A 230,686-nucleotide genomic window follows, 5' to 3' on the forward strand; every position below is an offset into this window, starting at 1 on the left:
GTAAGACCCCTGAAAGACGATCAGGTTGATAGGTTCGAGGTGGAAGTGCAGCAATGCATGCAGCTGACGAATACTAATCGGTCGAGGGCTTATCCTACGAACATTCGCTCGGATGTTCAACTTCGGACAAGATCAGCTAATGAAGACCTTCGCAAAGGTTCGTATCCAGTTTTCAATGTGTAACCATATAAAATTAGAAGCACCCTTGTGGGTGTTTTTTTTATTGCACACTGAAGTCTCTGATCGTAAAGCTCTGCAAAAAGTACATGTCAGCTACAATATTTACACTTTAACAAAATACGATTTACTGATAGTGTTTTGTTACATAGCTTCTACAATGTACTTCTCTATTGTTAGGACGGACTTGGGGAAAGGTGGAACCGTTATATGCAGGTGCGAGTTGTCGGTGAACCGAATGTAAAAGGGATGCTGGTGGCGGCTGTCAATGGTGATGACGCGCCAAGTGGTGCTGTTACTAGTAGCTATTGTTGGCTGTTCTCAGAAACGCTGGATGGTCCCTATGTGGAGCTGTCAGGAATATTCACGAAAACGATCGTCCTGCTCGCTTCTTACAGTGGAGGATATTTAAAAGCGCGCCTTCGCAATGGGATGGAGAAAGAAGCGGAAAGTGAGCCCGTTGGTCCGATTCGCGCGGTGAACGGCAATCCGAGTACGGATTGGCTTTGCGCGGCGCAATATGGAATCTCGCATCATTTTATAGCTAACTATTTGAATAGGGTTGCGGCCTCTCCCGAGGAACAATGGAAGAAGCATGAAGACTGGAATGACGTCATTAACAGCTTTGATGTGAATGCTTATGCGGAGCAGGTTGCTAGCAGTGGGGCCGGCTTTGTGCTGCTGACGCTTGGGCAGAACTGCGGTCGTTTTTTGGCGCCAAATGCGGTGTATGAAGAGATAGCAGGCGTGCGACCGGGCGAACGTTGTGCGACGAGGGATCTTCCAATGGAAATTGCTCACGCTCTAGATACATACGGCATTAAGCTGATGCTCTATGTGCCGGCTAACCCGCCTCATTCCGCGCATCTAGTGGAGGGCGACTACGCGATTACTCGCGCATTTGGATTCTCGGAGGGGACCGACTCGGCACCTACTCAAGAGACGATGCGACTGTGGCAGTCCGTCATTAAGGAATGGTCTGATCGTTATAGCGTGCTGCTTGCAGGCTGGTGGTTTGACGGCGTATTTCCGGCTATGATGAAGTCTTACGATAATATGCAGCTGCCTTATAACTGGAGCAGTATAGTCAATACAGCGAAGTCGGGGAATGCGCATCGCATTATGTGTTTGAATTCCGGCATTGGAGGCATAGCGATAAACTCGCCATATGAGGACTATACCGCAGGCGAGACGAATGAAATCGGCGGACTTCCGGAGAATGGCAGATGGGTCGATGAGACGAATGGCATTCAATACTTCACCTTTACCTTCCTGGGTGAGAATGACCCTAATTGGGCGGGCTGGGGCAATAAAGGACTATCGCGGCCGACCGCTGAGCTAGTGGATTGGGTCAAGGGAGTAACCGATCGGAAGGGTGTAGTTTGCCTCGACGTGAAGGTAAACCGGTTTGGTAAAATGGATCCCGATCAATTGGAGCAGCTGGGTGAGATTAAGCGGCGTGTTCGTTGATTGGGCGGAAGAGTTGAATTGAGAAGAGCCGCCTAGGATGAACTAGGGGGCTCTTTCTTTTGGCACGGGCAAGGACTATGCGAAGCTAGCATCGAATATGAAGAGCAAGTTGGACGTATATTGGAGGGGATCGCGATGGTTTCAGCAGTGGGGCAAGAACTTATTGAAGCCTACAAAAGAGCACCTTTAGAACTTGCGCAGGCAATTGCAGGATTAAGTGATTCTGATCTGGATCAGGCCAGAGCAGAAGGCAAATGGACAATCAGGGAAATCGTCCATCATATTATCGACAGCGATATGAATTATTTTCAAATTAACCGATACGCTTTGGCGGACACGGGAGCAACTTATCAGTTCAATGAGTTTAACGGGGATGTTTGGAACACCAAGATGAGCTATAGAAATCGATCAATAGATTTAGAGATGAAGCTGTTCAGCATGATGCGGGCATACATCTCCTACTTATGCGTTACTCTATCAGACTCATTGGACAGAGTTCTTATGCATGAGCTGGGAAAGGCAACGGTCCGCGATGCGTTGAATCATGACACCCAGCATGCCGCACACCATATTGAGCAAATTCTTGAGACTCGCAAAGTGCATAATTTGTAAAGTCGATTATGATTCTAGTTCATATCGCCGACATAGCAGTGCTTTGGTTTAGCTCCGCTCGCAACCTCGATTAGCTGGGGGATCAACGCTTTCGGATAAAATGGGAAGTTAGCCAGTTCATGAAGAGGAATCCACGCGGCTCCGATTTGATCGGGGTCCGGATTTGGCGGAGAAGCAGGGATGTCGGTACCGTCGGTGGATTTGAACTTACACAGAAAAATAGGACTGACGATATGAAGACTGCCATTAGCTGCAGCATATTCGTGATTATCTCCAATAAACTCGCGAAGGAATAGCAGCTCTCCAACGTCCACCGCGACTCCTACTTCCTCGAATACTTCACGATAGACCGCTTGTTCCAAGGTTTCGCCAAATTCTTGCTTGCCGCCGGGGAGGATGTAAGAGTCTTCTCCTGTTTCGTCGTCTCTCTTATGGATGGTGAGAATAGAGTCGTTTTGAACGATTACGGCTTGTACGCCTATGGTGATCTTCATTAATTATGAGCCTCCTTAAGTAACGTCTATATAGGATAAAGGGCCGCCTCAAAGTTGCGTTGCATACTTTTGAAGGCGGCCCTTGTTGTAGCTATAGATCTGCTGGCAATTCGGATGGGACAAACAGACTGGCGACATCGATTCCGCGTTCATCGCGGATTTTGAGATCACGTAGGAATTCAACAAACCCAGTCGCCGGTTTCCAGCCTAGCGCTTGCTCCGCTTCGGAGAGGTCGTGCTGCTCAACGGAGCCGGGCAGGCTGATTGCATATTTCTCAATGAGCTGACGTGCGCCGGGAACTTGCTCTTCGCACCAAGCGGGGCCGAGCTCACGGAAGTTGTTTACGACTTCCTCAGGCATGCCGTGGTTGGTATGTACGATTGTGCAGAAAAGTCCGATATCCCGATTAAGGGCGGCTTTCACTGATGCTACGGTAGCAGCGGCCACATCTCTGCGATCGACGCCATTGCGGAGCAGACGTGAGCCGAATTCTAAGTAAGGACGAGGAATGAATTCATGATAGCGAAGCATGGCGATCGAGGCGCCGGTCATCTCATGGTAAGATCTGCACAAATCTTCTCCGATTACCTTCGAAACGCTGTATACGGATCCCCAGCCATAAGCCATCGAAGAAGCATATACGATGGATTGGATGCCTGCTTGCTTACAGGCTTCCAGGACGTTGAACGTACCATCCACATTTACAGCAAAGATCGTCTCATCACTCACCGGCGGATTATGTGCGCAATGCCATGCGGCCAGATGAACGACGGCATCCATGCCTTCTACTGCACGGCGAACGTCGCCAGCTGTTCTGCTGTCGCAGCGGACAAATTCCACATCGGCAAAATCTGCCCCCGCCGGAGGCGACACGTCTGCCATACGAACCGTATATCCCGCTTGGATAAGCGCTCTGCTAATCGCTTGCCCGCCATTGCCCGAAGCGCCGGTAACTAACACTTTCATTTTGGGAATCCCTCGCTTTATGGTTTGATGCTAGCATTATAGCATGAATATGCTTTTTTTTACCTGGCACTTTAGTTCGGGGGTAGGGAGAAAAAAAGTGCTAACGAGCCCTGTGGGGTTTAGAAACTCTAATGGTCATCGCGGCAATCACAATGTAAACGATCCTTTCGGAGTGGAGCGGTACTTGCTAGAAGTGTGGTATCGTGCGAAAAGTGGGAATATTTTTGGGCATATCCATATTTATGGGTAAAGTTTACAAAGAAAGAAGGAATTATAAAGCAAATATAGAACATATATTCGTAGTGGCCGACTCGTCATTGGATTGTCGGGTCCAACTAAGGGTCAGCCCAATAACTTGTTTTGAGACACAGGAGGGTACCATGTCTATTCAAGACCAGCTTCCGGAAGTACTGAGGAAGCAACTAACGTCTGAACTGCTGTTCAGCGCCAAAACCGATCTGCTGCAGGATGGCCGGTTCGGAGAGCAATGGCTGGCTGTCACGGAGCAAGACATCGTGGTATGGCAGCAAGACAAGACGCAGCTGCTCAGGCAGCCGTTAGCAGAGCTGAAGGAAGCGCGGGCTGTCAGCGCAGTCGGTGGAGGCACGCTGCTGGCTGACACGGGAAAAGGCCCAGTCGTGATCGCGCGTTATACAGCCGCGCAATCGCCGGTGTTCGGTTTTGCGGCGAAGCTGCTCAGCGCGATGGCGAAGAACGAAGAGCGACCGGTGCTTTCGGAGCGAGAGCTTCCACGCAGCTGCCATAGCTGTGGCAACCCGCTGTCAGAAGGGACGCAGATCTGCCAGATATGCACACACAATGGCAAGGTAGCCGCTCGGATGCTGAGCTACACCAAGCCATATAAGCTGCAAATGATCGCTGCCGCTTGTCTGTTAATCACAACAACACTCGTAGAATTGGTACCGCCTTACTTAACTAAGGTTATTATCGATGACGTCCTTGGCCCTAAGGATATTGGTTCGACACTGCTGTACGTTGTGCTTGGATTAGGCGCAACGATGCTTCTGATGTCACTGATGCAAACGATTCGCGGATTAATCGGCGTATGGGTTGGATCTAAACTGATGGGCGACTTGCGTAAAGATGTCTACAGCTCGCTCATGCGGCTATCACTTGCCTTCTTCGACCGCCGCCAAACGTCGCAATTCATCGGCAGGGTCAACAATGATTCAGAGGCGATGCGGCAGTTCATGACGGACGGCGTCGTGTTTATGTCCGCGGAGGGACTGCGGATCATCGCGATCTTCATCATTATGTTCGGACTCGATTGGCAGCTCACGCTGTATGCCATACTGCCGGTACCGGTCATGGTTGCCGTATCGATGACCATCTGGCCGAAGATCGGACGGCGCTGGTATCAGCAATGGCGCTCGATTTTCAGACTTAACACGTTGGTCGGCGATTCTCTTCAAGGGATTCGAGTTGTAAAAGCCTTCGGCAGGGAGCAGGATGAACTATCCCGTTATGCGGATGCGAATGTTGAAGTCGTACGGCGCAATATCCGCATGGAAGGTCTCTGGTCTTTCATGTTCCCGGCCTTCGCCTTCATTGCCGGACTGGGCACGCTGCTCATCTGGTATAACGGCGGAAGCAAGGTGCTTCATGACAATATGCAGCTTGGCGTACTAATGGCACTTATCGCTTACCTCGGGATGTTATTCGGCCCGCTGCAATGGATCAGTCAAATGATCAGTTGGGCGAGCAATGCCATGGCGGCTGCACATCGTGTATTCGAGATTATGGATACGCCGCCTGATGTGCCTGACGTTCGTAATCCTGCGGCAATCGGCGTCATCAAAGGCGACGTTATCTTCGAGAAAGTCACCTACGGCTACGAGAAGCATCATCCGGTGCTCAAGAATGTCAATTTACAGGTAAAAGCAGGCGAGATGATCGGTCTGGTCGGACATTCCGGAGCGGGTAAATCGACGTTCATCAACATGATTTGCCGGTTCTACGATACCGATGAAGGTGCCATTCTCATTGATGGAACGGATCTCCGGGACATCAGTCAGGTCGACCTGCGTAAGCAGATCGGCGTCGTCTTGCAGGAGACGTTTCTGTTTGACGGTACAATTGCTGAGAATATCGCCTATTCCAAACCAGATGCGACGCCGGTGGAGATTATGCGAGCGGCAAAGATTGCCAATGCGCATGATTTCATCGTTCGGCTGCCGGACGGCTACGATACTCGCGTAGGCGAGCGAGGGCATAAGCTCTCCGGCGGTGAGAAGCAACGGGTGGCCATCGCCCGTGCCATTATCCATGATCCGCGCATTCTGATTCTGGATGAAGCAACCGCATCGGTGGATACCGAGACAGAGCGCCAAATTCAAGAAGCGATTTCGCGTCTGGTTAAAGGCCGTACGACATTCGCGATTGCGCACCGTCTATCGACGCTTCGCAATGCAGATCGGCTTGTTGTACTGGACCGAGGCAAAATCGTTGAAGTCGGCACGCATGAGCAACTGCTCGAGAAAGAGGACGGTGCCTACCGGAAGCTCGTTGACGCGCAGAAAGAGCTGTCCAAGATCAAGGGGGTTGAGGGCTGATGACTACTACTGAAGACAAATATGAAATTCGGTTATTCTCACCGGATGATGTCTATTTCAGCCGCGGTCAAGGCGGCGTGTTCCAAGGTATTGTAGAAGGCGTTACGTACGAAGAGCTCGAGGTGTACCGGGCATTCCCGTTCCTCTACACTACCCAATATATTTCGATTCGAAATACGAAAGGCGAAGAGCTCGGGATCGTGCCGGACATTAAAGACCTGTATGAAGAAAGTGCGGTTGAGCTTGAGAAGGAGTTGCAGCTGCGGTATTTCATGCCGCGTGTGACACGTGTCGAAAGCGTAAAGTTCAAGTCTGACCTGTGGATGTGGGAGCTGCAAACCCATCTTGGCGCAACCCGGATGGTCATGCGTAATCTGCACGAGCATATGCAATATCCCGGTGGCGGCCGAGTCATTCTGACCGACATGAGCGGCAAACGCTGTGAGATTACAGATTGGCGTGAGCTGGATACACACAGCCGCAAGCAGCTGGAAGAAGTATTGTAATCCTAACGAAAAGCATCACTTTATTAAGGGTTGGGCAGATAACATCTGCCCAATTTTTTTTATTTATGGAGCAAATCCTGTACCGTATCGATAATGCAAGTCCGTGGCGGCGAGCTCTCTCAGCAGATTTTCGCTGCTTCGCTCCAGTCGTAATTTAAACAGCTGGACTTTGTCCGGAGCCAATCCCTTAAGCTCTGCGTATACAGCCTTGGAAGTATATATTTTAGCTGAGCTGCGAAGGGCTTCCTCCAGATTATCGTGCTCATCGATGCCGATGATTTCCGGACATAAGTGAGTAATGCCGTCCTCACGAATGCGCTGGAGCATCCAGTCGCCACCGGTTTTACCATGAGAGACAAAGGATACATGCGAATCTCGTTGCAGCTTAGCCAACTCGAGCACGATAGAAGAATCGACCGTAACGCCGACGACATGCACCTTCTTGTCCAGAGGAGCCAATATAGCTTTGGCGCGATTCGCGAGGTTCAAGCTGGTCACCCAAATATCGTTCGGACGTGCCTCCTTGATCGTGCGGGTTCCTTCCATCAAATCCTCGAGGAAAATCGTACAGACCTCAAGTCCGGTCACCCGCTCGATTTCTTCTTGATAGAAATAGAGATCATGGTCCTTGCTTTCCACGAGCAGGATGCGAGCCGGAACAGTCGGAAGACCGCTCTGCAGCAGACTATATCCCAGGCCGGCCATGAAGAGCTCCTGCAGATCAAGTTTTTCTGCCCGGGCTCCTTTGATTACGCCGTCGAGCAGTCTCTTCATAGGTATACCTTTTCTTCGCAGCCGTTCCGTCGCCGGACCGCCGAGCACTTGCGTCCCTTTGCCTTTCTGCATGGAAACAAGACCTTCGACTTTAAGCTGGCTATATACCCCATTCACGGTATTTCGGTTAAGTCCCAGCAAATCAGCCAGCTGGCTTGCGGCAGGCAGAGGATCGCCGGGCTTCAATTGACCCGTTCCAATCAGCCACTTGAGCTGTTCCTTAATTTGGGTATTTACTCCAAAATTCACTTGGTGATCGACTGTTAAACAGAAGCGATTCGAAATCATATGAACACCCTCATTTACCTATATATCTATGCATTGTGCAATCTCTCATATTCTGAAAGCGTAAAGATGTAGGAATAGTAGTTAGTGATAGATTATTCATGTTTATGACCATATACCTTCAAAGCTTCTGTTGCTGTGACCACGACCTCTAGGCGATTTACGAGAAAATACGATGTTTAAATGTATAGGTAAGTATGCATTACTTCATAGACTGGTTTGACTATTTTGCGTTAGGTTCATGCCACCTCCGAATCGAATCTCAGTATACTGACGTAAACTTTCTTTAAAAAGTTATAGAAATAATTAAAAAGTTAAAAAAATAAATCAATTGACTCTTTCAATCTAGTAAATATATAATCATCTCAGAATTCGTTGTAATAGTAATGTCAGATTAAGTGACACGATTATTCGAATCCATTACATAAGTTTCAGTATAAGAGGCAGGTGGTAGGAGCGTGCTAAGGAGAGAAACGAAAGGGGGCATATGCCTATAAATACAGTTAACCGGCTGTAGGGATTTTCGCATGTTCTTTCACAATAGTTATCTATTTACTAGTAGATAGACTGATGAGTAAAGTTGAATGTAAGCGTTTCCTATGTTTTTTTTATTAATATTTTAATTATTTTAGTGAGGACGTGAAAAGGCTTGATCAGAAAAAGTAAGCGAATGGCTTCCGCACTCTTGTCGTCGATGCTGATCTTTGGAGTTGTAACACCCGTATTAGCCAAGCAAACCCAGCACAACGATCCGATCCGAAAAAGCCAGTGGACTAAAGGAGAAGTTTCCCTTGATCAATCGATTCCCATCGATTCCAACGCGAATGCCGCACGGCAAGCTTCCGTGCAGCTGCCTGCATTCGGCAGCATATTGCCTGAAAAACCGGAGTATGCCGCCGATCGCGTCATTGTCAGATATCGCTCGGAGCAGAAGTCCGTATTTGCCGTATCACTAACCAATCAAATAATAGGTTCCAGTCCGCTCTCCGTACCCAATGCGGAGTTGTTGAAGCTTGCGGCTGGAGCTGATGTAAATAGTGTCATTGAAGAGCTGCTTAAGGATCCGAACGTTCTCTATGCGGAACCTGATTACAAGATCAATTCTGCATTGGTTCCGCAAATGATCCGTCCGGCCAACTTGTCGAACGAGGCAACCGTTTCAGCAGCGGACGCAGGACAATCTGCCGTAACGCCGAATGACCCGCTTTTCCATGAACAATGGGGGCTAAACAACACCGGGCAAGATCTCAATGAAGGCACGGTACCCGGCGGCTTGGCGGATATCGACATGGATCTGCCGGAAGCATGGGAGATTACGACAGGCAGCAGGGATGTGACCGTCGCAGTCATCGGTACCGGTGCCAAGATGGATGCTCCCGATCTGGTCGGTCAGTTCTGGACCAACGACAAGGAAATTGCGGATAACAAAATCGATGATGATAACAACGGACTTGTCGACGATGTGAATGGCTGGGATTTCGCCCACGATGACAACACGCTGTTCGATACGAGCGACGGCCTAAATGATACTTACGGTACAACGATTGCCGGGCAAATCGCCGCTGCTATGAACAATAACGAAGGCATCGTTGGTGTGGCGCCTAATGTTACCGTCATGCCGCTTAAGGTGGCTTCCGAAGAGCTAGGTTACTTCTCGGATGTCGTGGATGCCATTCACTATGCCGATGAGCACGGCGCCAAGATCGCTGCGCTCGGAATCGTGTATCAATACAGAAGCAAGTTGGTTGAAGATGCAATCAACGCCTCAAACATGTTGTTCGTAGCCCCGGCCGGCGAAAGCCAAGGCATGATTGGAACTTTAAATACGGATGTACAACCGGTGTATCCGGCTGCCTATCCAAGTCCTAATATGCTGTCGGTTACAGGTGTCAATATTCTTGGGAACCGGTCAGTAGGCGCTGCGATTGGACAAATGTCCGTCGATGTCGCTGCACCGTCCGAATTGATCCTCTCGACAACGCCTGACGTGGATGCCGGTTATGCGGCACAAATCGATGGCGGTACCTATAAAGCGTACTACAACGGGATTGGGTTTGAAGAAATTCCGATCGATGACCCGCAATATGCCACTCAACGGCAGGATATGTTCGATCGCGCTATGGATTACCTTAAGCCTGCAGGTGAAGCCGAACCGAAAATACTGCTCGTCAATGACAGTAAGCGCTCCTTTAACAACGGCGATGGAGGGGTAGGTCCCCTATACGAAAGCGATCCTATGGCTGTTTATGAAGGGCTGCTTCAGCATGCAGGTTATTCCTATGATACGTTCACGACGGCGGACGAGTCCTTCGATGGTCCGGCGCTCACGGGACCTCAAGGGCTGCAGCAGTACGATATCGTGATCTGGTTCACGGGAACGGCAGCAGCAGTTAATAATGCCAAATTGCTTACGGATAATGATCAAGCGAACTTGACCAGCTATCTTGGCAGTGGCGGTCATTTGATGCTGACGGGACAAGACGCCATCGACCAGAGCCCGAAATCCGCCTTTGTAAAGGATGTACTTGGTCTTAAGCTTGTCAAGGAAGGCGGCTACATTTTCAAAGGTTGGGGTGTTCCCGGCACGATTTATGAGGGTCAAGAATATAAGCTCATGGATTTCTCGTTATTTTACGACACCGTTATTAGCAATAAGCCCGAGATAACCACTGTCAATATTAAGAATAGCAAAGGCAGATACTCCTATTCCCAAGGTACGATATACGCCGCCGCCTACGCAGCAGGCGTGGCTGCGCTGGTTGAAAGCCAGAATCCGGATATGAGTGCACTGGATATTAAGCAGCGTATTGTGACCAGCGGCAAACCGATTAATGAGTTAAAGCCAATTACTGTAAGCGGGAAACTGATCAGTGCTTATCGCGCGCTGTGGAACAAGGACATCCCGGGCATGTCGTTAATCGATACTTCTGTTAAGGGCAAACTCGATCAGGCGAATGATCCGAATCATGTCTATTCCGTCGAATTGAACGCCGGCGAAACCGCGACCTTCACACTCAAGGGTGAAGAAGGGACGGATTTCGATCTGATTCTATACGATGATTCCGCAACGACGGTACAAAGCAAAGAAGGCGCGGTCGCCTATTCCGAAACGGCTGACACTTCAACCGAATCGATCACATACCGCGCAGCCAAGGCAGGTACGTATTACATTAACGTCTATGCTGTAAATGGCGCAGGCGCGTATACCTTGAATGTGGAGTATGGCAATTCATCGAGCATGATTGAGGACGGCGATGCTTCACTTATTTACGAGGGGAACTGGACCACGCTTAATGGCCCTTCCTATTCAGGTGGAACATTGAAGCAGCTAACCGGGGAAGGTTTCGTCAAGTTCGGCTTTAGAGGCAATCTGTTCGAATGGATCGGCACGAAGAACGATATGCAAGGTACCGCTGAGATCCGAATCGACGGATTGCCTATGGGGTACGCCAATTTATTCAGCAAGTCGCCTCAATCAAAGCAATCGTTGTTCAAAATGGTGCTGCCTAACGGGCATCACGACGTTGAGATTATAGCCGTACGTGGCGTTGACCCGACATTAGCACTTAATGTGGATGCGTTCGTGTTCTCCGGCTTAATTTCGCCGACACATCCTTCCGCCAATTACGAGGGTCCTTGGACTATTCGGTACGGCAAGAAATATGCCGACGGTGTACAGACCTATACCACGACTCCTGGCAGTTCTGTCGATTTCACTTTCACTGGCACGAAGGTCACCGTTTGGTCCACGACAGGAAGTAACCGCGGCAAAGTGAATATCTTCATCGATGGTAAATCCGTAACGGCGGCGCCGGTCGATCTGTACAGCGATAAACTTCGCTATCAGGTACCTGTCTTTACGTCAGGCGAGCTCGCAAGCGGCGTGCATCATGTCAAAATCGTGCATGCCGGCGAAGCGAATCCCAAGTCTAGCAACAGCATCGTTACGATCGACGGTCTGGACGTCCTGAATTTAAACTAGCCTGCAAAGAGCTACTATTCTGAACCGAAATGGGGTACCTGAACGTGAAACGATCACTTCTCAAAAAATCACTTTCGCTCGCAACGGTCTCGGTGCTGGCCGGAAGTATGGTCACGACCGGCTTGCCAGCCGCGCATGCCGCTCCGCTGGACAAGACATTCATAACGAAGGAAGGGCTGCAAGCCGTAACTCAGCTGCTGCAGCAAGCGAAGCCGGAGGCCGGGATCAACGCGATCCCGGGTGAAGCTTACATTTCCGATGCCATCGATACCGCTTCTACGAAGGAAATAAATGTCATCATTCAACTAAGCGGCCAGCCTGCGGCCGTTGGTAAATATGCCGCGAAGCTAGGGTATAAAACGCTGGCCGCGGAAGCAAGCGAAGTGAAAGTACAATCCGAGCAGAATGCATTCGTTCGCAGTGCACAGGCGAGCAGCATTCCGTTTAAGATCAATCGCAGCTTCAATACGGTGCTAAATGGAATGGAGATTACGATCCGGGCTGATCTTATTCCGCAGTTGGCCAAACTTCCGGGCGTGAAAGCCATTCATAAGAATGTCATCTATTACCCGATTGACGAGCCGGACAGCTATCAAGGCGCTGCAGGCTCATCGGATTTCGATCCGGTTCCGCTCGAGCAAATAGGTGTTCTGAAGGCGTGGGATCGCGGATTCACGGGCAAAGGGCTGAAGGTCGGCGTCATTGATACCGGTATCGATTACCTGCATCCGGATCTCAAGGGCAATTACGTCGAAGGCGGCTACGATGCCATCAATCAGGACGATGATCCGTATGAAGATTTGCCGGAAAAAGGCTATGAAGATTCAACAGGCTCCATTCATGGTACACACGTATCCGGCACGATCGCCGGCACGGCTTCCAACCCGACATCTGCTCATGTGCAGAAGGGTGTCGCTTATGAGGCAGATCTGTATGCCTATAAAGTACTCGGCCCGGAAGGCGGTACGTCCTCCCAAGTTATCGACGGGATCGAACATGCTGTCGATGATCATATGGACGTCATCAATCTTTCCTTAGGGAGCGATCTGGAGAAGGACCCTGACTCGCCTGACGCTATTGCAGTAAACAATGCCGTATTAGCAGGCGTTGTAGCCGTGGTCGCGAACGGCAATGCGGGCGGCGGCAATCAATATTACTATTCCATGGGATCACCGGCTTCTTCGCAAATGGCGATATCCGTCGGTGCGGTGACAAGCGATAGCAACCGCGTCCAGGGAACGATTCATAGCGCAGTCGGGTCTGAGGTCTATGACACGAATATGAGCTTGATGAGCTGGAAGACGGATCAAGATAGCTTTAACACGATGTTCGGCAGCAATCCGATTCAAGGCGTTTACGTCGGTCTGGGTAGGGAAGATGATTATAAAGGGCTTACTTCGGCCTTCCTAGCCGACAAAATCGTCTTCATCTCTCGGGGGCTTTCCAGCTTCGATGAGAAAGTGAAATTGGCTGCAAAGCACGGCGCGAAAGCGGCTGTCATCTTCAATGGCAATTTCAGTGCGAGTGACCAGAATGTTCCTGACTTATCGGAAGAAATTCCGTCACGCGACGGCGCGATCGGTCCGCTTGCTTTCCTAGGCGACGGATATGACTATATCCCGACATTCGACATGCCAGGCAAGATGGGGCGTGCATTGGCTCGCCAATTGAAGGCGCATTCGGATCAAACCTTGCAGTTTACGATGAAGAATGACTTCAAGACGGTTGCGGTAGCCGGTGACATCATGGCTGATTTCAGCTCCAGAGGGCCGAATTCGGATGGCAACTATGGCATTAAACCGGACCTGAGTGCTCCCGGCGTGTCCATCTTCTCTTCTATCCCTGCCTATGGACAAGCGAATCCTGACGCTAACTATGACAAAGCCTATGCCAAGCTAAGCGGCACGAGTATGGCTACTCCTCATGTCGCTGGACTGGCTCTGTTAATTAAGCAAGCTCATCCGGATTGGACACCGACCGACATTCGCGCAGCGCTGGCGAATACGGCGGAGGAAATCCATGACGAGAAGGGCACGATGTATGATGTCTATTCGCAAGGCGCGGGGCGCGTCAATGTCATGAACGCAATTGACACGCATGCCATTATCGAATCGATGGACGAAATAACGCTCCACGACGATAAGATGAACCCGATCGTTATGCCAAGCGAAGGAAGCAGCGTGAGCTTCGGCATGATCAACCCAGGCGCCAAAGAAGCAGTTAAGAAGCCGCTTCGCGTCAAGAACCTCTCGGATGAATCGGTGACGTATAAGGCGAAAATCGTGATGCACCCTTCGGTAACGTCCGATCCGCATCATCCGATCCCTACGCCGAATCCAAGCGAGATCATCATGGGACTCGAAGGCGTCACAGCCAACCAAATTACGGTTGGAGCGGGCGGAGAGTTCGATTTCAACCTGACCGCGAAATCTATCGCGCGCGCCAAGGTTGGCGTATATGAAGGAGAAGTCTTGCTGGAGAACGAGGGGCTGCCTTCCCTACACCTGCCGTTTGTCGTTCATATCGGCGATGAGTCCGATGACAACGACTTCTTGATTCAGAATTTGACGCTCAGCAATGCAACGGTTTCAAAAGACGCGCCAATCGACATTACGGCGTCGCTTCCGACAGGAGAAATTAACCACCTGTACGTGGCAATTGTCAACTTGGATAACGAAGTGTTGGGCATATTGTCCGAAATCTATGATCGGGATGAAGCGAAGGACGTCCTAAAGCCGATTCCGTCAAACATCATCATCCCTGAATTCGATGGCTCTTATAACTTAGGTCTCGATGTTATTAATGGTAATAAAGCGAATGAATATCTCCCGGAAGGAAGGTATAAGCTTGCGGTCGTAGGCTCGGTCTATGATAAAAACTATAATCTCGTCGATGAATCCGTCGCATTCAAATCGTTCTATGTGTCCGATGAATCTGTAGTTGACGAGCCTAACCCGCCTGCAAATCCGCCTTATACTGGGGGACCAATTACTTCCCCTAACGATGCAGCGTATAACAAGGATGTTGCTGCTTCCGTAATCGAGAAGGGGCAAACCGGCATTGCGATTGCGCCGCAATCGAAGCTGGAAGGAACGGAGTTGTCCGTATCTGTCACGGATGCCGACCTGCAGCAAGCGCTTAAGGATGCGAAGCAGTCTGTCGCGCTCACCATCGGAGCAGCTTCCACGAATGCTTCCTCCGCACAGCTGAAATTAACGGCTGCACAGGCGAAGCTCGTGAAAGAAGCGGGTCTGAAGGGGACGATCGTCTTCACCTGGAACGATTCATCCGTCGCTTTACCGCTCCTTGCCTTGGGTCAAGTTACTGATGGAGCGGCCGATGTCGTCATTACGATCAAGAAGGATGAAGGCAGCAAGTCCGAATTTACGAAGCAAGTGAAAGATGCCGCTATACTGGGAACACCCTATGTCTTCGAAGCAAGCAGCTTGAAGAACGGCGTTGTCTCTCCGCTTAAGCTGAAGGCGGACCAGGCTGTGAGCAGATCATTCCTAGTCGAGAATGGTGCAAGCACGGCAGGCGCGTTGTACCTTGACGGCGGCCAAGTGTATCCTGTTCCTGCCAAAATCACGGCTGCAGGAGAAGGCAAGTCCATTGTCACGATTCGTCGACCTGGCTTCTCAACCTATGCTGCTGCATCGAGGCATGTATCGTTTACCGATATCGATAAGTCTTGGGCGAAGGATCAAATTCAATCGCTTGCAGACAAATTCCTGTTGAACGGCACTTCCGAGCATGCTTTCTCGCCGAAAGCTAATGTGACTCGCGCGCAATTCGCGTCGATGCTCACAAGAACGCTGGGACTGCAATCCAAAGCGGCGGTCAATCCGTTTAGCGATGTTCGCAGCAGCGACTGGTTTGCTTCCGACGTGATAAGCGCTTATGAAGCCGGACTTGTAACGGGTTCGGATGGCAGGTTCAATCCGAATGCAGCCATCACCCGTCAAGATTTGACGGTTATGCTGGCCAGAGCGGTCAAGCTGGTTGGCCTGCAGCAGTCGAACCAACCTGCGCCCCTTGTTTACGCTGATGCTGCGCAGTTTAGCGGCTATGCGAAAGAAAGCATTCAAATCGTAACAGAGGCCGGACTGATGAAGGGCGTCGAATCCAAAGGCAAGTTCTACTTCCAGCCGACCGGCGCTACGACGCGCGAAGCTGCGGCGAAAGTGCTGCACGAGCTGCTCCTGGCATCTGGACGAATCTAGTTTAACCTGTATAACGGAAGGAACTGCCGGTATGTGCTCGGCAGTTCCCTTTCACTATGGTTCATCATTTTGGATTGGGAGGTACGCAATATGGAAACCGCAACACGCAAAGAGCAACTACAACATTTAGCCGAATCGCTGATTCGTCAAAAAGGATATGCGGCTTTCAGTTACGACGACCTTTCTAAGCATCTCGGCATATCGAAAGCGAGCATTCATTATCATTTTGAGAAGAAGGAAGACTTGGGCCTGGCCGTGCAGGAGCAAATCTATCAAAGACTGGTTGATTTCTCGAAAAAAATGCAGCACTCGGAGGACTCGGTCGAAGTAAAGTTCGTCGAGTTCTGCCATTTGCAAGCTGAGCAGTTAGCCGATAATGAGATTTGCCCGATTTCATCGCTGCAAGCGGATTTCGAGCTGCTGCCGGAAACGATGAGACAAAGAATTCAGGAGATTAGTCAATTTGAGCTTTCCATTATGCAGGACATGATCAGCCCAAAGGCTGCCGACTCTAGCAAAGAACCCCAATCAATTGCGATCGCGCTAGCTATGTTATCGGCAATCAAAGGTTCAATACAATATCGCCGCGTAAGAGGTGGAGACTCGCTGACGGATATTTGGTTGGGTCTCAGCCGAATATTAATCAATTCATAGCGATTGAATGATTGTCCCAATGCTCGTCCATAGTAACCTCCCATTAGCGAACCTAGATTTATAGAGCTAATGGGAGGTTTTTTTATATGCCTGCGGGGAATGCTCTAACGAATCATACAGCGCCTATTTGGCTAAAAAGATCTCCCAAAAAACGCTAACGAATCGTAGCGGCGTTATTTGACAGTATTAAAGTGATTGGGAGCCATTTCCCCCACAATAAGACCTCTACAATTCGTTAGATTTCCGGAACCTAGAAATCCGGCCATATAAGACCTATACGATTCGTTAGATTCTCGTGTCACAGGCCAAGGCTCGGAGCTCAGAGGGGACATTGTGGATTGTGGTAAACGGAATGCTTGACAGAAGGCAGATGAAGTTGCCCTAAATAATGCGCAGTTTCTTGGTTAGGCGAGCCCCGCTTGGAAACGATTCGTATTGGCGCAAAGACGCGATTCAGTTACAATGATGAAATAAGTTTTGGAGAGAGCAACCAGACAGCAGCGTGCAAAGTTAGAGTCTATCCTCACCAGGGGGGCAGTGCCCATGTTCAAGATGCTCATCGTTGACGACGAACAGTTCGAAAGAGAAGGCGTGAAGTTCCTGATCGACAAATATGGCTTGCAGCTTGAGATCCATGAAGCGGACAGCGGAGAGAGTGCGCTTGCCTTCATGCTGGACTATCCGGTCGATATTCTGTTCACCGATATTCGGATGAAAGGAATGGATGGGTTAGAACTGGCCGCGGAGCTTCGGAAGCGGGATATTCCGGTCAAAGTTATCTTCATGAGCGCGTATGGGGAGTTCGAGTATGCGCAGCGTGCAATTGATTTGAAAGCTGTTCGGTATATACTCAAACCGGTCGAGGTGGAAGAGTTTCTTCGCGTCGTTTCGCAGGTCATTCAGTTATGCGGGGAAGAGCAGGAGGCCAAAGCGCAGCAGACCCGGATGGAAGAGGCTTATCGCAATAACGCCCAGTATACGAAGCAAAGGCTGCTATCGAATCTGATCATGGGGCATACGCTGCCAATGCAAGAACATGCGGAACAGGCAACCGCCTCGTCACCGATTGCGGGCTTAGCTGGCACTTCCTGCATTAGGCTAATCATGCTTGATTCACGCAATCGTTTCTTTGATTTGTTGGATCAGGATTTTGAACGCAGATTGAGCGAATTCGTCCCAAACAGCTTCGAAGTGGCTCACCTGAATGAGTTTCAAAGCTTGCTCATCGTAGATGCTGACAGGGAGCTAACCAAGGAGCAGCTGGTTGAACAGGGCAGGGGGCTGATCAATTGGTTCCGGGAAACCTACGATGGAGATGTTAGCGTTGTCATTGGCGGCATTGTCGATGATGCAAGGCAGCTGTATCAGCAATTTCATCAGCTGGAATCGATGCTGGAGTATAAGTTCTTTTTCGAGGAAGGCACCGTACTTCTCGCACATCCTGCTTCGGCTGAAGGGGACAAGCAGACCGTAGCAATCGACGAGGCGCTGGAAGAACTGAGACAGCATATTAGCCGTTCCCGTTACGATGGGGCAAAGCTGCGGTTCGAACAGCTCTTTAATGAACTGCAGAACAGCGAATATTTCCCCGTAAACTACATCAAATACATTTGCACGGAAATCGTAAAAGCCGTATTCGACGCTTCCGTGAAGAAGAACGCCGATATGTTCAAACAAAATCTAGAACGGATCTACAGAGCGGCCAAGCTGAGCGATCTTCGGCGCATCGTACTTACCATCATGGAGGAGCAAGAGTCGACAGGGACGAGCTCGCCCGATTCCATGCCTAAGGTCATTGAAAGTGTCGTCCAGATGATCGAGAAGGAATATGGAGCCGATTTGTCGCTGGAGCTGCTCGCGGAGCGGGTGTATCTGTCGCCAAGCTATCTGAGCCATCTGTTCAAGAAGCATAAGGGCATCAGCTTTAATAAATATTTGACGATCTACCGGATGGAGAAGACGAAAGAGCTGCTGCTCACGACGAACCGCAAAATCATAGACATCGGTCAAGAGGTTGGCTACAGCAACTTCCCATATTTCAGCTCCCTATTTAAGAACCATTACGGCAAGACACCTTCCCAGTTCCGCGAAGAGACTGCGCTATGAAACGACTCATCATTCGGCTGCTGAATCAGATGCGGTTCAAACAGAAGCTGTTCCTTTCCTATCTGATCGTCATCATTATTCCAATTATTGTGCTGGGGCTGTATGCCTACAATCAGTCGAAGCAGATGCTGAATATTCAAGGGCTTCAAGGGATCGAGAAGAATATCGATACGATATCGAGCAGCATCGACAACACCGTGGAACGCTACAACCGAACGACGCAGTCGATCGTATTTAACAAAACATTTCAGAAAATCGTGGCGAACGACTACCTGGATCTGGTCAATCTCTCGTATGACCTAAAGGAGTATTTGACGCCGTACTTCAACATGATGACGGTCATGGACAAAGAAATCGATAAAATCACCTTTTATACACAAACCTATGTGCCGGAATATGGGGAGTCCGTGTTGTCTGCGGATCGGGTGAAGGACGAAGAGTGGTACAAGGAAGCGATGATAGGTACGGGCAGTCAGTGGTTCTTCCAAGACGGGCTTATCGTGGTGAATAAATTCCCGCAACTATTTGCCGGCAAGAAGGTTAATATCGTCTATATGAAAATCAATGGCGACAGCGTGTTCAGAAACGTTGCGGAGCTGGCAAAGGACTACTCTGTCGTGCTGGTGGATGGACAAGGTCGGGTTATCTATGCCAATCAGAACAAGTTATATCCGCATGTGGATTCTGTTGAATTGCAGCGTTTGAAAGAAGGGGCGATCACCTACGGGGGCGTCGACGCATTTTTGGTCAAGAAAACGGTGAAGCAGACGAATTGGACGATCTACTGCATTGTGCCGACGGCCCAGATGTCCCGCAATGCAGGCTCCATCATCAATGCGACACTTATCATTATCGCAGCATGTATGGTCATCGTGCTAATCGTCATTTGGATCTTCTCACGGACGATGATCCGGCGCGTCTATTCGCTCAACTCACTAATGAAGCGGGTCGAAATTGGGGATCTGAGTATGAAGGTCAGAAGCGAATCGAAGGATGAGATCGGCGAACTGACGAACCGATTTGGCAGCATGCTCATCCGGTTGAACGAGCTGATAGATGAGTTGTTCCGCAACAAGATCATCCAGAAGGAAGCGGAATTCAAGGCACTGCAATGGCAAATGAATCCCCATTTTCTGTACAACACTTTATCATTCATCAATTGGAAAGCGCTGCGCAGCGATGCGCCTGACATCAGTAAGGTCGTCACGACACTTTCCAAGTTCTACCGAACGGGACTAAACCGCGGAGACAGTATGATTCCGGTCAGGGACGAGCTGGAGCATGTGAAATTGTACATCGAAATTATCCAAATAACAAAGGACCACAGTTTCGATGTAAGGTACGACATCGACGAGGCGGTGTTTGACTGCGCTACGATCAATTTCATTCTGCAGCCGCTGGCAGAGAATGCGATTCTGCACGGTATTAACCGGAAGGAAGACGGCGGCCGCGGCCAGCTTCAAGTGCGCGCGCAGCTTGTGGGAGACAAGGTGGCGTTTACGATCGAGGACAATGGGCCTGGAATGTCGCCGGAAACCGCCGATTCGATACTTGAAATCAATTCCTCCGGCTATGGGCTGAAGAACGTGAACGAGCGGCTTCTGATTAAGTTCGGCTCGGAATATAGCTTCGGAGTGCGGAGTATCCTTGGCGAGGGTACGCAAATGCAAATCGTCATTCCCCGGTATATCAGGGCTTAAAGTCTGTCCGATTCTTGGACAGGCTTTTTTTCTTAGTCAAGAAAGTGAAAAACTGAACGGTTTCTAAAATATTAGATAATTTCGAATCGGAGCCGCCCTGCTATAGTTTGATTAGGAAATTTAGAGCGCTTACATATCTGAAAGGAGTGGAATTCTAGGCTTATGGCGATTACAGTCGATAACAACAAAATCAAGCTGATGAATGACTATATCTTACGCGAGTTGGATATTGAACACGGTCCGGTTACAACCGCATACAAGATCCGCCCTCATGGATCATCACGGGGGGACGCGTGGATTCCGGTATTTTCATTCGAACCCTGGCTTCCATTCGAAGCGGCCGTAACCGTGAATGGAACGGAGTTCGAAGCAGGACCTCAACAGAAATCCAAGCATTGGGATCGGGAAGGGGCTTTTGATGTCATTCGCATTGAACAAGCGAGAGGCAACTATGGCGATGTGTTGAGGCTGTTTTGCGGAGGCAGAAACGATCAAGTTCCGGGACTTGAGCTTATGATTGAATACGAAATCGCTGATCGGCTGCCGCTGCTGTCCAAATCCATAAAAGTCAGCAATCCGTCCAAAGAAGTTATCGTGGTCGATAACGTGTGCGTCGATACGTTGAGATTGTTTGAAGGCAAGCTTGAATTAGCGGTGTTTAGCGATTATTACTGGGATACCCGTAAGGAAGACCCTTATTACTTTTCGTTCACCCGTTTCGAGTTTCCGGAGTCAATCGGCATGGAATTGAAGCCCGGTGAATCGTTCGAAACCTTTACGTGTTATGAAGCGGTGACATCAGGTGACCGGGACGAAGCGTCTATTCTTCTTCATCGGATATACAAAGAGATTGCGCCTTGGATGACCCAGCCTTTAATTAAGCAAATTGTTAATACTTGCAATACCTACGAGGAGCTGCTGGAGATTGCCGACAGAGCCGCCGAGGATGGAATTGAAGCGGTTGAATTGTTCGTTGGACAACTGTTTACCAACACCGGAGACTACATTCCGAGGCCCGATCTATTTCCAAACGGGTGGGACGACATGAAGAGGATGGTTGATTACTACCATACGAAGAAAATCGCCGTTCTTCCTTATTGCTCAACGACGATCGCATGGCCGGACAGCGAGGTGTTCAAGCAGCATGAAGACTGGCAGTATCTTGGTCCTGACGGAATTCGCTATGACCCTTGGGGGTTGGGGAATATGTGCTACCAGTCGCCTTGGGGCGGATATATCGAAGGCAAGCTGCTTCATCTTCTGGACGATATTGGCTTTGACGGTCTGGGATTAGACGGTCCTTATCACAGATTGCCATGCCTTGCAGATGATCATGCCCATCCAAATCCGCATTGCGTGGAGTTCATGAATTGGCTGTGGGAGAAACGGTTTTTCGGAGAAATCACAAAGCGGAACAAAATGATTACCGTGCCCCAAGAGATGCAATCGATGTTTCATGGTGTCCACCAGCGTCCGGGCGGGTATCGGGAAGAAGACCAGCATGTAATGGGAGGCATGCCACTTGTGGTTACCACAAGAGCATACACCTTCGACTCGCGTTACAAAGATCCGGCATGCGCGACCTGGACATCCTGCAACCTGGAAGAATATCATGGGCACAGTATTGAGCCTTCAGAACAAAATCCGGCTACTTATGACCATGCTTTTGGCGGCGTATTCGGATATGGCCACTGTGGAGCCTTATACGGTCAGCGGCTTTATTTTGGGGAAGTCACGCAGGCTATTTTCCATAAGTGGGTTGCCTTCTTCAAGAAATATAGACGAACATTGGCCGGCGAAATGGTGCATCTTGCCAGGCCAAACGGCTTTGAGCCCGACGCGGTCATGCACGTATCGCTGGAAGCGGAAATTCCAGCGGTGCTGGTCGTATTTAATCCGGTCGGCGAAGAGAAGCAAATCATGCTAGAGCTGCCTTTGAATTATGCAGGCTTCTCCGGGGGAGATCAGGCGACCATCGAACAGATCGGTTCGATCCCATTGGATTCGCGCGGCCACGGTATTATTAGCTTGAAGCTGCAGCCGAATGAAATTCTGACTCTGGCGGTAGAGCCGGTTCGAACCGGAGCAAGTGCGTAAAAAACTGAATGGTTTCACAAATATTTGATAATTTCGAATCGGAGCGCCCCTGCTATAGTTGAATTAAGAGATGTGAAGCGCTTACATGCAGAAGGGAGTGCCCGCAAGTGAATGATACCGCGATTGCGGCCAAAACGGATTTGGCCGTTTCGAGAACGAAGCTTCGAAAAGAAAGATGGAAAAAATATAAGCAGTACCGCGTTCTGCTAATCATGATGATTCCGTCTGTGCTGTACTACCTGGTCTTTCACTACCTGCCGATGTACGGCGTGCTGCTTGCCTTCAAAGACTTTAAGATTTTGCAGGGCATCTGGAACAGTCCTTGGGTTGGTTTTGACATCTTCGAGAAAATATTCCACGACGATTACTTCTACACGGTACTGAAAAACACGATGATTATCAGTTTGTACAAGCTTGTGTTTGGATTCCCGGTACCGATCATCTTCGCCCTGCTGCTCAGCGAGGTGATGAATGCCAAATATAAGAAATTCATTCAGACGGTTACGTACTTGCCGCATTTCATATCGTGGGTCGTGCTTGCAGGGATATTCTTCTCCTTATTCGCCCTGGAAGGCCCGGTGAACACGATCATCAAGCTGTTCGGAGGAGATCCGGTGCTGTTCTTGGCAGACCCCCGTTACTTCCGGTCTATTCTCGTCATTACGAGCATTTTCCAAGGTTTCGGCTGGGGCTCGATCATCTACTTCGCGGCCATCTCGAACATTGACCCGCAGCTGTATGAAGCGGCCGTTATCGACGGCGCAGGCCGGTTTAAACGAATGTTCTACATCTCGATTCCGATGCTGGTGCCCATTATCGCCATCATGCTGATTCTCTCGATGTCGGGCATACTGGATGCCGGCTTCGACCAAATTTTCAACATGTACAATGTGCAGGTTTACAATGTCGCGGACATTATCGACACGTACGTCTACCGCAAAGGGATTGTCGAGATGAACTACAGCTACGCTACGGCAGTCGGATTGTTCAAGTCGGTCGTCGCGCTTATTCTAATCTTCTCGGTCAATCGGCTAGTGAAGCTGATTGGAGGGAAAGACCACGCGCTATGGTAGTACGTTACGGGGAAGGTGAGACCACATGATTAACGTGAAAAAATCGGCGTCAGACAAACTAATCGATACGATTATCTACGCTATTCTAGCAATCATTATGATTGTGACGCTGTATCCGTTCTGGACGCAGGTTGTCATCTCGCTGGATGGCGGAGGTGTAGACAGTGCCGCCTACTCTTCAGGCATAGTCCTCTTCCCTTCGCAGCTTACATTTGGCAGCTACAAGCTTGCGCTGCAATTCAAAGAGCTCTGGAGCGGCTACGGCTATACGCTGCTTCGTACCGTGCTTGGCGTTATTCTCTCCATCGTGTTTACGGCGATAACGGCCTATCCGCTGTCGAAGAAGGATTTGCCGCATAACAAGTTTTTTACGAGCATGATTCTGTTCACAATGCTGTTTGCCGGCGGGACGATTCCATCCTATCTGCTCATTAAAGAGCTGCACTTGATGAACACCGTGTGGGCGTTAGTTATCCCGGGCATGATCGGTGCGTTTAACGTACTGATTATGCGCAACTTCTTCCGGTCCATTCCCGAAGAGTTGGAGGAGTCGGCGCGTGTGGACGGCGCAGGTTATTTGCGAATATTCACGCAGGTCGTGCTTCCGCTGTCGAAGCCCGTGCTTGCAACTGTCGCACTTTGGGTCGGTGTCGGACATTGGAACGCCTGGTTCGACTCGCTGATCTACATCACCGATCCGAATAAACAGGTGCTGCAGGTTGTCCTGCGCAAAATTATTATACAGAACAACACTTCGGACATCACGCTGCTCATTCAGAATTTGGGCAAGGATACTAATTTCTCAGGCCGCCAGCTTCAGGCCACGGTCGTCATGTTCTCGATATTGCCGATGCTGATCGTATATCCGTTCGTCCAGAAGTATTTTGTCAAAGGCGTCATGATTGGGGCTATTAAGGGATGAGAATCCTCTCAATAGATAAAGAAACATATAAGAGAAAGGGTTGGTTCATGTGAATCGTAACAAAAAACGGTTAATGTCTGGCGCTCTTGCAAGTGTTCTCTTAGTTTCAGTGCTTTCGGCTTGCGGTAATTCGGGTTCGAGCACGAACGGAAATACTTCGAACGACTCATCGAAGTCCGATACGAATACGTCTGCAAACAGCAACAACACTGCTGCTGCTGACAACAAGCCGGTCGAGAAGAAGCTGCTGAAGTTCTGGACCGCAAGTCCTGAAATTGCAAAGGTGGACGCACCGGGCGTGAAGGCGATCCGCGATAAATTCGGCGTCGACGTCGAGTTCGTTCCAACCGGCGGCGAAGGCTTCAAAGAGAAAGTGAACCTGATGATCTCCTCGGGCGATATCCCGGATTGGATGAAGGAACCATCCTTCACGGATTATGATAAATATTTGCAACAAGGTATTATCTCTCCTATCCCTCAAGAACTGATTGAGCAAAACATGCCGAAATACGTGGAGTGGCTGAAGCGTTTCCTCGGCGATGATCCGTTTAAATATGTCAGAAGAGACGGCAAAATCTATGCGCTTCCAGTTATCTGGGATATCGGCATCGATGGCTTGGACCTTGCTTTCCGCGAAGACTGGATGAAGAAGGTCGGTGTAACGAAAACGCCGGAAACGCTCCAAGAGATGGAAGAGCTGCTGACCAAATTCCGCAATGACGATCCGGATGGCAACGGCAAGAAAGATACGTACGGCATGACGGCTCCGGGCGATAATATCGAGAGCATGTTCAGCTCCGTGTTCGGTGCATTCGATGCTTATCCGAATATCTTCCGCGAGAAGGACGGCAAAGTCGTTCGCGGCGAAATCGAGCCAGGCGCGAAGCAAGCACTCGAAGTACTAAACCGCTGGTACAAGAACGAGCTGATCGACCCTGAGTTCGTCGTCAACAAGGGCAACAACGTAGAAGATAAAGTGCTTACTGATAAGACAGGCGCGGTGGAGTTCTACTGGTGGGCGTTCCTGCCGGGCAATGCATTCCTAGGCGGCGAGCAATGGTTCGACAAGCTGAAGGCGAAGTACCCTGACTTTAATTTCGCGATTACAGGCGGCGTGAAAGGTCCGGATGGAAAATACGGTATTTCGCAGTACAATCCGGCTTATGCTTCCGGCGTCGTGTTCGGCAAACAGCTTGAGCAGGACCAAGACAAAATGGTCAAGTACATGCAGGTGTTCGAGGCTACGCAATTTGATCCGGAGATCTACGAGAAAATCAACTTCGGTGAGAAGGACCAGCAATGGAAGCTAGGCGCTAACGGAACTGTTGAGTACCTTGGTGCGTACACCGATGAGAATGAGCGTAAGAAGCTAGGTCTTGGCGGATACTCGATGAGCGGTTCGTTCAACGATTATGACTTCCAAACCTCGTATACTTCTGATGCCAGTATGCGTCAATTGGCTAAAGATACGAGAGCGAAAGGCACGCGCAACATCGATATTCTGGCTCCGTTCAACAAGCCGGTTTATAACGAAACACAAGATAAGCTGAAGCAGTTCACGACGCAAAACTTTATCGACTTCATCACAGGCCGCAAATCGCTGGATGACTTCGACAAATTCGTATCCGAGTGGAAGAGCATGGGCGGCGACAAGGTGCTTGAAGAAGCCCAACAAGTATACGATGCCAACTTGAAACAATAATGTAAATTGCAAGCGATGCCGATGTCCTTTCCAATCTTGCGTTGGGAAGGACATCCATTTTTAAGGGAGAAGGAGTGTGTAAAATGGAACAATTTCAAATTCAATTTCAGGCGGGGCAATTGCAGGTTGGACTTAGTAATCAAGGGGATCTAGACGAGCTTAAGGATGTTGCAAATGGTAAAAGCTTCTCGGCTTCCGGGCAGCGTTCACCGCTGCTGCAAATCGTTGTCGGAAAGAAAATCGAAGCATCGACCTCGGTCGTTTATGATGCTCAACTGGGTAAATTGAGCTTCTCTTATGAGGCTTGCCAAGCACAAGTGGATGTAGCTGTTCGCATAAAGGAGAAGTACATTACATTCGAAGTAATTGGGATTACCGAGGCCGACGGTCAGTCGGCGGTAGACGCTATTCTCTGGGGGCCGTACGCGACGACTGTAGCAGGCTCCATCGGCGAGTCGGTAGGTATCGTGCACGATGGCGAATTTGCAATTGGCTTGTTGGCCCTGAATATGAAAACAATCGGCGGATGGCCTGCCGAGTTGGATAGATTAGCATTTTCAGGCGAATCGTATGCGGACAGTAAATTCGATTATGAAGCGAGCACGGCATGGCCAACCAGCGAAGGCAGCTTGCTGCAGGCTTTCGCGCGGGATCGTTCGAAAGGCGGCCGCAGACCGGTTTGGAATTTGAACGATATCGAGGTTAAACCTCTGCACGGGGAAGATGCGGCGATCATCGGATCGCAAATTGCCTTGTTCGGCTGTGCGGTGGCTCAAGTACTGCCTGTTATTGAAGCGGTTGAGCTGGGAGAAGGCTTACCCCATCCGACGATTGACGGCGAGTGGATGAAGACGGCTGCTGCTGCCAATCAGTCGTATCTGATCACCGATTTCTCCGAGGCGACCATTGCTGAGGCGGTGCACTATACGAATCAGGCAGGGCTGAAGTATGTGTATCATCCGGACCCGTTCAGCCAATGGGGGCATTTTATTCTGAAGCCGGGTCAATTCCCACGGGGCGATGAAGGGATGCGCGCCTGCGTGGAGGCAGCTGAGCAAGAGGGCGTGCATGTCGGCGTTCACACGCTGTCTAACTTTACGACGCTGAATGATCCTTATGTCGCTCCCATGCCGGATGCTAGATTACAGATGGTTGGTTCCGCTAGTTTAGTAGAAGCAATCGATGCTGAAGCCGTGGAGCTGATAGTCGATCAACCTCAGCCATTCAAGGAGAATCTGTACCGGAAATCCGCGCTGATCGGTACTGAAATTTTTGAATACGACTCGGTTTCAGAACAAGCGCCATGGAAGCTGCTTGGCGTAAAGCGAGGCGTTAATGGAACCGCAGCAGCGGGGCATGAGGCCGGCGCCGAGATTGGCCGATTGTGGGATCATCCGTATGATGTGTTCTTCCCGAATATCGAGCTGCAGGATGCATATAGCGAGCGGATCGCAGAGCTGTTTCAAGCGACAGGCTTGAAGCAAATCTCCTTTGACGGTTTGGAAGGCTGTTTCGCAACGGGCCAGGACGGCTACGGCGTAAATCGCTTCGTCCAGAAGTGTTATGACGGCTGGGGAACAGAAGTGATTAACGATGCGAGTATCGTCGTACCGAATTACCTGTGGCACATTTTCACCCGTTTCAATTGGGGTGAGCCGTGGGGCGTATCGACGCGTGAGGGACAGCTGGAATGGCGGCTCACGAATCAGCGGTATTTTGAACGCAATTTCATTCCGCCGATGCTTGGCTGGTTCCTCATTCGCTCGACCTCCGATCGTTTCGAAGCAACGACGATCGATGAGATCGAATGGGTGCTATCTAAAGCAGCCGGATTCGGAGCCGGCTTCGCGCTTGCAGCTGACATGCCGGTGCTTAAGCGTAACGGGAACATCGATGTACTTCTGGAGCAAGTGCGTCAGTGGGAGACCGCACGTAATGCGGGGGCGTTCTCGGCCGAGCAGCGCGAGAGGATGCGCGATCCGAAGAGCGATTGGCATCTGGAAGCGGAAGGCGATGATAGCTGGCGCCTTATACCTGTCAGCCTGTCGAAGCCGCTCGAGTGTAATCCGGCAGAGCTTCAGCCGGGTCAGCCGGGCGGCGCGGATTGGGCGTTCTATAACAAGTTCGGCGAGCAGCCGCTGCGTTTCAGCCTGCGCGTATCGCCTTCTTACGGCAATACCGACGCGCTTATTCGCAGACCGACCTTCTATACGAATGGAGATTACATGACCTTCGATACGGATGTGCGCGCGAATGAATATCTCGTGTGTGAGGGAGACCGCACAGGAAAGGTCTATGACGTGAACTGGAATTTGCTGCGGACGGTTCAGGCTTCCGCCGATGCGCCGATTGTTCGGACAGGAGGTCAGACCGTTTCGTTCAGCTGCAAGTTTGAAGGCGATCCGAAACCGGTTGTTAGCGTTACCGTCAGCACATGGGGCGAAGCAGAGAAGGTGCAGGCAGAAGCCGCGAAAGTGGGGAGCTTCTAATGACGGGAGTAATTAGCGGTACATGGATGCAAGAGGAGGCGTTAGCGCTTGTCGCTAACGCTTCCGAGCATGCCGTCGTTACCTTGGAGAAAGCAGAAGAGCTTAGCGATGGGGAGTTTGCGTTTACGCTGACTCCCCTCAGCCTTTCCGGGAAGGTTGGCGCAATAATTCGCTATACAGCGAAGGACAGCTGGATCTTCATTGGCTGCGACAAGCCGATGGACCCGTTCGGGAAGAGCACGTGGATCTGGTTGATGCCGTGCGGCAAGCAAGGCGTTCTATTTCAATCGGATCCTCTCTATGAAGGCAAACCTTATTGCTTAGAGCTGCGATTCTGTGAATCTGTGCTTACTGTTGCAATGAATGGTTATCAAGTCTATCACGGTGAAGTGCCGGAATGGAAACGTGGAGCAGGGGCTGTCGGCTTCTGCGCCTTGAGTGGCGAGAGCGTTGATAATGGCGGTGGCAGCGGTGGGCACGGCCTATTTAGCGATGCGTGCGTGAGTCCGCTTGCGGCGTGTTACCGCGAAGCTTCAGCCTCTGAAGCGGTTGCAGCATTGGAAAGAGAGTCAGCATCTATAGTGGTACTGTCTTCCGAGCAACTCGAGGTGGAAGTGGATGCTGCGTTCCCGCGTATTCTGCAATACCGCTGGAAGGCCAGCGGAGCGGTACTGTTCGGCCAAGAAGACCGACTCTCTTATGTGGAACTGAACGGTCGATTCTATCAACCTATTATCTCCGTGGTGAAAACGACGAGCGGTGAAATAGCCTATCGGCTGGATTTTACTGAGCTGCAGGTAGAAATGGTGGTTACTTTCACTGTCTCGGACGCCGCGCTGGAACTACGCATCTCCGAAATTCAAGAGAGCGGAGAATTCCGGATTCGTACGATTGCTTTCCCGAATCATGGGCTTGTTTCTGTTCGAGAAACGCAAGCGGAGGCGAATGTGGCCTGTGCGGAAGGGATTAAAGGCGATAAGTTCGGGGCGGTTTCTGATTGTTCGCCGGCTGCTGCGCCGGAATATTACGCCATAGCGATCTTGAATACCGCAGAACTGGCTGCAAGCGTGATCGGCAATTCGCTGCATAACCGCAAACGCCTATGCGTTCAAACTGTTGTGCGCCAGGGAGCGAAGCGGACGGCTATTTGGCATGCTTATTGGACTTACAGAGGTCCGGATATGGAGATCATTGAGGAGCCGTGGGCTAAAATCGTTCTTACGGATGACCGCAATGGGGACGGACTCGTAGATTGGCAGGATGGGGCTATTGCGGTTCGGGAGTCGCTGCCTGCAATCCCAGGCGCGGATATACTGCGCAGAAGCTATGCGCATATCGCGATGAATTTTGGCAGTATGGCACAATTCCCGTTTCTGCGTATTCTCGATAATGTGAAGAAGTTTTATCTGTATACCGATGGATTCGGGCAAATGCTGGAGCTGAAAGGGTATCAGAGCGAAGGCCATGACAGCGGCCATCCCGATTACAGCGGCAATTATAACGAGCGGGCAGGCGGCTTGGCGGATTTGAATTTGCTGTCGGAGCGGGCGAGAAGCTACGGTGCGGTTATTGGCGTTCATATCAATCACAGCGAAGCTTATCCGGAGGCGAAGGCTTACTCGAATGAGCTAGTGACGACAACGCCCGGCTGGCGATGGCTCGATCAGTCTTATTATATGGATAGAGAAACGGACATTCTGTCCGGGGAATTCGATAAACGCTTAGACGCGCTTAAGGAAGAGGCGCCTCATCTCGGATTTATCTACGTGGACACGTATCGGGACGAGCACTGGCCGGCATGGCGGCTAACGAAGAGGCTGCGCGATAACGGGTGGACCGTCTGGACGGAAGAGGCGGATGCCTTAGATGCGGATGCCGTATGGACGCACGATTCCACAGGTGACAGCCGAATCTCTCGGTTCCTTCGTCATCAGGACAAGGACGCTTATGCCGAGGATGTTCTGCTGAAAGGCGGCTATGCGCGCTATGGCGATAATGGGTTTATGGGCTGGCAGCGGGAGCGGGATTTGCCGGCGGCAATTCGCTCGTTCTTCACGAAGCAGCTGCCTTACCGATACTTGATGCATTTTGCGATGATGAACTGGAAGGACGATGAGATCGTGTTCACGGATGGCGTTACCTCTCGATTGGAAGAAGGGATAACGACCATTCGGAGAGAGGGCATTCCGGTTGCAGTTGGGAACGCCGTATTTATCCCGTGGGACCCGATGCAAGAGGTCAAAATCTATCACTGGAACGATGGCAGCGCGGACACCGTATGGCAGCTTCCGGCAAGCTGGCCGGAGAACGGGATCGTTCATTTGTACCGGCTGACGAACCAAGGGCGTCAATTTGTGCAGCATGTTCCGATTATTTCCGGTTACGTCAACATTGCGGCAGACGCAGGCACGCCATATGTGTTATATAAAGAAGAGGCGCCTCCAATTCCTGACATTGAGTGGGGTGAAGGCAGCTCTGTGAAGGATCCGGGGTTCGACAGCCATGGGTTCACATGGTGGAAACGTTCGTCCGCCGGCTGCAATGCGAAACATATCGCCATCAAGGAGACGAGCTACGGCCAGTCTTATTTGTGCATCAGCGGTAATGATGGGGCCGATGCGCAGGTGGTTCAGAAACTGCAAGGCTTGAAGAGCGGCCGGACGTATTCGGCATCCGTATGGGTAGAGGTTTCGGATGGCCGGGAGGCTGCAATTCGCGTGTCCGGTTACGGAGGTCCCGCTATTAGTCATGCGATTGATCGCACGACGGTCATCAATTGCGATCCTGATTCGGATAAACGCGGCACGTGTTATCAACGGATTGCGGTTCGGTTCCGACTTTCGGCTGCGAATGAGGGTGAACCGCAGGAAGTGTTGCTGTCGCTCCTTGCTGAACAAGGTGCTCCAGATTCCTATGTTCATTTTGACGATGTGCGGGTCCGTGAAATCAGTGTCGGATCGGCCTCGTACGAGGATCATGCAGTCTACGAGGACTTTGAGCATGTTGATGAAGGATGGGGCCTGTTCGTCAGCGCCAACCCGAAACTCGGCAAGACACATCTCTCGCAGCGGCATGAAGGCTTCACGGAGGATACACTTGGAGGGGAATGGTCACTCAAGACGATGGACCAGCTGGCCGGAGAATTGCTGCGGACACTGCCTTCGACGCTCAAGCTGATGCCGAATCAGCGCTGCCGGATCGCTTTTGACTATAAGACAGATCATGACGGTCAGTACGCCATTGCGCTGCGAACGACGGACGGTGGCCCTTCTCAGGATATCGTGGAACCTTTATGTAAAGGCGAAGCCCAATGGCTTATGGAGCTGACGACGGGGCCTTATACCGATTACTACTTGGCTATTATGAGGAATGACACGGAAATAGGTTCACTGGTGCTGGATAACTTCATCGTGGACTGGATTTAGTAGCAGGAAAAAGGCAGACGGAAAATCGGTGAACGGTTAGCTGCCGCACGAAAATTGTAGAGTGAAAAATGGTAAGCGTGGATAGCAGTTCAGCTAGGAGGAGATTCACTATGCTACTCGAAGTTATAGCATTAACCCCGGAAGATGCCCGGGTTGCTGCCGAATATGGCGCAGATCGCATCGAGCTTGTTTCCGTGATCGAGGAAGGCGGGCTTACGCCGGCACTGCGTATCATGGAAGAAATCGCAGCGGAAGCTACGATTCCGGTTCATGTCATGATTCGTCCGCACAGCAGGGATTTCCGATACTCGGAAGCAGATATGGAGCAGATGGTCCGCGAGATGAAGACGCTGCGATTCCCTTGCATCGGCGCATACGTGCTTGGCGTGCTGACTGCTGAGCAGACGGTCGATGAAGAGAAGCTGAAGCGGCTGCTGGATGCGGCGGATGGCGTTCCGGTTACGTTTCATCGGGCGTTCGATGAGGCGCGTAATCTGGAGGAAGCGTACGAAGTATTAGCCCGCTATCCGCAGGTTCGAACGATTCTGACCTCTGGCGGGAAACCGAGCGTGCTGAATGCGGTCGATCCCATTAAGGAGCTTGTACGGCAAAGCAGAAGCGGGAACGGTTCGTCCGGACCGGAAATTATGGCGGGAAGCGGATTGACGCTGGAGTCAGCCGCCGATTTCGTGAAGCAAACCGGCGTGCGTGCTGTTCACTTCGGCTCAGGCGTGAGGCAGAACGGACGGTCTCAAGCCCCAATTAATCCGGCGAGGCTGTCTGCACTTCTGGCTGTTCTTAAATCGAAATAGGGTCAAAGCACAACAACGCAATAGATAGGAGGAGCGAACAGATGTCTGAGGTATTGGTAAATGAGTATCGCGGGGGTTATGTGGAAAATGTGCACTGCGGCCATATTTGCGGCGTAGATGCCAAAGGGATCCGATACGGTACGGGGAATGTCCACCACTTGACGTTTCTACGCTCTTCCGGGAAGCCGATTCAGGCGCTTCCTGCCCTTATACATGGCGCAGACGAAGCATTCGGATTGTCGGAGAAGGAAACCGCGATCATGTCCGGCTCCCACTGGTCGGAAACGTTCCATGTGTCGGAGCTGGAATCGATGATGGCGAAAATCGGCATCGAAGAGGAGCAGCTGGTGTGCTCGCCTACGTACCCGCTAAACGGATCAGCCAGAGATGAGCTGTTCGTCAGCGGCTCGCCGAAACGGAGAATTTATCACAACTGCTCCGGTAAGCATCTTGGCATTCTGTCGCTATGTAAGCATAAAGGCTATGATCTGCAAGGGTACACAGATACCGATCATCCTGCTCAGCTGGAGATTGCAGCTACGCTTGCTTATTTGGCCGCTATGCCGGTTGAAGAAGTCGTGACCGGCGTGGACGGCTGCGGCTGTCCCGTATTTGCGATTCCGCTCGACCGATTGGCGACGGCTTATCTGAAGCTGGCTCTGCCTGAGCTGATTGAAGATCAAGCGGTACGAAGCGCAGCTAGCAAGATTACGGGGCTTATGAACCGCCATCCTGAAATGGTGTCCGGAACGGGGCAAATCTGCTCGATTCTGCTGATGGATGACAATATTGTTGCCAAAGGCGGGGCGAAGGGGGTCTATTGCTTCGGGCTGCGTGAGGAAAGGCTCGGTTTTGCCTTGAAGGTGCTGGATGGTTCGTCGGAAGAATGGCCACTCATTATTGCTTCCATCTTGGAGCAGATCGGCTATTCCCGTCAGGAAACGATTGATAGGCTGCGTGCATTGGCACCTGCGGATATGTTCAATGACAACGGCGTCGTTGCCGGTCGTAACGAAGCGGTATTCAAGCTGCAGCGATACGAAGAATAATCTAACGCAAACGAGGGAGTAAGAGGATGCAAATCGGATTAAGCACCTATAGCTTGTTAAATGCATTGAAGTCGGGCGAAATGACGGTACTCGATGCGATTCAGTGGATCGCGGATAACGGCGGGGAGCATATGGAGATCGTCCCGTACGGCTTTACACTCGTCGATAATCCGGAATTGGCGGATGCGGTTCGCAATAAAGCAGCGGAAGTTGGAATTGCATTATCCAACTATTCGATGCCTGCCAATTTCGTGCAGCCTGATGAAGAGGCGTTCGAGGCGGAGATGGCGCGCGTGAAGGAGCATGTCGATCTCGTTCACCGCCTTGGCATGAAGCATATGCGTCATGATGTGACGGCTTTTTCGATTCCAAAGGAGCAAATGACGATTGCTTGGTTCGAGGAGAACCTGCATCTGATGGTAAAAGGCAGCCAGATCATTGCGGATTATGCGGCGCAGTACGGCATTACGACGACCATCGAGAATCACGGCTTCAGCGCGCAAGCGAGCGATCGCGTACAACGGATCCTACTTGCTGTAGATCGTCCGAATTTCAAAACAACACTGGATATCGGCAACTTCATGTGCGTAGATGAGAATCCGGTTATCGGCGTTATTAAGAATCTTCCTTATGCATCGCTGGTTCATTTCAAGGACTTCTATTTCCGTCCATTCGACGAGCCGCCGGGCGGAGGCAATTGGTTCCGCACGAGCCATGACAATTACTTGCGCGGCGCTATTGTAGGCCACGGTGAAATCCCGATTCGCAAAATCACGAAGCTGATTAAACAATCCGGCTACGACGGTTATATTACGGTGGAGTTCGAAGGCATGGAAGAGTGCAAAGAAGCATCGCGCATCGCGATGGACAATCTGCGCACGCTGTGGCAAGAGGCGTAATAGCTGCGGGACACGAGGATCAGAAGAACGAGAGACTTACTTATGAAGTGAGAGGCGGTAGAAGAGATGCAAACGATTCAGAAGCCGGTACCTTCGGCGAAGCAGCTGGCTTATCAGGATATGGAATTTGGGTTGTTTCTACATTTTGGACTCCGGACGTTCTATGAAGGATATGCGGATTTCGACGAGCGTCCCATGTCGCCGGCCGATTTTAATCCCGTAAACTTGGACTGCGAGCAGTGGATCCGTACCGCGAAGGAAGCGGGCATGCAATATGCGGTTCTGACTGCGAAGCACCATGACGGATTCTCCAATTGGCCGTCCAAATACAGCTCTTTCTCGGTGGAAGCTTCCCCGTGGAAGGATGGTAAGGGCGATGTTATTCGCGAGTACGTCGATGCTTGCCGGAAATACGACGTGAAGCCGGGCCTCTATTATTCGCCTTACGATGGCTCTGCCAACTTCTACACCCAGGATGCCAAAGCCTACGATGATTATTTCGTGAATCAAATTACAGAGCTGCTTGGAAATTACGGGGAAATCGATATCTTATGGTTCGATGGCTGCGGCTCTGAAGGCCATACCTACGATTGGAACCGGATTATCGGCGAGATCCGCCGCTTGCAGCCGGGCATTCTGATCTTCAACATGGGCGATCCGGATTTCCGTTGGATCGGCAATGAGGACGGCGTAGCTTCGACGCCAACCTGGAATGTGGTGGACTCGACGGATTTCTCGATTTTGACGGACGAGAAAGAGAAGCTTGGCGCGCAAATGTGGCTGCCTGCTGAATGCGACGTGCAATTGCGGTATAACCGGATCAGCTGGTTTTACAGCGATGAGGACGAGCATATGGTCAAGAGCGTGGATGAGCTGATGGGCTTGTACTATTTGTCCGTCGGACGCGGCACTAATCTGCTGCTGAATATCGGCCCGAACCGCGAAGGGCTTCTCCCAAGCAAGGATACCCAGCATCTGACGCAATTCGGCGAAGAGATTCGCCGCCGGTTCGAGCGTCCGATCGCGACGTTGTCTGCTTGCACGCAGGAAGATTCGAAGTGGACGTATAAAGCGCAAGAGCCCCATCTAATTGATCATATTATCATTCAAGAGGATCTCACTCGCGGCGAGAGTGTCCTGCGCTTTACAGTCTCGGTAATCACTTCGAAGTCCCGCGGCCTGATTGTGGTACATGAGGGTAGAAATATCGGCCATAAAGCGATTATCCGCATTCCGGCGATCAAGGCAGCGGGGGTTGTCGTTGAAATGACGGAAAGTGATGGCGTGCCAACCATTCGCGAATTGTCTGTTCATTATTCCGGTGAATAAGGAGGCGGAGCCTCATGAGCGGCAGTGGATCTCAAGTGCAGGCAAGGCCTAATATTCTATTAATCACGGTAGATCAGATGCGCGGCGATTGCTTAAGTGCTCTTGGCCATCCGATTGTGGAAACGCCAAATCTGGATCGCTTAGCGCGATCCGGTGTTCTGTTTCGCAATGCGTATTCGGCAACGCCGACCTGCGTGCCGGCAAGAGCGGCGCTCTTAACCGGCATGAGCCAGCGTTCGCACGGACGCGTCGGGTACCAGGACTGCGTGCCGTGGGAGTACGAGCATATGCTGGCAGGTGAGCTTGCCGGTGCCGGCTACCATACCCAGTGCGTCGGCAAAATGCATGTGTATCCCGCGCGCAATCTATGCGGGTTTCATCATATCGTGCTGCATGACGGTTATCTGCATCATAACCGCAGCAAGCATAATAACACGGTCGATGGGCATTTTGACCAAGTGGACGATTACTTGACTTGGCTCCGTCAGCAAGCAGGCGCGCAGGTTGATATTACGGATAATGGCCTCGATTGCAATGCATCGGCGGCCGCGCGTCCTTGGCATCTTGCGGAGGAGCTGCATCCGACGAATTGGACGGTTACGCAGTCGATCGATTTTCTGCGCCGGCGGGATCCGGGTAAACCGTTCTTCTTATACACGTCGTTTGTCCGTCCGCACTCGCCGCTTGATCCGCCGCAGGTCTACATGGATATGTACAAGGATCTTGAGCTGCCTGATCCCCCGATCGGGGATTGGGTGGATGTAGAAGCGGCCAAGGCGAATGGCTCCGATCCGACCACGTATTTCGGCATTGTGCCAAAGCGAAGGCTTGATCGCGCACGAGCAGCCTATTACGCGCTGATTACGCATCTTGATGATCAGATTGGCCGGTTGGTGAACGCTTTACAGGAGTATGGCGTATCGCAAAATACGATCATCCTGTTCGCGTCCGACCATGGCGAGCTGCTTGGCGACCATCATTATTACCGCAAAGCGCTTCCGTATGAAGGAAGCGCGAAGGTGCCGTTTATCGTCAGCGATCCCGGCGGCAAGCTGGGATTCCGAAGAGGCAGCGAAGCAGCGGAAGTGATTGAGCTTCGCGATATTATGCCGACGCTACTCGATATCGCCGGAGCTCCGATACCGGGCACAGTAGATGGCAGCAGCGTACTGCCGCTATGCCGGGGCGAGCAGGCGGAGTGGCGGCCGTATCTGCACGGCGAGCATTCGTATGGGGCGCTGTCGAACCATTTTGTCACGGATGGCCGGGAGAAATATCTATGGTTCTCGCAGTCGGGCGAGGAGCAGCTGTTCGACTTAATCAGCGACCCGCAGGAGCTGGTGAATCTAGCGGCGGGTGCTTCCTCATACTGGCAAGGACGATTAGTCGAGTGGAGGCAGCGCTTGGCGGCGGAATTGGACGGACGCGAAGAAGGGTATGCGGAAGATGGCCGGCTTATTGCGGGTCGTCCGCCGCGTACGTTGTTGACGAGTGTGTTTCAAGGTATGGAGGCATAGAGCATAAAGGAAAGGCGGGAGCTGTCGGGCTCTCGCTTTTTTTGCGTAGGAACTGACAGGTGAATCTCGCATGAGGTAAATTAGTAGCAAGAGACTTATGCTATAATCGACAAAACAACGCAATTCGAGTGCAGAATGTGCGGGATGCCGAAGCACCGCCGCGCTATAAGGGGAGAAGTATACATGAACGGGCAAGGGCAAATGACACAGGATGAGCGATGGTTTCTGCAAGATGACGCACTTCGGGAGGCCAACCTTGTCGCTGAGCTTCCACCGGAGGCATGGGATGCTTTGCAGCAAGCAGCGGTTAAAGTGAGGCAGGATGAGAGATTGAGCGCGCTGGCAGTGCGAGGCCATCAACTGCTGTTTCAATCGGAAAATGGCGCGGCCCCAAGCGGGGTGACGTTCTCCGGCATTCTTGCTGAGATGGGCGAAGTTGCGGAACTGTATCAGCCGCTTATTCTGCTCAGCGGACTGAATCGGCTTAAAGGACTCTACGCGGAGCGAGGCATTCCGCAGGAGATTCTGAAGCATACCCTCAGCGACATGGCGCTGTGGATGCGTGATTATTACGGCAGGCACAATCGCTGGGGACTCGGCAACGAGTGGCTCGTGAACCATATGTCCTTCCGGCTGTTCCGGGTCGGAAGGCTGCAGTTTGAGCGCGGCCGCTTCGGTGGCGGCAGGCGGGTACTTCGTCACCTCGGTACTCGCGAGGTGGTCGTCTTGGCGGAGAGCGGCGTACGGTTCCGCAGCGATGGACTCATCGACGGCACGAATGACCGCTTCGATGAAACGGGAGCATGGGAAGCCGTGCTTGAAGACGGCGAAGAGGGAATTCGCGGGCACCGGATTACGGCAGGCGGTTTCGCTGTTGCTCAGCCGGAGACGTTCCGAACGGAAGAATGGGAGACCGTGCTGCGAGCCGGCGATCCTGTTCTAGATGTTCATATTGCCGCGGATGGCAGAATGGATCATGCGCAGTGTTTGGATTCCATGAAAGAAGCAGTCGGGTTCTTCCAGCGATATTTTCCGGAAGAGACACGGCTCGCATTCGTCTGCACCTCTTGGCTGCTAGATCCGCAGTTCGAGCAGTTGCTTAGCGATTCCGCCAACATCGTCCGTTTCCAGCGCGAATTCCGGCTCTATCCGGTAGGCGGCGACGGCAAAGAGGGCCTGCGCCGTATCTTTGGCAACTTGTACGAAGATTGGACGCAAGCGCCAGCCGACACCTCGCTTCGTCGTGCCGTGCTTGGACATCTCGCCAGCGGAGGCGCGCTGCGGGATATGGGCGGGTTTATTTTGATGGACGATAATGTAGAGGCTGAGTAAGATTCCCGCCTTGAGTTGGGTTTACGCGCTAACGAACCGTAGGGGTCTTATTTCAGCAGAATAAGTGGTTCTGAAATTCTAACGAACCCTACAGGCCTTATTCGATGTGAAAAGCCTCCTTCACGCACCATTTCCCCCATATAACGTCTCTACGGTTCGTTAGATTCGAAAAATGGTTATTTTCGCGCGAATAAGGCCCTCACGGTTCGTTAGCGGGATTCCGATGGCAACGAGATGATCGCTTTTAATAAAAGAAAACGCCGCACCACGAAATTACTTCGTAGTGCGGCGTTTCTTTATGTGGCCGTCTGCCGTTATTGACGAAGCTGCGGCAGAGGTTGGAAGGTCATATTAATCGGCAAGTAGCTGCCGGATGCGAGCGTGAAGACAATGTCGAGCGTTTCCGCCGTTGAACCGGTGCGGTAGAGCACAGCCGTTTCATTTTGAGTCAGAAGCGCACTGTCGGTTGTAACCGGCACGAGTACTCCGTTTACGATGAAGGCTCCTGCATAGTGGCCGCCTCGGGCATTGATGCCGACAATGGTATTTGGCGCGACCTGCACTTTCATTTTGTACAAGACGCCGAAGTTGCCGAAATCATACTCGAGCAGGCCGGTCATCTCGTCGATTCCATCCACGAGCTTGTCGATCTTGCTGTCTCCGAGTAAGATACTTTGCGGCTTCGCGCCAACCGGCTCGGAGGTGCTAAGATCGATCTCGCGGTCGGCATAATCGAATGTGCCGCGGACATGCTTATTATCGCGAGGCATCACCATTAAGGAATCGAGAATTGGCAACGGATCTTGTTTATCCTGAACGACAACGATGCGGTAGCGAATATTCGATGTCGAAACGACATCTGCATATGCGGAGAACACATCACCCGGCTTAAGAGGTACATTTGACATCTCAGGGAGCAGTACCTTGGATTCGCCCGGAGCTAGGGTAACGTAGTTAGCCGGTACATGTTTGCTGAGTGCATCCATATAGCGGATCGTGGCCATTTTGCCTGCCATAATGGTGGATTTGTCCGGACCGCCCTTGCCCCATGCGCCGATGCCAACGGAAGCTTGGCCGGTACTGCTTGTGTTCGTGGCAATGAGGAACATTTTCAGCGGGTAGCCTGCTCCATTCTCATTATAGAAGAGGAAGCGAGTTGCGCCGGAGAGCTCGGTGTCGTACACAAGACCTGTCGTCGTCCAGCGCTCAGGACTGTTGCTGTGCACAAGTCTTGCCGGTTCATTCGTGAAGGAATAAGAAAGGGTCGGGTAGTTGCGTACAGCCGTTCCATCCATCGTATACTTGCGTCCAACCGGCGTGAAGAGCAGGTTAAACTCATCTTCGGTGTACAAGATTTCCGGGATGACGGTAATCATCTTCGTTACGGTGCCGATCAATTGACCGCCATCCTTCACTTCAAGCGTAACCGGAAATTGACCTTCGCTGAAGAAAGCAGGCGAATTTCCCGTAAACTTAGAGGAAATGATGTCATTGCGGTCGTCGGTGCTCAGATCGGTATAGGTGATAGGCTCACCGATGCGGTAAGTCGTTTTATCCGTTGTAAAATCAGCTACCGGCGGCAGATTCGGCATTTGCACATCAACTGTAACGCTGAATGGCTCGCTCCATACGCCGTTCTCGCCTTGAACCCAGTGGGTTACAACATGCGGACCGGCTTCCTGGAAGATAGACTGCCGTCCTTCCCAGCGCTCATGGGTGTTGGTTTCATCCACGACAGTAGGAACGCCGTTTACTAAATAATCGACAAGCGTTTGTTGAGCGAAAATTTCAGTAGGCTGAACCGTAAATTCCGCTGACGGCGGCGGTACCGGTACTGCCCAACTGATGACGGTGTCGGTGCCGCGCGGGATAATGCGGCTTCCGGTCAAATTCGACCACATACGAAGCGGCACCATGAGCGAGCCCTTCAGGATGAAGGTCGGACCGGGGCCTTTCACGGATTCACCGTTGACTTTAATGATGTCGCTGCCTGGTTTGAATCGAAGCTCGATGGCACCGGACTTCGCAATGGATTCCTTCGATTTAGCATCATAGGACAGCTTGTATCCGAAAGGACCGGCAATTCCGTTCAATGCGGCATACGAGGAACCGGCTTTGATCGTTAAAGGCTGCGCGGCTTTGAGCGGCTTCTTGTTAAACAGCATTGCCGTGCTGTTCTTCTTCAGTATAAGTTCGTTGTCCGGGAGCGTTTGCGGTGTGAGTACGCCGCTGGTTGGTGCGACATCAATAATCGGACTAGCGGTTGTTGAGCCGCCTGTCGTCGTTGTCGTTGTTGTTGGTGCATCGACCGTTCCTTCCGCGGATAGCGGCGCCGTTTGAAATAAAGTTAATAGTGCCAAAGTACAGACAAGATAATGCTTCAGTGGTTTCATACGCGACTCCTTCTCTATTTCGAATCGATAATTTAGATGACCACTGTTTAAACGACTATATTTACCATAAAGTTGCGATGCTTGGAAAAGAAAATATAGAAATCGGCAATGGAATAATCGGAATCAGGTTCGGCTTCCTGCTTATTTGTGTTAAAATAGGTGAAAAAATCCGGCGGGATGTAGACGCAAGCAGAGAGGGAGTTAATCATGAATTCGGGATACAACAAGGAACCGATTGTGACGATTCAGGGCTGGGAGCATGAGGCGTGGTCGGGGTATGAAGCAATCGGAGATACAGTACGGGAAGCAATATCGGGCAAAAACAAACGGAAAACCGTTGTCGTCGTGGAATGTTATCCCGGCGTAAGACAAGAGGAAATTATCGCAGGGCTGTCTGCTGCACTGACACCTGCGCTAATCATAAACGCGGAAGACGCGGCGCTGGAACCTGATGAGGTTGACCGCAAAGTCGAGCGTTATATGACGGATGACCGCGTGTTTGGCTATATGACGTCTTTTCGAATGGAAGAGTTCTACGATGCGGATAAGCTGCAGCAGCTCCGTGATGGAATCGATGAGGTACAGTCCGGCGTCGTTGTCGTTATCGGTTTCGGCGCAACACTTGTGACAAGCGGCGATGTGCTGCTGTACGCCGACTTGGCGCGCTGGGAAATCCAGCAGCGCTATCGTGCGAAGACGTATAGCAACTGGAGAACGAACGTCGTGGAAACGGACATTCTCCGTCTCTACAAGCGCGGCTTCTTCTTCGAATGGCGCATGGCAGATCGGCTGAAGAAATCGCTTCTCGGCAGGATCGATTACTATCTGGATACCCATGCAGCGGATGCTCCCAAGATGGTTTCCCGGGAAGCCTTGTTTGCCGGTCTTGCCCAAACGGTTAGTCAGCCGTTCCGGCTTGTGCCGTATTTTGATCCCGGCGTATGGGGCGGAACTTGGCTAGAGGCGAACATCGATCTGCCGAAGCGGAACCATCCGTATGCGTGGGGCTTTGATGGAGTGCCTGAGGAAAACAGTCTATATTTTCAATACGGTACGCTTCGGGTGGAGCTGCCTTCGATTAATCTGGTCTTCTTCGAATCGATTAAATTGCTCGGGGAGAAAGTGTACTCGCGTTTCGGGGCGGAGTTCCCCATTCGTTTCGACTTCCTCGATACGATCGGCGGCCAGAATTTAAGTTTGCAGGTGCATCCAACGACGGAATATATCCGTGAGCAGTTCGGAATGCCGTATACGCAGGATGAGAGCTACTACATTCTGGAGGCGGTTCCCGGCGCGGAAGTGTACTTGGGACTGAAGGACAATGTGGATGCGGAGCAAATGATGGCGGATCTGCGTAAAGCGCAGCAAGGTGATTTTACATTCCCGGCCGAGAACTACGTGAATGTGTACCCGGCTGCTAAACATGATCATTTTCTCATTCCGGCGGGGACGGTTCATTGCTCGGGCGAGGGATGCATGGTGCTTGAAATTAGCGCAACACCTTATATATTCACCTTTAAGCTGTGGGATTGGGATCGGCTCGGGCTGGATGGCAAACCGCGTCCTGTCCATGTGGACCATGGCGAGAAGGTCATTCAGTGGGATCGGACGACAGAGTGGACGAAGAGCTGCGTCGGCCGAGTTGAACCGGTCGCGGAAGGCGAAGGCTGGAAGGAAGAACGGACAGGTCTCCATGATCTGGAGTTTATCGAGACGCGGCGGCACTGGTTCTCCGCACCTGTTCGGCATGAAGCTAATGGCAGCGTCCATATGCTGAATTTGATCGAAGGCGAAGAGGCGACGGTGGAAAGTCCGGACGGCGCGTTCGAACCCTTCGTCATCCGTTATGCGGAAACGTTCATCGTGCCGGCTTCCATTCCGGCGTATACGATTCGTCCAAGCGGTCCGAGCATTGGCAAGACGATTGGCACGATCAAAGCATTTGTCAGAGCTTAGGGGTGAGTCGTGATGAACCCAGGCATTATTCTGGCTTTTGATGTTGGCGGTACGCAAATTAAAGCGGCGGTCATGCGTGACGGATCCATAATCGAGCAGACGATTGGGCAATATGAGGCAAAATCGGATTTGGGAGCGGATGCGATCCTGGCTCATTTCGTTGCGATTGTGCAGGATATGCTGAAGCGGGGCGGACTGGATGAGGAGCCGATTACCGGCTTCGGGCTCGCATTCCCCGGCCCTTTCGATTACGAGAACGGGATCTGCCTGATCCGCGGATTAGGCAAATTCGAGTCGTTGTACGGCCTTTCCGTAGGGACGCTGCTCGAAGAGGCGATGCGCGCGGATGATCGTCTGCGGGGGCGGCTGGCGCCGCAGTTCCGCATTGCTTTCGAGAACGACGCGGCATTGTTTGGCCTCGGAGAATTGGCGGGCTCTAAGGAGGTTCGAGGAGAGCGGGATACGCCCTCAGAGCCGGACAGGGCGGTATGCCTCACAATCGGCACCGGCCTTGGCTCCTGTTTCTTAGAAGACGGAGGTTTGGTAAAGCATCGCTCAGATGTGCCGGATAACGGCTGGCTGTACCAGACGCCTTATCGCGACGGAATCGCCGATCAATATATCTCGAAGAGCGGCGTGTTGCGGCTTGCCGAGGAACTCGGCCTCGAACTCGGCAGTAGAGACGTGCGTGAACTGGCTGAAGCCGCGGTTCGCGGAAGTAAGCCTGAGATCGAGCTGTTCGAAGCGTTCGGCGAGCGGATGGCGATGATTTTGGGACCGGCACTGCGACAATTCGACCCGGACGTCATTGTCCTCGGCGGACAAATCTCGAAGAGTGCCAGCTTGTTTATCGGGGCTTTCCAAGCAGGCCTGGCAGAACAGCAGCTGAAGGCACAAGTGCGTATCAGCCGAGATACGTTCGCGAGTACGTTTCGAGGAATTTATGAGTTTGTAATGGTAAAGTGAAAGAAGAGCGCCAGTCTGATAAAGAATTGAAAGGATGATTGCCATGCATACGGAACCACTTAAAGAGAAGGCTGTGACATTTTTACGGCTGGTTGCTTCGGGGAAAGTGCGCGAGGCCTACGAGAGTTATGTAGGAGCTGATTTCCGTCATCACAATGCCTACTTCCGCGGCGATGCGGAATCGCTCATGCTGGCGATGGAAGAAAACGCGACGTTGAATCCTCATAAGACCCTTGATGTAAAACGCACCATAGAAGAGGGCGATTCCGTTATGGTTTATTCCCATGTGAGACAGAAGCCTGAAGACCTCGGAGCTGCCGTAGTCCACATCTTCCGCTTCGAGGACGGCCGCATCGTCGAATTGTGGGATTTAGGGCAGGCCATACCAGAGCAATCCATCAATGAGAACGGCATGTTCTAACTCTGGAACAAGATTATCGAAAAAAACCGCCAATGGATAGGCGGTTTTTTCTATGTCCAACTAACTAATAACGCTTGCCCAGCAACACTAAGATTTGATTAGGGCGAGTTCTTCTCAGCACATAGTACCCTTCGTCCGCGAGCGTGGCGATTCCAGTATCGTTCGGCAGGCATAATCCGCCAGGTTGGCAAGAACCATCATCTCGTACAAGCAATTTCCCCACCATGCCTACAGCTACCCACTCCGGCCGGTTCAATCGAGGCACATAATCTTGAAGCGGGTTCCATTCGGGATTCAAGATAGGCTGCCGTTCTGTGCGACCGGGCGCAATCAGCTGTCCCGAGCCGTCCCGCCGTTCCGGAATCTGTACATCCTGATATAGGATTCGTCCCCACTCATCCGTTATGAATTTGCGATGCCAGCCTAGGTCGGCGCTATCGGATAGAAAAGCAGGCTTGCCGCTGGTAATGCCTACAATGTAGGGATCCGCAGAAGCAGCTATGCGCACCTTATCTTCAACCAAGGCGAGGAAATAGCCCGGTTCGATGGGGTGTCCGTCATAGATTTCGAACATTTCGGCATAGTCAGCAGCAGGACTGCTCATCGTTCCGTCGATTTTCACATTGCCATTACTTAGAATCTTCGCTGCTATTCCCGGCGCATCCTCACTTGTTCCATTAGCCAGATACCACGAGTAGGACAGCTCGTTGGCTGAGCCGAATTGCCCCATAATGTGTACCCCGTCAAGCAGGTTGGTAGATGTATTCAGTCCTTCAGCGTGCGAAAATAATCCGTCGGCAATCGTATTCACGCCTTGAGCATGCGAGGAGAAACCGCTTGCCGTCGTCACGGCTCCCTCTGCGTGCGCCGATTGGCCGCTTGCCATGCTTTGGTTTCCTTCGGCATGCGAGACATCGCCGCTTGCAACTGTGCGCTGTCCTTCCGCATGTGCGAAGATACCGCTAGCCAGGTTCAAGTTTCCTTCCACATGCGATGCTCTGCCGCTTGCGGTGTTGCTTTCGCCTTCGGCATGCGCGCATTGCCCGGTAGCGAACGTTTCTAGTCCTTCGGCGTGAGAATCTAAGCCGGCAGCTTGGGTTAACTCCCCTTCGGCATGCGCATTCATCCCACTAGCCAGCGTATTCATTCCTTCCGCATGCGAGCGGTCGCCGATGGCTTGCGTCACTTCGCCTTCCGCATGCGCATAGATGCCGAATGAAATCGAACCGCCGCCTTCCGCGTGCGAGGCAGGACCAATCGCATTCGTGGCGTAGCCTTCCGCGTGAGCGGCGAATCCGCTTGCAATGGCTAGAAAACCTTCCGCATGCGAAGCCTCATTGGAGGCATCTGTTTCTCTGCCTTCGGCATGCGAATAGATCCCCTCTGCGAGTGAGCTTCCGCCTTCCGCATGGGAGGCAGGTCCTTGAGCCGTATTTGCATATCCTTCCGCGTGAGCGGCAAAACCGCTCGCCGTTGATTGAAAGCCTTCTGCATGAGAGGCGTCTGCGCTTGCCAGCGTATCTGAACCTTCAGCCTCGGAGCATGTCCCCGTTGCTTGCGCATTACATGGTGCCATGTTGCAACATCTCCTTTTGTAAGACATAATGATGGTGAATCTATTTCCATATTATTACATGCGAGAGATTATGATTGGATGCTAGAGTGCTTTTTCTGAACCGATAAGAAATGAGTCATCGTAGGAGGAACAAAGTGTGTCAAAAGATAGATGGAGCGATGTTGAGCTTACGATGGTGGAGATCCCCAGGGGAGAAGTTGAGCTAAGGGACGACCGTGTGAAAAGCAAATGGAAAACGGCGGTGAACGGGTTTCTGCTTGCTCGATATCCGGTAACGGTAGGGCTGTATGGTGCGATTACAGGTGCTGCTGCTCCTTCGGACAGCGATTCGAGGTGGCCGGTAGTGAACGTCTCTTGGCTGGATGCCGTGAAGTTCTGCAACCTGCTGTCGGAGAGAGAGGGGCTGCAAGCTTGTTACTCCATTCGTTCTGATGATGTGGATTGCGACTGGGAAGCAGACGGCTATCGTCTTCCCACGGAAGCGGAGTGGCAGTATGCATGTAAAGCCGGCACTTCTGGATATCGATACGGCGAGCTTGATCAGATCGCTTGGTATGAAGAGAATTCTGGCGGAATCGTCCATGTGGTAGGTGAGAAGGAACCGAACGCGTGGGGATTATACGATATGCTCGGGAATGTGTGGGAGTGGTGCTGGGATCTCTATGATGAGGAAGTGTACGGCACTTATCGGATATTTCGGGGTGGGAGCTGGGCCGAAGAGGCTAGAGGCTGTGGGGCAACCTGCCGCCGCCGCAGTCACCCGACCTTTAGCATCGATGATCTTGGGTTTCGGTTGGCGCGGTCAATGGTGAGATAGCACGCTAACGAATCCTAGAGGTCTTATTTCAACAAAAAGACGGGGTTTGAAATTCTAACGAATCCAAGAGGTCTTATTTGGTGTTAAATGGCTCTTTTTCGTATCATTCCTCTGCAATAGGACCTCTACAGTTCGTTAGAACTGAGAACGTGCGAATTCGGCACGAATAAGACCTGTAGGATTCGTTAGCGCGATAATGCAAAGGGGAGTGAGTTTTGGTGGGGGTTTCGGATTGGAATACGTGCTCGATGAGCGCACTGCTGCTTCCTTCCTCAAAGGTTATTCGACGATCCTGCCCCTCCGGATTTAACGCACTATCGCACCGTCTATCGATATTTCTATCGGCTGCTAGGCGTGCAAGGTTCTGTGGATTTGGATCTATGGCTGGCGCAGCAGGCTTTATTTCAGTGAAACGGAGAATCGATTCATGAAGAAAAAGAAGAAAATCCGAGATTTGATTTATGTCAGCCAAATGCTTCCGAATAACTGCTTCTATTCGTATGGGATTGAATTTTATGAGTTTATGAATGTTGTTACTCCTAGACCGGAGAACCTAATTCTGCTCCAACATCATTTTTCGAATGCGCAATGGAATCCTCATTCTCGATTTGATTATGTGACTCGGGAAGAGCTTGATGAGCTGATCGAAGATGATGTTTATGGCTATGGGGATTTTTGTTGGGTAGATTTCGCACGAGAAGAGGATCTGGATGCATTAAGTAACACTCAAATTGCTGAATTATTGTTTTTTGGGCATCTCGCTAGACTGTTACACCAAGTGCCAAAGGTGAGATTTGCGTACTATGCGCATGATGATGGTTGGTTCAACAAGCTCTATGTATCGGACGAGCACGAATATGAAATGCTTCTGGCCAACGTTATTGTAGATAAGCTTCGGAAGCTGACGGGAAGGGAATTTGGGGCTGTTCCGAAGGAAGTATCAGCAGCACTATTGGAGTTAACCCGAGATGGATTATTCATTGATTTATCCAAAGCGATCAAGGAAACAGCCGAATATAAGATTTCACTTACAACGGTTGGTCATTACACGGATATGGACAAAGTCTATGACTTGCGTGATGTGGTTAGTGATTATAAAGTTTGGTTGGTCTATTCCAAGAAGGTTTGGAAACTCGTAGAATAACATCCCGAATAGACGAACAAAGAATCCAATCTCCAATCAGGAGGCAAATAATATGAACGAACAATTAGCTGATTTCATCGTCAATGAAGTAGTGCAAATCTACCTGCCGTCTACGAATATTAGAAGATCGGTCGAGTGGTACAAGCATGTATTCGGATATCAGGTGATTTGGGAAGAGGAACATTCGGCAAACTTGAAGTTGGGGCATGGCCCGCTGCTGTTCATTAAGAAAACCGCGATCAAGCAGCCTATCCAATTCGAAACGGAACAGGAAGTTTCGCCGGTCATCAGTTTTAAGACTTCAAATTTAGAACATCTGCATGAAAGCTTGAAATCAGACTACGAGGTCAGCGGCATCAAAACCAATATGGAGAAGGCGTAAACGGAGTCTACAAGGATTTCTATATCAGGGATCCTGACGGGAATCTTATTGAAATCAACAGTTTCCCTGATCTGCATCTCGAGTCATTCCGAGGTTACTAAGCTCTGACATTACATCCACTTCCCAGCAATATGCCTCAGTTGCGGTAACGATTACGACTGCTAACGACGAGCTGGCCCGTAAATTGGAGCCTCATGCAGCTTCCTCAACAGAGAGATTCAGAACGCTTGCTGAACTTGAGAAGCTCGGCGTTGTGACGACGATGCTGATGATGCCCATTCTTCCCTTCCTGGAAGATCAATTGGAAAACATAAATTAGCTTGTCGAGAGGGCAGCAGACGCAGGGGTCAAACATATTATTGCAGCGTTTGGCGTTACGTTGCGAGACCGGCAGCGGGAGTATTTCTATCGAAAGCTGGATGAAGAGTTTCCGGGACTGAGCAATCAATATAGACGGACATTCGGTCTTGCCTATGAGTGCAAGTCGAAGCGAGAGAAGGAACTGGCGCTTCGGTTCCGTGAAGCCTGCTCGCTGCACGGGATCTCAACAGAAATGCCCTATTATCAGCCGCCTGCTGCGGACTCGTTCCAATTGAGTTTGTTCGACGACGAGGAGTGTTCCTATGGATGATGTTGAGATTGTTCGAAGGTTCTACGATGAGACGGTGCAGTATGAATGGGATCGACTCGATCGCCACAAGGTTGAGTTCGAGCTTAGCAAACGTTATATGAATCGCTACATCAAACCAGGTGACAAAGTCCTCGATCTCGGCGGGGGACCTGGCAGGTACTCGCTTCATCTCTCGGCGCATGGCTGCGAAGTGACGCTGGCAGATCTCTCGCCTAACAATGTGAACTTTGCGTTGAATAAAGCGAAGGAACTCGGGCTACCACTTGAGGGGTTATGTGTGGACAGTCGGGACTTATCGAGTATTGCGGATGAGCAATTTGATCATGTGCTCTGCATGGGCCCGATGTATCATCTGAAAGAAGAGAAGGATCGGGCTACTACCATTCAGGAATGCTTGAAGAAGCTAAAGCCGCACGGAATTCTATTCGTATCCTTTGTCTCTTCTTATTCATTTGTGTGGGATTACCTGATCCGTAATCCAGCATTGATCCTATCTGCCGATCGCCAGTCTGAGCTCCTTACGATGATTGAGGATGCGAATTTTGCCGGACATGGATTCACGGACAACTATTACATTCGTCCCCGAGATGTAGCGCCATTCTTTGAAGCCTTCCAACTAGAGAAGCTGCACGTGCTCAACTGTGAAAGCTTCCTATACATGCGGGAGCCTGAGCTCCTTACGCAGCCGCCCGAGGTGGTATCGGCGTGGCTCGACTTGGCGGAGCAAGTATGTGAACGCGAGGAGCTATTGAGTTTAGCTGAACATTTCATGTACATTGGCAGAAAGAATGAATAGATGCTCGATACAATGAGGCTGCCGGTCAGGCGGCCTTTTTAATATTTGAATACACAAATTTTAAACGAGCGAAAACCGTTTGACGTTCTGCAGAGTCTAACTAGTAGAAGAAGCACAATGGCAGGAGAGGAATCGCATGGATGATGAATTGCTGGCTCTTGCAGCTAAACGCGGTGACGATGCGGCCTTCTACAGCCTCATTACGCAGCACAAGGATAAAATGTACCGAATTGCCTATTCCTACTTAAAGAATGAGAGCGATGCGCTTGAAGCCATACAAGAAGTGACCTGCCGGGCTTACATACAGATACACAAATTGAAGGAACCGGGCTATTTTGGCAGCTGGCTGATTCGCATTCTGATGAACTATTGTGCGGACGAGACCAAGAGGCGAGCTCGTCGGAATGAGAAACAGCAGGTGGCAGCCAGTGCTGAAGAGCAGCATGTAGCGAGCGGCGAATCTGCTTTACTGGAGAAGGTCATGCTCGAATCGGCGGTGGAACGGCTGGATGCCAACTATCGGACCGTCATTGAGCTGAAATATTATCATGATCTGACGATCACCGAAATTGCGAGAACGTTAAGGAAGCCGGAAGGTACGATAAAAACATGGCTGCACAAAGCACTCGGCGGGTTGCGGCAGCGGCTGGAGAAGGACGGTGAACCTCATGAATGATTTTCGCGATTCGAACGAACAGGATTGGCCTCAGTTAGAGGCAATGAAGGAACAGATCAATCAGATTGTAGTTCCTTCGACTGTCGATGAGAGAATTAGGAATGGCATGCGGCTTGCGAGGCAGCGCAGAAGGCGCCGCACAGTAACTAGATTCGCTTCTTATACAGCAAGTTTACTGCTTCTGATAACGGTAGCTTCGGTCCGCTTTTCGCCTGTCGTTGCTGCCTATGTTGGCGATTTGCCTGGACTTCGGTCACTCGTTGAGCTTATTAATCATGACAAAGGGCTGGAGCTTGCCTTAGAAAATGATTTTATGCAGCCGGTCGGCCTGTCCGAAGAGCATGATGGCATCAAGGTGACCGTGGATGGCGTACTTGCAGATGAATCGCGGGTTATCGTCTTCTACACCCTGAATAACATGGATGGACGGAAGCGAGTCGTTAATGTTCAGCAGATTAATCTACTGAATGGCAAAGAGTTCAGCAGCTCGCATGGTTCCTCGGATTTCAGCGAAGAGTGGGTAAGCAAGAAAGGCACGATCGATTTTAATTTCCAAGAGGGAGCAGAGCTTCCTGATATCCTCAACCTGGAGCTGAAGGTCGGTAAGGACGAGAAGACAGTCATCGGTGAGGTTTGGAAGTTTGCGATTCCAGTGGATAAGGCGAAGTTTGAAGGCTTAAAAGAAACCTATGCTATCAATAAGACGGTTACCGTCGAGGGTCAGCATATCACCTTTGGGAAAATGACCGTTTATCCGACCCGCATTGGGCTGGAGGTCGCTTATGATCCGGCCAATACGAAGAAGTTGTTCTATTTTGATGATATACGGATTGAAGATGAGCACGGTGAAACGTTCGGGACCATTACTAATGGCGTATCCGGTTCAACCCTAAGCGAGAATCGGCAGGTGCTCTACTTCCAGAGCAATTATTTCCGTAAGCCGCACCGGCTCTACTTACGGGGGAACAGTATTCGGGCATTGGACAAAAACAAGCTGGAGATTAAAGTGGATCTCGATCATAAGAAATTGCTCTCAAGCCCCGATGATCATCTTACCTTAAGAGATGTCGGTACCAGCAAGGAGGATGGTCAGAGCATAATTGTCTTAAAACTGAAGAATGACAACCCGCTTGATGAGAACCGTCAATACAACATTCTAGACATGAGATTCGAGGATGCATCCGGCAAAACCTTTGATTCGCATATGACGGGATCTTCCGGCGACGAGTTTCAGTATTTCATCAAGAAGGCGAATTATCAAAGCCCGCTGACGCTCACTATTGTCGACTATCCAACTCGAATTCATGGCGACATTGACCTGAGAATTAAATAGACCATCGACAAGACTGCCAAGCTTGGCAGTCTTGTCAGTAGTTCAGTAACCTTTTTGCAGAGTAAACGTCTATGATCTATGAAGATATCCTAATTAATGGTTCCGAGGTGGAGTGAAAATGAGACATTCTCGTTTACTAAAGTTGATCGTGCTCGCAGGTATGGCTAGTTTGCTGATTCCATTAGCCGTATCGGCGGAAAATTCACAGGAGCAATCCATGACCATTGAAGGAAAAGTGCTCTCGCATGTCAAACAGGTTGCTTCAGGATATGCAAGTACGCTGGCGCTGAAGAATGACGGGACTGTCTGGACCTGGGGAGCCAACATGACGACACGTCTGACAACGACCGCCGTTCAAGTGCCGGAATTAACGGATGTAGATTCTATTAGACTTTCTTCTACTTACGGGGATACGGGCGTTGCCGTGAAGAAGGATGGGACAGCGTGGATGTTTGGCCAATTACGATACGGCACTTACGAGGGGGTAACCTATTCGTCAGCCCATTCGGAATACACGAGAATTCCGAAAGAAATCGAAGGACTGCGTGATGTGAAAGATGTTCAATTAGGCTATGACTCTGCGCTGGCTCTGAAGAAGGACGGAACGGTCTGGGCTTGGGGAAGCAACGAGTACGGAGAATTGGGTACTGGCAAAGCGAAGTCCCTTGCTGCACCGGCCCAAGTAACGGGGTTGCCAGCGATAGCGTCTGTACATATAGAAGGTAATGCAGCGTTCGCCATCGACAAGATGGGCAAGCTTTGGTTCTGGGGCTCACCGTATTGGTACTATAGCCAGACCGGCAATCAAGCTGTAATAACGAAACCAAGGTTATTCGAGAAGCTTGATCAAATCAAGGCAATTATAGGTTCAGGAGGGTCTACCCTATTGCTGCGTTCGGACGGCACCGTGTGGTCCTTTGGAGATAACTATGGCGGTATGCTGGGTAGAAACAGGGATCCATTGGAGGGGCCGCTCCATCTGGAACGGATACCGGAGCTTCATTCGATAGAAGAACTATCATGCTCGTATTTGCAATGTTTGGCGCTTGATCAGCTTGACCGGGTGTGGGTATGGGGTAATAACTCGTACCGCCAAATCGGAGACGGCCTGCAGCCGCATAGGTTCAATCATCCCGTAAGGCTGGAGCGCCAGCAGGCAGAGAAGGTTGTCAGCGGTTTTCGAACTTCTTTTCTCATTAAGAAGGATGGTACATTGTGGGGGGCGGGCTTAAACGGCGATGGTCAGATTGGCCGCGGGCTATTAGGTTTAGGGGGAGGAGAGGAAGGCTTCGGCGTTCCGCCTTACTCGTATGAACCGTATTCATGGGGAACATTCTCTGTTGCTAAATATGAACCTGTCTTGGAAGCGCCTCGTGTGCTGGTGAATGGGCAGCAGACTGTCATGTGGTCGATGCAGGTTGATGGGAGCGTTTATGCTTCTGTTAGAGGGATTACGGAAGCGATGGGGTATCGAATGACGTGGAACCCAGTGGACAAAATAGCGGTTGCTCTAAAAGACGGTAAGGAGTTCTCCTTTCATTTGGAAGAAACGGGCGGCATCTATGTGAATGGGCAGTCTGTCGCTATAGGCAAAGAAGTATACAATGTAAGAGGGGAAATGCTGGCACCTGTCCGCGAGCTTGGTTCGGCATTCGGTTGGACTACGGTATGGGACCCCGAGCGTTATACGATCCGAGTATCGGAGTAGAAGCGAGCTGAGCGGAGGAGAAGCCAAACAATGAGCAAACATTATCCATTCCGGCAAAATGAAATCGATCAAATCGTGAAGCAGTTTGGGCAATTGTTCTATGACAAGGTGTTGAGGGATCTCGACACCTTCGCCGATCGATGGGCGCTGAGCGCGCTTCAGCTTATCCCTTCCTATTCTGCAAACCTGGTATTGAAATGCGAATCGGCGCGGTTCGGGAGTTCTGTACTGAAGATAGGCAGAAATTCCTCCGTAGAGATAAGTACGGAATATAACGCGTTGCTCCAATATAATGGCAGACGGTTCTGCAATGTGTATGAAGCGGATGTGGTTCGAGGCGTGTTGCTAGAAGCATGCATCAAACCAGGGAATCCGCTGAGGGAAGTGACTTCGCTTACGGCAAGATTGGACGTATTCAGTTCGCTATTCAACGACCTACACATAACGGCTGCTAACACAGAGCTGTATCCAACTTACGTAGATTGGGTAAATAGAATAACCGAGTACATGAGCAAGCGGCAAGATTGCAGTGAATTAGCAGCTTATATGAAGAAAGCTGAAGAGATCTGCCTATCGGTGTCCGCGGTGTATAACGGGCAGATGCTGCTGCACGGTGATTTCCACCATGATAATATTTTGCTTGGGCAGGATGGCAGCTATCGAATCATTGATCCGAAGGGCGTAATCGGTGATCCTGTATTTGACGTTCCGCGCTTTATATTAAATGAATTTGACGATGATTATTCGGAGGCCGGTTATGCCAAAATCAGCGAGATAATCGCCGTGTTCGAGAAGAAGCTGGGCATACCGAGCGCGATCTTAAAACAATGCCTCTTCGTCGAGACGGCAATGAGCTCATGCTGGAGCATGGAGGATGGCGCAACGGCTGAAGAATATCGGGAGCTGCTTAAACCGGTTGCTTTTGCCGAATCGATTATGAATCGTTGATTGCTCACTTGGATGCGAGTTCAGGTTAGGGGGAATTAGATATGGAACATGCCATTACGGACCTCTTCCATCGTCATGGTGTCCTTGCCAGTGCCGTGGAGCGATATGGACTTAGCAGCGAAGAGGTCACTTCTATAGGTGGATTTCAAAACTTTGTGTACGAGTACCAGCGAAATGGACGCACTTATATTCTGCGAATAACGCCGGGAAGCCGTCGTACAGTTGGTGAGGTAAAGGCAGAGCTGGCGTGGATTCAGTATTTGGTGAGCCGCGGCATTTCAGCGTCGCTGCCGATTCAATCTGTGGCCGGTGAGTGGACCGAAGTAATTGTGACCGCGGAATTGTTCTTTACCGCGGTTTCTTTCGAGAAAGCGCCGGGGCAGAAGGTGAATTATCCGGAGTGTCTGGATGACGACAAGTTATATGAGTCTCTTGGTCGAATCACGGGTCAAATGCATGCTTTATCGAAGCTGTATAAACCTGAGGACAGCAGCGTTCGCAGATTGGAATGGCATCAGAATGATTACTTGAAGGACATCGACATTCTTCCCCCGTCCCATCGGCGCGTGAAAGAGAATTACAACTTGATGGTGGATCGGCTAAACGAATTGCCAACGGATCCTGATGCTTTTGGACTTATACATGGGGATATGGGAATCGGTAATTTTACTGTAGATAGCGAAGAGAAAATCACGCTCTTTGATTTCGACGAAGCGCAGTACAGCTGGTTTGTGGAAGATATCGCGATCCAGTTATACTATCTGGTTTATGTCTATGGAGACGATGGTGGACGGGAGCTGAGGGAAGATCAAGCCCGTCGATTCATGCGTTCTTTTCTGAAAGGCTATAGGCTCGAAAACACGATAAGCGAAGAGGCTTTGAAGCAAATTCCGTTATTTCTAATGTTGAGAGAGTTGATTGTCTATATCGGGGCGTTCCGCAATTATGATGGGGATGAATCGTTCAGCAGCTCGGATAATCAGTGGTTTAAGGATTGGATTGCACAGAGCAAGGTGAGATTGGAGAATAACATCCCTATCGTGGATATTTGGTAATCATGTTTGATCCATATCCGACAGCCTTCTTCGAGTACGTCGTTCAATAATCCGGTTCTGAAGAGCTGTCGGATTGACTATTGGATTTCAAAATCAGCAGCTAATATTGCTCTTATATCCGTATTGGCAGCGCCGAAGGTTTTCACTACGCGATATTTCCCCGGCGGAAGTTTCTGTGGAAATTTTACCGTCTCGGTGTAAGTATGGTCGGGCGGAGTTTCAAAGCCAATGGCATCAACAGCCGAATCATCCGGCACCATCGTCCATCCCTCAGGTTGTTGGCGGTAGATCGTGTATCCGTATCCCAAATTCAGGTCAGTCGGCCCCGCGTTATAGAGTTTTAATTCGGTGTGGTCGGCTCCCTGTAATAGGGGATCAATAGTAAGTCGCGCATTCAGTTCATGGGCCGGAACATAGAACGGCGCTAACAAAGTATCCTCCACCACTCCCTTAGCGTTGAGAGCCTCTAAGCTCAGCAAGTAGTTCGTGTTCGGCTGGTCAGGCAGCTTATAGGAGAAGTTAAACTGATCCTCTTTAATATTGCTGCGATCAGCGACAATTTCAGTCAGCAGTTTATCCCGGTTACCATCCTGGTCCCGGCTGGTAATCTGATAGCGAACCGAAATTTGCTTCGGGATCCGGACAAGTCCAATTCCTGCATCGCCCCCCGCTTGAGCCATATCGTTAGGGTAAGACGTGAGCATATTAAACCCATAATCCCCTTTAAACCACTTCTCGGTTCTGGCTCCATAATCTGTTGCCGCAGCTAATGCTTGCAGTCGATTAAGTTTGAAGGAGACGCTGGCCGACTCAGGGTTCCCAATCGTATCCTTGAGACCAGCAACGGTAGGATCAACAGTTCCTTGAATGAAATCCCCCTCTGGTTTACTTCCGCAAGCTGTCAAAATAACTCCGAATAGCAGCATGAATACTACGATTCGCACTAGCAACACCTCCTCTAGATATGACGCATAATATCCAGCATTTGTTACGGTTAGCAACTGAGCAATCGATCGGCTGATAAATTATCCATTTTTAGGTATTTGCCGCAACATTTCTCAGCAGTGGTCGTCTAATGGTCATCCGGCTAATAATAAACAGGAGGATGAGCCCTTGCTTCTAATTAAAAGATTACTTAACTCTCTAACTACGATTACTTTAGTTATAACGGTGCTGCTGCTGAGCATCCCGGTATCAGCTTCAGCAGAAGATAATTCCGGAGCTGTTGATACCTCCGATGCGAGCGGAATCAAGGTCATGATGAACGGTCGCATGTACGAGTTGAACTCTGCTCCACTCGTTGCCAGAGGTAATGTGTACTTATCCGTACGCGATATGGGCCAGCTGCTCGGAACGATTGTGTCCTGGAATGCCGCAGCCAAGATGGTATCTATGAAATACCCGGAGCTCTCCGTTAAATTGAGTTATGGTTCTAAGCATGCAACCGTTAATGACCATCAAGTCGCATTAACAGCGCCTCTTCTCAACTTGCAGGGACGCGTTTACGCTCCGCTTCGTTTCTTCTCTGAAGCTACCAAGGCCGAGGTCGTGTGGGACGAAAAGAACAAAACAGTCCGAATTACACGCAAGGATACATACCTCAAAGTAGGGGGTGGGAGTCCAATATGGTATAACCGAGAAACAAGCGACATCTATACGGCGCGAGATGAGCAGCACCCTGTCGTCCTCATCGGTAAGTTAGATGGCAAGCTTGTTGGCAATATCTCGGTGAGCATGGGGGGAATAGGCGGTTTAACAAGCATACTTACATTCGTGGACCAACATGTAGATGAGGAGCATCACGTTCTATATGATGCGTATAACTTGTTTATCCAGAACAGTAAGATTGTGACCCAGAAGAAAGCGACTTACGTTCAGCGTTATGAATCGAATACGAATTATTTTCAAGTGTACAGACCGGATGGTTGGCTCCAGCGTTCTGTTCTGACAGATGGCAAAAGCGTGACCGTATTCGATGAACAAGGCAAAGAGATAAACAACTATGATCTGCCTGCGCTTGTCGGCAAAGATGGGGTGTACGCCGTGCTAGCAGTCGGCGAGGACTATTTGGTCGTTCGGCCGAATCTTACCGGACTTCTGATATTAATAGATCTGAAAGACCATACCGCCGCCGTGTTGGCCGATAAGCTGCTGACTGGGGAAGAGCGGACTTACGCCTTGAACAACAAGGTTCCGTACAGCGTCGATGGGTTGAAATTTGCCGGCGATATGGGCCACGGGTCGCTGGATTTCCTATACTACAGTCCTTTGGATAAGACGAATCGCACCGTTCGATTAACCTACGATCGGCCTTCTTACGAGGAGGAACGGAATAACCTGCCGAAGCCCAAATCACTCAGCGAATTGGCAGCTGTATGCAGTCCCGAAACCGTAGCGTCCGTAAATCTACAGGACGGGGATCTTACCTATGTTCCACTGAACAATACCAACAAGGCTGATCACGAATCGATTAACAAAGTCTGCCGCATGCTGAAGAAGTTTGTTAAGAGCGGCGTCGAGGAAGCTGCCTCTTCTGCTGAAGTGGAGACCTTTTTTCACGGGATGTCGATCAGTTTCGCTGACGGGAGCCTTATACAAGTTCAAGAAGCGGGGCAGGGCAGACTGTCCATAGCAATAGGACGGGGGAAGCAGCTGGTCCTGGACGATCTAGAGGCTTATAAGGATTTCAAGCATCTGAAAATACTTCCGCCGAGGTAGGTGGTTGTTAGCTTAGATAGACTGCCGGTGGGAATTAATCGGCAGTCTTTTTGTATTGCAACTTTTTGTTGCGGCGGACGTCTTAATTAAGTGTAAAAATATAGAAGTCGAGATCATAAAAGGAAGACCGACAGAACCGGCATCTGACGGATAAGACGGAGGTAAGGAATGAACAGAAATGGTATCTATTTAGTAGCAAGCATCGTGTGCATCATACTCCCCATACTCGGCGTTTTGTATATCATTTGGGACTTTTATCAGCCCAAGACCGGTCCGGTTGGAGACGGTAAACTTCATGTTCATTTCTATCAATGGATCCCCTTTATTTCCACTTTTCTTATTGGGGTCCTGAATTTACCTAGAGCGATTAGGTTGAATCGAAGGGGGGCCAAACGTTAAATGGCGAGCATCGGCTTACTAATTGTAACGGTATTCGTGGTCATTGTTACACTGCTGTTTGTTGCGGGAGTCATGTTGGATTTTATCAGGCCGAGTGTTCTTCAAGTGCAACTCTTAGGCTTTCAACTAACGCTGATCGGAATTTTATTCGTATTAGCTTTCGACGAGTCATCGGGTTATGGCGTAACCATCGGCATGATCGGACTGCTTACAGGTGTGTTCGGTTCATTTCGAGATACGGTGGATGTGACCAATAGTAGCGGTAGGTGATGGTGTGAAAAAGCTATGCCTCTTATTCCTGGTGATGCTCTTCTGCGCGGGATGTATGGAGACAGAAGAAGACAAGATGGATAAGTTATTTGTGAAAATGTCCAATCCGGCGTCATATGAATTCATTTACCAAGAGGAAGTACCACAAGGAAGGATACTTCTGTATAAAGATGAAACAGGTTTCCGGCATGCGTTCTACTCCAATGAACAAGGGTATTGGAATAGTAGTGGGAATGTGGAGGGGAATCCTATAGAAGGGTTCAATTGGGGAATGACGAATGATCCGCATATCCCTAAGTTCACTATGGCAGGGGTCATTACGGATAACGATATACAGAGCGTAGTGGTTAAGCAGCTAACCGTAAGCCAAGAGGCAAAAATCATCACGACCTCACAAGGCCGATACTGGTTTGCTTATTTCGATAATCTGGAAGCCCCTCCTGTGAATGGACCGGATCCGCTCAAAATTGAAGCTTCTGGAGCGGACGGTCAAATCATATGGAAAACGGGCATTTACGATGGACAGTTGTTCTCGGGCAGGGTAAGTAACAAGGAGGCAGGCGGGGAGAGCAATCCATGAAAAAATGGTTAGTTGGGATCGTAATCAGCTGTGTGCTTGTTGGTGGAGCGGGCGTAATCGTTGCATCGCAGCAGACAGAAGTCATAGTAGCCAGAGTTTATGGGTATGGCACATCTCCCGAAGGGAACAGCATCTCAATCAGTCCCTATGGCGATCGGATGATACCTTGCAGTTACGAGCAGTTGGGCACGGTAGGTGACGATTCCTATATCAATGTTTCGTATTCCGTCGTTTACGAGCAGAACAGATGGTTCAACAACAACCCGCACATTGTGAAAATCCTTCGATTCGAAAGACCTTTTCCAGATAAACAAAACGCGCAGGTCCATGGTTTCTATTACAGACTAGTGGACGAATCGCTCGAAGCGATAAATGATGATACTTCCGTATTCACCAGATTGGTTGAGAAACGTGAGGACTACAATAACCTTGCTGACCTAGTTCCGCAATCCATTGTTATTCCTCATGCGAATGACATTAAGCAGGCACGGCAGTGGGTGGAGCAGCAGCATCCGGAGTTTCTGCAGCTGATGGATCAAACGGTCGTCGAAGCATCGGTACGAAGTAGTTGGAAGCGGGACGATTATAAGCAGGTGTATAGCAGTGCATCACCTGAGGGATATTCGACTGAGGATTTCATTAGCAGTACGTCTTAGCAAGATCGCTTTGTGGAGGGCAACATGAAGAAAATCATTTTAATCGGTTCCGGTGGGTCCGGGAAATCAACTTTAGCTCGCAAACTGGGTGAGCTTCTGTCGATCGAGGTTCATCATCTTGATGCGCTATTATGGAAACCGGACTGGGTTGCTGTTCCCAGAGAGGAGCAACTAACAATCCAAGAAGAATTGATCGGTCGCGACAGCTGGATTATCGATGGCAATTATGGAGGCACCTTGAATAGGCGGATAAAGGCAGCGGACACCATCATATTTGTTGACCTGTCCAGGTGGATCTGTCTTTACCGTGTATTCAAAAGAAGATTCCAGTATCGTCATACGAAGAGGATAGATATGGCTGAGGGCTGTGAAGAGAGAGTCACTCTCCATTTTTTAAGGTGGGTCTGGGAATATCCTGCAAAACAAAAACCGAAGATTATGGAGCAGCTCATGAAGCTGTCGAATGACAAAAACATCGTTGTGTTAAAAACTCCGGGCGAAGTTCGATTGTTCTTGGAGCGTATAGATCGGGAGCAGTAATCATCATCATGATGTTCAGATGGCAGCGCCGGTTCTGGATGAAGAGCAGAAACCATAGTTCCAAGAAGCCCTTATCAAGTGGTATCCGGCGGGCCATGCCTGGCTGCAAAGCTTGAATGAATGAATGGTATTGGAGTTGAAGTCGATGTACCTGCGCAGTCTCGAACTGATTAGGAATGAAGAAACAGATTCGAAGCGGTATCCGTTCTCGATACCTGCTTTACGGTATTTGAAGTCATTGTCTTTCCGGGCAAACGTGACCTTTCTGGTAGGGGAAAATGGTTCGGGGAAATCCACGCTTCTGGAAGCGATCGCGTTTCAATGTGGATTTAACACGGCCGGCGGTGGACGGAACAATAACTATGATGTGGATGCCTCGCATTCCATACTTGGTGAACATATTCGACTGTCGTGGATGCCGAAGATTACGAATGGCTTCTTCCTGCGAGCAGAAACGTTTTATCAATTCGCCTCTCACATCGATTCGATGCCGGATAGTTTCGGTCCTTACGGAGGTCGTTCATTGCATAAGCAGTCGCATGGTGAAGCGTTCTTGTCGCTGTTCCAGCATCGGTTTGGCAAGAAAGCGATCTATCTGCTCGATGAGCCCGAGGCAGCGTTATCGCCTGCAAGGCAGCTGGCTTTGATGCGAGTCATTAAGGATTTGGAAGAGGATGCTCAGTTTATTATCGCGACGCACTCCCCGATTCTTCTTGGTTATCCGGATGCGCAGATCGTGAACTTCGATGTACATCCCATTGAGGAAATCAGGTATGAGGATACGCTGCATTACATCCTTACAAGGCGGTTTCTTGAGAATAGAAAGACGGTTCTGGATGAATTGTTTGAGGATTCGGATGAAGATTACGATGAGTGATCGTGCTCTTGGGGCAAAGTGAAGGACTGCCCATGTAATGGCAGTCCCTCGGATTAAGCTTTAAGATAAGGAATTTTCAACACATCGCCGGCTTTGATATCGTCGTTATTTGCCAGATGGTTGGTTTGTGCGATGTTTACGGCGTACTTGGTGGAACCGTAGTGTTTCCGCGAGATGCTCGTGAGCGTCTCTCCCTGCTGCACCGTATGAGTGGCAAGCGGCTTCACGGCCGGAATGGCCGGAATGAGCAACGAGCTTCCCGCGATCAGATTCTTGTTAGGATCGAGCTTATTTTGCTTCGCGATCAACGCTACATATTTCTTCGTTTGATAGAACTGCAGTGAAATATTAGACAAGGTATCGCCGGTGCGGACCAAATAGGTTGCCGGTAGTGTGACCTTGGAGTAGTCCATGTTCTGCGGCTTAGCAGCCGTTGATCCGGCAGTCGAAGATAACGCTGGAATCTTGATGGTATCCCCTGCGACCATATCATTGATAAATACAATATGGTTGTATTCCGCCAAGCGGGCGACGTACTGCTTCGAATGATAGAATTTCATCGATATAGAGGAAAGCGTGTCCCCTTCTTTGAGAACATAGATCATCGGGTATTTTGCAGGCTTGGCAGTTGAGTTTGATGAAGGCTTACTAGCTGGTTTACTAGTTTGGGCAACCTTAATCTCCGGCTTCGAAACGGACGGTTTCTCCGGCGTGACAGCAGGCTTCACAGCAGCTTCTTGATCACCTTTGACTGAAGATTCGGGTTTCGTAGTCGTTGTAGTCGTGTTAGATGATTTCCCGGGAGCAGGCGCTAACTGATGAACAACCTTGCCGCCGTCAGTCTTGGTAGTCGTGTCCCCATCCTTAATCACTTGAATGCCCACAGGATCATTCCCTGTCGCGGCTTGCTTCGGTTTGGAGCCGGATTGAGCTGCATAAATGCTATACAGAATTCCGCTAATCAATAGAATGCCGGCTGTTGCCTGGAGTATTAGCACCGTGCTTTTCTTCCGCTTACGAGCGGCTCTGGGTTGAAAATCGCTTCCTTTCGCGTCTTTGTTCAAAGTGCATACTTCCTTTCGTGTTCAGAATCTCTTTCATTTCCTTTATCTTACTATACTTATTCGTCTCGAAACGGAACATCGGTGAAATCAGGTGATTGGCACTAGACCGGGGCAGGAGAATGCACCTAATTGCAAGATCGACCTATGATTCTGAGGCCGACCATCACGGGGCAAATGGCGGAAATTCGGGCATCTGGAGTAGTTCATAGTGGTCATGGGAGAGGAATTAATCGGAACGCTGCGAAATAAATAGAAGGCTTATTATAACGAATAATCAGATTGGGGCAATGTGATGCAAATACTCATTATGGTCAAGCAAATCGGTAAACGTAAGCCAATCCTTGGTGAAATGGCCATGCAATTGCCTCACCCGCCGACAACTCTGAAAGAGCTGATTACACAAATCGTTACGCTCGAAGTGCAGCGGTATAACAGTGGTGATGCTGCTCAGTCGAAGGTGCTGACCGCGTTGACGGAGGAACAAATTGCGGATCAACTGGAGTCCGGTAAAGTGGGATTCGGTGCGAGGTATAACCCGAATCAACAAGACTTCGTTCAGGCTGTAGACAATGCTTGTCTCAGCTACAAGGACGGTCTCTATAAAGTGTTTATTAATGAGCGTGAGATAGAGAAGCTGGATGCACCTATTCAGCTGCAAGGCAACGACCGAATTATGTTTATACGATTGACGATGCTTGCTGGGCGAATGTGGTAATAAAGGGGAGCGGGAACGATGCAATGGACGAAAGATCAGTTGGAGAAGATGAAGCAGTATTTTGATCAGAAACGGGATGATTTGAATCGTCTGCCTGCTGCTCAGCGGGAGATGGCCACCGTCATCATGGATTGTTATAGAAGTGAGTATGTTTCATTCGATAAGTACACCAAGCTGAGACAAGCCTTGCTGTCAGAGTCGCACACCCAGGTTACGGATGTGTTCTCAGGCGATCAATTCGAGGTGCTGCGTTTTCTGCTGGGTGATCCACTCGCGGCAGCGTTCAAGAAAATATGGGACCGCTGCAGTCTGTATCCGTTCTCGATGGGTTATCTTAGGCGATCATTCCGGACGAACCGCGCTTCGGGGGTATACCTCGAGTCGAATTTGGACCGGTTAGGGTATGCGCTACGTTTTGTTGCGATGGGATATTCTACCTCGCAGCTTGAAGTTGTAGTAGTTGAATCGGAGACAGCCGACTATCCGTATTTGCATAACTATATTGCTTTGGAGATTGATGAGGGAAATGACGCACTACTCCAGCAGTTGAAAGAAGTCATTTACAGCGAGAACAATACGGCTGTCGTTACCCGCAACATCATCAAAGGAATGCTCATGAGCCGCAATCCGGAAGCACATGCCATCATTGGGGAATTGCTGCTGGCCGCCAAGCTGCAAGAGGGTTTGCGCCAGACGATTACGGAATGTATGGACGAAGCCAGCAGAGAAGGGTTCATCTACATCCTAGGCATCATTATCGAGCATGAGTTAAGCCGGTTCTCATCCATCATTCGTGCGTTTGATGTGTGGACAGGCTTGGCACTGGAAGCGCAAAAGCCGGCGGTCATTAAGAAATGTCTGAAAGCCGCTTACGATTGTTTGACGAACGAGGCTGCCCTTCTCGAATGCCTGGAAAGCGAGGACAGCCAGCTGCTGTACGTCGGACTATGGGCTACTGCCGTTGATGAATTGATGGATACCGAAGCGAAAATCATGGCGTTAAGGGAATCCGGCTCCAAATACAAGCAAATTACTGCCCTGCAATTCTTAGCTCAGACTCAGTTTGCAGCATTCCAACACCAGATCGCCGCTGGCTTCTTGGACAGCCCGGATCTGGAAGTCCTTGCTTGGGTGCTGCCCAATTTGTTCAGTGATGTCTCAAGCTACAATTTAAACCACCGACTGCTGGGGCAAGAGGATTTTCAACAGTATGTCGTCACGGATAGAGCGATGTTTGGTCAATTGCAGCACATCCTGGGCCGGATGCCGAAGAAGGAAGTGACCTATTCAAACAGCGCTCTGTCCTTCAGCCGGACCGTGTCAACCGATCAGATATGCGCACTCATGTTAATCGTGGCTTATATTCACAGTGATCAAGAGATGTTCGATATCATGCTCGATTACCGGGACAAAATGAATGTGGATACACGTTCCACGCTCGTTCATATTTGCCTCGAGAGACCGCAAACCGAGAAGCAGCGTCAAGCGTTGATTGAAGCGTTAGGCGACAAGGGTTCGGAAGTACGCCAGGCAGCGCAGCGAAGCGTGGAGCTCTTACAGCTAAGCGATGAGGAATATAGCTGGGTGGAAGAATTGCTTCAGTATAAAGCGGGTGATCTCCGTAAAGCGGTCATTCAATTGCTGCTCAAGCAGGAGCCGGAACAGCTGAAAGGGACGATCGAGCGTCTGCTGTCGGATAAGAAAGAGGACAAGCGCTTGGGCGGACTCGATATGGTTCTGAACCTGAAGGAAGACGAGAAGAGGCTGCCTGTTTATGAGCAATGCGTCGCGCTGTTGAGGGACAAGGATGCGATTAAGCGATCTTCGAGGGAGCTTGTTCTGATCGAGCGAATTACGGGGACGGTTGAGGTGGAATATAGTCCGGAGAATGGTTATGGACTCTATGACCCGCAGCAGCTCCAACAGCTGCCTGAGCTAAAGCCATGGCCGGGTGCCTCGCTTCAGGACATCTTGACATCAAGTGCCGAGGAAATTCATGATCTGCTGGAAAGCTGGCGTGACCTCATCCATGAGTATCGGGATTATGAATACGAGACTGAGGAGTATGACGGCAGCCGCGGCAAAATCGTACTTGGCACACAACAATGGGGAATGCGTGCTCTGGTAAACTCGCATAATAAGGGTCCTGCCGTATTGAATGATTACCCATTGGCAGACGTGTGGCGCAGCTTCGCCCAGAACAAGGGCCTCGATACGAAGCGCATTCTTGAGCTGCTTTTCTATTACGATATCTGCACAAGAAGATACGGAACGTCGCTCAGCGACTTTTCGGCCCATTTTCAAATCTCGCATGTCTTGCAGATGCTTTCGCCATCCGTTATCAGTGCGGTAGCGAAGTGGCTCGGGGACATGCAGTATGAGCGTCTCATCTACAGCCTCCTGAAAGCTATGTTTAATGAGTGTGATCCGCGTGAGCGATTCGTACTGACACACAATGCGTCGCTTGCGATATATGAAGGTATTCTGATCGATCAACAAAGTGAGTACGTCACGCAGCATCCAAGCTTGGAGATTCAGCAGCCATACCGCTCACAGGTAGTGAGATTCACGGAGATCATGACGACAGAGGAAGTCTCGTTCTGGTATTCCGAAATGGCCGGCGTTTATAACGACGAAGAGGATATGTTCCGGGCTGGGTTTGCGCTGCTCTACCATTATGAACGTTTGGAGGAACAATCGGATCGTCACGTAGTGGGGTTGCCTTCTTTTGCCAAGGCGTATGAGTCCGGCTTCATTACGACCAATGAATTGTATAAGGAACTGCTCGGCAGGCGGAGCAGCCCTGATCATATCAACACGATTACGAATGAGCATCGCCATCAGCGCGAACAGCTGCTTCTGTATCCGCAAGCGGAGCTAATCGGCAGATTGGCAGTGGAGCGGATTGTTGAAATCGAGCTGCAGCGCGGGGATAGCGACACAGCGGTCAGCTATCTGGCCCAGCGTATTAACAAATACGAGGGTATGCAGTATTTTGTCGGCTGTTTGCTCAGTTTGGGGAATAAGGAGAAGCTGGCACGCGGGTATTTCTATGCTTGGGGAGGCGGGCAAACGAAGAAGGATATGATCAGCCATCTGCTGAAGTGCTGCTATCCGAAGCCGGACGACGATGCCAATACATTAAGAGGACTGCTGGAAGGCCGCGATATTTCCGAGATTAGACTGATCGAGGCGGCCATGTATGCCCCGCAATGGGTGGAAATTATCGCCGATTACTTAGGCTGGGAAGGGCTGGCTTCTGCTTGCTGGTATTTCCATGCGCATGTGAACCAGCATTTCTCTACGGATAAAGAAACGATGGTTGCGCGGTATTCGCCGATCTCGGCGATTGATTTTAATGAAGGGGCCTTCGATATTAACTGGTTCTTCGAAGCCTACGAGACCATTGGGGAACAACGCTTCCAACTGGTCTATGACAGCGCCAAATATATTGCAGATGGTGCGAACCATAAGCGGTCTCAGTTATTTTGCGATGCCGTGCTCGGCAGGTTGGATGCGGAAGTCATTGAGGGCGAGCTTTCGAGCAAACGAAACAAGAATCATGTGCTGTGCTACGGCTTGATTCCGTTCGCCAACGATAATCGGAAGGCCGAGCTTATTCACCGTTATGAAGTACTGCAGCAATTTGCCAAAGAGAGCAAGCAGTTCGGCGCACTGCGGCGAGACAGCGAGTCGAAGGCGGTGAACATTGCGCTGGACAATTTGGCCCGTAACGCCGGATATTCCGATGTAATCCGCATGACGTGGAATGTGGAAGCGGAGAAATTCAAGCAAATTGCGGCCAGCTTCGAGCCGGTTACGGTACAAGAGTGGCAGCTTTGCCTGGTGATGGATGAGAGGGGCAAAGCCTCGGTATCCATTACGAAGGATGGCAAGCCGGTGAAGACGATTCCGTCCAAGCTGAAGAATGATGAAACGCTGGCAGGCTTGAAAGAATTGCAGACCTCATTGAGAGATCAGCATAAACGCGCGCGCGCCGCACTGGAGAGAGCGATGGTGCTGGAAGAGGCGTTCACCGCCGAAGAGCTGAGCCTCATTCAAACCAACAAAGTGATCGAGCCATTGTTAAAGGATCTGTTGTTTAAGTCCGCGGATGCGATTGGATTCTTCGAACAAGGGGAATTGCGGGACATTAGCGGGAACGTCATTCCATTGGATGCGGCTGAGGAAGTGCTGATCGCGCATCCGGTTCATTTGTACGAGAGCGGAGCATGGGCGGCGTATCAGAAGGTTGTCATTGAGCAGCAAATCGTACAGCCCTTCAAGCAAGTGTTTCGGGAGCTGTACCGCCCGAATGCGGATGAATTGCTGGAAGGGGTTCGTTCCAGACGTTATGACGGGCACCAGATTCAACCTAGAAAAGCAGCATCGCTGCTGAAATCCCGTCAGTGGACGGCGAGCTATGAAGAGGGATTGCAGAAGGTGTATCATAAGCAAAATATCGTGGTGACCCTGTATGCCTTGGCAGACTGGTTCTCGCCGGCCGAGGTAGAAGCGCCGACAATTGAAACGGTAGCTTTTTATAAGCGCAAAACAGGCGAACCGATGCATTTGGCCGATATTCCGAAGGTGATCTTCTCCGAAGTGATGCGCGACGTTGATCTGGTTGTCAGTGTGGCTCATGTCGGCGGCGTTGATCCGGAGGCAAGCCTATCGACCGTGGAGATGCGGGCAGCGATGGTACGCGAGCTTGTTCCGATTCTGAAGCTGGACAATGTAGTGATCAAAGGCTCTCATGCGCATATCCAAGGAGCCTTAGGCGAATATACCGTTCATCTGGGCAGCGGTATGGTGCATCAAATGGCCAGCGGGAGTTTGCACATCTTACCGGTGCACGCGCAGCATCGCGGCAGGATCTTCTTGCCCTTTGTCGATGAAGATCCGCGGACAGCGGAAATTATGTCGAAGGTCCTGCTGCTTGCTGAGGACCGTAAGCTGAAGGATCCGACTATTTTGGAACAGATTAAGAGATAGAGAAAAAGAGATCATAGTCGCTGACAAAACAGCGCAGCCAGAGGAGGTTCTAACGTGACCGCATACGAAAAGCCAACTTTAGCTCTCGCTGATATAGAGGAAGTATTGAGAGCTCATCTGGGATCAGGGGCGGCTAAGATAACGCCAATGACTGGCGGCAACTTGAGCAGTGTGTACTCCTTCATGCATGAAGGAAAGGGACATGTCATTAAATTCAGTGACATGGCAGGGGCTTACGAAACGGATCGCTATATTTCGAACCTGCTATCTAGCCAGGGAATACCGTTCCCGCGGTTTCTTGGACAAGGGAAGGTCGGGCATCTGGGATACGTGATCATAGAGCGAATCGAAGGCGGTAATTTTGCAGAATGTACCTGGGAGCAGCAGATGAACCAGCTTCCGGAGCTGATACGGCTCCTAACTCGAGTTAACCATGTCGAGCTGGGCTCAACAAGCGGCTATGGGTGGATCAAACCTACGGGCGATGGTACCTTTCATACGTGGAAGGATTATCTGGTCGATGTATTCGCGGAGGATCAAACGGGGAACTTCTGGGAGAATTGGTATGACCTCTTTCAAACGACTTGCTTGGAGAAAGATGTGTTCGATGAGTGCTACAGCCGTTTGATGGCCTATTCGAGCTACAATGAGCCGCACCGGCATTTTATTCATGGGGATTTTCACCAATGGAATATTTTATCCGATGGTAAGCGTATCACCGGCATCATTGACGGTAATTGCGCATACGGAGACTTTCTCGTAGATCTGGCGATACTTGATAGACATATGGCAGGTCTTGAAGTGATTCAAGCTTATCAAGCTTATCAAGAGCAGGCCGGAATTACGATACCGGATTTCAAGGAGAGATTGATCGGCGCGTATTATTTTAAAGGAATGGATGGACTTCGTTTCTATGCGAAAATGGGATGGAACGATGCCTATCAATCGACTCGCGAGTTTCTTCTAGACTTGAGTAAGTAATATCGAGCAACCCTACGGACGGACAAAGGAGAAAATATGTTAACGACTGGGCAATTACTAGCTGTCGAACAATTGCAGATCGAGTGTGAAGCTTATGATCATGTCCAGCTGAAGCTCAACTGGGAAATGCTTAGAGAACGCGATTCTGACCAGCTCGACTTGTTTCATTATGAAAATGAACAGCTTGTAGCGTTTGTAGGCCTGTATGCGTTTGGGTCAACGGTCGAAGTATGCGGCATGGTGAAACCCAGTGAACGACGGAAGGGGCATTTCCAGCGCTTGTTCCGGCAAGCGATGGAGAAGGTCGAGCAGAACGGATTCAAGAGAATCTTGTTGAACGCGCCTGCGGGATCAGATACGGCAAAAGCTTTCTTGAGGAAACAAGGTGCCGAGTATGCATTCTCGGAGCATCAAATGGAGTGGCGAGAAAAGCCTCTTGGCGAAACGGACGGCATTATTCTGAGGCCAGCGACGCTGGAAGATTACGAACTGCGTGTACGCATATCCGTTCTGGCATTCGGAGATGACGAAGCAGATGCCCGAGCGATGGAGAGTCACGTTTATGCGGGGAACACCGATGTGTTTATGATTGACGTGAACGAAGACACGGTAGGCAAGATCCGGGTGAGCCGCGAAGAGGAGCAAGCATGGATTTATGGATTTGCCATTCTACCTGAACACCAAGGTAAAGGGATAGGCAGCAAAGTATTACGCCGGGTCGTTAAAGAGCAAAGCGAAGCCGGCTACTCGGTACACTTAGAAGTCGAAACGAAGAATGACCATGCTCTAAGGTTATATGAATCGGTTGGATTCAAAGTGGTGCACGCACAGGATTACTATAGCTACCGCTGGGATTAAACTCTAACGAACCGTACGGCGCTTATTTGCCTCAGTTTAGCTCCAAAAAAATGCTAACGAACCGTAGGGGCACTATTCGGCGGTTTGTGGGGAAATTAGAGCGGATTTTGAGGTAATAAGGCCTCTACGTTTCGTTAGATTCTCAGAGGCTAGAAAACAGACCGAATAAAGGCCTGTACGGTTCGTTAGCTTGTCGCGGAAAACTCTAACGAACCGTACGGCGCTTATTTGCTTCAAAATAGCTCCAAAAAAATGCTAACGAACCGTAGAGGCACTATTCGGCGGTTTGTGGGGAAATTAGAGCGGATTTTGAGGTAATAAGGCCTCTACGGTTCGTTAGATTCTCGGAGGCGAGAAAACCGGCCGAATAAGGCCTGTACGGTTCGTTAGCTTGTCGCAGAATACTCTAACGAACCGTACAGCATGGCCATCGATTTCATGTATTGAGCATAGAAGTAGGGCTGCCCCTCGGCAGCCCTTCTTAACTATCATCCCCCGCCAAGTCGCGCATATAGGATGTAATCCACAGCCTTCGGATCAGCCCCGCTCTGGCGGAGCAGCGTGTTGATCTGGCCGCGGTGGTACTGACCGTGCAGGGCGACATGGATCAAGATGTCACGAGTCGAAGTCTCAAACGGTGCTCCGGCTTGGCTGCGATACGCTACCAAATTGTCTAGCTCCTCTTCGGGTAAGGCGCTTAGCCAAGCTTGGTAGCCACTTCCGTTCGCCTCGATCAGCGCTTCGCAGTCGAGCGAGTCCACATCGTCCACCCACAGAACGATACCTTCACTGCTCTCGCCGCGCAGCCGGGTCAGCCAGATGCGCTCCGCCTGGAGTACGTGCAGAAACAGTAGCATTGCTTTGCTCGCTTCATCTTTCGGCGCGGCTCGCAGCGCTTCAAGCAGTTGGCGGTTTGCCCAATCCATATGTGCGAATAGATTTCGAATCGTTTGCATGAAATCGACCTCCGTTATGCTTTGATATCGTACCTCACTCCACTTCTATTTTATATCAAACTCCGTGAGAAACCAGAGAAGTATGGTGTAACGCTGACAATAAATATGTAATAATGTTACAGTTTAAGGGAGTCAATACCTTTTATCAGCGATGGGCAAGGAGGGATGATCATGGAAATTACAGGTGAGAAAGTTTTGCTTAGAGAGTACACGGCAGACGATTTTACTTTTTACAGTGAATTAGAACAAAATAGCCTTACTTACAAATACGAAACCCAACATCCGGACCATGACCAAATCATAAAAAATTTCCAAACGATCCTGGCCGATCGTGATGCCAATCCGCGTGTCGCATATGCATTTCTACTCTGTGATAAATTTGATTTGCGTCCTATTGGCAGGGTTAGAATTAAATTAAACTGGGCCGAAATCAAGGAGTGGGAAATTGGTTGGGCACTTCATCCCGATTATTGGAAGAAAGGCTACGCAACTGATGCGGCAAAAACGCTCATCGGTTTTGCTTTTAGCGAACTTCATGTTCATCGTGTAGTCGCTTACGCCAATGCGGAGAATGAGCTTTCCGAACAAGTCATGATTAGAGCCGGCATGATAAAGGACGGTTTACTTCGGGAGACAAGATTCTGCAATCAGAAGTGGTGTAATGAAGTGATCTATTCCGTACTTGAAAGTGACCTGTGAACAAGCATATTCCTCTAGTAACCATCATACTTTTTTACGAAGGCTGCCAATTGATTGGCAGCCTGTTGTGTATGCACTGTCTTGATGAGAGCTTGACTTGGAGTTAACTCCAAGTGAGATACTAGCCAATGAGGCAGATGAAGCGCAATTGAATGAACCGAAAGCGAGGAACCATTCTAATGGAATATGTGAAACTCGGAAATACGGGCCTGGATGTCTCTCGGCTTTGTCTGGGTTGTATGAGCTTTGGCGTTGCGGAGCGGTGGATTCATCCATGGGTGCTTGATGAAGAGAACAGTCGTCCTATTATTAAGAGAGCGCTTGAGCTTGGCATCAATTTCTTTGATACGGCGAATGTATATGCGGACGGCACAAGCGAGGAGATTGTTGGACGGGCTCTTAAGGATTATGCGAATCGCGACGAAATCGTATTGGCGACGAAGGTACATTTTCGCATGCATGAAGGGCCTAATGGTGCCGGACTTTCACGCAAGGCTATCATGAGTGAAATCGATAAGAGTCTTAAGCGATTAGGAACCGATTATGTGGATCTGTACCAAATACACCGCTGGGATTACAACACGCCAATTGAGGAAACGATGGAAGCCTTGCACGATGTTGTGAAGGCAGGGAAGGCCAGATACATTGGTGCTTCCGCGATGTATGCATGGCAGTTTCTAAAGGCGCTGCATGTGGCGGAGAAGAATCGGTGGACCCGGTTTGTGTCGATGCAGAATCACCTGAACCTGCTCTATCGTGAAGAGGAGCGGGAGATGCTGCCGCTTTGCAAGGAAGAAGGGATTGGCGTCATTCCATACAGCCCGCTGGCTTCCGGAAGATTGACGCGCGACTGGTCGGAGACCACCAAACGCTCCGAAACCGATCAGGTTCAGAAATCGAAATACGATGCAACGGCTGATGCAGATCGACTGATCGTAGAACGTGTAGCGGCAATCGCAGCAGGGCGCGGCGTTCCTCGTGCACAGGTCGCGTTAGCTTGGTTATTGCAGAAAGAACCGGTAACCGCGCCAATTATCGGTGCTACGAAACTGTCCCATCTCGAAGATCCGGCAGCTGCGCTTGCGATTAAACTAACAGCTGAAGAAATGGCGTCGCTGGAAGAGCCGTATATTCCTCACCGTGTGGTTGGCGCAATCTAATGGTTGTAACGATAAGGACGCCCTGCTCGCTGATAACGGGGCGTTCTTGATTGGAAAGCAGGAGGTGGCAGCGGGATGTTAATCGCAGAAGTAAGCGAGAAATTCGATCTATCACAGGATACACTCCGCTATTATGAACGCATTGGGCTTATCCCTCGCGTGAACCGGAACAAAAGCGGCATCCGCGATTATACCGAGGAAGATTGCAGGTGGGTGGATTACATCAAATGTATGCGAGGGGTAGGCCTTCCGATTGATGTATTGACGGAGTATGTTCGTTTGTTTCAACAGGGCGATGAGACCGTAGATGCCAGAAAAGAAATTCTAATCAGGCAGCGTGAGCAGCTCTTCATCAAGATGGAAGAGATGAAGCGAGTACTGGAGCGCATGGATGATAAAATAGCGAGATATGAACAAACCCTTGTTGAAAGGGAAAAAACGCTGAACCGATGATGAGCATACAGATGTCCTCGACAAAATAGGGCAATTTACGTCCCTTTACAGATATTTCCTCTTCATGGACAATGAATAAGAGTTCTAATTTGTTCATGGAGCGTGATCGAGTTGTCTAAGAAGATTCTTATCCTTACAGGTGATGCCGCTGAGTCATTGGAAGTGTATTATCCTTATTTCCGCGTATTGGAGGAAGGGTTTGAAGCGGTTATCGCGGCTCCAAGCGTGAAGACGCTGCGAACGGTCGTCCATGATTTCGAAGGCTGGGACACGTACACGGAGAAGCCGGGTTATCAGTTGAATTCGCATCTTGCATTCTCCGAGGTTGATCCTTCCGAATATGCCGGGCTTATTATCCCAGGCGGCAGAGCTCCTGAATATATTCGGTTAGACGATAACGTGCCTCGTATCGTCAGCCATTTCTTCGAAGCGGATAAGCCTGTTGGCGCGATCTGTCATGCGGCGCTTATTCTAGCGGTCGTTAATAATCGCAGCTACTTCGAAGGCCGCTCGATGACGGCTTACTCGGCCTGTCGTCCGGATGTTGAGTCGCTTGGCGCGACTTATGCGAAAGAAACCCTTTGCGTAGACGGCAATATCATTTCCGGTCACGCTTGGCCAGATCTCCCCGGTTTCATGCGGGAATTCTTGAAGCAAGTGAATAGTCGGTAGTTTCTAAGGCAGAGCATGGATAAATGTTGCAATACGATACAATATACCAAACGGCAGTCCAGGACGATCACTCGTCTAGGGCTGCCGTTTTTTACTGGGAGCTCGCGCTCAAGTTTGTGGAAGGAAGGTGAGGCAGATTTGCTCCAGAAACCGCTCCGATGAATAGCCGCGCTCTTCGAGCTGAAAGGAGTAGGCTTCGCTGCTTAGGGCCATTAGGAGCATGTCCGCTTTAAACACGTTGTTCGGCTGCTGAGGCTGACCGGATACCGTCATTTCGTCGAGCAGCTCTACGATCAGCTGATGCAGCTCTACATACAAAGGGCTTTGCGTTCGCGATCGAAACCGGTTGGTGGAAGCGGAGTCTTCAACCCCTTTAAGAAGCTGGGATTTCTTCTCCCTGAATCGAATGAACAAGCTGAGCAGCCCTTGCAGTCGTTCGCTTGGCGGGGCTGTTCGATGATCCAGCAAGTGCGTTTCGATACTATCGAACAGAAGGATGATGTTCTCTTTCATTAGATCGTGGCACAGCTCGCCTTTATTGCGATACCGGCGGTATAACGTGCCCGGACCAATCTGTGCTTCTGTAGCAATTTGGTTCATACTGACTTGTTCTACACCATGTTGATCGAAGAGGCGAAGTGCTGCATCCAAGATGCGCTGACGATTCTCGGCAGCATCGCGGCGTTCGGAACGTGGTGGAGGCGTTGGTATAGGAGAATCTTGCATGGATAGGCTCACTTCCCGAAATTCAAATAGGTCTGTCTTGACAAGCGGAGCGGTCTCCGTTTAACATTAAATGGAGAGGTCTCCGCTTCATGCTATCATAAAGAATGGAAGTGTTCAACATGATGAACAAATACGTTTTTTTCGTACGTCGTTTAGGTTGATGCGCCTAATGCCAATTTGGAAAAGAAATTTGATTGTTTGCTGGTTCGGGATGTTTGTGACAGGAGTGGGCATGAGTCAGATTGCGCCTGTATTACCGCTGTTTATCAAGCATCTTGGCGTCGATGATGCAAGCGAAATTGCTCAATTCTCCGGACTTGCGTTCGGCATTACGTTTATCATTTCCGCGATTTTCTCCCCAATATGGGGCGCGGCTGCAGATAAATTTGGGCGGAAACCGATGCTGCTGCGAGCGAGTCTGGGTATGGCGATTGTGATTTTCTGTATGGGCTTTGCGCCTAATGTATATGTATTAATTGGACTCCGTTTATTGCAAGGCGTTATCACCGGATACGGAACGGCGTGTACGACGTTAATTGCTACTCAGACCGATCGAGAGCATGCCGGTTATGCGTTAGGCACACTGTCGACGGCTAGTATTGCGGGCTCTTTGCTTGGGCCTATGATCGGCGGCTTCCTGGTGGAGAACTTCGGGATGCAAAATGTATTCTTCATCACAGGAGCACTGATGTTTATCGCGTTCTTAACAACGGCCTTATTCGTCAAAGAGACCTTCACGCGCAAAGATAAACAGGTGAAGAGCGCCAAAGAAGTGTGGGCTCTTATTCCGGAGAAAAGCTTGACGATCACAATGTTCGTGACCTTCTTCGTTTTAACGGTAGCCCTGTATTCGGTGGAACCGATCCTTACCGTTTATATTACCCAGTTAACCCTCAATCTCAGTCATGTCGCACTCATTGCCGGGATCACTTTCTCTGCCTCGGGGCTTGCCAATATTTTTGCGGCTCCACGGTTAGGGAAATTATCTGATCGCATCGGTGCACATAAAGTCATGTTGTTTTCTCTGGTTGCGGCCGGAATCATATTCATCCCTCAAGCTTTCGTAAGTAATCCGTGGCAGTTAATGATTCTGCGATTCTTGTTAGGGCTCACGGCTGCCGGGCTAACGCCTACTGTTAACATTTTGATTAAGAAAATTACACCTACAGCCATTACGGGAAGAGTGTTTGGTTTTGCGATGTCGGCAGGTTACTTAGGCGTATTTGGAGGGGCAGTTCTTGGCGGGCAAGTGGCAGCCTGGTTCGGCAGCCGCTACGTCTTTATTGTTACCAGCGCGCTCCTTTTGAGCAATGCGGTGTGGGTGTATGTTAACGTGTATAAGAAGCTGCAAGGGAATAAAGATTTGAATGCAATCCAATAACTTTAATAAGGGGGCTCCTCCTATGCAAATCAAATGGTTCGGTCATTCCTCATTTCTTCTGACATCAGATGCAGGTACGAGGATTCTCATCGATCCTTATTATAAATTTCTTGGCTACCGCATGCCGGTCCCCATTGAATCGGATATCGTTGTCGTCACGCATAATCATGGCGATCATAATAAAATCGAGGCGGCCTCGGGCAACTATATCCTTGTGAATCAACCAAAGGAATATAACTGCGGCGATGTGCGCATAACCGGGTTCAAGACATTCCACGATAAGGTGGAAGGGAAGAAAAGAGGCCCTAATATTATTTTTCGCTTCGAAATGGATGGTCTGACGATCTGTCATTGCGGAGATTTGGGACATCTGCTAAGTGATGAGCAAGTCAATGCAATCGGCAAAGTGGACGTCCTTATGATTCCCGTTGGGGGAAGAATGACGCTTGATGGAACGGAGGCTGCGCAGGTGATGCGTCAATTGCAGGCGACAGTGGCGATTCCCATGCATTATCGTACGAAGGCACTCGGCTTCCTTGGGCGAATCGTCTTCGCTAAGGCGGATAAATTCCTCGCGGCCGCTGGGACGCGTTCAACGTTAGATGTGAAGATGCTGAATATATACGAAGACAATGCAGCTGATTTTGCCGGCACGGTCACGATGCGGTACGTATAGAGCTGGCGAGATTTGGCTTTGTTATTTGCTAGGAAGAAGTGGTTAAACTAATAAAGGTATGGGGCCTGTTAGTTTTTACCGCTATCGGCAAGCTTAGTGGAATAAAGGATATGTTAGGTGCAATTGGTACACGAATTTGTAAAGGATTATTGAACCCAATTATTTTAATCTCTAAATAATAGTGATACACTAGGAGAGAGAAAAATGACCGGAAAAGATGTGTGATAAGGTTTTACCCTGGCTTGCTGTGGCGCTTTAGCAGGAACGCTCACATCCTTTCTGCAAATCGTAGAGTAGAAGGACGGTAAACATGAGCAACAGACAAACGAAAACAGACGTTATCTTGATTGGTGCCGGCATCATGAGTGCTACCTTAGGTTCGCTGCTTAAAGAATTGGTACCGGACTGGAACATTACCGTGCTGGAGCGGCGCGGAACTGCCGGCGAGGAAAGCTCAAACGAATGGAACAATGCAGGAACAGGACATTCCTCACTTTGCGAGCTTAACTACACTACCGAGAAACCGGACGGGTCCATAGATATTAGCAAAGCTATTAAAGTGAATGAAGAATACCAGCTTTCGAGACAGTTTTGGTCTTATCTGGTTAACAGCAACTTGATTCGTAATCCACAGGACTTTATCGTTCCGGTGCCTCATATGAGTTTTGTTCAAGGGGAACAAGATGTCAACTTTTTGAGGAAACGGTTTAAAGCTTTGGAACACAATCCACTGTTTGACGGAATGGAATATTCCGAAGATCCAGCGAAGCTGAAGGAATGGATTCCGCTGATGATGAAAGACCGGAATGTTAACCAACCGATCGCGGCTACAAGAATCGAATCGGGTACGGATGTGAACTTTGGTGCTCTGACGCGAATCTTGTTTGACCACCTGAAGAGTGAGAACGTTGATATCAAGTTCAACCATAATGTTGATGATATCAAACGTGCGTCAGACGGCTCGTGGGAACTGAAAGTACGCAATGTCGAGAACGGCGCGGTTGAGCGTCAAACGGCGAAGTTCGTCTTCATCGGCGGCGGCGGCGGAAGTCTGCATTTGCTGCAGAAATCCGGTATTCCTGAAGGGAAAGGGATTGGCGGCTTCCCGGTAAGCGGATTGTTCATGGTTTGTCAGAATCCGGAAGTGGTAGCGCAGCATCGTGCCAAAGTATATGGACAAGCTCCGGTCGGTGCGCCTCCAATGTCGGTTCCGCATTTGGACACACGCGTGATCGATAAGAAAGAGTCGCTGTTCTTCGGACCGTTTGCCGGCTTCTCGCCGAAGTTCTTGAAATTCGGTTCGATGTTCGACTTGTCGTCCTCCGTTAAAGGGCATAACCTCGTTACGATGATGGCAGCTGGCGTGAAGAACGTTTCATTGACCACCTACCTGATCAAGCAAGTTATGTTATCGAAAGAAAAACGTATGGAAGCGTTGCGGGAATTTGTTCCGAATGCAAACAGCGCGGATTGGGAATTACTAGTAGCGGGTCAGCGTGTACAAATTATTAAAGATACTGCGGCCGGCAAAGGAACACTTCAATTTGGTACGGAAGTTATTAGCGCCGCTGACGGCTCCATTGCAGCCTTGCTTGGAGCATCTCCTGGTGCGTCAACCGCAGTTTCCGTTATGCTTGAAGTCATTAAGAAATGCTTCCCTGAACATGTTAAAGAGTGGGAGCCGAAGATCAAAGAAATGATTCCTTCTTATGGCGTGTCCCTGTTGAAAAACCCTGAGTTGATCCGTCAACATCAGCTTTCCACAGCGAAGGCGCTTGGTCTGAGCGAGAAGGGTTCGTTGCAGGCTACGCACTAACAATAGGAATTGAAGCAGCCGAGATTGTTCGGCTGCTTTTTTGCGTTATGGAGGTGTTTGGTGGGAGGCGGAATACGCTAACGAACCGTAGAGGCCTTGTTTGCCCCAGAACAGCAGCGAAAAAATTCTAACGAACCGCAGCGGCCTTATTTGTTGTTTGGCGTGTATGTGGGAGCCGAAAATTCTGAAATAAGGCCTTCATGGTTCGTTAGATTCTCGAAACCTCGTAATTCAGCCGATTAAGGCCTCTACGGTTCGTTAGAAATTCGCGGCGGTTAACCCTTCTCAAGGAAGTGAAGCTGATCAGGCGTTAGGATGAGATCGCCGGCTGCGCAGCTGTCGCGCATATTGTCCGGTGTCTTTGAGCCGATAATCGGGAAAACAGAGAATGGCTGCGAAGTCAAATAGGCTAGAGCAATAACCGTGCCGGTTGTTCCGAGAGCGCCTGCCAATTGCTGTACGCGATCTAGGAGGTCGAAGCAGCGATCGTTAAAGAAGTTTCGCTCCACATGGGCTGCGCTTGCATGCGTACCTGCTGCTTTCCCTCGCTCATATCTACCGCTGAAGAAGCCGTTCGCCTGAGAGGAGAAGGGGATAACGGCTAAGCCGCTTTCCGCATAGTAGCGTCTGTCTGCTTCAAGATCATCGTTTGCGGAACCGGTATAGTAACCAGCTAAATTCCAATACGGTTGATTGGCAACAAACGGCGTTAGACCGTTGGCAGCCGCGCAGCTCTGGGCTTGTTTAATCCGTTCCACGGTCCAATGCGAGCAGCCGATATGACGGATTTTACCCGCTAGAACTTGGCTGTGAAGGGTCTCCATAATTTCTTCGACCGGCCTGCTTGGCTCATCGCGATGCAGCCAGTACAGGTCGATGTAGTCGGTTCGGAGCAGCTTCAAGCTTTCATCAATCTCCTGATGAAGGACTTCTCGTCCAAGCCTCGCTTGATGCGGTGTTTCCTCTTCGGGATGACCGCCCTTGGTGGCTAGAACAAGCTTATCGCGGTTGCCTCGTTCCTGCATCCATTCGCCAAGGCGGGTTTCGGTTAAGCTTCTTCCGAGCCCGAGCCAGTTATCATACGAATGCGCCGTGTCGATAAAGTTGCCGCCAAGCTCTAGATAGAGATCAATGAGCCGAAATGCATCCTCGCGTGACATTCCACCGCCGAAGCCGCCTGTACCCATGCAGATGACAGAGGCATTTAACGTTGTACCGGGTATTTCTCTATAAAGCATGTCCCTCATTCCCTCCCCATTAGTGCCCGTTCGATACCTTTGACAATGCCATGTTCCGCTGGGAATGGCAATGTACAATAAACGAATTGAGAGCTATCCGTGAAAGTTGAAACAACACAAATAACTTGTTTTACGATTTAAATTTATTGCAAAACGATAAATATTGTGCTAAATTCAACTTGAGAGAATGGAAATGAGGTGCATGACATGGAACGTGGTTCAACACTTTTCTTGAAGGTAACTGTTTTTCTGATCGGCATTCCGGTTCTGGCTTTGTGCATTTTTGTCATTCCAGAGATCGCGAGCTATATTGTAGAGCTGTATCCGGATCATACTTATCTCAAATATTTTGTTTGTATGGATCTCTATGCAACGGTGATTCCCTTTTACACTGCACTGTATCAAGCATTCAAACTTCTGTGCTATATTGACAGGAACCAGGCTTTCTCGGATTTATCTGTCACTGCTTTGAAGAAGATCAAATACTGTGCATTCTCAATCAGTGCCTTGTTTGTACTGGGGATGCCCCTCTTTTACCTTTTAGCAGAGAGAGACGATTCCCCCGGCGTCATTGTAATCGGGATGGTGTTTATATTTGCTTCGATGGTGATTGCGGTCTTCGCGGCTGTTCTTCAGAAGCTGCTGAACAATGCCATAGCTATTAAATCAGAAAACGACCTAACGGTCTGAGGTGAATAATATGGCGATCATAATAAATATTGATGTGATGTTGGCGAAGCGAAAAATGAGCGTAACAGAGCTATCGGAGAGAGTTGGTATCACAATGGCGAATCTATCTATTCTGAAGAATGGGAAGGCTAAAGCGATTCGCATCTCCACTTTAGAGGCGATTTGTAAAGCTTTGGATTGTCAGCCCGGAGATGTTCTGGACTACCAAATGGATGAATAATGAGAAGGGCATTCCTGCAGCTCGTTCGTTTTGGCTGGGAGCAGGCATGGTCTTGCCTGTTTCCCGTTGTTATATTCGCTTCGCTGGCATTAACACAGCTTATCCAGATGCCATGGCTTCCGAGGTATGACTTGCTGCTGCTTATTTGCCTCGGGATGCAGTGGTGGATGGTTCATTCCGGCCTTGAATCACGCGATGAGGTTAAGGTTATTACCTTGTTTCACTTGATAGGTTTGGCACTTGAAATCTTCAAGGTGCATATGGGTTCATGGTCGTACCCTGGAGAAGGGTACACGAAGGTGTTCGGCGTTCCGTTATACAGCGGCTTTATGTATGCGAGTGTTGCGAGTTATCTCTGCCAAGCCTGGCGGCGGATGGACGTCGAATTGCTTAGATGGCCGCCATTCCCGGTGGTGGTAACACTGGCTGCCATGATTTATTTAAACTTCTTTACCCATCATTATTGGATCGATGCTCGCTGGTGGTTGTCTGCACTTGTAATAATCGTATTTTGGCGGACTTGGGTTACCTTTGAGGTTGGGGGAACAAGATACCGGATGCTGCTCGCGCCTTCATTCGTATTAATAGGATTCTTTATCTGGATTGCCGAGAACGTCGCAACTTTCTTCGGGGCATGGGAATATCCGGATCAGACCGGATCATGGCGGATCGTTCATTTTGGGAAAGTGAGCTCATGGCTGCTGCTTGTGATTGTTAGCTTTCTGATCGTTGCGACCTTGAAGCTGGTTAAAGGCGGGCAAGGCACGAGCAGAACAAAATAATTCGAAATCTATGGGGGCTGCCTGCGGGGTGGCCCTTTGTTAACTATAAAAGGCCAGGTTGAGCATTCGCTCTTCCTGGCCTTTATGCTAATGCCGGATGTATCTTCGTGCGCCGACGCTAGCACCTATTGCATTCGGGTTTGGCCATCTGGTTGTATTATAGTACAAGCGCATATCAGCCGGAGCGTATTGGGATAGATGATAGAAATCAGGATAAACCAGCCGATCTTCCAAATAGGCGGATTTCGTTGCATTCGCAATACGGCGTTTGTTCAATGAAGCGATGATACCCTCTCCGGATTTGATACCAATTCCGTGTCCGAAATAAAGGTCGTCGCTCAGCATGATGACATTCTCACCTTGCCACTCCATTTTCTCTGGATTAACTTCCGGGTTTTTGAAATATAACACGTCACCGGGCTTTGCATTCGAGCTTGGCGTGTCTTCGGTAATCAGTCCAAGGTCGCTGTCTGCTTGCCAGGAGTGCAGGTACAGATTTTGAAACAATCGATTAAACGGGGTTTCTCCGAGCGAATCCAGAACGCCTTTGTATAGAACGATGATGACGGCAGTTGCACACTCGAAGCCGTATTTTTTTCCGTTTGAGAAAATATCTTGGATGGCCTCGGCCGGCATGACACTATCCTTGAGCTGAAAACCTCCTTCATCCGTCAATGTCCAATACTTCTCATTACAAAACGACTTCTTAAACGTAGCGAATCCCGCGGGGCTGCTTTGCAACTCCTTGGCTGCCGCGACAATATTCGACCGTAAGGTCGATTCGAAATGCATGTCGGCTCTGCCTCCTCATCATTCTCAAAATGCCTATTCCATTGTATGGGCAAAGGAGAAAGCGTGTGCGTTTACGCAACATCCTAAATGATCCAAAACCGATTAGTATCGGTCTTCAGACAGAGAAGAAAATACAGCTTGAGATGGTGCGGGATTTGGTCTGCAGACGCTCCATCGGATTGACGTTTCCGTTTATCCTTAACAGTATCTGGTATTCGAATGGAGGCGTTGTTCTTTGGAACGGATGATTTATGAGGTTCGGGATGTCAGCAAGCTGTACAAGAAAGGGAAAGCTAAGGCGAACGAGCATATCACATTCGATATTCCGGAAGGGGAGATTCTAGGGGTACTTGGCCCGAACGGCGCAGGGAAATCCACCTTGATCAAGCAGATGGTCGGTCATCTGGAGCCAACGGAAGGACGTATTCTGTTCGCCGGGGAAGACGTAGCTAAACAGACGAGGAAAGTGGCGAGTCTCGTTGCATACTTCTCGCAGGAGCCTCAAGTGCTGTCGGCGTTGAAAGCTTATGAGGCACTTGCTTTTACAGGGAGGCTGAGGGGGATGGTAAAATCCGCCGCTGAGCGGGAAGCGGAGGCGCTGCTTGAGCAGTTCGGGATGACGGCGTTCCGCGATAAGCAGCTTAAGCATCTCTCCGGCGGACAGAAGCGAATGATCGGCATCGGAACGGCGCTGATCGGACACTCTCCGGTGATGATTTTCGATGAGCCCACCAATGAGCTTGACCCGAAGAACCGCCGCCTGGTCTGGAATCTGATCAAGGAGCGTAACCGACAGGGATCGACCGTCATCCTGGTCACACACAATGTGCTCGAAGCTGAGCAGGTTGTTCATCGCGTTGCCGTCATTAACCACGGACGCCTGCTTGATATCGATGCGGTTTCGCGGCTGAAGCAGAAGGTGGATCAGCGTTTGAAGTTTGAACTAAGTACCGAATTCGGACGCAAAGAGGAAGTTATGGCGTCGTTGGCCAACTGGGGGAGTCTGCAGGATAACGGCGACAACCGACTGGTGCTTCTTGTCGAGAAGCAGGCGGCCAGCCGGATGCTCGATTATATTATCCGCCACCCTGAGCTGCCGATCGAAGAGTATGCCGTGAAACCGCCGAGTTTGGAAGACGTGTATTTCCATATCGACGAGCAAGCCCGGAAGGCGGTGGTTGGGGAATGAAGCCTTCAACGCTAACCAATCCTGCGGCGACGTTTGCAGTTCCGATCAAGGGTCCGGGGAGGCTGTGGACCGAGATCTCCATTCTGTTTCGCATCCAATTCGCCATTGTTAAAGACAGTTGGGTTTGGGTCATTCTGATGGCCACGATGTTCCCGCTGACGACAGTGCTGTTCATGAAGTTTTTCGCGGAAAATCCGAGCGAAGAGATGATGATTCGCATTATCGCAGGTAATCTGATCTTCGGTCTTATCGTGATGGGGATGAACTCAATGGGGCAGGAAATTTCCTGGCAGAAGCATGAGGGTCATTTTACGTACTACGCCTCACTGCCCATATCCAAAATCAACTTCGTACTCGCTAATTTGTTCAAGGGTCTGCTCAATACGATCCCTTCCTTTATTCTCCTAGGCATGATCGGACAATTGATATACGGGATTCAGTTTCATTATTCGTGGTGGCTGCTCTTGGTTGTTATTCTGTCGCTCATGAGTGTGGTCGGGATCGGGGTGTTCATCGGCTTCTGGTCGCCAAACCATCAACTGACCAACATGCTGGTTCAAGCACTTATGATGATTGTCACGTTCCTCTCGCCCGTCATGGTGGAGATCGACCAACTTCCCGCGCCGCTTCAATGGTTGTCCTATGTTTTCCCCACTACTTATGCTTCAGATGCGATGCGTAACGTGCTCTTAACCGGCTGGTCGCGAGGCGTCATGCTGGACTGCATCGTGCTGCTCGGCTACAGCCTTGTGACGATTGTGCTGATTAACAGAATCGTGAATTGGCGAATTAAGAAGTAGCGCGTACGGAGGTATAGAGAGAATGATAGCATTATAAGTAAATATAACTTAGACCCGCAGCCCGTTGCTGTGGGTCTCTTTTTAATTGAAGTAACGGAAGGTTTTGCGCGAAAAATTACTTGAACGATATAAACTCCAAACGGCATTACGAGGGTTCCAGTATGTGGTATATTCAAGCTAGGTTAACGGGAGGGGATCCGATATTTGTTTACCGTGATATATATTTTTATCTTGTATATGCTCATTAGTACGATAATCAAATTTTCGAAAAAGAAGTGGCGTTCATGGTGAGAAAATGGCCCAAAGATACCTTAGCAGCGGGCTATCGTCATACCGTTGTGCTTAAATCGGACGGCACTGTGGTGGCCAAACGAATGAAATAGATAACCTACACAAATACTGGAGTGGATTCTATGAACACGAGAGATTGGATTGTCCCCGTGCTGAATATTATTGGACCTGTTGGCATTGGAAAGTCGAGTACCGCAGATGCCATATCCGAAATTCTGGAGTATGACTATAAACTTCCTCATGCAGTAGTCGACCTCGATGATGTAAGGCGTGCATTCCCTACACCATCAGAAGATCCTTTTAACATGGAGCTTGGGTTTAAAAATCTTGCTGCTGTCTGGAACAACTATCGCTCTGTTGGAGCAAAGTGTCTGATCATACCAAGTGTGATGGAGAGCACAGAACATCTGAACAAAATGCGATTATCAATACCGGGAGCTGAACTATTCGTAGTACGCCTTGTTGCGTCACTTGAAGTCAACCATGATCGGATTCGTGGCAGGGAAAAAACCATCGATTCACTAAATTGGCATCTACAGCGCTCAACCCAACTCACCAAGGAACTCGCCGAGAAGAAATTGGAGAATGTAATCGTAGACACTGAGAATAAGCTGCCATCTGACATAGGTCAAGAAATCATCCGTGAATGGGGAATCATAGAGTGGTATGCCGCATCAAAAGGACACGAACATGATTGACATTCTATATGCTAAAGTCCGAGTTCCTTTGATTTTGTGAAATTACTAAAGGTGCTCAAGGGTAATAAGTAAGTAAATATATAGAGGTGCGATTATTGGATATTTGATTAAAATAATCTACTCCGGGATCGGGATATCCAACGAAAAATATGAATGGACCATCATGCTTGGCATTTACATGTTGATTTTTGTTTTGTACAGAAACAAGCTCCAGTTTAGCGGATGGTATACAGGAAAAGGACGAGAGAAGCTGCCTAGAAGTGCGACTCGGTTTTTGATTATCATTTCTACTCTGTTGATTTTATTGCCGGTATTTCTAGGTTAGGCATGATACGATTAAACTAGGTAGCCGAGATCGGCTGCCTTTTTCAGTTACTAGGATAAACATCAATGGAGTAATCGTGCTAATATGGGTACAATTGGAGTTTCAGGAACAACATCAATAGAAGGTGAGTTAGCATGAAAGGAGCTTTGCAGAATACTATGATCATCGATATCGAGCATGTTACTTGGCGACGGGAGGGACTTACGCTGCTGAATGATGTCAGCTGGCAGGTCTCACCCGGCGAACATTGGGCGCTGCTTGGCCTGAATGGCTCGGGCAAAACAACGCTGCTAAATATGGTGAACGGTTATTTCTGGCCATCTGAGGGTTCGGTCAGCGTGCTTGACCGCCGTTTCGGCGAAGTCGACCTGAGGGAGCTTCGCAAAGAAATCGGATGGGTCAGTACATCCCTTCAGGAGAAGCTATACGCTTCGGACCGTGCGCAAAACATTGTGATCAGCGGCAAGCACGCGACGATCGGGCTGTATGACCTTATTTTGGATGAGGAGCTTGATTTAGCTCGGTCGCTGATGGAGAGGCTGGGGTGTGCCCATCTGTGGGATCGCGAGTTTCGCATCTGCTCGCAAGGCGAGAAACAGAAACTGCTCATCGCCAGAGCGCTAATGGCAAAGCCGCGCATTCTTATCCTGGACGAGCCGTGCAACGGCCTTGACTTGTTCTCTCGTGAACGGCTGCTTGCCAGTATCAAGGATTTGGCTGAAAGCAAGGATGCCCCAACGCTAATTTACGTCACCCATCATACGGAAGAGATTTTGCCGGTTTTCACGCATGCGCTGCTCATCCGAGGCGGCGAGGTCGTGCGCAGCGGGCGAACGGAAGACGTCCTGACGACAGACGGTCTCAGCGAGTTTTTTGAATCACCCGTGGCAGTAGAAAAGTATCGTGATCGAGTGTATGTGCGAATAGCGGAGTAAGAAACGGAGGGTTGCCTGATGGAGATGAAGATACGATTAATCGAGGAAAGTGATTATGAACAAGCGTATGCATTTCAGTGCGAGTATTTGGATGTAGAAAACTTTGAGGATTTTATGCAACGGGTGAATAGTGCTCCTGACTTGTACTTCGTAACCGTGGATGGTAATGAAGTGGTTGGTATTTGCTATGGTAGTCCGTCTAAGAGAAATAATGCAGTCATTAATTTGAATGGGATCGCGGTTAATCTGGATGTTACAAAGAAATATGCTAGAGTTGGGCTGGGAACAAAGATGCTGCGGGTCTTTGAAACTGCGGTGAAGAAAAGAAGCTATGATAGAATTGGTGTAGGTTCAGCGGACGATCCCAAAGTAGAAGCTTTTTATTTGAAAAATGGATTTAAACCAACGGAACTGGTAGTCAAAGGTTCAAATCTGGAAGAAATGGAGAGAGTCCGAGTAGATGACTATGAAAGCGGAATTTTACGAAGAGAAGAACTAAGACGTAAATACAATCCAAGAGAAGTGATTTTCATTTTAGAAAAGTATTTAGAATGAATTACTTCAGGGAGGCCGCGACATTGAAAAAATGGAGTATTGCGCTCGTTGTCTTACTGCTCATGATTGTATTGGCAACGGGGTGTAAAGGTGGCACGCAAAACCTAGGAGATGAGGTATCGAACAAGACGGAGAATGCCACGCCGGCGGCGAGCAAAGCAGAGGAGAACACTCCGTCTCCGGCGAGCAAAGCAGAGGAGAATACGCCGTCTCCCGATCCGACTCCTGCTGCTTTGCCCGCGACTACGCCGGACCCTAAGCTGCCGAAGCGTGACCCGCAGTCGGCGCCGCTTGATGTATTTCAACAGGCGAAACAGCTCGGGAGAGGCGTCAATCTTGGCAACGCGCTTGAGGCGCCGATAGAAGGACAATGGGGAGTTATTCTACAGGAAAGCTACTTCAAGACGATCAAGGATGCAGGCTTCGAAACGGTCCGCGTTCCGATTAAGTGGTCGGCGCATGCGGACGCGCAAGCTCCATTCGCTATTGACGCCAAGTTTTTCGAACGCTTGGATTGGGTCATCGACCAGGCGCTGAAGCAGGAGCTGAACGTAGTTCTTGACATGCACAATTTCGATGAGATCTATCTGAATCCAGATGAGCAGGAGACTCGTTTTCTGGCGCTATGGAAGCAAATTTCGGCACGGTATAAGGAGCTTCCCAGCAATGTGTATTTTGAAATGCTCAATGAACCAAACGGTTCTCTGACCTGGTCAAAATGGAATAAAATGCTGAAGAAAGCGCTCGATACGATTCGAAGCGAGGATCAGTGGCATACGGTCATTATCGGCTCCGTCAACTGGAGCAATTACGCTGATCTTGTGTCGCTCGACATTCCGGTTAACGAACAGAATGTTATCGTTACGTTCCATTATTACGATCCTTTTCTCTTCACCCACCAGGGGGCAGAATGGGGAGGGCCGGAGGTCGGAACCATCGGCGTCATATGGCCAGGTCCTCCGGCGCAGAAGGTGGAACCGATCACTTCCGCCAAGCAGGTGAATTGGGTGGACGATTGGTTCCAAGATTACAATACGGAACCGGTGGAAACGAATCCGGCAGGTCCCAATTCGATTGTGGAAGCCTTTGATAAGGTGAACAATTGGGCAAAGGAGAACCATCGCCCGATCTATCTTGGCGAATTCGGCGCGTACAGCAAAGCCGATATGCCTTCACGAGCACGTTGGACGTCCTTTGTGCGAGAGGAAGCGGAGAAGCACGGTTTCAGCTGGGCTTATTGGGAATTTTGCTCGGGCTTCGGGGTGTATGACCCCATAGCTAATCAGTATCGGAAGGAATTGCTGGATGCGCTTATTCCTCATAAGGAGGGCAGCTGAAATTAATCAGCTGCCTTTTTTGTATGAATAGCAGCGATTTTACCCTTATTTTTTAAAGGACTGTCACAAATGTCTTTTCCAGATCGTGGTAAGATTGTATGCAGCAAGGATGAGTGGGTTGATGGTAGCTGTGAGCGTCAAATTGAGTTATGAGGAAATAGCAGAGGTGCTGGAAATTTCACTTTCGGATGTGAAAAGCGCTATCTATCGGGGAAGGCAAAAACTACTTGTAGGTTGGAGGAGTGCAGGACATGAGCAATGAACGTGACGATGAGGAGTGGGATGTGCAAACGCGCATTTTGAAAAAAGGAAAACGGAGGAGCAGACTATTTGTTTTTCTTATATCGTTATCAACGCTATTTTTGGTTGTGCTCATTCTTACGGGTAATATGTATTCTAATTCACTTTTCATTACTCGGTGGTTCGAGCCTAATACCCAGTCGGCATTACGGATAACGGCTGATGTTATTCAGTTCAACAAGCCAGGTATAACGGCTTCATCTTCTACCGGAAAAAACAGTTATTTTTCATGGACCCTTATGTTCAGGTTGAATGAACAAGTCGGACGTGAACAGCGTACAGTTGGCACATTTCAAGACAACTTCATTTTTTCAAAGCTCACTGGAAAATTCAATTGGAACAATGGTCAACACAGTACACCTTTTATCTTCAATTATCCCGTAGGGAATGACACTACAGGGTCCGAAAGATCACTAAATCCGAATGGCTGGAAAACGCTTCAGAAATTGCCTGAAGGAACAGTCGCCCAACTTGCAATTTCATTAGATCATCCAATGACTCATGATGAATATTTTGATCTCATCAAGAAATATGATCTGATGACAGTGTGGTTGGCAATCGATACCGGCATAGAAAAAGAATTGTCGATTCAACACCAACGCCTTGGAAATGGAACTGTGTTCGGTTATGCGCCGAATGCTTTAAACTACGGAGAAAACGGTGGTGGAAATTTCACAATTGAAGTGAACGGGGAAGGTGAGCGTAGAGCCCAAGCCTATATGAACGAGATACAGTACTTAATTGAACATCCCAAATGGACGAATATATTACTCTCTTCCCTTCACCTCGATACTCATGTGACCCTCGAACAGAGATATGCGTATTTACAAAAGAACGGGGTTAAGATCTATGGCGCTGTACTTACCGGTCCGACGAAGGAACTACTAAAGCTAAAAGAAGAAAATAAAGTGAATTCCCCATTCGTAGGAGCCGTAGATTGGTGGAACTGGGATCAGCAAGATGCAATCGGAACAGAATTCAGTTATTAGTGCTCATCGGATTGAATAAAAGGGATTTTCCGGCAGTTCACGAAAAATAGTAGAGATCTGCTCTTGTACAATAGGTGTATTAAGGAGGAATTATCGTAACGGACCAAGTTATACATCGTTCCATCGATGCGATTTGGAGGAGTGAATCGGCCAAGATTATTGCAGCTCTCATTCGGATTGTAGGAGATGTCGGACTAGCCGAAGATCTTGCGCAGGATTCGCTCGTCATTGCCCTCGAGCGCTGGCCACAATCAGGCATACCCGATAACCCTGGTGCTTGGCTGATGGCAACCGCAAAACATCGGGCCCTCGATCTGCTGCGCAGAAATAAATTGAGGGATCACAAATATGAAGAGCTTGGCTACGAGTTGAACGCTCATGACGAGCCGGATTTTGATTTTGGACTTGACGATTACTTTGGAGATGATCTCCTCCGCCTGATATTCATGACTTGTCATCCAATTTTGTCGGCAGAGGCTCGTGCGTCACTCACACTGCGACTGCTCGGAGGACTAACGACCGAGGAAATCGCAAAATCGTACCTCATACCGGAGCCAACGGTCGCACAACGAATTACGCGGGCCAAGCGAACGCTCCCGGAGAAGCGCATTCCATTCGAAGTTCCTCCGAAGGCCGAGCTCACGACTCGACTGTCCTCGGTTCTTGAGGTGATCTATCTCATGTTTAACGAAGGATACTCCGCGTCTTTCGGCGATAGTTGGTTGCGGCCTTTACTATGCGAAGAAGCCCTGCGGCTAGGCCGCATATTGGCGAAAATCGTGCAAAATGAACCCGAGATCTATGGGCTTGTTGCGCTTATGGAATTCCAAGCGGCTAGGTTTAAAGCGCGGGTCGACTCAACCGGAGAACCCATTCTGCTGATGGATCAAAACCGGGCACTCTGGGATAACTCCCTGATCGAAAGCGGATTGGCTTCGCTTGATCGTGCCAAGAGACTTGGCGGCGAACTTGGCCCTTATTCACTTCAGGCAGCTATTGCTGCTTGTCACGCCCTAGCCCGAACAGCGGTGGAGACGGATTGGGTTCGGATATCCGATCTTTATTATGAACTCTCCCGAATAGCAGCATCGCCTATCATAGTGTTAAATCGCGCGGTAGCCATATCAATGGTGCATGGACCGGAGATTGGACTCCAGATCGTCGATAGGCTGTTATCCGAGCCATCCCTGAAAAGCTATCATTTATTACCGAGTGTCCGTGGTGATTTTCTTATGAAATTGAGGCGGCTCGAAGATGCCCAATTGGAGTTTAAACGCGCCGCAGCGCTTACGGGCAACACCCGTGAGCGAGAACTGCTATTGAAACGTGCTGCTGAATGCGCTGAAAGTGAAATTTTGAAAAACAAAGCTGCAGAAGAACGATCTACTTAAAGAAAAGAATGATTATTATAAAAATATTCTCAAGGGTTTGTCGCTTTTATTGCATACCGTTCGTCGTTTAAGTAGAGGCAATAATGAATGCTTCAATTTAACGTTAAAGGAGAAATGAGAATGATGAAATACCTGTGTTTGGGGTACTTGGATGCAGAGAAAATGGATGCCCGCCCAAAAGATGAGATTGATGCTGTGATGAACGAATGCCCACCGCATTTGGATAATTTCTACAATAGCGGCCGAGTGATTATCGATGCTGGTCTCGCTTCCGAAACGAAATGCTTGCGGCGAGCGAATGGGAAAGTGAAGGTTATGGACGGTCCTTTTATCGAAGCGAAGGAAATGATCGGTAGTGCTTTTCTCATTGAAGCACGGGACATGGAGGAAGCGATCCGGATTGCTTCTTTACATCCGACCGTACAAGTGCCTTCGGGCGAAGAATTTGGATGGGGAATTGAGATCCGCCCGATCCACTACTTTCAATCGAGAGATTAAACAACTGTTTTGTGGCAATTTGAAATGTGTAAGATGAAACACTACGAATAGGTGGTGATTATAATGGAAGAGTTACTTTCACGAATGAAGCATAAACACGGAAGGATCATCGACGGAAGGCGACATGTCTGGGACGTTGAAAAGCTATGGGAGTTAGCTAAGAACTTACCCGTTCATAGAACCAAGATTGATACCATCAAGGAACTTGATCAGGATTGTTGGTTTGCGGGTAGCAGGAATACACCAATTCCAACGATACGCAATGTTGCGCTTCATTGTCAGCGGATTATCAACGCAAACATGGAGTACCCCATATTATTATGTTCAGAAGGACAATTAATTGATGGGGGGCATCGAATTGCATATGCACTCATTCATAAGAACAATGAAATTGATGCCGTCTATCTTACATTGCCTGCAGCGGATGTCATTCAATAAGAGTAGCCCATCATCCCATAAACTGAGTAATGACTTGGTTGAATCTGTCACGCTCTTCCAAAAAGGCACAATGACCGCTATAGAGAAACGGTACCAATTGCGAATTTTTTATTAGCTTATTGGTTTCCTGCCCATTGGTAAACGGAACGACTTTATCATGGATGCCGTGAATGATTAAGGTTGGTACCGCTATTTGACTAAGATCATGGTATACATTCTCATCTCTGAGTGTAGCCATAATGGCGGAGGTGGACCAATTTGCTGCCTCTAAGCCAAGCTGAAAGAACCAATCTGCGGACGGTCCTGTTATATACTGAAAGAAAAAGATATCCGTGGCATCCCTTAACATTTTAGGACGATCCGTATTGGTTTCTGCAATGAATTTGTTTGCCACTTCTTTCGGAACGCTAGTTGGGGATGCTGCATCGATTAGGATCAGTTTCGAAACCCCATGCCCATGATGCCGGGCCATGTATCGAATCGAGATCGCCCCTCCTGTGGAGTGTCCCGCAAGTATGATGTTTTTTAATTGAAGCGCATCGATTACTGCACGAACATCATCTGCTAATCTGTCAAAACTGTAACCGCTAAATGGTTTATCGGAATTACCGAAGCCCCTCCAGTCAATACCAATACAACGATAACCCTGTGTGGGAAGATAATTAAACTGATATTCAAACTGCTTATGGTTTAACGGCCAGCCATGGATAAATAGTATTGTCTTATTCCCCTGCGGGTTGATATCCTCTACATATATTTTCACACCTGGTTCAACAGGAACAAAGTATCCCAAGCCGAGCACCCCGTTTTATTAAAATAACTTCACCCATAAGATACTCATCTGGGCTGACAGGGGTGAAAGCCTACATGTATTCCGGACCAGATATTACGCTAGCTTCGTTTTCGATAACGGGAGGTAAATCTGTAATGACAAGATTGCAAGGGAAAATCGCTATAGTTACGGGGGTTAGTCGTCCCGGCGGAATTGGTGCCGCAATTTGTCGGGCATTTGCAGCTGAAAACGCAAGCGTATTCTTTACGCACTTGTATGACTACGATAAAGACATTTACCCAAATGATGCTGACGAGAGTTGGCCTGAACGTTTTGCTGAGGAACTGCGCCAATGGGGAATAAAAGTTGGACATATGAAGTTGGACCTTGCGATTTCGGGTTCAGCGTCCTTATTACTGGGAGAAGTACGGAAAGCAATTGGTTTGCCAACCATCCTTATAAATAACGCTACTTATAGCGTCGATGCGGATTTTCGGCAATTAAGCGAAGCTCTCATCGATGCACACTGTGCTGTGAACGTTAGAGGGACATTCATGCTATCCGCTGAATTCGCCCGCATGATAGAGGCAGAGAAAATGAGTCAGGCTTCCCATAGTCATGTCGGTGGAAGAATCATTAATCTCACTTCCGGTCAGGGGAAAGGCCCTATGCCCGGCAATCTTGCCTATGCCGCGACAAAAGGTGCTATTTCATTTTTTACCGAATCGCTGGCTGCAGAACTGGCACCGCTTGGTATAACCGTGAATGCTGTTGATCCGGGTCCGACTGACTCGGGTTGGATGTCCGTAGAGGTGAAAGAAGCTTTACTCCCCAAATTCCCTATGGGCCGGATCGGTCTTCCGGAAGATGCAGCACGTCTAATTACTTTTCTCGCAAGTGACGATGCCCAATGGATTACCGGCGAAGTCATTCATTCGAGAGGCGGGTTCTAAGACTTATTTTCTTCTCATCCATTGTTCAACCAGAAAGATTCGATTCTGCTAGCCTAGTAAATGAATATGAACGCAGCAAGGCTGCCGGGCAAATAGCTCCGGCAGCCTTGCTGCGTTAAAGACATCAAGCTTACATCCGTTTCACGGAATCTCGTACGATCAAAGTACTTTGCAGATACGTCGTCTTGCTCTGCGCGCTGTCATGCTTGATACGCCATAACATGCGATGAACAGCTTCGGTCGCAAAATCATGTTTGCTTATATTCATCGAAGTCAGGGCGGGAGTAACGCTCTGGCTTAAATCCGTGTTGTCGAAGCTGATAAGGGAAACTTCGTCGGGCACGGAAATGCCTTCCTTCTGCAGTTTGAGCAGCAGCTTGTAGGCAGCCATGTCACAGTGACATACGAATGCGGTTGGGAGCTCAGCCGGAAGCGGGAAGTCCATGACATAAGAATTGTTGATATCATTATTTACAATTCGCCAGCTCGGATTAATCTCAAGCTGATGATAGGTAAGCGCTTTAATATACCCGCAATAGCGGTCCATCACGCTGGTTGTGAATTGGGGATTGCCGACGAAACCGATCCGCGTATGTCCGTGCTGGATCAGGTAATTCGTTACGGTATAACCGGCTTGATAGTTATCGGCAAGAATGCAGTCCAGTGCCATACCTGCTTTGTAGAAGTCAATCACTACAACGGGAAAGGGAAGGTCTAGCAGAATTTTCATATAATCCGCAGTGACCTCGCCGGCTACGAATAGTCCATTCAGCTCGCTCTGATCCTGAATGAGCGAGAGAGGAAGTGAGCCGCTCTGTTCTTGCTCGGGATCTAGCACATAGAGGGATAGGCTGATATCCTTCTTGGCACATTCCTGATTGGTATAATAATAGATTTTCGTATAAAAGTTATCCGACTCCAGAAAGAATCGTTTAGGTACAAGAAGTCCCAGTTTGGAGACTGTGGCAGAAGGCTTGACGTTCCCCTTCTTTATGTAGCCAAGCTCGCGGGCAGATTGTACAATACGTCGTTTTAACTCTTCGCTGACACCCGGCTGGTTATTTAGAGCTTTAGATACGCTGACTTTCGTAATGCCGAGTTGCGCGGCAATGGTTTCTAACGTAACTTTACCCACCTGCATGCGAATTTCCCCTAATAATGTCATTTTGACTTCTAATTAGATACTATAAAAAGTTACTTAACAAGTCAATTGTAAAGTTAATATTTTCCGTGTTACTTTCCTGTTTTTCACCATGAGGTTACGATAACGAGGGCTGTTAATAGCATACTAGTTCGCGAAAACCCTCGGTTTCACTAGGTTTATTAGGTATTTCCAACCTGTTACAGTCGAAATCTCAGATGGAAAAATTACTTAATTATAATCGTTGACAGGAATAAATAACCTAAATTATAATCGCTTACATAAGGTAATAAATGTACCTGAGACAACAGGGAAGTAATAGACAGGAGAGTGTGCCCTTGACGAAACCGAGGCGATCACCGAGTAATCCTATTATTCAACCTCAAAATGTTAACGCTTCCAATCCGAATATGGAGGTCATCGGGGTATTCAATGCAGGAGTTACCCGCTATCTGGATGAAACGATCCTGCTGCTGCGCGTTGCTGAACGTCCAATTAACGATGATCCCGAGGTTTACGTAACCCCCTTGTATAGCCCATCCGAAGACCGTATCGTGCTGCATGCGATAGAACGCAAGCCGGAATACGACTTCTCTGATGTAAGAGTCATCCGCACGCCTGAACGGAACTACTTAACGTCCATCTCGCACTTAAGAGTGGCAAGGAGTACAGATGGCATTCACTTCACCATTGATCCTGAACCTACCCTACTGCCAAACGGTCCATATGAGAGCTATGGCATCGAAGACCCCCGCATCACTTTAATAGACAACATCTATTACATAACCTACTCTGCAATCTCTGCATACGGCATCTGCACATCTCTCATCACAACCGAAGATTTCATAACGTTTACGAGACAAGGAAACATCTTTCACCCCGATAACAAAGACGTGGCAATCTTCCCGGCATCGATCGGAGGCAGCTACTACGCGCTTCACCGTCCATCTTGCTCCCACTACGGACAGCCGGAGATGTGGATTGCACAATCCAGTGATCTCATGCAATGGGGCAACCATCGTCACCTCATTGGCGTAAGGCCGGGCTTCTGGGATGACGGTCGAATCGGAGCCAGCGCAGTCCCGTTCGAAATCGAAGAGGGCTGGCTCGAGATCTATCACGGAGCGGATAAGTCCAACCGCTACTGCATCGGGGCACTGCTGCTGGATAAGCATGAGCCATGGAAAGTCCTTGCACGAAGTGAGCAGCCGATCATGGAGCCGGAAGCGGCCTATGAGCTGGAAGGATTTTTCGGGAATGTCATCTTCCCTTGCGGTGCTCTGCATGAGGACGATCTAGTGAAGATCTATTACGGGGCAAGCGATACCTCAATCGGTTACGCAGAGATCACAATGGAAGCAATCAGAGCCAATCTTGGGCTCAAGCAGCTGAATAATCAACGATGAGCATACACAAATGATGGATCAGAGGAGGAACAACCATGCCAGCTCCCCTAACGCTTGAGCGGCAAACGCAGTCGAAGGCAACGGCGGAGAGGAAGAAGAAAGACACCTTTTTGCGAGAGATCATAAAGAACCGGTATCTCTATTTGCTCACTTTACCCGGTATTCTGTTCCTCATTGTTTTCAATTATCTGCCTATGGCCGGTCTGTACATGTCTTTCGTGGATTACAACCCGATGGCAGGACTTTATGGTCTGAAGAGTGAGTTCGTAGGGCTGATGAACTTCAAGTTCTTCTTTACCTCCAACGATTGGATTACGGTCACGATTAATACGATCTATCTGAACATCCTGTTCATCATAACAGGACTCGCTGTACAGATGTTTATGGCGATTGGTCTGAACGAAATCGGCAGCAAGGCGGTTAAGAAAATCGCGCAGTCCTTTATGTTTCTGCCGAATTTTATTTCTTGGACGGTAATCTCGATCTTCTCGATCGCACTCTTTTCCACGGATGCGGGTGTTATCAATCATGTACTCGGTTTACTGGGATTAGAGCCAATCAACTATTATCAAAATGCTTCATGGTGGCCGCTTATTCTAGTCCTGCTTCGGCTCTGGAAGGGTGTAGGATTCGGCACGGTCATCTACTTGGCAACGATAAGCGGCCTGGATCAAGAAATGTATGAAGCGGCCCGAATTGACGGTGCCAGCCGTTTCCAATCGATTACCCGCATCACACTACCGATGTTGAAGACAACGACACTTATGCTGTTCATCTTGTCGATCGGCGGCATTTTCTACGGTGACTTCGGCATGATCTACGCCCTTGTAGGCGATAATCCGGTGCTGCGACCAACGACGGATGTCATTGATACGTATGTGTACCGCGCACTTCGGATGAACAACGATATTGGGATGTCATCGGCAGTAGGCCTATTCCAAGCCGTCGTTGGTTTCTTGCTCGTACTCTCCGCTAATGGCATCACCCGCAAGCTATCGAAGGATTCGGCACTGTTCTAAGAGCCAGCCTTGAAAGGAAGGAGGAATCGCCATGCACCACAAGACGATGGGTGACCGGACGCTGCTTACCGTCTTCTACATAACCATCATCGGATTCGCGCTCATCTGTATGCTGCCGCTATGGATTGCACTTGCCGCTTCGTTCACCAATGAACTGGCGCTGATTCGCAATGGGTACAGCTTGTGGATATCGCAGTTCGACCTGACCGCCTATAAACTCATATTCACAGGAACGCAGAGTGTATATCGGGCTTATTCCGTTACAATCATCACGACCATCGGCGGCGTTATATTGACGCTCTTCCTTACCAGCTCGCTGGCTTACCCGCTGACGGTCAGCACCTTGAAGTATCGGCATCGCATTACATTTTTCACCTATGTAACGATGGTGTTCAATGGTGGTTTGGTCCCAACGTACATTCTAACGACGCGCATGCTGCATTTGCATAACAACATCTGGGTGTTGATCATCCCCGGTGCCTTGAATGGCTTCAACGTTTTCCTGATGAAGAATTACTTCTCTTCTTTGCCGGAGGCATTGTCTGAGTCGGCGAAGATCGATGGGGCAAGCGAAATCTATATCTATTTCAAAATTATTCTGCCTCTATCAGCGCCAATTCTCGCAACCATCGGATTATTCTCGGCGATGGGATATTGGAACGAATGGTTCCGCGTTCTTCTCTTCATCGATGATCAGAAGTTGTTTACGCTCCAATACTTGATCATGCGACTGCAGCAGCAGGCGGAGTTTCTGAACTCGTCGCTAAGTGCCGCAGCAAGGGCAGCTCTTGGCGGTGCAACGGTGCCGACCATTGGCATTCGAGTAGCTACAGCAATGGTATCCATCGGCCCAATTGTTTTACTTTATCCATTTCTGCAGAAGTATTTTATCAAAGGATTAACGGTCGGAGCAGTCAAAGGATAAGAGGATCAGATTCATAAAGGCGTTCGTTCAGGCTATTACCGGGTGGCCGGTTAGCATATAGCGTTCCAATCAGAACGAGAGGGGTATACAAATGAGGAAAAAGTTGCATAAAAACGCAGCGCTTCTTGTTGCAGCGACGTTGTCTCTTTCAGCATTAGCAGGTTGTTCAGGCAACAATTCGGAGGATAACGCCAATAAGGCCGCAAACACCACGAACAAGGCAGCCGAGACGAATACGGCGGCAGCCGACAACACTACTAACGCAGCAGAAACAACCGAAAGCACGGCTCCTGAAGAAGTTACGCTTGAATTCTACATGCCTTCTCCAACCGCTAACGTTAACGATCTGGAAGCTGTGCTCGACAAGTTCTATGAACAAACGAAAGATACGCTGAATACGAAGATTCATTTCAACTTCACTACATTCGATGACATTGGCCAAAAGGTTTCCCTGAAGCTGGCTGCCGGCGAGCAAGTGGACAGCGTGTTCACGGCACAATGGACGAATCCGAATATCAGCCAGATGATTTCAAAGGATCAGCTGGTCAATCTGGACTCTTACTTCAATAATGATAAATACCCTGGGCTGAAGAAAGCATTTACGGCCGAATATCTCAAGAATAACAGCTTCGCAGACAAGAGCGGCTCCTCGCATGTGTATGGTATTCCGTTCACGCATGCTTTCAGTGGCGGCGGTACGATTTACTACCGTAAAGACATGGCTGACAAGTACGGCATCGGCGAAATTAAATCACTCGCGGATTTGGAGAAGTTCTACGATGCAGTACTTGCTAATGACAAAGGGATTGTACCGTTTACGATGAACGGCAATACGGATCTGGTGTCCGATTTGCTGCTCTCCATGACGAATCCGCTTACAGAGAAGCATAACGCAATGGTGAACATGGGTGGTACAGGGGTCAGTATCGCGATTAAACCGGACGGAACGGCTTATGCAGCGAAGACAGTGGATGGCTACAGCGATCCGGAATTCTTGAAGCTGCTTCCTGCACCTCTGAATACGATAGATCCTTTGAAAGGGTTCAAAATGGTCCGCGAATGGTATACGAAGGGCTATCTAGAGAAAGATATCCTGGCACAGAAGGATCCGGATGGCCAATTTATGTCCGGCAAGGCAGCATCGGTGTTACGTACACTTGATATTTATTCTTCGGAAAGCCAGCAGTTGGAGACGTCGATTCCGGGGGCAAAGCTAGGTGCATTCGTGATTACACCGGGTCTTATGGAGGGTACGGCTAAAGCAGTGGGAAGCGACTTTAAAGCTTGGAACTTCGCTGCCATCCCTGCGAACTCCAAAAACATTGATCGCACGATTGCCTTCTTTGACTGGTTGTTTGCGAGCCAAGAGAATCATGATCTGTTCGAGTTCGGCATCGCCGGCAAGCACTGGCAGGCGGAAGGTACGACGAAGTATTCCATTCCAGCAACGGTAGATGCGGCTACTAACTACAACTTCCCGGGTTTCACCCTTTCTTGGAACCCAACGATGGTTCGCTATGACAGCAAGACACCGGACAATATTGTAACGATGCTGAACAACTTGGGCGATACCAACTTCTTCTATAAGGCACCGAATGCCGGCTTCAGCTTCGTGCCGGACAGCGTGAAGACTGAGGTTGCGAAGGTCAGCGAGGTTCGCTCGCAGCTTTATGGTATCGGCGATGGCGTATTGGATGATGCAGCGGGCAATTTGGCGAAAATCCAGAAGCAGCTCGACAAAGCAGGGTACCAGAAGGTTGTTGCTGAAGTTGAGAGACAATTCAATGAGTTCTTGAAAACAAATCCATACGAAGGTCAATAACATAAGCAATCGCATGAAAAGGCGAATAGGCTCTCAATTCCTTGGGAGCCTGTTTGTTATCCATGAATGGAAGCTTTGCGCTTTCCAAAGGAGGAGAATTGAAATGCTAGAGCCTATCGTCAAACCGGGGGAATTTACGGAGCTTGACCGATTCATGTTTGAATCTTGGGGTTATTTTGTCATACCGAATGTACTAAATCCGGAAGAAGTTGCGGCATGTCTGGAAGCCTCGCAGCGTCTTCATGCCGATCAACCGAAGAATGGCGGAGCCCACCAGGTCGGCGAAGGTTATGCCAGCGAACCGGCATTGGAGCGGCTCATTGATCACCCGGCAGCGATGCCCAAGGTACGCGGCTTATACGGCTCCGATAATGTCATTCTTCAATCTGCTTGGTGTACGGTTCAGCCTGCCGGCGGTAAGCATGGCGGTTGGCATCAGGATGGATCGAGCGCATTCGACTTTAAGCTGCTGGGGCATCCGATTCCGCTGCTTCAACTGAGAGTATCGTACTTGCTGACGGACCAAAGTGAGCCGGGTAAAGGAAATATGGAAATGATTCCGGGCAGCCATCGCAGCCGAGTACCATTGCCGGATAGCGTCCGGAAAGGAACGGAGGAATGTCCGTTACGTCATGTGGTTTGTGCACCTGCAGGTTCAGCGTTGGTGTTCCATAATGCGGTTTGGCATCGTTCGCATGAGCATAATCACGACTATGACCGGTACACGATGCATTACATTTACAGTCCGCCATGGCTTCGTTATTCCGATCGGTTCGAGAATGACGCCGAGCTTATGGATCGGACTACGCCTCTACGCCGCGGCATCCTAGGTGAATTCGCCAAACCGGATTCGACTTATGCCGGAGGGTACCGGACACCGCCTTACGAAGATTAGCACTGGATTTACAGATACAGGAGGTACTACACGAATGTTCATGTTACAGAAGCATAATGCAGCTCAGAGCTGTGCGGAATTGCTGGAGCAGTTCGAACAGCAGCCAAAAGGTGATCAACCAGGGGTACAGCTGAAGTTTGAGGGAGTCGGCCCCCGAGACGTATACAACATTGCAGCTCCCTTCTTGGACAGAGGCGAATCCATCCTTGCGGGACGCGTCGAGAGCCGTGAGACCGAGCTATCCGAAGTAGTCTTCTTCCATCAGCAGGGTGATTCGTGGGTTCCGCATCCCTCTCATGCGCCATACGAACTGCAGGACCCGTTTTTCACCCGTATTAAAGGCGAGATGATCTTCGGTGGAGTCAAACTCATTATGGATCCGGCCGATTCGGAGAAAATCATCTCGTGGGTAACGGAGTTTTATCGGGGACAGGATATCGCAAGCTTGGCGCTGTTCTTGACCGGGCCGGATCATATGAAGGATGTGCGCCTTGTTGAGCTGGCAAGCGGTGAAATCGGCGTGTTGACCAGACCGCAGGGCGAGAAGGGCGGCAGAGGCAAGATCGGCTTCTTCAAATGTGCGACCCTGGAGGATATTACGGCAGAACAAATTGCGAATGCACCTGTATTTCAAGATCAATTCTTGGCATCGGAGTGGGGCGGAGCGAATGAACCGCATCTGCTCGCCAATGGTTTAGTAGGTGTGCTGGGGCATATTGCTTCCTTCGACGACGACGGGAACCGACATTATCAAGCGATGACGTTTGCCATTCATCCGGATACGTTTGAGAAAACTGCTATGAAGATTATTGCAACACGGTCCAGTTTCCCGGCAGGGGCGGCCAAGCGGCCTGATCTGACAGATGTTATTTTCAGCGGGGGAATCGTGAGAAAGCCCAATGGTCTGGCTGATCTTTATGTGGGGGCGAGTGATGCCGAAGCGTATCGCATCGAAATTGGCGACCCTTTTGTGGAGTACGAGCAGTTGTAGCTAGACATCCGTGCGGGGAACCACCTATGCGTACTCGATTTATGACTTTGAGATCTACGGAAATTAGGTTACGGCTTCGCCCACTTGGTGGCCCATTTATCCAGCTCTAGCAGGACAGTTTGAAAATCGGTTCCCTTATGGGTCAGCGAATACTCCACGGTCACGGGGACCGTAGGGAAAACTTGCCTGAGCACGATGCCGGTCTTCTCCAGATGGCGCAGCGTATTCGTCAACGACTGGGTTTTGATTACGCCAGCATCGCGGAGCAGCTGCTTAAATCGTCTGGGTCCTTTGGATAGCTCGGAGATCACAAGAAATCCCCATTTATCCCCGAGAATTTGCAGCACTTCGCATATATGCGGAGTGCTGTTTTCGTTATTGGCTGCCATATTCATACGTTCAACCTCACCTTCTCAAAATCCAGCTTACTTCCACTGATGTGTTACTCTGGGAATGCTACTTACCAAATGGTTAGTTGATCCAAATGAATGGACAATGTCCAAAAAATTTGCCTTCTTACTTAATTATAGTAGGTTCATTATAATCAATTCAACCGGTTATCCCACGGATTACCAGCAAAGGAATGATGACTATATGAACCGACTAAACCTGTACCTCTTGGCGTTCGGCGCTTTCCTCGTAGCGACAGCGGAGCTCGTCGTCTCTGGCATTCTGCCCACTATTGCGGCGGACATGAATGTCTCCGTCGCCCTTGCCGGGCAATTAATTACAGCCTATTCGCTGGCTTACGGTATCGGCACTCCGATCGTAATTGCGATGACCTCACGCGTTGCGCGTAAACAAATGCTGCTCGTTTCATTAACTGTATTTATTCTTGGATGCCTGGCGGCATACGCGAGTTCAACTTTTGCGCTACTGCTTCTGTCACGCGTCATCCTGGGATTAAGCGCAGGCGTATTCTGCGTCGTCGCGTTGAGCTCGGTAGCGAAATTAGTGTCCCCGGACTCAATCGGCCGGGCGATGGGATTGATCGCTTTCGCATTCAGCGGCGCCATGGTGCTTGGCGTGCCGGCAGGTATCGCCATCGCGGGCGAGTGGAGTTGGAAGTTGATTTTTCTTCTAATGGGCATCATCGGCTTATTCGTTCTGCTCGGGCTGGGTCGCTTATTGCCTAACATTGAAGGAGACGCGCCTGCTCCTCTCCGAAAGCAGGTTACCGTTCTCAAGAATTCGGTTATCGTCAGCGCGATGCTGCTATCCTTCTTCTCGAGCGCCGGAGACTCGGTGATGTACACGTATTTGACGCTGTACTTTCAGAAAATCCTGCACATGCAAGCAGTTGACATCAGTGTAGTCATGTTAGTATTCGGTATGTTCGGTTTGATCGGTTCTCGATTAGGCGGAGTTGGCGTGGATAAGTGGGGAGCCGTGCGTTTATTGGTCTTCGCATTGTCTTTACGTACAATTGCTCTAGCCATACTTCCTGCCGTACATGCATCACTGCTGCTCAGCTTGCTGATTTTTACATTGTGGGTATTTGGCATGTTTGTGACGGCTCCTTCAATCAATACGTACTTCGTCCAATTAGCGCCGCAGTCGTCGAACCTTGTGCTCAGCTTGAATATATCGTTCGTGCATCTGGGATTAGCAACCGGAGCCGGTGTTGGAGGCGCATTGGCGAATACGAACGGGACTGTACTTTATCATCCATGGTTGGCCGCCGTTTGGACAGCGATTGGGCTGGTGATGGGACTTATTTCATTCGCGATGAACAAAAGGCGAGCAGCTAAATTGACATCATAGTTGTCTTATAGATTGGGTGCATGTAATTCTATGAAAATCCCAAACATCCTCCACTGTACTTGAATAGATTAATAGAGTAGTCAAGCAGTTAAGAGGGAGGAATGACGAATGACTGTTAGCAAAAAAGAGCTTTCGAAGTATTATGGCAAAAAGATCTATGCGGTCAAGAAAGACGGAACAGTAGTTACAGGAACACTATCGCAAATTCAAGGTAACCGTGTGATTCTTACACAGGAAAAAGGGAAAACAGTAAAAGTGAAATTTCTTCTTCCATTGTTACTGTTCGATTTACTCGCAATTGGCCTGTTCACAGGCTTTGGCGGGTACGGCGGGTATTATGACGGATATGGTGGATACGGCGGATACGATTATTTCTATTAATGCATGTTTAGGCTCATCTTTCCGTGCTTCCGGCGGATAGATGGGCTTTTTTTTTGCTTATGTTAGTCGATCAAGGCCGGAGTAAATGTAAGAACTTTGAGTAATCCATCAGACATCGGGGTAAAATATCTCAGAAAATCCAATCTAAGCTATTTGAACGCCGGAGGGATCTTAATGATAAACCAAGTTTCAAAAGTTGCACTTAGTGTAACGCTTTTCAGTCTAATCGTCACATCCGGTGCTATCGCTCATGCCGACACCAAAGAAGTAGCAGGGAAAGTGCGACAAGCGAGCAGTACTGACGCGGCGATGGCTCTGAAGACGTTAAACAGCTTCTATAAGCCAGCATTGGTTGGCCAATTTCCCGGTGCGGTGAGTGGGCTGAAGATCGGGATCAGCACTCGGCAGGACGTCATTGGCAAGGTCGGAAAACCGGGCTCGCCGAGATCGGACGCGGATGGATTTGATTTCTATCATTCGGAGATGGGTCATCCCGGCTATGCTATCGCATATAAGCTAAACAAAATACGGGAAATTCGCTACTTCGGGACCGATATTGAGCGGGAGACGAATATTGGCGGAATAACGAAGCGCATACTCATCGGACATTGGGGAGCGCCTTCCAGCTCGGTCATCATTCGGAATGGATCCTTGGTGCAGCAGAAAATCACCTACAACCGTGGGAAATTCAAACTCAATTTTATTTTCAACAGCAGTACGAATCTCGATCATATCAACCTGCTTAAACGTTGATTGTGACAATATGGATAGCCGCGTTTATATCGCGGCTTTTTTTTATGGCAAGCTTTGTGCGTTCCCGCTATTCAACTAATAGTGGCGACACGCAATTTCTTTGTAAAACCTAGATAGCGATACCGAATCGTTACTTCTTGAAGGGGTTCTTTGTCGTAGCGAATAACGATGCCGTAATGGATCGGAGTACGATGAGTAGAGTTCGCTTGATTTGCGAGAACGGCGCGTACCGCCCGGTCGGATAATTGCGGTTGAATGGAGGCGTCATCCAAGTTCATAACTTCAGTCGCAGGGTCCGTCTGATCTCCCATAAATTGCACCAAGTGGTTCGAATCATAGGTAATGCCTAGTTGAACACGATCAGACATCCGCTGACCGTTGATAGTCACGTTTTGAATGCGGATGTCTGTGCTGCTGCTATTCGCAATTTCAATCGTATAATACTTTTCATTGCCGACGGAGTCCGTGTATTCGGTTAAACCCGTGTATCGCAGCGGGTCGGCACGCTGATACCATATGACTCCAGAAACCACTATAAGCATTATGAAAGCACCGATTATCGGAACGATACGTGAAAGTTTCATTACTTGCTTCATCTTGATCCCTCCAGCACACTTTATACGATTATTTAAGCTTGATAAGCGGTTAGTTAAAGCGCAACGTATTATCCTAAATTGCGTAAAATATTTCAAGAAACGGAAATTAAATCAAACTACTACTACAATTATAACGGCAACCCAGATACAAAGGGGGTCCTATTTTGAACACAAATGAACCAGCTGCTTTCTGGATTCGATTAGGCGCACTTATTCTTGATGGGCTTATCGTAGGGGTGCCACTCACCATCATATCGGTTATGATCACCGGAGGATACGGAACCGAGCATGTTACGGATTTTATTACGTTTCTGTATGCACTGCTTACTCCGATTTTTTGGAATGGCTATACGATTGGCAAGCGGATCTGTGGAATTCGAATCATAAGAATGAGCGACGGAGAACCGCCAAGTATTGCAACCATGCTGCTGCGAAATGTGGTTACCGGCTTGATCTATGCGCTCTCGCTAGGGATCGCCTTAATCGTAAGTGCAACAATGGTAGCGGCTCGCGAGGATAAACGGTCACTTCATGATTTTATCGCCGACACGGAAGTTGTGCATGAAAGGCTGTAGGTGGACAAAATTCCGCTATATGGAGGCTGGCAATGAAGCATAAGTATGCAAGAATGGCGTATTGACTATGACCGAGGACAACAAGGAATGGAAAGTGCCGTATGATTGGAATCGCAATCAGAAGGATTTGTCCGAGTTGGCTAGTTGACGGGGGAGGGACGCAATTGGATTTCAAGCAGCATATCGTTAAAAATCCTTCCGGGAACAGAATCATATTGTCCATGTCGATGATGATCTTCCTATTCATCTATCATGCGATCGACTCTTGGAATCGCAAGGAGAACGTAATATCCATATCTGCTACAGCTGCGGAGCTGCTTTTGTGTCTAGTTGTTTTGCTGACCACCGTGTTTAGAACATTAAAGAAACCAACAGAGCTCGATTTGCAAAGCGAGCAACTTGTCTTAAACGGCCATAACATTCAAGCAAAGGATATGAAGGTGATCTTCATCATGGGTTATTTCAGACCTACAATTGGCATAAAGCCGCATGGGAAAAGGATTGTCCCCCTTCATATGTGCTTTAGATTCGCTAAGGATGAGGATCAGGGGATCTCGGATTTAGGCAAATGGGCAGTGCAGAATGAGGTGTTATTGGTCCATAAACGATTTCTAAGGTGGATATAGAAGGGTCCAAGAATTAGCAGCTACCTCCACATAACATACGTGAAGGAGGTGGTTCACTTGGCTTTAACCCGGCGGTATACCTTGTCGGATCTAAAGGATGAGGTCTATTACTTTGATAATAACTGGAGAAGAATTTTCGCGAATGGCCGCGCCGTTTATGTGGCAACGAAAAATAACGCTTCACTTACGATTAGTATTATTAACGCAAAGGGAAACAAGGTTCCTAAGGTGCTCCAAAAGTATAAAAAGGGAAGCCGAATAGTCGTGATTGGGCTTGCCGTACATTCACCGCCACATACAACTACAAATCTGTAAATGGATAAAGAGACAGCGGATTTCAGCTGTCTTTTCTTGTTAATAAAGCGGCTTGCCAGTGAAATGAACACCGCAACTTTCCAGTATATGACAGCGTATGAGTGATAGGGTGCAAATCTGAGGAAGCATAGGCGCCCACATCGGAATCGAACCGTTTATGTTGTCGCACGGCATCTGGGAATTTATGAATGCGCACATCCTTGATCCCGACGGATACAATCTTGTATTGGGTGCAATGCGACAAATCGAATAACGAAAATGGAGGGGATAAAATATGAACCGCGATTCAAAACTGTTGGGTATCTTGTGCTTGTATTTACCAGCTAAGGACCCGTATACAACAGCTAAATGGTACAGTGAGCTATTTGGATTAGAGGCTGCAGCTATGGCACCACTCGAACCACACGCAGATATGGTCGTATTAGCTCCCCCTAACGGGGCACCTGAACTTTTTTTCATCCAATCCGATGAAATCCTACCTATGCATTTTAACAACAAGGAAGGACATAATCATGCTGTTCTGCTTTTCCAAGTCAAGGATATTGAAGAAGTGTATGAGCGGATGCTCGCCTATGATGTGAAACTCGCCACGGATGGGATCAAAGATCGAGGCGGATGCGGCAAGGAAATCGCCTTCTTCGACCCCGACGGCAGAAAAGTTGAAATTAATGATTACGGAACGAAATAATCATGGCGATACAGGTGAACTGATCAATACTGTGATGCATCCAGAGAGGTGTTGAGGAAATGGAGAACGGGATTCAGCTGCCGCGATCGAGGCCGGAGGAACAAGGCGTTTCTTCTAAAGCAATTATTAGGTTTTTGGATGTTATCCGTACGCACAACTGGGAGGTTCACGGCTTCATGCTGCTTCGCCACGGGCATGTTGTTGCCGAAGGCTGGTGGGCTCCTTATCACAATGATATTCCGCATGCGCTGTATTCGCTGAGCAAAAGCATCGTCTCTACAGCGATTGGTTTCGCCGAAGCGGAAGGGCTGCTTTCCTTGGATGATCGAATCGTTGACCTCTTTCCCGAAGATCTGCCGGAGACCGTGTCCGAGAACTTGTCCGCGATGAAGATCAGGCATTTGCTTGCGATGGCGACGGGACATGCGAGTGGGGTCGATTTCTGGTCATGCGAAAGTGGCAACTGGGTGCGGTATTTCCTTGAAACGCCCGTTGTTCACGTTCCTGGCACGTATTTCGCCTATAACACCTGCGCCACTTACATGCTGTGCGCTATAATAAGCCGCATCACCGGACAGTCGATTGGCGATTTTCTCGAAGAACGTTTATTTATCCCGCTAGGTTTGTCGAACGTGACGTGGGATGTGTGCCCGCGAGGAATTGCGTACGGCGGGTTGAATTTCACCCTAACGAGCGAAGACATTGCGAAGTTTGGGCAGCTTTACTTGCAACGCGGCGAGTGGAGGGGCAAGCAGCTGCTTCCCGCGAGTTGGGTCGACAAGGCATCTGCTTATCAAGTCTCCAACGGTGAAGTGGGAGATAATGATTGGACCCATGGTTATGGCTATCAATTTTGGCTATGCCGGCATAATTCGTATCGGGCGGACGGCGCATTCGGCCAATTTTGCCTCGTGATGCCTGAACAAGATGTCGTGCTCGCCGTGTTCTCCGGGACCGACTATAAGCACGAATTGGTGAGCTCCGTGTGGGAGACGCTGCTGCCAGGGATGTCGCAGGAAATTTTAGCCCCGGATGAATCCTCTTATCAGGAACTTAGCGATCGATTGAAAGACCTTCGAATCGATGTGCGACTCGAGGAAACCCATTCCAAGGTCGAGCGGCTGATCCGAGATAGGGTCTATGCGATGGAGGCAAACCGCGAGCATATTGATAAGATATCCCTTCGGTTCGATGAGCGGGAAGCTGTATTGGCCATTCGCAAAAACTTCGTGGACCAAACTCTCCAACTAGGGCGCGGCTTCTGGGTCATGAACGATCTACGCGTCTCTGAGCAGAGCGATGGCATGGGGAAGAAAGTCGCGGGCTGTTTCAGATGGAAAGACAATGAAACGCTTGAGCTGCATCTGGTATTCGTAGAGACATCGTTCCGATATACGTTGGTATGTCTTTATGCAGAGGACAGGCTTGACCTCGAATTCTCCGCGAATATTTATTGGGATTGGTTACCCCAAGAAGGGGTCATGATTCGCGGGCATCGCGAATGAATCCAACCTATTGTGAACAGGCTGCCGAGATTGGCGGCCTGTTTCTGTTCAGCCCCATTAATAGGGATTGTCAGGCTGATCGAATTAGTTGAAACGTTGCGGAGCATTTTACAGTATGAATGGCTAAAGTGAAATTTCCAGACGAGGTGTCTACTCCATGATGACGAACACAGAAACCACAGATTATTTAAGAACGGAATTAAGCCAAATCGAACGATGGGAGCAGGATCAGAAAGGGCTGTTCTTCTGGGAAAAGCTCGGCAGGCTGCCGTTCGCCCTCCTGGACCGGATCACCCCAAAGTTCATTCAGGATAAAATAGGCACTGCGCTCGACGAGCTCGGAAGCTACGTTCAGAGCGGCGGACGTTATCTGATCAGCAAGGAGCAGATGTACCGCAGATTCTTTCCGAATGCAGAGCGGGATGAAGCCGTTGCTTTCGAGCGAATCGGTCAGCTTCCGCTAGGCAGAATGGATGAGATGGCCGATGGCAGTATTCAATCAAGCAGCAAGACGGCGGCGGTGCAAGGCGCAACTACGGGAATCGGAGGTATATTCACGCTTGCCATCGACATTCCGCTTCTGCTTGGCATTTCACTTAAAGCGCTGCAAGAGGTTGCGATTAGCTATGGCTATGACCCAACCGAGCAGTCGGAACGGGTTTTTATCGTCAAGTGTATGCAGTTTTCCTCCGCCGACATCGTAGGCAAGAAAGCGATTCTCGATGATCTCGCCGCTTTCCATTCCGGCGAGAGAAGCGGGCAGGTCATGTCCCAGCTGCAAGGCTGGCGTGAGGTCATGCTTACTTACAGAGACAACTTCGGATGGAAAAAGATGTTTCAAATGATTCCAATCGCAGGCATCCTATTCGGCGCCTATCTAAACCGGTCCACCCTTCAGGATGTCGCCGAAACGGGCAAGATGATGTATCGGAAGCGTAGAATTCTTGAGAAGTTGAGAGAGAATTGAGAAGTAATAATGAATAGAGATTACAAAGGAGCCGATTGATAAGAGCGAGCAGTTATCTGTATGCAGTGGTTTCGCGCTAACGAACCCTGTGGGCCTTATTTAAGCGAAATACTCCATTTCCCGGATCTAACGAACCGTACGGGCGCTAATGAGGGGAAATGAGACGAAAAAGGTACTTTTGACACCGAATAAGGCTTGTAGGGTTCGTTAGAATTTCAAACCCAGTCATTTGGCGGAAATAAGGTCTCTACGGTTCGTTAGCTTGCGTGAAGCGGAGATGCCTCTGCTCAAAAGCAATGCCGAAAATTGTATCTGCTTCATAGCCTGCAGTCCCTCTAGGCCAACCGGATTTTCGTGGTTGGCCTTTTTTTGTGCTTCTACTCGCTCAAGAGGAGCACTTCAAGATTCCGACAAAGTACGACCTCTTTGTAATGTTATTGTATAATAATGTGAATGGATAATTTTTCAAATTAAAGAAACTTATGAGGAGCTGCCAGCAGGTAAAAATAATACACCAAATCCAAAAATAACAACCTTAAATAACTTCCCCTGCTTCTGTATTATGAAAGTCAAAGTCCAGTTAGATGGGGGACGCTTTGTCGAAGGAGGCAAAATAAAGTGATAAAACTTATGGTTGTCGATGATGAGCGTTGGATTCGTGAAGGATTGAAGCAGACGATTGACTGGAGCGCGCATGGCATTCAATTCATTGGCGATGCCGAGGATGGATGTGAGGCGCTGAAGCTGATCGATTCGAATGTGCCGGACATCGTCATCTCCGATATTAGAATGCCCACCATGGACGGTATGGAATTAATTGAGGAAATCGAGCGAAGAGGCTTGGATATAAAGGTTATTTTTATCAGCGGGTTCAGTGACTTCGTGTATGCCCAGAAAGCAGTGAAGCTAGGCGCTTTCGATTATATACTTAAGCCTATTGAGGAAAAGGTCCTCATGGAGATTATTGAGCGCTGCATCGGTGAAATCACGAAGAAGAGAGAGCTCGCCTACCGGCTCGAGGAGCTTTCAGGTCGTGTTAGAGAAAGTCTGCCCCTCGCCAGGCAGAAGCATTTGGAAACGTGTTTAACCCAGCCTGTTTCAGGCCAGGACGTAGTGTCCAAGTGGGAGGCGCTTCGCATTGATTTGAACCCGAATCGACTCATCGTCCTATCTGCCGTTGTCCATGATTGGGGCGAGCGGGATATGAGCGAGAGAGGCTGTTCTCAGCTCCGATACGCGCTTGGCAAACTGATGGAGGAGGTCTTTCATGAAGCGGGCATATCCTGCGTGGCCTGTCTGCTGCATGAGAATGAATTTGCGGATGTAGCGCTAATTATCTCTTGGGAGAACGAGACAGCTGATCATGATCGGGAAGCCTACCGCTGCGGGCAGCTGATCATTGAAGGTGCGCTTGAAGTGCTGGGCATTCAAACTAGCATAGGCATCAGCAGCATGGGAGAGGCCAAACAACTAGTATTCGCTTTTAGGGAAGCGCTTACAAGAAGTGTGGGATATGTATTGAACGGCACTGGTTTTGTCTATGGTCCTGACGGCACGGATGTCGGAACCTCGAAAGGAAAACAAACGGTCACATTCACCGGGGGCGTGCCCTCCATTGCGATCAAAGCCGAAGCGCTGGATATGTCGTGGATGAATCGCATTCTTCATGCCATCAAGCTCATGGACGAAGAAAAGCTGATCGATCTGCTTGACCAGCAGACGGTGCTCATTCAAGCGCTTGTTAAACAGACCTCGCCGCTTGCCGTTAGATGCGAGATGAACATGTATATTGGCATTCTTCTATCTAAATGGAAGGAGCTTTGCATAGCGAAAGAGCATTCGGAGCCAAGCATCGTTACCCATCAGCAGAAGCTTCAGCTCTACCGCTGTACGCTGGATAACTGGAAGAACACGATTATAAGTGTTTTTCTTAAGAAAGATAGAGCCGCTACCGGATCGGGACAGCGCAATACGATCGAAATCGCCCTGCGCTACATTCACGATAACTATCACCATGGCATCAGCCTCAATAAAGTCGCAGAAACGATCTATATGAACCCATCCTATTTCAGCAGGGTCTTCCATGCTGAGGTCGGCGAAACATTGAGCCGTTATCTCATTCGCATAAGAGTCGCGAAAGCAAAAGAACTGCTCGAGCAGACGCCGCTTAAGATCTATGAAGTTGCAGAATCAGTGGGGTATAAGGACTTCCGGCATTTCGTCAAAACCTTTAAGGAATCGGAAGGGATAACCCCTGCCCAATTTCGAAACTACGGCACATAAGAAAAGAGGGATACCATCCTACTGGCACGCATTGGAAAGTTGAGGCTCCCTACTGTAGGTGTGAAAGTTTTTGTGTTATTTGTAGCCAGCATGCTGATTATTATTACCGTTATGGGCTATCTCTTTTATGATAAATCCGCGGAGCTGATGGAGGACAAGATCGGCGGAATGGCGCTTCAGAATGTACAGCAGATGAGCAAACGGATCGATATTATTTTGGAAGGCTACGAGGATCGTTCCCTTCAGGTCGTAGGCAACGAGGAGATTCAGAAACAGCTCATAGGCAAGTTTCTCAATGAGACAGAGCAGATACAGAATAATGATGCGAATACGGCCTTTCTATCCAATCTCGTAAATTCAAGAAATGATATCAACGATATCTATTTGCTGGGTGAGAAAGGCTTCTCCTATCATTATTCGCCTAAGACTTCTTTCCCCGCGTATAACTCCTACACCAACGGATTTATGGAGCAATCCTGGTATAAGCAAATTCGGGAGGCTGACGGGGAGGTCGTCTATTTTGGCATCCGTCCCTCGCTCATCAAGAGTGGAGACCCTACGCCGGTATTCAGCTTTGGCCGTGCGGAGAAGAACTTTACTACCCGCGGCGAAATCATAGGCGTGCTGGTCTATGAAATCGATCCAACGGAGATTATCGAGATTCTGTCGGAAATCGACTACAACGGATCAGGCATGAATGTGATCGTGGATGAAGAAGGGCAAATCATCGGCGATAAGGATGGAGTACGCCTTTCGAACATGCTTGGGGTTTCGCTTGGCGAAGAGCAGCAAGGCATATTCAGCACACCGATGGATGGGGAACAGATGCTGGTTGTTTACAACCGCTTGGAAACGAGTAATTGGACGCTTGTCGGCATGCTGCTGGGCGCTGACTTAATCAAGGAAGCGGGCAGTCTCCGGTGGTATATCCTTACTCTTGGACTGGCGTTCGCCTTCATCGGCATCCTGCTCGCCATCTTTATCGCCTCGACGGTCCATCGACCGCTCCAGAAGATGATTCGTGCCATGCGCAAAGCGGAAAACGGTGATTTCGACGCTCGCATCGAAGACAAACGAGAGGATGAATTTGGCTATCTGTTTACCCATTTTAACCGGATGGTTGCGCGTATCAAGGAATTGATTAATGAGCTCTACGTGCAGAAGCTGCTCGAGCAGGGACTACAGCTCAAAATGCTCGGCTCTCAGATTAATGCCCATTTTCTATACAATACGTTGGATTCGATTCATTGGATTGCCCGCATTCACAAGGTGGACGATATCAGTACCATGATATTCGGGCTGTCCAAGTATTTACGGGTAAGCTTAAACGAAGGCCGGGACGAGGTCTCCGTGAGCGAGGTCGTACAGCTGCTCGACAGCTACATTATGATCCAGAAAATTCGTTATCAGGATAAGTTCTCGCTTCATTTGCATGTCGATCATTCCCTTGAGAAGTATACGGTGTTGAAATATATTTTCCAGCCGCTTGTAGAGAACGCGATTTATCATGGGTTGGAGAAAAAGTCCGGCAAAGGCCGGCTTGATGTCGCGTTTATTCACGAGGACGATTGCCTGAAGTTTAAGGTAACGGATAATGGCGCGGGAATTGCAGCAGACAAGCTCTCCAATCTGCAGCTCATTCTAAGCGGCAAGGGGCCGGTGGAATACGATAATTTTGCCCTGCGGAATATTAATTCGCAAATCCATATCGCTTACGGCGACCAGTACGGAATCGAGATTCAAAGCAAAAATGGCGTTGGCACCGAAGTCACGATGACGATCCCCCTCACCAAGAGAAATCAAAGCAAACATGCCGGCTGAACGCCTGAAACAGTATGGCTGTAGATGGAATTGATTTCGCGAGAATGGAAGAGAGGATGTAGGTCACGATGAAAATGCTTTTAAATAATAAGAAGCTTGTTTCGTTCATGCTTGCCCTCATGATCATCGTCATCATGTTATCGAGTGTCTTATTTATCAAAGGAACCAAATTAAGTTCAGAAGCCATCTCCATGCTGACGGCTTCGCATCAAGATTCCAAGAGCAGTGTGAAGCAGGGCAGCGACCCTGTAACGATAAGCTTCTGGTTCCCGTGGGGCGGAGGATTTCAACAAGAATTTCATGATACGGTCGTTGTCCCTTTTGAGAAGGCAAATCCGGATATTAAAGTTAAAATGATGTTTGTCGAGAATTCCGATAATTCGCAGGCATCCGATAAACTGTTAACGGCGATTGCAGGAAGCAGGCCGCCTGACGTCGCGATGATCGATCGATTCTTGGTCAGCGAATGGGCGGCGATGGGGGCTTTGGAGGACTTGTCCAGCGATGTGATTCGGGATCATATGGCAGGCATCTATTATCGAAACATCTGGCCGGAAACGCAATATAACAATAAAACGTTTGCCCTGCCATGGAATGTGGACAGCCGGGCGATGCTTTACAATAAATCGATGATGGAAGAAGCGGGTCTTAATCCCAACAAGCCGCCAGCAACGGTTGCCGAGTTAGATGCGATGGCGGAGAAAATGTTCAAACGAAATAAAGAAGGCGCCTACGAGCAAGTGGGTTTTGTCCCTTGGATGGCGCAAGGCTTCTTATATGCGAACGGGTGGAATTTTGGCGGTCATTGGGAGAAAGCAGGAGAGCTGACACCGAACAATCCCGAGAACGTCGAGGCGCTGCAATGGATGCAGAGCTATGCCAAAAAGTACGGCACCAAGAAGCTGGCAAGCTTCTCGGATGCGATTAGGCTAGCCGGTGTTAATCCATTCGTCTCCGGGAAGGTCGGCTTCATCTATGAGGGGAATTGGCTGCTGAACGATATGGATGACGTGAATTTCGAATGGGGAATTGCACCTATGCCTACGAAGGAAGTCGGCCGATCGGTGACGTGGGCAGGGGGCTGGTCGTTCGCCATGCCCAAAGGCGCGAAGCACAAAGAACTCGCTTGGCGGTTTATTAAATTTGTAGCGGGGAAAGAAGGATCGTATCTCTGGGCGGGCCGCGGCCAAACCTATGATCTGAGCAGCATTCCGGAAGTGAACAAGCAGCTGGGCTTGGATAAGAAGAAAAACCTGGAAGTCTTCGTTAAACTTCTTGAGCATGCCTACATTCGTCCGGTATCGCCGATCGGCGGTTATATGTGGGACGAGCTGTACCGGGTGCAGAAGCTGGCTGTCAATTTGCAAGGTGATCCGAAGGTGCTGCTGGATGAATTGAAGCGGAAACTCGATGCTCACTTAATCGAAGTGAAATCCGAAGAACGAAGTAAGACCGAGCATCCCACGCCAAACACGTTATAAGAAATCGGTTGGAGAGTCTATCGAACGAGATAGACTCTCTTTTTTGTGCCGGAAATACAAATCAAGTCAAAATAGTACACCAAATGCAAAAGCAGTCTCGTTACCGCGCGAAATAAAAGCGTTTACACTGAGAACGTGTAGCGAAGAATATCCTGAATACGAGTTAATAGGAGGAGAAAAGGTATGGAGGCTCTAGCTTTGAAACCGGGAATGATTAAGTTTTTCATTGCTGCACTTTCGGTAAGTTTGGTATTGACAGGCTGCGGGGGGACGAATGGAGAGAATGGAACGAATGCGACCGAAGCGGATAACGCATCGAGTTCAACAAGTCCAGACAATACGGCGAGCCCGGACAACACAGCAAGCACAGACAATGCACCAAGCCAAGACAGCGGTGAGAAAGTAACACTCGATTTCTGGGGCTGGGGTGGCAAGTTCCAGACGGACTACACCAAGGTCGTAATCAGCGAATTCGAGAAATTGCACCCGAATATTAAAGTGAAATACATTGCCGAGCAAGGGATCGAGAAATTAACGACGCTGATTGCCGGAGGAACTCCGCCGGATGTGGCGCTTCTTGATCGCTTCATGGCAGGAGCATGGGCGGCCAAAGGTTCGCTGGAGAGCTTGAATCCGTACCTTGAGATCGATGGCGACGTAAGCGCTGATGATTATTATCCGAGCGTCTGGGCGGAAGGGAATTACAAAGGCGAGCTATATGCCATGCCGTTCGGCACGGACAATCGCGCGATGTATTACAACAAAACATTGATGAAGGAAGCAGGCCTTGATCCGGAGAAGCCGCCAACTACCATCAGTGAGCTCGATGCGGCAGCAGAGAAGATCTTTAAGAAAACGAGCAGCGGATACGAACAAGTTGGCTTTATTCCATGGATGAATCAAGGTTTCTTATATACGCAGGGCTGGAACTTTGGCGGAGAATGGGCAAAGGGCGAAGAATTAACGCCAAACGATCCGCAAATCGTGAAAGCGCTGGAATGGATGGCCGGTTATGCGAAGAAGTATGATATGGCCAAAATCAACAAGTTCAATGACGTCATGGGCAAAACGGGAATCAATCCGTTCTGGACGGGTAAAGTCGGATTCGTGTTCGACGGCAACTGGATCTTGAACGATTTGACCAGTAACGCAAAGGTTAAACCGACCTTTGAGTGGGGCGTCGCACCGATGCCTTCCGAAGATGGCTATGCGCAAACCACTTGGGCGGGCGGCTGGTCGTGGGTTATGCCTAAAGGAGCTAAGCATCCTAAAGAATCGTGGGAGCTGCTTAAATTTATTGCCGGTTACCAAGGAACGCTGCTCTGGGGCAAACGCGCAGACGCCGGCAACGATATAACGGCGATGCCGAAAGTAAACGAGGAATTGAAGATTACGGAGAAAGAAAAATTGAAAGTGTTCGTCGATCTGATGGCAATCGCGCATACCCGTCCGGTTACCCCGGCAGGCCAGAAATTATGGGATGAGACCTTCAAGGCTTCGGATGCGGCGCTAAACGGGAAAGGCGAGCCGAAGAAGCTGCTGGATGAAGCGAAGAAGAATGTAGACAATGAGCTCAAGAAACTAACTGCCAAATAGATGCATAGGAACGAAGGGGGCAGGAGTCAGTGCTGCCCCTTCCTATTGAATTGAATGACAAAGAGGTGAGGATTGTTGAAATGGCATTGGAATGATGCATGGAAATGGAAGAAAGTCATGCTTATATCGATCACCTTTCTTGTTGTTTCGGTCACTTTTGGCGATACCATGCAATCTTATGCCAGCGAGCGGTTACGGGATCGCAACCAGAATCAAGGCGTGCCGCAAGCGGATTTAACCGATATGTCCGTCGATGATATTCTGCAGCCAACCTATGGAAAAACGTTGGCCGCGTATAAAGAAAAAGGCTATAAACCGGCAGAGCCATTCGAGGCCAGCCTGAAGGCTGATCAATATTCAGCAGTAGGAGGCGTTAAACCGAGTACCCAAGCGGTCGAAGGTACGTCATCCGCCCTGATCTGGGAGAAGGATACGGAGTGGCTGGAGTGGACCTTTGAGGTTCCGCAGGACGGACTGTATAACCTCGCAGCGAGCTACTATCCGCTAGCCGGGAAGAGGCTGCCGATTCAGCGTGAGCTGCTCATAGACGGGCAAAGCCCGTTCCGCGAGGCGCAGCGGATCTACTTTACCCGCAACTGGATGGATCAAGGCAATCCGCTTAAGAACAATCAAGGCGATGATGTGCGGCCGAAGCAAGTCGAGAAGCCGCTGTGGATGGAAGAAGCGATCACGGACGGAAACGGTCTGTACTCAGCACCTTTTCAATTCTACTTCGGTGCAGGCAAGCATGTGATTCGGATGAAGTATTTGGTGGAATCGATGGCGCTGGACGAAATACGAGTCAAGTCACCGGAGCAATTATCGCATTATAACGAAATCGAACAGGCTTACGAAGCACAAGGCTTAGAGCCGGTCCGGCAAGTAAACGTGAAGGTGCAAGCGGAGAACAATCCGATGAAATCCGATCCGACGATTCGCAGAGAATCAAACGGGGATCCTTTAATGGAACCGGCGGGAGACGGAACGAAATTGCTGAATGCATTCGGCGACTGGCGCTGGAGAAAAGGCGGACAGAAGGCGTCTTGGACGTTCTCGGTCCCGAAGGACGGATTATATAAGATCGGCATGAAATTTGGACAATGGTGGGGCGATGGGTTACCGTCTTATCGCCAAATTCTCATAGATGGGAAGGTTCCGTTTCAAGAGCTGGCCGAGTATCCGTTCTCCTACTCCCGAAATTGGCGAATCGAGACCCTTCATAAAGACAATGAACAAAGCGGAGAAGCGCAGCCGCTGCTCATGCATCTAACTGCAGGCGAGCATACGATCACGATGGTTGCGGTTGTCGGGCCCTATCAGTCCATCGTCGAGAACTTAACGGCGGATACGCAGAAGCTGTCCGATCTCTACAGGCGAATTATTATGGTGACGGGGCCGACCCCGGATCCAAACTTTGAATATGAGCTGGGCAAGAAGATCCCTAAGCTCATTGATGATTTAAAGGTCATTGCCGATGATTTGCTGGTCCAAATGGATGCGCTGAATGCCATATCGGAGAAAGAGCCGAGTACGGTAAACAGTCTTCGCATGATGAATCATACGTTCGAGAAAATGATCAACAATCCCGATACGATTCCAAGGCAAATTTCGGAGCTCAGCAACAGCCAAACCAATTTAAGCACGCTGCTGATGGGCTTGCAGAATGTGCCGCTCGTTCTGGACTACCTGCTGATCAGTGCCCCGGATACGAAGTATCCGAAGGTGAAGTCCAATTTCCTGCAAAAGACCGTTAGTACGCTTAAAAATTTCATCGCCTCCTTTACCAAGGATTACACCGGTGTCGGCAGCGTCTACGACAAGGACCAGCAGGCACAAGAAACGGGCCCGGTTATCGAGGTATGGGTCTCTCGGGGTAAAGAGTGGGCGGAAATCATGAAGGAAATGGCGGAAGAAGAGTTCACGCCAAAGACCGGGATACACATTAATGTGAACACGCTCCCGGCGGGGCAGCTCAACTCGGGTTCCGTCAATACGCTGCTGCTTGCGGCCAGTTCCGGCAAAGCGCCGGATGTCGCAACCGGCGTCGATTCGCATTTGCCCGTCGAGTTTGCGATCAGGGATGCTGCCGTCGATTTATCCCAGTTTCCGGATTACGAGGAAGTCAGCAAACGCTTTCTACCGGGCTCGCTGATTCCGTTCCGCTATAACGGCGGCAATTATGCGCTGCCGGAAACGCAGGATTTCAACGTATTGGTCTATCGGAAGGATATCTTGAAGGAGCTTGGCGTGAGCGTTCCGCAAACATGGGAAGATACGTACGCCATGCTGCCGATCCTGCAGCAGAACGGGATGCAGATGTATTACCCGATTTCATCGCTCGGCTTTATGCCGTTCCTCTATCAGAACGGAGGAGAATTCTATCAAGCGAACGGAACCAAGTCGGCGCTTGATTCTCCGGAAGCCTTTCAAGCCTTCACGGAATGGACGGAGCTGTACACCAATTATAAATTCCCCGTTGCTGCGAACTTCTTCAACCGGTTCCGCACCGGAGAAATGCCGATTGGCATATCGGACTATCTGACCTACGTCCTGCTCTCTACGGCAGCGCCTGAGCTGGTTGGCCGCTGGGGCGTAGCGCCTTCGCCGGGGCACATCAACCAAGATGGCAAGATTGACCGTACGAGCGGCGGGGTTGCGCAATCGGTAGCCATCTTCAAGCAATCCAAGCATCAGAAGGAAGCATGGGAGTTTCTGAAGTGGTGGACGAGCAAGGACAGCCAAGTTCAATTCGCGCAAGAGCTGGAAGCGTTGCTTGGGGTCGAAGCCCGCTGGAATACGGCGAACATGGAAGCCTTCACGCAGCTGCCGTGGCCGGAGGATGACTTGAAGGCTTTGTCAGAGCAACTGAAGTATTACAAGGAACAGCCGTATGTGCTCGGTGGCTACTTTACGCCGCGGAACATCGATAATGCTTGGAACCGCGTCGTTCTGGGCGGAATGAATATAAGAGAGTCGCTGGAGCAGGGCGTTAAGGATATTAACAAAGAGCTTAGAGCCAAGCAAAAAGAGTTCGGATTCACGCCGGATTAATTGTGAAGGCACGAGGAGGAGCGGTATGCAAAGCAGTGTAGAAGTGAATAGTCCGCTTCAGCTGAAATCCCAGAAGGTAAGCCGATTCAAATTATCCCAGGCTGGCCGGAAGGCCGCGCTAGGGTACTTGTTTCTAAGTCCATTTCTCATCCTGTTCATCGTCTTTACGGTTATTCCCGTTGTGCAATCCATCTACCTGAGCTTCACCTATTACAACATGCTTCAACCGGCGAAGTGGGTCGGGCTCTCGAATTACAGCGTCTTGTTCCTGGAAGACGATATCTTCATCAAATCATTGAAGAATACGTTTATATTCGCAGTCATCGCAGGTCCGCTGAGCTATTGTCTCTCTTTTCTGCTCGCCTGGGTGATCAACACCTTGCGCGCCAAAATGATTTTCTCGCTTGCCTTCTACGTGCCGTCGATTACGAGCGGTATCGCATTATCGATCGTCTGGCTCTATATCTTCTCGGGAGACCGTTACGGGCTGTTGAACAATTGGATGCTCAGCTGGGGAATGATCAGCGAACCCATTCTGTGGACGACCGACCCGGATACGATCATGCCGGTAATCATCATCGTTTCCTTATGGATGAGCATGGGGACCGGCTTTCTGGTCTTCCTTGCAGGCTTGCAGAATGTTTCGCCCGAGCTCTACGAAGCGGGTTCGATTGACGGCATTTCAAGCAAATTCCAAGAGCTGTGGTTTATTACGCTGCCCTTGATGAAACCGCAACTCCTGTTCGGCGCGGTCAATTCCATCGTGGCTGCCTTTGGCGTATTCGACATTGCAGTGGCCATCGCGGGCATGCCAAGCCCGAACTACGCAGGTCACACCATTATCTCGCATCTCTTCGATTATGCTTTCATTCGGTTCGAGCTCGGATACGCGTCTTCCATTGCGGTCTTCCTGTTCTTCTTAACCTTCGGTTTGGGGCGGATCGTGATGAAGCTGTTATCATCCAAAGAACAATAAGGGGGCCAAAGGACGTGACGGTAAACTATGCGAAATTTGCGGCCCGCTTTAACAGGGGATTGTTGTACCTAGTCATGATTGCGTTGGTTGGTTTCACGGCCATGCCGATCATTTACATGGTTTCAACAGCCTTCAAGCCGCTGGATGAGCTGTTTCTATATCCGCCAAGATTTTTCGTGCAGAAGCCGACGCTGCGCAGCTTCTATGATTTGCTAACCGCAACGGACAGCTCGATCGTGCCCTTCTCTCGCTATATCTTCAACAGCGTATTTGTTTCGATTACCATCGTAGCGGCAAGCTTGTTTGTTTGCTGCTTAGGCGCATACGTGCTCTCCAAGTTTAAGCCGCCAGGTGCGGGCTTCATCTTCGCCGTGATCCTCTCGGCCCTGATGTTCTCGCCGCAGGTGACGCAGATCCCGACTTACTTGATCGTGTCTAAACTGGGTTTAGTCAACACGTACTGGGCGTTAATCCTGCCGAAGGTCGCGGTGGCCTTCAATATCTTCCTGATGAAGCAGTTTTTCGATCAAATCCCCGATGCGTTAATCGAAGCCGCGCATATCGACGGCGCTTCGGAGTGGAGAATCTTCTGGCGAGTCATTATGGCGGTCAGTAAGCCGGCCTGGGCAACCTTGATCATCTTCACCTTCATCGGAAACTGGAATGATTATTTCTCCGCGCTAGTATTTACGACAAGCGAAACGATGAAGACGCTGCCGCTCGCGATCCAAACGCTTGCCGGGGGACCGGGGGTTGTTGCGCGGTCCGGCGCACTTGCTGCAGGCACCTTGTTGATCACGCTTCCCCCTATCTTAATCTTTCTACTGTTTCAGAAGCTTATCATGAACACGATGGTTCATTCCGGGATCAAATCTTAGGGGGCGGACACGATGATCAAACGTATATCAGCAAGCTTAATCGGCTGTTGTCTGCTTGTTCTGCTTGGAGCTTTACCCGCCCATGCGCTACCGCAAATGTCTTATACCCTTGATCCGATGTATGGCTATAAAATTCCGATTCCGCTCACGTATACGGTAGACAACGTCATTCTCGATGTAGGCGAGCCCGGCTTAAATAAACCAAGCGACTTGTTTATCGATGAGAAGGGGCAGTTATATGTCGCGGATACGGATAATAATCGGATCGTGAAACTAAGCAATGACGGCAAAGTGCTGGGTATCTTTGGCAAGGAGCAAGGCGTCGAGCTTGACCAGCCGAGCGGTATATTCGTGGATAGTCTCGGTGATATGTTCGTAGCGGACACGGGCAGCGGCAAGGTTATCCATTTGTCGCCGGAAGGCAAGCTTGTCGAAGAATTCGTGAAGCCGGAATCTTCCCTGTTAAGCGAAGATTTGGATTTCGCCCCGGATAAAGTCATTATGGATCGGCGCGGTTATTTGTACGTGCTCAATAAGACGGACTACAGCGGCTTTATGATGATCGATGCCATGAACCGGTTTCGAGGCTATATCGGAGCCAACCGCGTTCCTTTCGATTGGAAGAAGCTCCTTATTCGATTATTGGCCACTCCCGAGCAGAGGGAGCAGCTTAACAATGCCGTGCCGCAGCAGAATTCCAATCTGACGATTGACAGCAAGGGATTCATTTATGCGCCAACCGTGCTGAGCGACGCCGATCAAATCAAGAAGTTCAATGCAATGGGCGAGAACATCTACACGAAGAAGTTTTTCGGTGAATCCTCGATCGACAGCGGAACGCTGGAGCTTCCCTATTTCGCTGATATGGCCATCGATCAGTATGGGATTATTAATGCGCTGGATGCGATGTCTCGCAAAATCTATCAATATGATCAAGAGGGGAACTTGCTGGCCGTATTCGGCGGTCAAGGCGATGCGAAGAGCAGGTTTGAATATCCCTCCAGTATTGTTGTCGATAAAGCAGGCACGATCTACGTGCTTGACCGCGATCGGAACAACATTCAGATGTTCAAGCCGACGCGGTTTGCGGAGCTTGTCCATGAGGCGAGCCAGCTGCATTATAACGGACGTTATCAAGAGGCGTTAGTCCCTTGGAAGGAAGTTTTGAAAATCGATGAGAATTACCCGCTGGCCCATCGAGGCGTGGCGAAAGCATTGATGAAAGAAGAGAAATGGAAAGAAGCCATGAAGGAATTCAAACTGGGCGAAGATCAAGATGGGTATTCAAAGGCCTTTGCCGAATACCGGCATGACTTCATGCGCCAAAACCTCGGATGGATTCTAATCGCCGCCGTTCTCATCATCTATGCCGTATACCTCATCGTGAGATTCATGATTCGCATTACGAACACGGTCATAAGGAGGTATGGCTATTGAATACGGCAGCTGTGAAACAGTCCGGTCTGCGTTCGCTGCGGCTCGGGGTAGCCATACTTTTTCATCCGGTGGACGCCTTTGAAGAGCTTCAGAAGAAGAAACATCTCATGTCGGCATTTGTGCTCATTCTTCTCACCTTGTGTGTCAGGATCGTAACGATCTATATGACAAGCTTCCATATTACGTCCCTACAGCCCGAATACGCCGATTTGAACTTGGAAATCATCCGTTTCGTGGTGCCATTGCTATCGGGGGTTATCGCTTGTTATCTGATTACGGCGATTATGGACGGGGAAGCCTATTTCAGCCAAATCTTAACGGCCATGTCCTACGCGCTCATTCCGTATATTGTATTTGCGATTCCGCTCGCCGCGATTTCCTTAGTGATTTCAAGAGGTGAGTTGGGGCTTTATAACAGCATGAATCTTATTATCTGGCTATGGGTCGCGCTGCTTATCTTCATCCAGCTGAAGGTGCTGAATGATTATTCCTTTAAGAAATCGGTTGGCGTCCTCCTGCTGTCCATATTTGCTTTTATCACCTTCTGGGGAACGGTCGGTCTCGTCTTCTCCCTGACGAATCATGTCCTGCAATTCGTACGCGAAGTCTCCGTTGAAATCCGATACTTATGGGAGAATTAAGGGGGTACCATGATTACGAGAAAAACCAATCGAAGAATGTACGCTACAGCACTCGGTTTAGTCGTTGTGGTGCTTCTGGTCATCCTTGCCTTACCCTCGCTAAAGAGTGCCATTGCTCGCGCGCAGCAGGAAATGAAACCAAAGAATGAAGTGGTAGAGGCTGTAACGGATACGCCGGCAGGAGATGCAGCGCCGCAGACACCAACCGAATTTGAGAAAGTAGCGGAAACCGAGCGGCTTGAGCTGCTGTTCCGTTCTTCCGATTCCGCGATTGTGGTGAAGGACAAGAGTAACGGCTACTCCTGGCAATCCGCTGTTCCGCTTCAAGACGGAGCAACGGAAGGCAATGATCTGTGGACCGCCAGCAGTCAGTCCATCTTCCACATGACGTTTACGGATCCGAATTTGCCGGCACTGGAAACCCAGGAGACGAACTCGGTTATCGAACAGCCGAAGATCAAGGCCACGGCGCTGGCTGACGGAATATCCGTTCACTACGAGCTGCCACGATTGCAAATCAGTTTCGATATGATCTTCGCATTGAAAGGGAATGCCCTCGAGGTCACCGTCCCGGGTCAATCCATTCAAGAAGCGGAGAATAATTGGTTGATGGCCATATCGCCGCTTCCGTTCTTTGGAGCAGCTATGGATCATGAGCAAGGGTATGCGATTTATCCGGATGGTCCGGGTGCGCTGTCGACCTTTAAAGCGAACCATCCGAATTACTTAAATCCCTATCGAGCGAGCGTGTATGGATCGGATACCATCACTTTCAACAACTATCAGCGGCAGCAGAATGCGCTGCTGCCTATATTCGGCTTGAAGGTGAACGATAATGCTTTCCTGGGGATGATCACGAAAGGCGAGTACGATGCGAACATTCTTTATTCGCCCAGCGGTTACTTGATCAATATGAATCGCGTATCCTCGGAGCTTGTCTATAGGCGCGAGTATGAAGCGGTGAAGAAGGACGGGAACTTAACCAAGAAGCCCGAGAAGGAGCTGCTGCGGGAGGATCATACCATCCGCTACGTGTTCTTCAGCGGTGAAGAAGCGGATTACAGCCATATGGCCTCTGCTTATCGGCAATATCTGATCGATGAGAAAGGAGTCGCTCCGCGCATCAAGAAGGGAGAGCCGATTCCGTTCGGACTTGATTTGCTGATGGGCATTAAGGAAGGCCAGATTTTGTTTGATCATTTCATTCCTACGACAACCTTCGATGAAGCGCAGCAAATCATGGAGGATTTGACCAAGCGAGGAGTAAGCAGCATCTCCGCCAATCTGCTGGGCTGGACTCGCGAAGGGTACTTGGAGTATCCATCCGGTTATAAACCGTCTTCGAAGATCGGCGGAAAAAGCGGATTGAAGAAATTAAGCGAATATACCAAGGCGAATAACTATCAGCTGTTTCTACAGGACAATTACATCATGGGCTGGAAGGGCGTCGACGGTTTCTCCACACGCAGCGACGTCGTTGTCGGAGCCAATCATTTTGCGGTCACGGATCGGTATAGCGAGCTCTTCTACTTGAATGCCGGCAAGCAAAATGAACGTTTTCAAGACAAGGTGCTTGATCCGCTCAGCAAACTAGCGATTACCGGCATTAATTTCGACGGGATCGGGTATACGGACTACTACGACTTCAATAAGGCTTATCCGCTGAATCGTGAAGGAACGGCATCCAAGTGGCTGGAAATGATGGGCAAATCAGTGGATCAGTTTGGTGCAGCCGCCGCAATCGGGGGCAACGGATATACCATCCCCCAATCATCGCGTTTGTTCAGTATTCCTATGGAAGACAGCGGCTATTTCTTTACCGATGAAACGATTCCGTTCTACCAAATGGTCGTGCATGGGCTTCTCCCTTACTCGGGTGATGCGCAGAATTTATTTTACGATCCGCGGCTGCAATTCCTGAAGATGGTGGAATACGGCTATATGCCTTACTACCAATTTACGAAAAATCACTCTGAGGATCTCAAGGATACCTACTACAGCGATTTGTTCAGCTCGGCGTATCACAACTGGGTCGATCAAGCGGTCGATCAGTATAAAGAGATGAGCGAGAAGCTTCAGCCGGTATGGTCGCAGACGATGAAGGAGCATCGCAAGCTGGAGAAGGACGTCTATGAGGTCGTTTACGAGGATGGTAGTCGATTAATCGTCAATTATTCACCGCGAGAAGTGAAGATCGATGGTCTTCTTGTACCGGATAAAGACTTTATCGTCGTACCGAAGGGGGGATAAGCATGAGCGAGCGGAGGATGAGTTTAGAGAAGAAGAAGATGCTGGCCGGCTATATTTATATCGCTCCATGGGCAATCGGTTTCGCATTGTTTATGTGTTATCCCTTAGTTTATTCCCTTTGGCTTAGCTTTCATGAAGTCGTCGGTGTAGGAAACTTCGAGCTGCAGTCCGTGGGCTGGGACAATTTCAATCGGGCATTCGTTCTCGATACGCAGTTTATTCCGCTGTTTATCTCGGTCATTCAAGATGCGGTCATCAATACGCCGCTTGTGCTCGTATTCTCCTTGTTTATCGCGATTCTGTTGAATCATAACATTAAAGGACGCGCTTTCTTCCGAGCGTCATTCTTCCTGCCCGTATTGATCGGCTCCGGTCTCGCTATGCAGCAGCTGCTGTATGCGGGGGTAGGGAAAGATACGCTCGTCAACGGCATCGGCGTTCCGGATGAAGTGTTTCTCTATATGGGACCTACTTTCTCCCAGATCGTCTTCGATATGTTAAGCCGGCTGACCGTGATTTTCTGGAAAACAGGCGTGCAAATTCTGCTATTCTTGGCAGGTCTCCAAGGCATATCCGTTTCCTTGTATGAATCGGCAAGATGCGATGGCGCGACGGAGTGGGAGATGTTCTGGAAAATCACCCTGCCGCTCATGACGCCAATTATTCTGCTTAATCTGGTTTACACCTGCGTCGATTCCTTCACGGATATTAACAATAGGATGATGGTTTATATCAAAGATACGGCCTTCACCGACATCCAGATGGGGTATGCTTCCGGAATGGGCTGGATCTACTTCTTGTTTATTTTCGTGCTGCTCATTCTCGTATTCGTTTCTACCAGACGTTTTGTTGTTTACACAGGGGAAAAATAATACAGGAGGTGATTGCAGCGTGAAGTCGATTCCCATTCCGAAGTCCAAGCAGCGTGTTGCTGCCGTTACGCAAACCGAAGTAAGCAGCAAAGTAAAGGCGATCCGAAACCACAGCTTGGTTAGCCGAATCGGGAGCAAGAGCCGCTGGATCTCGCTCATCTATCGTACCTTCGTCTATGTGATTCTCATAGATTTAGCTTTCGTGTTCCTTTATCCATTCATCTATATGGTTACGACAGCGCTTAAGCATCCGGTGGATCTGATGGATTTTACGATTAAGTGGATTCCGACGAGTCTGGCCTGGGAGAATTTCTATTACGGGATGAAGGGCCTGCAATTTATGACGCACTTCAATAATTCCGCTCTGATTGCCGTCTTGAGCGTGATCGGCCAGGTGTTGTCCTGTTCCTTTGTCGCTTACGGCTTTGCCCGCATCAAATTTCCCGGCCGCGAGGTTCTGTTCTTCCTGTGCATGTTCACCATGATTATACCGCCGCAAACGATCATCGTTCCTCTGTTCATGCAGTACAAAACAATAGGGTGGCTCGACAGCGTGCTGCCGCTTATTGTTCCGTCCTTCTTCGCAGGCGGGCTTCGCGGCGCGTTGTTCATCTTTATCTTTCGCCAGCTGTTCCGCGGGCTTCCTTGGGAGCTTGAGGATGCCGCCCGAGTGGATGGCTGCGGCAGCTTCAAAGTGTATTGGAAGATTATTCTGCCGCTTACACCGCCTGCTATCGTAGTTACGACGCTGTTATCGCTCGTATGGCATTGGAATGATTTCTTCGAGCCGTCGATCTTCCTCACCTCGGAAGAGAAATTCACCTTGCCGATGATGCTGCCTCGTCTCTATCAATCCCTGGATACGTTAACGGGCAGCACCTTTGAAGTATTCAGTTTACCTGTTGTTATGGCCGCAACCTTCATGGCTTTGTTACCGATGCTTCTGGTTTATTTCTTCCTGCAGCGGTATTTCATTCAAGGCGTGGAGCGTTCCGGTTTGGTTGAGTAAGATGCGGGTTGTTTCGGTTGCGCTTGGCAATACACTCATTATCGGGAGGTATGGACATGAATAAAGTACGCATCGGTTTCATTGGAACGGGAGGCATCGCAGGGTGGCATGCCCGGCAGCTGCAGGAATTGCCGGAGGCTGAGATCAAGGCTGTAGCGGATACCAGCAGCAAGAACCGGGACAATTTCATTGCGAAGAATAGCTTGAGCGATGTGCTGCAATTCTCGGATTATCGAGAGATGCTGGAGCAGGCCGACATCGATGCCGTTATTATCTGTTCCCCGCATACGCTGCATTTCACGCAAGCGCAAGATGTCCTTCGCAAAGGGCTGCATGTGCTGATCGAGAAGCCGATGACTTGTTCTTCCGAGGAGGCGGAGCAGCTGATACGAGTCGCCGAGCAGTCGGGTAAAATCATGCAAGTCTCTTATCAGCGGCACTTTCAGCCGGAATTCTTATATATTCGTGATGCAATCGCGAGCGGCGAGATCGGTAAGCTAACCTCGATTACGGCATCGCTCTATCAGCAATGGAGACAAGGAACGCCGGGCTCTTGGCGGGCGGATCCCGCGTTATCCGGCGGCGGTTTCCTAATGGACTCGGGCAGTCACATTATCGATGTGCTGCTCTGGACAACCGGCCTCACGCCGATTGAAGTGAAGCCGCAGCTGCATATGCACGGCGCAACCGTCGAGATCGATACGTTTACATCGATTCGTTTCGAGGAAGGAGCCGTCGCCGGTTTGAACTTGGTCGGTTACTCTCCGTGCTGGCATGAAACCTTCGTATTCTGCGGGGAACAAGGCGGCATCTTCTACGACAATGGGAAGATTACGCTGCGTCGTCTTGGGCAAGATCCGATCGTGCCGGAGCTTCCGGAGCAGACGACCAATCAGGATAAAAGCTTTATCGATGCCATTCTGGGGCGGCATGAGGTGCTTGTACCGGGCGAGTTTGCGTTGAAGGTCGTGAGGCTGTCGGAGATGATCTATCAAGCTGCCGGCTACGAGCCGCATGCAGACGCTGAATCGAAGGGGGAACAATCGGCATGACCATCCAATTAGGAATGCGTATTCCGCCGAAGATCGGAGCGGAAGGAATCGCTAGGACAGCCCAGTGGGCTGCAAGCATTGGGCTTGATGTGCTGGATGTTTCCAATCTGACTCCCGAAGTGAAGGCGTCCTGCGAGGAAGCCGGTATTGGCATCGGATCCATTGATGCCCATCATACGTCACGGCTGTTAAGCCGCGACGAAGGTCGCCGCGAGGAAGCGCTGGAAGCGGCGAAGAAGCAATTGAGCTCCATTGCTTCACTAGGCGGAAGCGTGCTGTTCATGTGTCTTGTTCCGGAGGATCATACGCTCCCGCGCAAGGATGGCTTCGCGATTTGGAAGGAGACCTTCCCGGAGCTCGTGCGTCATGCAGAACAGACGGGCATCTATATCGCGATAGAAGGATGGCCCGGACCTGCGCCGCATTATCCCACGCTTGGCTGTACGCCGGAAATGTGGAGAGCGATGTTCGAGGCGATCCCCTCCAAGCATTTCGGGCTGAACTACGACCCTTCTCATCTCGTGCGGTTAGGAATTGACTACCTGCGCGCACTGGACGAATTTGGGGAACGTATTAATCACTGCCATGGCAAGGATACGGAAATACTCCGCGAAGAGCAGTACGAGAGCGGCGTGATAACGCCGACCTTCGGTACGAAATATGACTTCTCTGAAGGCTCCTGGCGGTATACCATCCCTGGACACGGGGAAGTCGACTGGGGAAGAGTAGCCGTTCGTCTTGATCGGCTCGGTTATGCAGGTGCCGTGAGCATTGAGCTTGAGGATCACCGTTTCTGGGGCTCTATTGAAGCCGAGAAACAAGGCGTTATGAAGGCGACTGCGCATTTGGCGAAGTATTTTAAATAATAGAAGAGGCAAGCAGCGGACGCTCCGTTTGCTTGCCTTTTCTTTCCGTTAAGAGAGAAGGATGGGAGGTTGATGGCTCCATGCTAGCGGAGAGATATAGTACTCCTAGTTTGAGGGAAGATTTGATTTCGCGCGAGAATTACAAGCCTTATCCAACAAGCGAAGACCGCCAAGCATGGGAAGGATTGCCGCTTCATCTGCGAACCTACTGGATGAATAAAGGGGTTGGAAAGCTTAATCATGCCTGGAATCCACTACCGGCTACTGCGTACATGGATTATAGCAGAACAGGTAATCGGGAAAGGTACGATCATGCTACATGGGAGAGAAGACGTACTCTGGCTTCGCTGGTCATCGCGGAATGTATCGAGAACGAGGGACGATTCCTGGATGACATCGTCAACGGGATATGGTGTATTTGCGAGGAAACGTTCTGGGGGATTCCCGGGCACGGCTATATGATGAAGAGTCAGGATGCACTCCCGGATGTGTCGGAGCCCATAATTGAATTGTTCGCTGCCGAAACTGCGGCACTGCTCGCATGGACGTATTATTTGCTGAAATCTAAATTGGATGGCGTAAGTAAGATGGTCTGTGAGCGGATACAGCATGAGGTGAGGAAGAGGATTCTTGATCCGTATCTAAACCGGAACGATTTCTGGTGGATGGGCTTTAATCAAGAGCGGATGCTGAACAATTGGAATCCATGGTGCAATTCGAATTGTTTGGCGGCATTCCTGCTGCTCGAGGATGATCCCGAACGCCGGGAGGCCGCGGTAATGAAGGCAATGCGCAGCTTGGATCACTATATGGAACGACTTCATTCCGATGGAGGCTGCGAGGAAGGACCTAAGTATTGGATCTATGCTGGGGGCATGTTGTTCGATAGTCTGGAGCTGCTCTACAGCGTCTCGGCCTGCAAAATAAATGTATACGACGAGCCCCTCATTCAACAAATCGGACGCTACATCTACAAGGCTTTTATTGACGGTTCGTATTATGTGAATTTTGCAGACAGCTCGCCTAAGGTGGAGATTCCCGCAGAGCTTGTTTATCGCTATGGATGCCGGATCGGTGATGATAAGCTTGCCGGATTGGGCGCCATGGTGCTGAAGAAGAAGCGGGAAGAAGCAACCGACCTTGAGTTTTCATCCCTGTCCCGCCTACTGCCGGCGCTATTTCATTACTCGGAAATCGAGCACTATGAGGGAGAAACGCCCTACGTTCGAGAGGCATGGCTGGATGGCATTCAACTGATGGTGGCCAGAGAGCAGCAGGGTTCATCCAAGGGACTATTCGTTGCAGCTAAAGGAGGACATAACGATGAAAGCCATAATCATAATGATATCGGCCACTTTATCGTGTACTGCAATGGCTCACCGATGATTGTTGATCCCGGGGTGTTGACCTATACATCGAAGTCCTTCTTTGCAGAGCGCTATACGATATGGGCCATGCAATCCGCCTACCACAATGTTCCGATCGTAAATGGAGTAGAGCAGAGGAATGGAAGATCCTACCGAGCCGTTGATGTCGATTGTAAGTTTAATGATCAGGCTGCATTGTTAACGATGAATATCGGGAACGCCTACCCGGACTCTGCCGAGATTAGGAGCTGGGTAAGGACGATAAGCCTGTTTCGAAATTCGTCACCTTCGATAGTAATTAAGGACGAATATCATATGCAGCATGTGACGGATGCTATCGCATGGCATTTGTTGACGCCACATCCTCCTCGTATTGAAGGGGACGGGAGCTTTATTTTGCAGGATGAGGATCACAATAAGATTTGCATTCAATACAACCGTACGAAGTTTGCTGGCTCGATAGAGACCATTTCACTGGAGGACGCAATCATGCGGGAAGTATGGGGAGAACACTTATATCGCATTCAGCTTAAAGCAATGACTGCAACCGAACGGGGAGAGTGCATCATCAGAATAAGCCGGATATAGTAGTACGTGCCTCTAGCCCGGCAGATTTAAACAATGGTATATTAGGGGGAATCTGACAAGACTGGGCGAGAAGCGTTGAAACGAGGCGAGATCATTGAATCCTGTTAGCATTGAGCGATATAACCAGCACAGAGATAAGGCTCAAATGGAGCAGATGCTGCTTAACAACCGTTTTATAGCGAAAAGGTTCTTCAGAGATGAAGAGGGCAATAAGGAGAATATTCTGGTTGCACGCCATAATTCCACTACCATCGGATTTCTCTCCTTTAATGCTTTCGGCAGAAGACCATTTGCGACGCTGTATATTCGTAAAGAGTATGAAGGAATGAATGTTGGCGCGATGCTCCTGCAAGACTATGAACGTATGCTTATTCCTCATGAGAAAGTAGAGCACACCATATTCGACTGTCATTCCAGCGAAAATGAAATAATCAGCCTCTTCGCAGATCAGGGTTACCGCTTGTACTCCTCCTATTTTATAATGGAACGCATTGGAGGTTCTTTCCCCTCAGAGCATATCACGGTACGTAATTATGAAGAGAACGATTACTCGAAATGGGATAGAATCATTGAGCTAGCCTTCTATTATACGCGTCAGAAGATCGGCATGTATCCCTCGTTCTTTTATAAACCCGTGGAATGGGAACGAGAGAAATATGCGCTTAATAAAGACAATGAGTTTGTTATGTTAGTGGAGGATACGATCGTAGCGGTAGGAACCATCGAAGGAAATCGAATCGCATCTGTCGCGGTTGCCATCGAGCATCAAGGGCGAGGATACGGAACGGCATTTGTGAAATTTCTTATTAATGAGATCCTTAGCAGGGGCGAAGATAAGGTCACCCTTGAAGTGTCTAAAGGCAATTACGCGAAGCGGGTATATGAGAATCTGGGGTTTAGAGAGGTAGATTACTACCATCAGTATGTGAAATATTTCAAACCTGAAACAAGGCTAAGTGCTCCGCCGGACAATTATTAATCCATATGAAACAAGGGCTATAGGGTTTAGTACAAATTTCATCTCGCACGCCTCGTCTTGCATGCTGCGAAATTTTAACGAACTGTAAGGGCGTTATTTGGCCGAATTTCGGGGCTTCGAGAATCTAACGAACCGTACAGGCCTTATTTGGGGATAATAGGCTTGCAAATACTGAAAAACTGTCAAATAGAGCCCGTACGGTTCGTTAGAATTATTTCGGAGTCATTTATGGGCAAATAAGCGCCGTACGATTCGTTAGAGCTTTCTGCATGATCAAATACCAACAAGCAAAACGCATGAGCGAAGTTTCACGTATGCCAAAGAGCTACACGGACTTCCAGAACATAAAGCCATAAGGGCTATAGGGATCAATACCCTATAGCCCTTATGAATTCCAAACGGTCTAGCCTTTCAGTTCGGACAAGGAAACTACGCGTTTCTCAGCCACCGAAATATAGGCAGCTTCCATCACTCTTGTCAGATCCGTTGCCAGCTCGTTATTCAAGTCAGCTTGCGTATCGTTCATGATATGGCCGACCCATTGTTCAATAGCTGTAGGCAGGTCTGGCTGATGCTCGATTGCAATCCACTCTTGTTGCTCCAGTTTGTTGCTGCGAACGCGAATGACATCATCCGGCAATCCATACATAAGTGTACCTTCGGTACCATGAATTTCAATGCAGAATGGGGAATGCGGCGTAACGTAACCTGTTTCGAGGATACCGACAGCACCGTTCTCATAGCTAAGCAGGACCGTTGCATTGTCTTCAACCTCTTTGCCGGTCACATAACCGAAGTTGGCACTTACGGTTTGCGGCAGCCCAAGGAGATAACGAGTCAGATAAACCGGGTGACAACCGAGGTCGATCAAAGCGCCCCCGCGGCATTGCTCGAGATTGTAGAAATGCTCCGGCAGCCAATTTCCGGTCGTGCCGTTATGTGCATTGCGAACGCGAATTTGAGTGATTTGGCCGAAAATGCCGGAATCAATCAGCCCTTTGATCGTCGGTGTATAGCGTTCGTTCAGGCGGAACATCGAAACCGTGAATTTAACGCCCGATTCACGTACTGCGGCTTTAATTTCATTCACTTCTTTCAATGTAGCTGCGACGACCTTCTCTGTGAAAATATGTTTACCCGCGCGAGCGGCTTTCACCATGACATCGCGATGCATGTTGGTTGGCGCATCAACAACGACTGCATCAATATCTGTGCGATCAAGCAGCTCATCCAGATCAGCGAAGAACGGTACGCCCAATTGGTCGGCGATTTCCTGTCCGCGGGCAGGAAGCTCGTCCCAAATAGCGGCTACCTCGAGGTTCGGATTGGCTTGCACTTGATTAGTGTAATCCCAGGCATGAACATGCCAATAGCTGAGCATGGCTACGCGAATCATTGTTGAAATTCCTCCTAGTATTGTAAGTGGTTGGCGTGATCCATACCTTATCATAGATGAAATCGCTTTATAATATGATTTTATGACATGTAAACTATGAATTTACGACATAACTTACAGATGTTAGTCGCTATTACTTAAAAAAATTTTCATAGATAAGGTAATATATAGGTATTAAATGGTTCTTTACTAGAAGAAAGTCCTACTACAATAAGGAGTAACGAATGAAACTGCGTATTCCGTTATATGTCGCTTCCGCTTGCTTGATTTCTATTTTAGCCGATAAGTATATCTTGAAATGGGTGGGGATTGCTGATGTGAAATCCGTTATCTTTGGCTTACTCGTCGCTGCTGCCTTCTTCCTACTTGAGAAAACGGGACTTGCAAACAAACCTATAGCTGTGTCAGCAGGGATTGGGATTATCATACTCGGTCTCGCTTTAAGAATATTAGCTAACCATTATTAACTGTAACTATCATTCATCTAACAACTACTAGGAGGTATCGAAATGCTAGAACAAGTAGTGATTACACCGATTAAGCCGGTTATTCCGGCTATCTTCGTCAATGTAACGAACATAAGGATGTCCGTTGACTGGTACTGCAACTTGCTGGGTCTACCGATTCCCGAAGAAACCAGAGAGGGCATGCATATTTTCGATTTAAGTGGGAGTCAGTGTTCTAATATATTTCTGGAAAAGAGAGACGAAGTAACCCCTATTGCAGAGCCGCTATTCAGTCTAACCGCGCCTGACAATGAGGCGACTTTCCAATTCTTAACCCAGCTTGGCATAGAAATTGTATATAGAGATGAAGACGTCATTCATTTTAGAGATCCAGATGGGAACGTGCTGATGGCTTGTTCGATCTAGGAACTGAGCGTTACTTTAAAGGCTGCCCGCAAACGGCGGCCTATTGAATTAGTGGGAGTAAATAATTGAGGTGAAACAATGCGAAGAATTTCTTTTTTTTTACTGCTATTCCTTTTATCACTAACTGCTTGCAGTGGACTCACCCAAAAGAAAGAAATAGTAGATCCAATGATTTACAGCTTTACTGAACCGGTTCAATTCCCCTTTGAGGTTGATGGTAGTAGTACGGAGATAGAAGTTACAAATCCGAATTCTCTTCAGCAATATATTTTTCATTATAAAAATAAACAAACTACTCAAGAGATTAGGTACATTGTGAGTAAAAGTATGAACACACCATTGAAGTTATCTGAGGTCGGGACTCCTACCATAGAACTGAAAAAAGGGAAATTAGCTTATTATGAGGAAGACGAAACTAGTCAGTCCATTTGGTGGGAAGCTGAAAACGGGTTTCTAGCTAGATTTGTTTACTACATAAATGGGAACTTAAATAACTTAAATGCTTTAAAATTGGATAAATCTGATCTTGTAGCATTAGCTAACCAAGTCCAATAGACATTTCTATCCTCGAATCGGATTCTCGCGAATCATCTGAATAAAATTCATCGTGGAAGCTGAGAGGGGCTCATGCTTGCGCGTACATATTGCAATGGTGTTGGTTAAATGGATTCCCTCCACATAGACGCGGCATAACTCCCCCCGTTTGACATAGTCGCGCACGACCAAGGAAGAGACGAAATTGGCGCCGTAGCCTGCAATTACAGCCGTGATCGCTTCATGCAATCCATTGAATTGCAAGGAGATCGTCGGAGTCGAGGAGTTGTAGGTGCGGCATAAAGACAGCAATCGCTCACGCGTAGAGCTCCCTTCCTCACGCATTACGAAAGGCTCCTTCATCATGTCATTCAGCGAAACCTGTTGATTCGCATAGCGATGGCTGGGGGCAACAACGAACCATAACTCATCCCGGAATAACTCCTCCGTCTGAATCGTATCCGGATAAGCCTCAGGCATTCCGCCGTAAATCGCAATGTCGACATCTACATTTAAGAGCTGTTGTAGAGCATCATTGGAGTTCGTCGTGGTGATGATCATTTCGACCTGTTCGTACTGCTGTTTGAAGGTTGCGATCCAAGTTGGGATCAAGAAATGAGCGGGCAAGTATGTCGCGGCTAAGCGAATACATCCATTCGAGCCGTTGCGGAAGTCCTGGGCATATTGTTCAATTTGCTGTTCCACGGCAAAAAGTCGCTTCGCAAGTAAAGCAATCTCTTCACCCGCATCCGTCAAAGCGATTCCTCTTCCTTGTGGCTTGAGCAGCGGGAGGAGCAGCTCTTTCTCGAATTTCTTAATCTGCGCGGTGATGGCGGGTTGGCTGATATTGAGCAATTCCGAAGCTCGAGTCACACTTCCCGAACTCGCAATCACATGAAACAACCGTAAGGCATGTAGATTCATCATGATCCTCCTCTATTTGCCAAATCATATATGAAATATATAGATCCAATTTAAACATATATTATATTTATGATTATATCTCGAATACACTGAAAGCAGAAGTTCATAACGAGAAGGAGAAGTGATGAATTATGAATCAAGCAAATGTCTGGAGCGAGGTTGATCAGTATATTGCAGAGCGGTTAATGGAGCAGGATGCGGTTCTCAACAAGGTGTTATCTTCCAATCAAGAGGCAGGATTACCTGCAATTGATGTTTCTCCTACGCAAGGTAAATTCTTGAACCTACTTGTACAGCTGCATGGTTCCAAACGAATTCTGGAGATCGGCACATTGGGAGGTTACAGTACGATATGGCTAGCAAGAGCACTGCCGTCCGATGGCCGAATAGTCACACTGGAGGTCGATCCCCATCATGCACATGTTGCAGCTGCTAATCTAACTCTCGCACAGGTAGAGGATAAAGTTGAAATTCGAGTCGGTGAGGCTTTGAAGCAATTGGCGCTTATGCAAGATGAAGGTGTGGAGAAATTCGATTTCATCTTCATTGATGCGGATAAACCGAACAATCCTAACTATTTGAAATGGGCTCTTCATTTCTCCCATCCCGGTACTGTGATTGTTGGCGATAACGTGGTTCGTGGAGGCGAAGTGCTGGACGAGAATAACCCCGATCCGCGTGTCATAGGAGTAAGGCAGTTCTATGATCTCTTGGCAGAAGAGCCTCGAATTACAGCTACAGCGATTCAAACCGTGGGCAGCAAAGGATACGATGGTTTCATGATTGGAATTGTAACGAGCTGAACGATTTCTCGCATATCTTACAGAGGCTACCTTCGCGGTAGTCTTTTTTATAAAGTCATATTTCGTATATTTTGAGTCCATTGCGATCAATGACGGAATCACAAACCTATTCTAAACTATTTGTTGAGTATATTTATCATCCGCACAATCGTATGGGAGAGGATCGAATGTCAGAAGCAATAAGGCTGCTGGAGGGCAAAATAGCGCTTGTAACAGGTGCCGGAAGCGGGCTCGGGCGAGCGATAGCCATCGGATTAGCAGAACAAGGAGCTAAGCTCGTATTGGTAGGACGCAGAGCGGCGAAGTTGGAAGAAACGGCCGCAATGATCCGTGAACATGGCGGAATTGCTTACCCGATTGTGGCAGATATTTCTAAGCTGGATGACGTAGAGGCGATGGCCAAGCAACTATTCGCAAGCTATGGTGTTCCTGCCGTTGTCGTGAATGCTGCCGGCGTGTTTAAAGAAATCGGTCCGATTCTGGAAAGTGACCCGACGGGTTGGATGGAAACGATCATGATCAATGCGGTCAGCCCTTATTTCATCTGCAGAGCTTTGGCAGGCGAAATGGTGAAGGCTGGGTGGGGGCGAATCATTAACGTGACATCCGCGGCATCGCTGGCCGAACCCGAGGGGACTAACAGTGCTTACGCTACGAGTAAAGTGGCGTTAAATCATTTTACGAGACAGCTGGCTGCTGAACTCAGCGGCACAGGTGTGACTGCGAACGTGTTCCACCCCGGTGAAGTGAGAACCGAAATGTTCGAAGCGATTCGGGACAATGTTCGCGTGCCCGGTGAGCTGCAGGATTGGGTGGCTTGGGTGGAGAGGACCGGCGGTGATTCACCGGCGAAGTCTGTTCAGCTTATTACTGATTTGCTGAAGCCGGAGTCGGATGCGATTACCGGACGCTTTCTATGGATAGAAGATGGATTGAAGCAACCTAAATATAGCTGGGATTAGGAGCGTTGATCATGACAGCCTTACAATCTCATCTGGATGAGTTTAATCGGCAAGGTTTTACGGTTTTTCGAGGGGCTATTTCGGAAGCGTGGGCGGATCAGCTGCATGCTGGTTTACTAAGTTATTTGGAAGAGCCGCCTTTGCCCGGTCAATGGGACGGATTCCGTACGCGCATGTTCGAGCGGGGAGAAGCGTATATCCGATTGATCGAGAATGCCCCTATCGTCGACTTCGCGGAAGCGCTGCTCGGCGAGAAATGCCATATGTTCTGCATGAATGCCTTTACGACCAAGAAAGGCAAAGGCTTCGATACGTGGCATGTGGATGAGGAACTGTTCTTCCCATTGCCTGAAGGAACGGAGCTGGATGAGCATATTCAGATGCCGACCTATCTCATTACGTGTATCTACTATTTGGTGGATGTTGCACCCGATATGGGTCCCACGCAGTTAATTCCGACTAGCCATCGCAGCGGACAGCATCCGCCGGCTGATCAAGATCCACCGATTTATAAAGGACACGAGCCTGTTACGATAAACGCGCGAAAAGGCGATTGCTTGATCTTCTCCGGGCAAGTCTGGCATCGGGGATCTACGAATCAAAGCGATACAGACCGCGCCGTGCAGCAAGTGATGTATGGGAAAAGGTGGATTTCGCAGCGATTCTGGCCATTCATCAACTATGTAATGCCGCAGGACGTGATTGATTTTGCAGAAGGTAATCCTCGTCTTAGACGCTTGCTAGGCTTTCATCAGCACGGTCCTTACGGGTGAATGTTCAGGAGGATGCAAGCGGTATTGAATGCCGGAGCCGTACATGCTTACTTATATTCAACCTGGTTACAGCAAAGTGAATACGAGCTCGCTGGCCTATATAATATTGAAGTTTATGATGAACGGAATCATGGTCCCGAATCGGAGGACTCCGTTACGGATATTTATTTTCCGGTGCGTAAGAAATCCTCATAGAGTCATTCTGCAGCAGCAAGGCAGTCGATCATTGGGATCGACTGCCTTGTTTGTTGTGGAGCGTTGTGTTGTTCATCCTTTATTTGTACCAATTAGCACGGTTAGACTCACTAACGTGACGAAGATGGTAGCGCCCATGTCGGACAGAATGGCAATCCATAACGTGAGCCAGCCGGGGATGGTAAGCAATAAGGCGATTAGCTTCAATCCGAGGGCAACGCAAATATTGAACCGAATGATCGAATTAACTCGTTTAGCCACGGCTACAGCTTCCGGCAGTTTGCCTAAATGATCCTGCATGAGCACGATATCCGCGGTTTCAATTGCGCTATCCGTTCCTTTCCCCATAGCGATTCCCAGTTGAGCCGTCGCTAATGCGGGCGCATCGTTAATGCCATCCCCAATCATAGCGACTTTCCCGCGAAACGCGAGTTCTTTAATTTTATTCACTTTATCTTCGGGCAGCAGATTACCGTAATAGGAAGTAACGCCTACTATTTTCGCTACCTTCTCTGCGGTCTTCTGATGATCTCCGGTGAGCATGACCGTGTTCCGAATTCCCGCTTGATGGAGCGCTGCAATGACAGTTTTACTTTCTTCCCTGATTTCATCGGCGATACCGAACATGCCAAGTACCTGCAGCTGATCAGCTACGAGAACTAGTGTAAGGCCTTCATTTTTAAAATCATGGATTTGAGCTTGCACATCGGCTGGGAAAATAAGATGCTCCATGCTTTTTTCATTGCCAAGCCAGTAAGACTTCCCTCGTACAATGGCTGCAATACCGCGGCCGGAAATCGTCTGGATTTCATCTGGCGCTGATACTTCGATGCCAAGCTCAGCAATTTTCTTCATTATTGCTTTGGCTAACGGATGAGAAGAGGCTTTCTCTATGGAGCCTGCGACCTCTAAGAATGGTTGTTCTTGGTATACAACCATCTTCTCTACGTACGGTTCACCTTTGGTTATCGTGCCGGTCTTGTCGAAGGCTATTGTATCGATTTTGCCCAGCTGCTCTAGGAAGACGCCGCCTTTGATCAGAATCCCGTTCCGCGCGCTTCGGGTGATGCCGGATACAATGGCGATTGGCGAAGAGAGAATAAGCGCACAAGGACACCCGACAATCAAGACGGCTAAGCCCTGATAAATCCATTTGCTCCACTCGCCGCTAAAGAGAAGGGGGGGAACCAGAATGACGAGCACGGAGACCATCATAATAATCGGTGTATAGTACTTTGCAAATTTATTAATAAATAGCTCCGTCGGTGTTTTCGTTTCCTGCGCTTCTTCAACCAAGTGTAAAATCTTCGCTAGCGAAGAATCTTTATAAGCCTTCTCGATTCGGATGTGAAGTACGCCTTCATTATTGATGCTTCCGCCAAAGACAGGTTCCCCATTTTCTTTCTCAATCGGTAAGGCCTCCCCTGTAATGGCGGCTTCATTAACGGAGCTTTTTCCGCCCACTACGACTCCATCGGATGGGATCTTTTCTCCGGGTTTAACGATGACGAGATCGCCGATCGTTAAAGATGAGATGGGGACAACCTTTTCATGGCCATTTTCAAGAATCACCGCTTCTTTAGGAGCCACTTTAAGGAGCGTCTCCATGGAGCGACGGGCTTTCTCCATCCCTAGTCCTTCGAGCAGCTCATTCAAGCCGAAGAGAATAGCCACAAGTGTTGCTTCCTTCCACTCACCGATTGCAACGGCGCCTGCCAATGCGATTGTCATCAGCGTGTCAATGTTAAATCGCAACGCAAACAGATTCCTTAGTCCTCTTAGAAATGTCGAATAGCCGCTTAGAGCGATTGCTGCAACATACATGCCGATCTGGATTCCGCTAATTACCTGATCCCCGGAGAAATAGGCTACACCATAGAGGGTAGCTGAAACAATCAACATTTTTATCATCTTAGCATTCCCGTGTTCATGCGTATGAGCATGATCATGTGTATGAGCATGATTATGATCATGACTGCCCTCGTGAGCGTGGTCATGCGTATGGTTTTCGGCCGATTGGCTGTGATCGATATAGGCGTGATCCGATTTCAAAATATGCTCGACATCAGGCAGCGAAACGCGGGGGTCCAGCTTCAGTTTGCCTGAATTATAACTAAGAGAAGCGCTCTCACCGTGTTCCAGCGCTTTGATTTGCTGTTCGAGACCTAGCGCGCAATTACCGCATGAGAGCCCTTTGACGCGATATTCGTTCATAAGCAACCTTCTTTCAGCAATATATGAGCACTTATTCATATGATATGTTGGGAACATTTTTATGTCAATTGTAATTACTCCATCATGAGGTGCTGCAACAATCGACTATCGGCTATGTTATAATGAGGGACATAATAACCTATGGTTGGTGGAACAATTTGGATGACAAACTCATGCTAGAAACCTGCGACGATTCATGCAGCGGAACGCAAATTGATTTTAAAGTCGTAAAAGAAAATTTAGTGGATGAATCCTCAGCAAGTGCGATGGCTGATTTATTCAAGACGCTAGGGGATCCGACTAGGGTTAAGATCATTCATGCACTGTCACAGAGCGAGCTGTGCGTACATGATTTGACACAAGTGCTCGACATGGGGCAATCCGCGATTTCGCATCAGCTTCGGTTTTTGAGAAACTTGCGTATCGTAAAGCGGCGTAAGGTAGGTAAAACCGTATTTTACTCCTTAGATGATGGCCATGTGGAGCAAATATTTATTCAAACCTTACAGCACTTGAGACATGATTAATTTCCGCTTAGGTTCGTTTAACAACAGTAAAGGCAGCTGATCACTTGGATCGGCTGCCTTGTTTGTTTTTAAATGATTATGATTGGTTATGAAAAATTAGCAGCGAAAGCGCCGAAAATGAGAACGATGACAACCACGTAGAACACGATTCCGATACACGCCCAGATCAAGCCTGCCTTGGCATAGTTCGCTTTATTCGGATTCGCACCGCCGCCAAATGCCCAGACGAGAAGCATAATGATATTTACAATTGGAATCGCAAGCAGAAAAGTCGTGAGCATCCAGTCTTTTACGGAGATAATGGGTGCACTCGGCTGTGGAGCAACGGGCTGGTAATAGTTCGGATTGGCGTTCGCTTCCATTGGTTGAAATCCCCTTTATTTATAGTTAATTTTTGTAAGACCCACAAAGATACTAGTATAGGAATTAAAGTTAATCAAGTTAATTTTTTTAACTTAGCTATTTATGCGATTCATGCTTGGTTCCTATATAAGGGGCGAAATCATTTGGTATAATTGGAGAGGTATCAGGATTCATACAAATGGAGGAATATAATCGATGAAAATTGGATTCCTAATTATTGATATGCAACCCATCCATCTAGAGGGTTTAGACAAGCAGATGATAGAAAGAGCCAGTGAGTATATAAACTATGTATCAGATGTGCTTCGTTCCAATAATCACGTTGTCGTTCACATTCACGACATTGAAGGTATTTCGGACTCAAACAGAGATATCTTCACTTCGATTCCGGAGATTCAAGTTCAGGAAACAGACATCATGGTAAGCAAAGAAAGCTCGAATGCCTTTTGGCAAACGGAGCTGGAGCAAGTTCTGCTGAATCAAGAGGTGGAATTAGTCATCCTTGCCGGATTTGCGGCAGAGCAATGCGTGCTGTTTACCTATAACGGTGCCAGTGAACGAGGATTTAAACCGGTCATGTTGCAAAACGGGATTATGAGTAAACACAAAGACATCATCACCTCAACTTACCGGGATCGAAATCTGATCTCTTATGCGGTCGTTAAATACTTACTGTAAATTTAAGTAGGGGAAATCAAACATTTATGGAAATGATAAACGTACTTGCTGCCAAATCGAGAGAAGATTTGCGGGCATGGTTACTGGAGAATAGTACGACTGAGAAAGCGTGCTGGGTCGTGGTGAGCATGACGCCAACCCCGGATGCAGTGTTATATTTGGACGCGGTCGAAGAGTCGTTATGTTTTGGCTGGATCGATGGCGTGAAGAAGAAAATCTCTGAAACCGAGCTGGCGCAGAGGCTATCCCCACGAAGTAAAAAGAGCTCATGGACGGAATTGAACAAAGAACGTGTCCGCCGGCTTGCACGTTTGGGGTTAATGCGAGACGAAGGAAGAAAGGTGCTTCCTGATATGAGCCCCGATTCTTTTCGAATGGATGCCGCTATAGAGCAAAAGCTTAAAGAAGATCAGCAAGTCTACGAGAACTTCATCGCTTTCCCGGAGCTGTACACGAGAATTCGGATCGACACGATTCAAAGCTACAAAGATCAACCGGAATTATTCCGGAGCAGACTAGAAAAATTCATTGCCAACACGAAAGAGAACAAGATGTACGGTCAGTGGCATGATAATGGACGCCTCATAGAGGAATAGATCGAGCACACAGCCCCCACCTTGTAGTCAAGCTGGGGGTTATCTTGCGCAAGGATTTATTGTAAAAAACTATAACGATTATTTGTATTATATATTTGACCAATAAACATAATTGCTCCTATGATTTAGTTATCATACAAAACGAAGAGGAGCGATCCGATGTCTATTTATGATATGCAAGTAAACTCAATTGCCGGCGAACGCGTTCCATTATCGATTTATCGCGGCCAAGTGCTGCTTATTGTCAATACTGCCAGCAGATGCGGCTATGCCCGCCAATTTGCGGATCTTCAACGCCTATACGAAAGCCATCATGAACAGGGGCTGGAAATACTCGCATTTCCTTGTAACCAATTCAATGACAAAGAGCCGGGGAGGAGCTCGGATATTCTAGAATATTGCGAGAGCAGCTATGGCGTGCAATTTCCGTTATTCGAGAAAGTTGAAGTGCGTGGATCACATGCACATCCATTATTTCAATATTTAACACAGCAAGTACCGTTTGGTGGGTTTGACATTCAGAATCCGAAGGGGCAGTGGATGAAGGATTTTCTGCTTGAGAAGTATCCGCATATTTATGCTGATGATGGGGTGAAGTGGAATTTCTCGAAGTTTCTGATTGATCGGAACGGTCATGTACACGGAAGATATGAAGCGATGACGGAGCCATTTGAAATAGAGCCAGAGATTCAAGCCCTCCTCTCCCAGTGAGCGGATGGTTAGAGAGGGAGTCTTGCCATGAATCAGTATATATCCTTGTTCGGGACGGTAAGTGTACCGATCCTGCTGGCGTGCTTGCTCGGAAATTTGTACCAGAAGTATAAGTCGCCGGACGCGAAGATGCTGGCTGATTTGAGCTTGTTTGTCCTTGCGCCTTGCCTCATCGTGAGCGCTGTATCGGGAAGTGATTTGGACAGTTCTTCTTTTGCCCATATCGCATTATTCACGTTGATTCAGACAGTTCTCTGCTGGGCGGCTTCTCTTGGTGTCGGTAAACTATTTCGATTCAATGCGACCTCATTGCGGGCCATGGAACTGACGACGATATTCGCCAACTCCAATAACTATGGATTACCTTTGCTGCTCCTTGCCTTCGGTAATGCGGGGTTCACCATTGGCGTGACGAATGTAATCCTGCATATCGTACTAGTCAACACGCTGGGATTATATATCGCCTCTCGCAGTTCCTTTAATGCAAAGCAAGCTGCTGCCAAAATGGTACAGAACCCGCTGATTTATGCCGCTGCAGTGGGATTAATCCTCTATTTCTTCCATATTCCATTGCCCCTAAGCTTAAACTCCGGCTTGGAGCTGATCGGGGGGGCTTATTCCGCCATCGTGCTGCTCATACTGGGGATGCAGCTCAAAAAAACGAACTGGCGTGCCAGCATGCGCCGCGAACTGTGGATATCTATCGCAATGCGGATCGTAGGTGTACCGCTACTGTCCTTGCTGACCATCCATATTCTTGGACTTCGCGGTCTGGAAGCTTCGGTATTATTCGTGCAATCCTCTATGCCATCCGCTATTAATTCAGTGGTGCTGATGGAGAAGTACGGGGGAGACAAGGAACTGGTGTCGATCAACGTAGCGATAACGACGGCTGCGAGTTTTCTGTATCTGCCGGTTCTCATATATTGGTCTGGCGGGTTGTAAGTAGTATTGGGAACCTTGCTCAAATAGCGACTATCTGGCTCTTGCGGATAGTCGCTATTTTTATAGGGCTATCGCTGCGGAATGTGCCAGTCATCGATCCGGTAAGGCCTTTCGATTGGCAGCCGGTTTATGTGGTGGCAGCCGACGGTAAGTTGTATGCCGTAAGGGCACCGGGATCTATTTAGAATGAAGAGGAGAGCGCACATCTGGCTGCTCTCTTTTTTGATTGTGCAGGATAATGGAATCCAATCCTGAATAATCAAATAAGGTTACGTTCCTTAGTTGACCAAAAGGAGTAGGGTTATGCATCGGCATGGAGATTTACATCGCGTATCTTTAGGTAAACGATTAATCGCTTTCTTATGGGATTATGTGATTATTTCGGGCTATATCGTTTTGTTAATCGGCCTATCTTTCTTGATTCGTCCTTGGCTGACGCCATTGTTTACGACATCGCCATTGTTGGCGGAGCTCAGTGGATTTCTATTTATTACGCTGCCTGTCTATCTTTATTTTGCACTATGTGAGGGATCGGCAGCGCATGCAACATGGGGAAAACGGAAAATGGGGATTCAAGTGGCCGGTTTGAATGGTAAGCCAATCCGTTTTAGAGCCTCACTGCTGCGTTCCGCCCTTAAATTCGCCCCTTGGGAGCTGGCCCATTTTACTATTTGGCATATGGTCATTCCAGCTGATTACCCCGACTCATTCATCTACTCTTTATTAGGGACCGTTTACGGTCTCGTGCTCATCTACTTGATCAGTCCGTTATTTAATAAAAAGAAACAAACGATATACGACTTGATAGCGGGGACTGTTATTAGGTATAGGGCTTAAGGGAGTTTAGGGAACAGGTAAAATCTTTTCACAAAAACGTCGCATAAAGCGTCGTTTTTTTTTGTGCGGAAGGCGCTTAATGTGTTAAATTTATTTTTCCGATTGACATACTCGGGATTTGCTCTTATAGTAAAAACATTCTAATTTAAGAGAACAAGAAATAGGGAGGCAACAATATCATGAATATCCGGAAACACGCGGGCCTCACGCTCGCACTCATCCTCGCGTTGACACTCGTGCTGTCCGCTTGCGGCAGCAAAGATAAGAATGAGAATAATTCGGCATCCACCGGCGGTACGGCGCAGAATGCACTTGCGGGCAAGAAGATCGCGCTTGTCATGCAATTCAATCAAGGCACGTTCTCGGCCCAATATGTCGACGGCGTAACAAAGCAAGTCGAGAAGTTCGGCGGCAAAGTAACCGTTATGGCATCCGACAACGACTTGAATAAAATGGTCTCTAATCTAGATACGGCGATCAACCAGAAATTCGACGGTATCCTGCTCGACCACGGTAATGCTGACGCGCTGACGAACGGCGTGAACAAAGCGGTCACCGCTGGCATTCCGGTCGTCGCCTTCGACTCCGGACTGACCGTGGACGGCGTAACGAGCCTGGCCCAGAACGACCAATTGTTGGCAGACAAGTCGCTTGCGGCGCTGGCGAAAGACGCTGGCGGCAAAGGCAACATCGTCAAAGTATGGGTGGCCGGCTTCCCGCCGATGGAATCGCGTCAAATCAAATACGCTGAATTCCTGAAGGCGAACCCGGATATCAAGGAAATCGCGCAATTCGGCGATGCAAGTAAAGCGCAGCTGGACGCGCAAACGCGTATGGAAGCGATTCTGAAGAAGTACCCGGAGAAGGGCAGCATTACGGCGGTTTGGGCCGCTTGGGATGAATTCGCGAAAGGCGTTACGAACGCGATCAAGCAGGCCGGCCGCACGGAAATCAAAGTTTATGGCATCGATCTTAGCGACGAGGATCTCGCGCTCATTCAAGATCCGACCAGCCCTTGGGTTGCATCGGCAGGCGCTGATCCGTCCTCCATCGGCCAAGTGCAAGTCCGCTACCTGTACCAGAAACTGAATGGCGACAAGACGGCCGCGACGGTACAGATTGAACCGGTATTCGTCAGCCGCGACTCGCTTCCAACGGACAAGAAAGTTACGACAGCCGATCTTGGCGAATACGTCGAAGGCTGGGGCAAGAGCGAGCAAGGCAACACGGATTATTTGAAAGAGCTGGAACAAGCGGTAGGCGCGAAATAAGCGCTGGTAATAAGCGACATAGCGATACGCAATGATGAAGAATCAGCAGGGAACGGCGCGGAGCTTCCGCGCCGTTTTCTTCTATCTGGAAGAGCTTCTAAGAGGAGTTGAGCGATCATGGTAGCTGGACAACCTTCACGCGCGGAGAGCGTGCTGCGCATGAATGGCATCGGTAAGTCTTTCGCAGGCGTCGCGGCGCTGAAGAGCGTCGATTTCGAACTGCGAAGCGGCGAGGTTCACGCACTTCTCGGCGCGAACGGCGCTGGCAAGAGCACGTTGATGAAGATTTTATCCGGCGCATACGCGGGCGACAATGGCACGGTCGAGATTGACGGCCAAACGCTAATCATCCGCTCGCCGGCGGACGCAAAGAAGAACGGCATCCACTGCGTGTATCAGGAGGTGGATACGTCGCTTGTGCAGCATCTGAGCGTCGCGGAGAATATAATGCTCGACCGCTTAGCCGCTTCAGAAGGCAGCGCCTGGATCTCTTGGAGCAAACTGAAGCAGGAAGCCGCGCAGGTGCTGGATAAGCTCGGGCTCGGCATCAATATTAACAGCAGCGTATCGGAGTTGACGCTGGCGGAGAAGCAGCTCGTGCTCATCGCGCGGCTGTTCGCGCAAGATGCGAAGTTCGTCATTCTCGACGAGCCGACCGCACCGCTGAGTATAGAGGAAGCAGACCGGTTATTCGGTCTGATGGACGGCTTGAAGACGGCCGGCATCGGCATCGTCTTCATCTCGCATCGCTTGCCGGAAGTGTTCCGGGTTAGCGACCGGATCACGGTTATGAGGGACGGAGGCGTCGTCATGAACGTATCGGCCGACGCGACAAACGTCGGTGACGTCATCCGCTCGATGCTCGGCAAGAGCTTCGAGGAGGAGTATCCGAAACTGCCGGCAGCGATTGGGGAGCCGATCCTGGAGACACGCGGGCTGGCAGCGGGACGGCGCGTGCGTGGCGTGGATCTGATCGTGCACAGCGGCGAGATCGTCGCGGTCGTCGGCCTTGTCGGCGCCGGCAAGACGGAACTTTCACGACTGCTGTTCGGCGTGGACGTCGCGGAGAGCGGCAGCATCGCGCTTGCCGGCAAGGTGGTCGTGCCGCGTTCGCCTGCAGATGCCGTGGAAGCGGGCTTAGTGCTCGTGCCCGAGGAACGGCGCAAGGAAGGCATACTCGTGTGCGAATCCGTGCTGCACAATTTGAGCTTGCCGATTCTGCGCTCGCTCAGCAAGTTCGGCTTTATCTCCGGCGCCAAGGAGAAACGCCACGGGTCGGATGTGATCGGGCGGCTCGGCATCAAGGCGTCGCATCCCGATATCGCGACGGCGTTCCTAAGCGGCGGCAACCAGCAGAAGGTAGCAATCGGCAAATGGACGAGCACCGATGCGCGTGTTTTCGTGTTCGACGAGCCGACCAAGGGCGTCGACATCGGCGCGAAGCGAGATATTTTCCGGATCATAGGGGAGTTAGCGCAACAAGGAAAAGGCATCTTGTATTTAACCTGTGAGTTTGCGGAAGCGCTGGGTCTGGCCGATCGGATTCTCGTCCTGTGCGACGGGAAGATCGTCCGCTCGTTCCGCCGGGGTGAAGCGTCGCAGGAAGATTTGCTTTATTTTGCGAGTGCAGGTAAGGAGGAAGTGTTATGAACAATCGGCTGCTGCAATTCTCATTTAAGTATGGAGCGATTATTTTCATCGGGATCGTCTTGCTGTTCTTCTCGCTCTATAACGAATATTTTCTAACGTACAACAATATCGCGGATATCCTGCGCTCCATCTCCATCGTGACGTTCGTCGCCATCGGGGTGACCATCTCGCTTACCGTCGACGGCTTCGATTTGTCTGTTGGGTCTACCGTGTCACTGGCAACCGTATTGTCGGCGACGATGATGGTGTGGTACCAGATGCCGCTCGCCGTCGTCACTATCGTACCGATTGTGTTCGGAGTAATAATCGGACTGATCAATGCTTTTCTTATCGTAAAGGTTCGCATTCCGGATTTGCTGGCCACGCTGGCGGTCATGTATATCGTTAGTGGTGTGCATAAGACTTACACCAAGGGCTACTCCATCTACAGCAACATGCAGATGCAGGACGGAAGCAAGGCGCCCGGCGAGATCACGAAGCAATTTCTCTGGATTGGTCAAGGCAAATTGCTTGGCGTGCCATTCCCTGTCATTCTTATGGTGATTGCAGTCGTCGCGGCGCATCTGTTCTTCAAGTACACGCGCCTCGGCCGGCAGATGATCATGATGGGTGGAAACGAGGAAGCAGCCCGCCTGTCCGGCTTGCGAGTCAAACGCGTTCGTACGCTGGCATATGTCGCGTCTGGCGTGCTGGCGGCGATCGGCGGCATTCTGTTCACCGCGCGAGTTGGCAACGGTCAAGTCGATGCCGGAGCGCCGATGCTCATGGAAGCGGTCGCCGCCGTATTCGTCGGCTACTCCGTCTTCGGTGCGGGACGCCCGAACGTCATCGGCACGTTCTTCGGCGCGATCCTGATCGGCGTGCTCGTCAACGGCATGACGATGATGAACGTGGAATATTACACGACGGACATCATCAAAGGTGCAGTGCTCGTGCTGGCGCTGGCGGTCACATTCATTCACCTCAACCGGCGCAGGGGTTGACGGTTATCTGTAAGCCTAGGACAATGTCCTAGGCTTTTTCTTATTTATGGGGAGCACGCGGCTAACCGCAAACAAGGCAGCATATATAAAGCTAACATGTTCTCCACCACCGGGCAGGATTGTTTAAAGATGTGCTGAAATAAATGAATGACCACAATATCGGAGTTTAATCGAAGTAGGATATAAGGAGGGAGGGATCACTATGGATGATTTCAATCAAAAAGCGAACCATTTTGTGCAGGAGCACTTCGGCAGCCGTGCGGACAATCTTGCGCCTCTAGCGTCTGGTGATTGGTCGAGAGCTTATTCCTTCGTGCTCGATGGGCGTGAAATGGTTATTCGTTTCGGCGCCTATGTGGAGGACTTTGAGAAGGATCGTGTCATGGGGGCGTTCTCCATGGATGCGCTGCCGATTCCGAAGGTTATAGAGGTTGGTGAGACGGAGAACGGATTCTTCGCCGTATCCGAACGAGTTCGAGGAGAAAAGCATCTCGATGAGCTTGACGAATCGGAAATGCGGGTAGTCCTGCCCCAATTGTTCGATGCGCTCTACGAGCTTCAACAGCAGGATATTACCAGCACAGAGGAAGTCGGACTTTGGCGTCCGGAAGGAACCGGACCGAGCTGGGCATCTGAGCTATTGGCGGTGGCTGAGCCCAGAGAGAGGCTTGCGGGCTGGCGCGAGCGGTTGAATACTTCGCCACGGGAGGCAAGTATCTTCGATGCCGGCGTAGTCAAGCTTAGTAAGCTCGCAGCGCAGCTCCCGGAGATTCGAGGAATAGTTCATATGGATCTTTTGAACCGAAACGTGTTGGTGGAAGGCGGGAAACTAACCGGAGTATTCGATTGGGGGAATGCGTTCTATGGCGATCCTCTCTACGACCATGCTTGGTTTCTGTACTGGTGGTCGTGGTATCCGCAATGGCAAGGGATAGACCTACAAGCCATATTGGACCACCACTGGGACAAGCGCGGAGGCCCGCCTGCACAAATGAAGGAACGCCTACTCTGCTATCTCATTCATATTGGGCTCGACCATATCGCTTACAGCGCTTTTAGGGAACGCACCGAGGATATGAGGCGAAATGCCGATCAAGTGTTGAACTATATCTAACTGGTTTGGTTTAAGGAGGGATTTCTCTGATGCAACACAATGTTATCATTACTCCATACAACCCCAAGTACGCTGAACAAACCATCGAGATGTGGCGTGCAAGTAAGGAAAAGGCGATTGGGCAGAAAACCCTCCACAGTGTGGAGGATCATATTTACTTTTTGAATATTATGCTGCCGGAGCGGTTTCAGATTGACTTAGCGCTAATAGATGAGAAAGTAGCTGGCATCATTGCTTACAATGAGAGTGAAGTAAGTCAGCTCTATATTCATGTCGATCATCAGGGGATCGGAATTGGACAGACCTTATTAAATAGAGCCAAAGCGCAATCGAGCGGCAAATTAAACCTATACACGTTTGAAGTGAATGGGAACGCGCAACGATTTTATGAAAAGCATGGATTTAAAATCATTGCCAGGGGTCATGAAAATGAAGAAAATTTACCGGATATTCTGTACGAGTGGGTATCGCCATAATATTCATCTTATAAGGCTATGAAAGAGAGGCTGATGGTTTATGGGTACGAACGCTGTCCAAACGACGAAAGAAGAAATTCTGGCACACTACAAAGAAAATGGCTTCGCCGTCATACCGAATGCTTTGTCGCAGGAGGAACTGGACTACTTGAACGGATTGGTAGAGGCCTCCTTGAAAGAATCTCCGGAGCAATGGCATCAACCGATTGAAGGCGCGGTCGGCACGGCCAGCTTCCTCGAGAAGCATCCGCTTGAGATGGATCAATTCATTCGTCATCCCAAAATCTTTCCGCTCATTCAGGAGGTGCTGCTCGGGGAAGCGCGTTTTGCCCAATTTGATTTTCGGGATGTTTCCGCAGACCGAGCGAGCGCCAGTGAGATGAATTTCCACCGGGATATCAGCTATTACGGAACGATAGGCGGAAAGATCTTTGATCCGGAGAATCCATATATCAGCACGTATACCTGTGTCATCTATTACTTATCTGACGTTCACGAATGCTGTCCGGCATTCTGTTTAGTGCCCAACAGCCATACGTATGGAACGCTTGATGAGGCGAAGGAGAAGCAGGGAGAAGCTTACCGAGAGATCCCGATTAGGGGCCAAGCCGGTACCGCCGTGTTGTACAATATTACGACGTATCATACGCGCAAGGGCGGAAGCGCGGATTGTACGCATGGCCGGCGGACGATGCATAACTACCACTCCCGGGCATCGAGCTATCCGTTAACCAATTGGGCGACGGTACCTGAGGTGCTTGCGCTCAGCGATGATCATGACACCCGCCTGTTCTATTCGCAATGGACACCTAACCAGATCAAATTCGCAAGGGAGAACTATTCGAAACCAATCCCGGCGTATTATCCGGTGGTCAAGTAGTTAGGTTAGATGCTCATTTAAACAATAAAACCCGCTCATAGAGCGGGTTTTATTGTTTGGGTTATAGAGGTATGGTTTTGTAAGTTGTGAATGATGTCTGGTGTAATCGGAATCTTCAACTGGTGCATGGCGTATAAAACAGCTCCGGCAACAGGAGGCAGTGTTGGTTTAACGATATGATAGCTTCTGTTAGTACCGTTTAAGAGCATTTCGCTTAACGTATGAACGAAATAAGGACTGTTCACTACGCTTCCTATAAATGTAACATCAACCGTATCGCCTGAAAAAGATGAAGCCAGAAGCTCAATGCCAACTTTGATTTGGGTGATGCCTCGATCACAAACGCGTATCGCGACAGAACTTCCTTGCTCGGCTGCTTTGGTAATCGCCGGTGCAAACTGTCCGAACTTCTTGTCGCGTTCCTGTCGGTCTTCAGTAAATCCAACTCGTGCCAGCTTAGAGAATTCGGCTATTGATCGTACGCTCCAATGTTGTAGCATGGATTGAATGAGTTCTTCGTCAGATGGATGGGTGTGGCCTGCAAGAATTTCATAAGTGGCATCATAAGCAATGAATCGAGCGGCGCTTGCCGCATAATGATGGAAGTCATAATTCCGTACAAACTGGCCTTCTTCTGTTATAGCTAAGATAATAGAGCCGGTACCTGAGATTACAACAATGCCGGGCTTTGCTAATAATGCTCCATAGTGAGCTACCACGGCATCATTCACATGCCATTTTGGACCGGATAACCCGGGGAGATCTGTTAGAGGTATGACCCATTCCAGATCGGATTCTGAATCGTATCCAGCAATCCCAGCGGCGGTTCCTATCACCTCTTGGCTATCTCTATTGGCAAGCTCCAGCGCTTCTGCGATCGCTGTATGTACGTTCTGTACAGCTAATATATCTTTACGGATGGAAGCAGCCCCTTTCTCGCAATAAGAAAGAACGTTTCCCTTAAGATCACAGACTAACACTCGGGTGTTAGTCCCGCCTCCGTCAATCCCGAGGAGGATATCATTTGATAGCATCGTGAACTCCCCTTTGCTCTGCGGTCCTACTGAAAAAGAATTTCAACAATGGCGGTGCGATCAAGGTTGTTAAGATAACGGTAATGACAACGGAGGTGAAATAAGCCTCCGGAAGTAATTCCGCTTGCAATCCCGTGGCTGCGATGATCAGGGCGACTTCTCCGCGGGAGATCATGCCTGATCCAACGGCTAAGGAAGAACGGGTATTCATGCCTGTTAATCTTGCTCCGAGTGCCCCGCCCACGAGTTTCGTAAGAACGGCTACGATGGTTAGAATGAGCATAAAACCAAGCTGATTCCCAACTCCGCTAAAGGACACATTCAAACCGATACTAACAAAGAATACAGGTACAAATATGGAGTAAGCGATGGGTTCGATTTTGGACTCCACGGTATGTTTATACGATGTCTGGGAAATCGCGATGCCAGCGGCAAAAGATCCTATGATCGCAGCCATCCCCATCTGATCCGCAAAATAAGCAAAACCGAAACAAACAACAAGCGCCATGGTGATGACCGGTTCCGTAACCGAGATCCGTTCGAATAGTTTCATGAACCTTGGGACGATCAACCATCCGACGAAGACCGTGACGATGAAGAAAATCAACTTTTTGCTAACCAGCATACCGATCGATATATCGTTACCGCTCCCTAGGAAACTCATCATTACAGCCAGTAGAATGATCACTATGACATCATCCATGACGGCTGCTCCGAGAATCGTTGTTCCTTCGCGAGAGTTAAGCTGGCTTAAATCCTTCAGTACTTGCACTGAAATACTTACGGATGTGGCGCTAAATACAGCCCCCATGAAGAGAGCATAGTTATGATCGAGTCCAAAGGCTTCGGCTACGGCATACCCGCCCAGAAAGGGAAGAATGATTCCTCCGACCGCCACGGCAAAAGCAGATCGCCATGTTTGTTTGAGCTGTTCAAGATCCGTCTCCAAGCCTGCAATAAACATGAGCAGGATGACGCCAATCTCCGCTGTGTAATGAACGAAGTCATTATTTTCAATCCACCCAAGGACTGCAGGACCGACAATAATCCCAACGACCAGTTTGCCAAGTACGGAAGGCTGCCCGAGGAGTGTGGAGAGATGTCCAAAAATTTTTGTAAGCAATAAGATGAGAAATAAATAAAGGATAAACTCCACTTTCTGCACCTCGGTAACCGTACATCTTCCAGATCGATGCAAGGTGTCAGATTGAATTTCGTATCCATAATATACCCTACAACATACTGGAATAAAATAGATGGACATATATTCGCAACTAGCCGAATACAATGCCAATGAGTCGAGATTACCATTTCTGTTTCAAAACCAGGAGGTTGATCGAATTGCTCAAAGCAGTGGATGTCAACTTGGACGCGGGGGAAATGGTGCTGAAGCTGGAGAAGGATAGCACACCCAAAAAGATTGAGTACAGCAAGCTTGAGCGGCTGGAATTGGCAAGAGAGCCAGTGAGAAAGCTGCTCAGGACCGTAGAGGTGAAGGTGATCAAGGTTCATGTCAGAGGCATGGAGAACACGTTCGTCATTGCCAGCGACAAGGTTGGAGATTTTGATTACGTCGAGCAATATTTGAAGAAGATTGCCGAGAAATATGAGATAACGATTGAGCAATAATAGATATCCTAGATCGCCTCAACCTGACTTTCCGGCAGGGGGAGGCTTTTTTCTGTGCCTGTCATCGCCTTTCATTAAGATAAGTTCATAATTCAGACCAGAACAAATTCCCCCTTATTCGCGTCTATAAAGTACATCATAAGGAAAGGGTGTCATTAATTTGGAAAGTAGTACCATTAAACGTGTGACGATGCTGTCTTTTATTGCACTGATGACAATGATTCAAGCGAATAGCGTGTTTGCGGCAGCCAATGAACAATCGCCAGCCTTGTTGCTGGACGGGAAGCCGCTTCTATTATCAGTACAGCCTGTGATTGAGAACGGCGTCAGCTATGTTCCCTTACGTCCGATATTCGAAGCACAAGGCGCTAAAGTTAGCTGGGACGAGCCTAAACATACTGTGACGGCAACGAAAGACAGCAGCCTCATCACCTACCAAATGGGTGACAAGTTTGCATATAAGAATAACGATAAGCTGGCACTTCCCGCGCCCGGTAAAGTAATCAACGGCTCTTCCATGGTTCCGCTTCGCTTCATTAGTGAACTGCTGGGTAATGTCGTGAAGTGGCATGCCTATTCCCATACCATCTCGATATCGTCTGCCAATACCTTTGAAACTGAGATTACATACGGTGCCAATCTTAGAACGCTGCCGAATTCAACCGATGAAACGACTGTAATTCGGATGCTTCCGAAGGGCCAGCGGATTCATGTCATTCGTGAAATCGATGCGAGTTGGCTGGAGGTGCAAACGGAAGACGAGACGATCGGGTTCATTTCGGCCAAACCAAAGTATACCAACTACACAAGCCCGAACCTGACCATGATGCAGGCGGATCAAATCATCGCATTCGGCTCCACATATTTTGGCACGCATTATGAATTCGGTGCGGATCCTAATCAGACCCAGACCTTTGATTGTTCCTCTTTCGTCAAACATGTGTTTAACCAGGTACTTGCAGTCGATCTGCCTCGTCTCTCTTACGACCAAGCGAAGGAAGGGAAAGAGATTAAAGTGGAGGACTTGCGAAAAGGGGACTTGATGTTCTTTAGCGCACGCGGACTCGATATCGGACATGTGGGCATCTATGCCGGGGATGGCAAAATTCTGCATACCTATTCGGACAAGCTTGGCGTCCATATTGAGAACTTTGCCGGACAGTGGAAAGATCGGTTTGTCACGGCTAGACGCGTATTTTGATGCTCGTAACTTATTCGCAGCGTGCAGAAACTAATTGTTTACACGGGAACAAATGCACGATAATCTAGTAATTATAACTTGGAAGGTTTTGGAACTACACACTAAGGAGGCAGCGATCACTTCGATCAGCTGCCTTTGCTCGCCTAATGGGCGGATTTCTACTGGAGAGGAGTACCCCGATGAACATCAGCGAAGTTTTAGCACATATCCCGCAGTTGCGGCAGGTAACAGCTGTTTCACAGATTCATAAAGGCTTTTCCTATGATGGAAAATATCTCGTTTATGAAGATGGCGACAAGCCGGCTTATGTCCTTCGAACGGCGAGTTTTAATCAAACCGAACAGAAACGCCGGGAGTTTGAAGCTGTCGGCCTTATTCACGGACTAGGCGTACGCACCTCTGAGCCCATTGCATTCGGTATGGTAGAAGCGCTTGACTTGTGTTATATGGTTTTGCGATATGTCGAGGGTGAGGATGCTCTCGAAGAGCTGCCGCGGATGACGGCTGATCAACAGTACAAAGTAGGCGTCGAGGCTGGGCGAGAGCTGCATATGATGCACGAAGTGGAAGCGCCGGAAGAGATGGAAGCATGGTCCACGCATAGGGCTGCGAAGCATAAACGTCACATGGATGAATATTTCCGCTGCGGGGTCAAGCTTCCTGAGGAGGAGACTGTTATGGCTTTCATCGAGAAGCAATTACCGCTGCTAGATGGACGTCCGAGCCGCTTTCAACACGATGACTTTCATCCAGCCAATCTGCTCGTCCATAATGGGGCGTATGTCGCAGCGATCGATTTCAATCGGTACGACTGGGGAGATCCTTATCATGATTTTCTGAAAATCGCTTATTTTAGCCGGGAGATCAGTATTCCGTTCTCGATTGGGCAAATCGATGGGTATTTTGACGGAAAGATTCCGGATCAATTCTGGAACTTATATGCGCTGTATTCGGCTATGACGATATTTGGAACGATCACGTGGACACTCAAGGTCGTCCCCGATCAGCTAGATTCGATGATGGACCGTATTCGCATTCTGCTGGACGATCATAACTATTTTGAAAGCGTCGTACCGAGCTGGTACAAGCCAGGTGACCATAAATGACCATGCAATTCCAGAAACTGTGCACGCAGTTACAGCTAGGAGAGTTGGTCGGTCAGCCGGTAGCGGTCGCAGGCGGCCTGTTACATAGCATGTTTGCACTAGAAACAACCACAGGAAAATATGCCATCAAAGCATTAAACCCTCAGATCATGCTGCGACCCACCGCGATGCAAAATATGATTCATTCCGAATGGATTGCTGCAATCGCAGCCAACTTCGTACCGGCCCTACCGGCTAAACTTTTTAACGGAAGTTCTGTGCAGCAAGTAGATAATGAGTACTTTCTCGTATTCGATTGGGTAGAGGGAAGAAGCCTGAAGTCGCATGAAATAACGATAGCTCACGCTGAACGAATTGGCGAGATTCTCGCAGCGATCCATAAGACGGACTTCTCCTCGTTAAACATCGATGTGATTGGGACCAACGGCGATGTGCCTGTGACGGATTGGAATCGCTATGTGGAGTTAGGCGAAATCAATCAGTCGGTGTGGGTAAGCTTGGCGAAGGAAGCGGTGGATCTTCTGTATGACTGGAACGCGAAGGCAAACCATGCCGCGCAGTTACTGGCGTCAAACCCAGTTATTAGTCATTGCGATTTAGATTCCAAGAATGTGTTGTGGCATGATGGCGCACCTGTTCTCATTGATTGGGAAGCCTCAGGGCCGATAAATCCCATGCAGAACTTAATCGAGACAGCTGTTTATTGGTCGACAGATGAGCAGGGAAATCTAGAGCGCGATAGATTTCTGGCATTTCTACGGGGATATAAGAAGAAAGACGGCTCCCTTGAGGCGAATTGGAATGTCGTATTAGATCGCGGTTTTGCAGGGATGCTGGGGTGGCTGGAATATAGCTTCAAACGGTCCTTATGGCTGGAGAGCTCGGATGAGCAAGAGCAGCAGATGGGGACGGAGCAAGTGACGGGAACGATTAACTCCTTAAGGCGTTATGCAGAGCAACAAGCTGAGATCGAAGGTTGGTTGAACGAGGAGGAAGTATCATGAATAACAAGCTCGACGATCGTTCTGAGAAGAAAACCTCCACACACGATGCTGCAGATGTCCCCGTATTTAACAATGTCACGGAACACTATCAGAGTATTATGGGGGTTCCGAACAAACAAGGGGATCTGAAGAACATGCCTCGCGTACTGCGATGGTTTGGCTATTTCTTTTATACGGCGATTGTTCTATTAGCGATTGCGTTCGTGGTTTCCTATTTCTTTAGTTCGAACCGTTAAGCGGTAATGGCAAAATACAAACTTGAATCCGGAAGAAGTCGCTGCCAGGATTAGAGACAATTTTCATTTATAGTTGCAGAAGGAGATATAATTCATATTTGACTAAGAAGGTGACGGAACATGACTACAATCGGACTTATCAGACATGGAGTAACGGATTGGAACGTGCTCGGAAAGGCGCAGGGAATATCGGATATTCCGCTTAACGAAGCCGGATTCATGCAAGCGAAGGCCATTGCCGACAGGCTTTCGGGCGAAAGCTGGGACATTATTATCTCTAGTACACTAACAAGAGCGATACAAACCGCCGAGGCAGTGCGCAGCTCCTTGGGGATCGAAACATTAATTACAGAAGACCGAATAAGAGAGATTAATTGCGGGCAGATCGAAGGAACCACAGAAGAAGAACGGGTTGCAAAATGGGGCGAAAATTGGAGCACGCTGGACCTTGGCATCGAAGCGTTCGATGACGTGGCGAAGCGGGGAGCCGCGTATATGGAAGAAGTTGCCGCGACGCATCGGGATAAGCGAGTTTTAATCGTTAGCCATGGAGCGCTAATCGGATTATCGCTGAAGCGGCTTATGCCGCAGAGATTCGAATCCACCTACATGGATAATACTTCCTTAACGATCATCTCTCATCGCAATGATGAGTGGGAATGTACGCTCTTCAACTGCACGAAGCATCTGTAACGACCAGAGGGCAGATACAGAAAGGCCCCGCTCGGACTCGAACGGGGCCTTCCAGCTAAGGGGTATAGTTCACACCTGCAGTATATTTGTTACCGGCATTCCAGATGAGATATTCATGAATGCCAGCGTCGTGGAGTGCTTGAATTTGCGCATCCACCTGCTCTTTGCCGTAATGGACGTAGCTTCCTTTGGCTAGCCAAGAGGCTGTAAAGTCTTGTATCCATGGTCGGGAAATCGGAGGCGTTTGGAGTGCGCTAAGCTTCTCCTTCTCACGTTTGGCATACTCTTGGACAAGTCGGTACGGCTCGGTATCCGGATGCTTAATACCGAAATACCCATCACTCCAGTGGCTCGGATAAATCATCGAGGAGATGACGTCGACGTTCTCCGATATGCGGCTAAAGTTCTGCCCAATGCCGGGAGCTTCAGGCAGCGTAGCGGAATAACCAAAGATATCGACCGACACTTTGACCCCGTATGGCTTTAACTGCTCCTTCGCAAAATGAACAAAGTCCGTAATGGCATCCACGCGCAGCTGTGTAAAACGTTCCTTCTCGCTGAAATCCGGCGTCTTCGGCAACGTTTTCTTATAGTCGGTGAGCGCCTTGTGGGCGGCATCGAGCGCTTTCTTGTTGTCATCGGTTTTGTCACCGTTATAGGTTGCAGTTGCCGTGTCATAAGCGCTCTGGAGCGGCTGAAGACCCGCCTCATAAGCGGCCGTCTCTTCCGCATAGGCTTTCTCTTCCTCAACGAATTTGGTCGGCTTCTTATCTTTGTACTCCCCCATGGAGTAGTCAAGGACCTTATCTTTCTTCTCAAACCCTTCAGGAAATCGCACGTAGTCGAATTGAATTTCCTGGAACCCGAGCTTAGCAGCCAGAATCGCCACATCCACATTGTATTGCCAGTTCGATTTTAAGAATGGATTGATAAAACCATCGCCATTTCCGTTTCGCCACACTTTGCCGTCAAGTACATAAGAGAGTTCTGGATGTTTCTTGGCCAGGACAGTGTCCTTGAAAGCAACAATACGTGCGATGGGATAGATGTTATGGTCGTGCAGTGTTTTGACAATGGCATCAGGATCTCGCATATAGGCCATCCCGTTCGCCTTTAACTCCCCTTCAGGCTTGAAGGTGATATACCCATCGTCATCTTTGATATCGATAACCATGGCGTTCAGATCGGTATCGTCTACGAGCTTCAGCAATGACTTCATACGCTCGCCGCCGGCTGACCACCCCGTCACATAAATGCCGCGCACGGCATCGGGATACTCAAAGGTATAGGGCGATTGGAAGGTCGGCGCCGGGTCGGGATCTGGTGTGGGCGTCGTTGCTGGGTCATCATCCGGTGTAGTTGCCGGGTCGTCTGACGGACTGGTGGCCGGATCATCCGATGGACTGGTCACAGGATCATTGGTTCCCGTGGATGACGGATCATCAGCAGGTTTGACCGGATCCGTATTAGTCGTGTTACCGGAAAGATTTGTCGTAGGTTCATTGTTGGTGCTGGGAGTTGTGCTAGGTGTCGTGTTCGCGCTCGGGGGATTCTTGTCAGTAGATGAATCCGATGTGCAGGCGGACGTAGACAGCAGCAGTGCGCACAACAAACTTGCAGCAATGTGTTTTTTCACAGCATGTGCACTCCTTCGTAATCATGTGGCGTCCTTAACTAAACTATATGGCTTTTGCTGAGTGGCAATGCTTCGTTAACGATCACAGTCATTTAAATAAATGCAGGTATGTGGTACACAGGTAACATTAAACAGAATCCGCATTATTCGATTCAGTTTGAGACGGATAACATTAGGAGCTGTGAGTGCGCTGGCGATAAGGTCATGATGTTCTTAATTCCTAATGGGAATCGTTTCTGGGCTATTGAAGAGCAATAATACTTCGGATTAAGTGAAGGAGTAGTGTGAGATATGACAATGGTTCCTTTGCATGAACGAGCCGAGTATGGCAGACGACGGCGACAGCGTGAAATTACAAAATCATCTACTCTTGTCATTCTAGTTGTTGTTGTAGCAATCATGCTTACAAGCTGTTCGACAGATCATAAATCTCAAATTCTAGGGATTTGGGAATCCGATCAAGCTTCTCAACGAGTGGGCAGTGACGAGGAATTGTCTCACTTCAATCACTTGGAAATTAACGAAGGACAAATCGCCTTAGGCAACTATGTATATGAAATGAAGGATGATAGCACGTTTAAAACAGTAAAAGAGTCAGGTACCACAATGAACTATGAATGGAAGTCAGAAATCGAGATTGAAATAAACGATACCCTCTACGAAATCGAATTGAAGCATAATGAAATGATCTTGAAAAATGAAAATGTTGAGATTCACTATAATAAAATCGAAACAAATTAAAAGCATGCTTCAAAGTATAGGAGTACTGAAAGGAGCCTTAAATTCGAATGTTTTTCGTTAATTCACATGCAATCATAGAACGAAATCTGCAAGGGATAACCGAAATCGTAGTTCAGACAAGGAGCAAGCCTGGCGGACCTGAGCGGATCGAACTTCCGGGCGGGAGAATCGAGCCATTTGAATCGTTCGTACAAGCGCTTATTAGAGAAGTAAAAGAAGAGACTGGATTGGATGTAGTAGAAATTGAAGGTGAGCAGACAAGGATTGATACAGTGGGTATTGATCCGAGCTTTGAGGTGGAGTGCATACAACCATTCAGCGTATACCAGACCATAAAGGGTCCATTTGATTCGGTTGGTGTATATTTCCGCTGCAAAGCAGAAGGAGAATTATTGCTATCCGGCGATGAAACCAAGAACCCGAGATGGATTTCAGTCGAACGCTTAAGACAACTGATGAAGGATGATCCTCTGCAATTTTCTGATGTGGACCGGGCAGGGATACTGTTTTACTTGAAATCCCTCTGGTGAAGCGATGTAACTTTGCAACTGCCTTCATCGTCTACTATGGCAAAAGATGCTGCGGGGGGACCATGATATGAGCAAAAGATCCGATATGGCTATTAGCGCATTACTAGTCCTGTTGTTGTTTATCACCGGATGCGGGTCAACGACTTCGAAGCCTGGCGATTTAGCGAAAGACGAGCTATTTCAACCGCTGGAGAAGCGCGAATTATCCGGCTGGCAAGGCGCGCTTGACGGAGACCGGGTGGTCACAAGAAGCAAGGGTGGATTGAGGGTAACCGAACTGGTCGCGAATAAACAGCTGGCATCGATCTCGGTTCAAGACGATGCGGGCTTCGACATTTCGGGCAACTTCGTGGTTTGGTCGGACTTGCGGAACGAGAACACACCACTCGGTGAATTGGGTAGTTACGATGTTTCGAATGCCGATATCTTTCTCTACGATCTATCTAAAGGTGAGGAGCGTCAACTGACAACGGACCCATCGGCGCAGATTAACCCGAAGATTTGGGGAAACTACATCGTTTGGATGGATAACGCTACCGATTCAATTAAAGAATATCCGTCCCACTGGCAGCTCGTCTTGTATAACATTGACACCGGTGAGCAGAAGACGATTACATCGGAGAGTGGCGGTCATACGAATCCGGATATTGATGCCGGAAATGTTGTGTGGGAGAACGGACATCGCGTGACAAAAAGAGTGCTGCGAGCAGGAGAGAATGTGCCGGAGAATAACACGGATATCTATCTATACCGTATCGAAACGGGAGAAACATTTCCCATTGCTGCAGAAGACTATAAGGAAGGCCGACCGCAAGTATCGGGAGACCTCGTTACTTGGGAGGTTTTTAACGGTTCCTACGCAGGAGATGTTTTCGTCCATGATACAGGTACAGGAAAAACGACTCAAGTGACCCATTTGGACGCGGATCAACGAACCCCCGTCATTAACGGTCATTTCGTCGCCTGGATGGATGAACGAGATGGTTCCTCCACGCATGATGTCGGATCTGGTTCCCACAACTCAGACATATACTTAGGAGATTTGGATAAGGCAACCGAAACCGTAGTATCGGGAGAAGGACCGCAGATTAATCCGCTCATTTCGGATCACTGGATCGTGTATGGAAGATCATCGGATGCAGAAGCGGTGCTTACGGCTGTCCGTTACAGATGAAGAAAAAATAATACACTTGACTAATCATGGGGAACAGACAGGTACTTGACTCCCGTATGCTATAGTAAAAAGGTGATTTTACGGTGACAGACAATACGTAGTTTACGGAGGCACCTCATGTTTCAGTATAGTAATCAGCAATATGAAGGAGTTAAATTTGGCACGCAAGATTTAAGGTATGGCGAGCTAATCAGTTGTACGTTTGATCGGTGCTCTTTTGCTAACGGATCATTGAATGAGATTATATCCAGTAACTGCCGGTTTATAGAGTGTGATTTTCGCGGGGCCTTGTTAAATGGTTCCATTCATACTGAAACCGCGTTTGAGAATTGCAGCTTTAACGGAGCTAACCTGTTTGTATCGAAATTTGAAGCCTGCAAAATGACAGGATCGGATTTTTCCGGTTCCAGTATGGATGGGATTTCCATTATAAAAGGTGACTGGTCCTATACAAATTTGAGGCATGCTGCATTAGTCAGACAGGATTTGCGCGGGGTTAAATTCCATGAAGCAGACCTATCAGGAGCCAACTTGGAAAAGGCCGATTTAAGAGATAGTGATCTGACGATGGCGATACTGGCCAAAGCGAAGTTGCAAGGTGCGGACGTAAGAGGTGCCAAGATGGAAGGCGTGGATTTTAAATCACTCACCATTGCAGGATTGAGAATGGATAGGGAGCAAACAGTGTTGTTTGCTCTTGCTCACGGTGCAAAAGTAGGTTGAAGAGAAGCGCATCAAAAGGGACCGTGGAGAAGTGCTCCACGGTCCCTTTTGATAATTGATCATCACCACATACTTATTCTTTATCGATTGTAGTAATGGTGTCTTCCTTGTACTCAAACTTTACATTGATGCCTTTTTCCCACTTGGCGACCTTCTCGGCAATCTCACTGCTGACCTGATAGGAGAGTGAACCGACGCCGGTTTCAATTTCAATGGTTTTGTCGTCAAGAACACCGTTGAATACACCGGACATAACAACAGGCGCGTCTTCCTGCGAAACCGTTTCGTCTGCGGATGAGCCATTGTTTGCGGCAGCCGGATCCGTTGACGTGGAATTGTTTCCAGCGGCAGCCGAATCCGTTGCTGTAGCATTTACCGAAGAGTTTTCACCGGAATTGGTATTGCTTTTGTTCCCGCACGCAGTTCCAATAATGGCCACGAAGAGGACTGTAGCAAGGATTGGCAGGATTTTAACGATTTTGTTTTTCATAATTTCACCTCCGAAAGGGTTAAACGTCCGACCGGTTGGGAAGTTTCGATGAGGCTTGTTAAGATTATGTAAATCGCGCCGGGGTATTCTCCGATTGTCGACTTCAAGTCTCATATACCGGAATATAACAATAGCTGATACAATCTATGAGAGTATGTACATCATACAGGGGGCGAGGACTTGAATCCGAAATTCAATCTTCAACAATACGTGGTTAGAAAGCAGATCCTATCGCTAGTTGGCGCTAAAATCGATATTTTTGACATCGATGAGAGACCGGTTCTGTTCTCGAAGATGAAGGCCTTCAAGCTAAAGGAAGACATCCGAATATTTGGGGATGAAACGATGCAAGAGGAGTTGATCACCATTCAAGCGCGAAGCGTCATTGATTTTTCCTCTATCTTCGATGTAGTTGATGTCGAGACCGGGTTTAAGATAGGTTCTTTGCGACGTAAGGGGATGAAGTCGATCTTCAAGGACGAATGGGCGATTTTGAGCCCAAATGAGTCAGAGATCGGATTAATTAAGGAAGATAATGCGCTGCTTGCTCTTTTGCGACGATTTCTGACGAATTTGATTCCTCAGCATTACAACGTAGAGGTGAACGGGATCAAGGTAGGGGAGTTCAAACAAAATTTCAACCCGTTTGTACAAAAGCTAAAACTCGATTTCTCATTGGACCAAGACGCTAAGCTGGATCGCCGCTTAGGCCTCGCCGCCGCGGTGCTGCTGACCGCGGTTGAGGGCAATCAGAACTAGCAGCGCGCGCGCCGGCGGTGTTGCTTATCATATGGAATGGACATTAGTCGATTTCTATCTCTCGCAAGGACATAGCGTAATACTGGATAGTCCTTGCTTGTACGATGTGCTCGTTGAGAAAGGAACTGCATTGGCTGAAAAACATAGTGCGAAGTACAAGTATGTAGAGTGCGTATTGAATGACATTCATGAACTTAACAATAGGTTGAGAAATCGCGTGCAAATGATGACACAAATCGGTCCGGTCGATATACCCGAAGAAAGATGGCAAGAGGTAATCAACCGAGCCAAAAAGCCCCTACATCTGGCATGTATGAAAGTAGACACGGGACAACCTTTAGACGATTATATTGGCGATGTTCTGCTGTATATCAATAGGAAGAAAAGGCAGCCTGCAAGGCTGCCTTTTTCTCAACTGAGTTCGCCTATATCCTTCAAGCAATAAAGCGAGCCCTGGTTGTTGGTGAAATTACGGGCGGTGGGGCTCATCCTGGCGGCGTTCATCGGCTAAATCATCACTTTGAAGTATTTATTCCGAATGGGGGAGCGATTAACCCGGTAACGAAAAGCAACTGGGAAGGAACCAGCGTTATTCCTGACATTGAAGTTAATCAAGAACAAGCCTTTGATACAGCGTATGCTGTGATCCTTAAGCTCGTACAGGAAAAAAAATAGCTCATCTAAATTAATGCTGCCCATCGATGCAATTTACGTTTGCACGGTCTTCTTACGGAAGGCCGAAACGAGCAGGAGCAGAAGAGGGATCCCGATCGAACAGATAGGGAATGCGATCGTTTGCCAATATAGATTCACGGCATTCATGATGGCCTCGTTTGGAATTAACAGCGCCATAATAAACATCGCCGGCGCCCCGAACCAGATCAGTTTGCGCCAATCTTTCACACGGAACCAACGTGCTGCCTCATAGCTCGTGATGAACAAGTATAACGATATCCGGGCGAACAGGCCGAAGACCCAGATGAAGATGACGAAGATATCCATGTTTTGTACGAAATCGAGCAGATTGATGGAGCGTACGAGCATGAAGTACGGAAATCGCATCCTAGCCGATACATCCGGACCGAAGACGAGCAGGACCAATGTCGTTGCAAGGCAAGCCAGTACAGCTGTCATGCCTACGGCAATCAGCGATTTTGAATAGGCTTGCCGCGGATGCTCCAGAAAAGGAAGGATGCTGAAGAAGATCAAGGATTCGCCCAGGAAAGAAGCAGGCTGAATAGAATGCTTCATAATGGCGACCCATCCGAAATCCGTGATGATCGGTAGAATATAATGCCACTTAATATCGACGATATTCAGACTAAAGCCCACTATCAATGTGAGCACCATAATAGGTCCGGCGATTTCGCAGAATCTTCCGATGCCCATAATGCCAACGGAGTACGTTATGTAGGTCATTAATATGGTCATGAGCAGCATAATCAGCCAAACCGGCGTTTTGTCGAGCATGATGAGATGGATAAAATCGCCGAACAACCGAAGCGCGGCAGCATTCAGTCCAAACCACACGGCGAAATAAGGAAGGACGATTGCCCTTCCCAACCACTTTCCGAGAAGGACCTGGCTAAACTCGACCAGTGTTTGCCGGGGATGCAGCATGCACAATCGGACGACGAGCGAGGTTAAAACCATCGCCACTACGCCGCCGGTTAGCATGGTTATCCATGCGTCTTGTTTGCTTAGATTAATCGACGGCGTTATCATTCCCCAGATGAACAGCACGACTTCGACCGTCGCGAATATCCACATGATCTGAACGCCTGACAATTTCAACTCTTTCAAGTGCATCCCTCCTGGCCTTAGCGGTAGATTGTAGAATTGGTTTCACCCAGATCTTTGCATTTCAGATTGACGCGTACTGACACGTCGATTTGCGGAAATATCACGTTCCATTTCTTTCTTAGCGATTTCCATTGTGCGGGATGCTGATGATGGACGATTTCACCAAACCCGAAGAAGTCGAGTTTAATTTGTTTTTGCGCTTTGTCTATTAACTGCTCGATCGTTTTCTGGGCATTTTCATTCATGGACTTCTGGATCAGCAAGAGATGGCTTTCCGTAGACGGATCCAAATTCGTATTATTTTCAACGAGAACGCCGGCTCCGGACATCAGGATATCGACTTTTACTCGATTACCTTGTACGCTCGTCTGAATTCGCCGATTTAAGGATCTCAGCTTTACACTGAAGGTACCCTCGAATCCGGGTACGGTGGAAGTCATGAAGTAATTGTTGATTCTTCTCCTGATCCAATTCGTATAGAAGGCTTCCTCTGGATTCAAATATGCCGCCAGCTTGAGACCGTTGTCGTTGTCTAAGACCGCGAATCCGGAATATACATAGTGCTTCTTCCGATTCATAGTAAGCGCCGGCAGCAGTGGCTGTGTGCCTTGGCCCAAGGCATCGTACATAAAGGCAGCGAAATAAAAATTTCGCAACCCCAGAGTAGCTTGTTCGTCATAGAGCGTTGTCGTGATATAGGGATCGAACATGGAGTTGATTTCGAAGACGTCCTTCGCCTGTGTGCCTTTCACGATAAAAATTTTGGATCTGGCTTCCGACTGCGGGTTGCGGAAAAATTCGTCGACCAAATCAGCTATCCCATGCTCGGCCATCTTCTCGCCGATAAGAACGATTTCACGATGGCCGATGAACAAGCTGCGCGATAATTGTGCCTGCAGCTTCTGCGCCGCATCCGTGTTGTTTTTGCCTGTAGCGCTCAAAACCCGGAAGCTTTTCTGCGAGCTGTTTCCTTCTTGCACGCCGATACCCGCTGGTATTGCGATTAGCGTACTGAGCATGTATTTTCCATCCTTGTTCAGGTCCATCCCCGTACCCATGACGAAGGCCCGTTGATCCGGTTCCTCGAGGTTCCAACAACCGGTCGTGATTAGTACCATGAAGAGCATAACGAAACCAATTTTGGTTACTTTGATCATGGGTGGTCCGCCTCCGGAATAGGTTCGGATTTTCGGGTCAGCTTGTGAGGCCAACGGACCAACACGTCTTTTAGCTTTCCCTTCTTAAGGGGTGCAACCGGCGAAAGATACGGCGTACCGAACGGCTGTAAATGAATCAAATGAATGAGAATGGCAATAATCCCAACCGCGATCCCGAACAACCCGAACAAGCCGGCGAGTATGAGCATGGGGAAGCGGAGGATCCGCATGGGGAAGCTGAAGCTGTACCTTGGAATGACGAACGACGAGATGCCTGCAGCAGGTACGATAATGACGATCGGTGCGGAGATAATGCCTGCCCGGACGGCTGCTTCACCAATAACCAAGGCGCCGACGATGCTGACTAGTGGACCGATCTGCCGAGGGAGACGGATTCCGGCCTCCCGCAGCGCTTCGAATACGAATTCCATCATGAACACCTCGATCACCGTCGGGAAAGGCGCCTTCTCCCGCAGGGCGGCGATGCTCAGCATGAGCTTGGCAGGAACCATCTCCGGATTGAAGTCCGTCAGCGCGATATAGATGGACGGCAGGAAGACCGAAATAAGGACAAACATATAGCGAATCCATCGGTTTAACGTGACGAATAGGAAACGCTCGAAATAATCGTCCGGCGCCTGTAAGCCAGCCCAGAATGTCATGGGCACGACTAACGCAATCGGCGTTCCGTTCGTCAAGATCGCTACTTTGCCTTCCAGAAGTCCGGCGGCAACGACATCGGGACGTTCGCTGTTCAGTATTTGCGGGAAAGGCGAGAAGTGCGTATCCTCAATGGATTCTTCGATATACCCTGATTCCAGAATGCCGTCTATGCGGATGCGTTTGACCCTTTTGCGGACTTCATCCAGAACGGATTGGTCAACGACGCCTTCGAGATAGGTGATGACGACTTCGGTTTTCGTATATTTTCCGAGCGTCAGCTGCTCCATTTTCAAGTCCGGGGTGGCGAAAATACGGCGCATCATCGTGGTATTGGTGGTTAACAGCTCCGTGAAGCTTTCTCTGGAGCCGCGAAGAGTCGCCTCTTCGGAGGGTTCACCGATTGTACGGGTTTCGAAATTGGACATGTCTGCTACTATAGCTGACGCTTCGCCGTCAACCAAGATCGCCACATGTCCCCGTAAGACGCATTCCACGATCCCGCCAACATTCGAACTAGTCATAACGTGCAAGACAGAAAACCGCGATTGTTTGAGCATTTGGGAGATGCTGTTTACGGAGTCCAAACCTTGCGGCAACCCTTCGTAGAAGAGAGGTTTTAAGATATTCGTATTGAGTTCTTCCGAATTTACCATGTTGGCCACGTAAATTAAGAGCAGCCGAACCTTGCCGTCCGCTGTAACCTCCCGAAACGAAACGTCCGAGCAGTTTTGAAAGATACGTTTAAACAGCTGTTCGTTTTCCTGAATATCGCTATGCAGGTCGGCAAGCGCGTCTCCTGTGGGTGATATTTTCAAGGTTGAATTTCCCCCCTTATACTGAACGATGCAGAACGGATAAGATAACTGATTTGCATATTTTATCCAGAAAAAGGAGAACCATACGAAATTGTCGAAGTAAAGCCCCGTTCGAATCCGAACGAGGCTTTGGTGGCTGCGGGTTTATGGAAACATTTCCTGAAGGATGAGTCCCCCAAGCGTTCCGCGGGTAGTTACATAAAGGGAAGTAGGTGAAGATAATGTGCGTACTTCCTAGCAGTCGGCATCTTGTATATAGTTTCATATGAAGGCGTCAAACCAATCATTAATGGATGCTGAGTTGACCATGGGTCATCTCAAACCAACCATCATCAAAGGAGTAGATCTAGTGGAATATCGTGTTCTTGGTCGTTCCGGTTTACGGGTAAGCGAGGTAAGCTTAGGCTGCTGGGCAATCGGCGGACCTTCGTGGCGTGACGGTGAAGCAGTAGGTTGGTCAGGTAATGATGATCATGAGTCCATTGCCGGTTTGAACCGCGCATTTGAGCTGGGGATCAACCATTTTGATACGGCAGATGTTTACGGGGACGGCCACTCGGAGCGTGTTCTCGGACGTTTTCTGAAAGAAGTTCCGCGCGATCAAGTCGTGATTGCGTCTAAAGTCGGCTGGTTCCGTGGCACAGCGCCTAACGCGATGCAACCGATCCATATCCGTCATCAGCTGGAGCAGTCGCTCATGAATTTAGGCACGGATTATTTGGATCTTCACTTCTTCCATAATACGAATTTCGGACCGAATGACCTGTATCTGGAGGAAGCGGCCGATACGATGCGTCAGTTGCAAAAAGAAGGCAAAGTACGTGTAATCGGTCAATCCGGTTACGGCTACAGTGACTTTATGCGTGTTTGCCCGGTCACCCGTCCGGATGTACTGCAGTTCCACTATAATGCGTTCGGCAATCCGTTTGATAAGCCGGATACGAATCTGTTCCAATGGGCAGATGAGCACAATATCGGGATGGTCTTGTTCGGGCCGCTGGCACAGGGACTGCTTCTCGACAAATTCGATCCGGAGAACCCGCCGAAATTCGGCGAAGGCGATATTCGCGCATCGAACTCCTCTTATACCAAGGATCGCTTGCTGGAGATCCGCGAGCGTCTTCAACCGATCAAAGAACGGTTCGGCATGGAAGTTCAGGATTTGGTGCGTGTAGCGATTCAATTCGCGCTTGCTCAATCTCCGAACACTTGCGTCATTCCGGGCTTTAAGAATGCGAAACAAGTAGAGTCCAACGCGCAAGGTGCCGGCAATCCATTGAATGCGGAAGAAGTAGCCTTCATTCGCAGTGTGATTCAAGGCGCTTAAGCAGGGAATAAGCAGAAGTCCGCTCTCGTTAGTGTCCAGCACACTTTCGAGGGCGGATTTTTTCTGTGAATGCGCGATTGATCCAGACAACCCGTAAAGTCTGGGTTAATCATGTTGGTTGTAACTTTTTGGCTCAAAATGCGTCTCAGTTAGTGAAGAAATCCTGAGTAATGCGAGGGAGCGAATGGGCAGAAATCATTTCTTTTTTCTATTTGCTAGCTTACTAGTTTTGTTGCTGACGGGGTGCTCATCCAACCCACAATTTCCGGACGAACCCATAAAGCCTAGCATTACCGTAGAAGGGTACACGATTGACTATTTACTAGCTCATTATTGTTGGTTTGGTTCGCAATCAGACGGGGTCTGTGCAGATCCTCCGGAGCCGAGTACATTCAACAAGATGATTAAGGATAAATCATTCAAGGCCATGCGCGGTGATGCGATCTCTGTAAAGTTTCCGATTAACCCGGATGAGTTTACATTAACCTTGTACACGGAAGATGGCAAACAAGTAGCGGTAGGCAAACCAAATCAATTCCGTTTTGACCTTCCAGGGGAGTCGGGGTATTATAAATACCGACTGTCGGCTGTATGGGCGGAACGGAATACGGCGGATTATGATTTTGGCATACATACGAACGGCTGACTTCATGGTGTCGACTAAGAAAGGAAGCTGGAACAAATGACAGCACGCTGCGCTTGGGTCAATGAGGACCCTTTATATATCGACTATCACGATCATGAGTGGGGAGTACCTGAGCATGAGGATCAGAAATTGTTCGAGATGCTCGTGTTAGAAGGGGCACAGGCGGGATTAAGCTGGTATACCGTGCTGAAGAAACGCGAGGGATATCGGAGAGCGTTCGACGGATTTGATCCCCATAAGGTAGCTGCATACGATGAAGCCAAAGTTGCCGAGTTGATGACAAACGACGGTATCATCCGAAATCGGTTAAAGATCCAAGCCGCCATCACGAATGCAAAATGTTTCTTGAAAGTCCGCGAGGAGTTCGGCAGCTTCGATGCGTACATCTGGCAGTTCATCGGCGGAGCTCCCATTCGGAATCAGTGGCGTACGAAGAATGAAGTTCCGGCGACCACTCCGCAATCCGATGCTATGAGCAAGGATCTGAAGAAACGCGGCTTTAAGTTCGTGGGCTCGACCATTTGTTATGCGTATATGCAGGCCTGCGGCATGGTGGATGACCATTCGTTGGATTGCGATTTTCATAAATAAATCGTTCGCGAAGTCTATTATGATCGACTAATCCGAATCTATTAACTATTGGCAGATCTCCGTAAGTCCTTTATGATGATTATCGAGGGCGACATGTATAAATCTGGAAGTGAATTCGACCTCGTGAAACGAATCGCGATAAGGAGGAACTATCGTAATGAAGCTCACGTACGAACAGAAACAGTCCATGGTCACCAAAGGTTATATTCATATCAAAGGCGCCATTCCTAAAGTGATGATTGACCACGCATTAAAGCATATTAATCATTCCGTTGGGCAAGGGATGCCGCCGGAGATGATGCCTACGTTTCGCGCGCAATCCTACTGCCCGGAGCTATCCGGCCAGCCGCCGATTACCGGGTTGTTCAACGACACGCCTATCAAAGCCTACGTAGACGAGCTGCTCGGGGAAGGGATGTCCCATCCGGTCACAGGGGGTCAGATCGCGCTGCGTTTTCCTTCGCTGCAGGATCCGCCAATCATCAATAAACCTCACCTGGACGGCATGTACACGCCTACCAATGGAGTAAAGGAAGGCACGATCGGTAATTTCTCGATGCTCGTCGGCGTGCTGCTAAGTCCGGTTCGCGAACCGTTTGCCGGGAACTTTACGGTATGGCCGGGCACGCATACGATCTACGAACAGTATTTCCGCGAGCATACGCCAGATGCCTTGTTTAATGGCATGCCTCCAGTTGAGCTGCCGGAACCGGTTCAGACCATGGGAGAGCCCGGAGATGTGTTTCTCGTCCACTATCAGCTGGCCCATACTGTAGCGTTGAACGCTTCTCCCAACACGAGATATGCAATCTTCTTCCGAGTCTCCCATATCGAGCACGGGCTGGACTGGAGAGCTCCGATGACCGATATTTGGCAGCATTGGCCGGGGATTCGTGAGATTCAATAGCATTACTGTGAAACAGCTTGTTGGCTTATGCCGGCAAGCTGTTTTTGTTTGCGAACGCAAAGCAGTCAACTGCTTGTCAAAACTGTAGATATGTTCGTTTCGTGCCATACGTTCCGTCGCAGCCCTTCCCTATAATTAAAGCTGTAGGACATTCATCAGGGGAGGTAATTGGATTGAATCGTTCATATCGCAAATTCCGCTTGAACCGGTGGAGGCAAGGGCTCTCGGCCATAACCGCCGTCATTATGCTTCTATCTATGGTCATTTCAGCTGTTGCAGTACCGGGGGAAGCTGGGGCAGCTGCCGTGAATGTGCTGACAAATCCCGGGTTTGAGGATGGGCTGAATGGCTGGGATTATACATCGCTCGATGGCTCGGAACCGGGGCCGGCTTCAACGCTTACGATCTCGGGAAGCGACAAGCACGGCGGAGCATCCGCGGCGAGCTATTGGAACGGCAGCGCGTATGCGTTCAAGCTGAGTCAGACTGTGACCGGACTTGCGAATGGGACTTACACATTGAAGGCGTGGTCCTCGGGGGACGCAGGAAATAACCTATTCAAGCTGTACGCGGACAACTTCGGCGGCAGCGAGAGAGTGACGACGGATATCGCCAACAGCGGTTGGGGCACGATTACGCCTTATACGATTGAGGAAATCCACGTATCGAATGGACAAGCGACAATAGGTTTCGAGGTGAATAGTTTGGCGGGAAAATGGGGCTTTTTTGACGATGTGGAACTGGTGAAGGTGGAGGAGCCGACGGTTCCGGAAGAATCTGACGAACCGTTCATCAAAGGTGCGGATATTTCAAGCCTTCAGGCTATAGAAGATGCCGGAGGCAAGTATTATGAAGGCGGCGTTCAGCGTGATCTGCTGGATATTCTGAAGGATCATGGCGTGAACTACGTTCGGCTGCGGATTTGGAACAATCCGGTAGAGGCTGACGGTTACAACGACAAAGCCCATACCATAGCGATGGCACAGCGGGTGAAGGCGAAGGGAATGAAGCTGCTGCTCGACTTCCATTACTCGGATTTCTGGGCGGATCCGGGCAAACAGGTGAAGCCGGAGGCATGGACGAATCTGAGCTTCGACGAGCTAAAGCAAGCCGTTTATGACTACACGGCAGAGGTGATGAACGGGTTGAAGGCCGTGGATGCCTATCCGGATATGGTGCAGATCGGCAACGAAATCAATCCGGGCATGCTGCTCCCGGACGGCTCCACTTCGGATTACGGCAAGCTGACCGCATTGCTGAAGCAGGGCATTCAAGCGGTGCGCGACACAACCCCAGCGGAGCATAAGGTCAAGATCATGCTGCATCTGGCAGAGGGCGGCAACAACTGGGCATTCCGCAGCTTCTTCGACGCGATGGAGGCGGCAGCCGTCGATTACGATGTCATCGGCATGTCCTTCTACCCATTCTGGCATGGACCGTTCCAGACGTTGAAGGACAACCTGAACGATATGGCGGACAGATATGGCAAGCAAGTGGTCGTGGCCGAAACCTCCTACGGATTCACAGTAGAGGATGGTGACGGCTACCCGAACAATTTCGGGCAAAAGGAAGCGGATGAAGCGGGTTTCCCTGCAACGATAGAGGGGCAGAAGCAAGTGCTCACCACCGTTATGAACACGGTAGCACATGTGCCGGGCGGCAAAGGAGCAGGTGTCTTCTACTGGGAGCCGGCTTGGATTCCGGTTCCGAAGGACAGTGAAGGCCACTTCCAGGCAGGCTGGAAGAGCGGAGAAGGCGCATCATGGGACAATCAGGCGCTGTTTGATTTTCACGGCAATGTGCTTCCGTCGCTCGATGCATTCCAGTTCGAGCCTGGCGATCTCGATACGAAGACCGTGCTGACTGCCAAGAACCCTGAGGGGATCAGCGTCCCGGTTAATGAGCCGGCGGAAACGGTGTCGACGCTCCTGCCGGCAACAGCAGATGTGCTCTACAACGATGGCAGCATTGCACCAGTGACTGTAGAGTGGTCGGCAATCGAACAGGATGATCTGAGCCGAATCGGCACATTCTTGGTCGATGGGCAGATTACAGACACAGAACTTGCGGTGAAGGTTCCGGTTACCGTGACGACGAATCGTAATCTCTTGCATAACGGCAGCTTCGAGGACAGTACGTCCTTTGCGAGCTGGACTGTAACAGATGCAACCGAAGCAGCCAAAGTGAAGACGGATGCAGCGAATGCATTCGCTGGTACCAAAGCGGTCAATTATTATGCCAGTGCTGCATTTAAGTTCACGATGTCGCAAACCGTCACCGGACTAGCGAATGGCACCTACTTGCTCAAAGCGAAGATTTCCGGCGGCGGCGGGGACCATGCGATTCATCTGTTTGCCCAAGACTTCGGTTCAGATCCGGTGCAGAGCGGCAAGATCGTCAATACGGGCTGGCAGAATTGGAACGATGCAGAGCTTGGCAATATTCAAGTGACGAATGGTCAAGTCACCGTTGGACTAACGGTGGACGCGCCTGCCGAGACCTGGGGGTGGATCGACTCATTCGAGCTATACAGGGAAACGCCCGTTGCCGATTGGACGGATGCGAAGGCATTGGCCGCTTCGAATGTCGGCACGAGCAGAGTCAAGTTGACTTGGACCGGCGCAGCGGATGCAGATCAGGTGTACGGCTATAAGATTTACAAGGACGGGAAGCTGCTTACTACAGTTACCGGTACAACGGAATATACCGTTTCTGGACTGAGTGCGAATACAGCCTATAGCTTTAAAGTGGAAGCAAGCTTAGACGGTGGGATTTGGACATCAACAGGTCCGTCGACAACGGTCCAAACAGCTATAGAATCAATCACCGCAACAGGGCCAGTAACTCCGACGACACCAAGCGATGCCAACTCATTCGCGATTGGTGCAAGCGGCTTGACTGCTAATGCGGATGGCAAGGTAGAAGTCGCTATACCTGCAGGCAAGACAGCTGTTACCCTTCCATCCCAAACGGCGGATCTGCTGGGAAGTCACCCGCTGACTCTGCATACAGAGAAGTTTTCGCTGAGCATTCCATCATCGGCGTTCCGCCAGTTAGCGGCTCTGGGAGGCGGTTCGGCAGACAGCACAATTACGTTGACACTCGCGCCTCTGGATAAGGAGGCAGCCAATAAGCAAGCGGAACTACTGGAGAAACAGAACCATGCGGACATCACGCTCATCGGTCAAATCTATGCATTCAAGCTTTCCATCCGTTCGAAGGACGGCAAGGAAACGAGCTTATCGCAGTTCGAAGAACCGCTCACCATTCGATTCTCGTCTGCCGGCATAACCGATCCAGATATTGCCGGTATCTTCTACCTTGCGGATGACGGCAAAATGGAATATATCGGCGGCACTCGAGATGCAGCAGCTGAGGGCATTACGGCAGACATTCACCATTTCAGCAGCTACGCGCTGCTTCAAGTAGAGCAATCCTTCTCGGATGTATCGCCACAGCACTGGGCTTACAAGACCATTCGCCAGCTGGCGGCCAAACAAGCCGTGAGCGGTACGGGCCAAGGACACTTCGAGCCTGGCCGCACGATTACCCGCGCAGAATTTGCAGCTTTACTTGTAAAAGCATTGAAGCTGACTGATACCACCGCCGCTACCGCCACAACCTCGTTCACCGACGTTCCGGCCGATGCCTGGTTCGCCCCTTACGTGGCAATCGCAGCTAAGTCTGGCATGATTACGGGCAGAAACACAGCGGTTTTTGACCCGAGCAGTCCGATTACACGGGAAGAAATGACTGTGGTGACAATGCGAGCTTATGCTTTCCTACATGGTAACGGCACACCGACCGCAGCGGAATCCCTTGAGCCATTTGCAGATCAGAGTGATATTTCACCTTGGGCTGCAGCAGCAATCAAGCAAGCATCCGCGCTCGGACTTGTGCAAGGGCAAGCGGCTGGCAAATTTGCACCTCAAGGAGCGGCAACTAGAGCTGAGGCTGCGCAAGTAATCGGGAACGTACTCGAAGGGTAGAACGCAGCTGTTTAACAAAACATTGGTAATCTTTAAATAACATCCTATAAGCCGGCATGATTAAGCGCTTACAATAAATGTGGGGGCAGCAATGCCCTACACGCATCGCTTAAGGGGGATATGGGATGTTGAAGAAAGGCATTGGCGCATTGCTTGTCTTGGCACTATGTTTGTCGCTGTTATCGCTGCCGGCGGTGAAGCCTCAGGTGGCCGAAGCCGCACCGGCATTTGCCAAAGGAGCGGATATCAGCTGGGTACCGGGCATGGAGGCGCAAGGGAAGAAGTGGAAGGACAAGAACGGGGTCCAGCGGGATATCATTGATATTTTGAAGAATGATTATCAGATCAATTCCGTCCGCATCCGCGTATTCGTCAATCCATCCAGCGACTACGGCAACGGGTACATGAACAAGGACCGCGCAGCCGATCTGGCGCTGCGGGCCAAGAATGCCGGCATGAGCATCATGCTTACGCTTCACTACAGCGATTCATGGGCAGATCCCGGCAAGCAAACGAAGCCGGCCGCATGGAGCAGCTTAAGCTTCTCGCAGCTGACCAGCACCCTGTATTCCTACACCGTAGATGTGATGAACACGATGAAGAATAAAGGCGTCACGCCGGACTGGGTGCAGATCGGCAATGAAACCAATGACGGCATGCTCTGGAACGATGGCAAAGCATCTACGAATATGCAGAATTACGCTACGCTGGTTACGACGGGGAACAATGCCGTCAAATCGGTGAGCAGCACGACGAAGACGATCGTACATGTGTCTAACGGCCACGACAATTCGCTCTTCGTGTGGAACATCGGAGGTTTGATCAGTAAAGGCGCGACCTTCGATATTATCGGCATGTCGCTGTATCCGTCCACCACGGACTGGAGCACCAAGAACACGCAAACGCTGAGCAATGCGAACGATATGATTTCAAGGTACGGCAAACCGGTCATGATTTGCGAAATCGGCATGGCCTACAACTCGCCGTCAACCTCCAAGAGCTTCATTACCGATATCAAGACCAAGATTCGCGGCATCTCCGGGGGCAAAGGCTTAGGCGTCTTCTACTGGGAGCCTGAGGCGACACCTGGCTACAACGGGGGCTACAATCTTGGAGCTTGGCAGGCGGATATGAAGCCGACCATTGCATTGGAAGGTTTCTTGAATTAGGTTACTAGGCGAAGTTTAGCTAGGATCTGCTAGACTAGCAACTTAGCACAACAAGAGGATTCCCTCGGGCCAGAAACAGGCCTGAAGGGGAATCCTCTTCCCAGTTTGCCCGGAAGAAGCTTGGAGACAACCACGCCGCGCCTCCATTATAATGTTGAAGCATGTCATTACACCTAAGGCAAGGATGGGACGCGCAATGCCAAGGATTAATTTGTTCAGCAAAATCGTCATCACGCTGGCTGTTCTAATCGTGTTGATTGCAGGCCTCTATTTCTTATCCAATCAGACGAGCACGGATGTGCTGCGAAATGAGCTTAATAAGTCGAATACGAGCAAGCTCGACTTCTTCCAATCGCAGGTGGACGCGAATATGGACTCCGTCACGTTATGGCCGAATTTGCTCGTGCGCGATCCTGATATTTCCGAGCTGAGGGACATGGCTCCGATCGGGGAAGGTTCTCTAGACCTCGATATGATTAATTTAGTGAAACGAATTCAACAGAAGATAAGCACGCAGGAGAGCTCTATCAATTGGAAATGTTCGCTTTACATCTACTCGCCTCGACTTGGCCGCGTCATCACCGTTAACGATGTGCGCAGCTATGACGATGTAGCGCTCAAACAGCGGCTGCGGCAAGGCTGGCATGTGAGGAAGGATTCGCCTGACGCTACGAATAGCTACGAGTTTTCACTGTTAACCGTTACGCCTTATTATGCGATGAATCGACCTGAGGATGCCGATCTCATTATTGAAGTACGCTTCAACAGCAGCAATATCGTCGGCATGCTGGATGAATTCAACAGCGATGGCAGGCGCAACCCGTTCTTCTATAAGCAGGACGTAGGGACGATTTTCAACAACACGGCAGACCGAAGCGTCGCGCAGGAGCTGGTAGGCAAGCTGGAGCAGCAGCATCTGATGGATAGTAGCAACCAGACGATTGAACTGAAGGGCATCAAGTATTTGGTTAATACGAAGCAGTCGCCTGTGACGCAGTGGTACCTGGTCGACTATATCCCGTATAGCGACGTCATTGGCCCGATTCAGAAATCCAACAATCTGTTTTATGCGACGTTGTGCTCCCTGCTCATTATGGGCTGCGTGATAGCCTATCTCCTATATGCGCAAGTCCAAGTGCCGATGAAGAAGCTCATTCAGAGCTTCCAACGGCTCAAGCAGGAAGATTATTCGGTTCGGCTCGTGCCGAAAGGGAACAGCGAATTCAGCTATGTCTTCATGCGCTTCAACTCGATGGTGGCGCAGATCCAAGAGCTGTTCGGCACCGTTTATTTAGAGAAAATCCATGTGCGGGAAGCGCGGCTCAAGCAGCTGCAATCGCAAATCAACCCGCATTTCTTCTATAACTGCTTTTCGTTTATATCGAGCATGGCTAAATTGGAGAATTACAAAGCGATTGTAGCGATGTCTCAAAATCTATCGGCCTATTACCGCTATACCACGAGGCAGGAGCGAGGCGAAGTGAAGCTGGCCGAGGAGCTGGATTTTGTAACGAGCTATCTGGAAATCCAGCGGCTGCGCATGAACCGGCTGCATTTTGAGGTGGAGCTGCCCTCTTGGCTGCGCCATCTGGATATCCCGCCGCTGCTCATTCAGCCGCTGGTAGAGAATGCCGTCCTGCACGGCATCGAAGGCAGAGCAGGTGAAGGCATCATCAGACTTACCGCGAAGGAAGAGGACGGAGAAATCCAAATTCGGGTCGAGGACAACGGCAAAGGACTCGATGAAGCGGGGATCAAATCGCTCATGAATAAGCTTGATGAACCAATGGGCGAAGAAACAGGCTGCGGATTATGGAACGTCAATCAGCGATTGCAGCTGCGCTACGGAGAAGGAGCAGGCATGACCATTGCCAATGGAGAGCATGGCGGCCTCATTGTAACGCTGCACTGGCGTACTCCTCACAGTGACGGAAAGGAGATTAGCGGGCATGATTGAAATTTTGCTAGTGGACGATGAGTCCTACGTGACGGAAAGCTTGATGAAAACCATTCCTTGGGAAGCGCTGAACGTACGCGCAGTTTATACGGCCGCTTCTGCCATGGAAGCCATCGCCATTATGGAAAATCAGTCGATCGATATCCTCGTGACGGATATTCGGATGCCGGAAATGGACGGTCTCGCGCTGGTTCGGTTGGTCAGCGAGCGTTGGCCGGATATGAGGCGGATTCTGCTCACAGGGTATTCCGATTTCGAATATGCAAAGAAGGCGATTCAGCTGCAGGTTTCCGATTATATTCTGAAGCCTGTCGATGATGATGAATTTATGCGCAGCATATTAGGCGCTATTGAGTCGCTCAAGGATGAGTGGGAGGAAGCGGATCGTTACCACCGGCTGCTCTACGATATGAAGTCGGACCACTCCGTGCTCAAAGAAAACCTCATGAACGATCTGCTGCTCGGCAGGCAGCTGTCGAGTCAGACCATCGGCGATAAGCTGCGCCAGTATGCGCTTCCGATCCGTTTGGACGCTCCTTCGTTTTTGATGCTGATTCAGTTGGGGAGCCATTTTGCCGACTATGATCCGCAGTCGGTGCGGCTTATCGAATTCGCGGTCGGCAATATCGCCGAAGAAGTGCTGGGTTCATCGTTTAAGGTGTGGCCTAGCAAGGCGCCCCACGATTGCCTCGTTCTGCTAATCTCAGGCGAGATCAGGCCGATGCGGGCAGAGATGGAGAAGCTCGCCGGAGAGGTGGGCATGCAGGTGCGCACGCATCTCAAAGGCGACATCTCCATCGTCGTCAGCCCGTGGTTTGAATTTCCGGGCAAGCTGTCAGCCGCTTATCGCAGCGCGCTTGGCGCCTTGCTCCGGCATGGACGAACGAACGAAGCGGCGATTCTGTTTCAAGAGGATTACCCGGAGAACCGCTATTCGGTGAAATCGATAGAGGCGCTGTATAAGCCGCCAACGCTCATTCATCTGCTGGAGTCGAAGCAGTGGACGGCCGCTGAGGAGAAGATTGGCGAAGTGTTCGGCTACTTGGAAGCGGAGAAAGCGTTCATTACGACGGAGCATTTGTACGAAGTGTACCTCTGCATCACGAATGCCTATCTTTATCTCGTTCATAAGCAGGGGCTGCTGATCCACCAGATCGAAGGCTTGGAGTTCGATCTTATGCTGAACCAGAGCGTGCTGCAGACTCCGGAGCGGCTGCGCAAATGGGCGCTGCTTTCGCTGGAGAAGCTGAGGCAGGAGATGTCGGAGTCGGATCGTTACACGAAGAGCCATATGATTAAGCAGGTACAGGAGCTCGTTACGCAGGACATCGGACTGGATATTTCGGTTAAAACGATTGCCGATAAAGTGTATCTGCATCCGGTCTATCTCTCGAAGATTTATAAGAGCGAGACAGGGGAGAGCCTCGGCGATTTCATCATTCGCATCCGGATGGAGAAGGCGCTCTATCTGCTGAAGCATTCCAATAAGAAGATCTACGAGATTACCTCGGAGCTGGGCTATCAGAATCCGCAATATTTTAGCAAAATGTTCAAGAAGCACTACGGCATGACACCGAATGAATATCGCGACTAGCCGGCTCTAGATAGCTAAAGGCTTGGCCAGCAAGTCCGCAGAAGGTTGGCAAAGGTGCAGAAATCTTCGCTAAGTATCATAGGTTCCGCACCTATACTTCCCTATAATTAATCTTGTAAGACATAACCGCGTAGGGGGAAGAACATGACAACCACATGGAAAAAGGGGATTTTCACAGCGTCCGCGCTTATGCTGATTGCTTCCGGTTTGGCGGCTTGCTCCGGTAATAACGAGAACGGAAACAGCGGAAATGCAAACAAGAATGCGGCTTCCACGGAGCAGAGCAATGCGGCGAATAACACGGCGGCAAATACGACCGAAGAGGCGAAACCGGAGAGCGCTTATAAAGACAAATACGATCCGCCGGTTACCATCTCTACCGTATGGGGCGTTGACCCTGCGCTGAAATTTAAGAACGGTGAATCCATCGAGAACAACGTCTCTACCAAATGGGCACTAGATACGCTAGGCATCAAAATCGATTCGCTTTGGTCCGTAACCGATACGAATAATGCATTTGCAACGAAGCTCAGGCTCTCGATGTCTTCCGGTCAGGATCTGCCGGATGTTGTGACCGTCGGCGACTCTCAGCTGGCGCAGGACCTGATCGAAACCGGCGCGTTCCGCGATGTAGGCGAGCTATTCGACCAGTATGCGAATGAGAAATGGAAAACGGCGATGAGCCTTGATCCGAACGTCTGGAATCCATACATCCGCGATGGCAAGAAGATGGGGATTCCTGTTCTTGATTACGCATACAACCATGATTACCTGCTGTGGATCCGCCAGGACTGGCTGGATAAGCTGAACCTGCAAGCTCCGAAGACGCTCGATGATTTGGAGAAAATCATGGATGCGTTCAAGAATCAGAATCCGGACGGGCTGAAGCCGGATAAAGTGGTACCGTTGTCGATCGGCTTCAAGTCGACCATGAACACATGGATGGGCGATCCGTCTTGGATCTTCGGCGCATATGGCACGATCCCTGCGCAGTGGAATCAAGCGGCTGACGGCAGCCTGGAGTGGGGCTCCATTAACCCGGCTTCCAAGCAAGCGCTGGAGAAGCTGAAGCAATGGCGCGATAAAGGCTACATTCCGAGCGAGGCAGCAATTTGGGATGAGAACAAAACAGCGGAGCCTGCGGTTGCGGGAACGGCGGGGATCATTCCGGGACCTTACTGGATGAGCGGCTGGCCGCTGCTGGATACGGCGAAGAATGTACCCACTGCGGTATGGAAGCCGTATGCAATTCCTACCGGTCCGGATGGCAAAGCAGGCCGCCACGGCACGAACTTTACGAGCGGCGTAACGCTGATCAACAAAGACATGGAGCATCCGGAAGCGATTTTCACGTACCAGAATTACCTGTTCGATCACTTGGCTGATCCGCAAACGGGCAGCGATTGGGATCTTGGCGTATTCAAAGGGTATGACTATGATCTAGACGCAAGCGGCAACCCGCTGTACTTGGACAAAATCCCGGGCGGCGAAGTGAACATCAACCGTTACTGGCTTGTGAAGGACGGCGCACGTATTCCGGATGCCCAAATGAAAGCGCTCTTGAAGCTGGCCGACGGAAGCGAAGCGACGACGAAGCTGGAGAAAGAAGTGAAGAACAACTACGGGCCGGAAACGCCTGCTGCAGCGAAAGTGCTGTTGTCGCAGCCGGACATTTCGTTCAAGGACTTGTTCACGGGACCAGCAACGCAAACGATGCAATCCAAGCTGGACTACCTGAAGAAGATCGAGCTGCAAACCTTCAACGAAATCATCTACGGCAAGAAGGGCTTGGACAGCTTCGACCAATTCGTCGCCGATTGGAAATCCGCTGGCGGCGACAAAATGACGCAAGAAGTAAACGACTGGTACAAGAGCACCAAATAACCCGAATCCGGGGCAGCTGGGCAACCGGCTGCTCTTTTTTTAAAAGATTTAGGTGAATGCCGCCGCAATGCTGCTCGCATTGGCTAGCTTGCGCCAAAAGCTGCGACTGCGCGCTCTGCGGTGTCTTATCAAGTACCCGCATCTCGCACTGGCTGGCTTGCGCCGAAAGCTGCGTCCGCGGTGTCGCATTCCGGTTACCGTAATCCGCTGTATCTCGTGTGTCATGCGCCGCGCAAATCTAACGAATCCTGGAGGTCTTATTTGGTCGGAATTCCGGGCTTCGAGATTCTAACGAATCGTACGGGTCTTATTTCGGTAAAATGCCCTGTAATTAACCTGAAAACCGCCAAATAAGACCTCTACGGTTCGTTAGATTTTTTCAGAAGGTGTTTTTGGGCAAATAAGACCTCTACGGTTCGTTAGAGTTTGACGCATTCTGCAACACGCGATTTAGTGCCGCAACTTGGACGCTAAAGTCGCAACAAGCGTGTCGTACAGCAACTTGGACGCCGAAAGTCGCAACATGTATGCCATACAGCAACTCGGACGCCGATAGCCGCAACATGTATGCCATACAGCAACTTGGACGCCGAAAGTCGTAACATGCGTGTCGTACAGCAACTTGGACACCGGTAACCGCAACGCGCAACCTTCCCGCAACTCGCCTTTCGCATCCCGTTGCATGCCGCAACTTGCTTCCGTTAGCAATGCTCGCAGCTTCTGCTGCCACATGCATCCGGCGGCGGACGCCCGACTGCCCACGCACCCGTACAACTTAACAAACGCACTAGGAGGTACATGATGACTGGTTATCTCAAGAGAACATGGTACTTTCATGTGATGCTTCTGCCTGCCCTTGTGTTTCTCATCGTGTTCAATTACTTGCCGATGGGCGGCATCGTGATGGCATTTCAGGATTACAAGCCCTGGCTGCACATCAGCGGATCCGAGTGGATCGGGCTTGATAATTTCCGATCGCTGTTTGAGCGCGAGGATAGCTTGCAGGTCATCTGGAATACCTTTTTTATCGCCTTGCTCAAAATCATTTTCAACTTGGTCACGCCATTTACGTTTGCGATTCTGCTCAATGAAATACGCCAGCGGCACTTGAACCGCTCGGTGCAAACGTTAGTCTATCTGCCGCATTTCCTCTCGTGGGTTATTCTAGGGGGCATTCTCGTGGAATTTCTCTCCTCCGACGGAGGGTTCGTCAATCGCGTGCTGGGCGAGCTGGTTGGGATCAAGCCGATCTTCTTCCTCGGGGACGGCAATTGGTTCCGGTTCACAGTCATCGTGTCCGAGGTGTGGAAGGAATTCGGCTATGGCACGATCGTGTTCCTGGCTGCACTTGCCGGCATCAATCCTTCGCTCTATGAAGCTGCCGAAATGGACGGCGCGAGCCGCTGGAAGCAGACGCTGCATATTACGATTCCATCGCTTATACCCATTGCGATTGTGGTGGGCACGTTGTCGCTCGGCAATATACTGAATGCGGGTTTCGATCAGATTTTCAACCTTTACAACCCGCTGGTGCTGGATAAAGGCGATATTATCGATACCTTCGTGTTCCGTACCGCGATCCTTGATGGACAGTTCGGTTTTGCAACTGCGGTGGGGCTGTTCAAATCCGTCATCAGTATGATCCTGATTATTATTTCGTACCGGTTAGCCTTCAAATGGGCCAATTACCGGGTGTTCTAAGGAGGGGGCGAAGAGATGTATCACAAAACGGTGCCTTATCGCGTATTCAACATCTTCAATACCTGTCTCCTGGTTCTGTTGTCGCTCGCCTGCATTATCCCGCTCATTCATGTGTTCGCGATCTCATTCAGCGCGAAGTCGGCGGCCGACGGCAACTTGGTCGGCTTGTGGCCGGTCGATTTCTCAACGGTCGCGTATACGAAAACCATCGATAACCCGGTATTCCTTCACTCGCTATGGGTTTCGGTCAAGCGTACCGTCATCGGCACGATCGGTATTCTAGCTGTCGCTTGCCTGGCTGCCTATCCGCTGTCGAAGGAAACCTTGCAGTTTAAAGGCCGCTCGGTTTATGCGTGGCTGTTCGTGTTCACGATGATTTTCAACGGTGGGCTCGTGCCCTTCTATATCGTGATCCAGAAACTTCACCTCATGGATAATTTCTGGGTGCTGGTGCTGCCGGGCATCGTCAACGTATGGCTTATTATCTTGCTGATGAATTTCTTCCGCGGCGTGCCGAAGGAGTTGGAAGAGGCGGCGCTAATCGATGGCTCCGGCCATTTTGGCATCCTGTTTCGCATCTACCTGCCGGTCTCGCTGCCGGCCTTGGCTACGCTCGGGCTGTTCGCGATGGTGTGGCATTGGAATTCCTGGTTCGACGGGATTCTGTATATTAGCGACAAAGGGGAATATCCGCTCGCTTCTTACCTGCAGACAGTCATCGTGTCACGGGACATGAGTTCCATGAATTTCTCTAAGCAAGAGATGGATTTGTTGTCTCAGAAGACGATTAATGCGGCACAGATCTTCATCGGCGCGCTGCCGATACTCATTGTGTATCCGTTCTTGCAAAGGTTCTTCGTAAAAGGACTCGTCATGGGCTCGGTGAAGGAATAGGGCAGCAGTTGTAGGCATATCTTGATAACAAAAGCATAGTCAGTTAGGCAATGGAGCCTAGGCAGGAAGCGTGCGCGGAGCACGCTTTCATCCTAGGCTCTTTCTGTCTGCCGACGATTCCTCGGCAAGGAGGTGAGTGAGGTGATTCGGCAAGCGCAATCACAGCTGCAACGTCGACCTATATGTGCAATTCCGCTGTCCGTCAGGGTCATTCCGTATGTGGATGCCGGATTGGCTGCACAACTGGGCCTCAAGCCCGGCATTCGGAGCATCGGGCTCCTGACATCGACCATTGACGATGTTGGGTATACCGCAATTGATGAAGCTACGAAGAAAGCGGCAGTGGAGGTGGTCTATGCGAAGTCATTCTATGCCGGATCCTCACACTCGTCCGGACCGTTGTCGGGGGAATTTATCGGCATGATCGGTGGCGCCTCTCCGGCCGAAGTGACGAGCGGACTGGAAGCTGCGGTAGCGCTGATGCAAGGCGGAGCTTGTTTCTACGCCTTGAATGAGGAAGGGACACATGCCTATTACGCGCATGTTGTCTCCCGAACCGGCTCTTATCTGTCAGGCATTGCCAATATAGCGGAAGGCGAGCCGCTGGCTTATCTCATCGCGCCGCCGCTTGAAGCGGTATGCGGCTTGGATGCCGCGCTGAAGGCTGCGGATGTGAGGCTGTGCACCTTCTACGGACCGCCAACGGAAACGAACTTCGCCGGCGGTTTATTGACGGGCAGTCAATCCGCATGTATAGCTGCAGCCGAAGCCTTCGCCGAGGTGGTGGCAGAGATCGCCGGGAGACCCATCAAACTGTGAGAAAGCAAAGGTGAGCGGACATGAAACAGCCCTTGCAATCACTGGGGATGATTGAGACGTATGGACTTCCGGCGCTTATTGCAGCTGCGGATGCTGCAGCCAAGACGGCAGATGTGCGGGTGACGGCATACGAGAAAATCGATGCCGGTATCGTGACCCTCTACATTCTCGGAGATGTCGCTGCGGTGAAAGCAGCCGTGGATGCAGGCGGACAGGCAGCGCGGGCAGTCGGCAAGCTGCTTGGCGTTCATGTTATCGCAAGGCCGGATGCTGCAATCTCCCATTTCGTAGCATCGCTGCTGCCTCCGGATTTGGCGGGAGGAGGTGACAGCGAGGCATGAAGCTGGACGTGGATTTGCAAGCGATCCAGGAGGTGCGCGATTGTCTGCATCAAGCGAAGGCTGCGCAAAAGCAGTACGAGTCTATGACGCAGCTTCAAGTAGACCGCATCGTGGAGGCGATGGCTGCTGCTGCGGAGGAGCATGCGGAGCGGCTTGGCAGACTGGCGGTAGAGGAAACCGGATTCGGGAAAAGCGGGGATAAGAAAGCGAAGAATCTATTTGTGGCGCGCAATGTTTACGAGGCGATTAAGGATATGAAGACCGTCGGCCTCATCCGCAAGGATGAGGAGCGGAGCGTATGGGAAGTGGCGCAGCCTGTTGGCGTCGTAGCTGCTATCGTGCCATCGACCAACCCTACGTCAACGGTTCTCTTCAAAAGCATGATCGCGCTCAAAGCAAGGAATGCCGTCGTCATTTCCCCACACCCCGCCGCGCTGCGATGCTCGCAAGAGGCGGCGAGGCTGATGCGGCAGGCGGCGGAGCAGGCAGGCGCTCCGGCGGGATTGATTCAGTGCTTGTCATACCCATCGGTCGACGCGAGCATGGAGCTGATGAGGCATAAGCTGACGGACGTCATTCTCGCAACCGGCGGCTCGGCGATGGTGAAGGCTGCCTACAGTTCTGGCAAGCCTGCGTATGGTGTGGGCCCCGGCAATGTTCCTGTCTATGTTCATCACAGTGCGAATATCGAGCGCGCGGCCAGTCAGATTGTGCAGAGTAAGACGTTTGATTACGGCACAATCTGCGCCTCCGAACAAGCGATAGTAGTAGATCGGCAGGTGAAGTCGCAGCTGGTCGATGAGTTGAAACGGCAAGGAGCCTATGTGCTAAGCGAGCAGGAGAAGGAGAGAGTAGCAGACATCATCATGTCCGCAAACGGTAAAAGCTTGAATCCGAAGATCGTAGGCAAATCGCCGCAAGTGCTAGCCGACATGGCAGGGATCTCTGTCCCGCTGAGCGTAACCGTGCTGATTGCGGAAGAAACCAACGTCGGACCCGAATATCCGCTGTCGGTGGAGAAGCTGACGCCGATCTTGGCGCTGTATACGGTCGACGATTGGCAGGAAGGCCGCCGCCGCTGCACGGAGCTTCTTGAGCTGGGAGGACTCGGACATACGCTCGGCATCCACTGCGAGGATGAGCGTATTATTGAAGCATTCGGGCTCGAGCTTCCCGCCTCACGCATCATCGTGAACGCGGGGACGACCTTCGGCGGCATCGGTGCGACGACCGGCATTCAGCCATCGATGACGCTGGGCTGCGGATCGCTCGGGCATAACATTACGTCGGATAACATTGGGCCGCAGCATTTGATGAATGTAAAACGGGTGGCCTTCGGTATACGAGAGATGCCAACTTCGGAACCGGCTGGTATGACACAACTCGCCGAACAGGTTGCGGGCAGACTCGCTCGTGGCATTACCAGAGAGGAAGTATTAACGATCGTGAAGAGAGTGCTGTCCCAGATGAAGCTCTAATCAAGTCGGGTTCAAACAATAAGGAGGAATGAACAATGGCAGGCGAACTCACGGCCCTTGGCATGATCGAGACGAAAGGTTTGATCGGCTCGATTGAAGCAGCGGATGCAATGGTAAAGGCGGCAAACGTAAGACTGGTGGGCAAAGTCCATGTTGGAGGCGGATTGGTCACGGTTCTGGTTAGAGGCGATGTCGGTGCTGTGAAAGCGGCAACGGACGCAGGAGCAGCCGCCGCGGAGAAAGTCGGAGAGCTCGTATCGGTTCACGTTATTCCGCGTCCGCATTCCGATATCGAGTTTATTTTGCCGAAGCTTGAAGGCTGACCTCCCCCTCTATGAGACTCATTACCGAAGCGTCGCTGCGCGCTAGATTGGCCGGAGGACTCCCGAACCCTTATCCGGTTGAACAAGGAGACAAATTGACGCCGGCTGCTGTTGATTTCTTGAAGGATAGAGGGATTCAGCTGCTTGAGCAGTCGGATTCCTTAGAGGCTGCAGCTGATATGTCCGAGCGGAATCCTGCGTTGCAGCTGATCCCTGTAGGCGTGTCGGGCCGCCATCTACATCTCTCCCAGCAGCATCTCGAAGTCCTGTTCGGCACCGGGTATCAGCTGCAGGTACTTAGAGAGCTGTCACAGCCCAAGCAGTTCGCGGCGAAGGAGACCGTCACCATTGCCGGTCCGAAAGGTGCCATTCCCAATGTGCGAATTCTCGGGCCGACTCGAGCTGCGACACAGGTGGAGATATCCCGAACGGATGGCCACCAGCTGGGGCTTCAGCCGGAAGTCAGACTGTCCGGCGATATTACCGGAACAATCGGTGTAACGATAATTGGCCCATCGGGGGTCGTCATTCTTCAGGAAGGCTTGATCATCGCGAAGCGGCATGTTCATATGTCGGTTACGGAAGCGTTGAATTATGAGGTTGCACATGGCGATCGTATCATGCTGCAGACGGACTCGGAACGACCGCTTATTTTTCCGGATGTCGTCGTACGGGTGGATGAGCGATTTGCGCTTGAGCTGCACATCGATCGAGATGAGGCGAATGCTGCCGGGCTGGAAACAGGCGATAAAGTAAGGGTCATCGGGAAAAATGGCATCATTGTCGCAGGCGGTGATGGTGCGGGGAGGTGAGTCAGGTGGAGATGAAACAGCTGGTGGAATCGATTATCCGAGAGCTCGTCGGCACGATGCAGGCGCGAGCGGCCGAGCCGCCTCCTAAAGTGTTGTACCTATTCTGCGACAGTACGGCCCATGAAGCGTATCGGGATCATTTTATCATGCTGCAGAAGAACGGGATTCATTATGATCGGTTGTTTCTCGACGGAGTAACATCGGGATGGCTTGGCATGCATAAAGTAGAGTCAAGCGGGCTTGGCAGAACGATCGCTATTGACGAGTCCGCGCCGGCCCCGATTGAAATTCCAAACGACTATGCAGGTATCGTTATTCCGGAGATTGACTTAGGGGATGCCGGACGAGTTGCGCTTGGAATGAAGGGAACGGTGAGGTCGGAGATTATTTTCGCGGCGCTCGTGATGGGGAAATTTGTGGTGGTGGGGGAAGACGGTTCCGGGCTCTCGCGTTCTGATCGGCGCACGCTCAAGGAGCTGACCTTGCCGGTGCCGTACCAGAAGCTGTTCAGCTATTACAAGAGCGAGATGGCAATGTACGGCGTAGCGTTCGCTCCGGCAAAAGAGTTGGCGGAATGGGTGGTACAACGAGTAGGCCGAGCAGCCGCTAGTGAGAGGCACGAGCACGCCGAATCCGCCGAATCCACCGAGTCCGATGAACCGTTGCCCGAGCATCCCGAACGTTTCGATGGTAAATTCCTGTCCGCGGACTGGGTTAATCAGAGGACAAGGCATAAACGCATCACGGCCATTCTCGTGAAGAGAGGGACAATTCTATCGCCGCTCGCCAAAGATGTGCTGAGAGAGAAAGGCATCGCTGTCCAATTCCGGGAAGAAGGGTGAGCAGCCAATGTTCTACGGGAAAGTAATCGGAAGCGTTTGGGCGACCCAGAAGGAAGAAGGGATGGATAATCTGAAGCTCATGGTTGTTCAGCCTGTAGATTTCGCTGGCAGTTCGAAGGGCACGGCGGTGATAGCCGTTGATCGTATCGGGGCAGGGGTGGGCGAGCATGTGATTATATCTCGAGGGAGCCCGGCAAGAGCGCTGTTCGGCGGCCGCAATGTCCCGATCGACGCCATGGTTGTCGGCATTGTCGACAGCTTCGACGTTGTAACACCGCAAGATGGAGCGGAGGATGAATGATGGAGCCACAGTCACAGAAACAACGCGTCATCCAGGAATATGTGCCGGGCAAGCAGCTGACGCTGGCGCATGTCATTGCGAACCCCGATCCGATGCTGTACACGAAGCTCGGCATTGAAGAAGCGAGCGCCATCGGAATCCTGACGCTGACGCCAACGGAAACCGCCATCATCGCCGCAGATATCGCGACGAAGGCAGCCCATGTAAGCATTGGCTACTTGGACCGATTTACCGGGTCGCTGGTTATCGTCGGCGAAGTATCCGCTGTAAGTATGGCAATTGAAGCGGTGAATATTTTTCTGGCCGAGAAGCTTCAATTCACCATTGCGCCGTTAACGAGATCATGATGATGATGTCAGTCGCGAAGAAGATCATGATGATCGGCGCTATCGGCTCGGGCAAATCCACTTTGATTAAACGGCTGTTCGGCGAGCAGGACCCCGCACTGAAGACGCAGTCACTTGTCTATCGCGATTGGCTGATCGATACGCCGGGCGAGTACAGCGAGAACCCGCTTTTCTATCGCGCATTAATGGCTACCTCGTATGAGGCATGCGCGCTCGTGCTGGTTCAAGATGCGACGCGGCTGCGGAACTATTTTCCACCCGGATTCTCTGGCGGATTTCCTATCCCGGCGATCGGTGTCATCACGAAGATGGATGCCGAAGGTGCGGATGGCGATCGGGCAGTCAAGCTGCTGCGGCAGTCTCTTGGTATCGGAAATGAAATCTTCTTTACTTCCTCCCTGCAGCTGCAAGGGATCGAAGAGCTTCGCGTTAAGCTTCGTTCAATTGCATTTAAGGAGTGACGAGCGGTGATGGGTATGGTTAGGAAATTGTGCGGCAGCCATACAACGATGCCAATCGATGACATGGAAACGATTGAGGATTTGGCGCGCCACCTGCAGTGGATTGCCGATGCGTCCCAATCCGATGCTTTTATAGATTGCCCGCTCGCCGATGAGCGCACGGCGCTCGTCGTCGCGCAGGCGCATCCGACGACTGCGGCTTCGCTGTACAAGACCTCCGTTGTCGGTCAATTTGCCCATTTTCATAATGAGCCTGCCGTGATGTTCTGCCTCTTGTCAGGTAAACCGATGCTGGGCTCGCGCGGTACCTCGCAGGAAGGAATCGCCATGCAGCAGAACGTCGTACCGATCCGCTCCAAACGAGGCAGCGTCATTGGCGCGCTCATCCTGGAATCGGATATATCCAAACATGTCGAGCAAGAGCGGAATGTCGAGCGATTGCTGGAGTCGAATGAGCAGCTGGGCGAAACCTTGCTCTCGCTTGCCATGTCCGAAGGCGGGATGCAGTCCTTGATGCAAGAAGGGATTGTGCTTTTCGATGATCGGCACATCGTCACCTATACAAACGTTCAGGCGCATAAGCTGCTTCAGGAGATCGGCTATACCGGCTCAATTGAGGGCAGCTCAATTGGTGATTTGTTTGGCGGCGAGTTGAGCAGCGTCGCGATGCAGGAGCATACCGGCGTCTACCGCAGCGAATTCCAAACAAAGCATGTGGCGCTGGAGCTGAAAGCATTATCGCTGCAGCGAGATCATCGCATGGTAGGCGGTTTTATTCTAATTCGGGATTTGACGGAGCTGAAGGAGAAGGAGAAGCAGCTTCTCGTCAAGTCGGCCGTCATCAAGGAAATCCATCACCGGGTCAAAAATAATCTGCAAACGGTAGCGGGACTTCTGCGGCTGCAAATGCGAAGAACGAAACACGAGGAAATCCGGCATGTCTATCTGGACAGCATCAATCGGATCAACAGTATTGCCGTCATCCATGAGATGCTGGCTTTCGATGGGATGGAGACGATCCCATTCCATGATGTTGCCGCCCGAATCGTGAAGACGATCATTTCCTCTTCCGTTAAACCGGATCAACGGATAACGACGAATATTAGCGGAGATGAGCTGATTTTATCGGCAGAGCAGGCCATGACGCTGGGACTTGTATTGAACGAACTCGTGCAAAATTGCGTCAATCATGCTTTCGTCGAACGAAGCACAGGCGAAATTGAAGTTTCGTTGCAGTTCCTTGGTACGGCTGGACGAGTTCGGGTGTCGGATACAGGGGGAGGTATGCGTGGCAGTGGAACAGTTTCAGCGGAGAGGAAAGGGCATATCGGCCTCCAAATCTCCGAAACGCTGGTGATCGAAAATCTTGGCGGTACGCTAAACCTGTCTTCAAGCCCGCTTGGCACGCAGGTTGACATCACATTTCCGCTTAGGGGGATGAACGGTGAGCAGAACGATTGTCATTATTGACGATGATCCGATCATTCGGATGGATATTCGCGAGATGCTGGAGGAAGAGCACTATTCCGTTGTAGGCGAAGGGAAGACCGGACAAGAGGCGATTGAGCTTGCCGCGAAGCTAAAGCCCGATCTTGTCATCATGGATGTGAAGATGCCTGTGATGAACGGGATCAAGGCTTCGATGATTATTCGAAGCATGCAGCATTCTTCGGTGCTGCTGCTCACGGCGTACAGCCAGAAGGAGCTGGTGCAGCAGGCTCGCGACGCCGGTGTGATCGCCTATCTGGTTAAGCCGGTGTCAGAGGCGGATTTAATTCCGGCTGTTGAGATTGCGCTAAGTCAGAAGGCTGCGTTAGATGGGCTGAAGCAAGATATCCGGCAGCTTCAACGAACCTTAGAGGAGCGTAAGCTCATTGAGAAGGCAAAAGGAATCCTTATGAAGCGGCATGGACTGGATGAGCCTGCCGCCTATCAGCGCATCCAAGCCCACAGTATGACGGAGCGAATTCCGCTGCCGGAGCTGGCTGTACGCATTATCGAACGCGGCGGATAGGGGTGAGCCGCCATGGAGGATCAGTGGATTACGAGTGTCGGTATCGATATCGGAACGAGCACGACGAAGATGATCGTAAGCCGGCTGCGACTGAAGCGCACCTCGAGCTTGGTTTCGATCCCCCGCTATGAAATTGTGGAGCGGCAGCTGGTGTATGCAAGCCCCATGTATAGCACACCGCTGAGTGGAAGGGATCAGCTCGATGCGGACGGTGTCTGGGCGATGATTACGGCGGAGTATCAGCATGCAGGTATTCGTCCGACGGAGCTGAAGACAGGTGCCGTTATTATCACGGGTGAGACTGCGAATAAGAGGAACGCTCGCGAGATCGTTCAGCGGCTTGCGGAGCGTTCCGGCGACTTCGTTGTAGCGGCGGCCGGCGCGGATCTGGAAGGATTGCTAGCAGGCAGGGGAGCGGGCGCGGATCAGCGTTCCCTGCAAACCAAAGGCGCGGTGGCCAATCTGGATATTGGCGGCGGAACTGCGAATGTAGCGATCTTTCGGCGGGGGAGGCCAATCGGTACGGTAACGTTTCATGTCGGCGGCCGATTGATTGAGCTTGATACGATCGGGAGGGTTACGGCGGTATCTCCGACTATCCGGCCGTGGCTTACATCCAGAGGGTATGGGATCGAAAAGGGACAATCCTTCAGCTTCGAAGCCGTGGCGGAGATTTGCCAAGACATGAGCCGCAGCATGCTGGACTATTTGGCAGGTGGCGGTTCTGCGCATCTCGCGGATAATACCGCATCGCGGGTGCTCCTTCTTGGCGGCGGTGAGCTGGCGGATGGAAGTGGCCTGCCGCAGATTGAGGAATGGATGGTTTCAGGCGGCATCGGCCTGTTGATGGAGCTTCCGAAGCCGACAACGATCGCGGAGGTTGCCTCTTACGGCGACATCGGTCCTTTGCTTGCGCATGAGATCAAGGCTGCAATGGCCCATTACGATATCGCGCTGGGGAAGCCGACTCAGACTGTTCGAGCGACCGTCATCGGAGCAGGCATGCAAAGCACGGAGATAAGTGGGGCCACCATCTATCTCGATGCTTCGTCGACCCTGCCGATTCGGAACTTGCCGGTACATCGGCTTGATGAGTTGACTGATGATATCCTCGCGGATGAGGACGCGCTGATGGAGATGGTATCGACAGCGATGCGGGTATGCGCCGGCCTCTATGACAAAGGGGCTTCGATCCCTTTTGCGCTCGCTATGCGGGGGATGAAAGGAATCTCTTATGCTTCAGTGCAGCGTTTGGCTGCGGTGATCAGCCGCGTTTATTTGGAATACTTCGCTCAAGCAAAGGTGCTGGTCGTCGTATGCGAGCATGATATGGCACAAGCGCTCGGACAATCGCTCCGGAAGCGGCTGGAGAAACGGCTATCTCTTATTTGCATCGACCAAATTGCGGTGATGCATGGCGATTATATGGATCTGGGAGAACCTCTGCCTGGCATGATGCTCCCGGTTGTGATCAAAACACTTGTTTTCCAGTCTGAGTCTGAGCTTGGCCGCTCCGAGGAGGGATAGAAGGATGAAGCTGAAGACGAGTTTGTTCGGGCGAACGTTCCAATTCCGTGATTTGAAGTCCGTTATGGCAAAGGCCAATGAGGAGAAATCAGGGGATCAGCTGGCCGGAATCGCTGCGGAGGATGCCAAAGAGAGAATGGCCGCGAAGCTCGTACTCTCCGAGCTGACGCTTGGCGATATTCGCGATCATCCGCTCCTTGCTCCCGAGGAGGACGAGGTATCTCGGATTATTGAAGAAGCGGTTAACGAGCGGATCTATGCCGAGATTCGCAATTGGAGCATTAGCGAGCTGAGGGAATATCTGCTTCGGCAGGATACCGGCCAAGAGCAGCTCCGCCGCTTGAGCCGCGGCTTAACGAGCGAGATGATTGCCGCCGTCACGAAGGTGATGAGCAATCTGGACCTGATCCAAGCCGCGTCGAAGGCGGAGATTATTACGAGCTGCAACAGTACGATGGGTCAGCGTGGCGTTCTCGCAGGGCGTGCGCAGCCCAATCATCCCTCGGACAGTATTCAGGGCGTAAAAGCTTCCCTTTTCGAAGCGTTAAGTTATGGCATTGGGGACGCCGTCATTGGCGTGAACCCGGTCATTGATACGGCGGACAGCGTGAAGAGCCTGCTCGAAGCGACGAAAGAAGAGATGGTCAAGTGGAAGATTCCAACGCAAAACTGCGTCTTGGCCCATGTGAAAACGCAAATGCGCGCGATTCGCAGCGGTGCGCCGGCGGATCTGATGTTCCAGAGCCTCGCCGGCACGGAGAAAGGGAACAGCGCGTTCGGCATTAGCGCAGAGCTGCTCGATGAGGCGCATGAGCTGATTCATAGGCAGGGGACGGGAGCGGGACCGAACCTCTGGTATTTTGAAACCGGGCAAGGGTCGGAGCTCTCCAGCGAAGCTCATCATGGCATCGATCAGGTGACGCTGGAGGCCAGATGCTACGGGCTTGCTAGACGATATCGGCCCTTCATGATCAATACGGTCGTCGGGTTCATCGGCCCGGAATACCTCTACGATAGCAGGCAGGTTATTCGCGCTGGGCTGGAGGATCATTTTATGGGAAAGCTGCATGGGCTGCCGATGGGAGTCGACGTCTGTTATACGAATCATATGCGGGCGGATCAGAATGATATGGATAACTTGGCGGTGCTGCTCACGGCGGCCGGTGTGAATTTCATCATCGGTGTCGCGATGGCGGACGATTGCATGCTCAACTATCAATCGACCAGCTACCACGATATCGCTACCCTTCGGGAGACGCTTGGGCGAAGCCCGGCACCGGAGTTTGAGAAGTGGCTGGTCTCAATGGGACTGATGGAGAACGGCAGGCTGACGCCGCTGGCAGGCGACCCAAGCCTCTTCATGATTTGAGCGCAAAGGGGGAAGCGGGCATGCACTCGAAACTATCCGTGGAGCAGCTGGTTGATCGCGTCATGGCGGAACTGGAGAAGCGTATAACTTCGGCTCCGGCGCCATCGTCACCTTCACCATTTCAATCTCAATCACCATCACCATCACCTTCGCAATCACAATCACAATCACCATCACCATCTCATCCTTCGGAGGTTGGAGGCTCCACGGTGGATGAAGCATTCGGCGGCCCTCGTACATCTCATGTGCCGAACCCCAAATGGGAGGAAGGGATGTCGGAGCTCATCGCGAGCACACCTGCTCGTATCGGCGTATGGCGGGCAGGCACGCGTCCGCTTACGAGAGAGCTGCTCCATTTTCGCTATGACCATGCTGCTGCGGTGGACTCCATCTACGGGAGCGTCAGCCAGTCGCTGCTGGATGAATACAAGCTTTTTACCGTGGAGAGCTGCTTCGTAAATACGGAGAACTATCTGAAACGCCCCGATATGGGCCGCGTCATTACGGAAGAGGGAGCCCGAGCCATCTTGGATAGGTGTACGAGGAGACCTCAAGTTCAAATCGTCGTCTCCGACGGCCTGAGCGCGAATGCGGTGAATGCTAATTTTGCCGACGTCTATCCGTCCTTGCTGGATTCGCTTAGCGGATTGGGACTCTCCATAGGAACACCGTTCTTCGTGCGCGGAGGACGGGTTGCCGTGATGGATCACATTGGCGACCTGTTGGAACCTGAGGTGCTCGTGCTGCTGATCGGAGAAAGGCCGGGGCTCGTTTCGTCGAAGTCGATGAGCGCCTATATGTGTTATCGGCCCCGCGCGGGAACGGTTGAGAGCAGCCGAACCGTATTATCCAACATTCATGCCGGAGGAACAGCACCGGTTGAAGCAGGAGCCCATATGGGCACGATTGTCCGCAAAATGCTAGAGCAGCGCACGAGCGGCGTGCATCTCGAATAGAGAAGAGCCTTCGACCCACTGAAGCAGTGGTGTCGGAGGCTTTTTTTGCGGCAGCCGGATGGTCTAGAACCTCTGCTCTCGATTCGGCTACCTAAAAAAAACACAAGCGCTATTAAAGCGATTCCATTGTTGGCTCCCCCGATGAACAGCTAGGATGAGAGTATGCAGAAACGACTATCATGAGGGAGGGACGGCTATTGTTCGGTTTCATGTGGAAGTACCGGACGTTATATCTGATTTCAATTCCGGGCATCGTCTATTTCGTCGTCTTCAAGTATGTGCCGTTGCTCGGCTCGGTCATCGCGTTCCAGAATTATAATATCTTCTCCGGATTCAGCGGAAGCCCCTGGGTCGGTTTCAATCATTTCGAGCGCATGTTCCGGCATTACGACTTTTTGCGGATTTTGAAAAATACGCTCATTCTGGGATTTCTCGATATTCTAATCGCCTTCACGGCACCGATTATACTTGCCCTGCTCCTCAATGAAGTCCGGCTCGCCGTGTACAAGAAGATTGTCCAGACGATTGTTTATGCGCCGCACTTTCTGTCTTGGGTCATCGTGAGCGGGATCTTCGTTGGCATGCTTTCTCCGACTTCCGGTATCGCGAATGTCATTATAGGCTGGTTCGGCATCGAGCCGATCTACTTTCTGGGTGAGGACTCCTATATACGGGCTATCTTGGTCGGCTCGGGATTATGGCGCGACGTAGGCTGGGGGACGATTATTTATTTGGCTGCGTTGACCGGGATCAACCCGGAATTGTATGAAGCATCCGAAATCGACGGCGCGGGCCGCTGGAAGCAGACCATCCGAATTACGCTGCCGTCCCTGCTGCCTGTTATCACGGTGCTGTTCCTGCTCAAGATTGGGGATTTCATGGATTATGGCTTTGAACGCGTCTTTGTTTTCCAGAATCCGCTGAACATTACCAACAGTGAAATCTTGGATACTTATATTTACAAAGCCGGCTTGAAACAAATGCAATACAGCTATGCGACTGCCATTGGTTTGTTCAAATCGGTCGTAGGTTTGGCCCTGCTTGTGATCGCCAACGCATTAAGCCGCAAGGCAACCGGAGAATCGTTGTATTGAAGGAGGGGTGGCCGTGATTCGGCGCGAGCATTGGAGCAGGAAGCTGTTTCTTATCGCAAACTATTTCGTATTAACAGGGCTGTCGCTAACGATGCTGCTCCCTTTTCTAAATGTAATTGCTCAGTCATTCAGCGGAGCGGCGGCGATTGATCGAGGGGATGTCATGTTCTGGCCTGTTGATTTCACGCTCAATTATTATCGCTACGTCTTCGATGACGTCTCCATCTGGCGGGCATTCAGTATTACCGTTTATATCACAGTTCTCGGTACACTCATTAATCTGGCCGCTACTTCCTCCTTGGCCTATCCGTTATCGCGAGCGGAGTACGTTGGACGCAAATACGTGCTGCTGTTTGTCTTAATGACGATGATCTTCACGGCACCGCTGATCCCGCAGTTTATTCTTATGAGAGAAATCCACCTGATTAATACGCTATGGGCACTTATGATTCCAACCGCGATCAGTGCGTTTAATATGATCGTCTTGCGGTCGTTCTTCGTCCAAATTCCGACGGAGCTGATCGACAGCGCAAGGATTGACGGCTGCGGCGAAATGAGGATACTCTGGAGCTTGATGCTTCCGTTGTCCAAGCCTGCACTCGCGACAATCGGCATATTCTACTCGGTGACTAACTGGAACAAGTATATGGATGCTCTGTATTATTTGAACGATCGAAGGCTGTACCCGCTGCAGGTGAAGCTAAGGGAGCTGCTCATTAACGATGACCTGGTCGACACCGGTAATTTGCCGTTCGACATCGCATCCCAATCGGTACAAGGCGTCCAGATGGCCGTCATTCTCGTGGCAACCTTGCCGATCATTATGCTGTATCCGTTCATGCAGCGTTATTTTATTAAGGGGATGCTCATAGGTTCGATCAAATCTTGATTGTGGAACGATGATACAGAAATATAAAAAAATGACAAACCAAGCCAAACAAACTCCATTGTGGCCGTGTAGCGTTCATACCTATACTGAGGTTGAGTTTTGAAAGCGCTCTACGGAGCGAATTTCGACTGAGGAGATGAGGGGGATTTTATGAGAAAGCTTGTCGTACTGGCCACGGTTGCCGCACTATCCATCTCGATGCTGTCATCCTGTTCGAAGAACACCAACAATGAACCATCCAAGGCGGCAAACACCTCTGCAAGCACGGCGACTACAACGAATCAAACAGATGAAACGCCGGCAGCGGAACCGACTAAATTCTCCATTTCCATGCGGACACTGAACGTGCCTTACGTAGAGCAGAACCCAGACATCAACAAAGACAAGTACGTGCTCGCAATGGAGAAAATGACGAACACCGATCTCGATATCCGGCTTATTCCGCATAACGAGTATCAAGACAAAATGATCCAAATGTTTGCGACCAATGACATCCCGGACGTTGTTCAAGGCAGCGGCGGCATTAGCGGCCAAGAGCTCGGCGGCGCAGTACAAAGCGGAGTGTTCCTGCCACTGAATGATCTACTCAAGGAAAATGGACAGAATTTGCTCAAGTTCCTTCCTCAGGCCGCCTGGGATCGATTAACGGATGCGAAGACCGGCAACATATACGGAATTCCGGAAGTACTGAGCAATCCATCGAGGCGGGCAACTTGGATTCGGACTGACCTGCTGGAGAAAGCCGGTAAACCGATTCCGAAGACGGTGGAGGAAACACTTGATGTGCTGCGGGCGTTCAAAGAGCTTGGCGTCGAGCATCCGTACATGGGGCGTAAGAACTTCAAGTACGCGGACACCTTCTTCGGTTCGTATGACGTCTTCGGTTATTTGAACCAATTCAAACAGTTCCCCGACGGTAAAGTGAAGCCGAGCTTCTTCGATGCCGATCCGATGAAGAAAGCCATTCATACTTACAAAACGATGTACGATGAGGGTTTGATCAGCAAAGAATTTGCCACCATCGAAAGCGCAGACTTCAAGAGCATCATTACAAGCGGTAAAGCGGGCATGTGGTCCATGAACGCCAACGAGCTTCCGATCTGGGGCACGCAGCTTACGACGAACGTTCCCGGCGCGAAGGTTGCCCTCATTCCGTCTCCGGTTGGCGATGACGGCAAAGGCGGCTATGCGCACTATAACCCGGTTACGCGGTCCTACTTCATCAATGTAAGCGCGAAGGACAAAGCGGCCGAAATCATCAAGTTCTTCGATTGGATGGTCAGCGAGCAAGCGCAGGAGTTCTTCAGCTATGGCATCCAAGGCGAAGATTATACGAGTGACGGCGGCACGATCAGCTACACGCCTCCTACGGACGAAGCCGGCACGAACAAGCAGCGTTTCTTGAACTACTGGCTGTGGATGGTGCAGGATACAACGTACAATAAGCGCATCGCCGAGCTTTCCGAGCCGGGCAAACAAATGGTCGATGCATTTGATAACCTGCTGACGAAGGAAGGACGCAGAGGCATCGAGTTCGATCCAAGGCTGGAAGCGTTCGTAAACTACCCGGATTTGAGCCCGTTATCCGATCAGCTTCCGCCGCTGGTGCTTGAGCATGTGCTCAAGATGGTTTATGGCAAAGAGCCGATCGACAATTACGGCAAGGTACTGGAGGAGTATCTTTCCAAGGGCGGCAACGATGTCATAGAGGAAGCAACTACCCGGTTTAATAGTAAAGAAAACGCTTTCGAGTAAGGATCGCGATGCACTAAAATGACAGTAAGAGACTCGGATGCTCCTCCTGCTTGGCTGGGGGAGCATCTTGCTCCATAACCGGATTGCCGACTGCAATCGGTAATCGAGGAGGACACAGCCATGTACCGCATCTTAGTCGTCGATGACGAACCGATGATTCGCAAAGGATTGCAGAAGCTGATTGGCGAAGCCGATCCCGCTATTTGCCATGCCGAAACAGCAGACAATGGCCAGGATGCGCTGGACAAAATAGCGGCGAACCGTCCCGACCTGCTGTTCACCGATATCAAAATGCCGAAGATGGACGGATTGGAGCTTTGCCGCCAATTGAATGAGCAGTATCCCGACCTGCCGGTCGTCATTATATCGGGCTATGGCGATTTCGAATATGCCAGGCAGTGTATGTCTTTTGGCGTGAAGGAATATTTGTTGAAGCCGGTAACCAAAGCAGCTGTGAGCCAAACGGTTGCGAAGATGATTGCCGGCCTCGAAGCCCAGCGGCAAGCTGCCTATATTCCGCTAAAGCTGACGGAAGAATGGCTGGATCAACTGCAGGACAGCATCTGGTTTTTGCGCTCCGAATCTATTCAAGCCGTAATCGCGAACATGGAGCAGTACTGCGCGATGTGCAAGTTCGATGCCCAGATGGTTGGAGAGCTGATGCAAGAGCTCTCAGGCAAATTGACGGATCGATTGAACGCGCGCGATGTGTATCCGTTCGAGCGGCCGCTGCGGCCGGCGGACCGGGACTTGGCCGCGATCACCTGGCTTGGAGAATCGGCGACCTTGATGATGGAGCAATTGCGATCGAAACGAAAAGGCAATCTGAAGGATCCGGTCGAGGAAGCCAAACGCTATATCGAGCAGCATCTGGGCAGGGAATTATCGCTTGAGGAAGTGGCTGACAAGCTGGGCCTGAATGCTTCGTATTTCAGTCAGTTATTTAAGCAAATGACGAATGAGACATTCGTGCAATATCGGACGAAGCGGCGGATGGAGCGAGCGAAACGGCTGCTATCGCTGCCGCATCATAAGATTACAGATGTATCTGCTGAAGTCGGATTTGCCGATCATCCGCATTTTACGAAGACCTTCAAGAAATACAGCGGGCAAACGCCATCCGAATACCGGGAATCGCTGGGGATTCGCGGATGAAGCTTAGTTTATCGCGAAAGTTGTTTCTCTATTTTCTGATCGTCATCCTGTTCTCTTTATCCACGGTCGGGATCTTCACCTACTTAAAGTCGTCCGCTGCAATCGACAAGCAGGTCGAGCGCTATATTTCTACTGTCATTGAGAACGCGGGGGCACAAACCGACCAACAGCTCGAAACGTTCGAGCGGGTGAGCAATTCGATTCTTTCCCAGCAGTCCGTCAAACGGTTCCTCGATATGGACCCGTCGGATAGCTACGAGTATTACCGGTTTGCCAATGGCATCCGTCAGGATGTATTTCAGAAGATATTCATTACGTATCCGACTCAGATTCATATGATCTACATATTAGGCGAACATGGACGGTCTATCTTCGATCAGAATCAAAGCTTCTCGTCGCTCTCGGTCGACCCTACGAATCGGTACGAGGAGTTGAAGGCGAAGACGCCTGATAATGGCGAGATTGCAATACTGAACACGGCGCTGATGAACGGCGAGCGAGTCGTTACGATTGCCCGCAAGATCAGAGGCTATACGTCTTATGCGGTGAAGGGGATTCTCGCGATCGAGCTGAACGAAAGTCAACTGGCAGCGTTATGGAACAACGTGGATCTGGGGGAGAACGGCTTCTTCTTCATCCTCGATTCGGAAGGGGCTATTGTCTACGCCCCTGCTGCCGGTACGAGGAGTGAACTGGCGAAGACAGACCTTGGGAAACGAATCGCAACCGGCGAGAACACGCGCTTCATTGAGAAGATGAATGGGAAGAACATGTTGATCGTCTCGCATAAGTCTGCATACTCGGGGTGGAGCCTCGCTGTCTCGATGCCGCTTGATGAGCTGCGCGAGCCAATCTCGGGCATTCGTTCCACAACGGTAACGGTCGGTCTAGTCACGCTTGTGATTGCTTTGTTCCTTGCTTTTCGGTTTGGCAATTCGATCGTTCGCCCGATTCGAACACTGAAGAACGGGATGCGCGAGACGGAGAAGGGAAACTGGATCAGCATCGAAAGCAAGCAGCGGGATGACGAGATTGGCGGGCTCATTCACAGCTACAATCTCATGGTAAGTCGTCTTTCGGACATGATTGAGCGCGTGTACGATACGGAGCTCAGCAGCCAGAAGACGAAGCTGCAGCTGCAGGAGATTGAGCTGGAGCGGCATAAGGCGGAGTTCCAGGCGCTGCAACTGCAAATTAATCCTCATTTTCTGTACAACACGCTGGAGACGATCAATTGCTATGCGATTGTACAGGATTCGGATGAAATATCGGAAATGGTCGAGGCGATGGCGTTCATGCTGCGCTACTCGATTCAAACGAATCTCGAAGAAGTGACGCTGGCCAACGAATTGAATCATGTGCGCAATTATATGATCATCCAGAAGCACCGCATCGGACATGATTTCGAAATTGAAGTCGCTACGCCGCCATCGCTGCTGCTGTCGGGGATGGTAAGGCTGACATTGCAGCCGATTGTGGAAAATATTTTTCAGCACGCGTTTGCAGACGGATTTGAAGCAAAGCATTTCATCCGCATCGATACCCGCCTAGACGAGGGCGAGCTGCTTGTCATCGTGGAAGACAACGGAGTGGGGATGACGGAAGAGAAGCTAGCTGGATTGCGAAGGAGATTGGAACGGAATCGTCTGGTAGAGGTGGAGACGGCAAACGATGGACGGCGCGGGGGAATCGGACTGGTGAATGTTCACCGGAGAATTCAGATGGTGTATGGCGATACATTCGGACTTCGCATCGACAGCTCGCTTGGCGAAGGAACACGGATCGTGCTGCGAATGCCGCATGAGGTTCGTTCGCTTACGAAGCCGGAGCTCGCGGTCGAGCTTAAGCACGAGCTTGCGAAGGCCTAACGACGAGAAGGGAAGGCGATTGGGATGGCAATCGATTTGACGGGGAAAGTCGCGCTCATAACGGGAGCGAGCGGAGGAATTGGGCGAGCAATTGCGATCTCGCTCGCTGCTTCCGGAGCGAAGGTGGTTCTGAACTACTTGAACAGCAAGGAGGCTGCTGAAGAGGCAGTTGCTTTGATTAAGCATAAAGGCGGAATGGCGATAGCCATTCAGGCAGACGTCTCAAAGGCGGAAGAAGCGCAGCGGCTGGCAGCTGCGTCGGAGCAAGCCTTCGGCCAGCCGGTCGAGGTGCTGATCAACAATGCGGGACATCTCGTGCAGCGTGTACCCAATGAGGACATGACGGAGAAAGCGTACGAGCGCATCATGGATGTGAACCTGAAGAGCGCCGTGTTCGTTACGAAAGCGGTCATTCCGGGCATGAAGGCTGCAGGCGGCGGATGCATCGTGAACTTAACTTCGGTAGCCGCTCACAACGGAGGAGGGCCCGGCGCTTCCATCTACGCCGCAAGTAAGGCAGCCGTGCTCGCGTTTACGAAAGGGTTGGCCAAAGAAGTTGCGGCTAGCGGCATCCGCGTTAATGCGATATCACCCGGCTTCATCGGGAATACGGCGTTTCATGCAACGTTCACGTCTGCTGCAGCAAGAGAAGCGACGATTCAGAGCATACCGCTTCGAAGAGAAGGGACGCCGGAGGATGTGGCAGGAGTCGCTCTGTTCCTCGTTTCCGATTTGTCGGCCTATCTGATCGGCGAGACGATTGAGGTTAATGGCGGCATGTTCATGCGATAAACGCCTTTAGAGTCTATCAACGACGAGCGAAAGTGAGGGACTGCCATGTCCAAGCTATTCGAACCGGTCAGCGGCTTGTTGACCGTACCCTATGAACCGAACGAGGCATCCGAGCTTCGGGAGAATCCGCCGCGATTCACGTGGATGCCAGCAAAGCCGGATGAAGATCGGTATATGCTGCAGGTTTCTGCTTCTGAGCGATTCGAAGCGGATCAGGTGGAGACAATCGGACCTATCCCCTATAACTTCTATACGCCGGATCATGTCTACGAGCCGGGAATCTATTATTGGCGTTATGCTTTGGTATTAGAAGAGGCGGCTTCGCAGTCGAATTGGAGCCAGGTGAGGATGTTTACCGTCCCGGCTTCCATTCCGGCGACGCCACTGCCCGCGCCTAATGCAAGATACGCGAAGACGAGCGCCGCACATCCTCGGCTGTGGCTTGATCGCGATCGAGTGGAAGCGCTCCGAAGCCGTATCCGTGAGGATGCTTCGAGCTGCGGCTTCGATGTCTTCTACGAGAAGTCGGTCAGGCCGTGGATGGAACGGGAGCTCATCGCCGAGCCGGAGCGATACCCGGATAATAAACGCGTCGCGAAGCTGTGGCGCCGGATGTATATGGACTGCCAAGAAACGCTGTATGCGATTCGTCATCTGAGCGTGGCAGGGGTGCTGCTTGAGGATGCACACATCGTAGAGAAGGCTAAGCGCTGGTTGCTGCATGTCATTTCTTGGAATCCGCAAGGAACGACTTCACGAGATTACAACGATGAAGCTGCGTTTCGTATCGCCCAAGCCGTGGCTTGGGGATATGACTGGCTGCATGGTTTCTTGTCAGAGGAGGAGCGCTCAGCGGTCCGGGCGAATTTGCTTGTCCGGACGGAGCAGGTTGCTTTTCACGTCATCGAACGATCTCGCATTCATCGGGTCCCTTATGATAGTCACGCGGTACGATCCCTGTCTTCCGTGCTTGTGCCGGCATGTATCGCCATGCTGCATGAAGAGACGAAAGCCCGGGATTGGCTGGATTACACGCTGGAATATTACGCATGCCTATACTCCCCCTGGGGTGGTCAAGATGGGGGATGGGCGGAAGGGCCGATGTATTGGACGACAGGCCTTGCCTATCTCATCGACGCCTTTAATCTGGTTCGGCAATATGTTGGCATCGATTTGTTTGAGCGGCCTTTCTTCACGAGTACCGGCGATTTCCCGCTGTATGTACACAGCCCGGATACGGTGCGAGCCAGTTTCGGCGATCAGTCCACGCTTGGTGAGCCGCCGAGCCTGAAGACCGCGTATAACATTCGCCAATTTGCAGGTTTAACAGGCAATGGGCTCTATCAGTGGTATTACGAGCAGGTGAAAGAGCGGGATAGAGACGCCGACAGCAAGTTTTATAACTACGGCTGGTGGGATTTCCGGTTTGACGATTTACTCTATGCACATGATTATCCGGCGGTCGAGCCGCTGAATCCCGAACCGGGGAGGATTGAGCCGGTCAAGTGGTTTCGAGATGTTGGCTGGGTCGCCTTTCATCGGCGGATGGACGATCCGAACGAGCATATTCAGTTGATCGTGAAGAGCAGTCCCTATGGGTCGATCAGTCATAGCCATGGAGATCAGAACGGCTTCCTGCTCCATGCCTACGGTGAACCGATTGCCATCGACAGCGGCTACTATGTGGCCCACGGAAGTACGATGCACCGCAACTGGCGGAGACAGACGATTTCGAAAAACAACCTGCTTATTGATGGCAAAGGTCAATACGCCGGCGCAGATAAAGTGCTTTGCAAGGAAGCTTATGGTGTCGTGGAGGAAGTCTCCTCGAAGCCGGGATGTGCGTGTGTCCGTATGAACGCGACGGAGGCATACCGGGAGACGGTACCGCATTTGAAGCGATTCGTGCGCGAAGTGTACTGGCTGGACGATTCCTATGCCGTCATTGTGGATGCCGTTGACCTGGAACAGCCGGGCCGCGTGAGCTGGCTTATGCATACGCTTCATCCCATGGAGCTGAAAGGACAGACGTTCCGGACGATCGGGTCCAGGGCGGAAATGGATGGTCGATTCGTGTATGCCTCTTCCGGCGACCTGACGCTTCGTCAGCATGATCAGTTCACGGATGTGGATCCTTCCGAATACGAAGGGCTACCGAACCAGTGGCATCTGATGGCTGAAACCAAGGAAGCGACGAACCACCGTATCGTCACGCTGTTAGTGCCAATGAAGAAGGGCGAGGACAAGTTCGTCTCCTACTTCATTGACGATCAGGATCATGGCATTCACCTCTACTTCACGAACGAAGACGGCACAACCCGCATGATTGCGGTGCCCAAAGCATATTGATCAGCCGAAGGAGGCATAGAAGAGCATGGGCAACATTGGAGTATGGGAAGCGGCAGAGCCTGGCGTGACACGCAAAATATTGCGGGCCGATGGCGGTCTTATGATGATGGAAGTGCATTTCGAGAGCGGCGCGGAAGGGTACGAACATGACCATCCGCATGAGCAAATGTCCTATTGCCTCAAAGGGACAATGGCCTTCACAATTGATGGAATAGAGACGGTGATTAGTCAGGGTGAATCCATCTATATCCCTGGGGGAGCCAGGCACGGGGCAAAGGCGCTGGAGTCATCCGCACTGCTGGACACGTTTACGCCGATCCGTCAGGATTTATTGAAGTAAAACCTATACGAAAAGGCGGAAGAAGCTCGGTGTTCGCGGCAGGTAGCGCGAATGCGGGGCTTCTTTTTGATGATGAAGAGAAGTGAGTTGTTTACTCTTGTTTACTCTACTGATCTCTCTATTAATCGCTCTACTAATCTCCCAACTAAACTATTGTATACATATTGTGTACAGTTTTAATATATGGTAGGCTGAGGGTACAGCTAGAAGAAGCCGATCAATAACCTATACCAGGAGCGTGAGTAAGAGGATGTCGAGCACGTTGCAGCAGTTGAAGGTCAGCGATAACAAGAGGTTTTTGATGCAAGCGGACGGTACGCCGTTTTTTTGGCTTGGGGATACGGCTTGGGAGCTGTTTCATAGATTAAACCGCGAGGATGCGGATGAATATTTAAGAGGCAGAGCAGAGCAGAAGTTCAATGTGGTGCAAATCGTTGCACTTGCCGAGTTTGAGGGGCTGACTGTCGATAACGTTTACGGCCGCCGCCCGCTGAAGCAGAATGCTGAGGGACACTATGATCCGACTTTGCCTGATCTGGACGGTGACGACAACTACTGGAGCCATGTCGATTATGTTGTGGATCGTGCGGCAGAGTATGGCATCTACGTAGCTTTCTTGCCTACCTGGGGCGATAAGTACAATGTAGCATGGGGCAAAGGACCAGCTATCTTCAACGGGGACAATGCGAGAGTCTACGGACAATGGCTGGGTGAGCGGTACAAGGAGCGTTCGAACATCATTTGGGTGCTGGGCGGCGACCGTCCTCTGCAGACGCTGTTGCATTTTGAGGTGAATAACGAATTGGCAGCGGGTCTGCGTGAAGGGGATGGCGGACGCAATCTGATTACCTTCCATCCGTGTGGCGATTCTTCCTCCTCGCGCCATCTGCATGATGCGTCTTGGCTTGACTTTAATATGATTCAATCCGGTCATCATGAGCGAATTCGCGTCAATTACAAACATGTGAAAGCGGATTACGAGAAGCTGCCGGTAAAGCCTACATTTGATGCAGAGCCATGTTATGAGGATCATCCGGTTAACTTCAATGCGCTAAATGGCTACTTCGACCAAGCGGATGTTCGGACAGGGGCGTATTATGCGGTATTCGCTGGGGGGTTCGGACATACGTACGGGCATCATTCCATCTGGTCGATGACAACGAAGCCGGAGCCCTATTTTATTATGAATTGGAGACAAGCGCTCCACCGTCCAGGCGCTCAGCAAATGCAGCATGTGCGGAATTTGATCGAGTCGGTATCCTTCTTCGACCGGGTGCCTGATCAAAGCTTGATCGCTGAAAACTATGAAGGCGCCAATTACATGGTCGCTACTCGTGGCGAGGATTACGGTTTTATCTATAGCCCGAATGGCTTGCCGTTCCGAGCGGCGCTCGGTATCTTGAGAGGAAGCCGCATCGAAGCTTCGTGGTTTGATCCTCGGACAGGGGAGTACAGCTCAATTAGCGAATATGCCAATAGCGGCGAAGTCACGTTCACCCCGCCGATCAGCGGCAGAGGGAATGACTGGGTGTTGGTGCTTAAAGTAACAGAGTAAGAGATGGGAGAGCTAGGCAGCTTGTATGCTTAGCTCTTTTTGTTTGTGGCGATGGGGTAAGCTGCAGCCTACGGCATGGAAGTACAGCAAGCGGCTCGCCCTTATCCGAGATTCGATTCACCCGGTGTAGATCTCTGGATGAGCTACATTCTCGCGTTTCGCCGTATTTTGTCCGATGTAGATCCCCTGGCGAGCTTCTATCCCTTTTCAACAGCGACGGTGTGGCTATGAGAGCCACGCAGTCGCTGAAATCACAAACTAACTGCTGATGTGTTGCTCTGTGAGCTACAAGTTCGCTGAAATCACAAACTAACTGCTGATGTGTTGCTCTGTGAGCCACAAATTCGCTGAAATCACCAACTAACTGCTGATGTGTTGCCTTGGGAGCTACTTTGCTGGAATCCCACCAAAGAGCGGTACCAGGTACCGTTCATGGAGCGACTTTACCGTGTTCCGACCAAAGAGCGGTAACCAATACCGCTCATAAAGCGACTTCGCCGCCCTCCCGCCACCGCCGCAACTCCGCCTAATTCCGCCACTCCGGCAGCGTCCCACCACCTAACCAAACAAAAAAAGGCCGTCTCAAAAGTAGCCTTGCACACTTTAGAGACAGCCTCACATTGTTTATTTCAACAGCGATTTCAGCTTCGTGCCCGCGCTGGCGAGAACCGCCGGATCGATGACGGCTTTGCGCTCGATGAGCATCTCCGCGAGGCGGATGTCCTTGGCGATGCCGGGACCGATGCCGCTGGCAGCTGCCAGCGTGCCGTCTTCTGCCAGATGGAAGAAGAAATGCACATTGTCGGCCGATTCGCGTTTGATCTTGTTCGCGTTGCCGAAGTCGACAAGGCCCGCTACCTGCAGCGACTCGTCGTATTGATCCGACCAGAACCAAGGAATCGCTTCATAGGGCTGATCTGCGCCGAGCATGTTTTGCCCGGCATGAATGCCTTGATCCTGCGCATTGCGCCACGATTCTAGACGAACGCGCTTGCCGCCGTACAGGGCAAGCGGGAAGGAGCAGCAGTCGCCGGCCGTGAAAATATCCGGGTCGCTCGTAGCAAGCTTCTCGTTGGCACGGATGCCATTCTCAATCTCAAGACCGCAGCCTTCAGCCAGTGCAATCTCAGGCACCGCGCCGATGCCGATGATGAGGGCATCGCAGCGAATCACAGTGCCATCGGCCAATTCAATGATTTGCGTTCCGTTTTCGTTCGTGATGCGGCTGATGGCTGTACCGATCTTGAACGTAACGCCGGCTTCGCGATGTCGCGCTTCCACGACATTCGCGATTTCTTCCGGTACGCCACGCGTCAGAATACGCGGACCTACTTCAAGCAAAGTAACGTCGCAGCCGCGCTCGCGAGCGCTTGCCGCAACCTCAAGGCCGATGAAGCCGCCGCCGATGATGACGATATGGTTACCCGCATGCAGCTGCGAACGAATCGCAAGCGCATCGGAGAAGGTGCGAAGGTACATGGCGCCGGATGTATCGGAGCCTTCCATGTTCAGTTTACGCGGGCTTGCACCTGTTGCAAGCAGCAGCTTCTCATAGGACAGCTCTCTGCCGTCTGCCAGTGAAATCCGATGTGCATCGCGATTGATGCTTGTTACATGGCTATCCGATAACAGATGGATATTAAGCTCATTGAGCTTTGCCTCATCCAGCATGAACGTCGGAGCCGGTGCTTCTTCTTCGAGCAGGACGCTCTTCGATAGCGGCGGACGCTCGTAAGGCGTACGATTTTCCTTGCCGATCAGCGTAATGCTGCCCGTGTAGCCTTGATTGCGCAGCTCCATTGCCGCATTTGCACCAGCCTCGCCGGCACCGATAATAACCATTCCCGGTTGTGTCATATAGGTTAAGTCTCCTGTCTTAGTCGAGTTTGATATAGACCTTGCCCGATTCCACTTGAACCGGATAGGTTTTGAGATCTTCGCAGACAGGAGCTTTCTTGCCTTGTCCCGTCGTATAGTCGAATCTGCCGTTATGTTTCGGACATTCAATCGTGTGCCCCATCACCAAACCTTCGGATAAGTGAACCTTCTCATGGGTGCAAAAGCCGTCGGTCGCGTAAAATTTCCCTTTATCGGAATGGTAGACGGCAAACGTCCGGTCTTGATGATCGAAACGGATGACATCCTCCTCATCAATATCGTCAACTTCACAAACTTCAATCCAGCCTTCTAGTGTACTCATGTGTTAACTTCCTCCTGTTCGTAATGGTGAAACGTTTCACCTTCGTCATTCCATTATAAACATTGCTCTATCTGCTGTCTATTATACAGATCCTATATCTATTTATGTAAGGGTTTTCATATATGTGTTCTTAAGGAGGACTTTGTCCGACTGCTTGTAACTAAAAGGAGGAATTAATCATGATTCGACAGGTTAAAAAGAGCGCGAGTTTAGCCCTGCTGACTTCGCTCGCGGTGAGTATGATCGGGGTGCAGCCCGCTGCCGCAGCGACGACGGTGATCGTCGATCCCGGCATCCGATCATTGCCGTTTGGCGGGTGGGGCACCTCGCTTGCGTGGTCGGCGAATTACACAGGCAATTGGACCAGCAAGGACACGCTGGCAGATTTGCTCTACAGCACCACGAATACGGATGCCAACCCGAGCACCATGTTCAACATCGCGCGTTATAACATAGGCGGCGGTAATGACCCGGCCTATGTCAGTTCGATGCGAGTCGGCGCTGCGGTGCCGGGGTACAAAGAGACTTCGACCGCAGCCTACGACTGGACAGGTGATGCGAACCAGCGCTGGTGGCTGCAAGCGGCAAAGTCCAGAGTGCCGGCAGCCGACTTCAAGGCCGATGCCATCTCCTATTCGGCGCCGTATTGGATGACGAAGAGCGGGCAATCCACAGGCAACTCCGATCCGAGTCAGGATAATTTACTGAATGGGTACGAGGCGCAATTCGCGGACTATTTGACCGAGGTGGTGAAGCATTTTCAAGATAGTTGGGGGATTACGTTTCGGACATTGAATCCGATGAATGAAGCCAATTCCAACTATTGGGCAGCCGGCGGCAAGCAAGAGGGGATGAAGGTTTCGGCAGGCGCTAAGCAGATTGCGCTTATTAACGCGACCAATTCGGCGCTTCAAACGAAGTCGCTCACAGGCACGACGATCAGCGGTCTCGATGAAACGAGCATCGCGATGTCTCACAGCTCGCTGGACAGCCTCGATGCAACGGCAGCAGGAGCAATTACGCAGTTTAATACACATACGTACAGCGGCGGGGATCGCCAAGGGTTATATCAGAAGGCCGTCGGCAACGGCCGCAGGCTGCAAATGTCCGAGGTGACCACCTCCTCGGGGACGCATGATCATAATTCTGTGTCCGCCTACCTCGGCCTAGCCTCTGCCATCACGACCGATCTCAAAGACCTCGCTCCCCAAGAATGGGTGTACTGGCAGGCGATTGAGTCTGAAGCGGAGTCGCTCGCGGGGAACGGGAATTGGGGATTGATCCATTTTGCCTCCGACGGTACACAGAATTATTGGATTACGAAGAAGTTTCATGTGATGCGGCAGTACAGTAATTTCATTCGTCCGGGGTACAAAATCATTGCGAACAACGATGCCAAGACGATTACGGCGCTCGATCCGGCAACAGGCAAAATATCCATTATCGTCTACAATGACACAGCCTCGGCCGCCAGCTATACGTTTGACTTGAATAAATTCGACACCGTGACCGGCTCCGTTCAAGCTTACCGGACGTCATCGACGGAGAACCGTGCCACACTCTCAACCATTGCATTGTCGGGAAAAACGTTCACGACCAGCCTGCCCGCCAATTCGGTTTCTACATTTGTCGTCCAGACAACCGGAGGTACGAGCAACCTCGTTCAAAATCCGAACTTTGAAGCAAGCGCAGCAGGCCAGAACATACCGGGCTGGATGACGTGGGGCGGCGATTATAAAGGTACGCATATCGATGCGGATTACACGCAAGCAGGCGGAATGAGCGGAGGTTCCTACGAGGCGGTGCACTGGAAAGCGACAGCCTATAACGTATACACTAGCCAAGATATTAGCTTGCCGAACGGAACGTATACGCTGAAAGCGAATGTAAGATCAAGCGGCGGCCAGAGCCAGGCGAGAATGGTTGCTAAGAACTACGGAGGGGCAGAGCTGTCCGTGAACATTCCGACGACCTCCACTTATACGACGGTCACGATTCCGAGCGTTCCGGTCAGCAATGGCAGCGTTCAGATCGGATTCTATTCCGTCGCTAACGGAGGGAACTGGATTGCTTTTGATAATGTAAGTGTAACACCGGTGAACTTGGGGCTGAACAAGACGATTTGGGGCTCAAGCCAGTGGGATGCGAACTATGCGCCTGCGAAGGCCAACGATGGCGACTCAGCGGGAACAAGATGGAACTCGGCTTCGGGAACAAGTGCGGGGGAATGGCTGCAGATTGATTTTGGCAGCAGTACGACGTTTAATACGGTGGTGCTGAAGGAGTTCGATACGCGGATTACGAGCTTCAAGATCTCCTACTGGAATGGCTCGGCTTGGGTGGATAGCGCCACGGGAACAACGATTGGTGCAAGCAAGACGGTGACCTTCGCGCCGGTAACGGGTACGAGCGTCAGGCTGCTGATTAACTCGGCGACCAATACGCCATCCATCTATGAGTTTGAGGTTTATAATCAGTAAAAAGAAGGGAAGCACCGACCTCTCAAGGGTGGTCGCTTCCCTTTTCTAATTTCTAAGAATTTATAAGTTTCACATCTATTAGTGAGCTTAGAAATCTCCGGAATGAACCGCGCTACGCCATCAAAGGACGGCGTCAGCCGTTTCACCTTGTGCGTGGAATTACCGTACTGTTTAAGGAATCTTCAAAGGTGCAGGGTACATGTTCGCGTCGTTATTTGTAAACTAGCAGCAGGAAGTATTTCTTCGTTTACTAGTCTATTTTAGGTGGTGAGCAGGAGATGGGCTTTTGGTTCAGAAAGAGCAAAAAACAATCCCTATCAGTCGATACTCTGCAAACAGACGAAGTGCCGAATGCGAAGTCCGAATTTACGGTGGAATCTACTGCGGAAACGGAACGTCCCGAATCTGCTGTCGAGTCCAGACAATTCTGGAATTCCGGTCTGTCCACCTGGAAATAACAAAAGCAGCCCGGGCGGGCTGCTTTTTATTTTGGTTGACTTCCCATCGGCGCCAGCTTAATAATCAAGGTACAGATGGAAATAACTAGGACAAGGTTAGTCCTTGGACTGATGCTGCTTAAGCGAAGCTTTCTTCGTGGCCAGCTCTTTGGCCAGATCGGCTTGCTTGCGCGTGCTTGTCTTAATCTCTTCATTTAGCTTATTCATCCGTGACATCTTGCTGCTTAAATCACTGGCGGATTGACTTAGCTTCATGTCGCGCTGCAGCTGCTTGATTTTCGCTTGCGCCTTATCTGTCTTGGCTTTCTCTTGCGGCATTTTGCTCTCTATTTCAGCAATTTCGCGTTGCAGACGATCGACAATTGCTTTGGTGAAATTAATGGACATGTCTGGCACCCCATACTCGTTTAGTGTAGCTAAGTCCTCATTTTACTATAGATGATCCGGTTATGCGAGGGATGGAGGCTGAAGTTTCAAAGGAGGCAGCGTGATGCAGGAGCTAGTCGGGCAGTGTGAGCAATGTAAGAAGGACATCTACTGCAAGGATGGATTTCTGGAAGGTATGATTTTGGAGAATGGGAAGTTGGTTTGCTTGGATTGTTCAAATCAGGAAGAGAAGGAGCAATAACAAATGCCGATTCAATTAAAGAGCACGTACCTGACCGTTCCGGTAAGCAGCTTCACGCAGTCCATTGCATGGTATGGTGAGCATCTGGGTTTTCGCGTAGTGAAAGAGGATCCGTTCTATATCGAATTAGTGAATGAAACGGGCATTCGTATCCTATTCCAGCAAAACGAGCACAACCTAAATTCACATTTTGTTTATCCGGATGGTGCGCTTCAGTCCTCGTATGGTTTTATGGTGGAAGATGCGGAGGCTGCTTATCATGAGTTTGCGGAGCGAGGCATTAAGGTCGGCCAGCTCTTCGATTATCAAGGCAAATCGTTCTCCTTCTATGATCCGGATGGCAATTTCATTGAAATATGGAGCACGGAGCGATAGCGGTTTTAGGAGGTAGTCAGCTATGATCAAGCTTCATACTTGTTATGCGAAGGATTTTCACGGCAAATGGGAAATGGGCAAAAGCCCCACGCAGTTTCACATTCTGCTCGTTGTGACGAAGGGGAAAATCATTTATTACGTTAATGATGAGTCCGTTTTGCTGCAAAAAGGGGATGTTCTCTTCATGCCGGCCGGCACGGTGCGCGGAGGGATTTCGAGTGAGGAGCATCAGCGGTATGCGACTCATTTTACGCTGGACGATAGTGATCGAATGCTTCTTCCGCTTCTAACGGAGAATCGTTATTGCAAAACGACGATCAGCGGATTTGAATATTTTAAGCAGCGGTTCATGTTATTGAAGCATCATTGGCTCATGAGGGGGCCGTATTCGGAGCCGACTTGTTTTGCGATTCTGCTGGAGCTGCTTAGCATTATCAACTACGAGCGGGATAAGTGGAAGCTTCCGGCCAAGAAGATTGAGATGGCGGAGGATATCAAAACCTATCTGCTCGATCATTATAAGGAATCCGTATCGCTGGATGATCTGGCGCAATTGACGGGTAGGACGCCGAATCATGTCTCGCATCTGTTCAAGTCGGTCACGGGCTTATCGCCGATCGATTATTTGCATCATGTTCGGATCGCGAAGGCGAAGGAGCTGATGTTCGACAAAATGATGTCGATCAGCGATATCGCAGAGGAGACGGGCTTCTGCGATCAGGCGTATTTTAACCGGGTGTTCAAGAAAGTGACGGGCTGTTCGCCTACGGCATTTATGAAGGGGAGAACAGGCTGAGTGGGGTGGCAGTGGTGTTTGTTTGTGGCAGCGCTATCATCGAAATCGTTGAATCGTCCAAAAGAAAGCTAGATCGTTACTCGAAAGGAGCCCGTAAACCATCTATGATTGAAACAGGTTGATTACCAATCATACGGAGGGGATTACGCGTGGATCCATCTTGCTTGCAGTATGCGTTGACCGAAGAAGAACGGAAACAGTTTAACGAATTGGGTTATCTGATTGTGGAGGATGCGCTCTCGCCGGAGCAGATTGCTGAGCTGACTACGGAATTTGACCGTATTTATGAAGATAAGCTGAGCAGCGGGCATGATCCGAAGACGGCATTGTTTTATCCAAACTTTATTCCTGACCATTCATCCTTTCTAAACCTGGTGGATTACGATAAAGTACTGCCGAAGGTATGGGATATTCTCGGCTGGAATATCTACTTGTATCATGCGCATATGATTGCGACGCCTCCGTCGGGGAAAGCGAAGAGCGATGCGACGTTCGGTTGGCACCAGGACAGCGGACGCGTCAACATGGAGATGGAGTCGCATCCGCGTCCGCGACTATCGCTTAAGGTGGCGTATTTCCTCTCCGATGTATCGGAGCCGGACCGCGGCAATTTCTGGGTGGTGCCGGGCAGTCACCTGAAGGACAACTTGGAGATGCCGGCTGATCGACAAGGACAGCCGGAAGGCGCCATTCCGGTATGCGTGAAGCCGGGGTCAGCGGTCTTCTTCGATCGCCGGACCTGGCATGCCGGTTCGCCGAATTGGTCGGACTACACGCGCAAAGTGCTGTTCTACGGCTACGGATATCGTTGGATTCGCACGAAGGACGATATGACTGTGCAGCACCTATGGGAGAGCGCCGATCCGATCCGCCGCCAGCTGCTCGGCGCGGGCGTGAATTGCAACGGCTATTACAGTCCGACGGACGAGGATGTACCGCTGCGCGGTTGGCTGAAGGAGCATCAGCCAGAGCTGGTGCGATAATAAGTAAGGTTGCCGATTATGTGATCGGCAGCTTTTTTTTCGGTAGAGAACTACATGCGCCGAGCTTTCCGGGTTTCCCGCCGAGCCCCTACTCCATCCCGTACTGCCGCTTGCGGAACTCGCTTGGCGTGCAGTCCATTAATTTCTTGAACACTTTGCTGAAGTACTTCTCATCCTGGAAGCCGGACATTTCGGCGACTTGGGTGATCTTCAAGTGGGCGCTTGCTAGTAGTATCTTTGCTCGGTTGATCCGGCAAGCGGTGATGAAGTCCGAGACGTTCTGGTTCAGCTCCTGCTTGAATTTGCGAGAGATGTACTCGCGGCTGAGATGAAACTTGTCCGAGATACTCTGCAGCGTCAAGTCTTCATGGGCGAACTTCTCGATATGAGCGGCGATATCGCGAATGGTGCTGCCGCGCTCGCTGACCGCGTTCAGCCGGGCTCCGATCTCGCATGCTTCGCGGAAGAAGGCTTCCTTCCACGCTGCATACTGGAAAGCGCCGCCCGCATCTACAGGCAAGGAGCTGCTGCCTTCTCTCGAATAGGGAATGTCCGCCTCGACTGCATTGCGGCCGCCCTCCCAAATCGCTGCGGCGAGCTGGAATTCCCGCTGCCAGAGGAGAAGATTGTCCGGCGTCAGCCGGCTTCTCTGATCGAGGGCATCGAACCACAGCTGCAGCGCGCGGCGGATGTTATCCGGGCTGCCGCTTTGCACGGCGTAGCGCACTCGCTCCTCGTAAGGGCTGAAGAACAGCGCCGGCTCCGCAGAAGTAGCCGGCACTGCATCAAAGCAATGAATGCATTTACCCGTTTGCAGCAGGTTTCGCTGCATCAGTGCAGTCCGCGCTTGCCGATACGATGCGGTAAGTCCGGACGGGAAAGCAACCGGCAGGCCGAGTCCTATGGCCAGCCGCGCCTTCAATGCGACGAACAAGGCATCATTGCACTCAACGAGCAGTCCGGGCACATCATCCGGGTTGTCCCAGAAGAGCAGGACAATCTCCTGCTCAGCCCCGGCGTGATGGCGGAAGGCGTGACCCGCACCGCGCTCGCGCAGCATCTCATTCACGATGTTGGCTACAGCATAAGCAAAGAGATCCTGGCCGGAAGAACCGAATTTATCTGCTACGGCAGGCGGGGTGGAGCTTAGCTCCACAACAGCAGTCCGAATGATCGTCTCAGAAGCGGCCGAAGCCGCGGCGTCCCTCCCAGTCCTGCCACCGCCGGCACTTCCTCCGCCAGCAGCACCAGTCCCTCCTCTGGCATCACCAATTCCGCTCCCACCAGCTCCATACCTCATCCCAAACGGCTTCATCGCCAGCGCGAACTCCTGCGCAGATCCTGTCCCCTTCATCAGAGCAGCCAACAGCTGCTCCGAATAAAGCGGCTTGAGCTGATTCAGCTCAATATCCTGCCCGCGCGCGCGCGAGCGGCTCGCATCCTCGCTGCGCCAGCTGCTGACCGCACGTTCCACGGCACTTGTCAGCTGTTCCGCATCGATCGGCTTCAAGATGTAGTCCATGCCCCCGAATTTCACGGCCGTGCGGACAAAATCAAACGTATCATGCCCGCTGATGACGATGATTTTGATCTCTGGTGCATGCTCCGCCATCCATTCCATCAGCTTGTCGCCGCCCATGAGGGGCATCATCATATCCGTGAATACAAGCGCAGGCCGCTGCGCCTGAATCATCGCCATTCCGGTCGTTCCGTCATCGGCTTCCAGCACCGTTTCAATGCCGTATTGCTGCCACGGCACAAGCAATCGAATCGCCTCGCGAACATGCCGTTCATCATCTACTATGAGTGCTTTCATAAGGGCTGGTCCTCCAATGCATGTGGAATGTGAAGCGTAACCGAAAATCCGTGCGGGTGCAAATGCTGAATACTAAGCGCCGCATCCTGTTTAAAGTAGAGCCGCAGTCGGAACAGGACGTTCCGCAGCCCGATAGCCAGCCCTTCTTCCTCCTCGTTTTCCACCTCGTGATCCTGCATTAGAAGCCGGTTAAGCTCCGCCATGCGTGCAGCAGATATCCCTTTCCCATTGTCCGATACCACGATCGTGAATGCCCCGTCATCGCCAAGCGAACTGGCAATTACCAGCTTCGCCGGCTGCTCCGATGGCAAGAAACCATGCTTGAAGAAGTTCTCCACCAGCGGCTGCAAAATCATCTTCGGCAGCCTTATGCTGCGAGTGCGCTCGTCGATCATCAAGATGATATCGAGCGAGGTGTCGAAGCGCTCTTTTTGCAAATCCAGGTAGGCTTGCACGTAATCCAGCTCCCGGCTCAGCTCCACCCCAACATCTGCCATGTCCATTTGATAGCGCATCATCTTCCCAAGTGACGTCACAAGCTGATATACTTTCATGTTGCCATGCTGCAGCGCCACGGTCCCAACGGATTGCAGCGCATTATAGAGGAAGTGCGGGTTTACCTGTGCCTGCAGCGCTTTGAGCTGAATGGTTTTGTTCGCAAGCTCGAGCCTATATTCTTTCAAAATCAAATTGTTAATCGTCTGCATCATCGACCGGAATCGCTTGGCCAGCAGCCCGATTTCATCATTGCTCTGGATATCGATTTGGACGTTCAGATTACCGGAATCGATCTTGTTAACATAACCGATAAGCGCAAGCAGCGGCTTCGTGAAACGATAAGAGATGAGCATCAGGGCAATAACAGCAATGGCAAGGAAGGCCGCCCCGACCCAGGTATTAATTAAAGCGGTTTCATTGGCGGTCGCGTATAGATGGCTGTTAGGTGTTTGCTTGATTAGGTACCAATTCATGTAGTTGGTCTTCACCTGCTGGTAGAAAATCATACCGGAGAACGCATTCCCATCCCAGTCAAAATGCCCCTTCGTCGTCGAAGCGTTCCGTACGTTATGAAACCATTCACTATCCAGTCGTTTGCCAATTTGGGACTCATCGGAGGAGATCAGAACACCGCCATCGGCGTCAACCAAATAGAAATTCTCATGACCGGCATCGTACAATTGACGGTTAAGATCACTAAGCACGGATGTTTTCACATCAATCGTAAGCTCCGCCAGCTGCGTGCTGCTCGGGGCTAAGAAGATCGGACGATGAAGGGTGAAGACCTGTTCTTCCTTCACGGGAGACTTGATGGACAGCCCATAATTGTGGCTCAAATGGGTCGGTTCGATATAGGTTTTGGAAGCCATCGCTATAGAACCGTTCTGATGTTTGCCAACTTTAATGTCGTCATTCCATAGTAGATAGCTGGTGTTCTGACCGGCTACATAGAGTCTGATTTTATAAAACTCCTGCACGCTTTGATAGATATTGTAGAGATGATCCTTGAGCAAATTGCGATTCTGGATGACATCGCTGATTTGGTTGGGGAACACTTCGTTCTCCATATTGTGCTCCAAAATATAGTAGAGTGAGCGGGGAACATTCATCGAATTGTAGACGGCAAGCGACTTCTGGTTGATATTGTTCATATAGTTGATGATGTTCGTACCCCCGAGTGCGAGCAGCCGGTTGTTCTTCGAGATGGCCTCTTTCGTAATCGAGGACTTCGTTTCGTGATACGAGATTGCGATGGAAGCGGCTATGGGCAGTATAGTGGCGATTAAGAAGAGCATCATCATCTTTTTGCGGATTGTCGTGTTTTTGAACAAGGTTGTGGTCAAGGATGCGCCTCCCGAATCGATGGCGTGGATTTTGGTATAAACATACGCTATGAATTGTGAGTTGGTCAATATATTCCACCATGAAGTTCACGATCGTCTGTCGATTGGTGTTATCGGGAGCCGCTATACTGAGGTACGAGGGTTAAGAAAGGGGACATCTAGGTGCAGAGCGTGAATCGCAAAATCAAATGGCATGAATGGCTGCAGCAAACCGTATTTGTCGGACCGGGACTTCTGATTTTTCTGCTTATCGTCGCGGTGCCGTTCTTTATGGGTTTCTATTATACGTTTACGGAGTGGGACGGGCTGGATCTGAACCATGCGAAATGGGTCGGCTTTCAGAATATTCATCGGATCTTCACGGATGATGAACGGTTCTGGACCGCTTTCTGGTTTACGGCGAGATTTACATTGGCAGCCGTTCTGGTGACCAATGTGATGGGGCTGCTATTGGCGATGCTGCTTACTCGCAATCTGAAGAGTCGAAATGTGCTTCGCACCATCTTCTTCCTGCCGAATGTAATCGGCGGCTTGCTGCTGGGCTACATTTGGTACTTTATCTACGTCCGCGGGTTCGCGGCTGTCGGAGAAGCGACGGGGCTGGAGTTCTTCAATCTTCCTTGGCTCGGTACGCCGACTACGGCATTCTGGGGGATTGTTAACGTGTTCGTGTGGCAGACGGCAGGCTACATGATGATCATCTATATCGCAGCGATTATCGGGATCCCGAAGGATTTGACGGAAGCAGCTCGTATAGACGGCGCTAATCCGTGGCAGGTTTTCCGCTCGATCACCATACCGCTCATTATGCCGGCCATTACGATTTGTCTGTTCCTGACGACATCGAATGCCTTCCGGATGTTCGATCTGAATTTGTCCTTAACAGCCGGCGGACCGGGCTATGCGTCTGAATCGATCGCACTCAACATTTATCGTGAGGCGCTGACGAATAATCGATACGGATTGGGTACGGCCAAAGCGATGATCTTCTTCTTCGCAGTTGCGCTGATCACCGTCACACAGGTTTGGTTCACCAAGAAGAAAGAGGTGGAAGCGTAACGATGGAAGACAAACAACGATATACGCCACTCCTTTTCGTATTCGAGCTAGTATGCGTACTATTGGCACTGCTTTTCCTGACGCCTTTCTATTTTCTAGTTATTAACTCGTTCAAAAAGCTTGGCGCCATTCTACTAAACGCAGCTGAGCTGCCGACGAGCTGGGGGTTTGGTAATTTCAAGCGAGCTTGGATCGCGATTGATTTTCCGGTCGTGTTCATGCACTCCCTAGTTATTACAGTGCTCAGCGTAGGCTGCCTGGTAGTCGTTGCGAGTATGAGTGCATACCGATTGGTGAGAAAACCGACAAACTTCAATAAGTTCCTGTTTACCGTCTATGTGGCGGCGATGATTATTCCGTTCCAATCGGTTATGCTGCCGCTGATGCGCATCACGTCGCTGTTTGAACTGCGCGGGCATGTATACGGCATCGTCATTTGCTACATCGGTTTTGGGATCTCGCTTTCGATGTTTCTGTTCCATGGCTTTATCAAATCAGTGCCGCTTGAGATTGAAGAAGCTGCTGTTGTGGATGGCTGTTCGCCTTATGGCGTGTTCTGGCGCATCGTATTCCCGCTGCTCAAGCCAATTGCCGTTACGGTCATCATTCTGAACGTGCTGTGGATCTGGAACGACTATTTGCTGCCGGTGCTCGTCATTAATGACAACTTCACGACGATCCCGCTAGCGGTGCAGAAGTTCTTCGGACAATACTTGCGCAAATGGGATTTGGCGATGGCGTCGCTTACTTTGAGTACATTGCCGATCATTGCATTTTTCCTTTTTCTACAAAAACATATTATTCAAGGCATTACGGCAGGATCAGTTAAGGGGTAATAAATTGATATTTAACTAATTTAATCAAAATATTACACTATCTAGTTCAATTTATTCGGTGTATTAGCAGAAATATGCATTCTATAATTGGAAATGTAACCAAAACCCTTTGGGAGGCCAATCATGAAAAAGAGATCGATATTCGCACTTACGCTTGCCACTGCACTTATCGCGAGTGGATGTTCCAGCAACAATAATAACGGGGGCAACAGCACAGACGGGGAGAACGCGAAAGCGGCTAACAACACTGCTGCTGCAAACAATTCGGCGACTACAGAGACTACAAACGCGCCGAAAGAGCCGGTAACGATTAAAGTATTCCAATTCAAAGTCGAGATTGCTGCTGCGCTTGCGAAGATGGCGGAAGCTTATGAGAAAGAAACAGGCGTGAAGGTTGAAATCGAAACGCATGGCGGCGGCGAGGACTACAGCGCATTGCTGAAGGCTGAGCTTGCAGCGGGCGAAGAGCCGGAAATCATTACCTCCAGCGGCTGGGCCGGCTTCGATCCTTATGTAGATCGTGCGGTGGATCTCTCCAATGAGCCATGGGCGAAGGATCTCGTAGAAGCTTCCCGTGCACAAATTTCGCGCGACGGCAAACTGCTCGGCATGCCAATGACGCTTGAAGCGTACGGCTTGACGTACAACAAAGATCTGTTTGCAAAAGCAGGCATTACGACACTTCCTCAAACTCTTGATGAACTGGAAGCGGCTTGCAAGAAGCTTCAAGATGCAGGGATTATTCCTTTCGCATTGACGAACGAGTGGTGGTCGCTCGGTATTCATACCTTCAATATCGCGAACGCAACGCAAGCTGATCCTGCTGCATTCATCGATGAAATCAAAGCAGGCACCAAAACATTCAAGGACGATCCGCTTACAAAACAATGGATTCGCCTAGTAGACATCATGTTCGCAAATGGCCAGAAGGCTGCTCTGACAACGGACTACAACACGCAAGTGGCAGAGTTTGCTGCCGGCAAATACGCAATGATTCAACATGGTAACTGGATCCAAGGTATGGTGGATGAAGTGAATCCGGATCTGAACCTGGGCATGATGCCGGTACCGCTGGAAGGCGCACCGAACGTATTCACAGGCGTACCAAGCAACTGGGTTGTGAACAACAAATCCGCTCATCCGGACGAAGCAAAAGCATTCCTGAACTGGATGGCTACTTCGGAAACAGGTAAGAAATTCGTAGCAACTGATTTTAAATTTATCCCGTCGATCACTTCGATTCCGGCTGATCCAGCGGCAATCGGCAAAATCGCGGCAGACTTCGCAACGTTCTCCCAAGAACACCCGGATCAAGTGAAGGGCTGGCAGTGGGATCGTTTCCCGGACGGCATCACGCAACAATTCGGTGCTGCGATGCAGGAATACATGGGCAAACGCATCAAATCCGATGAGCTGCTTGGCAAGTTTGATAAAGCGGTAGCGGACATCGTGAAGAAATAAGGAAATGGCTGAGCGGGGGAGACCTTGCTTGGCCTTTTTTTTGTTTGCTTGCACGTTGCTCGCGGCTCTCAGCTTGAATTGGGGTTTCCCACTATGAGATGATCGGACTAGAAGAAAGCAGAGGAGGATGAGAAAGAGGATGAGGACATGGCTCAGAGGACTTTCTGCAGCAGGTTGGTTGCTCGGACTTTGTTTACTGCTCACTGCTTGTAAAGGCGAAGAAGAATCGGTGGTGCTGCCTTCGAATGAGAACGGACAAGCCGCTTCGGCAGCGGAGAAGCCGGTTAAATTAGAGACGATTGTGCCGGAAGGGACACTGGATAATCCGGTTGGGATGGTGAGTGAGTTCGGTGTAACGACAGCACTGCGTAGTAAAGCCTTCGTGATTGAACAGCCGGGACAAGTGGTGATGCTGGATCTGGAGAAACCTTCTGAGAAACCGAAGGTTGTGCTCGATATTCGGGATCGCGTATACAGTGACGGCAATGAGCAGGGGCTGCTCGGGTTAGCCTTTCACCCGAAGAAGCCCGGTGTTGCATTCTTGAATTACACGACGAAGACCCACACGGTTATCTCTCGCTTCGTGATGAGTGATCCGGAGCATCCGGAAATGCTGGATCCGGCGAGCGAGGTGAAGCTTCTGACGTATGAACAGCCTTTCTCGAATCATAAAGGCGGGCAGCTTGCTTTTGGACCGGAGGACGGGTATTTATATATTGCGGCAGGAGACGGGGGCAGCGGCGGCGATCCTCATGGTAACGGCCAGAATAAGCAGAGTTTGCTGGGCAAACTGCTGCGTATCGACGTGAATACCGGAGCTAACGGGAAGAAATACAGGATACCGTCGGATAATCCTTTTGCCGGCGGCGGCGGGGCTCCGGAAATCTATGCGGTTGGGCTGCGCAATCCATGGCGATTCAGCTTCGATGCGGTTACGGGTAAACTGTGGGCGGCGGATGTCGGACAGGATCGGCTGGAGGAAATTAACCTCGTCGAGAAGGGCGGCAACTACGGTTGGAACGTCATGGAGGGGAATCTCTGCTTCAAACCTCAGGAAGGCTGTAAGAAGGAAGGATTAATTGAGCCAATCTTCACGTACGGCCGCGATCAAGGCGTGTCCATTACGGGCGGATTCGTGTATCGGGGTAAGGCGCTGCCAGCACTTGTGGGTTGGTATGTCTATGCGGATTATGCGATGGGCACGATCTGGGCATTAAGGCAAAACGAGGATGGCAGCGTTGAAAATAAGGTGCTGGTCGAGTCCGATCACCTGATTACTTCGTTTGGCGTTGACGCAGAGGGGGAGCTGTACATTTGCTCGCAGAAGGGAAGCTTGCTGCGACTGGGCTAAGCTGGAATAAGCCGCACGGCAATGGGAAAGGAACGAATTCGTTCCTTGCTCACACTGTCTTGCGGCTTATTTATTGTTCTTATTCTGACGTAGGTAGCTGTTTATACTTGATGAAAGCTTCCCACTGTGCAGGCGTCAGCTTATGGCCTTCGAAGAGACTGCCGGAGCGTGCTTCCTCCAGCAGCGTTGTTAGCCACTGCTTCTCCGTCTCGCCGAATTGGATAAAGCCTTGAATCATCAACGCGGAGCCGCGAGGCAGGAAGTTTCCTTTGAGCTGAAGCACCGCATGCATGCGCTCAATTCGCGACTGGCAGGCTTCGAGCTGTTTGACGATATTCTCTTCCACCTTCTTAGGTTCGCCGTGGCGGACGAACGCCATCGAAAGAAACAGCGGATGCTGCGGGTAAGAAATTTGTTTGAACTGTGTGTCGAGCAGCTCTTGGAAGGCCTCTCGTCCGGAATCCGTGATCCGATAAATCGTCTTATCCGGCCGATTCTCCCCTGGGACCGAGACGACCTCAGCCGCCTCGATCAGCCCATCCTCGCGCAGCTGGTCTACCGCATAATACAGCGATCCGTCGCGAAGCTTGAAGCATTCGTTCCAGTTGCGGTCTTTAATCGTCTGGCGAATTTCGTAGGGGTGGCGGTCAGACTCCATAAGCAGCCCTAAGATTAAGAGCCTCATTGACATGGAAGTTTATCCTCCGTGGAACGATGGCGCTGGTTTGCCGTCGCCTTGAGGACCTTGTTGTCCTCCAGCGCCAGGTTTGCCAGGTGCGCCTTGCGGCCCGCCTGATTTGGATGCTTCCAGCTTTGCACGCCCCATCAAGATCGCGAAGATGAGAGCCAGTATCGGAAGTATGATCGTCCATTGGAAAATAAAGATGACGGAGTCGCCCAGCTTGCTGAGCAGCTGGTTAATGAGATCGGCAGGCAATCCCATTTGAGCTTGAACATCAGGGTTCAGCAGCGCTTGGCCGCCTTTGATCTGGGAAGCTAATTCCGGATTGATGTTCGGAATTTCTTTCACGCCGGATTGGAAGGCTGACTTCTGCATCGCGCCGAATACCGTAATGCCAAGTGCGGAGCCGATTGTCCGGAAGAACGTAATCAGGGACGAAGCAGAACCTTTATATTGCGGTGGAACAGCGTTCAACGTCGAGATATTGAGCAAGGAGAAGGAAACCCCGATGCCAAGACCGACGATGACCATAAACAAAGTAATGACGAGTCTGGATGTTTCTTGATCCATTACATAACCTAGAAGCAATGTGCCAACCAACAGGGTCAGTGCAGATACGACCATGACGTCACGATATCTGAACTTGCTGACCACGCGACCGCCGACTTGGCTGCTGAGTACGACGCCAAGCATCATCGGTGTAAGTACGCTGCTTGTTTCTGTAGCTGTTTTGTGAAATACACCTTGAATGAAGAGCGGAATGTAAGTTGCAGCAGCAATCATAATGCCGCCGTAGAGCACGCTGATGGCCATGCTGCTGGTGACGACTTTGTTTTTGAATAAAGAAAGCTTGATGATCGGATCTTTCGCAGAGCGTTCGATGAACAAGAAGGCGATCAGCAATACGCCGGCAGCAACGAAGAGCGAAATGGTTTTCGCCGAATCCCATGCCCAGCCGTCCGAGCCGCCAAGTTCCAGGCCGAACATAAGCGTAAGTACAAAACCTGTTAGCGAGATGGCACCCAACCAGTCGATGATTTGCTTACGCGGATTGGATTGTTCGTGATAGGCCTGCGCGATGAAGATCACCGCTAGAATACCGATGGGTACATTGATGTAGAAAATCCAGCGCCAGCTAAGATTGTCGGTGATCAGTCCGCCCATTACCGGGCCGAAGACACTGGATACGCCGAATACGGCGCCGAAGAGTCCCATCATTTTGCCGCGTTTCTCGGCTGGGAATAGATCGAAAATAATCGTAAAGACGATTGGCATCAAAGCGCCGCCGCCGATCCCTTGAATCGCACGGTAGATGATAAGCTGCTCCATGTTCTGCGCGGTTCCGCAAAGGATGGAACCCGCCATGAACAGAATCAATCCGGCGAGAAAGAACCGTTTGCGTCCGTACATATCAGATAACTTGCCGAAGATCGGGGTCGATACGACCATCGCGATCATATAGGCGGAGTATACCCAGATAAATTTATCGAAGCCTCCAATCTTCTCGATAATCGTAGTCATTGCCGTCGACACGATCGTTTGATCGAGTGCAGCCATAAACAGACCGAGGAGCAGGCCCGCAATTACGAGTTTGACATTACTTCTTTTGGCGTCCACTGCGTTCATTCCTTTCCTTGTTGAGAGTATGTACTCAAATTTGAATACTACTCATTTTATTATACTCAAATTTGAGTTTACAACAAGCAAAAATTGGATGAAGTGATCATTATTATTTGGTGAAGGGGAAGTGGATTATACGGTGATTGGCGGTGCGGATTCGATGGGGGAAGCGGCGCTTAGCTTAGTCGGAGGGCTGGGATCGCCATCGGCGATGGATGAGAGTTCGGAAGTTGAACTCTCACCATAGTCGGATTCCCAGAATCGTCATCAAAAAGGGCTGAGAGTTCAAAAATTGAACTCTCAGCTCCTAGCGAGATCTAGATTACTGTGAAATCGGTGGCTGCACCACATCTTAAGCGGGATATCCGCTTAAAGTGGAGCAATCGCCTCCGAACTTCTGCTGTAAGCGACATATCCGCTTAAAGCGCCAATCGAAAGCGAGATTACTGAGAATTCGGCGCGTATTCCACATTCTAAGCGGTATATCCGCTTAAAGTGGAACAACCGTCTCCGAATTGCTGCTGTAAGCGGAATATCCGCTTACAGTCCCCAGCAAGAGCAACAAAAAAGCCAAGAGTCGAAAACCTCCGACTCTTGGCTCAAATCCGGCGCTGCCGCCACCGCCAGCACAGCTGCCGCAGGCTGCCGTGCCGCCTCAGTCGTTTTCGACGACGCGGGCGACGGGGCTGGCGCAGGTGCGGCATTTGCCGGTTAGCAGCAGCGCGTATTTCTCCTCGCGGATGCTGTAATCGACGATCTCGACGGCGCCGCCGCAATTGCCGCAAAATACGTTGCGGACCAGCTTGTCCCGCAGCTGCTGCGGGATGGATTTCCATGCTTGCAACGCTTTAAGCGAAGTGACATTATCGGCCTTGTTCATGCGATTCTCCACTCCCATTCGATTCGAATTACTTGAGCCAATCAGCCAACGAGATCAGAACAATAATGCGAGCCATTCCTCTCGCTCAACAGGACCGAAGCACAGCGTCAAATCAACGTCCGCGAGCGCTTCAGCGACGGCTTGCGGATTATATCTCACTCCGGCGAGCCGATCAGTAACGAGGGACACTTCAGTAGTTCCGAA

General features: G+C 50.1%; 209 protein-coding genes, 1 rRNA gene and 1 pseudogene (1 of these 211 cut by a window edge). 175 read left to right on the forward strand and 36 right to left on the reverse strand.

From position 1 onward, the window contains the following. The 3 genes from AC50Y3_RS05695 to AC50Y3_RS05705 all read left to right on the forward strand — a co-directional run. A 23S ribosomal RNA gene (locus AC50Y3_RS05695) occupies positions 1-97 on the forward strand; the annotation flags it as partial. Between the two features lie 290 nt (positions 98-387). Beyond that, entirely contained in the window at positions 388-1,647 is a 1,260-nt protein-coding gene (locus tag AC50Y3_RS05700) for a hypothetical protein (RefSeq protein WP_494817812.1), read from the forward strand. A 135-nt stretch (positions 1,648-1,782) separates the two neighbouring features. Beyond that, positions 1,783-2,259: a DinB family protein gene (locus tag AC50Y3_RS05705; protein WP_494817813.1), complete on the forward strand. Its 477-nt coding sequence runs from the start codon at positions 1,783-1,785 to the stop codon at positions 2,257-2,259. A 14-nt stretch (positions 2,260-2,273) separates the two neighbouring features. Here AC50Y3_RS05705 and AC50Y3_RS05710 read toward each other — a convergent pair whose 3' ends face one another. Next, on the reverse strand, positions 2,274-2,753 hold the full coding sequence (locus tag AC50Y3_RS05710; protein WP_494817814.1) for an NUDIX domain-containing protein: 480 nt from the start codon (positions 2,751-2,753) through the stop codon (positions 2,274-2,276). Between the two features lie 91 nt (positions 2,754-2,844). After that, positions 2,845-3,720: an NAD-dependent epimerase/dehydratase family protein gene (locus AC50Y3_RS05715; protein WP_494817815.1), complete on the reverse strand. Its 876-nt coding sequence runs from the start codon at positions 3,718-3,720 to the stop codon at positions 2,845-2,847. A 380-nt stretch (positions 3,721-4,100) separates the two neighbouring features. Here AC50Y3_RS05715 and AC50Y3_RS05720 point away from each other — a divergent pair, with 380 nt between their 5' ends. Continuing rightward, entirely contained in the window at positions 4,101-6,293 is a 2,193-nt protein-coding gene (locus AC50Y3_RS05720) for an ABC transporter ATP-binding protein (RefSeq protein ID WP_494817816.1), read from the forward strand. Further along, positions 6,293-6,799, forward strand: a complete 507-nt coding sequence (locus tag AC50Y3_RS05725; RefSeq protein ID WP_494817817.1) for a DUF1854 domain-containing protein — start codon at positions 6,293-6,295, stop codon at positions 6,797-6,799. Before AC50Y3_RS05720 ends, AC50Y3_RS05725 begins: the two co-directional genes overlap by 1 nt. Positions 6,800-6,862: 63 nt before the next feature. Here AC50Y3_RS05725 and AC50Y3_RS05730 read toward each other — a convergent pair whose 3' ends face one another. Further along, entirely contained in the window at positions 6,863-7,861 is a 999-nt protein-coding gene (locus tag AC50Y3_RS05730; protein WP_494817818.1) for a GntR family transcriptional regulator, read from the reverse strand. Positions 7,862-8,507: 646 nt separating this feature from the next. Here AC50Y3_RS05730 and AC50Y3_RS05735 point away from each other — a divergent pair. The 17 genes from AC50Y3_RS05735 to AC50Y3_RS05815 all read left to right on the forward strand — a co-directional run bounded on the left by AC50Y3_RS05735 (position 8,508) and on the right by AC50Y3_RS05815 (position 39,169). Next, positions 8,508-11,840 carry a S8 family serine peptidase gene (locus AC50Y3_RS05735; RefSeq protein WP_494817819.1) on the forward strand — a complete coding sequence of 1,111 codons (3,333 nt, stop codon included), beginning with the start codon at positions 8,508-8,510 and terminating at the stop codon, positions 11,838-11,840. Between the two features lie 44 nt (positions 11,841-11,884). Beyond that, the gene (locus tag AC50Y3_RS05740; RefSeq protein ID WP_494817820.1) at positions 11,885-16,063 is read left to right on the forward strand and encodes a S8 family serine peptidase; all 4,179 of its coding nucleotides are present in this window, start codon (positions 11,885-11,887) and stop codon (positions 16,061-16,063) included. A 90-nt stretch (positions 16,064-16,153) separates the two neighbouring features. Then, positions 16,154-16,717 carry a TetR/AcrR family transcriptional regulator gene (locus AC50Y3_RS05745; RefSeq protein WP_494817821.1) on the forward strand — a complete coding sequence of 188 codons (564 nt, stop codon included), beginning with the start codon at positions 16,154-16,156 and terminating at the stop codon, positions 16,715-16,717. 543 nt (positions 16,718-17,260) lie between these two features. Beyond that, complete coding sequence (locus tag AC50Y3_RS05750; RefSeq protein ID WP_494817822.1) at positions 17,261-18,823, forward strand: response regulator; 1,563 nt, start codon at positions 17,261-17,263, stop codon at positions 18,821-18,823. Beyond that, positions 18,820-20,523 (forward strand): sensor histidine kinase, encoded by a 1,704-nt coding sequence (locus AC50Y3_RS05755; RefSeq protein ID WP_494817823.1) that lies wholly within the window; start codon positions 18,820-18,822, stop codon positions 20,521-20,523. The genes AC50Y3_RS05750 and AC50Y3_RS05755 overlap by 4 nt, the downstream gene beginning before the upstream one ends. Positions 20,524-20,685: 162 nt before the next feature. Beyond that, entirely contained in the window at positions 20,686-22,620 is a 1,935-nt protein-coding gene (locus tag AC50Y3_RS05760) for an alpha-galactosidase (RefSeq protein ID WP_494817824.1), read from the forward strand. A gap of 107 nt (positions 22,621-22,727) precedes the next feature. Next, the gene (locus AC50Y3_RS05765; protein ID WP_494817825.1) at positions 22,728-23,693 is read left to right on the forward strand and encodes an ABC transporter permease; all 966 of its coding nucleotides are present in this window, start codon (positions 22,728-22,730) and stop codon (positions 23,691-23,693) included. A gap of 25 nt (positions 23,694-23,718) precedes the next feature. Next, positions 23,719-24,615, forward strand: coding sequence for a carbohydrate ABC transporter permease (locus AC50Y3_RS05770; RefSeq protein ID WP_494817826.1), 897 nt, complete (start codon positions 23,719-23,721; stop codon positions 24,613-24,615). Between the two features lie 49 nt (positions 24,616-24,664). After that, complete coding sequence (locus AC50Y3_RS05775; RefSeq protein WP_494817827.1) at positions 24,665-26,317, forward strand: extracellular solute-binding protein; 1,653 nt, start codon at positions 24,665-24,667, stop codon at positions 26,315-26,317. Positions 26,318-26,400: 83 nt separating this feature from the next. Then, a complete protein-coding gene (locus AC50Y3_RS05780) occupies positions 26,401-28,806 on the forward strand; it encodes a hypothetical protein (RefSeq protein WP_494817828.1) in 2,406 nt (801 codons plus the stop codon). Then, the gene (locus tag AC50Y3_RS05785; RefSeq protein WP_494817829.1) at positions 28,806-32,231 is read left to right on the forward strand and encodes an endo-alpha-N-acetylgalactosaminidase family protein; all 3,426 of its coding nucleotides are present in this window, start codon (positions 28,806-28,808) and stop codon (positions 32,229-32,231) included. Before AC50Y3_RS05780 ends, AC50Y3_RS05785 begins: the two co-directional genes overlap by 1 nt. 110 nt (positions 32,232-32,341) lie before the next feature. Then, positions 32,342-33,043, forward strand: coding sequence for a copper homeostasis protein CutC (locus AC50Y3_RS05790; RefSeq protein ID WP_494817830.1), 702 nt, complete (start codon positions 32,342-32,344; stop codon positions 33,041-33,043). Positions 33,044-33,084: 41 nt separating this feature from the next. Next, positions 33,085-34,092: an asparaginase gene (locus tag AC50Y3_RS05795; protein ID WP_494817831.1), complete on the forward strand. Its 1,008-nt coding sequence runs from the start codon at positions 33,085-33,087 to the stop codon at positions 34,090-34,092. A 26-nt stretch (positions 34,093-34,118) separates the two neighbouring features. Next, the gene (locus AC50Y3_RS05800; RefSeq protein WP_494817832.1) at positions 34,119-34,991 is read left to right on the forward strand and encodes a sugar phosphate isomerase/epimerase family protein; all 873 of its coding nucleotides are present in this window, start codon (positions 34,119-34,121) and stop codon (positions 34,989-34,991) included. A gap of 66 nt (positions 34,992-35,057) precedes the next feature. Continuing rightward, a complete protein-coding gene (locus AC50Y3_RS05805) occupies positions 35,058-36,320 on the forward strand; it encodes an alpha-L-fucosidase (RefSeq protein WP_494817833.1) in 1,263 nt (420 codons plus the stop codon). Positions 36,321-36,334: 14 nt separating this feature from the next. Continuing rightward, entirely contained in the window at positions 36,335-37,837 is a 1,503-nt protein-coding gene (locus AC50Y3_RS05810) for an arylsulfatase (RefSeq protein ID WP_494817834.1), read from the forward strand. A 183-nt stretch (positions 37,838-38,020) separates the two neighbouring features. Further along, a complete protein-coding gene (locus AC50Y3_RS05815) occupies positions 38,021-39,169 on the forward strand; it encodes an acyltransferase domain-containing protein (RefSeq protein ID WP_494817835.1) in 1,149 nt (382 codons plus the stop codon). A 314-nt stretch (positions 39,170-39,483) separates the two neighbouring features. Here the strand turns inward: AC50Y3_RS05815 and AC50Y3_RS05820 are convergent, their stop codons facing one another. Then, complete coding sequence (locus AC50Y3_RS05820; protein WP_494817836.1) at positions 39,484-41,562, reverse strand: copper amine oxidase N-terminal domain-containing protein; 2,079 nt, start codon at positions 41,560-41,562, stop codon at positions 39,484-39,486. Positions 41,563-41,769: 207 nt separating this feature from the next. On the opposite strand from AC50Y3_RS05820, the gene AC50Y3_RS05825 reads away from it, so the two are divergent. Genes AC50Y3_RS05825 through AC50Y3_RS05835 form a run of 3 tightly spaced genes read left to right on the forward strand, consistent with a single transcriptional unit; the run spans position 41,770 to position 44,905 of the window. Next, complete coding sequence (locus tag AC50Y3_RS05825; RefSeq protein WP_494817837.1) at positions 41,770-43,518, forward strand: class I mannose-6-phosphate isomerase; 1,749 nt, start codon at positions 41,770-41,772, stop codon at positions 43,516-43,518. A gap of 12 nt (positions 43,519-43,530) precedes the next feature. Continuing rightward, positions 43,531-44,484: an ROK family protein gene (locus AC50Y3_RS05830; RefSeq protein ID WP_494817838.1), complete on the forward strand. Its 954-nt coding sequence runs from the start codon at positions 43,531-43,533 to the stop codon at positions 44,482-44,484. A gap of 43 nt (positions 44,485-44,527) precedes the next feature. Continuing rightward, positions 44,528-44,905 (forward strand): nuclear transport factor 2 family protein, encoded by a 378-nt coding sequence (locus AC50Y3_RS05835; RefSeq protein WP_494817839.1) that lies wholly within the window; start codon positions 44,528-44,530, stop codon positions 44,903-44,905. Between the two features lie 64 nt (positions 44,906-44,969). On the opposite strand, the gene AC50Y3_RS05840 is transcribed toward AC50Y3_RS05835, so the two are convergent. After that, complete coding sequence (locus tag AC50Y3_RS05840) at positions 44,970-46,481, reverse strand: peptidase G2 autoproteolytic cleavage domain-containing protein (RefSeq protein ID WP_494817840.1); 1,512 nt, start codon at positions 46,479-46,481, stop codon at positions 44,970-44,972. 172 nt (positions 46,482-46,653) lie between these two features. Here AC50Y3_RS05840 and AC50Y3_RS05845 point away from each other — a divergent pair, with 172 nt between their 5' ends. From AC50Y3_RS05845 to AC50Y3_RS05890, 10 genes are all read left to right on the forward strand, one after another. After that, on the forward strand, positions 46,654-47,298 hold the full coding sequence (locus AC50Y3_RS05845) for a formylglycine-generating enzyme family protein (protein ID WP_494818588.1): 645 nt from the start codon (positions 46,654-46,656) through the stop codon (positions 47,296-47,298). Positions 47,299-47,725: 427 nt separating this feature from the next. Further along, positions 47,726-48,442: a hypothetical protein gene (locus AC50Y3_RS05850; protein ID WP_494817841.1), complete on the forward strand. Its 717-nt coding sequence runs from the start codon at positions 47,726-47,728 to the stop codon at positions 48,440-48,442. 52 nt (positions 48,443-48,494) lie between these two features. After that, complete coding sequence (locus tag AC50Y3_RS05855) at positions 48,495-48,824, forward strand: VOC family protein (RefSeq protein ID WP_494817842.1); 330 nt, start codon at positions 48,495-48,497, stop codon at positions 48,822-48,824. A 379-nt stretch (positions 48,825-49,203) separates the two neighbouring features. Next, positions 49,204-49,455 carry a hypothetical protein gene (locus AC50Y3_RS05860; protein WP_494817843.1) on the forward strand — a complete coding sequence of 84 codons (252 nt, stop codon included), beginning with the start codon at positions 49,204-49,206 and terminating at the stop codon, positions 49,453-49,455. Further along, positions 49,448-50,251 carry a class I SAM-dependent methyltransferase gene (locus tag AC50Y3_RS05865; protein ID WP_494817844.1) on the forward strand — a complete coding sequence of 268 codons (804 nt, stop codon included), beginning with the start codon at positions 49,448-49,450 and terminating at the stop codon, positions 50,249-50,251. The genes AC50Y3_RS05860 and AC50Y3_RS05865 overlap by 8 nt, the downstream gene beginning before the upstream one ends. Positions 50,252-50,387: 136 nt before the next feature. After that, positions 50,388-50,927, forward strand: coding sequence for a sigma-70 family RNA polymerase sigma factor (locus AC50Y3_RS05870; protein ID WP_494817845.1), 540 nt, complete (start codon positions 50,388-50,390; stop codon positions 50,925-50,927). Continuing rightward, positions 50,920-52,260 carry a DUF4179 domain-containing protein gene (locus tag AC50Y3_RS05875; RefSeq protein WP_494817846.1) on the forward strand — a complete coding sequence of 447 codons (1,341 nt, stop codon included), beginning with the start codon at positions 50,920-50,922 and terminating at the stop codon, positions 52,258-52,260. The genes AC50Y3_RS05870 and AC50Y3_RS05875 overlap by 8 nt, the downstream gene beginning before the upstream one ends. 118 nt (positions 52,261-52,378) lie before the next feature. Beyond that, a complete protein-coding gene (locus tag AC50Y3_RS05880; RefSeq protein WP_494817847.1) occupies positions 52,379-53,968 on the forward strand; it encodes a stalk domain-containing protein in 1,590 nt (529 codons plus the stop codon). Positions 53,969-53,998: 30 nt separating this feature from the next. After that, positions 53,999-54,916 carry an aminoglycoside phosphotransferase family protein gene (locus tag AC50Y3_RS05885; RefSeq protein ID WP_494817848.1) on the forward strand — a complete coding sequence of 306 codons (918 nt, stop codon included), beginning with the start codon at positions 53,999-54,001 and terminating at the stop codon, positions 54,914-54,916. A 41-nt stretch (positions 54,917-54,957) separates the two neighbouring features. Continuing rightward, complete coding sequence (locus AC50Y3_RS05890) at positions 54,958-55,971, forward strand: phosphotransferase enzyme family protein (RefSeq protein ID WP_494817849.1); 1,014 nt, start codon at positions 54,958-54,960, stop codon at positions 55,969-55,971. 77 nt (positions 55,972-56,048) lie between these two features. On the opposite strand, the gene AC50Y3_RS05895 is transcribed toward AC50Y3_RS05890, so the two are convergent. After that, the gene (locus tag AC50Y3_RS05895) at positions 56,049-56,915 is read right to left on the reverse strand and encodes an immunoglobulin-like domain-containing protein (protein ID WP_494817850.1); all 867 of its coding nucleotides are present in this window, start codon (positions 56,913-56,915) and stop codon (positions 56,049-56,051) included. A gap of 169 nt (positions 56,916-57,084) precedes the next feature. On the opposite strand from AC50Y3_RS05895, the gene AC50Y3_RS05900 reads away from it, so the two are divergent. From AC50Y3_RS05900 to AC50Y3_RS05925, 6 genes are all read left to right on the forward strand, one after another. Continuing rightward, positions 57,085-58,689, forward strand: a complete 1,605-nt coding sequence (locus AC50Y3_RS05900) for a copper amine oxidase N-terminal domain-containing protein (RefSeq protein ID WP_494817851.1) — start codon at positions 57,085-57,087, stop codon at positions 58,687-58,689. 399 nt (positions 58,690-59,088) lie between these two features. Next, a complete protein-coding gene (locus AC50Y3_RS05905; protein ID WP_494817852.1) occupies positions 59,089-59,358 on the forward strand; it encodes a hypothetical protein in 270 nt (89 codons plus the stop codon). Positions 59,359-59,434: 76 nt separating this feature from the next. Beyond that, the gene (locus AC50Y3_RS05910; protein ID WP_494817853.1) at positions 59,435-59,938 is read left to right on the forward strand and encodes a hypothetical protein; all 504 of its coding nucleotides are present in this window, start codon (positions 59,435-59,437) and stop codon (positions 59,936-59,938) included. Then, entirely contained in the window at positions 59,935-60,594 is a 660-nt protein-coding gene (locus tag AC50Y3_RS05915; protein ID WP_494817854.1) for a hypothetical protein, read from the forward strand. The genes AC50Y3_RS05910 and AC50Y3_RS05915 overlap by 4 nt, the downstream gene beginning before the upstream one ends. A gap of 24 nt (positions 60,595-60,618) precedes the next feature. Beyond that, positions 60,619-61,134 carry a DNA topology modulation protein gene (locus AC50Y3_RS05920; protein WP_494817855.1) on the forward strand — a complete coding sequence of 172 codons (516 nt, stop codon included), beginning with the start codon at positions 60,619-60,621 and terminating at the stop codon, positions 61,132-61,134. Between the two features lie 145 nt (positions 61,135-61,279). Further along, positions 61,280-62,011 carry an AAA family ATPase gene (locus tag AC50Y3_RS05925; RefSeq protein WP_494817856.1) on the forward strand — a complete coding sequence of 244 codons (732 nt, stop codon included), beginning with the start codon at positions 61,280-61,282 and terminating at the stop codon, positions 62,009-62,011. A 53-nt stretch (positions 62,012-62,064) separates the two neighbouring features. Here the strand turns inward: AC50Y3_RS05925 and AC50Y3_RS05930 are convergent, their stop codons facing one another. After that, positions 62,065-63,075 (reverse strand): LysM peptidoglycan-binding domain-containing protein, encoded by a 1,011-nt coding sequence (locus AC50Y3_RS05930; protein ID WP_494817857.1) that lies wholly within the window; start codon positions 63,073-63,075, stop codon positions 62,065-62,067. Positions 63,076-63,367: 292 nt separating this feature from the next. Here AC50Y3_RS05930 and AC50Y3_RS05935 point away from each other — a divergent pair, with 292 nt between their 5' ends. From AC50Y3_RS05935 to AC50Y3_RS05950, 4 genes are read left to right on the forward strand one after another with little or no spacing between them, the layout of a single operon-like run. Then, complete coding sequence (locus AC50Y3_RS05935) at positions 63,368-63,790, forward strand: hypothetical protein (protein ID WP_494817858.1); 423 nt, start codon at positions 63,368-63,370, stop codon at positions 63,788-63,790. 18 nt (positions 63,791-63,808) lie between these two features. After that, positions 63,809-68,785, forward strand: a complete 4,977-nt coding sequence (locus tag AC50Y3_RS05940) for a DUF4132 domain-containing protein (protein WP_494817859.1) — start codon at positions 63,809-63,811, stop codon at positions 68,783-68,785. 54 nt (positions 68,786-68,839) lie between these two features. Next, a complete protein-coding gene (locus AC50Y3_RS05945; RefSeq protein ID WP_494817860.1) occupies positions 68,840-69,766 on the forward strand; it encodes a phosphotransferase family protein in 927 nt (308 codons plus the stop codon). 36 nt (positions 69,767-69,802) lie between these two features. After that, positions 69,803-70,624, forward strand: coding sequence for a GNAT family N-acetyltransferase (locus tag AC50Y3_RS05950; RefSeq protein ID WP_494817861.1), 822 nt, complete (start codon positions 69,803-69,805; stop codon positions 70,622-70,624). 488 nt (positions 70,625-71,112) lie between these two features. Here the strand turns inward: AC50Y3_RS05950 and AC50Y3_RS05955 are convergent, their stop codons facing one another. Further along, complete coding sequence (locus tag AC50Y3_RS05955) at positions 71,113-71,580, reverse strand: DinB family protein (protein WP_494817862.1); 468 nt, start codon at positions 71,578-71,580, stop codon at positions 71,113-71,115. Positions 71,581-71,751: 171 nt separating this feature from the next. Between AC50Y3_RS05955 and AC50Y3_RS05960 the strand changes: the two genes are divergently transcribed. From AC50Y3_RS05960 to AC50Y3_RS05975, 4 genes are all read left to right on the forward strand, one after another. Beyond that, positions 71,752-72,279, forward strand: a complete 528-nt coding sequence (locus AC50Y3_RS05960) for a GNAT family N-acetyltransferase (RefSeq protein WP_494817863.1) — start codon at positions 71,752-71,754, stop codon at positions 72,277-72,279. 179 nt (positions 72,280-72,458) lie between these two features. Continuing rightward, on the forward strand, positions 72,459-73,439 hold the full coding sequence (locus AC50Y3_RS05965; protein ID WP_494817864.1) for an aldo/keto reductase: 981 nt from the start codon (positions 72,459-72,461) through the stop codon (positions 73,437-73,439). Between the two features lie 75 nt (positions 73,440-73,514). Further along, a complete protein-coding gene (locus AC50Y3_RS05970) occupies positions 73,515-73,892 on the forward strand; it encodes a MerR family transcriptional regulator (protein ID WP_494817865.1) in 378 nt (125 codons plus the stop codon). 111 nt (positions 73,893-74,003) lie between these two features. After that, positions 74,004-74,564 (forward strand): DJ-1/PfpI family protein, encoded by a 561-nt coding sequence (locus tag AC50Y3_RS05975; protein WP_494817866.1) that lies wholly within the window; start codon positions 74,004-74,006, stop codon positions 74,562-74,564. Between the two features lie 108 nt (positions 74,565-74,672). Here the strand turns inward: AC50Y3_RS05975 and AC50Y3_RS05980 are convergent, their stop codons facing one another. Next, complete coding sequence (locus AC50Y3_RS05980; protein WP_494817867.1) at positions 74,673-75,290, reverse strand: TetR/AcrR family transcriptional regulator; 618 nt, start codon at positions 75,288-75,290, stop codon at positions 74,673-74,675. A gap of 169 nt (positions 75,291-75,459) precedes the next feature. Between AC50Y3_RS05980 and AC50Y3_RS05985 the strand changes: the two genes are divergently transcribed. The 3 genes from AC50Y3_RS05985 to AC50Y3_RS05995 all read left to right on the forward strand — a co-directional run bounded on the left by AC50Y3_RS05985 (position 75,460) and on the right by AC50Y3_RS05995 (position 79,163). Further along, on the forward strand, positions 75,460-76,671 hold the full coding sequence (locus AC50Y3_RS05985) for a multidrug efflux MFS transporter (RefSeq protein ID WP_494817868.1): 1,212 nt from the start codon (positions 75,460-75,462) through the stop codon (positions 76,669-76,671). Positions 76,672-76,693: 22 nt separating this feature from the next. Beyond that, a complete protein-coding gene (locus tag AC50Y3_RS05990; protein ID WP_494817869.1) occupies positions 76,694-77,347 on the forward strand; it encodes an MBL fold metallo-hydrolase in 654 nt (217 codons plus the stop codon). A gap of 310 nt (positions 77,348-77,657) precedes the next feature. After that, positions 77,658-79,163 carry a malate:quinone oxidoreductase gene (locus tag AC50Y3_RS05995; protein WP_494817870.1) on the forward strand — a complete coding sequence of 502 codons (1,506 nt, stop codon included), beginning with the start codon at positions 77,658-77,660 and terminating at the stop codon, positions 79,161-79,163. A 275-nt stretch (positions 79,164-79,438) separates the two neighbouring features. On the opposite strand, the gene AC50Y3_RS06000 is transcribed toward AC50Y3_RS05995, so the two are convergent. After that, positions 79,439-80,401, reverse strand: a complete 963-nt coding sequence (locus AC50Y3_RS06000; protein WP_494817871.1) for an aldo/keto reductase — start codon at positions 80,399-80,401, stop codon at positions 79,439-79,441. 207 nt (positions 80,402-80,608) lie between these two features. On the opposite strand from AC50Y3_RS06000, the gene AC50Y3_RS06005 reads away from it, so the two are divergent. The 3 genes from AC50Y3_RS06005 to AC50Y3_RS06015 are packed head-to-tail and all read left to right on the forward strand — an operon-like array spanning position 80,609 to position 82,093. Next, on the forward strand, positions 80,609-81,091 hold the full coding sequence (locus tag AC50Y3_RS06005) for a DUF2975 domain-containing protein (RefSeq protein ID WP_494817872.1): 483 nt from the start codon (positions 80,609-80,611) through the stop codon (positions 81,089-81,091). Positions 81,092-81,101: 10 nt separating this feature from the next. Further along, complete coding sequence (locus AC50Y3_RS06010) at positions 81,102-81,311, forward strand: helix-turn-helix domain-containing protein (protein ID WP_494817873.1); 210 nt, start codon at positions 81,102-81,104, stop codon at positions 81,309-81,311. Next, positions 81,311-82,093 (forward strand): DUF817 domain-containing protein, encoded by a 783-nt coding sequence (locus AC50Y3_RS06015; protein WP_494817874.1) that lies wholly within the window; start codon positions 81,311-81,313, stop codon positions 82,091-82,093. Before AC50Y3_RS06010 ends, AC50Y3_RS06015 begins: the two co-directional genes overlap by 1 nt. A gap of 87 nt (positions 82,094-82,180) precedes the next feature. Here the strand turns inward: AC50Y3_RS06015 and tgl are convergent, their stop codons facing one another. Continuing rightward, positions 82,181-82,885, reverse strand: a complete 705-nt coding sequence (tgl, locus tag AC50Y3_RS06020; protein ID WP_494817875.1) for a spore coat transglutaminase TGL — start codon at positions 82,883-82,885, stop codon at positions 82,181-82,183. A 65-nt stretch (positions 82,886-82,950) separates the two neighbouring features. Here tgl and AC50Y3_RS06025 point away from each other — a divergent pair, with 65 nt between their 5' ends. The 13 genes and pseudogenes from AC50Y3_RS06025 (at position 82,951) to AC50Y3_RS06085 (ending at position 92,631) form a co-directional block, all read left to right on the forward strand. Next, positions 82,951-83,133, forward strand: a complete 183-nt coding sequence (locus tag AC50Y3_RS06025; protein WP_494817876.1) for a hypothetical protein — start codon at positions 82,951-82,953, stop codon at positions 83,131-83,133. Next, positions 83,121-84,074, forward strand: a complete 954-nt coding sequence (locus AC50Y3_RS06030) for an ABC transporter ATP-binding protein (RefSeq protein ID WP_494817877.1) — start codon at positions 83,121-83,123, stop codon at positions 84,072-84,074. The genes AC50Y3_RS06025 and AC50Y3_RS06030 overlap by 13 nt, the downstream gene beginning before the upstream one ends. Then, positions 84,071-84,874 (forward strand): ABC transporter permease, encoded by an 804-nt coding sequence (locus AC50Y3_RS06035; protein WP_494817878.1) that lies wholly within the window; start codon positions 84,071-84,073, stop codon positions 84,872-84,874. The genes AC50Y3_RS06030 and AC50Y3_RS06035 overlap by 4 nt, the downstream gene beginning before the upstream one ends. A 284-nt stretch (positions 84,875-85,158) precedes the next feature. Beyond that, positions 85,159-85,242 (forward strand): annotated as a pseudogene (locus AC50Y3_RS06040) (RCC1-like domain-containing protein); the annotation flags it as partial. Positions 85,243-85,287: 45 nt separating this feature from the next. Further along, entirely contained in the window at positions 85,288-85,863 is a 576-nt protein-coding gene (locus tag AC50Y3_RS06045; protein WP_494817879.1) for a hypothetical protein, read from the forward strand. Positions 85,864-86,322: 459 nt separating this feature from the next. Further along, a complete protein-coding gene (locus AC50Y3_RS06050; RefSeq protein WP_494817880.1) occupies positions 86,323-87,123 on the forward strand; it encodes an ABC transporter ATP-binding protein in 801 nt (266 codons plus the stop codon). 18 nt (positions 87,124-87,141) lie between these two features. Further along, positions 87,142-87,678: a GNAT family N-acetyltransferase gene (locus AC50Y3_RS06055; RefSeq protein ID WP_494817881.1), complete on the forward strand. Its 537-nt coding sequence runs from the start codon at positions 87,142-87,144 to the stop codon at positions 87,676-87,678. A 23-nt stretch (positions 87,679-87,701) separates the two neighbouring features. Next, positions 87,702-89,015, forward strand: a complete 1,314-nt coding sequence (locus AC50Y3_RS06060) for a glycoside hydrolase family 5 protein (RefSeq protein ID WP_494817882.1) — start codon at positions 87,702-87,704, stop codon at positions 89,013-89,015. Between the two features lie 121 nt (positions 89,016-89,136). Beyond that, entirely contained in the window at positions 89,137-89,277 is a 141-nt protein-coding gene (locus AC50Y3_RS06065) for a sigma factor-like helix-turn-helix DNA-binding protein (protein ID WP_494817883.1), read from the forward strand. Continuing rightward, positions 89,267-90,304, forward strand: coding sequence for an anti-sigma factor (locus tag AC50Y3_RS06070; protein ID WP_494817884.1), 1,038 nt, complete (start codon positions 89,267-89,269; stop codon positions 90,302-90,304). The genes AC50Y3_RS06065 and AC50Y3_RS06070 overlap by 11 nt, the downstream gene beginning before the upstream one ends. Positions 90,305-90,396: 92 nt before the next feature. Beyond that, the gene (locus AC50Y3_RS06075) at positions 90,397-91,695 is read left to right on the forward strand and encodes an RNA polymerase sigma factor (protein WP_494818589.1); all 1,299 of its coding nucleotides are present in this window, start codon (positions 90,397-90,399) and stop codon (positions 91,693-91,695) included. 120 nt (positions 91,696-91,815) lie between these two features. Next, entirely contained in the window at positions 91,816-92,193 is a 378-nt protein-coding gene (locus AC50Y3_RS06080; RefSeq protein WP_494817885.1) for a YciI family protein, read from the forward strand. A 63-nt stretch (positions 92,194-92,256) separates the two neighbouring features. Next, on the forward strand, positions 92,257-92,631 hold the full coding sequence (locus tag AC50Y3_RS06085; RefSeq protein WP_494817886.1) for a hypothetical protein: 375 nt from the start codon (positions 92,257-92,259) through the stop codon (positions 92,629-92,631). A 10-nt stretch (positions 92,632-92,641) separates the two neighbouring features. Here the strand turns inward: AC50Y3_RS06085 and AC50Y3_RS06090 are convergent, their stop codons facing one another. After that, the gene (locus AC50Y3_RS06090) at positions 92,642-93,424 is read right to left on the reverse strand and encodes an alpha/beta fold hydrolase (protein ID WP_494817887.1); all 783 of its coding nucleotides are present in this window, start codon (positions 93,422-93,424) and stop codon (positions 92,642-92,644) included. Between the two features lie 134 nt (positions 93,425-93,558). Here AC50Y3_RS06090 and AC50Y3_RS06095 point away from each other — a divergent pair, with 134 nt between their 5' ends. Beyond that, a complete protein-coding gene (locus AC50Y3_RS06095) occupies positions 93,559-94,356 on the forward strand; it encodes an SDR family oxidoreductase (RefSeq protein WP_494817888.1) in 798 nt (265 codons plus the stop codon). 130 nt (positions 94,357-94,486) lie between these two features. Here AC50Y3_RS06095 and AC50Y3_RS06100 read toward each other — a convergent pair whose 3' ends face one another. Further along, the gene (locus AC50Y3_RS06100; protein WP_494817889.1) at positions 94,487-95,497 is read right to left on the reverse strand and encodes a LacI family DNA-binding transcriptional regulator; all 1,011 of its coding nucleotides are present in this window, start codon (positions 95,495-95,497) and stop codon (positions 94,487-94,489) included. Between the two features lie 338 nt (positions 95,498-95,835). Here AC50Y3_RS06100 and AC50Y3_RS06105 point away from each other — a divergent pair, with 338 nt between their 5' ends. The 6 genes from AC50Y3_RS06105 to AC50Y3_RS06130 all read left to right on the forward strand — a co-directional run bounded on the left by AC50Y3_RS06105 (position 95,836) and on the right by AC50Y3_RS06130 (position 102,555). Continuing rightward, complete coding sequence (locus AC50Y3_RS06105; protein WP_494817890.1) at positions 95,836-96,903, forward strand: glycoside hydrolase family 130 protein; 1,068 nt, start codon at positions 95,836-95,838, stop codon at positions 96,901-96,903. Positions 96,904-96,938: 35 nt separating this feature from the next. Beyond that, positions 96,939-97,922, forward strand: coding sequence for an ABC transporter permease (locus AC50Y3_RS06110; protein WP_494817891.1), 984 nt, complete (start codon positions 96,939-96,941; stop codon positions 97,920-97,922). Between the two features lie 31 nt (positions 97,923-97,953). Continuing rightward, positions 97,954-98,847 carry a carbohydrate ABC transporter permease gene (locus AC50Y3_RS06115; protein ID WP_494817892.1) on the forward strand — a complete coding sequence of 298 codons (894 nt, stop codon included), beginning with the start codon at positions 97,954-97,956 and terminating at the stop codon, positions 98,845-98,847. A gap of 91 nt (positions 98,848-98,938) precedes the next feature. Then, positions 98,939-100,669 (forward strand): DUF3502 domain-containing protein, encoded by a 1,731-nt coding sequence (locus AC50Y3_RS06120; RefSeq protein WP_494817893.1) that lies wholly within the window; start codon positions 98,939-98,941, stop codon positions 100,667-100,669. A gap of 103 nt (positions 100,670-100,772) precedes the next feature. Continuing rightward, complete coding sequence (locus AC50Y3_RS06125; RefSeq protein ID WP_494817894.1) at positions 100,773-101,564, forward strand: phytanoyl-CoA dioxygenase family protein; 792 nt, start codon at positions 100,773-100,775, stop codon at positions 101,562-101,564. A gap of 40 nt (positions 101,565-101,604) precedes the next feature. Beyond that, on the forward strand, positions 101,605-102,555 hold the full coding sequence (locus AC50Y3_RS06130) for a DUF1861 family protein (RefSeq protein ID WP_494818590.1): 951 nt from the start codon (positions 101,605-101,607) through the stop codon (positions 102,553-102,555). Between the two features lie 68 nt (positions 102,556-102,623). Here AC50Y3_RS06130 and AC50Y3_RS06135 read toward each other — a convergent pair whose 3' ends face one another. Then, positions 102,624-102,950 carry a winged helix-turn-helix transcriptional regulator gene (locus AC50Y3_RS06135; protein ID WP_494817895.1) on the reverse strand — a complete coding sequence of 109 codons (327 nt, stop codon included), beginning with the start codon at positions 102,948-102,950 and terminating at the stop codon, positions 102,624-102,626. Positions 102,951-103,149: 199 nt separating this feature from the next. On the opposite strand from AC50Y3_RS06135, the gene AC50Y3_RS06140 reads away from it, so the two are divergent. From AC50Y3_RS06140 to AC50Y3_RS06150, 3 genes are all read left to right on the forward strand, one after another. Further along, positions 103,150-104,319 carry an MFS transporter gene (locus tag AC50Y3_RS06140; RefSeq protein ID WP_494817896.1) on the forward strand — a complete coding sequence of 390 codons (1,170 nt, stop codon included), beginning with the start codon at positions 103,150-103,152 and terminating at the stop codon, positions 104,317-104,319. A 108-nt stretch (positions 104,320-104,427) separates the two neighbouring features. After that, entirely contained in the window at positions 104,428-104,700 is a 273-nt protein-coding gene (locus AC50Y3_RS06145) for a hypothetical protein (RefSeq protein ID WP_494817897.1), read from the forward strand. 174 nt (positions 104,701-104,874) lie between these two features. Next, positions 104,875-105,453 carry a YjgB family protein gene (locus AC50Y3_RS06150; protein ID WP_494817898.1) on the forward strand — a complete coding sequence of 193 codons (579 nt, stop codon included), beginning with the start codon at positions 104,875-104,877 and terminating at the stop codon, positions 105,451-105,453. Between the two features lie 71 nt (positions 105,454-105,524). Here the strand turns inward: AC50Y3_RS06150 and AC50Y3_RS06155 are convergent, their stop codons facing one another. Further along, complete coding sequence (locus tag AC50Y3_RS06155; protein ID WP_494817899.1) at positions 105,525-106,037, reverse strand: hypothetical protein; 513 nt, start codon at positions 106,035-106,037, stop codon at positions 105,525-105,527. Between the two features lie 176 nt (positions 106,038-106,213). On the opposite strand from AC50Y3_RS06155, the gene AC50Y3_RS06160 reads away from it, so the two are divergent. From AC50Y3_RS06160 to AC50Y3_RS06260, 21 genes are all read left to right on the forward strand, one after another. Further along, positions 106,214-106,624, forward strand: a complete 411-nt coding sequence (locus AC50Y3_RS06160; protein WP_494817900.1) for an RDD family protein — start codon at positions 106,214-106,216, stop codon at positions 106,622-106,624. 164 nt (positions 106,625-106,788) lie between these two features. After that, on the forward strand, positions 106,789-107,250 hold the full coding sequence (locus AC50Y3_RS06165) for a hypothetical protein (protein ID WP_494817901.1): 462 nt from the start codon (positions 106,789-106,791) through the stop codon (positions 107,248-107,250). A 589-nt stretch (positions 107,251-107,839) separates the two neighbouring features. After that, positions 107,840-108,253 (forward strand): VOC family protein, encoded by a 414-nt coding sequence (locus tag AC50Y3_RS06170; protein WP_494817902.1) that lies wholly within the window; start codon positions 107,840-107,842, stop codon positions 108,251-108,253. A 59-nt stretch (positions 108,254-108,312) separates the two neighbouring features. Beyond that, positions 108,313-109,758 (forward strand): serine hydrolase domain-containing protein, encoded by a 1,446-nt coding sequence (locus AC50Y3_RS06175; protein WP_494817903.1) that lies wholly within the window; start codon positions 108,313-108,315, stop codon positions 109,756-109,758. Positions 109,759-109,918: 160 nt separating this feature from the next. After that, positions 109,919-110,725: an EcsC family protein gene (locus AC50Y3_RS06180; RefSeq protein ID WP_494818591.1), complete on the forward strand. Its 807-nt coding sequence runs from the start codon at positions 109,919-109,921 to the stop codon at positions 110,723-110,725. Between the two features lie 618 nt (positions 110,726-111,343). Next, the gene (locus AC50Y3_RS06185) at positions 111,344-113,008 is read left to right on the forward strand and encodes a response regulator transcription factor (RefSeq protein WP_494817904.1); all 1,665 of its coding nucleotides are present in this window, start codon (positions 111,344-111,346) and stop codon (positions 113,006-113,008) included. Between the two features lie 72 nt (positions 113,009-113,080). Next, positions 113,081-114,829, forward strand: a complete 1,749-nt coding sequence (locus tag AC50Y3_RS06190; protein ID WP_494817905.1) for a cache domain-containing sensor histidine kinase — start codon at positions 113,081-113,083, stop codon at positions 114,827-114,829. Positions 114,830-114,897: 68 nt separating this feature from the next. Then, positions 114,898-116,310: an ABC transporter substrate-binding protein gene (locus AC50Y3_RS06195; RefSeq protein ID WP_494817906.1), complete on the forward strand. Its 1,413-nt coding sequence runs from the start codon at positions 114,898-114,900 to the stop codon at positions 116,308-116,310. 183 nt (positions 116,311-116,493) lie between these two features. Next, positions 116,494-117,906 carry an extracellular solute-binding protein gene (locus tag AC50Y3_RS06200; RefSeq protein ID WP_494817907.1) on the forward strand — a complete coding sequence of 471 codons (1,413 nt, stop codon included), beginning with the start codon at positions 116,494-116,496 and terminating at the stop codon, positions 117,904-117,906. A gap of 75 nt (positions 117,907-117,981) precedes the next feature. Then, on the forward strand, positions 117,982-120,957 hold the full coding sequence (locus AC50Y3_RS06205; protein WP_494817908.1) for an extracellular solute-binding protein: 2,976 nt from the start codon (positions 117,982-117,984) through the stop codon (positions 120,955-120,957). A gap of 25 nt (positions 120,958-120,982) precedes the next feature. Next, positions 120,983-121,933: a carbohydrate ABC transporter permease gene (locus AC50Y3_RS06210; protein ID WP_494817909.1), complete on the forward strand. Its 951-nt coding sequence runs from the start codon at positions 120,983-120,985 to the stop codon at positions 121,931-121,933. A gap of 14 nt (positions 121,934-121,947) precedes the next feature. After that, a complete protein-coding gene (locus tag AC50Y3_RS06215; protein WP_494817910.1) occupies positions 121,948-122,811 on the forward strand; it encodes a carbohydrate ABC transporter permease in 864 nt (287 codons plus the stop codon). Positions 122,812-122,823: 12 nt separating this feature from the next. Continuing rightward, a complete protein-coding gene (locus AC50Y3_RS06220; protein ID WP_494817911.1) occupies positions 122,824-124,248 on the forward strand; it encodes an SMP-30/gluconolactonase/LRE family protein in 1,425 nt (474 codons plus the stop codon). Continuing rightward, positions 124,245-124,889 carry a Yip1 family protein gene (locus AC50Y3_RS06225; RefSeq protein ID WP_494817912.1) on the forward strand — a complete coding sequence of 215 codons (645 nt, stop codon included), beginning with the start codon at positions 124,245-124,247 and terminating at the stop codon, positions 124,887-124,889. Before AC50Y3_RS06220 ends, AC50Y3_RS06225 begins: the two co-directional genes overlap by 4 nt. 9 nt (positions 124,890-124,898) lie before the next feature. Then, complete coding sequence (locus AC50Y3_RS06230) at positions 124,899-127,139, forward strand: DUF5696 domain-containing protein (RefSeq protein ID WP_494817913.1); 2,241 nt, start codon at positions 124,899-124,901, stop codon at positions 127,137-127,139. Positions 127,140-127,141: 2 nt separating this feature from the next. Continuing rightward, positions 127,142-128,011, forward strand: a complete 870-nt coding sequence (locus tag AC50Y3_RS06235) for a carbohydrate ABC transporter permease (RefSeq protein ID WP_494817914.1) — start codon at positions 127,142-127,144, stop codon at positions 128,009-128,011. A 19-nt stretch (positions 128,012-128,030) separates the two neighbouring features. Then, positions 128,031-129,020 (forward strand): carbohydrate ABC transporter permease, encoded by a 990-nt coding sequence (locus tag AC50Y3_RS06240; RefSeq protein WP_494817915.1) that lies wholly within the window; start codon positions 128,031-128,033, stop codon positions 129,018-129,020. Between the two features lie 56 nt (positions 129,021-129,076). Next, positions 129,077-130,072, forward strand: coding sequence for a Gfo/Idh/MocA family protein (locus tag AC50Y3_RS06245; RefSeq protein ID WP_494817916.1), 996 nt, complete (start codon positions 129,077-129,079; stop codon positions 130,070-130,072). Continuing rightward, positions 130,069-130,938: a sugar phosphate isomerase/epimerase family protein gene (locus tag AC50Y3_RS06250; RefSeq protein WP_494817917.1), complete on the forward strand. Its 870-nt coding sequence runs from the start codon at positions 130,069-130,071 to the stop codon at positions 130,936-130,938. The genes AC50Y3_RS06245 and AC50Y3_RS06250 overlap by 4 nt, the downstream gene beginning before the upstream one ends. A gap of 80 nt (positions 130,939-131,018) precedes the next feature. Continuing rightward, positions 131,019-132,893, forward strand: a complete 1,875-nt coding sequence (locus tag AC50Y3_RS06255; protein ID WP_494817918.1) for a heparinase II/III domain-containing protein — start codon at positions 131,019-131,021, stop codon at positions 132,891-132,893. 94 nt (positions 132,894-132,987) lie between these two features. Beyond that, the gene (locus AC50Y3_RS06260) at positions 132,988-133,872 is read left to right on the forward strand and encodes a GNAT family N-acetyltransferase (protein WP_494817919.1); all 885 of its coding nucleotides are present in this window, start codon (positions 132,988-132,990) and stop codon (positions 133,870-133,872) included. A gap of 403 nt (positions 133,873-134,275) precedes the next feature. Here AC50Y3_RS06260 and AC50Y3_RS06265 read toward each other — a convergent pair whose 3' ends face one another. Beyond that, a complete protein-coding gene (locus AC50Y3_RS06265) occupies positions 134,276-135,268 on the reverse strand; it encodes a Gfo/Idh/MocA family protein (protein WP_494817920.1) in 993 nt (330 codons plus the stop codon). A 224-nt stretch (positions 135,269-135,492) separates the two neighbouring features. Here AC50Y3_RS06265 and AC50Y3_RS06270 point away from each other — a divergent pair, with 224 nt between their 5' ends. The 3 genes from AC50Y3_RS06270 (at position 135,493) to AC50Y3_RS06280 (ending at position 136,695) form a co-directional block, all read left to right on the forward strand. Further along, complete coding sequence (locus AC50Y3_RS06270; protein ID WP_494817921.1) at positions 135,493-135,735, forward strand: hypothetical protein; 243 nt, start codon at positions 135,493-135,495, stop codon at positions 135,733-135,735. A gap of 42 nt (positions 135,736-135,777) precedes the next feature. After that, positions 135,778-136,140, forward strand: coding sequence for a VOC family protein (locus tag AC50Y3_RS06275; RefSeq protein ID WP_494817922.1), 363 nt, complete (start codon positions 135,778-135,780; stop codon positions 136,138-136,140). 78 nt (positions 136,141-136,218) lie between these two features. After that, the gene (locus tag AC50Y3_RS06280) at positions 136,219-136,695 is read left to right on the forward strand and encodes a hypothetical protein (protein ID WP_494817923.1); all 477 of its coding nucleotides are present in this window, start codon (positions 136,219-136,221) and stop codon (positions 136,693-136,695) included. Positions 136,696-136,701: 6 nt separating this feature from the next. On the opposite strand, the gene AC50Y3_RS06285 is transcribed toward AC50Y3_RS06280, so the two are convergent. Beyond that, complete coding sequence (locus tag AC50Y3_RS06285; RefSeq protein ID WP_494818592.1) at positions 136,702-137,598, reverse strand: LysR substrate-binding domain-containing protein; 897 nt, start codon at positions 137,596-137,598, stop codon at positions 136,702-136,704. A gap of 131 nt (positions 137,599-137,729) precedes the next feature. Here AC50Y3_RS06285 and AC50Y3_RS06290 point away from each other — a divergent pair, with 131 nt between their 5' ends. The 4 genes from AC50Y3_RS06290 (at position 137,730) to AC50Y3_RS06305 (ending at position 140,331) form a co-directional block, all read left to right on the forward strand. After that, the gene (locus tag AC50Y3_RS06290; protein WP_494817924.1) at positions 137,730-138,401 is read left to right on the forward strand and encodes an O-methyltransferase; all 672 of its coding nucleotides are present in this window, start codon (positions 137,730-137,732) and stop codon (positions 138,399-138,401) included. Positions 138,402-138,568: 167 nt separating this feature from the next. Then, entirely contained in the window at positions 138,569-139,363 is a 795-nt protein-coding gene (locus tag AC50Y3_RS06295; RefSeq protein WP_494817925.1) for an SDR family NAD(P)-dependent oxidoreductase, read from the forward strand. An 11-nt stretch (positions 139,364-139,374) separates the two neighbouring features. Beyond that, positions 139,375-140,136 carry a phytanoyl-CoA dioxygenase family protein gene (locus AC50Y3_RS06300; RefSeq protein WP_494817926.1) on the forward strand — a complete coding sequence of 254 codons (762 nt, stop codon included), beginning with the start codon at positions 139,375-139,377 and terminating at the stop codon, positions 140,134-140,136. A gap of 12 nt (positions 140,137-140,148) precedes the next feature. Beyond that, positions 140,149-140,331 (forward strand): GyrI-like domain-containing protein, encoded by a 183-nt coding sequence (locus AC50Y3_RS06305; RefSeq protein WP_494817927.1) that lies wholly within the window; start codon positions 140,149-140,151, stop codon positions 140,329-140,331. A gap of 72 nt (positions 140,332-140,403) precedes the next feature. Here the strand turns inward: AC50Y3_RS06305 and AC50Y3_RS06310 are convergent, their stop codons facing one another. Then, the gene (locus AC50Y3_RS06310; RefSeq protein WP_494817928.1) at positions 140,404-142,545 is read right to left on the reverse strand and encodes a heavy metal translocating P-type ATPase; all 2,142 of its coding nucleotides are present in this window, start codon (positions 142,543-142,545) and stop codon (positions 140,404-140,406) included. A 173-nt stretch (positions 142,546-142,718) separates the two neighbouring features. Between AC50Y3_RS06310 and AC50Y3_RS06315 the strand changes: the two genes are divergently transcribed. Continuing rightward, positions 142,719-143,072, forward strand: coding sequence for an ArsR/SmtB family transcription factor (locus AC50Y3_RS06315; protein ID WP_494817929.1), 354 nt, complete (start codon positions 142,719-142,721; stop codon positions 143,070-143,072). Between the two features lie 86 nt (positions 143,073-143,158). Here the strand turns inward: AC50Y3_RS06315 and AC50Y3_RS06320 are convergent, their stop codons facing one another. Continuing rightward, positions 143,159-143,434 carry a hypothetical protein gene (locus tag AC50Y3_RS06320; protein ID WP_494817930.1) on the reverse strand — a complete coding sequence of 92 codons (276 nt, stop codon included), beginning with the start codon at positions 143,432-143,434 and terminating at the stop codon, positions 143,159-143,161. Between the two features lie 196 nt (positions 143,435-143,630). Here AC50Y3_RS06320 and AC50Y3_RS06325 point away from each other — a divergent pair, with 196 nt between their 5' ends. The 11 genes from AC50Y3_RS06325 (at position 143,631) to AC50Y3_RS06375 (ending at position 153,576) form a co-directional block, all read left to right on the forward strand. After that, on the forward strand, positions 143,631-144,113 hold the full coding sequence (locus AC50Y3_RS06325) for a cysteine hydrolase family protein (protein ID WP_494817931.1): 483 nt from the start codon (positions 143,631-143,633) through the stop codon (positions 144,111-144,113). A gap of 26 nt (positions 144,114-144,139) precedes the next feature. Beyond that, positions 144,140-144,709: a YdeI/OmpD-associated family protein gene (locus tag AC50Y3_RS06330; protein ID WP_494817932.1), complete on the forward strand. Its 570-nt coding sequence runs from the start codon at positions 144,140-144,142 to the stop codon at positions 144,707-144,709. Between the two features lie 159 nt (positions 144,710-144,868). Further along, complete coding sequence (locus AC50Y3_RS06335; protein ID WP_494817933.1) at positions 144,869-145,420, forward strand: glutathione peroxidase; 552 nt, start codon at positions 144,869-144,871, stop codon at positions 145,418-145,420. A gap of 27 nt (positions 145,421-145,447) precedes the next feature. Beyond that, a complete protein-coding gene (locus AC50Y3_RS06340) occupies positions 145,448-146,365 on the forward strand; it encodes an AEC family transporter (protein ID WP_494817934.1) in 918 nt (305 codons plus the stop codon). Positions 146,366-146,668: 303 nt separating this feature from the next. After that, the gene (locus AC50Y3_RS06345; protein WP_494817935.1) at positions 146,669-147,202 is read left to right on the forward strand and encodes an RDD family protein; all 534 of its coding nucleotides are present in this window, start codon (positions 146,669-146,671) and stop codon (positions 147,200-147,202) included. Positions 147,203-147,381: 179 nt separating this feature from the next. Next, entirely contained in the window at positions 147,382-148,473 is a 1,092-nt protein-coding gene (locus AC50Y3_RS06350) for a sugar ABC transporter substrate-binding protein (RefSeq protein ID WP_494817936.1), read from the forward strand. A 117-nt stretch (positions 148,474-148,590) separates the two neighbouring features. After that, positions 148,591-150,123 (forward strand): sugar ABC transporter ATP-binding protein, encoded by a 1,533-nt coding sequence (locus tag AC50Y3_RS06355; protein ID WP_494817937.1) that lies wholly within the window; start codon positions 148,591-148,593, stop codon positions 150,121-150,123. Next, a complete protein-coding gene (locus AC50Y3_RS06360; RefSeq protein WP_494817938.1) occupies positions 150,120-151,106 on the forward strand; it encodes an ABC transporter permease in 987 nt (328 codons plus the stop codon). The genes AC50Y3_RS06355 and AC50Y3_RS06360 overlap by 4 nt, the downstream gene beginning before the upstream one ends. 202 nt (positions 151,107-151,308) lie before the next feature. Beyond that, positions 151,309-152,220 carry a phosphotransferase family protein gene (locus tag AC50Y3_RS06365; protein ID WP_494817939.1) on the forward strand — a complete coding sequence of 304 codons (912 nt, stop codon included), beginning with the start codon at positions 151,309-151,311 and terminating at the stop codon, positions 152,218-152,220. A gap of 29 nt (positions 152,221-152,249) precedes the next feature. Further along, the gene (locus AC50Y3_RS06370; RefSeq protein ID WP_494817940.1) at positions 152,250-152,696 is read left to right on the forward strand and encodes a GNAT family N-acetyltransferase; all 447 of its coding nucleotides are present in this window, start codon (positions 152,250-152,252) and stop codon (positions 152,694-152,696) included. Positions 152,697-152,736: 40 nt separating this feature from the next. Next, positions 152,737-153,576 (forward strand): phytanoyl-CoA dioxygenase family protein, encoded by an 840-nt coding sequence (locus tag AC50Y3_RS06375; protein WP_494817941.1) that lies wholly within the window; start codon positions 152,737-152,739, stop codon positions 153,574-153,576. Between the two features lie 35 nt (positions 153,577-153,611). On the opposite strand, the gene AC50Y3_RS06380 is transcribed toward AC50Y3_RS06375, so the two are convergent. Both AC50Y3_RS06380 and AC50Y3_RS06385 read right to left on the reverse strand, forming a co-directional pair. Further along, a complete protein-coding gene (locus AC50Y3_RS06380; protein WP_494817942.1) occupies positions 153,612-154,610 on the reverse strand; it encodes a BadF/BadG/BcrA/BcrD ATPase family protein in 999 nt (332 codons plus the stop codon). Further along, positions 154,597-155,766: a cation:proton antiporter gene (locus AC50Y3_RS06385; RefSeq protein ID WP_494817943.1), complete on the reverse strand. Its 1,170-nt coding sequence runs from the start codon at positions 155,764-155,766 to the stop codon at positions 154,597-154,599. Before AC50Y3_RS06385 ends, AC50Y3_RS06380 begins: the two co-directional genes overlap by 14 nt. Before the next feature lie 185 nt (positions 155,767-155,951). Between AC50Y3_RS06385 and AC50Y3_RS06390 the strand changes: the two genes are divergently transcribed. The 6 genes from AC50Y3_RS06390 (at position 155,952) to AC50Y3_RS06415 (ending at position 160,479) form a co-directional block, all read left to right on the forward strand. After that, entirely contained in the window at positions 155,952-156,239 is a 288-nt protein-coding gene (locus tag AC50Y3_RS06390; RefSeq protein ID WP_494817944.1) for a hypothetical protein, read from the forward strand. A gap of 160 nt (positions 156,240-156,399) precedes the next feature. Further along, the gene (locus tag AC50Y3_RS06395) at positions 156,400-157,440 is read left to right on the forward strand and encodes a stalk domain-containing protein (RefSeq protein WP_494817945.1); all 1,041 of its coding nucleotides are present in this window, start codon (positions 156,400-156,402) and stop codon (positions 157,438-157,440) included. A gap of 179 nt (positions 157,441-157,619) precedes the next feature. Continuing rightward, positions 157,620-158,546: a phosphotransferase family protein gene (locus AC50Y3_RS06400; RefSeq protein WP_494817946.1), complete on the forward strand. Its 927-nt coding sequence runs from the start codon at positions 157,620-157,622 to the stop codon at positions 158,544-158,546. Then, complete coding sequence (locus AC50Y3_RS06405) at positions 158,543-159,550, forward strand: phosphotransferase (protein ID WP_494817947.1); 1,008 nt, start codon at positions 158,543-158,545, stop codon at positions 159,548-159,550. Before AC50Y3_RS06400 ends, AC50Y3_RS06405 begins: the two co-directional genes overlap by 4 nt. Next, positions 159,547-159,786: a hypothetical protein gene (locus AC50Y3_RS06410; RefSeq protein ID WP_494817948.1), complete on the forward strand. Its 240-nt coding sequence runs from the start codon at positions 159,547-159,549 to the stop codon at positions 159,784-159,786. Before AC50Y3_RS06405 ends, AC50Y3_RS06410 begins: the two co-directional genes overlap by 4 nt. 120 nt (positions 159,787-159,906) lie before the next feature. After that, positions 159,907-160,479, forward strand: coding sequence for a histidine phosphatase family protein (locus AC50Y3_RS06415; RefSeq protein ID WP_494817949.1), 573 nt, complete (start codon positions 159,907-159,909; stop codon positions 160,477-160,479). Positions 160,480-160,534: 55 nt separating this feature from the next. Here the strand turns inward: AC50Y3_RS06415 and AC50Y3_RS06420 are convergent, their stop codons facing one another. Beyond that, positions 160,535-162,115 (reverse strand): putative glycoside hydrolase, encoded by a 1,581-nt coding sequence (locus AC50Y3_RS06420; protein ID WP_494817950.1) that lies wholly within the window; start codon positions 162,113-162,115, stop codon positions 160,535-160,537. A 291-nt stretch (positions 162,116-162,406) separates the two neighbouring features. Between AC50Y3_RS06420 and AC50Y3_RS06425 the strand changes: the two genes are divergently transcribed. The 4 genes from AC50Y3_RS06425 (at position 162,407) to AC50Y3_RS06440 (ending at position 165,283) form a co-directional block, all read left to right on the forward strand. Continuing rightward, positions 162,407-162,856 (forward strand): hypothetical protein, encoded by a 450-nt coding sequence (locus AC50Y3_RS06425; protein WP_494817951.1) that lies wholly within the window; start codon positions 162,407-162,409, stop codon positions 162,854-162,856. 47 nt (positions 162,857-162,903) lie between these two features. Continuing rightward, on the forward strand, positions 162,904-163,386 hold the full coding sequence (locus AC50Y3_RS06430; protein WP_494817952.1) for an NUDIX hydrolase: 483 nt from the start codon (positions 162,904-162,906) through the stop codon (positions 163,384-163,386). A 67-nt stretch (positions 163,387-163,453) separates the two neighbouring features. Then, positions 163,454-164,560: a hypothetical protein gene (locus AC50Y3_RS06435; RefSeq protein ID WP_494817953.1), complete on the forward strand. Its 1,107-nt coding sequence runs from the start codon at positions 163,454-163,456 to the stop codon at positions 164,558-164,560. A gap of 117 nt (positions 164,561-164,677) precedes the next feature. Beyond that, the gene (locus tag AC50Y3_RS06440; RefSeq protein ID WP_494817954.1) at positions 164,678-165,283 is read left to right on the forward strand and encodes a pentapeptide repeat-containing protein; all 606 of its coding nucleotides are present in this window, start codon (positions 164,678-164,680) and stop codon (positions 165,281-165,283) included. A 73-nt stretch (positions 165,284-165,356) separates the two neighbouring features. On the opposite strand, the gene AC50Y3_RS06445 is transcribed toward AC50Y3_RS06440, so the two are convergent. After that, positions 165,357-165,773 (reverse strand): LytA/YqiH family protein, encoded by a 417-nt coding sequence (locus AC50Y3_RS06445; protein WP_494817955.1) that lies wholly within the window; start codon positions 165,771-165,773, stop codon positions 165,357-165,359. A gap of 180 nt (positions 165,774-165,953) precedes the next feature. On the opposite strand from AC50Y3_RS06445, the gene AC50Y3_RS06450 reads away from it, so the two are divergent. From AC50Y3_RS06450 to AC50Y3_RS06460, 3 genes are read left to right on the forward strand one after another with little or no spacing between them, the layout of a single operon-like run. Beyond that, positions 165,954-166,532, forward strand: coding sequence for an LURP-one-related family protein (locus AC50Y3_RS06450; protein WP_494817956.1), 579 nt, complete (start codon positions 165,954-165,956; stop codon positions 166,530-166,532). A gap of 31 nt (positions 166,533-166,563) precedes the next feature. Beyond that, complete coding sequence (locus AC50Y3_RS06455; protein WP_494817957.1) at positions 166,564-166,977, forward strand: P-loop nucleotide/nucleoside kinase family protein; 414 nt, start codon at positions 166,564-166,566, stop codon at positions 166,975-166,977. A gap of 23 nt (positions 166,978-167,000) precedes the next feature. Further along, positions 167,001-167,207, forward strand: a complete 207-nt coding sequence (locus tag AC50Y3_RS06460; protein WP_494818593.1) for a hypothetical protein — start codon at positions 167,001-167,003, stop codon at positions 167,205-167,207. A 33-nt stretch (positions 167,208-167,240) separates the two neighbouring features. On the opposite strand, the gene AC50Y3_RS06465 is transcribed toward AC50Y3_RS06460, so the two are convergent. From AC50Y3_RS06465 to AC50Y3_RS06475, 3 genes are read right to left on the reverse strand one after another with little or no spacing between them, the layout of a single operon-like run. Next, on the reverse strand, positions 167,241-168,335 hold the full coding sequence (locus tag AC50Y3_RS06465; protein ID WP_494817958.1) for a GerAB/ArcD/ProY family transporter: 1,095 nt from the start codon (positions 168,333-168,335) through the stop codon (positions 167,241-167,243). Positions 168,336-168,352: 17 nt separating this feature from the next. Further along, a complete protein-coding gene (locus tag AC50Y3_RS06470) occupies positions 168,353-169,492 on the reverse strand; it encodes a Ger(x)C family spore germination protein (protein ID WP_494817959.1) in 1,140 nt (379 codons plus the stop codon). Then, positions 169,489-170,970 (reverse strand): spore germination protein, encoded by a 1,482-nt coding sequence (locus AC50Y3_RS06475; protein WP_494817960.1) that lies wholly within the window; start codon positions 170,968-170,970, stop codon positions 169,489-169,491. Before AC50Y3_RS06475 ends, AC50Y3_RS06470 begins: the two co-directional genes overlap by 4 nt. 349 nt (positions 170,971-171,319) lie before the next feature. Between AC50Y3_RS06475 and AC50Y3_RS06480 the strand changes: the two genes are divergently transcribed. The 24 genes from AC50Y3_RS06480 to AC50Y3_RS06595 all read left to right on the forward strand — a co-directional run bounded on the left by AC50Y3_RS06480 (position 171,320) and on the right by AC50Y3_RS06595 (position 198,263). Then, positions 171,320-172,297 carry an aldo/keto reductase gene (locus AC50Y3_RS06480; RefSeq protein WP_494817961.1) on the forward strand — a complete coding sequence of 326 codons (978 nt, stop codon included), beginning with the start codon at positions 171,320-171,322 and terminating at the stop codon, positions 172,295-172,297. 400 nt (positions 172,298-172,697) lie between these two features. Next, positions 172,698-172,943 carry a hypothetical protein gene (locus AC50Y3_RS06485; protein ID WP_494817962.1) on the forward strand — a complete coding sequence of 82 codons (246 nt, stop codon included), beginning with the start codon at positions 172,698-172,700 and terminating at the stop codon, positions 172,941-172,943. A gap of 36 nt (positions 172,944-172,979) precedes the next feature. After that, on the forward strand, positions 172,980-173,534 hold the full coding sequence (locus AC50Y3_RS06490) for a DNA-3-methyladenine glycosylase I (RefSeq protein ID WP_494817963.1): 555 nt from the start codon (positions 172,980-172,982) through the stop codon (positions 173,532-173,534). Between the two features lie 157 nt (positions 173,535-173,691). Then, positions 173,692-174,441, forward strand: a complete 750-nt coding sequence (locus AC50Y3_RS06495) for a phytanoyl-CoA dioxygenase family protein (RefSeq protein WP_494817964.1) — start codon at positions 173,692-173,694, stop codon at positions 174,439-174,441. A 173-nt stretch (positions 174,442-174,614) separates the two neighbouring features. Beyond that, positions 174,615-178,430, forward strand: coding sequence for a glycosyl hydrolase 53 family protein (locus AC50Y3_RS06500; protein ID WP_494817965.1), 3,816 nt, complete (start codon positions 174,615-174,617; stop codon positions 178,428-178,430). 128 nt (positions 178,431-178,558) lie between these two features. Then, positions 178,559-179,599: a glycoside hydrolase family 53 protein gene (locus tag AC50Y3_RS06505; RefSeq protein ID WP_494818594.1), complete on the forward strand. Its 1,041-nt coding sequence runs from the start codon at positions 178,559-178,561 to the stop codon at positions 179,597-179,599. Between the two features lie 196 nt (positions 179,600-179,795). Beyond that, positions 179,796-181,556 (forward strand): sensor histidine kinase, encoded by a 1,761-nt coding sequence (locus AC50Y3_RS06510; RefSeq protein WP_494817966.1) that lies wholly within the window; start codon positions 179,796-179,798, stop codon positions 181,554-181,556. Further along, positions 181,549-183,150, forward strand: coding sequence for a response regulator (locus AC50Y3_RS06515; RefSeq protein WP_494817967.1), 1,602 nt, complete (start codon positions 181,549-181,551; stop codon positions 183,148-183,150). Before AC50Y3_RS06510 ends, AC50Y3_RS06515 begins: the two co-directional genes overlap by 8 nt. A 144-nt stretch (positions 183,151-183,294) precedes the next feature. Next, complete coding sequence (locus AC50Y3_RS06520; protein ID WP_494817968.1) at positions 183,295-185,034, forward strand: type 2 periplasmic-binding domain-containing protein; 1,740 nt, start codon at positions 183,295-183,297, stop codon at positions 185,032-185,034. A gap of 801 nt (positions 185,035-185,835) precedes the next feature. Next, entirely contained in the window at positions 185,836-186,735 is a 900-nt protein-coding gene (locus tag AC50Y3_RS06525) for an ABC transporter permease (RefSeq protein ID WP_494818595.1), read from the forward strand. A 15-nt stretch (positions 186,736-186,750) separates the two neighbouring features. Beyond that, a complete protein-coding gene (locus tag AC50Y3_RS06530; protein ID WP_494817969.1) occupies positions 186,751-187,629 on the forward strand; it encodes a carbohydrate ABC transporter permease in 879 nt (292 codons plus the stop codon). A 141-nt stretch (positions 187,630-187,770) separates the two neighbouring features. Next, positions 187,771-188,448 carry an ethanolamine utilization microcompartment protein EutL gene (eutL, locus tag AC50Y3_RS06535; RefSeq protein ID WP_494817970.1) on the forward strand — a complete coding sequence of 226 codons (678 nt, stop codon included), beginning with the start codon at positions 187,771-187,773 and terminating at the stop codon, positions 188,446-188,448. A gap of 20 nt (positions 188,449-188,468) precedes the next feature. Beyond that, positions 188,469-188,789 carry a BMC domain-containing protein gene (locus AC50Y3_RS06540; RefSeq protein ID WP_494817971.1) on the forward strand — a complete coding sequence of 107 codons (321 nt, stop codon included), beginning with the start codon at positions 188,469-188,471 and terminating at the stop codon, positions 188,787-188,789. Further along, positions 188,786-190,267 carry an acetaldehyde dehydrogenase (acetylating) gene (locus AC50Y3_RS06545; RefSeq protein WP_494817972.1) on the forward strand — a complete coding sequence of 494 codons (1,482 nt, stop codon included), beginning with the start codon at positions 188,786-188,788 and terminating at the stop codon, positions 190,265-190,267. Before AC50Y3_RS06540 ends, AC50Y3_RS06545 begins: the two co-directional genes overlap by 4 nt. A gap of 35 nt (positions 190,268-190,302) precedes the next feature. Beyond that, positions 190,303-190,590, forward strand: coding sequence for a BMC domain-containing protein (locus AC50Y3_RS06550; protein WP_090981122.1), 288 nt, complete (start codon positions 190,303-190,305; stop codon positions 190,588-190,590). An 11-nt stretch (positions 190,591-190,601) separates the two neighbouring features. Next, on the forward strand, positions 190,602-191,402 hold the full coding sequence (locus AC50Y3_RS06555; protein ID WP_494817973.1) for a phosphate propanoyltransferase: 801 nt from the start codon (positions 190,602-190,604) through the stop codon (positions 191,400-191,402). Positions 191,403-191,413: 11 nt separating this feature from the next. Then, positions 191,414-192,244 (forward strand): hypothetical protein, encoded by an 831-nt coding sequence (locus tag AC50Y3_RS06560; RefSeq protein ID WP_494818596.1) that lies wholly within the window; start codon positions 191,414-191,416, stop codon positions 192,242-192,244. Positions 192,245-192,251: 7 nt separating this feature from the next. Beyond that, positions 192,252-192,545: a EutN/CcmL family microcompartment protein gene (locus tag AC50Y3_RS06565; protein ID WP_494817974.1), complete on the forward strand. Its 294-nt coding sequence runs from the start codon at positions 192,252-192,254 to the stop codon at positions 192,543-192,545. Beyond that, positions 192,542-192,892, forward strand: a complete 351-nt coding sequence (locus AC50Y3_RS06570; RefSeq protein ID WP_494817975.1) for a BMC domain-containing protein — start codon at positions 192,542-192,544, stop codon at positions 192,890-192,892. The genes AC50Y3_RS06565 and AC50Y3_RS06570 overlap by 4 nt, the downstream gene beginning before the upstream one ends. Before the next feature lie 2 nt (positions 192,893-192,894). Continuing rightward, positions 192,895-193,353, forward strand: a complete 459-nt coding sequence (locus AC50Y3_RS06575; protein WP_494818597.1) for a EutP/PduV family microcompartment system protein — start codon at positions 192,895-192,897, stop codon at positions 193,351-193,353. A 9-nt stretch (positions 193,354-193,362) separates the two neighbouring features. Beyond that, a complete protein-coding gene (locus AC50Y3_RS06580; RefSeq protein ID WP_494817976.1) occupies positions 193,363-194,823 on the forward strand; it encodes a sensor histidine kinase in 1,461 nt (486 codons plus the stop codon). Further along, positions 194,798-195,367, forward strand: a complete 570-nt coding sequence (locus AC50Y3_RS06585) for an ANTAR domain-containing response regulator (protein ID WP_494817977.1) — start codon at positions 194,798-194,800, stop codon at positions 195,365-195,367. The genes AC50Y3_RS06580 and AC50Y3_RS06585 overlap by 26 nt, the downstream gene beginning before the upstream one ends. Before the next feature lie 12 nt (positions 195,368-195,379). After that, positions 195,380-196,894 (forward strand): ethanolamine ammonia-lyase reactivating factor EutA, encoded by a 1,515-nt coding sequence (locus AC50Y3_RS06590; protein WP_494817978.1) that lies wholly within the window; start codon positions 195,380-195,382, stop codon positions 196,892-196,894. A gap of 4 nt (positions 196,895-196,898) precedes the next feature. After that, positions 196,899-198,263 (forward strand): ethanolamine ammonia-lyase subunit EutB, encoded by a 1,365-nt coding sequence (locus AC50Y3_RS06595; protein ID WP_494817979.1) that lies wholly within the window; start codon positions 196,899-196,901, stop codon positions 198,261-198,263. Between the two features lie 60 nt (positions 198,264-198,323). Here the strand turns inward: AC50Y3_RS06595 and AC50Y3_RS06600 are convergent, their stop codons facing one another. Beyond that, positions 198,324-198,485, reverse strand: a complete 162-nt coding sequence (locus tag AC50Y3_RS06600) for a hypothetical protein (RefSeq protein ID WP_494817980.1) — start codon at positions 198,483-198,485, stop codon at positions 198,324-198,326. Between AC50Y3_RS06600 and eutC the strand changes: the two genes are divergently transcribed. The 10 genes from eutC to AC50Y3_RS06650 all read left to right on the forward strand — a co-directional run bounded on the left by eutC (position 198,473) and on the right by AC50Y3_RS06650 (position 211,016). After that, positions 198,473-199,219: an ethanolamine ammonia-lyase subunit EutC gene (gene eutC, locus AC50Y3_RS06605; protein WP_494817981.1), complete on the forward strand. Its 747-nt coding sequence runs from the start codon at positions 198,473-198,475 to the stop codon at positions 199,217-199,219. The two genes, AC50Y3_RS06600 and eutC, sit on opposite strands and share 13 nt — an antisense overlap. Positions 199,220-199,398: 179 nt before the next feature. After that, a complete protein-coding gene (locus tag AC50Y3_RS06610; RefSeq protein ID WP_494817982.1) occupies positions 199,399-200,313 on the forward strand; it encodes an ABC transporter permease in 915 nt (304 codons plus the stop codon). Between the two features lie 13 nt (positions 200,314-200,326). Then, positions 200,327-201,202 carry a carbohydrate ABC transporter permease gene (locus tag AC50Y3_RS06615; protein ID WP_494817983.1) on the forward strand — a complete coding sequence of 292 codons (876 nt, stop codon included), beginning with the start codon at positions 200,327-200,329 and terminating at the stop codon, positions 201,200-201,202. Positions 201,203-201,352: 150 nt separating this feature from the next. Continuing rightward, positions 201,353-202,957 (forward strand): extracellular solute-binding protein, encoded by a 1,605-nt coding sequence (locus tag AC50Y3_RS06620; RefSeq protein ID WP_494817984.1) that lies wholly within the window; start codon positions 201,353-201,355, stop codon positions 202,955-202,957. A 120-nt stretch (positions 202,958-203,077) separates the two neighbouring features. Then, positions 203,078-204,112: a response regulator gene (locus tag AC50Y3_RS06625; RefSeq protein WP_494817985.1), complete on the forward strand. Its 1,035-nt coding sequence runs from the start codon at positions 203,078-203,080 to the stop codon at positions 204,110-204,112. Next, positions 204,109-205,980, forward strand: a complete 1,872-nt coding sequence (locus AC50Y3_RS06630) for a cache domain-containing sensor histidine kinase (protein ID WP_494817986.1) — start codon at positions 204,109-204,111, stop codon at positions 205,978-205,980. Before AC50Y3_RS06625 ends, AC50Y3_RS06630 begins: the two co-directional genes overlap by 4 nt. Positions 205,981-206,004: 24 nt before the next feature. Then, positions 206,005-206,772 carry an SDR family NAD(P)-dependent oxidoreductase gene (locus AC50Y3_RS06635; protein WP_494817987.1) on the forward strand — a complete coding sequence of 256 codons (768 nt, stop codon included), beginning with the start codon at positions 206,005-206,007 and terminating at the stop codon, positions 206,770-206,772. A 45-nt stretch (positions 206,773-206,817) separates the two neighbouring features. Continuing rightward, on the forward strand, positions 206,818-209,121 hold the full coding sequence (locus tag AC50Y3_RS06640) for a DUF4962 domain-containing protein (RefSeq protein ID WP_494817988.1): 2,304 nt from the start codon (positions 206,818-206,820) through the stop codon (positions 209,119-209,121). A 25-nt stretch (positions 209,122-209,146) separates the two neighbouring features. After that, the gene (locus tag AC50Y3_RS06645; RefSeq protein ID WP_494817989.1) at positions 209,147-209,461 is read left to right on the forward strand and encodes a cupin domain-containing protein; all 315 of its coding nucleotides are present in this window, start codon (positions 209,147-209,149) and stop codon (positions 209,459-209,461) included. A 250-nt stretch (positions 209,462-209,711) separates the two neighbouring features. Then, positions 209,712-211,016 (forward strand): glycoside hydrolase family 140 protein, encoded by a 1,305-nt coding sequence (locus tag AC50Y3_RS06650; RefSeq protein ID WP_494817990.1) that lies wholly within the window; start codon positions 209,712-209,714, stop codon positions 211,014-211,016. A gap of 624 nt (positions 211,017-211,640) precedes the next feature. Here the strand turns inward: AC50Y3_RS06650 and AC50Y3_RS06655 are convergent. Both AC50Y3_RS06655 and AC50Y3_RS06660 read right to left on the reverse strand, forming a co-directional pair. Beyond that, positions 211,641-212,873 carry an NAD(P)/FAD-dependent oxidoreductase gene (locus AC50Y3_RS06655; RefSeq protein WP_494817991.1) on the reverse strand — a complete coding sequence of 411 codons (1,233 nt, stop codon included), beginning with the start codon at positions 212,871-212,873 and terminating at the stop codon, positions 211,641-211,643. A 19-nt stretch (positions 212,874-212,892) separates the two neighbouring features. Continuing rightward, the gene (locus AC50Y3_RS06660; RefSeq protein WP_494817992.1) at positions 212,893-213,216 is read right to left on the reverse strand and encodes a MocE family 2Fe-2S type ferredoxin; all 324 of its coding nucleotides are present in this window, start codon (positions 213,214-213,216) and stop codon (positions 212,893-212,895) included. 179 nt (positions 213,217-213,395) lie between these two features. Here AC50Y3_RS06660 and AC50Y3_RS06665 point away from each other — a divergent pair, with 179 nt between their 5' ends. Both AC50Y3_RS06665 and AC50Y3_RS06670 read left to right on the forward strand, forming a co-directional pair. Beyond that, entirely contained in the window at positions 213,396-215,696 is a 2,301-nt protein-coding gene (locus AC50Y3_RS06665; protein ID WP_494817993.1) for a discoidin domain-containing protein, read from the forward strand. A gap of 278 nt (positions 215,697-215,974) precedes the next feature. Next, positions 215,975-216,154 (forward strand): hypothetical protein, encoded by a 180-nt coding sequence (locus AC50Y3_RS06670; protein ID WP_494817994.1) that lies wholly within the window; start codon positions 215,975-215,977, stop codon positions 216,152-216,154. A 96-nt stretch (positions 216,155-216,250) separates the two neighbouring features. Here AC50Y3_RS06670 and AC50Y3_RS06675 read toward each other — a convergent pair whose 3' ends face one another. Further along, positions 216,251-216,541, reverse strand: a complete 291-nt coding sequence (locus AC50Y3_RS06675; RefSeq protein ID WP_494817995.1) for a hypothetical protein — start codon at positions 216,539-216,541, stop codon at positions 216,251-216,253. 103 nt (positions 216,542-216,644) lie between these two features. Here AC50Y3_RS06675 and AC50Y3_RS06680 point away from each other — a divergent pair, with 103 nt between their 5' ends. From AC50Y3_RS06680 to AC50Y3_RS06695, 4 genes are all read left to right on the forward strand, one after another. After that, positions 216,645-216,782, forward strand: coding sequence for a hypothetical protein (locus AC50Y3_RS06680; RefSeq protein ID WP_494817996.1), 138 nt, complete (start codon positions 216,645-216,647; stop codon positions 216,780-216,782). 3 nt (positions 216,783-216,785) lie between these two features. Beyond that, positions 216,786-217,157 carry a VOC family protein gene (locus AC50Y3_RS06685; protein ID WP_494817997.1) on the forward strand — a complete coding sequence of 124 codons (372 nt, stop codon included), beginning with the start codon at positions 216,786-216,788 and terminating at the stop codon, positions 217,155-217,157. A 22-nt stretch (positions 217,158-217,179) separates the two neighbouring features. Further along, positions 217,180-217,953, forward strand: a complete 774-nt coding sequence (locus tag AC50Y3_RS06690) for a helix-turn-helix domain-containing protein (protein ID WP_494817998.1) — start codon at positions 217,180-217,182, stop codon at positions 217,951-217,953. Positions 217,954-218,102: 149 nt separating this feature from the next. Beyond that, a complete protein-coding gene (locus AC50Y3_RS06695) occupies positions 218,103-218,936 on the forward strand; it encodes a phytanoyl-CoA dioxygenase family protein (protein WP_494817999.1) in 834 nt (277 codons plus the stop codon). A gap of 88 nt (positions 218,937-219,024) precedes the next feature. On the opposite strand, the gene AC50Y3_RS06700 is transcribed toward AC50Y3_RS06695, so the two are convergent. Both AC50Y3_RS06700 and AC50Y3_RS06705 read right to left on the reverse strand, forming a co-directional pair. Then, positions 219,025-220,752: a response regulator gene (locus tag AC50Y3_RS06700; RefSeq protein ID WP_494818000.1), complete on the reverse strand. Its 1,728-nt coding sequence runs from the start codon at positions 220,750-220,752 to the stop codon at positions 219,025-219,027. Beyond that, entirely contained in the window at positions 220,749-222,593 is a 1,845-nt protein-coding gene (locus AC50Y3_RS06705; RefSeq protein WP_494818001.1) for a sensor histidine kinase, read from the reverse strand. The genes AC50Y3_RS06700 and AC50Y3_RS06705 overlap by 4 nt, the downstream gene beginning before the upstream one ends. 171 nt (positions 222,594-222,764) lie before the next feature. Between AC50Y3_RS06705 and AC50Y3_RS06710 the strand changes: the two genes are divergently transcribed. From AC50Y3_RS06710 to AC50Y3_RS06725, 4 genes are all read left to right on the forward strand, one after another. Continuing rightward, positions 222,765-223,652, forward strand: a complete 888-nt coding sequence (locus AC50Y3_RS06710) for a carbohydrate ABC transporter permease (protein ID WP_494818598.1) — start codon at positions 222,765-222,767, stop codon at positions 223,650-223,652. Between the two features lie 2 nt (positions 223,653-223,654). After that, a complete protein-coding gene (locus AC50Y3_RS06715; RefSeq protein ID WP_494818002.1) occupies positions 223,655-224,488 on the forward strand; it encodes a carbohydrate ABC transporter permease in 834 nt (277 codons plus the stop codon). A 123-nt stretch (positions 224,489-224,611) separates the two neighbouring features. Then, on the forward strand, positions 224,612-225,949 hold the full coding sequence (locus AC50Y3_RS06720; RefSeq protein ID WP_494818003.1) for an ABC transporter substrate-binding protein: 1,338 nt from the start codon (positions 224,612-224,614) through the stop codon (positions 225,947-225,949). Positions 225,950-226,088: 139 nt separating this feature from the next. Then, entirely contained in the window at positions 226,089-227,300 is a 1,212-nt protein-coding gene (locus tag AC50Y3_RS06725) for a PQQ-dependent sugar dehydrogenase (RefSeq protein WP_494818004.1), read from the forward strand. A gap of 79 nt (positions 227,301-227,379) precedes the next feature. On the opposite strand, the gene AC50Y3_RS06730 is transcribed toward AC50Y3_RS06725, so the two are convergent. From AC50Y3_RS06730 to lplA, 4 genes are all read right to left on the reverse strand, one after another. Continuing rightward, a complete protein-coding gene (locus AC50Y3_RS06730; protein ID WP_494818005.1) occupies positions 227,380-227,991 on the reverse strand; it encodes a PadR family transcriptional regulator in 612 nt (203 codons plus the stop codon). A 6-nt stretch (positions 227,992-227,997) separates the two neighbouring features. After that, positions 227,998-229,608 (reverse strand): MDR family MFS transporter, encoded by a 1,611-nt coding sequence (locus AC50Y3_RS06735; protein WP_494818006.1) that lies wholly within the window; start codon positions 229,606-229,608, stop codon positions 227,998-228,000. Positions 229,609-230,257: 649 nt separating this feature from the next. Next, positions 230,258-230,482, reverse strand: a complete 225-nt coding sequence (locus AC50Y3_RS06740) for a hypothetical protein (RefSeq protein ID WP_494818007.1) — start codon at positions 230,480-230,482, stop codon at positions 230,258-230,260. Between the two features lie 54 nt (positions 230,483-230,536). Further along, positions 230,537-230,686 carry the 3' end of a lipoate--protein ligase gene (lplA, locus tag AC50Y3_RS06745; protein ID WP_494818008.1) on the reverse strand. The gene runs 843 nt beyond the window's last position, so 150 of the gene's 993 nt are visible here — the last part of the coding sequence; its start codon lies off the right edge, out of view — the gene reads right to left on this strand; the stop codon is at positions 230,537-230,539.

Source organism: Paenibacillus sp. J22R98, from assembly GCF_059383835.1.

Excerpts from the sequence above, each read along its gene's own strand:
- AC50Y3_RS05850 (WP_494817841.1), top strand. The coding sequence starts at position 47,726 with ATGAAGAAAAAGAAGAAAATCCGAGATTTGATTTATGTCAGCCAAATG.
- AC50Y3_RS06110 (WP_494817891.1), top strand. The coding sequence starts at position 96,939 with ATGCCAGCTCCCCTAACGCTTGAGCGGCAAACGCAGTCGAAGGCAACG.
- AC50Y3_RS06610 (WP_494817982.1), top strand. The coding sequence starts at position 199,399 with ATGAGGGAGGGACGGCTATTGTTCGGTTTCATGTGGAAGTACCGGACG.
- AC50Y3_RS06740 (WP_494818007.1), bottom strand. The coding sequence starts at position 230,482 with ATGAACAAGGCCGATAATGTCACTTCGCTTAAAGCGTTGCAAGCATGG.
- AC50Y3_RS05880 (WP_494817847.1), top strand. The coding sequence starts at position 52,379 with ATGAGACATTCTCGTTTACTAAAGTTGATCGTGCTCGCAGGTATGGCT.
- AC50Y3_RS06430 (WP_494817952.1), top strand. The coding sequence starts at position 162,904 with ATGTTTTTCGTTAATTCACATGCAATCATAGAACGAAATCTGCAAGGG.
- AC50Y3_RS06520 (WP_494817968.1), top strand. The coding sequence starts at position 183,295 with ATGACAACCACATGGAAAAAGGGGATTTTCACAGCGTCCGCGCTTATG.
- AC50Y3_RS06295 (WP_494817925.1), top strand. The coding sequence starts at position 138,569 with ATGTCAGAAGCAATAAGGCTGCTGGAGGGCAAAATAGCGCTTGTAACA.
- AC50Y3_RS06355 (WP_494817937.1), top strand. The coding sequence starts at position 148,591 with ATGGTAGCTGGACAACCTTCACGCGCGGAGAGCGTGCTGCGCATGAAT.
- AC50Y3_RS06515 (WP_494817967.1), top strand. The coding sequence starts at position 181,549 with ATGATTGAAATTTTGCTAGTGGACGATGAGTCCTACGTGACGGAAAGC.
- AC50Y3_RS05840 (WP_494817840.1), bottom strand. The coding sequence starts at position 46,481 with ATGGCACCATGTAATGCGCAAGCAACGGGGACATGCTCCGAGGCTGAA.
- AC50Y3_RS05955 (WP_494817862.1), bottom strand. The coding sequence starts at position 71,580 with ATGCAAACGATTCGAAATCTATTCGCACATATGGATTGGGCAAACCGC.
- AC50Y3_RS05970 (WP_494817865.1), top strand. The coding sequence starts at position 73,515 with ATGTTAATCGCAGAAGTAAGCGAGAAATTCGATCTATCACAGGATACA.
- AC50Y3_RS06305 (WP_494817927.1), top strand. The coding sequence starts at position 140,149 with ATGCAAGCGGTATTGAATGCCGGAGCCGTACATGCTTACTTATATTCA.
- AC50Y3_RS06690 (WP_494817998.1), top strand. The coding sequence starts at position 217,180 with ATGATCAAGCTTCATACTTGTTATGCGAAGGATTTTCACGGCAAATGG.
- AC50Y3_RS06680 (WP_494817996.1), top strand. The coding sequence starts at position 216,645 with ATGCAGGAGCTAGTCGGGCAGTGTGAGCAATGTAAGAAGGACATCTAC.
- tgl (WP_494817875.1), bottom strand. The coding sequence starts at position 82,885 with ATGCATTTCGAATCGACCTTACGGTCGAATATTGTCGCGGCAGCCAAG.
- AC50Y3_RS06715 (WP_494818002.1), top strand. The coding sequence starts at position 223,655 with ATGGAAGACAAACAACGATATACGCCACTCCTTTTCGTATTCGAGCTA.
- AC50Y3_RS06440 (WP_494817954.1), top strand. The coding sequence starts at position 164,678 with ATGTTTCAGTATAGTAATCAGCAATATGAAGGAGTTAAATTTGGCACG.
- AC50Y3_RS05800 (WP_494817832.1), top strand. The coding sequence starts at position 34,119 with ATGCAAATCGGATTAAGCACCTATAGCTTGTTAAATGCATTGAAGTCG.
- AC50Y3_RS06065 (WP_494817883.1), top strand. The coding sequence starts at position 89,137 with ATGGTAGCTGTGAGCGTCAAATTGAGTTATGAGGAAATAGCAGAGGTG.
- AC50Y3_RS06340 (WP_494817934.1), top strand. The coding sequence starts at position 145,448 with ATGAATCAGTATATATCCTTGTTCGGGACGGTAAGTGTACCGATCCTG.
- AC50Y3_RS06045 (WP_494817879.1), top strand. The coding sequence starts at position 85,288 with ATGAACACGAGAGATTGGATTGTCCCCGTGCTGAATATTATTGGACCT.
- AC50Y3_RS06370 (WP_494817940.1), top strand. The coding sequence starts at position 152,250 with ATGCAACACAATGTTATCATTACTCCATACAACCCCAAGTACGCTGAA.
- AC50Y3_RS05995 (WP_494817870.1), top strand. The coding sequence starts at position 77,658 with ATGAGCAACAGACAAACGAAAACAGACGTTATCTTGATTGGTGCCGGC.
- AC50Y3_RS06485 (WP_494817962.1), top strand. The coding sequence starts at position 172,698 with ATGATTAAGGATAAATCATTCAAGGCCATGCGCGGTGATGCGATCTCT.
- AC50Y3_RS05710 (WP_494817814.1), bottom strand. The coding sequence starts at position 2,753 with ATGAAGATCACCATAGGCGTACAAGCCGTAATCGTTCAAAACGACTCT.
- AC50Y3_RS05855 (WP_494817842.1), top strand. The coding sequence starts at position 48,495 with ATGAACGAACAATTAGCTGATTTCATCGTCAATGAAGTAGTGCAAATC.
- AC50Y3_RS06050 (WP_494817880.1), top strand. The coding sequence starts at position 86,323 with ATGAAAGGAGCTTTGCAGAATACTATGATCATCGATATCGAGCATGTT.
- AC50Y3_RS06150 (WP_494817898.1), top strand. The coding sequence starts at position 104,875 with ATGATAAACCAAGTTTCAAAAGTTGCACTTAGTGTAACGCTTTTCAGT.
- AC50Y3_RS06400 (WP_494817946.1), top strand. The coding sequence starts at position 157,620 with ATGAACATCAGCGAAGTTTTAGCACATATCCCGCAGTTGCGGCAGGTA.
- AC50Y3_RS06725 (WP_494818004.1), top strand. The coding sequence starts at position 226,089 with ATGAGGACATGGCTCAGAGGACTTTCTGCAGCAGGTTGGTTGCTCGGA.
- AC50Y3_RS05700 (WP_494817812.1), top strand. The coding sequence starts at position 388 with ATGCAGGTGCGAGTTGTCGGTGAACCGAATGTAAAAGGGATGCTGGTG.
- AC50Y3_RS06330 (WP_494817932.1), top strand. The coding sequence starts at position 144,140 with ATGGAAATGATAAACGTACTTGCTGCCAAATCGAGAGAAGATTTGCGG.
- AC50Y3_RS06080 (WP_494817885.1), top strand. The coding sequence starts at position 91,816 with ATGATGAAATACCTGTGTTTGGGGTACTTGGATGCAGAGAAAATGGAT.
- AC50Y3_RS05705 (WP_494817813.1), top strand. The coding sequence starts at position 1,783 with ATGGTTTCAGCAGTGGGGCAAGAACTTATTGAAGCCTACAAAAGAGCA.
- AC50Y3_RS06530 (WP_494817969.1), top strand. The coding sequence starts at position 186,751 with ATGTATCACAAAACGGTGCCTTATCGCGTATTCAACATCTTCAATACC.
- AC50Y3_RS06650 (WP_494817990.1), top strand. The coding sequence starts at position 209,712 with ATGTCGAGCACGTTGCAGCAGTTGAAGGTCAGCGATAACAAGAGGTTT.
- AC50Y3_RS06660 (WP_494817992.1), bottom strand. The coding sequence starts at position 213,216 with ATGAGTACACTAGAAGGCTGGATTGAAGTTTGTGAAGTTGACGATATT.
- AC50Y3_RS06570 (WP_494817975.1), top strand. The coding sequence starts at position 192,542 with ATGATGGAGCCACAGTCACAGAAACAACGCGTCATCCAGGAATATGTG.
- AC50Y3_RS05925 (WP_494817856.1), top strand. The coding sequence starts at position 61,280 with ATGTACCTGCGCAGTCTCGAACTGATTAGGAATGAAGAAACAGATTCG.
- AC50Y3_RS06580 (WP_494817976.1), top strand. The coding sequence starts at position 193,363 with ATGGGTATGGTTAGGAAATTGTGCGGCAGCCATACAACGATGCCAATC.
- AC50Y3_RS06365 (WP_494817939.1), top strand. The coding sequence starts at position 151,309 with ATGGATGATTTCAATCAAAAAGCGAACCATTTTGTGCAGGAGCACTTC.
- AC50Y3_RS06510 (WP_494817966.1), top strand. The coding sequence starts at position 179,796 with ATGCCAAGGATTAATTTGTTCAGCAAAATCGTCATCACGCTGGCTGTT.
- AC50Y3_RS06220 (WP_494817911.1), top strand. The coding sequence starts at position 122,824 with ATGATCAAACGTATATCAGCAAGCTTAATCGGCTGTTGTCTGCTTGTT.
- AC50Y3_RS05845 (WP_494818588.1), top strand. The coding sequence starts at position 46,654 with ATGGTGGAGATCCCCAGGGGAGAAGTTGAGCTAAGGGACGACCGTGTG.
- AC50Y3_RS05875 (WP_494817846.1), top strand. The coding sequence starts at position 50,920 with ATGAATGATTTTCGCGATTCGAACGAACAGGATTGGCCTCAGTTAGAG.
- AC50Y3_RS06055 (WP_494817881.1), top strand. The coding sequence starts at position 87,142 with ATGGAGATGAAGATACGATTAATCGAGGAAAGTGATTATGAACAAGCG.
- AC50Y3_RS05920 (WP_494817855.1), top strand. The coding sequence starts at position 60,619 with ATGAAGAAAATCATTTTAATCGGTTCCGGTGGGTCCGGGAAATCAACT.
- AC50Y3_RS05795 (WP_494817831.1), top strand. The coding sequence starts at position 33,085 with ATGTCTGAGGTATTGGTAAATGAGTATCGCGGGGGTTATGTGGAAAAT.
- AC50Y3_RS06145 (WP_494817897.1), top strand. The coding sequence starts at position 104,428 with ATGACTGTTAGCAAAAAAGAGCTTTCGAAGTATTATGGCAAAAAGATC.
- AC50Y3_RS05865 (WP_494817844.1), top strand. The coding sequence starts at position 49,448 with ATGGATGATGTTGAGATTGTTCGAAGGTTCTACGATGAGACGGTGCAG.
- AC50Y3_RS05885 (WP_494817848.1), top strand. The coding sequence starts at position 53,999 with ATGAGCAAACATTATCCATTCCGGCAAAATGAAATCGATCAAATCGTG.
- AC50Y3_RS06575 (WP_494818597.1), top strand. The coding sequence starts at position 192,895 with ATGATGTCAGTCGCGAAGAAGATCATGATGATCGGCGCTATCGGCTCG.
- AC50Y3_RS06640 (WP_494817988.1), top strand. The coding sequence starts at position 206,818 with ATGTCCAAGCTATTCGAACCGGTCAGCGGCTTGTTGACCGTACCCTAT.
- AC50Y3_RS06230 (WP_494817913.1), top strand. The coding sequence starts at position 124,899 with ATGATTACGAGAAAAACCAATCGAAGAATGTACGCTACAGCACTCGGT.
- AC50Y3_RS06195 (WP_494817906.1), top strand. The coding sequence starts at position 114,898 with ATGAAAATGCTTTTAAATAATAAGAAGCTTGTTTCGTTCATGCTTGCC.
- AC50Y3_RS05890 (WP_494817849.1), top strand. The coding sequence starts at position 54,958 with ATGGAACATGCCATTACGGACCTCTTCCATCGTCATGGTGTCCTTGCC.
- AC50Y3_RS06495 (WP_494817964.1), top strand. The coding sequence starts at position 173,692 with ATGAAGCTCACGTACGAACAGAAACAGTCCATGGTCACCAAAGGTTAT.
- AC50Y3_RS06135 (WP_494817895.1), bottom strand. The coding sequence starts at position 102,950 with ATGAATATGGCAGCCAATAACGAAAACAGCACTCCGCATATATGCGAA.
- AC50Y3_RS06375 (WP_494817941.1), top strand. The coding sequence starts at position 152,737 with ATGGGTACGAACGCTGTCCAAACGACGAAAGAAGAAATTCTGGCACAC.
- AC50Y3_RS06600 (WP_494817980.1), bottom strand. The coding sequence starts at position 198,485 with ATGCTTCATCCACCGTGGAGCCTCCAACCTCCGAAGGATGAGATGGTG.
- AC50Y3_RS06555 (WP_494817973.1), top strand. The coding sequence starts at position 190,602 with ATGAGACTCATTACCGAAGCGTCGCTGCGCGCTAGATTGGCCGGAGGA.
- AC50Y3_RS06595 (WP_494817979.1), top strand. The coding sequence starts at position 196,899 with ATGAAGCTGAAGACGAGTTTGTTCGGGCGAACGTTCCAATTCCGTGAT.
- AC50Y3_RS06200 (WP_494817907.1), top strand. The coding sequence starts at position 116,494 with ATGGAGGCTCTAGCTTTGAAACCGGGAATGATTAAGTTTTTCATTGCT.
- AC50Y3_RS06525 (WP_494818595.1), top strand. The coding sequence starts at position 185,836 with ATGACTGGTTATCTCAAGAGAACATGGTACTTTCATGTGATGCTTCTG.
- AC50Y3_RS06625 (WP_494817985.1), top strand. The coding sequence starts at position 203,078 with ATGTACCGCATCTTAGTCGTCGATGACGAACCGATGATTCGCAAAGGA.
- AC50Y3_RS06590 (WP_494817978.1), top strand. The coding sequence starts at position 195,380 with ATGGAGGATCAGTGGATTACGAGTGTCGGTATCGATATCGGAACGAGC.
- AC50Y3_RS06015 (WP_494817874.1), top strand. The coding sequence starts at position 81,311 with ATGAGAAGGGCATTCCTGCAGCTCGTTCGTTTTGGCTGGGAGCAGGCA.
- AC50Y3_RS06310 (WP_494817928.1), bottom strand. The coding sequence starts at position 142,545 with ATGAACGAATATCGCGTCAAAGGGCTCTCATGCGGTAATTGCGCGCTA.
- AC50Y3_RS06665 (WP_494817993.1), top strand. The coding sequence starts at position 213,396 with ATGATTCGACAGGTTAAAAAGAGCGCGAGTTTAGCCCTGCTGACTTCG.
- AC50Y3_RS06235 (WP_494817914.1), top strand. The coding sequence starts at position 127,142 with ATGAGCGAGCGGAGGATGAGTTTAGAGAAGAAGAAGATGCTGGCCGGC.
- AC50Y3_RS05990 (WP_494817869.1), top strand. The coding sequence starts at position 76,694 with ATGCAAATCAAATGGTTCGGTCATTCCTCATTTCTTCTGACATCAGAT.
- AC50Y3_RS05965 (WP_494817864.1), top strand. The coding sequence starts at position 72,459 with ATGGAATATGTGAAACTCGGAAATACGGGCCTGGATGTCTCTCGGCTT.
- AC50Y3_RS06300 (WP_494817926.1), top strand. The coding sequence starts at position 139,375 with ATGACAGCCTTACAATCTCATCTGGATGAGTTTAATCGGCAAGGTTTT.
- AC50Y3_RS06210 (WP_494817909.1), top strand. The coding sequence starts at position 120,983 with ATGCAAAGCAGTGTAGAAGTGAATAGTCCGCTTCAGCTGAAATCCCAG.
- AC50Y3_RS06180 (WP_494818591.1), top strand. The coding sequence starts at position 109,919 with ATGACGAACACAGAAACCACAGATTATTTAAGAACGGAATTAAGCCAA.
- AC50Y3_RS05915 (WP_494817854.1), top strand. The coding sequence starts at position 59,935 with ATGAAAAAATGGTTAGTTGGGATCGTAATCAGCTGTGTGCTTGTTGGT.
- AC50Y3_RS06250 (WP_494817917.1), top strand. The coding sequence starts at position 130,069 with ATGACCATCCAATTAGGAATGCGTATTCCGCCGAAGATCGGAGCGGAA.
- AC50Y3_RS05805 (WP_494817833.1), top strand. The coding sequence starts at position 35,058 with ATGCAAACGATTCAGAAGCCGGTACCTTCGGCGAAGCAGCTGGCTTAT.
- AC50Y3_RS05980 (WP_494817867.1), bottom strand. The coding sequence starts at position 75,290 with ATGCAAGATTCTCCTATACCAACGCCTCCACCACGTTCCGAACGCCGC.
- AC50Y3_RS06685 (WP_494817997.1), top strand. The coding sequence starts at position 216,786 with ATGCCGATTCAATTAAAGAGCACGTACCTGACCGTTCCGGTAAGCAGC.
- AC50Y3_RS06360 (WP_494817938.1), top strand. The coding sequence starts at position 150,120 with ATGAACAATCGGCTGCTGCAATTCTCATTTAAGTATGGAGCGATTATT.
- AC50Y3_RS06000 (WP_494817871.1), bottom strand. The coding sequence starts at position 80,401 with ATGCTTTATAGAGAAATACCCGGTACAACGTTAAATGCCTCTGTCATC.
- AC50Y3_RS06100 (WP_494817889.1), bottom strand. The coding sequence starts at position 95,497 with ATGCAGGTGGGTAAAGTTACGTTAGAAACCATTGCCGCGCAACTCGGC.
- AC50Y3_RS05905 (WP_494817852.1), top strand. The coding sequence starts at position 59,089 with ATGGCGAGCATCGGCTTACTAATTGTAACGGTATTCGTGGTCATTGTT.
- AC50Y3_RS06280 (WP_494817923.1), top strand. The coding sequence starts at position 136,219 with ATGCGAAGAATTTCTTTTTTTTTACTGCTATTCCTTTTATCACTAACT.
- AC50Y3_RS05950 (WP_494817861.1), top strand. The coding sequence starts at position 69,803 with ATGTTAACGACTGGGCAATTACTAGCTGTCGAACAATTGCAGATCGAG.
- AC50Y3_RS06670 (WP_494817994.1), top strand. The coding sequence starts at position 215,975 with ATGGGCTTTTGGTTCAGAAAGAGCAAAAAACAATCCCTATCAGTCGAT.
- AC50Y3_RS06170 (WP_494817902.1), top strand. The coding sequence starts at position 107,840 with ATGAACCGCGATTCAAAACTGTTGGGTATCTTGTGCTTGTATTTACCA.
- AC50Y3_RS06630 (WP_494817986.1), top strand. The coding sequence starts at position 204,109 with ATGAAGCTTAGTTTATCGCGAAAGTTGTTTCTCTATTTTCTGATCGTC.
- AC50Y3_RS05960 (WP_494817863.1), top strand. The coding sequence starts at position 71,752 with ATGGAAATTACAGGTGAGAAAGTTTTGCTTAGAGAGTACACGGCAGAC.
- AC50Y3_RS06175 (WP_494817903.1), top strand. The coding sequence starts at position 108,313 with ATGGAGAACGGGATTCAGCTGCCGCGATCGAGGCCGGAGGAACAAGGC.
- AC50Y3_RS06620 (WP_494817984.1), top strand. The coding sequence starts at position 201,353 with ATGAGAAAGCTTGTCGTACTGGCCACGGTTGCCGCACTATCCATCTCG.
- AC50Y3_RS05755 (WP_494817823.1), top strand. The coding sequence starts at position 18,820 with ATGAAACGACTCATCATTCGGCTGCTGAATCAGATGCGGTTCAAACAG.
- AC50Y3_RS06010 (WP_494817873.1), top strand. The coding sequence starts at position 81,102 with ATGGCGATCATAATAAATATTGATGTGATGTTGGCGAAGCGAAAAATG.
- AC50Y3_RS06095 (WP_494817888.1), top strand. The coding sequence starts at position 93,559 with ATGACAAGATTGCAAGGGAAAATCGCTATAGTTACGGGGGTTAGTCGT.
- AC50Y3_RS05750 (WP_494817822.1), top strand. The coding sequence starts at position 17,261 with ATGTTCAAGATGCTCATCGTTGACGACGAACAGTTCGAAAGAGAAGGC.
- AC50Y3_RS05725 (WP_494817817.1), top strand. The coding sequence starts at position 6,293 with ATGACTACTACTGAAGACAAATATGAAATTCGGTTATTCTCACCGGAT.
- AC50Y3_RS06735 (WP_494818006.1), bottom strand. The coding sequence starts at position 229,608 with ATGAACGCAGTGGACGCCAAAAGAAGTAATGTCAAACTCGTAATTGCG.
- AC50Y3_RS05790 (WP_494817830.1), top strand. The coding sequence starts at position 32,342 with ATGCTACTCGAAGTTATAGCATTAACCCCGGAAGATGCCCGGGTTGCT.
- AC50Y3_RS06335 (WP_494817933.1), top strand. The coding sequence starts at position 144,869 with ATGTCTATTTATGATATGCAAGTAAACTCAATTGCCGGCGAACGCGTT.
- AC50Y3_RS06285 (WP_494818592.1), bottom strand. The coding sequence starts at position 137,598 with ATGAATCTACATGCCTTACGGTTGTTTCATGTGATTGCGAGTTCGGGA.
- AC50Y3_RS06435 (WP_494817953.1), top strand. The coding sequence starts at position 163,454 with ATGAGCAAAAGATCCGATATGGCTATTAGCGCATTACTAGTCCTGTTG.
- AC50Y3_RS06645 (WP_494817989.1), top strand. The coding sequence starts at position 209,147 with ATGGGCAACATTGGAGTATGGGAAGCGGCAGAGCCTGGCGTGACACGC.
- AC50Y3_RS06320 (WP_494817930.1), bottom strand. The coding sequence starts at position 143,434 with ATGGAAGCGAACGCCAATCCGAACTATTACCAGCCCGTTGCTCCACAG.
- AC50Y3_RS06325 (WP_494817931.1), top strand. The coding sequence starts at position 143,631 with ATGAAAATTGGATTCCTAATTATTGATATGCAACCCATCCATCTAGAG.
- AC50Y3_RS05770 (WP_494817826.1), top strand. The coding sequence starts at position 23,719 with ATGATTAACGTGAAAAAATCGGCGTCAGACAAACTAATCGATACGATT.
- AC50Y3_RS06545 (WP_494817972.1), top strand. The coding sequence starts at position 188,786 with ATGAAGCTGGACGTGGATTTGCAAGCGATCCAGGAGGTGCGCGATTGT.
- AC50Y3_RS06120 (WP_494817893.1), top strand. The coding sequence starts at position 98,939 with ATGAGGAAAAAGTTGCATAAAAACGCAGCGCTTCTTGTTGCAGCGACG.
- AC50Y3_RS06290 (WP_494817924.1), top strand. The coding sequence starts at position 137,730 with ATGAATCAAGCAAATGTCTGGAGCGAGGTTGATCAGTATATTGCAGAG.
- AC50Y3_RS06490 (WP_494817963.1), top strand. The coding sequence starts at position 172,980 with ATGACAGCACGCTGCGCTTGGGTCAATGAGGACCCTTTATATATCGAC.
- AC50Y3_RS05910 (WP_494817853.1), top strand. The coding sequence starts at position 59,435 with ATGGATAAGTTATTTGTGAAAATGTCCAATCCGGCGTCATATGAATTC.
- AC50Y3_RS05720 (WP_494817816.1), top strand. The coding sequence starts at position 4,101 with ATGTCTATTCAAGACCAGCTTCCGGAAGTACTGAGGAAGCAACTAACG.
- AC50Y3_RS06550 (WP_090981122.1), top strand. The coding sequence starts at position 190,303 with ATGGCAGGCGAACTCACGGCCCTTGGCATGATCGAGACGAAAGGTTTG.
- AC50Y3_RS05935 (WP_494817858.1), top strand. The coding sequence starts at position 63,368 with ATGCAAATACTCATTATGGTCAAGCAAATCGGTAAACGTAAGCCAATC.
- AC50Y3_RS06720 (WP_494818003.1), top strand. The coding sequence starts at position 224,612 with ATGAAAAAGAGATCGATATTCGCACTTACGCTTGCCACTGCACTTATC.
- AC50Y3_RS06125 (WP_494817894.1), top strand. The coding sequence starts at position 100,773 with ATGCTAGAGCCTATCGTCAAACCGGGGGAATTTACGGAGCTTGACCGA.
- AC50Y3_RS06140 (WP_494817896.1), top strand. The coding sequence starts at position 103,150 with ATGAACCGACTAAACCTGTACCTCTTGGCGTTCGGCGCTTTCCTCGTA.
- AC50Y3_RS06415 (WP_494817949.1), top strand. The coding sequence starts at position 159,907 with ATGACTACAATCGGACTTATCAGACATGGAGTAACGGATTGGAACGTG.
- AC50Y3_RS06405 (WP_494817947.1), top strand. The coding sequence starts at position 158,543 with ATGACCATGCAATTCCAGAAACTGTGCACGCAGTTACAGCTAGGAGAG.
- AC50Y3_RS05760 (WP_494817824.1), top strand. The coding sequence starts at position 20,686 with ATGGCGATTACAGTCGATAACAACAAAATCAAGCTGATGAATGACTAT.
- AC50Y3_RS06380 (WP_494817942.1), bottom strand. The coding sequence starts at position 154,610 with ATGCTATCAAATGATATCCTCCTCGGGATTGACGGAGGCGGGACTAAC.
- AC50Y3_RS06245 (WP_494817916.1), top strand. The coding sequence starts at position 129,077 with ATGAATAAAGTACGCATCGGTTTCATTGGAACGGGAGGCATCGCAGGG.
- AC50Y3_RS06560 (WP_494818596.1), top strand. The coding sequence starts at position 191,414 with ATGAAACAGCTGGTGGAATCGATTATCCGAGAGCTCGTCGGCACGATG.
- AC50Y3_RS06035 (WP_494817878.1), top strand. The coding sequence starts at position 84,071 with ATGAAGCCTTCAACGCTAACCAATCCTGCGGCGACGTTTGCAGTTCCG.
- AC50Y3_RS05785 (WP_494817829.1), top strand. The coding sequence starts at position 28,806 with ATGACGGGAGTAATTAGCGGTACATGGATGCAAGAGGAGGCGTTAGCG.
- AC50Y3_RS06540 (WP_494817971.1), top strand. The coding sequence starts at position 188,469 with ATGAAACAGCCCTTGCAATCACTGGGGATGATTGAGACGTATGGACTT.
- AC50Y3_RS06115 (WP_494817892.1), top strand. The coding sequence starts at position 97,954 with ATGCACCACAAGACGATGGGTGACCGGACGCTGCTTACCGTCTTCTAC.
- AC50Y3_RS06675 (WP_494817995.1), bottom strand. The coding sequence starts at position 216,541 with ATGTCCATTAATTTCACCAAAGCAATTGTCGATCGTCTGCAACGCGAA.
- AC50Y3_RS06350 (WP_494817936.1), top strand. The coding sequence starts at position 147,382 with ATGAATATCCGGAAACACGCGGGCCTCACGCTCGCACTCATCCTCGCG.
- AC50Y3_RS06265 (WP_494817920.1), bottom strand. The coding sequence starts at position 135,268 with ATGATTCGCGTAGCCATGCTCAGCTATTGGCATGTTCATGCCTGGGAT.
- AC50Y3_RS06565 (WP_494817974.1), top strand. The coding sequence starts at position 192,252 with ATGTTCTACGGGAAAGTAATCGGAAGCGTTTGGGCGACCCAGAAGGAA.
- AC50Y3_RS05730 (WP_494817818.1), bottom strand. The coding sequence starts at position 7,861 with ATGATTTCGAATCGCTTCTGTTTAACAGTCGATCACCAAGTGAATTTT.
- AC50Y3_RS06315 (WP_494817929.1), top strand. The coding sequence starts at position 142,719 with ATGCTAGAAACCTGCGACGATTCATGCAGCGGAACGCAAATTGATTTT.
- AC50Y3_RS06445 (WP_494817955.1), bottom strand. The coding sequence starts at position 165,773 with ATGAAAAACAAAATCGTTAAAATCCTGCCAATCCTTGCTACAGTCCTC.
- AC50Y3_RS06470 (WP_494817959.1), bottom strand. The coding sequence starts at position 169,492 with ATGATCAAAGTAACCAAAATTGGTTTCGTTATGCTCTTCATGGTACTA.
- AC50Y3_RS06275 (WP_494817922.1), top strand. The coding sequence starts at position 135,778 with ATGCTAGAACAAGTAGTGATTACACCGATTAAGCCGGTTATTCCGGCT.
- AC50Y3_RS06270 (WP_494817921.1), top strand. The coding sequence starts at position 135,493 with ATGAAACTGCGTATTCCGTTATATGTCGCTTCCGCTTGCTTGATTTCT.
- AC50Y3_RS06085 (WP_494817886.1), top strand. The coding sequence starts at position 92,257 with ATGGAAGAGTTACTTTCACGAATGAAGCATAAACACGGAAGGATCATC.
- AC50Y3_RS06255 (WP_494817918.1), top strand. The coding sequence starts at position 131,019 with ATGCTAGCGGAGAGATATAGTACTCCTAGTTTGAGGGAAGATTTGATT.
- AC50Y3_RS05830 (WP_494817838.1), top strand. The coding sequence starts at position 43,531 with ATGAACCCAGGCATTATTCTGGCTTTTGATGTTGGCGGTACGCAAATT.
- AC50Y3_RS05815 (WP_494817835.1), top strand. The coding sequence starts at position 38,021 with ATGAACGGGCAAGGGCAAATGACACAGGATGAGCGATGGTTTCTGCAA.
- AC50Y3_RS05985 (WP_494817868.1), top strand. The coding sequence starts at position 75,460 with ATGCCAATTTGGAAAAGAAATTTGATTGTTTGCTGGTTCGGGATGTTT.
- AC50Y3_RS06410 (WP_494817948.1), top strand. The coding sequence starts at position 159,547 with ATGAATAACAAGCTCGACGATCGTTCTGAGAAGAAAACCTCCACACAC.
- AC50Y3_RS05810 (WP_494817834.1), top strand. The coding sequence starts at position 36,335 with ATGAGCGGCAGTGGATCTCAAGTGCAGGCAAGGCCTAATATTCTATTA.
- AC50Y3_RS06005 (WP_494817872.1), top strand. The coding sequence starts at position 80,609 with ATGGAACGTGGTTCAACACTTTTCTTGAAGGTAACTGTTTTTCTGATC.
- AC50Y3_RS06655 (WP_494817991.1), bottom strand. The coding sequence starts at position 212,873 with ATGACACAACCGGGAATGGTTATTATCGGTGCCGGCGAGGCTGGTGCA.
- AC50Y3_RS06425 (WP_494817951.1), top strand. The coding sequence starts at position 162,407 with ATGACAATGGTTCCTTTGCATGAACGAGCCGAGTATGGCAGACGACGG.
- AC50Y3_RS06730 (WP_494818005.1), bottom strand. The coding sequence starts at position 227,991 with ATGTCAATGAGGCTCTTAATCTTAGGGCTGCTTATGGAGTCTGACCGC.
- AC50Y3_RS06155 (WP_494817899.1), bottom strand. The coding sequence starts at position 106,037 with ATGAAACTTTCACGTATCGTTCCGATAATCGGTGCTTTCATAATGCTT.
- AC50Y3_RS05835 (WP_494817839.1), top strand. The coding sequence starts at position 44,528 with ATGCATACGGAACCACTTAAAGAGAAGGCTGTGACATTTTTACGGCTG.
- AC50Y3_RS06070 (WP_494817884.1), top strand. The coding sequence starts at position 89,267 with ATGAGCAATGAACGTGACGATGAGGAGTGGGATGTGCAAACGCGCATT.
- AC50Y3_RS05870 (WP_494817845.1), top strand. The coding sequence starts at position 50,388 with ATGGATGATGAATTGCTGGCTCTTGCAGCTAAACGCGGTGACGATGCG.
- AC50Y3_RS06455 (WP_494817957.1), top strand. The coding sequence starts at position 166,564 with ATGGAATGGACATTAGTCGATTTCTATCTCTCGCAAGGACATAGCGTA.
- AC50Y3_RS06700 (WP_494818000.1), bottom strand. The coding sequence starts at position 220,752 with ATGAAAGCACTCATAGTAGATGATGAACGGCATGTTCGCGAGGCGATT.
- AC50Y3_RS05745 (WP_494817821.1), top strand. The coding sequence starts at position 16,154 with ATGGAAACCGCAACACGCAAAGAGCAACTACAACATTTAGCCGAATCG.
- AC50Y3_RS05825 (WP_494817837.1), top strand. The coding sequence starts at position 41,770 with ATGAATTCGGGATACAACAAGGAACCGATTGTGACGATTCAGGGCTGG.
- AC50Y3_RS06635 (WP_494817987.1), top strand. The coding sequence starts at position 206,005 with ATGGCAATCGATTTGACGGGGAAAGTCGCGCTCATAACGGGAGCGAGC.
- AC50Y3_RS05715 (WP_494817815.1), bottom strand. The coding sequence starts at position 3,720 with ATGAAAGTGTTAGTTACCGGCGCTTCGGGCAATGGCGGGCAAGCGATT.
- AC50Y3_RS05820 (WP_494817836.1), bottom strand. The coding sequence starts at position 41,562 with ATGAAACCACTGAAGCATTATCTTGTCTGTACTTTGGCACTATTAACT.
- AC50Y3_RS06345 (WP_494817935.1), top strand. The coding sequence starts at position 146,669 with ATGCATCGGCATGGAGATTTACATCGCGTATCTTTAGGTAAACGATTA.
- AC50Y3_RS05780 (WP_494817828.1), top strand. The coding sequence starts at position 26,401 with ATGGAACAATTTCAAATTCAATTTCAGGCGGGGCAATTGCAGGTTGGA.
- AC50Y3_RS06130 (WP_494818590.1), top strand. The coding sequence starts at position 101,605 with ATGTTACAGAAGCATAATGCAGCTCAGAGCTGTGCGGAATTGCTGGAG.
- AC50Y3_RS05940 (WP_494817859.1), top strand. The coding sequence starts at position 63,809 with ATGCAATGGACGAAAGATCAGTTGGAGAAGATGAAGCAGTATTTTGAT.